Source organism: Noviherbaspirillum cavernae (assembly GCF_003590875.1).
Taxonomy (GTDB): Bacteria; Pseudomonadota; Gammaproteobacteria; order Burkholderiales; family Burkholderiaceae_D; genus Noviherbaspirillum; species Noviherbaspirillum cavernae.
Genome location: NZ_QYUN01000002.1, coordinates 3,209,975 through 3,440,660 on the forward strand (window position 1 = coordinate 3,209,975; position 230,686 = coordinate 3,440,660).

At 60.2% G+C, this 230,686-nt stretch carries 214 protein-coding genes, 4 tRNA genes, 3 rRNA genes and 4 pseudogenes (2 of these 225 cut by a window edge); 77 read left to right on the plus strand and 148 right to left on the minus strand.

What is annotated here, in order from left to right; all coding sequences use genetic code 11:
- From D3870_RS14970 to D3870_RS15010, 8 genes and pseudogenes are all read right to left on the minus strand, one after another.
- On the minus strand, positions 1–549 hold the 5' portion of the coding sequence (locus tag D3870_RS14970) for a YbaY family lipoprotein (protein ID WP_119740305.1). Its footprint begins 162 nt before the window's first position; the window shows 549 of its 711 coding nt (coding positions 1–549); the start codon lies at positions 547–549; the stop codon falls past the left edge of the window.
- Positions 550–710: 161 nt separating this feature from the next.
- Complete coding sequence (locus tag D3870_RS14975) at positions 711–1,412, minus strand: MliC family protein (RefSeq protein ID WP_158590478.1); 702 nt, start codon at positions 1,410–1,412, stop codon at positions 711–713.
- 69 nt (positions 1,413–1,481) lie between these two features.
- Positions 1,482–1,811: a DHCW motif cupin fold protein gene (locus tag D3870_RS14980; protein ID WP_119740309.1), complete on the minus strand. Its 330-nt coding sequence runs from the start codon at positions 1,809–1,811 to the stop codon at positions 1,482–1,484.
- A 267-nt stretch (positions 1,812–2,078) separates the two neighbouring features.
- Positions 2,079–2,345, minus strand: a pseudogene (locus D3870_RS14985) (ester cyclase); the annotation flags it as partial.
- Between the two features lie 1,136 nt (positions 2,346–3,481).
- Positions 3,482–3,775 (minus strand): DUF3175 domain-containing protein, encoded by a 294-nt coding sequence (locus D3870_RS14995; RefSeq protein ID WP_119740313.1) that lies wholly within the window; start codon positions 3,773–3,775, stop codon positions 3,482–3,484.
- Between the two features lie 52 nt (positions 3,776–3,827).
- Positions 3,828–5,063 carry a glycolate oxidase subunit GlcF gene (gene glcF, locus D3870_RS15000; protein ID WP_119740315.1) on the minus strand — a complete coding sequence of 412 codons (1,236 nt, stop codon included), beginning with the start codon at positions 5,061–5,063 and terminating at the stop codon, positions 3,828–3,830.
- 2 nt (positions 5,064–5,065) lie between these two features.
- A complete protein-coding gene (gene glcE, locus D3870_RS15005) occupies positions 5,066–6,142 on the minus strand; it encodes a glycolate oxidase subunit GlcE (protein WP_119740317.1) in 1,077 nt (358 codons plus the stop codon).
- A 123-nt stretch (positions 6,143–6,265) separates the two neighbouring features.
- Positions 6,266–7,753 (minus strand): FAD-linked oxidase C-terminal domain-containing protein, encoded by a 1,488-nt coding sequence (locus D3870_RS15010; protein ID WP_119742183.1) that lies wholly within the window; start codon positions 7,751–7,753, stop codon positions 6,266–6,268.
- A gap of 305 nt (positions 7,754–8,058) precedes the next feature.
- Here D3870_RS15010 and D3870_RS15015 point away from each other — a divergent pair, with 305 nt between their 5' ends.
- A complete protein-coding gene (locus tag D3870_RS15015) occupies positions 8,059–8,850 on the plus strand; it encodes a substrate-binding periplasmic protein (protein WP_158590479.1) in 792 nt (263 codons plus the stop codon).
- A gap of 48 nt (positions 8,851–8,898) precedes the next feature.
- Here D3870_RS15015 and D3870_RS15020 read toward each other — a convergent pair whose 3' ends face one another.
- Both D3870_RS15020 and D3870_RS15025 read right to left on the minus strand, forming a co-directional pair.
- Positions 8,899–9,786 carry a LysR substrate-binding domain-containing protein gene (locus D3870_RS15020; protein WP_119740321.1) on the minus strand — a complete coding sequence of 296 codons (888 nt, stop codon included), beginning with the start codon at positions 9,784–9,786 and terminating at the stop codon, positions 8,899–8,901.
- A gap of 226 nt (positions 9,787–10,012) precedes the next feature.
- Entirely contained in the window at positions 10,013–11,422 is a 1,410-nt protein-coding gene (locus tag D3870_RS15025) for an FAD-binding oxidoreductase (protein ID WP_119740323.1), read from the minus strand.
- Positions 11,423–11,547: 125 nt separating this feature from the next.
- On the opposite strand from D3870_RS15025, the gene D3870_RS15030 reads away from it, so the two are divergent.
- Complete coding sequence (locus D3870_RS15030; RefSeq protein WP_119742185.1) at positions 11,548–12,099, plus strand: cob(I)yrinic acid a,c-diamide adenosyltransferase; 552 nt, start codon at positions 11,548–11,550, stop codon at positions 12,097–12,099.
- Between the two features lie 167 nt (positions 12,100–12,266).
- Here D3870_RS15030 and dxs read toward each other — a convergent pair whose 3' ends face one another.
- Genes dxs through D3870_RS15045 form a run of 3 tightly spaced genes read right to left on the minus strand, consistent with a single transcriptional unit; the run spans position 12,267 to position 15,293 of the window.
- Positions 12,267–14,132 carry a 1-deoxy-D-xylulose-5-phosphate synthase gene (gene dxs / locus D3870_RS15035; RefSeq protein WP_119742186.1) on the minus strand — a complete coding sequence of 622 codons (1,866 nt, stop codon included), beginning with the start codon at positions 14,130–14,132 and terminating at the stop codon, positions 12,267–12,269.
- A gap of 7 nt (positions 14,133–14,139) precedes the next feature.
- Positions 14,140–15,042: a polyprenyl synthetase family protein gene (locus D3870_RS15040; protein WP_119740324.1), complete on the minus strand. Its 903-nt coding sequence runs from the start codon at positions 15,040–15,042 to the stop codon at positions 14,140–14,142.
- Positions 15,039–15,293, minus strand: a complete 255-nt coding sequence (locus tag D3870_RS15045; protein ID WP_119740326.1) for an exodeoxyribonuclease VII small subunit — start codon at positions 15,291–15,293, stop codon at positions 15,039–15,041. Before D3870_RS15045 ends, D3870_RS15040 begins: the two co-directional genes overlap by 4 nt.
- Positions 15,294–15,681: 388 nt before the next feature.
- On the opposite strand from D3870_RS15045, the gene D3870_RS15050 reads away from it, so the two are divergent.
- From D3870_RS15050 to D3870_RS15060, 3 genes are all read left to right on the plus strand, one after another.
- Entirely contained in the window at positions 15,682–16,794 is a 1,113-nt protein-coding gene (locus D3870_RS15050) for an aromatic ring-hydroxylating oxygenase subunit alpha (RefSeq protein ID WP_119740328.1), read from the plus strand.
- Between the two features lie 170 nt (positions 16,795–16,964).
- Positions 16,965–17,906, plus strand: a complete 942-nt coding sequence (locus tag D3870_RS15055; protein ID WP_119740330.1) for a DMT family transporter — start codon at positions 16,965–16,967, stop codon at positions 17,904–17,906.
- Between the two features lie 21 nt (positions 17,907–17,927).
- Positions 17,928–18,785 (plus strand): sulfurtransferase, encoded by an 858-nt coding sequence (locus D3870_RS15060; RefSeq protein WP_119740332.1) that lies wholly within the window; start codon positions 17,928–17,930, stop codon positions 18,783–18,785.
- Positions 18,786–18,787: 2 nt separating this feature from the next.
- Here D3870_RS15060 and D3870_RS15065 read toward each other — a convergent pair whose 3' ends face one another.
- Complete coding sequence (locus tag D3870_RS15065; RefSeq protein WP_242490086.1) at positions 18,788–19,498, minus strand: ZIP family metal transporter; 711 nt, start codon at positions 19,496–19,498, stop codon at positions 18,788–18,790.
- Between D3870_RS15065 and D3870_RS22575 the strand changes: the two genes are divergently transcribed.
- Positions 19,485–19,775 carry a hypothetical protein gene (locus tag D3870_RS22575; protein WP_199710809.1) on the plus strand — a complete coding sequence of 97 codons (291 nt, stop codon included), beginning with the start codon at positions 19,485–19,487 and terminating at the stop codon, positions 19,773–19,775. The two genes, D3870_RS15065 and D3870_RS22575, sit on opposite strands and share 14 nt — an antisense overlap.
- Positions 19,776–19,804: 29 nt before the next feature.
- On the opposite strand, the gene D3870_RS15070 is transcribed toward D3870_RS22575, so the two are convergent.
- Entirely contained in the window at positions 19,805–20,689 is an 885-nt protein-coding gene (locus D3870_RS15070; protein ID WP_119740335.1) for a dienelactone hydrolase family protein, read from the minus strand.
- Positions 20,690–20,916: 227 nt separating this feature from the next.
- Positions 20,917–23,661, minus strand: coding sequence for a DNA polymerase I (gene polA / locus D3870_RS15075; protein WP_119740337.1), 2,745 nt, complete (start codon positions 23,659–23,661; stop codon positions 20,917–20,919).
- Between polA and D3870_RS15080 the strand changes: the two genes are divergently transcribed.
- The 4 genes from D3870_RS15080 to D3870_RS15095 all read left to right on the plus strand — a co-directional run bounded on the left by D3870_RS15080 (position 23,662) and on the right by D3870_RS15095 (position 26,842).
- Positions 23,662–24,399: an LOG family protein gene (locus tag D3870_RS15080; protein ID WP_119740339.1), complete on the plus strand. Its 738-nt coding sequence runs from the start codon at positions 23,662–23,664 to the stop codon at positions 24,397–24,399. It abuts the gene before it with no gap.
- A 204-nt stretch (positions 24,400–24,603) separates the two neighbouring features.
- On the plus strand, positions 24,604–25,050 hold the full coding sequence (locus D3870_RS15085; protein ID WP_199710668.1) for a DUF2782 domain-containing protein: 447 nt from the start codon (positions 24,604–24,606) through the stop codon (positions 25,048–25,050).
- Positions 25,051–25,103: 53 nt separating this feature from the next.
- On the plus strand, positions 25,104–26,060 hold the full coding sequence (locus tag D3870_RS15090) for a homoserine kinase (RefSeq protein WP_119740342.1): 957 nt from the start codon (positions 25,104–25,106) through the stop codon (positions 26,058–26,060).
- Between the two features lie 2 nt (positions 26,061–26,062).
- The gene (locus D3870_RS15095) at positions 26,063–26,842 is read left to right on the plus strand and encodes a BPSS1780 family membrane protein (protein ID WP_119740344.1); all 780 of its coding nucleotides are present in this window, start codon (positions 26,063–26,065) and stop codon (positions 26,840–26,842) included.
- A 45-nt stretch (positions 26,843–26,887) separates the two neighbouring features.
- Here D3870_RS15095 and D3870_RS15100 read toward each other — a convergent pair whose 3' ends face one another.
- The 5 genes from D3870_RS15100 to thiC form a co-directional block, all read right to left on the minus strand.
- Positions 26,888–29,179, minus strand: a complete 2,292-nt coding sequence (locus tag D3870_RS15100) for a UvrD-helicase domain-containing protein (RefSeq protein ID WP_119740346.1) — start codon at positions 29,177–29,179, stop codon at positions 26,888–26,890.
- A 294-nt stretch (positions 29,180–29,473) separates the two neighbouring features.
- The gene (gene thiE / locus D3870_RS15105) at positions 29,474–30,082 is read right to left on the minus strand and encodes a thiamine phosphate synthase (protein ID WP_119742188.1); all 609 of its coding nucleotides are present in this window, start codon (positions 30,080–30,082) and stop codon (positions 29,474–29,476) included.
- A gap of 11 nt (positions 30,083–30,093) precedes the next feature.
- Positions 30,094–30,897, minus strand: coding sequence for a thiazole synthase (locus D3870_RS15110; RefSeq protein ID WP_119740348.1), 804 nt, complete (start codon positions 30,895–30,897; stop codon positions 30,094–30,096).
- Positions 30,898–30,957: 60 nt separating this feature from the next.
- Positions 30,958–31,158 (minus strand): sulfur carrier protein ThiS, encoded by a 201-nt coding sequence (gene thiS, locus D3870_RS15115; RefSeq protein ID WP_119740350.1) that lies wholly within the window; start codon positions 31,156–31,158, stop codon positions 30,958–30,960.
- 8 nt (positions 31,159–31,166) lie between these two features.
- A complete protein-coding gene (thiC, locus tag D3870_RS15120; RefSeq protein ID WP_119740352.1) occupies positions 31,167–33,080 on the minus strand; it encodes a phosphomethylpyrimidine synthase ThiC in 1,914 nt (637 codons plus the stop codon).
- Between the two features lie 305 nt (positions 33,081–33,385).
- Between thiC and D3870_RS15125 the strand changes: the two genes are divergently transcribed.
- The 3 genes from D3870_RS15125 to D3870_RS15135 all read left to right on the plus strand — a co-directional run bounded on the left by D3870_RS15125 (position 33,386) and on the right by D3870_RS15135 (position 37,931).
- On the plus strand, positions 33,386–34,486 hold the full coding sequence (locus tag D3870_RS15125) for an acyltransferase family protein (protein WP_119740354.1): 1,101 nt from the start codon (positions 33,386–33,388) through the stop codon (positions 34,484–34,486).
- Positions 34,487–34,582: 96 nt separating this feature from the next.
- Positions 34,583–37,405 carry a valine--tRNA ligase gene (locus tag D3870_RS15130; protein ID WP_119740356.1) on the plus strand — a complete coding sequence of 941 codons (2,823 nt, stop codon included), beginning with the start codon at positions 34,583–34,585 and terminating at the stop codon, positions 37,403–37,405.
- Between the two features lie 76 nt (positions 37,406–37,481).
- A complete protein-coding gene (locus D3870_RS15135) occupies positions 37,482–37,931 on the plus strand; it encodes a DUF2147 domain-containing protein (RefSeq protein ID WP_119740358.1) in 450 nt (149 codons plus the stop codon).
- Positions 37,932–37,995: 64 nt separating this feature from the next.
- On the opposite strand, the gene D3870_RS15140 is transcribed toward D3870_RS15135, so the two are convergent.
- The 4 genes from D3870_RS15140 to ruvA all read right to left on the minus strand — a co-directional run bounded on the left by D3870_RS15140 (position 37,996) and on the right by ruvA (position 41,299).
- Positions 37,996–38,826: a 2-keto-4-pentenoate hydratase gene (locus D3870_RS15140; protein ID WP_119742190.1), complete on the minus strand. Its 831-nt coding sequence runs from the start codon at positions 38,824–38,826 to the stop codon at positions 37,996–37,998.
- Between the two features lie 252 nt (positions 38,827–39,078).
- A complete protein-coding gene (locus tag D3870_RS15145; RefSeq protein ID WP_119742192.1) occupies positions 39,079–39,531 on the minus strand; it encodes a YaiI/YqxD family protein in 453 nt (150 codons plus the stop codon).
- 88 nt (positions 39,532–39,619) lie between these two features.
- Entirely contained in the window at positions 39,620–40,684 is a 1,065-nt protein-coding gene (gene ruvB / locus D3870_RS15150; protein WP_119740359.1) for a Holliday junction branch migration DNA helicase RuvB, read from the minus strand.
- Positions 40,685–40,720: 36 nt separating this feature from the next.
- A complete protein-coding gene (gene ruvA, locus D3870_RS15155; protein ID WP_119740361.1) occupies positions 40,721–41,299 on the minus strand; it encodes a Holliday junction branch migration protein RuvA in 579 nt (192 codons plus the stop codon).
- Positions 41,300–41,478: 179 nt separating this feature from the next.
- On the opposite strand from ruvA, the gene D3870_RS15160 reads away from it, so the two are divergent.
- Positions 41,479–41,880, plus strand: a complete 402-nt coding sequence (locus tag D3870_RS15160; RefSeq protein WP_119740363.1) for a hypothetical protein — start codon at positions 41,479–41,481, stop codon at positions 41,878–41,880.
- A 29-nt stretch (positions 41,881–41,909) separates the two neighbouring features.
- Here the strand turns inward: D3870_RS15160 and ruvC are convergent, their stop codons facing one another.
- From ruvC to tyrS, 8 genes are all read right to left on the minus strand, one after another.
- Positions 41,910–42,452 carry a crossover junction endodeoxyribonuclease RuvC gene (ruvC, locus tag D3870_RS15165; RefSeq protein ID WP_119740365.1) on the minus strand — a complete coding sequence of 181 codons (543 nt, stop codon included), beginning with the start codon at positions 42,450–42,452 and terminating at the stop codon, positions 41,910–41,912.
- Positions 42,453–42,505: 53 nt separating this feature from the next.
- Positions 42,506–44,083, minus strand: coding sequence for a bifunctional phosphoribosylaminoimidazolecarboxamide formyltransferase/IMP cyclohydrolase (gene purH / locus D3870_RS15170; protein WP_119740367.1), 1,578 nt, complete (start codon positions 44,081–44,083; stop codon positions 42,506–42,508).
- Between the two features lie 76 nt (positions 44,084–44,159).
- Positions 44,160–44,393 carry a Fis family transcriptional regulator gene (locus D3870_RS15175; RefSeq protein ID WP_119740369.1) on the minus strand — a complete coding sequence of 78 codons (234 nt, stop codon included), beginning with the start codon at positions 44,391–44,393 and terminating at the stop codon, positions 44,160–44,162.
- Between the two features lie 40 nt (positions 44,394–44,433).
- Positions 44,434–45,450, minus strand: a complete 1,017-nt coding sequence (gene dusB / locus D3870_RS15180) for a tRNA dihydrouridine synthase DusB (RefSeq protein WP_119740371.1) — start codon at positions 45,448–45,450, stop codon at positions 44,434–44,436.
- Between the two features lie 99 nt (positions 45,451–45,549).
- The gene (locus D3870_RS15185) at positions 45,550–46,203 is read right to left on the minus strand and encodes a histidine phosphatase family protein (RefSeq protein ID WP_119740373.1); all 654 of its coding nucleotides are present in this window, start codon (positions 46,201–46,203) and stop codon (positions 45,550–45,552) included.
- The gene (locus D3870_RS15190; RefSeq protein ID WP_119740375.1) at positions 46,200–46,850 is read right to left on the minus strand and encodes a YbhB/YbcL family Raf kinase inhibitor-like protein; all 651 of its coding nucleotides are present in this window, start codon (positions 46,848–46,850) and stop codon (positions 46,200–46,202) included. The genes D3870_RS15185 and D3870_RS15190 overlap by 4 nt, the downstream gene beginning before the upstream one ends.
- 26 nt (positions 46,851–46,876) lie before the next feature.
- Positions 46,877–47,326 (minus strand): D-aminoacyl-tRNA deacylase, encoded by a 450-nt coding sequence (gene dtd / locus D3870_RS15195; protein ID WP_119740377.1) that lies wholly within the window; start codon positions 47,324–47,326, stop codon positions 46,877–46,879.
- Between the two features lie 16 nt (positions 47,327–47,342).
- Positions 47,343–48,608, minus strand: a complete 1,266-nt coding sequence (tyrS, locus tag D3870_RS15200) for a tyrosine--tRNA ligase (RefSeq protein WP_422879651.1) — start codon at positions 48,606–48,608, stop codon at positions 47,343–47,345.
- A gap of 337 nt (positions 48,609–48,945) precedes the next feature.
- Between tyrS and D3870_RS15205 the strand changes: the two genes are divergently transcribed.
- Both D3870_RS15205 and D3870_RS15210 read left to right on the plus strand, forming a co-directional pair.
- Entirely contained in the window at positions 48,946–50,310 is a 1,365-nt protein-coding gene (locus tag D3870_RS15205) for a M23 family metallopeptidase (protein ID WP_119740379.1), read from the plus strand.
- A gap of 95 nt (positions 50,311–50,405) precedes the next feature.
- Positions 50,406–51,545, plus strand: a complete 1,140-nt coding sequence (locus tag D3870_RS15210; protein WP_119740381.1) for an anhydro-N-acetylmuramic acid kinase — start codon at positions 50,406–50,408, stop codon at positions 51,543–51,545.
- A 73-nt stretch (positions 51,546–51,618) separates the two neighbouring features.
- Here D3870_RS15210 and erpA read toward each other — a convergent pair whose 3' ends face one another.
- From erpA to argC, 4 genes are read right to left on the minus strand one after another with little or no spacing between them, the layout of a single operon-like run.
- Complete coding sequence (gene erpA / locus D3870_RS15215; RefSeq protein ID WP_119740383.1) at positions 51,619–51,975, minus strand: iron-sulfur cluster insertion protein ErpA; 357 nt, start codon at positions 51,973–51,975, stop codon at positions 51,619–51,621.
- A gap of 54 nt (positions 51,976–52,029) precedes the next feature.
- Positions 52,030–52,419, minus strand: a complete 390-nt coding sequence (locus D3870_RS15220) for a bactofilin family protein (RefSeq protein ID WP_119740384.1) — start codon at positions 52,417–52,419, stop codon at positions 52,030–52,032.
- 12 nt (positions 52,420–52,431) lie between these two features.
- The gene (locus tag D3870_RS15225) at positions 52,432–53,175 is read right to left on the minus strand and encodes a DUF6776 family protein (protein ID WP_119740386.1); all 744 of its coding nucleotides are present in this window, start codon (positions 53,173–53,175) and stop codon (positions 52,432–52,434) included.
- A gap of 40 nt (positions 53,176–53,215) precedes the next feature.
- A complete protein-coding gene (gene argC, locus D3870_RS15230) occupies positions 53,216–54,259 on the minus strand; it encodes an N-acetyl-gamma-glutamyl-phosphate reductase (protein WP_119740388.1) in 1,044 nt (347 codons plus the stop codon).
- A gap of 54 nt (positions 54,260–54,313) precedes the next feature.
- On the opposite strand from argC, the gene D3870_RS23075 reads away from it, so the two are divergent.
- Complete coding sequence (locus D3870_RS23075) at positions 54,314–54,436, plus strand: hypothetical protein (RefSeq protein ID WP_277986363.1); 123 nt, start codon at positions 54,314–54,316, stop codon at positions 54,434–54,436.
- A 9-nt stretch (positions 54,437–54,445) separates the two neighbouring features.
- Here D3870_RS23075 and rpsI read toward each other — a convergent pair whose 3' ends face one another.
- Together rpsI and rplM are read right to left on the minus strand one after the other, a co-directional pair.
- Positions 54,446–54,838, minus strand: a complete 393-nt coding sequence (rpsI, locus tag D3870_RS15235; protein WP_119740390.1) for a 30S ribosomal protein S9 — start codon at positions 54,836–54,838, stop codon at positions 54,446–54,448.
- Between the two features lie 9 nt (positions 54,839–54,847).
- Complete coding sequence (gene rplM / locus D3870_RS15240; RefSeq protein WP_119740392.1) at positions 54,848–55,276, minus strand: 50S ribosomal protein L13; 429 nt, start codon at positions 55,274–55,276, stop codon at positions 54,848–54,850.
- A 565-nt stretch (positions 55,277–55,841) separates the two neighbouring features.
- Between rplM and D3870_RS15245 the strand changes: the two genes are divergently transcribed.
- The gene (locus tag D3870_RS15245; protein WP_119740394.1) at positions 55,842–56,285 is read left to right on the plus strand and encodes an OsmC family protein; all 444 of its coding nucleotides are present in this window, start codon (positions 55,842–55,844) and stop codon (positions 56,283–56,285) included.
- A gap of 66 nt (positions 56,286–56,351) precedes the next feature.
- Here the strand turns inward: D3870_RS15245 and coq7 are convergent, their stop codons facing one another.
- A complete protein-coding gene (gene coq7, locus D3870_RS15250; RefSeq protein ID WP_119742196.1) occupies positions 56,352–56,975 on the minus strand; it encodes a 2-polyprenyl-3-methyl-6-methoxy-1,4-benzoquinone monooxygenase in 624 nt (207 codons plus the stop codon).
- Positions 56,976–57,317: 342 nt separating this feature from the next.
- Here coq7 and D3870_RS15255 point away from each other — a divergent pair, with 342 nt between their 5' ends.
- The gene (locus tag D3870_RS15255; RefSeq protein ID WP_119740396.1) at positions 57,318–58,382 is read left to right on the plus strand and encodes a porin; all 1,065 of its coding nucleotides are present in this window, start codon (positions 57,318–57,320) and stop codon (positions 58,380–58,382) included.
- Between the two features lie 415 nt (positions 58,383–58,797).
- Positions 58,798–59,868, plus strand: coding sequence for a porin (locus tag D3870_RS15260; protein WP_119740397.1), 1,071 nt, complete (start codon positions 58,798–58,800; stop codon positions 59,866–59,868).
- 262 nt (positions 59,869–60,130) lie between these two features.
- Here D3870_RS15260 and D3870_RS15265 read toward each other — a convergent pair whose 3' ends face one another.
- The 9 genes from D3870_RS15265 to D3870_RS15305 all read right to left on the minus strand — a co-directional run bounded on the left by D3870_RS15265 (position 60,131) and on the right by D3870_RS15305 (position 70,403).
- Complete coding sequence (locus D3870_RS15265) at positions 60,131–60,961, minus strand: DUF3025 domain-containing protein (RefSeq protein WP_119740399.1); 831 nt, start codon at positions 60,959–60,961, stop codon at positions 60,131–60,133.
- Between the two features lie 74 nt (positions 60,962–61,035).
- The gene (gene pyrC, locus D3870_RS15270; protein WP_119740401.1) at positions 61,036–62,094 is read right to left on the minus strand and encodes a dihydroorotase; all 1,059 of its coding nucleotides are present in this window, start codon (positions 62,092–62,094) and stop codon (positions 61,036–61,038) included.
- A 121-nt stretch (positions 62,095–62,215) separates the two neighbouring features.
- The gene (locus tag D3870_RS15275; RefSeq protein ID WP_119740403.1) at positions 62,216–62,941 is read right to left on the minus strand and encodes an amino acid ABC transporter ATP-binding protein; all 726 of its coding nucleotides are present in this window, start codon (positions 62,939–62,941) and stop codon (positions 62,216–62,218) included.
- 50 nt (positions 62,942–62,991) lie between these two features.
- Positions 62,992–63,684 (minus strand): amino acid ABC transporter permease, encoded by a 693-nt coding sequence (locus tag D3870_RS15280; RefSeq protein ID WP_119740405.1) that lies wholly within the window; start codon positions 63,682–63,684, stop codon positions 62,992–62,994.
- A gap of 2 nt (positions 63,685–63,686) precedes the next feature.
- Positions 63,687–64,439: an amino acid ABC transporter permease gene (locus tag D3870_RS15285; protein ID WP_119740407.1), complete on the minus strand. Its 753-nt coding sequence runs from the start codon at positions 64,437–64,439 to the stop codon at positions 63,687–63,689.
- A 176-nt stretch (positions 64,440–64,615) separates the two neighbouring features.
- Complete coding sequence (locus D3870_RS15290; protein ID WP_119742198.1) at positions 64,616–65,527, minus strand: amino acid ABC transporter substrate-binding protein; 912 nt, start codon at positions 65,525–65,527, stop codon at positions 64,616–64,618.
- A 520-nt stretch (positions 65,528–66,047) separates the two neighbouring features.
- Positions 66,048–67,334, minus strand: coding sequence for a Glu/Leu/Phe/Val family dehydrogenase (locus D3870_RS15295; RefSeq protein ID WP_119740409.1), 1,287 nt, complete (start codon positions 67,332–67,334; stop codon positions 66,048–66,050).
- A 181-nt stretch (positions 67,335–67,515) separates the two neighbouring features.
- Positions 67,516–68,490 (minus strand): LysR family transcriptional regulator, encoded by a 975-nt coding sequence (locus D3870_RS15300; RefSeq protein ID WP_119740411.1) that lies wholly within the window; start codon positions 68,488–68,490, stop codon positions 67,516–67,518.
- Positions 68,491–68,549: 59 nt separating this feature from the next.
- Positions 68,550–70,403, minus strand: a complete 1,854-nt coding sequence (locus D3870_RS15305) for an ABCB family ABC transporter ATP-binding protein/permease (protein ID WP_119740413.1) — start codon at positions 70,401–70,403, stop codon at positions 68,550–68,552.
- Between the two features lie 203 nt (positions 70,404–70,606).
- Between D3870_RS15305 and D3870_RS15310 the strand changes: the two genes are divergently transcribed.
- Positions 70,607–71,041 (plus strand): acyl-CoA thioesterase, encoded by a 435-nt coding sequence (locus D3870_RS15310; protein WP_119740415.1) that lies wholly within the window; start codon positions 70,607–70,609, stop codon positions 71,039–71,041.
- Between the two features lie 66 nt (positions 71,042–71,107).
- A complete protein-coding gene (locus tag D3870_RS15315; protein ID WP_119740417.1) occupies positions 71,108–72,700 on the plus strand; it encodes an alkaline phosphatase D family protein in 1,593 nt (530 codons plus the stop codon).
- Positions 72,701–72,767: 67 nt separating this feature from the next.
- On the opposite strand, the gene D3870_RS15320 is transcribed toward D3870_RS15315, so the two are convergent.
- The 3 genes from D3870_RS15320 to D3870_RS15330 form a co-directional block, all read right to left on the minus strand.
- Entirely contained in the window at positions 72,768–74,447 is a 1,680-nt protein-coding gene (locus tag D3870_RS15320) for a long-chain fatty acid--CoA ligase (protein ID WP_119740419.1), read from the minus strand.
- 240 nt (positions 74,448–74,687) lie between these two features.
- Entirely contained in the window at positions 74,688–75,776 is a 1,089-nt protein-coding gene (locus tag D3870_RS15325) for an aminopeptidase (protein ID WP_242489997.1), read from the minus strand.
- 40 nt (positions 75,777–75,816) lie between these two features.
- On the minus strand, positions 75,817–77,916 hold the full coding sequence (locus D3870_RS15330; RefSeq protein WP_119740421.1) for a molybdopterin-containing oxidoreductase family protein: 2,100 nt from the start codon (positions 77,914–77,916) through the stop codon (positions 75,817–75,819).
- Between the two features lie 206 nt (positions 77,917–78,122).
- On the opposite strand from D3870_RS15330, the gene D3870_RS15340 reads away from it, so the two are divergent.
- A complete protein-coding gene (locus D3870_RS15340) occupies positions 78,123–79,316 on the plus strand; it encodes a M20 aminoacylase family protein (RefSeq protein ID WP_119740425.1) in 1,194 nt (397 codons plus the stop codon).
- Positions 79,317–79,385: 69 nt separating this feature from the next.
- Here D3870_RS15340 and D3870_RS15345 read toward each other — a convergent pair whose 3' ends face one another.
- From D3870_RS15345 to D3870_RS15355, 3 genes are all read right to left on the minus strand, one after another.
- Positions 79,386–80,156, minus strand: coding sequence for a DUF3047 domain-containing protein (locus D3870_RS15345; RefSeq protein WP_119740427.1), 771 nt, complete (start codon positions 80,154–80,156; stop codon positions 79,386–79,388).
- A gap of 55 nt (positions 80,157–80,211) precedes the next feature.
- On the minus strand, positions 80,212–82,014 hold the full coding sequence (locus D3870_RS15350) for an ABC transporter ATP-binding protein/permease (RefSeq protein ID WP_119740429.1): 1,803 nt from the start codon (positions 82,012–82,014) through the stop codon (positions 80,212–80,214).
- Between the two features lie 146 nt (positions 82,015–82,160).
- Positions 82,161–83,153: a Bug family tripartite tricarboxylate transporter substrate binding protein gene (locus D3870_RS15355; protein WP_119740431.1), complete on the minus strand. Its 993-nt coding sequence runs from the start codon at positions 83,151–83,153 to the stop codon at positions 82,161–82,163.
- Positions 83,154–83,465: 312 nt separating this feature from the next.
- On the opposite strand from D3870_RS15355, the gene D3870_RS15360 reads away from it, so the two are divergent.
- The 4 genes and pseudogenes from D3870_RS15360 to D3870_RS15375 all read left to right on the plus strand — a co-directional run.
- Complete coding sequence (locus tag D3870_RS15360; RefSeq protein ID WP_422879652.1) at positions 83,466–84,317, plus strand: SMP-30/gluconolactonase/LRE family protein; 852 nt, start codon at positions 83,466–83,468, stop codon at positions 84,315–84,317.
- Between the two features lie 48 nt (positions 84,318–84,365).
- Entirely contained in the window at positions 84,366–84,911 is a 546-nt protein-coding gene (locus D3870_RS15365) for an acyloxyacyl hydrolase (RefSeq protein ID WP_119740433.1), read from the plus strand.
- A 125-nt stretch (positions 84,912–85,036) separates the two neighbouring features.
- A pseudogene (locus D3870_RS15370) lies at positions 85,037–86,083 on the plus strand (IS3 family transposase).
- A 16-nt stretch (positions 86,084–86,099) separates the two neighbouring features.
- Positions 86,100–86,240 (plus strand): annotated as a pseudogene (locus D3870_RS15375) (Lrp/AsnC ligand binding domain-containing protein); the annotation flags it as partial.
- 80 nt (positions 86,241–86,320) lie between these two features.
- Here the strand turns inward: D3870_RS15375 and rrf are convergent.
- The 6 genes from rrf to D3870_RS15405 form a co-directional block, all read right to left on the minus strand.
- Positions 86,321–86,433 (minus strand): 5S ribosomal RNA (gene rrf / locus D3870_RS15380).
- Positions 86,434–86,589: 156 nt separating this feature from the next.
- Positions 86,590–89,463 (minus strand): 23S ribosomal RNA (locus tag D3870_RS15385).
- A gap of 293 nt (positions 89,464–89,756) precedes the next feature.
- A tRNA-Ala gene (locus D3870_RS15390) sits at positions 89,757–89,832 on the minus strand.
- Positions 89,833–89,842: 10 nt separating this feature from the next.
- A tRNA-Ile gene (locus tag D3870_RS15395) sits at positions 89,843–89,919 on the minus strand.
- Between the two features lie 118 nt (positions 89,920–90,037).
- A 16S ribosomal RNA gene (locus tag D3870_RS15400) occupies positions 90,038–91,568 on the minus strand.
- Together the 16S, 23S and 5S rRNA genes with 2 tRNA genes alongside form the textbook arrangement of a ribosomal RNA operon.
- 500 nt (positions 91,569–92,068) lie before the next feature.
- Positions 92,069–92,845: an enoyl-CoA hydratase gene (locus tag D3870_RS15405; RefSeq protein ID WP_119740435.1), complete on the minus strand. Its 777-nt coding sequence runs from the start codon at positions 92,843–92,845 to the stop codon at positions 92,069–92,071.
- 207 nt (positions 92,846–93,052) lie between these two features.
- Between D3870_RS15405 and D3870_RS15410 the strand changes: the two genes are divergently transcribed.
- Positions 93,053–93,490 (plus strand): universal stress protein, encoded by a 438-nt coding sequence (locus D3870_RS15410; RefSeq protein ID WP_119740437.1) that lies wholly within the window; start codon positions 93,053–93,055, stop codon positions 93,488–93,490.
- Between the two features lie 78 nt (positions 93,491–93,568).
- Here the strand turns inward: D3870_RS15410 and mltA are convergent, their stop codons facing one another.
- The gene (mltA, locus tag D3870_RS15415; RefSeq protein ID WP_119740438.1) at positions 93,569–94,783 is read right to left on the minus strand and encodes a murein transglycosylase A; all 1,215 of its coding nucleotides are present in this window, start codon (positions 94,781–94,783) and stop codon (positions 93,569–93,571) included.
- On the opposite strand from mltA, the gene D3870_RS15420 reads away from it, so the two are divergent.
- Positions 94,713–94,946 (plus strand): hypothetical protein, encoded by a 234-nt coding sequence (locus D3870_RS15420; RefSeq protein ID WP_199710811.1) that lies wholly within the window; start codon positions 94,713–94,715, stop codon positions 94,944–94,946. The genes mltA and D3870_RS15420 overlap by 71 nt on opposite strands.
- 1 nt (position 94,947) lies before the next feature.
- Here D3870_RS15420 and apaG read toward each other — a convergent pair whose 3' ends face one another.
- Complete coding sequence (apaG, locus tag D3870_RS15425) at positions 94,948–95,322, minus strand: Co2+/Mg2+ efflux protein ApaG (protein WP_119742204.1); 375 nt, start codon at positions 95,320–95,322, stop codon at positions 94,948–94,950.
- Between the two features lie 128 nt (positions 95,323–95,450).
- Between apaG and rpe the strand changes: the two genes are divergently transcribed.
- The 6 genes from rpe (at position 95,451) to trpC (ending at position 100,943) form a co-directional block, all read left to right on the plus strand.
- Positions 95,451–96,116 carry a ribulose-phosphate 3-epimerase gene (rpe, locus tag D3870_RS15430; RefSeq protein ID WP_119740442.1) on the plus strand — a complete coding sequence of 222 codons (666 nt, stop codon included), beginning with the start codon at positions 95,451–95,453 and terminating at the stop codon, positions 96,114–96,116.
- Positions 96,113–96,805 (plus strand): phosphoglycolate phosphatase, encoded by a 693-nt coding sequence (locus tag D3870_RS15435; protein ID WP_119740444.1) that lies wholly within the window; start codon positions 96,113–96,115, stop codon positions 96,803–96,805. Before rpe ends, D3870_RS15435 begins: the two co-directional genes overlap by 4 nt.
- Positions 96,806–97,011: 206 nt before the next feature.
- Positions 97,012–98,508: an anthranilate synthase component I gene (gene trpE, locus D3870_RS15440; RefSeq protein ID WP_119740446.1), complete on the plus strand. Its 1,497-nt coding sequence runs from the start codon at positions 97,012–97,014 to the stop codon at positions 98,506–98,508.
- A 1-nt stretch (position 98,509) separates the two neighbouring features.
- Positions 98,510–99,073: an aminodeoxychorismate/anthranilate synthase component II gene (locus D3870_RS15445; protein WP_119740448.1), complete on the plus strand. Its 564-nt coding sequence runs from the start codon at positions 98,510–98,512 to the stop codon at positions 99,071–99,073.
- Positions 99,074–99,098: 25 nt separating this feature from the next.
- Positions 99,099–100,136 carry an anthranilate phosphoribosyltransferase gene (gene trpD / locus D3870_RS15450; RefSeq protein WP_119740449.1) on the plus strand — a complete coding sequence of 346 codons (1,038 nt, stop codon included), beginning with the start codon at positions 99,099–99,101 and terminating at the stop codon, positions 100,134–100,136.
- A gap of 6 nt (positions 100,137–100,142) precedes the next feature.
- On the plus strand, positions 100,143–100,943 hold the full coding sequence (trpC, locus tag D3870_RS15455) for an indole-3-glycerol phosphate synthase TrpC (protein ID WP_119740451.1): 801 nt from the start codon (positions 100,143–100,145) through the stop codon (positions 100,941–100,943).
- 147 nt (positions 100,944–101,090) lie between these two features.
- Here the strand turns inward: trpC and D3870_RS15460 are convergent, their stop codons facing one another.
- From D3870_RS15460 to D3870_RS15480, 5 genes are all read right to left on the minus strand, one after another.
- Positions 101,091–102,881 carry a M61 family metallopeptidase gene (locus D3870_RS15460; protein WP_119740453.1) on the minus strand — a complete coding sequence of 597 codons (1,791 nt, stop codon included), beginning with the start codon at positions 102,879–102,881 and terminating at the stop codon, positions 101,091–101,093.
- A 1-nt stretch (position 102,882) separates the two neighbouring features.
- The gene (locus D3870_RS15465) at positions 102,883–103,341 is read right to left on the minus strand and encodes a DUF3429 domain-containing protein (RefSeq protein ID WP_119740455.1); all 459 of its coding nucleotides are present in this window, start codon (positions 103,339–103,341) and stop codon (positions 102,883–102,885) included.
- Between the two features lie 132 nt (positions 103,342–103,473).
- Positions 103,474–104,466, minus strand: coding sequence for an acrylyl-CoA reductase (NADPH) (gene acuI / locus D3870_RS15470; RefSeq protein WP_119740457.1), 993 nt, complete (start codon positions 104,464–104,466; stop codon positions 103,474–103,476).
- Between the two features lie 120 nt (positions 104,467–104,586).
- Positions 104,587–105,306, minus strand: coding sequence for a DsbC family protein (locus D3870_RS15475; protein WP_119740459.1), 720 nt, complete (start codon positions 105,304–105,306; stop codon positions 104,587–104,589).
- A 21-nt stretch (positions 105,307–105,327) separates the two neighbouring features.
- Positions 105,328–106,527 (minus strand): UbiH/UbiF family hydroxylase, encoded by a 1,200-nt coding sequence (locus D3870_RS15480; protein ID WP_119740461.1) that lies wholly within the window; start codon positions 106,525–106,527, stop codon positions 105,328–105,330.
- Positions 106,528–106,642: 115 nt separating this feature from the next.
- Between D3870_RS15480 and D3870_RS15485 the strand changes: the two genes are divergently transcribed.
- A tRNA-Phe gene (locus tag D3870_RS15485) sits at positions 106,643–106,718 on the plus strand.
- A gap of 153 nt (positions 106,719–106,871) precedes the next feature.
- Here the strand turns inward: D3870_RS15485 and lipA are convergent.
- From lipA to gcvH, 5 genes are all read right to left on the minus strand, one after another.
- Positions 106,872–107,873 (minus strand): lipoyl synthase, encoded by a 1,002-nt coding sequence (gene lipA, locus D3870_RS15490; RefSeq protein ID WP_119740463.1) that lies wholly within the window; start codon positions 107,871–107,873, stop codon positions 106,872–106,874.
- Between the two features lie 5 nt (positions 107,874–107,878).
- A complete protein-coding gene (gene gcvT, locus D3870_RS15495; RefSeq protein ID WP_119740465.1) occupies positions 107,879–109,003 on the minus strand; it encodes a glycine cleavage system aminomethyltransferase GcvT in 1,125 nt (374 codons plus the stop codon).
- Positions 109,004–109,035: 32 nt separating this feature from the next.
- Positions 109,036–110,412: an L-serine ammonia-lyase gene (locus D3870_RS15500; RefSeq protein WP_119740467.1), complete on the minus strand. Its 1,377-nt coding sequence runs from the start codon at positions 110,410–110,412 to the stop codon at positions 109,036–109,038.
- A gap of 220 nt (positions 110,413–110,632) precedes the next feature.
- Positions 110,633–113,509, minus strand: coding sequence for an aminomethyl-transferring glycine dehydrogenase (gene gcvP, locus D3870_RS15505; RefSeq protein WP_119740469.1), 2,877 nt, complete (start codon positions 113,507–113,509; stop codon positions 110,633–110,635).
- 84 nt (positions 113,510–113,593) lie between these two features.
- Positions 113,594–113,974: a glycine cleavage system protein GcvH gene (gcvH, locus tag D3870_RS15510; RefSeq protein ID WP_119740470.1), complete on the minus strand. Its 381-nt coding sequence runs from the start codon at positions 113,972–113,974 to the stop codon at positions 113,594–113,596.
- 821 nt (positions 113,975–114,795) lie between these two features.
- Here gcvH and D3870_RS15515 point away from each other — a divergent pair.
- Positions 114,796–116,073 carry a hypothetical protein gene (locus D3870_RS15515; RefSeq protein ID WP_119740472.1) on the plus strand — a complete coding sequence of 426 codons (1,278 nt, stop codon included), beginning with the start codon at positions 114,796–114,798 and terminating at the stop codon, positions 116,071–116,073.
- Entirely contained in the window at positions 116,057–116,380 is a 324-nt protein-coding gene (locus tag D3870_RS15520; protein WP_119740474.1) for a hypothetical protein, read from the plus strand. The genes D3870_RS15515 and D3870_RS15520 overlap by 17 nt, the downstream gene beginning before the upstream one ends.
- Positions 116,381–116,409: 29 nt before the next feature.
- Here the strand turns inward: D3870_RS15520 and D3870_RS15525 are convergent, their stop codons facing one another.
- The 5 genes from D3870_RS15525 to D3870_RS15545 all read right to left on the minus strand — a co-directional run bounded on the left by D3870_RS15525 (position 116,410) and on the right by D3870_RS15545 (position 121,822).
- Positions 116,410–116,769 (minus strand): SMI1/KNR4 family protein, encoded by a 360-nt coding sequence (locus D3870_RS15525; RefSeq protein ID WP_277986364.1) that lies wholly within the window; start codon positions 116,767–116,769, stop codon positions 116,410–116,412.
- 104 nt (positions 116,770–116,873) lie between these two features.
- The gene (locus tag D3870_RS15530) at positions 116,874–118,007 is read right to left on the minus strand and encodes an ABC transporter substrate-binding protein (RefSeq protein ID WP_242490087.1); all 1,134 of its coding nucleotides are present in this window, start codon (positions 118,005–118,007) and stop codon (positions 116,874–116,876) included.
- 120 nt (positions 118,008–118,127) lie between these two features.
- Positions 118,128–119,204: a maleylacetate reductase gene (locus D3870_RS15535; protein WP_119740480.1), complete on the minus strand. Its 1,077-nt coding sequence runs from the start codon at positions 119,202–119,204 to the stop codon at positions 118,128–118,130.
- A 2-nt stretch (positions 119,205–119,206) separates the two neighbouring features.
- Positions 119,207–120,079: an intradiol ring-cleavage dioxygenase gene (locus tag D3870_RS15540; protein WP_119742206.1), complete on the minus strand. Its 873-nt coding sequence runs from the start codon at positions 120,077–120,079 to the stop codon at positions 119,207–119,209.
- 9 nt (positions 120,080–120,088) lie between these two features.
- Positions 120,089–121,822, minus strand: a complete 1,734-nt coding sequence (locus D3870_RS15545) for an FAD-dependent oxidoreductase (protein ID WP_119740482.1) — start codon at positions 121,820–121,822, stop codon at positions 120,089–120,091.
- 224 nt (positions 121,823–122,046) lie between these two features.
- On the opposite strand from D3870_RS15545, the gene D3870_RS15550 reads away from it, so the two are divergent.
- Positions 122,047–122,592 carry a MarR family winged helix-turn-helix transcriptional regulator gene (locus D3870_RS15550; RefSeq protein WP_242489998.1) on the plus strand — a complete coding sequence of 182 codons (546 nt, stop codon included), beginning with the start codon at positions 122,047–122,049 and terminating at the stop codon, positions 122,590–122,592.
- A 62-nt stretch (positions 122,593–122,654) separates the two neighbouring features.
- Here D3870_RS15550 and D3870_RS15555 read toward each other — a convergent pair whose 3' ends face one another.
- Positions 122,655–124,283, minus strand: a complete 1,629-nt coding sequence (locus tag D3870_RS15555) for a DUF342 domain-containing protein (RefSeq protein WP_158590480.1) — start codon at positions 124,281–124,283, stop codon at positions 122,655–122,657.
- A gap of 265 nt (positions 124,284–124,548) precedes the next feature.
- A complete protein-coding gene (locus D3870_RS15560) occupies positions 124,549–125,178 on the minus strand; it encodes an ankyrin repeat domain-containing protein (protein WP_158590481.1) in 630 nt (209 codons plus the stop codon).
- A gap of 229 nt (positions 125,179–125,407) precedes the next feature.
- Between D3870_RS15560 and D3870_RS15565 the strand changes: the two genes are divergently transcribed.
- The 11 genes from D3870_RS15565 (at position 125,408) to prmC (ending at position 137,973) form a co-directional block, all read left to right on the plus strand.
- Complete coding sequence (locus tag D3870_RS15565; protein ID WP_119740489.1) at positions 125,408–127,126, plus strand: pyrroloquinoline quinone-dependent dehydrogenase; 1,719 nt, start codon at positions 125,408–125,410, stop codon at positions 127,124–127,126.
- Between the two features lie 283 nt (positions 127,127–127,409).
- Complete coding sequence (locus D3870_RS15570; protein WP_242490088.1) at positions 127,410–127,958, plus strand: c-type cytochrome; 549 nt, start codon at positions 127,410–127,412, stop codon at positions 127,956–127,958.
- Positions 127,959–127,992: 34 nt separating this feature from the next.
- A complete protein-coding gene (locus D3870_RS15575; protein WP_119740491.1) occupies positions 127,993–128,949 on the plus strand; it encodes a YVTN family beta-propeller repeat protein in 957 nt (318 codons plus the stop codon).
- Between the two features lie 14 nt (positions 128,950–128,963).
- Positions 128,964–129,563: a cytochrome b gene (locus D3870_RS15580; protein ID WP_242489999.1), complete on the plus strand. Its 600-nt coding sequence runs from the start codon at positions 128,964–128,966 to the stop codon at positions 129,561–129,563.
- 160 nt (positions 129,564–129,723) lie between these two features.
- Positions 129,724–130,767 (plus strand): glycosyltransferase family 4 protein, encoded by a 1,044-nt coding sequence (locus tag D3870_RS15585; protein ID WP_119740493.1) that lies wholly within the window; start codon positions 129,724–129,726, stop codon positions 130,765–130,767.
- A 46-nt stretch (positions 130,768–130,813) separates the two neighbouring features.
- Positions 130,814–132,994 (plus strand): amylo-alpha-1,6-glucosidase, encoded by a 2,181-nt coding sequence (locus D3870_RS15590; RefSeq protein ID WP_119740495.1) that lies wholly within the window; start codon positions 130,814–130,816, stop codon positions 132,992–132,994.
- Positions 132,995–133,161: 167 nt separating this feature from the next.
- Entirely contained in the window at positions 133,162–133,854 is a 693-nt protein-coding gene (locus tag D3870_RS15595) for a response regulator transcription factor (RefSeq protein ID WP_119740497.1), read from the plus strand.
- A 173-nt stretch (positions 133,855–134,027) separates the two neighbouring features.
- Positions 134,028–135,329 carry a glutamyl-tRNA reductase gene (gene hemA, locus D3870_RS15600; protein WP_119740499.1) on the plus strand — a complete coding sequence of 434 codons (1,302 nt, stop codon included), beginning with the start codon at positions 134,028–134,030 and terminating at the stop codon, positions 135,327–135,329.
- Positions 135,330–135,416: 87 nt separating this feature from the next.
- A complete protein-coding gene (gene prfA / locus D3870_RS15605) occupies positions 135,417–136,499 on the plus strand; it encodes a peptide chain release factor 1 (protein ID WP_119740501.1) in 1,083 nt (360 codons plus the stop codon).
- A gap of 141 nt (positions 136,500–136,640) precedes the next feature.
- Positions 136,641–137,120, plus strand: coding sequence for a disulfide bond formation protein B (locus D3870_RS15610; protein WP_119740503.1), 480 nt, complete (start codon positions 136,641–136,643; stop codon positions 137,118–137,120).
- A gap of 10 nt (positions 137,121–137,130) precedes the next feature.
- Positions 137,131–137,973, plus strand: coding sequence for a peptide chain release factor N(5)-glutamine methyltransferase (gene prmC, locus D3870_RS15615; RefSeq protein ID WP_119742211.1), 843 nt, complete (start codon positions 137,131–137,133; stop codon positions 137,971–137,973).
- Between the two features lie 13 nt (positions 137,974–137,986).
- Here prmC and aspT read toward each other — a convergent pair whose 3' ends face one another.
- Positions 137,987–139,678: an aspartate-alanine antiporter gene (gene aspT / locus D3870_RS15620; RefSeq protein WP_119740504.1), complete on the minus strand. Its 1,692-nt coding sequence runs from the start codon at positions 139,676–139,678 to the stop codon at positions 137,987–137,989.
- Between the two features lie 145 nt (positions 139,679–139,823).
- Positions 139,824–141,215 (minus strand): glutamate decarboxylase, encoded by a 1,392-nt coding sequence (gene gad, locus D3870_RS15625; protein ID WP_119740506.1) that lies wholly within the window; start codon positions 141,213–141,215, stop codon positions 139,824–139,826.
- Between the two features lie 280 nt (positions 141,216–141,495).
- Between gad and D3870_RS15630 the strand changes: the two genes are divergently transcribed.
- The 4 genes from D3870_RS15630 (at position 141,496) to D3870_RS22125 (ending at position 145,182) form a co-directional block, all read left to right on the plus strand.
- On the plus strand, positions 141,496–143,838 hold the full coding sequence (locus D3870_RS15630; RefSeq protein WP_119742213.1) for a Tex family protein: 2,343 nt from the start codon (positions 141,496–141,498) through the stop codon (positions 143,836–143,838).
- A 191-nt stretch (positions 143,839–144,029) separates the two neighbouring features.
- Complete coding sequence (gene grxD, locus D3870_RS15635; protein ID WP_119740508.1) at positions 144,030–144,341, plus strand: Grx4 family monothiol glutaredoxin; 312 nt, start codon at positions 144,030–144,032, stop codon at positions 144,339–144,341.
- A gap of 26 nt (positions 144,342–144,367) precedes the next feature.
- Positions 144,368–144,952 carry a UbiX family flavin prenyltransferase gene (locus D3870_RS15640; RefSeq protein ID WP_119740510.1) on the plus strand — a complete coding sequence of 195 codons (585 nt, stop codon included), beginning with the start codon at positions 144,368–144,370 and terminating at the stop codon, positions 144,950–144,952.
- Between the two features lie 35 nt (positions 144,953–144,987).
- Positions 144,988–145,182, plus strand: a complete 195-nt coding sequence (locus D3870_RS22125) for a hypothetical protein (protein WP_147375805.1) — start codon at positions 144,988–144,990, stop codon at positions 145,180–145,182.
- A 14-nt stretch (positions 145,183–145,196) separates the two neighbouring features.
- Here the strand turns inward: D3870_RS22125 and D3870_RS15645 are convergent.
- From D3870_RS15645 to petA, 6 genes are all read right to left on the minus strand, one after another.
- Positions 145,197–145,272 (minus strand) — tRNA-Thr (locus D3870_RS15645).
- Between the two features lie 26 nt (positions 145,273–145,298).
- Entirely contained in the window at positions 145,299–145,790 is a 492-nt protein-coding gene (locus tag D3870_RS15650; RefSeq protein ID WP_119740512.1) for a ClpXP protease specificity-enhancing factor, read from the minus strand.
- A gap of 127 nt (positions 145,791–145,917) precedes the next feature.
- Positions 145,918–146,529, minus strand: a complete 612-nt coding sequence (locus D3870_RS15655) for a glutathione S-transferase N-terminal domain-containing protein (RefSeq protein ID WP_119740514.1) — start codon at positions 146,527–146,529, stop codon at positions 145,918–145,920.
- Between the two features lie 85 nt (positions 146,530–146,614).
- Positions 146,615–147,379 carry a cytochrome c1 gene (locus D3870_RS15660; RefSeq protein WP_119740516.1) on the minus strand — a complete coding sequence of 255 codons (765 nt, stop codon included), beginning with the start codon at positions 147,377–147,379 and terminating at the stop codon, positions 146,615–146,617.
- 23 nt (positions 147,380–147,402) lie between these two features.
- Positions 147,403–148,809 (minus strand): cytochrome b, encoded by a 1,407-nt coding sequence (locus D3870_RS15665; protein WP_119740518.1) that lies wholly within the window; start codon positions 148,807–148,809, stop codon positions 147,403–147,405.
- A 2-nt stretch (positions 148,810–148,811) separates the two neighbouring features.
- Positions 148,812–149,420, minus strand: coding sequence for a ubiquinol-cytochrome c reductase iron-sulfur subunit (gene petA, locus D3870_RS15670; protein WP_119740520.1), 609 nt, complete (start codon positions 149,418–149,420; stop codon positions 148,812–148,814).
- Positions 149,421–149,675: 255 nt separating this feature from the next.
- On the opposite strand from petA, the gene mscL reads away from it, so the two are divergent.
- Entirely contained in the window at positions 149,676–150,095 is a 420-nt protein-coding gene (gene mscL / locus D3870_RS15675; protein WP_119740522.1) for a large conductance mechanosensitive channel protein MscL, read from the plus strand.
- A gap of 61 nt (positions 150,096–150,156) precedes the next feature.
- Here the strand turns inward: mscL and D3870_RS15680 are convergent, their stop codons facing one another.
- The gene (locus D3870_RS15680) at positions 150,157–150,861 is read right to left on the minus strand and encodes a response regulator (RefSeq protein WP_199710672.1); all 705 of its coding nucleotides are present in this window, start codon (positions 150,859–150,861) and stop codon (positions 150,157–150,159) included.
- A gap of 150 nt (positions 150,862–151,011) precedes the next feature.
- Positions 151,012–151,764 (minus strand): Nif3-like dinuclear metal center hexameric protein, encoded by a 753-nt coding sequence (locus D3870_RS15685; RefSeq protein ID WP_422879668.1) that lies wholly within the window; start codon positions 151,762–151,764, stop codon positions 151,012–151,014.
- Between the two features lie 28 nt (positions 151,765–151,792).
- Between D3870_RS15685 and D3870_RS15690 the strand changes: the two genes are divergently transcribed.
- Together D3870_RS15690 and D3870_RS15695 are read left to right on the plus strand one after the other, a co-directional pair.
- Positions 151,793–152,941 carry a Do family serine endopeptidase gene (locus D3870_RS15690; RefSeq protein ID WP_119740525.1) on the plus strand — a complete coding sequence of 383 codons (1,149 nt, stop codon included), beginning with the start codon at positions 151,793–151,795 and terminating at the stop codon, positions 152,939–152,941.
- Positions 152,942–152,987: 46 nt separating this feature from the next.
- On the plus strand, positions 152,988–153,662 hold the full coding sequence (locus D3870_RS15695) for a DUF2461 domain-containing protein (RefSeq protein WP_119740527.1): 675 nt from the start codon (positions 152,988–152,990) through the stop codon (positions 153,660–153,662).
- A 12-nt stretch (positions 153,663–153,674) separates the two neighbouring features.
- Here D3870_RS15695 and tatC read toward each other — a convergent pair whose 3' ends face one another.
- From tatC to D3870_RS15830, 27 genes are all read right to left on the minus strand, one after another.
- Positions 153,675–154,433: a twin-arginine translocase subunit TatC gene (tatC, locus tag D3870_RS15700; protein ID WP_119740529.1), complete on the minus strand. Its 759-nt coding sequence runs from the start codon at positions 154,431–154,433 to the stop codon at positions 153,675–153,677.
- Between the two features lie 5 nt (positions 154,434–154,438).
- Positions 154,439–154,924 carry a Sec-independent protein translocase protein TatB gene (tatB, locus tag D3870_RS15705; protein ID WP_119740531.1) on the minus strand — a complete coding sequence of 162 codons (486 nt, stop codon included), beginning with the start codon at positions 154,922–154,924 and terminating at the stop codon, positions 154,439–154,441.
- Between the two features lie 61 nt (positions 154,925–154,985).
- A complete protein-coding gene (gene tatA, locus D3870_RS15710; RefSeq protein ID WP_119740533.1) occupies positions 154,986–155,198 on the minus strand; it encodes a Sec-independent protein translocase subunit TatA in 213 nt (70 codons plus the stop codon).
- 62 nt (positions 155,199–155,260) lie between these two features.
- Complete coding sequence (locus tag D3870_RS15715; protein ID WP_119740535.1) at positions 155,261–155,632, minus strand: histidine triad nucleotide-binding protein; 372 nt, start codon at positions 155,630–155,632, stop codon at positions 155,261–155,263.
- Positions 155,633–155,697: 65 nt separating this feature from the next.
- Positions 155,698–156,060: a phosphoribosyl-ATP diphosphatase gene (locus tag D3870_RS15720; RefSeq protein ID WP_119740537.1), complete on the minus strand. Its 363-nt coding sequence runs from the start codon at positions 156,058–156,060 to the stop codon at positions 155,698–155,700.
- A gap of 66 nt (positions 156,061–156,126) precedes the next feature.
- The gene (gene hisI / locus D3870_RS15725; protein ID WP_119740539.1) at positions 156,127–156,531 is read right to left on the minus strand and encodes a phosphoribosyl-AMP cyclohydrolase; all 405 of its coding nucleotides are present in this window, start codon (positions 156,529–156,531) and stop codon (positions 156,127–156,129) included.
- Positions 156,528–157,292, minus strand: a complete 765-nt coding sequence (gene hisF, locus D3870_RS15730; RefSeq protein WP_119740541.1) for an imidazole glycerol phosphate synthase subunit HisF — start codon at positions 157,290–157,292, stop codon at positions 156,528–156,530. Before hisF ends, hisI begins: the two co-directional genes overlap by 4 nt.
- Entirely contained in the window at positions 157,289–158,083 is a 795-nt protein-coding gene (gene hisA, locus D3870_RS15735; protein ID WP_119740543.1) for a 1-(5-phosphoribosyl)-5-[(5-phosphoribosylamino)methylideneamino]imidazole-4-carboxamide isomerase, read from the minus strand. The genes hisF and hisA overlap by 4 nt, the downstream gene beginning before the upstream one ends.
- A gap of 59 nt (positions 158,084–158,142) precedes the next feature.
- Positions 158,143–158,781: an imidazole glycerol phosphate synthase subunit HisH gene (gene hisH, locus D3870_RS15740; protein WP_119740545.1), complete on the minus strand. Its 639-nt coding sequence runs from the start codon at positions 158,779–158,781 to the stop codon at positions 158,143–158,145.
- 35 nt (positions 158,782–158,816) lie between these two features.
- Positions 158,817–159,413: an imidazoleglycerol-phosphate dehydratase HisB gene (hisB, locus tag D3870_RS15745; RefSeq protein ID WP_119742217.1), complete on the minus strand. Its 597-nt coding sequence runs from the start codon at positions 159,411–159,413 to the stop codon at positions 158,817–158,819.
- 19 nt (positions 159,414–159,432) lie between these two features.
- A complete protein-coding gene (hisC, locus tag D3870_RS15750) occupies positions 159,433–160,521 on the minus strand; it encodes a histidinol-phosphate transaminase (protein WP_119742219.1) in 1,089 nt (362 codons plus the stop codon).
- 38 nt (positions 160,522–160,559) lie between these two features.
- Complete coding sequence (locus D3870_RS15755) at positions 160,560–161,333, minus strand: DNA-methyltransferase (RefSeq protein ID WP_119740547.1); 774 nt, start codon at positions 161,331–161,333, stop codon at positions 160,560–160,562.
- A gap of 13 nt (positions 161,334–161,346) precedes the next feature.
- On the minus strand, positions 161,347–162,660 hold the full coding sequence (hisD, locus tag D3870_RS15760; RefSeq protein WP_119740549.1) for a histidinol dehydrogenase: 1,314 nt from the start codon (positions 162,658–162,660) through the stop codon (positions 161,347–161,349).
- 8 nt (positions 162,661–162,668) lie between these two features.
- Positions 162,669–163,319 carry an ATP phosphoribosyltransferase gene (gene hisG, locus D3870_RS15765; protein ID WP_119740551.1) on the minus strand — a complete coding sequence of 217 codons (651 nt, stop codon included), beginning with the start codon at positions 163,317–163,319 and terminating at the stop codon, positions 162,669–162,671.
- A complete protein-coding gene (gene murA / locus D3870_RS15770; RefSeq protein WP_119740553.1) occupies positions 163,319–164,569 on the minus strand; it encodes a UDP-N-acetylglucosamine 1-carboxyvinyltransferase in 1,251 nt (416 codons plus the stop codon). The genes hisG and murA overlap by 1 nt, the downstream gene beginning before the upstream one ends.
- Positions 164,569–164,805 carry a BolA family protein gene (locus D3870_RS15775; protein WP_119740555.1) on the minus strand — a complete coding sequence of 79 codons (237 nt, stop codon included), beginning with the start codon at positions 164,803–164,805 and terminating at the stop codon, positions 164,569–164,571. The genes murA and D3870_RS15775 overlap by 1 nt, the downstream gene beginning before the upstream one ends.
- Before the next feature lie 29 nt (positions 164,806–164,834).
- Positions 164,835–165,590: an ABC transporter permease gene (locus tag D3870_RS15780; protein WP_119740557.1), complete on the minus strand. Its 756-nt coding sequence runs from the start codon at positions 165,588–165,590 to the stop codon at positions 164,835–164,837.
- Positions 165,587–166,498, minus strand: a complete 912-nt coding sequence (locus D3870_RS15785) for an ABC transporter ATP-binding protein (RefSeq protein WP_119740559.1) — start codon at positions 166,496–166,498, stop codon at positions 165,587–165,589. The genes D3870_RS15780 and D3870_RS15785 overlap by 4 nt, the downstream gene beginning before the upstream one ends.
- Before the next feature lie 142 nt (positions 166,499–166,640).
- Positions 166,641–166,937 (minus strand): STAS domain-containing protein, encoded by a 297-nt coding sequence (locus D3870_RS15790; RefSeq protein ID WP_119742221.1) that lies wholly within the window; start codon positions 166,935–166,937, stop codon positions 166,641–166,643.
- Between the two features lie 17 nt (positions 166,938–166,954).
- Positions 166,955–167,608 (minus strand): MlaC/ttg2D family ABC transporter substrate-binding protein, encoded by a 654-nt coding sequence (locus D3870_RS15795; RefSeq protein WP_119742223.1) that lies wholly within the window; start codon positions 167,606–167,608, stop codon positions 166,955–166,957.
- Between the two features lie 121 nt (positions 167,609–167,729).
- Positions 167,730–168,611 (minus strand): MlaA family lipoprotein, encoded by an 882-nt coding sequence (locus D3870_RS15800; RefSeq protein ID WP_119740561.1) that lies wholly within the window; start codon positions 168,609–168,611, stop codon positions 167,730–167,732.
- Complete coding sequence (mlaD, locus tag D3870_RS15805; protein WP_119740563.1) at positions 168,611–169,084, minus strand: outer membrane lipid asymmetry maintenance protein MlaD; 474 nt, start codon at positions 169,082–169,084, stop codon at positions 168,611–168,613. The genes D3870_RS15800 and mlaD overlap by 1 nt, the downstream gene beginning before the upstream one ends.
- A gap of 44 nt (positions 169,085–169,128) precedes the next feature.
- Positions 169,129–169,908, minus strand: coding sequence for a lipid asymmetry maintenance ABC transporter permease subunit MlaE (mlaE, locus tag D3870_RS15810; RefSeq protein ID WP_119740565.1), 780 nt, complete (start codon positions 169,906–169,908; stop codon positions 169,129–169,131).
- Positions 169,905–170,708: an ABC transporter ATP-binding protein gene (locus tag D3870_RS15815; RefSeq protein WP_119740566.1), complete on the minus strand. Its 804-nt coding sequence runs from the start codon at positions 170,706–170,708 to the stop codon at positions 169,905–169,907. Before D3870_RS15815 ends, mlaE begins: the two co-directional genes overlap by 4 nt.
- Before the next feature lie 152 nt (positions 170,709–170,860).
- A complete protein-coding gene (locus tag D3870_RS15820) occupies positions 170,861–172,324 on the minus strand; it encodes a glutamate synthase subunit beta (protein ID WP_119740568.1) in 1,464 nt (487 codons plus the stop codon).
- Between the two features lie 95 nt (positions 172,325–172,419).
- Positions 172,420–177,096, minus strand: coding sequence for a glutamate synthase-related protein (locus D3870_RS15825; protein ID WP_119740570.1), 4,677 nt, complete (start codon positions 177,094–177,096; stop codon positions 172,420–172,422).
- A gap of 195 nt (positions 177,097–177,291) precedes the next feature.
- Positions 177,292–178,005 (minus strand): REP-associated tyrosine transposase, encoded by a 714-nt coding sequence (locus tag D3870_RS15830; protein ID WP_119740572.1) that lies wholly within the window; start codon positions 178,003–178,005, stop codon positions 177,292–177,294.
- 159 nt (positions 178,006–178,164) lie between these two features.
- Between D3870_RS15830 and D3870_RS15835 the strand changes: the two genes are divergently transcribed.
- Complete coding sequence (locus tag D3870_RS15835) at positions 178,165–178,503, plus strand: antitoxin Xre/MbcA/ParS toxin-binding domain-containing protein (protein WP_242490000.1); 339 nt, start codon at positions 178,165–178,167, stop codon at positions 178,501–178,503.
- On the plus strand, positions 178,490–179,191 hold the full coding sequence (locus tag D3870_RS15840; RefSeq protein WP_242490001.1) for an RES family NAD+ phosphorylase: 702 nt from the start codon (positions 178,490–178,492) through the stop codon (positions 179,189–179,191). The genes D3870_RS15835 and D3870_RS15840 overlap by 14 nt, the downstream gene beginning before the upstream one ends.
- Here the strand turns inward: D3870_RS15840 and D3870_RS15845 are convergent.
- The 5 genes from D3870_RS15845 to D3870_RS15865 all read right to left on the minus strand — a co-directional run bounded on the left by D3870_RS15845 (position 179,086) and on the right by D3870_RS15865 (position 185,071).
- Complete coding sequence (locus tag D3870_RS15845; RefSeq protein WP_119740576.1) at positions 179,086–179,643, minus strand: DUF2726 domain-containing protein; 558 nt, start codon at positions 179,641–179,643, stop codon at positions 179,086–179,088. The two genes, D3870_RS15840 and D3870_RS15845, sit on opposite strands and share 106 nt — an antisense overlap.
- A 240-nt stretch (positions 179,644–179,883) precedes the next feature.
- Positions 179,884–181,395: an HDOD domain-containing protein gene (locus D3870_RS15850; protein WP_119740578.1), complete on the minus strand. Its 1,512-nt coding sequence runs from the start codon at positions 181,393–181,395 to the stop codon at positions 179,884–179,886.
- A 13-nt stretch (positions 181,396–181,408) separates the two neighbouring features.
- On the minus strand, positions 181,409–183,130 hold the full coding sequence (locus D3870_RS15855; protein ID WP_119740580.1) for a putative bifunctional diguanylate cyclase/phosphodiesterase: 1,722 nt from the start codon (positions 183,128–183,130) through the stop codon (positions 181,409–181,411).
- 215 nt (positions 183,131–183,345) lie between these two features.
- Positions 183,346–183,837 carry a single-stranded DNA-binding protein gene (gene ssb, locus D3870_RS15860; protein WP_119740582.1) on the minus strand — a complete coding sequence of 164 codons (492 nt, stop codon included), beginning with the start codon at positions 183,835–183,837 and terminating at the stop codon, positions 183,346–183,348.
- Positions 183,838–183,877: 40 nt separating this feature from the next.
- Entirely contained in the window at positions 183,878–185,071 is a 1,194-nt protein-coding gene (locus D3870_RS15865) for an MFS transporter (RefSeq protein ID WP_119742227.1), read from the minus strand.
- Positions 185,072–185,206: 135 nt separating this feature from the next.
- Here D3870_RS15865 and uvrA point away from each other — a divergent pair, with 135 nt between their 5' ends.
- Positions 185,207–188,059, plus strand: a complete 2,853-nt coding sequence (gene uvrA, locus D3870_RS15870) for an excinuclease ABC subunit UvrA (RefSeq protein WP_119740584.1) — start codon at positions 185,207–185,209, stop codon at positions 188,057–188,059.
- A 48-nt stretch (positions 188,060–188,107) separates the two neighbouring features.
- A complete protein-coding gene (locus D3870_RS15875) occupies positions 188,108–188,386 on the plus strand; it encodes an acylphosphatase (RefSeq protein WP_119740586.1) in 279 nt (92 codons plus the stop codon).
- Positions 188,387–188,398: 12 nt separating this feature from the next.
- Here D3870_RS15875 and D3870_RS15880 read toward each other — a convergent pair whose 3' ends face one another.
- On the minus strand, positions 188,399–189,301 hold the full coding sequence (locus tag D3870_RS15880; protein ID WP_119740588.1) for an AEC family transporter: 903 nt from the start codon (positions 189,299–189,301) through the stop codon (positions 188,399–188,401).
- A gap of 107 nt (positions 189,302–189,408) precedes the next feature.
- Positions 189,409–191,394, minus strand: coding sequence for a monovalent cation:proton antiporter family protein (locus D3870_RS15885; RefSeq protein WP_119740590.1), 1,986 nt, complete (start codon positions 191,392–191,394; stop codon positions 189,409–189,411).
- A gap of 124 nt (positions 191,395–191,518) precedes the next feature.
- On the opposite strand from D3870_RS15885, the gene D3870_RS15890 reads away from it, so the two are divergent.
- The 8 genes from D3870_RS15890 (at position 191,519) to D3870_RS15925 (ending at position 198,272) form a co-directional block, all read left to right on the plus strand.
- On the plus strand, positions 191,519–192,547 hold the full coding sequence (locus tag D3870_RS15890) for a KpsF/GutQ family sugar-phosphate isomerase (RefSeq protein ID WP_119740592.1): 1,029 nt from the start codon (positions 191,519–191,521) through the stop codon (positions 192,545–192,547).
- On the plus strand, positions 192,547–193,074 hold the full coding sequence (locus D3870_RS15895; RefSeq protein WP_119740594.1) for a KdsC family phosphatase: 528 nt from the start codon (positions 192,547–192,549) through the stop codon (positions 193,072–193,074). Before D3870_RS15890 ends, D3870_RS15895 begins: the two co-directional genes overlap by 1 nt.
- Positions 193,071–193,664 (plus strand): LPS export ABC transporter periplasmic protein LptC, encoded by a 594-nt coding sequence (gene lptC, locus D3870_RS15900; protein ID WP_119740595.1) that lies wholly within the window; start codon positions 193,071–193,073, stop codon positions 193,662–193,664. The genes D3870_RS15895 and lptC overlap by 4 nt, the downstream gene beginning before the upstream one ends.
- Positions 193,665–193,701: 37 nt before the next feature.
- On the plus strand, positions 193,702–194,268 hold the full coding sequence (lptA, locus tag D3870_RS15905) for a lipopolysaccharide transport periplasmic protein LptA (protein WP_119740597.1): 567 nt from the start codon (positions 193,702–193,704) through the stop codon (positions 194,266–194,268).
- A 1-nt stretch (position 194,269) separates the two neighbouring features.
- Positions 194,270–195,010, plus strand: coding sequence for an LPS export ABC transporter ATP-binding protein (gene lptB / locus D3870_RS15910; protein ID WP_119740599.1), 741 nt, complete (start codon positions 194,270–194,272; stop codon positions 195,008–195,010).
- A gap of 10 nt (positions 195,011–195,020) precedes the next feature.
- On the plus strand, positions 195,021–196,496 hold the full coding sequence (locus D3870_RS15915) for an RNA polymerase factor sigma-54 (RefSeq protein ID WP_119740601.1): 1,476 nt from the start codon (positions 195,021–195,023) through the stop codon (positions 196,494–196,496).
- Between the two features lie 129 nt (positions 196,497–196,625).
- The gene (gene hpf, locus D3870_RS15920) at positions 196,626–196,982 is read left to right on the plus strand and encodes a ribosome hibernation-promoting factor, HPF/YfiA family (RefSeq protein ID WP_119740603.1); all 357 of its coding nucleotides are present in this window, start codon (positions 196,626–196,628) and stop codon (positions 196,980–196,982) included.
- A gap of 198 nt (positions 196,983–197,180) precedes the next feature.
- On the plus strand, positions 197,181–198,272 hold the full coding sequence (locus D3870_RS15925) for an enoyl-CoA hydratase/isomerase family protein (protein WP_119740605.1): 1,092 nt from the start codon (positions 197,181–197,183) through the stop codon (positions 198,270–198,272).
- A gap of 148 nt (positions 198,273–198,420) precedes the next feature.
- Here D3870_RS15925 and D3870_RS15930 read toward each other — a convergent pair whose 3' ends face one another.
- The 7 genes and pseudogenes from D3870_RS15930 to D3870_RS15960 all read right to left on the minus strand — a co-directional run bounded on the left by D3870_RS15930 (position 198,421) and on the right by D3870_RS15960 (position 206,383).
- Positions 198,421–199,569, minus strand: a complete 1,149-nt coding sequence (locus D3870_RS15930; protein ID WP_119740607.1) for a deoxyguanosinetriphosphate triphosphohydrolase — start codon at positions 199,567–199,569, stop codon at positions 198,421–198,423.
- 21 nt (positions 199,570–199,590) lie between these two features.
- Positions 199,591–201,223 (minus strand): annotated as a pseudogene (gene aroKB / locus D3870_RS15935) (bifunctional shikimate kinase/3-dehydroquinate synthase AroKB).
- Between the two features lie 87 nt (positions 201,224–201,310).
- A complete protein-coding gene (locus tag D3870_RS15940; RefSeq protein ID WP_119740609.1) occupies positions 201,311–203,464 on the minus strand; it encodes a type IV pilus secretin PilQ in 2,154 nt (717 codons plus the stop codon).
- Positions 203,461–204,003, minus strand: a complete 543-nt coding sequence (locus tag D3870_RS15945) for a pilus assembly protein PilP (protein ID WP_422879669.1) — start codon at positions 204,001–204,003, stop codon at positions 203,461–203,463. Before D3870_RS15945 ends, D3870_RS15940 begins: the two co-directional genes overlap by 4 nt.
- Positions 204,003–204,662, minus strand: coding sequence for a type IV pilus inner membrane component PilO (locus tag D3870_RS15950; protein ID WP_119740612.1), 660 nt, complete (start codon positions 204,660–204,662; stop codon positions 204,003–204,005). Before D3870_RS15950 ends, D3870_RS15945 begins: the two co-directional genes overlap by 1 nt.
- A 15-nt stretch (positions 204,663–204,677) precedes the next feature.
- Positions 204,678–205,304 carry a PilN domain-containing protein gene (locus D3870_RS15955; protein ID WP_119740614.1) on the minus strand — a complete coding sequence of 209 codons (627 nt, stop codon included), beginning with the start codon at positions 205,302–205,304 and terminating at the stop codon, positions 204,678–204,680.
- Complete coding sequence (locus D3870_RS15960) at positions 205,304–206,383, minus strand: pilus assembly protein PilM (RefSeq protein ID WP_119740616.1); 1,080 nt, start codon at positions 206,381–206,383, stop codon at positions 205,304–205,306. Before D3870_RS15960 ends, D3870_RS15955 begins: the two co-directional genes overlap by 1 nt.
- Positions 206,384–206,699: 316 nt before the next feature.
- Here D3870_RS15960 and D3870_RS15965 point away from each other — a divergent pair, with 316 nt between their 5' ends.
- On the plus strand, positions 206,700–209,051 hold the full coding sequence (locus D3870_RS15965) for a penicillin-binding protein 1A (protein WP_119740618.1): 2,352 nt from the start codon (positions 206,700–206,702) through the stop codon (positions 209,049–209,051).
- Positions 209,052–209,126: 75 nt separating this feature from the next.
- On the opposite strand, the gene cyaY is transcribed toward D3870_RS15965, so the two are convergent.
- On the minus strand, positions 209,127–209,465 hold the full coding sequence (gene cyaY / locus D3870_RS15970) for an iron donor protein CyaY (RefSeq protein WP_119740620.1): 339 nt from the start codon (positions 209,463–209,465) through the stop codon (positions 209,127–209,129).
- Between the two features lie 40 nt (positions 209,466–209,505).
- Here cyaY and lptM point away from each other — a divergent pair, with 40 nt between their 5' ends.
- From lptM to D3870_RS15985, 3 genes are read left to right on the plus strand one after another with little or no spacing between them, the layout of a single operon-like run.
- A complete protein-coding gene (lptM, locus tag D3870_RS15975; protein WP_199710674.1) occupies positions 209,506–209,730 on the plus strand; it encodes an LPS translocon maturation chaperone LptM in 225 nt (74 codons plus the stop codon).
- Between the two features lie 10 nt (positions 209,731–209,740).
- The gene (gene lysA, locus D3870_RS15980; RefSeq protein WP_119740624.1) at positions 209,741–211,024 is read left to right on the plus strand and encodes a diaminopimelate decarboxylase; all 1,284 of its coding nucleotides are present in this window, start codon (positions 209,741–209,743) and stop codon (positions 211,022–211,024) included.
- 5 nt (positions 211,025–211,029) lie between these two features.
- On the plus strand, positions 211,030–211,776 hold the full coding sequence (locus D3870_RS15985) for a transporter (RefSeq protein WP_119742231.1): 747 nt from the start codon (positions 211,030–211,032) through the stop codon (positions 211,774–211,776).
- On the opposite strand, the gene D3870_RS15990 is transcribed toward D3870_RS15985, so the two are convergent.
- The 8 genes from D3870_RS15990 to D3870_RS16025 all read right to left on the minus strand — a co-directional run bounded on the left by D3870_RS15990 (position 211,743) and on the right by D3870_RS16025 (position 219,365).
- Entirely contained in the window at positions 211,743–212,384 is a 642-nt protein-coding gene (locus tag D3870_RS15990) for a protein-methionine-sulfoxide reductase heme-binding subunit MsrQ (protein WP_119742229.1), read from the minus strand. The two genes, D3870_RS15985 and D3870_RS15990, sit on opposite strands and share 34 nt — an antisense overlap.
- A 23-nt stretch (positions 212,385–212,407) precedes the next feature.
- Positions 212,408–213,385 carry a protein-methionine-sulfoxide reductase catalytic subunit MsrP gene (gene msrP, locus D3870_RS15995; protein ID WP_119740625.1) on the minus strand — a complete coding sequence of 326 codons (978 nt, stop codon included), beginning with the start codon at positions 213,383–213,385 and terminating at the stop codon, positions 212,408–212,410.
- 179 nt (positions 213,386–213,564) lie between these two features.
- Positions 213,565–214,326, minus strand: coding sequence for an anti-sigma factor family protein (locus tag D3870_RS16000; protein WP_119740627.1), 762 nt, complete (start codon positions 214,324–214,326; stop codon positions 213,565–213,567).
- Position 214,327: 1 nt separating this feature from the next.
- Complete coding sequence (locus D3870_RS16005; protein ID WP_119740629.1) at positions 214,328–214,846, minus strand: RNA polymerase sigma factor; 519 nt, start codon at positions 214,844–214,846, stop codon at positions 214,328–214,330.
- A gap of 30 nt (positions 214,847–214,876) precedes the next feature.
- Positions 214,877–215,260, minus strand: a complete 384-nt coding sequence (locus D3870_RS16010) for a COG4315 family predicted lipoprotein (RefSeq protein ID WP_119740631.1) — start codon at positions 215,258–215,260, stop codon at positions 214,877–214,879.
- Between the two features lie 98 nt (positions 215,261–215,358).
- Positions 215,359–216,510, minus strand: coding sequence for a c-type cytochrome biogenesis protein CcsB (gene ccsB, locus D3870_RS16015; protein ID WP_119742233.1), 1,152 nt, complete (start codon positions 216,508–216,510; stop codon positions 215,359–215,361).
- 13 nt (positions 216,511–216,523) lie between these two features.
- A complete protein-coding gene (locus tag D3870_RS16020) occupies positions 216,524–218,635 on the minus strand; it encodes a cytochrome c biogenesis protein ResB (protein ID WP_119740633.1) in 2,112 nt (703 codons plus the stop codon).
- A 70-nt stretch (positions 218,636–218,705) separates the two neighbouring features.
- Entirely contained in the window at positions 218,706–219,365 is a 660-nt protein-coding gene (locus D3870_RS16025) for a c-type cytochrome (protein ID WP_119740635.1), read from the minus strand.
- 150 nt (positions 219,366–219,515) lie between these two features.
- Between D3870_RS16025 and yihA the strand changes: the two genes are divergently transcribed.
- The 4 genes from yihA (at position 219,516) to D3870_RS16045 (ending at position 223,529) form a co-directional block, all read left to right on the plus strand.
- Entirely contained in the window at positions 219,516–220,208 is a 693-nt protein-coding gene (gene yihA / locus D3870_RS16030; protein ID WP_119740637.1) for a ribosome biogenesis GTP-binding protein YihA/YsxC, read from the plus strand.
- Between the two features lie 210 nt (positions 220,209–220,418).
- A complete protein-coding gene (gene hemB, locus D3870_RS16035; protein WP_119740639.1) occupies positions 220,419–221,438 on the plus strand; it encodes a porphobilinogen synthase in 1,020 nt (339 codons plus the stop codon).
- A gap of 2 nt (positions 221,439–221,440) precedes the next feature.
- Positions 221,441–222,121 (plus strand): lysoplasmalogenase, encoded by a 681-nt coding sequence (locus D3870_RS16040; RefSeq protein ID WP_119740641.1) that lies wholly within the window; start codon positions 221,441–221,443, stop codon positions 222,119–222,121.
- A 316-nt stretch (positions 222,122–222,437) separates the two neighbouring features.
- The gene (locus D3870_RS16045) at positions 222,438–223,529 is read left to right on the plus strand and encodes a magnesium transporter CorA family protein (RefSeq protein ID WP_119740643.1); all 1,092 of its coding nucleotides are present in this window, start codon (positions 222,438–222,440) and stop codon (positions 223,527–223,529) included.
- A 162-nt stretch (positions 223,530–223,691) separates the two neighbouring features.
- On the opposite strand, the gene D3870_RS16050 is transcribed toward D3870_RS16045, so the two are convergent.
- From D3870_RS16050 to rpsD, 8 genes are all read right to left on the minus strand, one after another.
- On the minus strand, positions 223,692–224,330 hold the full coding sequence (locus D3870_RS16050; protein WP_119740645.1) for a peroxiredoxin: 639 nt from the start codon (positions 224,328–224,330) through the stop codon (positions 223,692–223,694).
- Positions 224,331–224,473: 143 nt separating this feature from the next.
- The gene (dsbD, locus tag D3870_RS16055; protein WP_119742235.1) at positions 224,474–226,270 is read right to left on the minus strand and encodes a protein-disulfide reductase DsbD; all 1,797 of its coding nucleotides are present in this window, start codon (positions 226,268–226,270) and stop codon (positions 224,474–224,476) included.
- 94 nt (positions 226,271–226,364) lie between these two features.
- The gene (cutA, locus tag D3870_RS16060) at positions 226,365–226,697 is read right to left on the minus strand and encodes a divalent-cation tolerance protein CutA (RefSeq protein WP_119740647.1); all 333 of its coding nucleotides are present in this window, start codon (positions 226,695–226,697) and stop codon (positions 226,365–226,367) included.
- A 39-nt stretch (positions 226,698–226,736) separates the two neighbouring features.
- A complete protein-coding gene (locus tag D3870_RS16065; protein WP_119740649.1) occupies positions 226,737–227,522 on the minus strand; it encodes an ABC transporter permease in 786 nt (261 codons plus the stop codon).
- A gap of 1 nt (position 227,523) precedes the next feature.
- Positions 227,524–228,456: an ATP-binding cassette domain-containing protein gene (locus D3870_RS16070; RefSeq protein ID WP_119740650.1), complete on the minus strand. Its 933-nt coding sequence runs from the start codon at positions 228,454–228,456 to the stop codon at positions 227,524–227,526.
- A 118-nt stretch (positions 228,457–228,574) separates the two neighbouring features.
- Complete coding sequence (rplQ, locus tag D3870_RS16075; RefSeq protein WP_119740652.1) at positions 228,575–228,970, minus strand: 50S ribosomal protein L17; 396 nt, start codon at positions 228,968–228,970, stop codon at positions 228,575–228,577.
- Between the two features lie 136 nt (positions 228,971–229,106).
- Positions 229,107–230,084, minus strand: coding sequence for a DNA-directed RNA polymerase subunit alpha (locus D3870_RS16080; RefSeq protein ID WP_119740654.1), 978 nt, complete (start codon positions 230,082–230,084; stop codon positions 229,107–229,109).
- A 100-nt stretch (positions 230,085–230,184) separates the two neighbouring features.
- Positions 230,185–230,686: the 3' portion of a 30S ribosomal protein S4 gene (rpsD, locus tag D3870_RS16085; protein ID WP_119740656.1), read on the minus strand. 122 nt of this gene lie beyond the right edge of the window; only the last 502 of its 624 coding nucleotides appear in the window; its start codon lies off the right edge, out of view; the stop codon is at positions 230,185–230,187.

Genomic DNA, 230,686 nt, shown 5'->3' on the forward strand with positions numbered 1-230,686 from the left:
CGTCACGCCCCCCTGCGTGAAGCGCGCCGTGACATCGAAGCCCTCGCATGCGAACGTGAACACGCGCCCTGCCGCGCTCGGCGGCGCACCCGTGGCGCTATCCGGCCCACGCACCTGCTGCAGCATGATGTCCGCATGGTTGGGATTGCCCTGCGTAATCACGCCGTAGTGTTGCGTCGTCGTCCACATCAGACGTCCCTCGGCATTCGAGATCGTCGCCCGCACGGCATAGCGATTGGCCGCATTGATGAGCGCGGGATCGTAGGGCAGCGAGAACGGAATCGGCACCTGACGCTCGGGCCGGATCGTCTGCTCGGCAATCAGTCTGGACGCCGCATCGGCGCGGCTCACATCCTCCAGCGTCACGCGTACCACCGCCCCCAGCGGCAGCGCGATGCGCTCGCGGTAGGACGCGTTACCGGTCACCACTTCCGGCATGCGCGCTGCCGGCGCGGCGCTGCTCTTGTCCGGCGCTGGCGGGGTCGCGCATCCGCCGACGGCAATCGCCGCCGCAACCAGCGCAATGACATGCTGCATCGGGTTCCACATTGTCGATCTCCTGAACGAGCGGCAAAGGCCGCGAAACAACCGTTACGATACAGAAGATCAAGCGCGGCGGCTTTGATCGGCGCGAAGCCGCCGATCCGGTGTCGCGGCAAGGCAATCAATGACGATGCCTGTTCCCGCAGGCAATCATGGCGCGGCGCAACTCACTCGAACCAGCGGCCGCAACCGCGATACTCCCGACCATCCATCCGCACCGTCACCGTCGCCTCAAACTGCGCGCCGCTCATGGTGTCGAAGCACACCTCCCGCTCGACAATCGCCTCCAGCACATGCGCTGTCGTCCTGGTGCGGTACACCGTGCGCCCATCCTCGACCGCCGGCACCGGCAGCGGAGCCGACACCGTCGTGTTTCCGTAATCGCCGGTGAACCTGATCCACTGTCTCGCCCCGATTTCCAGCAACCATCCCGGCTCGTTGCCGACGCCGCGAAAACGCGCGCCGCGCAAGCGCGCATCCTCCGTCACCGAACGCGCATGATCAACCTTGCACCCGTCGTACCGGCGTGCGCCGACCTCCAGACTTGCGTCCTCACCCTTGTTCCAGAAAACAATATCGTGATCCTGAAATTTCGTGCCGGATGCCGCCCGCACCTGCGACAGGACGACGTAACGGTCCGGCAGATACAAGGCCAGCTCTCCCGGCCCCGTGCGGATGGTGAAAGCCAAGCCGTCGCAATCGAATGCGAACGTGCGCCCCGGCTGCACGGGCTGCATGCTTTCCGCATCGTCCGATGCGCGTGGCGCGCTGTTTTCCGGCGATGGCGCGGTGGCGCAGCCGCCGATGACGAGAAGCGGAAGGAAAGGCGCAAGCAAACGACGCGCCATCCGGCACAGCGAATTCCCCATGACCATCTCCTCGGGATGACATCGGAAATCAATGGCCGCCATGCACGCCAGTCAGCGCATGACGGAAAATCAATCCACAATGAACAGCTTCGCGCCCACTGAGGTGGAGGACCGATGCGGCTCGGCATTGTCCGCAACCTGATAGCTCATGCCGGGCTTGAGCACGAAGGTGCGGCCATCCTCCAGCTCGGTATGCAGCTCGCCTTCCACGCAGAGCAGGATGTGTCCCTTCGAACACCAGTGGTCCGCCAGATAACCCGGCGAATATTCCACCATCCGCACGCGGATATCGCCGAAGCGCTGCGTGCGCCAATACGCCACACCGGTGTCTCCCTTGTGCTCGGTAATTTCAATGGCGGACCAGTCTGTGGTCCCGAAGGGGGTGTCGGTGATTTTCATGGAAACGCTTCGCTGATGCAGGGTTGGAATGCACGCCCGACAACATCGGGCGTGGATGACATCCGTTAGCGTAACGCATGGAGAAATTCCTTGCCGGGGGCGATGGCAAGGATGGATTGCCGATAGCAGAAAGTGCCGTGTCGGATTGGCGGAACCGCCGGACAGATCAGTGAATTCGCGACCGGTTCATGTGCCAATGCCCAGCTGCCGCACCTGCGAGGCTGAATCGCGTGCACCCCAGCGGTGCTTGATCTTGTCACGTTCGATTTAGAACCACTCCATCGCGACGAGTTGGTATGACTTGCCGGTAGGCTGATGGCCGAACGCGGGCCGCGTGAACGTGCCCGATTCGATGTACCGCGTCGCGACGATGTTGCCTTCCGCGATCAGATCCTGAATGGCGAGCTGGATGCCATAGCCCTCGATCAGCTGACGCCATGCGAGTTCGATCTTCTCGAAGATACCTTGCCCCATGACGCACTGAATCTCGGCATCGTCGGCGAGCAGGGACTTCAGCGCGTGCCGGTCGCCGCGGTTGAAGGCTTCTCCCTCATGCCATCCCTATCGGTCAGTTTCTCGTACTTTGGAGGGAGTCCATATACAACCAGTTAGGCGGCGGAGAGACGAGTTAAATGACGAATTCACGATGTTGCCTTACTGCGAAGAAGTTGAACCAGAAAGATGAGCGCGAGAACCTGCAAGAAGATCGTTATTCCCGCACCGACAAGGTAGGCCCCTTCGGTTCCGGTAATGGCGACTACGATCATGCCGCCTGGCCAAGCCAAAAGTAGGAAAGGGAAAGTGAGCACGATGCCCAGCATCGTAAGTCCACCCCCGATGAAATTGGTTAAAGGGAAGATGAGCGCATAGATGGCAGCGCAAACTACATGAACCCTTGTTAATCGATTATGCATAGCTGTTGAACCTAACTCCGCAATAATGGGCGCGTAGCATCCCGATTTACTAGCAAGTTAAGAGCTAGCACCTAGCACGTTCTTTCCTTGTAAAGTAATGGTAGGCATAGACTGCGCACAAACCAAGAATCCACACGGGAATATAAAACACCCACACCAGCCCCGACTCTCGGCCTGAAACAAAGAACCAGACCCAGCATTGGAACAGACCCAGTATTACGTTCAAAACAACCAAGGTGACCTGCAGTACCGAACGCGGCATTGAGCCAAAGACGCTTGCCCATAGCATGAGTAAATGTGGCGCGGCCATATAAAAGTAATTTCCAACAAACCACCGGGACAAATACTCTGCTGTGAAATCGCCATGCCTATAAACGCTTACGCAGTAAACGAGCGCAGGAACCAGCAACAGCAGTATCACTGATAGGACCGTTCGTAGCGCCATGGCTTTTGTACTCTTAGTCTGATTTAGATGTCACATCCTGCCGTACAACTTGACTCCATGACATCTAACCTGGGAAGCCGAACGGGCGAAAACCACTGTCACATGGTCGTTTTACACACGCACTGAACAAAAGCACAGTACTAAATAACCATGAAAAACGTCACCCAGTGTATCCCGATGATTACGGCGCGGACAAGAGCGCCGCCGCTCCGGTCTTCTCATTGAAACGATGGTGGCATGTCGGCTAATCACGCCCATCCGTAGTCACGGCATGACTGCACGTGGCGCATTCCGAATGCCAGGTGTCCGCATCACTTCCGACGCGCTCTGCCAAACAACTCACACAATTCATCCTTGGCCTGCTCAAGCCGTTCACGCTGCGCGGCGTCGAGGTCCTTGCCTGCCCGATTAACATAGAAAGTCAGCATCGACATCGCGGAGCGGAACGGGTCGGTCTTGCGGCGATGGCTGCATTCCGCGGAGCGCTTCAGCGATTCGGCAATGCGGCGCGGATCGTCGAGCGTGAATACGCCGGGTTCGAGGTCGAGCGCGTTGCTTTCTCTGGTGACGCGCTGCGACCATTTCTCTTGATTGCTTGAGGCCATTTTCCCTGGACCTCCAGATCACTGCGTGGGCATTGCATGCCCATCCTATCGCTCAACCGGTCGCCGACATCAGCGCACTGTCCACCAGTTCGATCCAGTGCTTGACCGGCGTCTGCGTGCCCGATTGCAGGTGCGTGAGGCAGCCGATGTTGGCCGAGACGATCATGTCGGGATTGGTCGCCTGCAGGCTGGCGAGCTTGTTGTCGCGCAGTTGATAGGACAGTTCCGGTTGCAGCACCGAGTACGTCCCGGCCGAGCCGCAGCAGAGGTGGCTGTCGGCGCAGAGCTGCACATCGACGCCGGCGGCGCGCAGCACGCCTTCGACCTTGCCGCGTATCTGCTGGCCGTGCTGCAGGGTGCAGGGCGGGTGCCAGGCGACGCGCCTGGCGATTTTGCCGTGCAGTTTCTTCAGCAGGTCTTCTTCGAAGTCGGGCAGGATTTCGCTCACGTCCTTCGTCAGTTCGGCAATGCGTTTTGCCTTTTCCGCATACGCTGCATCGTGCGCGAGCAGGTGGCCGTAGTCCTTGACCATCACGCCGCAGCCGGAGGCGTTCATCACGATCGCTTCCGCGCCTGCTTCGACATGGGGCCACCAGGCGTCGATGTTGCGGCGTGCGTCATCCATGCCGCCGTCGTGGTCGTTCAGGTGATAGCGGATCGCGCCGCAGCAGCCGGCCTTGGGCGCGATGATCAGTTGCACGCCCAGCGCGTCAAATACGCGGGCGGTGGCGGTGTTGATGTTGGGGGCCATCGATGGCTGCACGCAGCCGTCGAGGAGCAGCATCTTGCGCGCATGTTCGGTCGTCGGCCACGCGCCGGCGTCCTGTCGTGCGGGCACCTTGTTCTTCAATGCTTGCGGCAGCAACGGCCGCACCATCTGCCCCAGTTTCATCGCGGGCGCGAACAGCGATTTGCGCGGCAGCGTCTCCTTCAGTGTGTCGCGCACGATGCGTTGCGATAGCGGGCGCGGCACCTGGTCGTCAACGATCTTGCGGCCAATGTCGACCAGACGGCCGTATTGCACGCCCGAGGGGCAGGTCGTCTCGCAATTGCGGCAGGTGAGGCAGCGGTCGAGGTGCAGTTGCGTCTTGGCGGTTGCCTCCTTGCCTTCCAGCACCTGCTTCATCAGGTAGATGCGGCCGCGCGGGCCGTCGAGTTCGTCGCCGAGCAGTTGGTAGGTCGGACAGGTCGCGGTGCAGAAGCCGCAGTGCACACACTTGCGCAGGATCGCGTCGGCTTCCCTGCCCTCGGGCGTGTCCTTGATGAAATCAGCGAGGTTGGTTTGCATGTTCAGAAGTCGTTGTACATCCGCCCCGGATTGAAGATGCCGGACGGATCGAATGTGCTTTTCAGGTTGCGATGAATTTTCGCGACGGCGGGGGCGAGCGGGTGGAACACGCCGATGTTCTTGTCGCTGCCCTTGAACAGAGTGGCGTGGCCGCCGGCCTCCTGCGCGATGGCGCGAATCGCAGCCGCAGCGGCGGCATCCATCCCGGTCTTGAGCCAGCGTTGTGCGCCGCCCCATTCGATCAGCGATTCGCCGTCGAGCGCGAGCGGTGGCACGTGCGACGGCACCGACAGGCGCCACAATGCGGCGGCGGGCGTCATCGACGTAAACCAGGCGTTGCTTTGTTCGCGCAGTGCGGTCCAGAAGGCACCGGCCTCATTCATTTCCTCGCCGCCCATGCCCTGTTTCGCCGCCTTGACTGCCGCCTGTGCGCCGGACAGGCGCACGAGCAGCACGCCGCCGTGCCACGCGCTGGCCGAGATCGGCAGCGGCTGGCCGCCCCATTCGTTGAGTTTTTGAATCGCGTCAGCTTCGTGCATCTCGAAGCGCAGCGTCATTTCGCACACCGGTTTCGGCAAGACCTTGAGCGACACCTGCGTGATCAATCCGAGCGTGCCGAGCGAGCCGGCCAGCAGACGCGACACGTCGTAGCCCGCGACGTTCTTCATCACCTGTCCACCGAAATGCAGCACGTCGCCCTTGCCGTCCATCAGTACCGCGCCCAGCACGAAATCGCGCACCGCGCCAACCGCCTGGCGGCGCGGGCCGGACAGGCCGCTGGCGACGATGCCGCCGATGGTTGCGCCTTCGCCGAAGTACGGCGGCTCGAAGGCGAGCATCTGGTTCTCCGCCGCCAGCACCCGCTCGATCTCGGCCAGCGGCGTGCCGCAGCGCGCGGTGATGACGAGTTCGGTCGACTCGTAATCGACGATGCCTCGGTATCCGCGCGTATCCAGCACTTCGCCCTGCAGCGACTGGCCGTACCAATCCTTGCTGCCGCCGCCGCGTATGCGCAGCGGGGTCTTGTCCATCGTCGCCGCGATGATGCGTTGCTTGAATTCCTGCAATTGCTGTTCCATCGTTTGCCTCAAGAGCGTCTAACAAAATGAGCGAAGCGGTCTCTGGCCAGGCGCGCCGATGCAGACAGTACGAGTGGTACGGCAAGTCGGTGCAACAACGCCAGAGACATTTTGCTGGACGCTCTAAAAACGCGGCAGATCCGCGAACTTCATTTCGCCGCGCTTCACATGCATCTTGCCGTACTCGGCGCAGCGATGCAGCGTCGGGATTGCCTTGTCGGGATTGAGCAGGAAGGCGGTGTCGAAAGCGCGCTTGACGGCGAAGAACGCGTCGCGTTCCTGCGGCGCGAACTGCACGCACATCGAATTGATCTTCTCGATGCCGACGCCGTGCTCGCCGGTGATGGTGCCGCCGACCTCGACGCAGAGTTCGAGGATGTCGGCACCGAACTGTTCGGCGCGGTGGAATTCCCCCTCCTGGTTGGCGTCGAACAGGATCAGCGGATGCAGGTTGCCGTCGCCGGCGTGGAACACGTTGGCGCAGCGCAGGCCGTACTTGCTTTCCATCTGCGTGATGCGCGTCAGCACCTCGGCGAGATACTTGCGCGGAATGGTGCCGTCCATGCAGTAGTAGTCGGGCGAGATGCGGCCCGCCGCCGGGAAGGCGTTCTTGCGGCCGGACCAGAATTTCTGGCGTTCGGCTTCGTTGCATGACACGGCGATGGCGGTCGCGCCGGAGTCCTTCAGCACTTCGCTCATGCGGGCGATTTCTTCCTCGACTTCATCCGGCGTGCCGTCCGATTCGCACAGCAGGATCGCTTCGGCATCGGTGTCGTAGCCGGCCTTCACGAAGGGCTCCACCATGCGCGAGGACGTCTTGTCCATCATCTCCAGGCCGGCCGGAATGATGCCCGCCGCGATCACGTTGGCAACTGCATTGCCGCCCTTCACCACATCGTCGAAGGACGCCATGATCACGCGCGCGACCTGCGGCTTGGGCACCAGCTTCACGGTCACTTCGGTGACCACGCCGAGCATGCCTTCGGAACCGATGAAAACCGCCAACAGATCGAGGCCGGGCGCATCGAGCGCGCCGCTGCCGAGTTCGACGACCTCGCCTTCGATCGTCACCATGCGCACGCGCAGCACGTTGTGCACCGTGAGGCCGTACTTCAGGCAATGCACGCCGCCGGAGTTTTCCGCGACGTTGCCGCCGATGGTGCAGGCGATCTGCGAGGACGGATCGGGCGCGTAGTACAGGCCGTGCGGATGCGCCGCCTCGGAGATCGCGAGGTTGCGCACGCCCGGCTGCACGACGGCGGTGCGAGAGTATGGGTCGAGCTTCAGTATCTTGTTGAGCCTGGCGGTGGACAGCACCACGCCGTCGGCGATCGGCATCGCGCCGCCGGACAGGCCGGTGCCCGCACCGCGCGGCACGATGGGCACGGCGAGCCGGCGGCAGGTCTGCAGGACGGCCGCGACCTGCACCTCGTTTTCCGGCAAGGCAACGACCATCGGCAGCTGGCGATAGGCCGCCAGGCCGTCGCATTCGTAGGGGCGGGTGTCTTCTTCGCTGTACAGCACGCAGCCTTCCGGCAGCAGCTTGCGCAGCGCCGCGACGACTTCGCGCTGGCGCTCCGGCGTGAATTGAAAGGTTGTGGGGGCATTCATCGGAAAATTCTGTTGCGCGTTCGGGCGACGCAAAGACATGGCATGTCCCGAGTGTAGCGAAAACGCGGCGCACTGAGGCGGGATTGAGCGCCTGCGCCGGCTGAAATAACTGAAGTCAGCCGGTGAATTCTTTTCACCCCAGGCACCGGCCTGGCATTACCTGCCGCGACATTAAATGAATACCAACATTTTCATTGGAGATCGGCAAGTTATATCCCATAATCATGGGAGTCAAATCGATGACAAACCGCCATCAAATGAAGCGGCGCGGTCATTGCGGCATCCATGGCAATCGGGGCACACACGTGTTGGACAAACTTCGAAAACATCGCGCGGCATCGCTTGCGGCACTGGCGCTGGCGGGAGCGGCGCAACCCGCCAGCGCCGTGACGCAATTGCGCACCGCCGCCCAGGAAGGCACCGATCCCAAGTACATCGCCGCCGCACCGGGCGGCAGCGCGATCACCGGCCTGTGCATCGACATACTGCGCGCCATCGAGCGGGTCGAGCCCGACGTGAAATTCGTCGGCGACCAGAACTGGATGCCGCTGGCGCGCATCGAGGCGGAGCTGGCTGCCGGCGCGCAGGATGCGGCTCCCTGCCTCGTGAAGAATCCGGAGCGGGACGCCCGGCTGGTGTTCATCGAGCCGCCGCTGTACCAGATCAGCTTCGTGCTGGCGGCACGCGCAAATGACCCGATTCAGGTGAGCGGCTGGCCGGACGTGCGCAATCTCGGACCGGACGGCGTCGTGCTTGTCATGAAAAGCAGCGGCGCAATCAATCGCGTCAACAAGGATGGCACCGGCATCCTCTTCGACGCCGAGGCCAAGACGCCCGAACTCAACCTGCGCAAGCTTGCCGCCGGCAGAGGCCGCTTCTTTTACCACCGCACGCCGGGCCTGAAGCGGGAAATCAGCCGCGCCGGACTGGACGGCAAAATCCGCATTCTTGCTCCGGCAATGGAAGTGACGCCCGCATATCTGGTGCTCGGCAGGCATGTGTCCAAAGAGGTGACGGACAAGGTGCGGCGCGCCGTCTCGCAGCTGCACGCATCAGGCGAACTGGCGCGCATCTTTCAGAAATGGGATGGCGAATAGGCGCGCCCCGGCGATCGGGTGCGGTCACACGCGCAGTCACACGCGCAGTCACACGTTTTGGAACGCCGCCATCAACCAGTCAAGGAACAGCCGGACCTCAGGCCGCTCGCGCGGCGGCTCTTCATAGACGACGTAATATGCGTGCGGCGGTGTCGCCAGACAAACGTCGAACAATTGCACCACTTCACCGGATGCGATCATTTCCTGCGCAAAATGCTTGCGCGTCAGGCCGACGCCATGACCATGGCGGATGGCTTCGAGCAGCAGGCCGAGGTCATCGAGCCGCAAACCGCTTGACGGTTCGGGCCAATCGAGGCCGGCCACCTCGAACCAGGGTTGCCACGGCTCCAGCGCAGAGCGCAGCAGCGTCGCCTTCTGCAGATCGGAAGGCGTCTTCAGCCCGCCGATCTGCTCCAGATAGCGCGGGCTTGCCACCGCAAAGGCCGGTTCGTTGAATAATTTCTTCGTCTGGATATCCGGGTAGTTGCCGGCGCCGAAGCGCACTTCCAGATCGCTCTCGGACAGGCTCAAGTCATACAGCGGCACGGACAGAAAAATCTCCACCGAAATATCGGGATGCAGGGCGGTGAACCCGGACAGGCGCGGCACCAGCAAGTAACGTGCGAAGGTCGGCGGCACCGTGACCTTGACCCGCGGCTGCACCGGCGCATTGCGATGCGGCAGCGGAAAGTCCGTCAGGGTGCGCAAGGCGGCGCGCACGACGTCGAGATAACGCCGGCCGAATTCCGACACCGTGACGGTCCGCCCGTCGCGAATGAACAGGCGTTCGCCGACGAATTCCTCCAGCAGCCGGATCCGGTGCGACAGCGCGGAAGGCGTGATGCACAACTCCTCCGCCGCAATGGCAAACGAGCCGTGACGGGCGGCCGCCTCAAAGGCGGATAGTGCGTGAACCGGGGGGAGTCGTGTTGCCATGAAAAATAGAGTCAAAAATCATCTGATGCGCCTCGGAGTTGGTGTTCAAACCGTAGCGAGCGCCTCAAGGTCGGGCCGGGAAGCGGAACCGGCGTAGCTGGGAATTCGGATAGCCTGCTATCTGCCAGCGAAGCGGTTTGCGCTTGCAAGCGCAAACTCCCTCACTGGACAACGAGCATCACAGGCCCGAGATTGAGGCGCGCAGCAGGTTTGAACGCCAACTCCCCTACCACTGGATAATCTTGCCGGGATTCAAAATATTCTTCGGGTCCAGTGCATGCTTGATGCGGCGCATCGTTTCAATCGCTTCCACGCCATGCTCCTGCACCAGAAATTCCATCTTGTGCATGCCGACGCCATGCTCGCCAGTGCAGGTGCCATCCATCTCGATGGCGCGCGCCACCATGCGTGCATTCACGCCTTCGGCTCTCGCGACATCGGCGGGATCATGCGGATCGACCATCATCAGCACGTGGAAGTTGCCGTCGCCGACATGGCCGATGATGGAATGAATGATGCCGTTCTTTTCGCAATCGGCCTTGGTATCGAGGATGCATTCGGCGAGGCGCGAAATCGGCACGCAGCAATCGGTGGAAATGGCGCGCGCGCCCGGGCGCATCTGCAGCATCGCGAAGTAGGCGTTGTGACGCGCAGTCCACAGGCGCGAACGATCTTCCGGGCGCGTTGCCCATTCGAAACCGATGGCGTTGTATTCCGCCGCGATCTGCTGCACCGTCTCGGCCTGCTCCTTGACACCGTGTTCGCTGCCGTGGAATTCGAACAGCAGCAGGGGTTGTTCCGGCAGAGTGAGCTTGTCGTGCGCGTTGATGCAGCGCACGCTGTTCTCATCGAGGAATTCGACGCGCGCGACCGGCACGCCCATCTGGATGGTCTGGATCACGGCGTTGACGGCGTCGGCTGCCGTCGGAAACGAGCAGACTGCAGCGGAGATCGCTTCCGGCTGCGGATAGAGCCTGACAGTGACTTCGGTGATGATGCCGAGCGTGCCTTCGCTGCCGACGAAGACGCGCGTCAGATCGTAGCCGGCGGAGGATTTTCTGGCGCGCGTGCCGGTCTTGATGATGCGCCCATCGGCCGTCACGACCGTCAGCGCCAGCGTGTTTTCGCGCATGGTGCCGTAGCGCACGGCATTGGTGCCGGAAGCGCGCGTTGCCGCCATACCGCCCAGTGAGGCATCCGCACCCGGATCGATGGGGAAGAACAGGCCGGTGTCGCGGATCTCCTGGTTCAGCTGCTTGCGCGTGACGCCGGCCTGCACCGTCGCGGTCAGGTCTTCGGCATGGATTGCGACCACCTGATTCATGTGCGACAGGTCGATCGTGACCCCGCCCTGCAGCGCCAGCACATGGCCTTCAAGCGAGGTGCCGGTGCCGTAGGGAATGACCGGCACTGCGTGCTTGCTGCACAGTTTCACCGCAGCGGCGACTTCCTCGGTGGATTGGGCGAATACGACCGCGTCGGGCAGCATCGGATCATAGGACGATTCGTCGCGGCCATGATGTTCGCGCACGGCATGCGCGGTGGACAGACGATCGTCAAACAGCAATTTGAGCTCGGCCAGCAAGGCGTCGGATAGCGGCTTCCTGAGTGCCGCCGGTTGGACAGGTTGGTTCATGTTTACCTCCGGGTTGAGCGATTTTACCCCCGCAAAAGATGTGGTGCTGAGTTCGGTTTGCCGATGCGCCAGGCGCGCCTTTTTGCCGTATCCTCACCCTGTTTTCCACCTTACTTCCAATGATCATGGGCAACCGACTTTCGAAAATTGCAACCCGCACCGGCGACAACGGCACCACCGGACTGGGCGATGGCAGCCGCACCGGCAAGGACAGCGTGCGCGTGCACGCGATAGGCGAGGTGGATGAGCTGAATTCGCACATCGGCCTGCTGCTGTGCGAAGACCTGCCCGCCGCGTTGCGCGAGGAATTGATCTCGATCCAGCACGACCTGTTCGACCTCGGCGGCGAACTGTGCATCCCCGGTTACACGCTGATCACCGAACCCCACGTGGTACGGCTCGATGCCTTGCTGGAGAAATACAATGCCGACCTGCCGCCCCTGAAGGATTTCATCCTCCCGGCAGGATCGCGCGCGGCGGCGCAGTCGCATGTCTGCCGCACCGTGTGCCGGCGCGCGGAACGCAGCATCGTCGGCCTCGGCAACAGCGAGACGATCAACGACAAGCCGCGGCAGTATGTGAACCGATTGTCGGATTTATTGTTTGTCTTGTCGCGGGTGCTGAATCGCCATGCGGGTGGCAGCGATGTGCTGTGGGAGAAGGATCGGGAGCGCTAGGCGCGACCGAAGGATTCGATACTGGTCCACCGTGCCCGGCTCAGCCTCCATGAAACTGACCCGCGTGTACCGGACCATGGGTCTGCATGCACACAGGCTGAATCCACTCAGCAGAATGAAAAAAGCGACGTCATCGCGTCGCTTTTTTCATTCCTTGATGTGAACGATCAATTGTTGACCACCAGCCGCGGCTCGCCCTTGCCGAAGCGCTGACTGATCGCCGCGGCGATGCCTTTCGCGTCCAGTCCGCATGCGGCCAGCAACTGGTTCGCATCGCCGTGGTCGATGAACCTGTCCGGCAGGCCCAGATGCAGAATCGGCTTGACGATGCCCGCTTCGGCCAGTGCCTCGGCCACTGCGGCTCCGGCTCCGCCCATGATGGAGCCCTCCTCCACCGTGACCAGCGCCTCGTGCGTCTGCGCCAGCTGCTTGAGCAGTTCGACGTCGAGTGGCTTGACGAAGCGCATGTTCGCGACCGTGGCATTCAATTCATTCGCTGCCTCGAGCGCAGGCGCGACCATGGTGCCGAAGGCGAGAATCGCGACATGCTGTCCTTCGCGCCTGATCTCGCCCTTGCCCAGCGGGATGGTGTCGAGGTCCTTCTCGACCTGCGCGCCGATGCCCGCGCCGCGCGGATAGCGCACCGATGCCGGACCCTTGTACTGATAGGCGGTGGACAGCATGCGGCGGCACTCGTTTTCATCAGACGCCGCCATCACCACCATGTTGGGGATGCAGCGCAGGTAGGCGATGTCGTAGTTGCCGGCATGGGTCGCGCCATCGGCACCGACCAGGCCGGAGCGGTCGAGCGCGAAAGTCACGTCGAGGTTTTGCAGAGCAACATCGTGGATCAGCTGGTCGTAAGCGCGCTGCAGGAAGGTCGAGTAGATCGCGACCACCGGTTTCAGATCTTCGCATGCCATGCCGGCGGCAAACGTCACCGCGTGCTGCTCCGCGATGCCGACGTCGTAATAGCGATCGGGGAAGCGCTGCTCGAACTGCACCATGCCGGAACCTTCGCGCATCGCGGGCGTGATGCCGATCAGCTTTCTGTCATGCGCCGCCATGTCGCACAGCCAGTCGCCGAAGACCTGCGTGTACGTCACCTTGCCAGACGTCGCCGGCTTGATGCCTTCGGCCGGATTGAACTTGCCGGGACCGTGATACAGCACGGGATCGGCCTCGGCCAGCTTGTAGCCCTGCCCTTTTTTCGTGACCACGTGCAGGAATTGCGGGCCCTTCAGGTTCTTCAGATTCTGCAGAGTCGGAACCAGCGATTCCAGATCATGGCCGTCGATCGGTCCGATGTAGTTGAAGCCGAATTCCTCGAACATGGTGGCGGGAACAACCATGCCCTTCGCGTGTTCTTCCAGGCGTTTCGCCAGTTCCAGCATCGGCGCCGGCAGCACTGACTTGCCGACGTTCTTGGCCGTCGCATAGAACTTGCCAGACATCAGCCGCGCCAGATAGCGGTTCAATGCGCCGACCGGCGGCGAGATCGACATGTCGTTGTCGTTCAGGATCACGAGCAGGTTGATGTCGTCATGCACGCCGGCATTGTTCAATGCCTCGAACGCCATGCCGGCAGTCATCGCACCGTCGCCGATCACGGCAATCGCGTGGCGGTTCTCGCCCTTGGTCTTCGCCGCCAGCGCCATGCCGAGCGCGGCGGAAATCGAAGTCGAGGAATGCGCGGTGCCGAAGGTGTCGTATTCGCTCTCGCTGCGGCGCGGGAAGCCGGAGATGCCATTCAATTGTCGCAAGGTCGGCATCTGGTCGCGGCGTCCGGTCAGGATCTTGTGCGGATAGGTCTGATGACCGACATCCCACACGATCCGGTCTTCCGGCGTGTTGAACACGTAATGCAGCGCGATCGTCAGCTCCACCGTGCCGAGGTTGGACGACAGATGTCCGCCGGTCTTCGATACCGAATCGAGCACGAAGGCGCGCAACTCATCCGCCAGCGGCTTCAACTGCGTGCGTGGCAGCTTGCGCAGATCCTCGGGGCGGTCAATTTTCTTCAGTAAATCCATACTCATACTAAGCTTTCCGCTGCACGATCAAGTCAGCCAGTTCGCGCAAGCGCTGCGCCTTGTCTCCGAACGAAGCAAGCGCCCGATGGGCGTCGTTCCGCAATTTTTCCGCCAGCTGCCGCGACTCATCCAGTCCGAGAATCGAGACATACGTGGGCTTGTTGTCGGCGGCATCCTTGCCCGCCGTCTTGCCCAGCGTGGTCGAATCCGCCGTCGCATCCAGCACGTCGTCCACTACCTGAAACGCGAGGCCGATCGCCTTCGCATACGCATCGAGCGCCGACTCTTCCGCCGCGGAGAGCGCCTTGCCGCTCAATGCGCCCAGCAGCACCGATGCGCGCAGCAAGGCACCCGTCTTCAGCTGATGCATGCGCTCCAGTTCGCCCAGCGACAGCGTGACGCCGACACTCGCCAGATCGATGGCCTGCCCGCCGCACATGCCGACCGACCCGGCGGCGTGCGCGAGCAGGCGGATCATCGCGAGCTTGCGCGCGGCATCCACGTCAGTGTCCGTGTCATCGGACAGCACGAGGAAGGCCTGCGCCTGCAGCGAATCGCCGACCAGCAAGGCCGTGGCATCGTCGTATTTCACATGCACGGTGGGCTTGCCGCGCCGCAGCGCGTCGTCGTCCATGCATGGCATGTCGTCATGCACCAGCGAATAGGCGTGAATCATTTCCACCGCAGCAGCAGCGCGCTCCAGCGCACCCTGCTGCGCATCGAACAGTTCGCCGGCCGCGAATACCAGCAGCGGCCGCACCCGCTTGCCGCCATCGAGCGCTGCGTAGCGCATCGCCTCGTGCAGCCGTGCCGGCAATTCCCGTTCGCCGGGAAGAAAAGACGCCAGCGCATCTTCCATCGTCGACTGGACGCGCTTCATCCAGTCCGCAAAGACCTGCGGGGCCGTCATTCGTCCGCCTCGGCCACGCCATCGGCGGCAAACGGCTTGAGCATTTCGCCCTCCAGCACCTTGACCTGGTTCTCGACCTTGTCGAGTTGGCCTGCACAAAATTTAACCAGTTCCGAACCGCGCTTGTAGGCAGCCACGGATGTTTCCAGCGGCAACTCGCCCGCCTCCATCTGGGCAACCAGTTGTTCCAGCTCCGCCATCGCTTCTTCGAACGATGCGGGCTGATCGGTGGATGGGGATTTTTTTGGCATAGACGCTGGATATGAAGTTCAGCCCGATATTTTAGAGCAAACCGACTGATCAAGGGCTGAATCACAGGATGGAGCGGGCTTGCCCGCCCGCAGCAAAAATTGCAATTCACGCAACGGAAGGAGTCGATGCCGGTGCAACCCTCAACGCATTGCGGTGTCTGAGAAGGGGCGCAGACACGCCACATCTGCGCATTGCAATTTTGCAATCGTTCGTGAAAGGAAGGTGCACGAAGACATGCGGCCGCGCCCTTGGCCGGGCAAGCCTGATCGCAAGTTGCCAGGGTATAATCGCTGGTTCTGTCCAAAATTTCCGTTTCATCTTTTTTGAATACTGGTTTTTGCGGATTCTTTCTCTCTTAGGTTGGTGCAAATTAATTTGGGGGTGGGGATGTCCGATCTGGCTAATATCGCCAAGCTCGCGCGATCCAACGCGCAACTTCCTGTCAACGTCTATTTCGACGAAACGCTGTTGCAACAGGAAATCACACAACTTTTCCAGCAAGGTCCTCGTTACGCCGGCCATGAATTGATGGTTCCGAACGCGGGCGACTACGCCACGCTGGCGTGGGAAAACGAAGGCCGCATGCTGGTGCGCAACACGCAAGGCATTCAACTGCTGTCCAACGTGTGCCGCCACCGGCAGGCAAAAATGCTCGACGGCCGCGGCAATACGAACAACATCGTGTGCCCGCTGCATCGCTGGACCTACGATCTCAAGGGTGAATTGATCGGCGCGCCGCACTTCGGCGAAACGCCGTGCATGAACCTGTCGCGCACGCCGCTGCAGAACTGGAACGGCCTGCTGTTCGAACAGAACGGCACGGACGTCGCCGGCATGATGGCGAAGCTCGGTGTCGCCAGGGATCTCGACTTCAGCGGCTACATGCTCGATCACGTCGAGGTGCATGAATGCGATTACAACTGGAAGACCTTCATCGAAGTCTATCTGGAGGATTATCACGTCGAGCCCTTCCATCCGGGACTGGGCAGCTTCGTCAGCTGCGACGACCTGAAATGGGAATTCGGCGACAGTTACAGCGTGCAGACCGTGGGTGTGAACCATGCGCTGGCGCGCTCCGGCACGCCGAAGTACAAGAAGTGGCAGGAGCAGGTGCTCAAGTTCCGCAACGGTGTGCCACCGCCCTACGGCGCGATCTGGCTGACGCTGTACCCGAACATCATGGTCGAGTGGTATCCGCACGTGCTGGTGGTGTCGACGCTGTGGCCGAAGGGTCCGCAAAAGACCACCAACGTGGTCGAGTTCTACTACCCGGAAGAGATCGTGCTGTTCGAGCGCGGGTTCGTGGAAGCCGAGCGCGAAGCCTACATGGAAACCTGCATCGAGGATGACGAGATCGGCTTGCGCATGGATGCCGGCCGCCGCATCCTGATGGAGCGCGGCGTCAACGAAGTCGGGCCGTACCAGTCGCCGATGGAAGACGGCATGCAGCATTTCCACGAATGGTATCGCGCGCAGATCGAGGTGCCGGACAAGCGATAGGCGCGACAGTTCCACGCCTCTGCCGGCAATCGGAAATCGGAAATCGGCGTATCATCAAAGACCGCTCCCCTGACTGGAGCGGTCTTTTTTTGTCGATTCAACAATGACTCCGCCTAACCCGCCAGCCATGCGCACTGCAGTCGCGCACGCGGCATTCGCTTTCTGATCCCATGCCGTCTCTCTGGATGCTCTTTGCCAGCTTCGTGTTCGCCATCATGGGCGTCTGCGTCAAGCTGGCGTCCGATCTGTACTCCACCTCCGAAATCGTCATGTACCGCGGCGCGGTCGGCATGATCTTCCTGTTTCTGCTGACCCGGATTCGCGGCGGCTCGCTCAAGACTTCGCTGCCGTGGCATCACGTGTGGCGCGGCGTGGTGGGTGTCACCGCGCTGTGGCTGTGGTTCCATTCCATCGGAAAATTGCCGCTCGCGACTGCCACCACACTCAACTACATGTCGCCGATCTGGATCGCCGCCATCCTGTTCGTGGCGGGCTGGTGGCGCGGGCAGAACCGCTTCGAATGGGGGCTGACGGCCGCCATTGCAATGAGCTTCGTCGGCGTCACGCTGCTGCTGCGGCCGTCGTTCCATGCGGACCAGTGGTTCAGCGGCCTGATCGGACTGACATCCGGCGCGCTGTCGGCGCTGGCCTATCTGCAGGTGCGCAAGCTGGGACAGATGGGCGAGCCTGAATACCGCGTCGTCTTTTATTTTTCCGTCACCGGCGTGCTGGCGGGGCTCCTCGGCACACTGGCGGGTTCGGCCTTTCCCGGCAACAGCGCGACGACCTGGCACGCGCATGACGCGAAAGGACTCGCATTGCTGCTGGCGATCGGCGTGACCGCCACCATTGCGCAGATGGCAATGACGCGCGCCTACCGGATCGGCAAGACGCTGGTCACGGCGAACCTGCAGTACACGGGGATCGTGTTCTCCGCCGTGTGGGGCATCGTGATATGGGGCGACCTGCTGGACTGGCTCGGCTGGCTGGGCATGGGCATCATCCTCGCCAGCGGCGTCGCAGCGACGTATTACAATGCGCGCAATACCGCCGCCCTGACTGCGAAAGCATCCGCCGCCCGGACCGGCGATCCGATTTCAAACGAAGTCTGACCATTCCGCAAAGGAATTGCGATGTCCCATACCACACTGATTTCCGCCGCCGATCTGACGCGCCATGCAGGGGACAGGCACTGGATCATCGTGGATTGTCGCCACGATCTGACCAATCCCGATGCGGGCTGCGCCGCCTACCTGTCGGGGCATATTCCCGGCGCGCAATTCGCGCACCTGGATACCGATCTTTCCGACAAGACGCCGGGACCGAACGGCGAGTTTCGCGGACGTCATCCGCTGCCTCGCCCCGATGCCTTCATCGACACCCTGCGCCGCTGGGGCATCAACGACGACTCGCAGGTGATCGCCTATGATGCGCAAGGCGGCATGTTCGCTGCCCGTCTGTGGTGGATGCTGCGCTGGGTCGGACATGAAGCCGTCGCGGTGCTGGACGGCGGTTTGCCGGCATGGCAGGCACAGGGACAGCAATTGACTGCCGAACCCGCATCGGGATCACGCGGCACGATCACACTCCGCACGCCGCTCGTGTCCACCGTCGATGTGAATGACGTCGTGGCCAATCTGTCGAACAGGCAACGCTTCGTCATCGATGCACGCGCGCCGGATCGCTTTCGCGGGGAAAACGAAACACTCGATCCGGTCGGTGGCCATATTCCGGGCGCGCGGAACCGTTTCTTCAAGGACAATCTGCAGGCCGACGGTCGTTTCAAGTCACCGGAGCAACTGCGCGCAGACTTCGCCGCAGTCGTCACCACGCCGCAGGCGAGCATCATGCAATGCGGTTCGGGCGCGACCGCCTGCCACAACCTGCTGGCGATGGAAGTCGCGGGCTTGCCGGGTGCTGCGCTGTATCCGGGCTCGTGGAGCGAGTGGTGTGCCGATCCGTCACGCCCCGTTGCGACCGGAGCGGCCTGACGTCAATGATTGTGCGCCCGCCCGGTCAGGAATAGCACGATCGCCACGCCCACCATGATCAGCAGGATTTGCGGAATCGTTTCGCGCAGCGTCGCGCGGCGCTGCATCTGCGGCATCAGGTCGCTGACCGCGATGTAGATGAAGCCGGACGACGCGAATACCAGCACATACGGAATCCAGTCGGTCGCGCGCTCCAGCGTGTAATAACCGAGCAGGCCACCGATCACCGCCATCAGGCTGCACAGCAGGTTGTAGACGTAGGCGCGGGTACGCGTGAAGCCGGCGTTGAGCAGCACGATGAAGTCGCCGATTTCCTGCGGAATCTCGTGCGCGATGATGGCAAGCCCCGTGATCAGGCCCAGATTCGGATCGGCCAGGAACGCGGCGGCGATCAGGATGCCGTCGGTGAAATTGTGCAGGCCGTCGCCGACCAGAATCATCCAGCCGGCCTTGCCCGCCTCGTGCTTGTCATGGCCGTGCTCATGATGATGTCCGTCGCCCTCGTAATGATGCGAATGCCGCAGGATCGCGAACTTTTCCAGCAGGAAGAAGGCGAACAGGCCGCCGAGCAAGGTGGCGAACAGAGTGCGCGCATCGGCCTGCGACTCGAACGCCTCGGGCAATGCGTGCAGCAGCGAAGTCGAAAGCAGGATCCCCACCGACAGACTCACCATCCGCTCCACCATCCGGGACAGAAGCGTGAAGGAGAAGATCGCCGCAGCGGAAATGCTGAACACGCCCGCGATGGTCGTGGCGAGCAGAATGGATAACAGCGTGGAATTGATTTTATGCCTCGGAGAATATGCAACAGGGTTGCAAATTAAAGCACAGACGCGGCTTTTCGGCAAATGGCGCGGCCATGACCCCGGCGTGAACGAACGGATTGAATCGGCAAAACCGGGATGCGCGCCCGTTCCAGCGAGTCCCGCGCCGAAAAGGAAACGGCCCGGGCAATGCCGGGCCGCTGCACTCTTTTGCCGGAGCGGTTGAGAAGGCGATCAATCCCGCCCTGCCATCCCCTATGCCACGCCGTGCGACTTGAACCACTCCACGCAACGCTTCCAGCCCTCTTTCGCATCCGCCTCAACGTAGCTGGGGCGGTAATCGGCATGGAAGGCGTGACCGGAATTCTCGAAGATCACGAACTGCGACTTGCTGCCGCCCTGCGCCAGCGCCGCCTTCATCTTGTCGACGGAATCGAGCGGGATGCCTGCGTCCTTCGCGCCGTACAGACCCAATACCGGTGCCTTCAGCTTCGGCGCGATATCGACCGGCTGTGCCGGCGTCAGCTCCGTCCTGTCGCCGACCAGGCGGCCGTACCATGCAACGCCCGCCTTCACCTTCGGGTTGTGCGCGGCATACAGCCAGGTGATGCGGCCGCCCCAGCAGAAGCCGGTGATGCCAAGCTTGTCGATGTTGCCGCCATTGTCCTTCGCCCATGCGACGCAGGCATCGAGATCGCGCATCACCTGCGCGTCCGGCACCTTGGAAATGACTTCCTTCACCAGCTCGGCAACCGTGCCGTGGGAACCGGGATCGCCCTGACGCACGAACAGTTCAGGTGCCAGCGCCAGATACCCCAGCCGGGCAAAACGCCGCGCCACGTCGGCGATATGTTCGTGCACGCCGAAGATTTCGGAAATCACCAGCACCACCGGCAAATCCTTCCTGCCTTCCGGTTGTGCGCGATAGACCGGCACGTTCTGCCCGTTGATGTTGATCGTGACTTCGCCCGCGGTCAGTCCCGCCGCATCGGTCTTGACCACGCTTTGCGCCGCGACCGGCAGCACAGCGGCGGCAAAGCCGGTGCCCAGTGCGGCTTTCAGGAAATCGCGCCGCTCCACGCCTGCGGACAAGGACGTGGGGGCAACGAGGCTGTCAACATCTTCTTTCAACTGCTGCATAGGGTTCCTCCTGAAATGGTCAACGATTTCCTGCCCCGAACACTGCCAGGACAGGCTGCACAACTGCTACTTCACCTACAGTATTGATGAACTGTCATCCCGAGCGAAGCGAGGAATCCCGGCTGCACGCGACCGAGTTGACGCTTGCGGCTCCTCGCTCTGCCCGGAGGGACAAGACGCCGAGATATTGTTCGCAGAATACACTGCGGGAGTGCCGCAACGTTTCGTCAATGCGCCTCGTCCCAGTTCCTGCCCATCCCGACTTCCGCAATCAACGGCACCTTCAGCTTGCCCACGCCGCTCATCAGCTCGGGCAGTTTCTGCCGGATGAGTGGCAACTCCTCCTCAGGCACTTCGAGCACCAGTTCGTCATGCACCTGCATCACCATCTTCGACTTCAGGCGCTCGGCTTCCAGCCAGTTCTGCACAGCGATCATCGACAGCTTGATGAGGTCGGCGGCCGTGCCCTGCATCGGCGCATTGATCGCGGCGCGCTCGGCAGCCTGGCGGCGCGGGCCGTTGGGCGAATTGATCTCGGGCAGCCACAGCCGCCGGCCGTATACGGTTTCGACGTAGCCGCGCGCCTTGGCCTGCGCGCGCGTGTCTTCCATGTACTGCGCTACCTTCGGATAGCGGGCGAAATAGCAGTCGATGTACATCTTCGCCGCCGCGCGCTCGATGCCGAGATTGGCGGCGAGGCCGAAGGCGCTCATGCCGTAGATCAGGCCGAAGTTGATCACCTTCGCATAGCGGCGCTGTTCGCTGCTGACTTCCAGCGGCGTGACGCCGAAGATTTCCGCCGCAGTGGCGCGGTGAATGTCCTCGCCGGCGGCGAAGGCGTGCAGCAGGCTGTCGTCGCCGGAGATGTGCGCCATGATGCGCAGCTCGATCTGCGAATAATCCGCCGACACGATCACGCTGCCCGGCGGCGCGATGAAGGCTTCGCGGATGCGCCTGCCCTCGACGGTGCGCACCGGGATGTTCTGCAGGTTCGGTTCGTTCGAGGCAAGCCGTCCTGTCACCGCCACCGCCTGCGCATAGTTGGTGTGCACGCGGCCGGTGGCAGGATCGACCATCTTCGGCAGCTTGTCGGTATAGGTCGATTTCAGTTTCGACAGGCCGCGGTATTCGAGCAGCACCTTCGGCAGCGGATAATTCTCGGCCAGCTTTTGCAGCACTTCCTCGTCGGTCGATGGCGTGCCCGACGGCGTCTTCTTCACGACCGGCAATTGCAGCTTGTCGAAGAAGATTTCGCCGATCTGCTTCGGCGAATTCAGGTTGAAGGGCTGTCCTGCCAGTTCATGCGCCTGCTTCTCCATGTCCAGCATGCGCCTGCCGAGTTCGTTCGACTGCGCCACCAGCAACTGCGCGTCGATCAGCACGCCGTTGCGCTCGATCTTTTGCAGCACGACCGAAGTCGGCAACTCGATCTTTTCGTAGATGAACGTCAAGCCCGCATTCTCGGCCACGTGCGGCCACATCGCCTGATGCAGCTGCAGGGTGATGTCCGCATCTTCTGCCGCATAGGTGGTGGCGCGCTCGATGTCGACCTGGTCGAAACCGATTTGCGACGCGCCCTTGCCGCACACCTCCTCGAAAGTGATGGTCTTGCGGTTGAGATGGCGCAGCGCGAGGCTGTCCATGTCGTGGCTCCTGTGCGATTCGAACACGTAGGATTCGAGCAGCGTGTCATGCGCGATACCGCGCAACATCACGCCATGATTCTGGAAGACGTGGCTGTCGTATTTCAGGTGCTGGCCGAGCTTCGGCTTGGAGGCGTCCTCCAGCCACGGCTTGAGCTTCGCCAGCACGAACTCGCGCGACAGCTGCGCTGGCGCATCCTGATAGCGGTGCGCGACCGGAATGTAGGCCGCCACGCCCGGTTTGCACGAGAGCGAAATGCCGACCAGTTGCGCCTGCATCGGATTGAGCGAAGTCGTCTCCGTATCGACCGAAGTCAGCGCAGCATCGTTGATGATCGCCAGCCATTTGTCGAGCTGCTCTTCGGTCAGCACGGTTTCGTAATCGGTCGTCGTCACCGGCTCTTCGGCCGCGAACAATCCGCTCTGCGCCTCTGCCGGCTGGCTCGATGCTGCCGCATCGGCCGCCGGCGCACTGGTCAATTCCCGCAGCCAGGTCTTGAAACCGTAGCGCCGGAAAAAATCGATCAGCGCCTCGTTGTCGGCCGGTTTCGCCACCAGCGATTCCGGGATCGAGACCATGTGTTCCACGAGGTCGCAATCGGTCTTGACCGTGACCAGCGTGCGCGCCTGGGGAAGCCAGTCGAGCGCGCGCCGCAGGTTGTCGCCGACCGCGCCGCCGATGCCGGACGCATTGCCGATCACGCCGTCCAGCGAGTCGTATTGCGTCAGCCACTTGACCGCGGTTTTCGGGCCGACCTTGTCGACGCCCGGCACATTGTCGACGGTATCGCCTACCAGCGTCAGGTAATCGACGATGCGTTCCGGCGGCACGCCGAATTTCGCGACCACACCGGCGCGGTCGAGCTTTTCATTGCTCATCGTGTTGATCAGCGTGACGTGCTCGTTGACCAGTTGCGCGAGGTCCTTGTCGCCGGTCGAGATCACGGCCTGCATGCCATGCTCGACCGCCTGCACCGCCAGCGTGCCGATCACGTCGTCGGCCTCGATGCCCTCCACCATCAGGATCGGCCAGCCCAGCGCGCGCACCGCTTCGTGTATCGGCTCGATCTGTTTCGCAAGGTCTTCCGGCATGGAGGCGCGGTTTGCCTTGTACTCCGCATACAGATCGTCGCGGAAGGTCTTGCCTTTTGCGTCGAATACGCAGGCGATGTATGCTGCCGGATAGTCGTTGCGCAGCTTGCGCAGCATGTTGATCATGCCGTAGATCGCGCCGGTCGGCGCGCCCTCCGCGTTACGCAAATCCGGCATGGCGTGGAACGCACGGTACAAATAGCTTGAGCCGTCAACCAACAACAGTGTTTTGTTCATATGGAATCAAAAGGAAAAGACGTGCCGCGCTTGCGGCAGGTGGCCAACCTGGAACGCGCCACGTCGAAAAAGGCGCGCGAGTCGTGGCATATGCTCACGATTATGGCAGAGTTTATCGAGTCAACCGAACGGCTGTCCGAGCTGCGTCCTGCCGTGTCGATCTTCGGTTCGGCCCGCATCAAGCCGAGTGATCCGTACTACGCGATGGCCGTCGATATCGCGCGCCGCCTGTCCGATGCGGGCCTCGCAGTGATATCGGGCGGCGGGCCGGGCATCATGGAGGCGGCCAACAAGGGCGGGTTCGAAGGCAAGTCGTCGTCGGTCGGGCTCAACATCGAATTGCCACATGAACAGACGAGAAATACCTGGCAGAACATCTCGATCAACTTCCGCCATTTCTTTGCGCGCAAGGTTGCGTTCGTCAAGTATGCCGATGCCTACGTCGTTCTGCCCGGCGGCTTCGGCACGCTCGATGAATTGACCGAGGTGCTGACGCTGATACAGACGGGAACCACGCGTCGCATTCCGATCGTTCTGGTCGGCACGAACTTCTGGCGCGGCCTGCTCGACTGGTTCCGCACGCAGCTGGTGCGCGACGGCATGATCACCACCCGGGACATGGACCTGATCCAGGTGATCGATGAACCTGCGAATATCGTGGATGCAATTTTCGCCTTCTACGAAGCACAGGAATTGCCGCCGCTCGACACGCCGAAACAGACCGGTGCGTATCTTTGATGCATTTCCATCCGCTTGAGGTGCGAGCCGTTCCTTGTTCCTTGTCAAACGCGGGCACTTGCGGTTCGGACTCCTTGCACACGGAGCGGGAAAGATCAATGGAACGAATGATTTCCCGGAGGAGCGGGCCCTGTTTGCTAAAATGTTTCGCAGGACTCAAGTAAAACTTCGCCGCGCGTCGGTCAATATCATTCCCACATCATCATGCGCCTCTTCAAGGTCGTCTCCATTGTCACGGCGTGCATTGCCGCTTGTGCAACATCATTCCCGGTCAACGCGCAGCAACCCGCCGGAAATGCACCTCCGCCGCCGCGCCTCGAGCCGCTGGAAGAAGGCGAGGCACCAGCGGTCACCATCACCAGGCCGGATGTGCAGCAGGAAACGACCACGCAAACACGCGCACGCGGCGGCAAGGTCACCGAGGTCAAGGTCAATCGCGGCAACAATACCTATTATCTGAAGCCCAATGATCAGGCCGGCAGTGCCGCGCCGGGCGATGCCGGGGGCAGCACCATACGCGGCGCCCAGTGGGAAGTGCTGAACTTCGACTTCGGCCCGGCCAAGGAGGCAAAGGAAGCACAGGCGGAAGCCACGGCCACCACACCGTTGCCGCCTGCCGCACCGGCCTCGCCCGCGCCGCAAGGGAAGTAGTCTTGTCGCACGATCTGCATCTGCTTTCGAATTAAACTCTCTATATTTTTCTCATGGCAGTATTCACCCCGGTCAGCCTGGATGACCTCACACATTGGCTCACAAAGTTCTCTCTCGGAAAACCGCTTGCAATCAAAGGCATCTCGTCCGGCATTGAAAACAGCAACTTCTTTCTCACGACGGAAACCGGCGAATTCGTACTGACCATATTCGAGAAGCTCACGTTCGAGCAACTGCCGTTCTACCTCGGCCTGATGCGCCATCTTGCCGAGCGCGACGTGCTGGTGCCGGAGCCGATCGCCGACAAGCGCGGTGAAATCCTGCATGAACTGCACGGCAAGCCGGCCTCCATTGTGACCAGGCTGGAAGGCGCGTCGCAGCTGTCTCCCAAACCCGTGCACTGCGCCGCCGTGGGCGCGATGCTGGCAAAGATGCATCTGGCCGCGCAGGATTTCCCGATCCGGCAACCGAACCTGCGCGGATTCGACTGGTGGCGAACCACCACGCCGACCGTGCTGCCCTACATGCCGCCAGACGCACAGCATCTGCTGCGCGCCGAAATCCATGCGCAGGAAGCATTCGCAGAATCTGACACCTATCGCGCATTGGCACGCGGGCCGGTCCATGCCGACCTGTTCCGCAACAATGTGATGTTCGATGGCGAGCGGCTCACCGGATTCTTCGATTTCTACTTCGCCGGCTGCGACACCTGGCTGTTCGATGTCGCGGTGACCGTCAACGACTGGTGCATCGACCTCGACAGCGGCGCGCTCGATCTGCCGCGTACCCGCGCGCTGCTCGACGCATACCACGCGGTGCGGCCCTTCACTGCCGACGAAAGGAATGCGTGGCAATTGATGCTGCAGGCCGGCGCGCTGCGCTTCTGGCTGTCGCGCCTGTATGATTTCTATCTGCCGCGCGAAGCGGAAATGCTGACGCCGCATGATCCGACCCACTTCGAGCGGATCTTGCGCCAGCGCATCGACAACCCGGTCCCCGAACTATTCTGACAATGGAAAAATTGCCCGCGAATGTCGGCTGGCTGTGGCTGAAAGAAGGATTTGCGTTGTTTCGCAAGCAGCCCGCCGAAATGTCCACGCTGTTTCTCGCCTACCTGTTCCTGATGTTTGCCATCGGCATCGTGCCGCTGCTGGGACAGGTATTGCCGATCATTTTGATACCGGTATTTTCGATGGCTTTCATGCAGGCATGCGTCAATGTCGAACGCGGCAAGAAGGTGTATCCGAATCTGCTGCTGACAGGCTTTCGCCGTCCCGCATTCGTGAAGCTGCTGCAACTGGGCGTGCTGTATCTGCTGGCGGCGGTGATGGCGATTGCCGCATCCGCGCTGATCGATGGCGGCACCTTCTGGCAAGTCATGAGCGGCGGCCAGGCACTGGACCCTGACACGGTGCGCGATCCCCGCTTTTCGCTGGCGATGCTGGTTGCTGCCCTCGCCTACACGCCGGCGGCCATGGCGTTCTGGTACGCCGCGCCGCTCATCATGTGGCAGGACATGGGTGTCGGCAAGGCGGCGTTCTACAGTTTCTTCGCCGTCAAGCGCAACGGCCGCGCCTTCCTCGTGTTCGGACTCGCATGGATACTGATCGGCGTGCTGCTGCCGGTGATCGTGAGCAACTTGATCGGCCTGTTGTTCGGCAAGGCGACGGTCGTGATGCTGGTGTTGCTGCCGCTATCCATCGTGATGACGGTGGTCATGTACTGCTCGTTTTATCCGACCTACACTCACATATTCGGCAAACCGCAGCAGCCGGCCATCGGCCAGCAATAAGCCGGAGCAAGCTGACGGCGCATGCCGCCAGCCCTGCGTGCCTGTTCAGCCGTTCAGCCGCGTCGCCACCTTCTCCAGCTTGGCGATATTCAGGTCCAGCAGCTTCATCCCGTGCCTGCCGAAATTGATGTGCGCCCTGCTGTTCGTGCCGCTGCCTTCGATATTGACGATCACGCCCTCGCCGAATTTCGCGTGTGACACGGTCTCGCCGACGCGCCAGCCGGCATTGTCCCGGTTGAAGCTCTGCGCAATGTTGTTCGCCCCCGACTCGGGCGGTTCGTCCCATGCCGACTTGCGCTGCCCGAACCAGCGATGCTGCACCTTCGGCGACAGCCACTTGAGCGCCTCGTCCGGTAATTCATCGAAGAAGCGTGACTTCATGTTGTAGCGAGTCTGGCCATGCAGCATGCGCGTTTGCGAAAAGCTCATGTACAACCGCTTCTTCGCGCGCGTGATCGCAACATACATCAGGCGGCGCTCTTCTTCGAGGCCGGCCTCTTCCTGCGCGCTGTTCTCGTGCGGGAACAAGCCCTCTTCCAGCCCGGTGATGAAAACCGCATCGAACTCCAGCCCCTTGGCCGAATGCACCGTCATCAATTGCAGCGCATCCTGCCCGGCCTGCGCCTGATTGTCACCCGCCTCCAGCGAGGCATGCGACAGAAAGGCCGACAACGGCGACATCACCGCCGGCAGCGGCGCATCGGCATCGAGCACTTCCACACCGTCGGCAATGGTCAGTGCGGGACCGGCAACCTCCGCGCTCTTCGGCCCGAGGAAGGCCGGCGCATCGATGCCGAAGCCCTCTTCCGACACGAACAGCATCGCCGCGCTGACGAGCTGCTCCAGATTCTCGATGCGGTCCGCGCCTTCCTTCTCATTCTGGTAATGCGTGATCAGGCCGCTCATGTCGAGCATGACCTGCACCAGTTCCTGCAGGGGCAGATTCTGCGTCTCGAAACGCATGCCTTCGATCAGCTTGACGAAGCCGCCAAGCGTGGTGCCGGCCTTGCCCGTGACATACGGCACCGCCGCGTACATCGAGATGCCGTACTGCCGCGCCGCATCCTGCAATTGCTCGAGCGAGCGCGCGCCGATGCCGCGCGTCGGAAAGTTCACCACCCGCAGGAAAGCCGAATCGTTGTGCGGATTGTCCATCAACTGCAGGTAGGCGATCGCGTGCTTGATCTCGGCCCGCTCGAAATAGCGCTGTCCGCCATACACGCGGTACGGAATGCCGGCCGTGAACAAGGCATGCTCGATCACGCGCGACTGCGCGTTGGAGCGGTAGAGAATCGCGATTTCGCTGCGCGTCGCGCCTTCGTTGATCAGGCTCTTCGCCTCTTCGATGATCCAGTTCGCTTCGCGGATATCGCTCTCGGCTTCGTAAATCCGCACCGGCTCGCCATGGCCCGCATCGGTGCGCAGATTCTTGCCAAGCCGCCTGCTGTTGTTGGCGATCAGCGTATTGGCCGCATCGAGAATGTGACCGTGCGAGCGATAGTTCTGCTCCAGCTTGATCAGGTTCTCGACGTGGAATTCGCGCTCGAAGGCAATCATGTTGCCGACATTCGCGCCACGGAATGCGTAAATGCTCTGGTCGTCGTCGCCGACCGCGAACACGGCATTGTGTTGCCCCGCCATCAGCTTCAGCCAGTTGTATTGCAGATTATTGGTGTCCTGGAACTCGTCGACCAGAATGTGCCTGAAGCGCGCCTGATAATGTTCACGCAATGGCTGATTGCGCGTCAGGAGTTCGTAGGTGCGCAACAGCAATTCGGCGAAATCGACCACGCCTTCACGCTGGCATTGCGTGTCATACAGATCGTACAGCTCGACGAACTTGCGGTTGTAATCGTCATTCGCCTCGACGTCTTTCGCGCGCAAGCCCTGATCCTTCGCACCATTGATGAAATACATCAGATTGCGCGGCGGGTATTTTTCATCATCGACATTCAGCGACTTCAACAAGCGCTTGATGGCCGACAGCTGATCCTGCGAATCGAGAATCTGGAAGGTCTGCGGCAAGCCCGCGTCGCGGTGATGCGCGCGCAGCAGACGGTTGCACAAGCCGTGGAAGGTGCCGATCCACATGCCGCGCGTATTGATCGGCAGCATGGACGACAGGCGTGCAATCATCTCCTTGGCCGCCTTGTTGGTGAACGTCACCGCCAGGATGCCGGCGGGAGATACCTGCCCCGTTTGAATCAGCCACGCGATGCGGGTCGTCAGCACGCGGGTCTTGCCCGAACCCGCGCCGGCAAGAATCAGCGCCGGCTGTGCGGGGAGAGTGACTGCGGCGAGTTGTTCGGGATTGAGGTTGTGGAGGAGATTTTGCATCCCGAGATTATAACGGGCAGGGTATCCGCGAACGGGGTTGTTCGAACGACATTACGCCATGTAACTGCAGCCGTCAGTGCTCGCGTGCCACAACAAGTCTTTCAGACAATAGATAGCGATTTCACTTTTGCAAACGGCATGAGTGCCCCTCCATCGCACACTTGTCTTGCGCATCGATGCGCGATCGGGGATACGGGCGCACGAACAACACGACTGGCGAAAGCAGTGCCACGCCAGGCATGCTTGCAATGGAGTGCGCGAGCACGCCATGCCCGCGCATCCTTTCTTTCGTGCTCAGGCAAACAGCGCGACGAATTGCCGTGCTGCCGCTTGCGGGTCATCCGCCATGTACACGCTGCTGATCGCCGCCACCATGTCGGCGCCCTGCGCGACCAGCGGCGCGGCATTCTCGCGGGTCATGCCGCCGATCACCACGCTCGGCAATGGAATTTCGCTTTTTGCCTGCGCCACGATCTCGGGCGGCGTGGTGACCGGATACTTTTTCACGCGCGACGGATAGAAGCCGCCGAACGCGATATAGCTTGCGCCGGCCTCGCACGCATCCCGCGCCAGTTCAATGCTGCCGTAGCATGACGCGCCGACAATCCGATTCGGACCGACTGCGGCGCGCACGCGTGCCACCGCTTCGTCGGTGCCGCCCACATGAATGCCGTCGGCATCGAGTTCGAGACACAGCTCGACATGATCGTTGACGATGAAGGGGCGATCGTATTTTCTGCACAATGCCAGCAGACGGCCGGCCTGCTCCTTGCGCAACTCGGCACCGGCGGTCTTGTGACGGTATTGCACCAGCGCCGCACCGCCGCGCAGACCGGACTCGGTGACTTCCAGCAGTTTTTGCGTATCGTCCCAATCCGGCGTGACGAGGTACAGGCCCTTCATGGCAAGCCGGCTCATCGCACGCGTCCTTCCATCGGAGATGAAGGTGAAGCGGAAAACTTCCGCGGAATGCGGCCGGCAAGATACGCCTCGCGTCCGGCCTCGATCGCCAGCTTCATCGCCCGCGCCATGCGGATCGGATCGCGTGCGCCGGCAATCGCGGTGTTCATCAATACGCCGTCGCAGCCCAGCTCCATCGCAATTGCCGCATCCGATGCGGTGCCGACGCCGGCATCGACCAGTACCGGCACCTTGGCCTGCTCGATGATCAGCGACAGATTCCACGGATTCAGGATGCCCATGCCGGAACCGATCAACGACGCCAGCGGCATGACCGCGACACAGCCGATTTCCTCCAGCATCCGTGCCTGGATCGGATCGTCGCTGCAATACACCATCACGTCGAAGCCATCCTTCACCAGCACTTCGGCAGCCTTCAGTGTCTCCGGCATGTTGGGGAACAAGGTCTTCTCGTCGCCCAGCACTTCCAGCTTCACCAGCTTGTGCCCGTTCAGCAGCTCACGCGCGAGCTGCAAGGTGTAGATGGCATCCTTCGCGTTGTAGCAGCCTGCCGTGTTCGGCAGGATCGTGTACCGCGAAGGCGGCACCACGTCGAGCAGGCTCGGTGCGTTCGGGTCCTGCCCGATGTTGACGCGGCGGATCGCGACCGTGATGATCTCCGCGCCGCTGGCTTCGGTCGCCACACGGGTTTCTTCGAGGTCGCGGTACTTGCCGCTGCCGACCAGAAGACGCGAGCGGTAGGTCTTGCCGGCGATGGTCAGGCCCTCGGGTTGACGCTGGTTCTGTGACTCATTCATGAATTTTCCTCTGCGCAGCTCCCTCCGCCTGCAAGGTGAAGGAGCGCATGGTTAGCCGGATCAACCGCCACCGATCGCGCGCACGATGTCGACACGATCGGACGGTTGCAACACGCGTTGTGCCCACATCTGACGCGGCACCACTTCGCGGTTGATCGCCACTGCCAGCGACTTGTTCGCCAGGTCGAGCGAGGCGATCAAGTCCTGCACGTTCTGGTTTTCCGCGATCGGATGCGGCGCACCGTTCAATTCGATTTCCATTGACGCGCTCACTGCTTGCGATAGATTTCCGCGCCGCTCTTGACGAACTCGACCGCCTTGACCTCCATGCCTTTCTTCAGCGCCTCGTTGTCCGAGATGCCCTGGCTGGCGGCGTAATCGCGCACATCCTGCGTGATCTTCATCGAGCAGAAATGCGGCCCGCACATCGAGCAGAAATGCGCGACTTTCGCGGAATCCTTCGGCAGCGTTTCGTCGTGGAAGTCGCGCGCCTTGTCCGGATCGAGGCCGAGGTTGAACTGGTCCTCCCAGCGGAACTCGAAGCGCGCCTTCGACAGTGCGTTGTCACGGATCTGCGCGCCCGGATGCCCCTTCGCCAGGTCGGCGGCGTGCGCGGCGAGCTTGTAGGTGATGATGCCTTCCTTCACGTCCGCCTTGTTCGGCAAACCGAGGTGCTCCTTCGGCGTGACGTAGCACAGCATCGCGGTACCGTACCAGCCGATCATGGCCGCACCGATACCGGAAGTGATGTGGTCGTAGCCAGGCGCGATGTCGGTGGTCAGCGGGCCAAGCGTGTAGAACGGGGCTTCGTGGCACTGCTCCAGTTGCAGGTCCATGTTTTCCTTGATCAGATGCATCGGCACGTGGCCGGGGCCTTCGATCATCACTTGCACGTCATGCTTCCACGCGATCTGCGTCAGCTCGCCGAGTGTCTTCAACTCACCCAGTTGCGCTTCGTCGTTCGCGTCGTAGATCGAGCCGGGGCGCAGACCGTCGCCAAGCGAGAACGACACGTCGTAGGCCTTCATGATTTGGCAAATGTCTTCGAAGTGCTCGTACAGGAAGGATTCCTTGTGATGCGCGAGACACCATTTCGCCATGATGGAACCGCCACGCGAGACGATTCCCGTCATGCGCTTGGCGGTCAGCGGCACGTATTGCAGACGCACACCGGCATGGATGGTGAAGTAATCGACCCCCTGCTCGGCCTGCTCGATCAGCGTGTCGCGGAAGATTTCCCAGGTCAGGTCTTCGGCCTTGCCGTTGACCTTTTCCAGCGCCTGATAAATCGGCACGGTGCCGATCGGCACCGGCGAATTGCGGATGATCCATTCGCGCGTTTCATGGATGTGCTTGCCGGTGGAAAGATCCATCACGGTATCGCCGCCCCAGCGAATCGCCCAGGTCATCTTTTCGACTTCCTCGCCGATGGAGGATGTTACCGCCGAGTTGCCGATGTTGGCGTTGATCTTCACGAGAAAATTGCGGCCGATGATCATCGGTTCGATTTCCGGGTGGTTGATGTTCATCGGAATGATGGCGCGGCCGCAGGCGACTTCGGCACGCACGAATTCCGGCGTGATCTCGGCAGGAATCGCGGCACCAAAACTCTGCCCCGGATGCTGGCGTCCCATCAGGTCGGCCAGCTTCGTTCCCATCGGGCCGGACGCCTTCAGCTCTTCCAGATATTCCTTGCGACGCATGTTTTCGCGGATCGCGATGTATTCCATTTCCGGCGTGATGACACCCTGACGTGCATAGTGCATTTGCGACACGTTCTTGCCAGGCAAGGCGCGGCGCGGCTTGCGATGCAGGTTGAAGCGCAGCTCGGCCAGCTTCGGATCGTTCAGGCGCTCGACGCCGTATTGCGAGGTCGGCCCAGCCAATTCCTCGGTATCGCCGCGTTCGGCGATCCATGCTGCGCGCAACGCCGGCAAGCCCGAACGGATGTCGATCTTCGCTGCCGGGTCGCTGTAGGGACCGGAGGTGTCGTACACATAGATCGGCGGATTCTTTTCCGCGCCAAAGGAGGCCGGCGTATCCGCCTGGCTGATCTCGCGCATCGGCACGCGGATGTCCGGGCGTGAACCCTCGACATGAATCTTGCGGGAATTCGGCAGCGGATGGACCGCCGCTTCATCCACCTTGGCGGTGGCGGCGAGGAATTGTGGATTGGCGTTCATGATGCTCCTTTGCTCGAATGAAATAGCGAAGGAACAACGGAATGAAGGGGGACTTCCGGTTGCTTCCCTTCGCTGGCATTACCCAGATCAGGTTTGAGGGTATTTCTCACCCGGTCGACTTGTGTCTGCAAGCCTGCCAGGACCCCTAGCTGTGTGCGGTCTGAAAATATGACGTGGGTGGATTATACGCTTCGACCCCGCCAACGTCGTGCGCTTTCGACGACGTTGGCGCACGTTGCCGGCATGACAAGAAATATTGCGTTTCGGCAAGCGTTTGCGGACTGGCTTATACTACGCGCCGTCCTATGTCCCAGCCTGCCCGCCTGCCGCTGGTCGACGGCCTCAAGGCTGCGGCCTGCCTGTTGATCATCTGCCACCACCTCGCCTTCTACGGCCCCATGTCGGACCGGGCTTACTCCTTGGCGCCCGAACTGATCGACTGGCTCTACCACTACGGACGCATGGCGGTTCAGGTGTTCCTGGTCGTCGGCGGCTTCCTCGCCGCGGGGGCACTGGAGAGTCTCGATGCAGGCAAACTCGCGCGCCCGGACATATTGCTGTGGCGCCGCTACCGGCGCCTGGCTGTGCCCTGCATGGCAGCACTCGCCTGCGCGATCCTGAGCGCCATGCTGGTGCGGCCTTGGCTGGACCATCCTTCTGTACCGGCACCGCCGGAATTGACACAGGTGTTGGCCCACGTGTTCCTGTTGCAAGATTTGCTCGAAGTGGAAGCGCTATCGGCGGGAGTCTGGTACGTGGCAATCGACTTCCAGCTCTACGCCCTCGCCCTGGGCCTGTGCTGGCTGAGCCGCAACCATGCCGGCGCGGCGCGGCCAACCATTCTGGTACTTGCGTTCACGATGGCCTCGCTGCTTTTCTTCAACCTCGACGCCAGCTGGGATGCGACCAGCCTGTACTTCTTCGGCGCCTACGGCCTGGGCATGCTGGCCTTCCGCGCCTCGCGCCAGCGCACGCCGCAGTGGGCAGCGGCAGGGCTTGCGGCGCTGGGCGGACTGGCACTATTGCTTGCCTTCCGCGAGCGCATCGCCGTCGCCCTGGCGACAGCCCTCCTGCTGGGCCTCGCGCCGTCGCGCGGCTGGATGCACCGCGGAGCGCATGTGCGCGGCATCGCCTGGCTGGCCAGACGCTCATACTCCGTGTTCCTGATTCACTTCCCGATCTGTCTGCTGGTCAACTCCCTGTGGGCACAATGCTTCCCCGAGGGTGCGTGGATCAACCTGGCTGGCATGGCGTTGGCGTTAGTCGCGAGCGTGGCCGCGGGAGCGCTGTTCTTCCGCCTGATCGAAGAACATCACGCGGACTTCACCCGGAACCGCTATTACCGGCGCCTGGTCCCAGCCGGTTTGTTGTTGTGCGCGGCAATCAGCATGGCAACAAGCCAATAGATATCGAATTGGCACGACACCGCGTTGGATCCCGCGCCGCTTGACGAGGGGCCCTCCCTTATAATGTGTGGTTTCGCAATAATCACTCCGCACATCATGGAATTAGCCAAGTCCTTCGAACCCGCCGATATTGAAAAACGCTGGCGCACAGCATGGGAACAGCGCGGTTACTACACCGCCACCGTCGATCCCGCCAAACCCGCTTTCAGCATTCAGTTGCCGCCGCCCAATGTCACCGGCACGCTGCACATGGGCCATGCGTTCAACCAGACCATCATGGATGGACTGACGCGCTACTACCGCATGCGCGGCTACAACACGGCATGGATTCCCGGCACCGATCACGCGGGCATCGCCACGCAGATCGTGGTCGAACGACAGCTCGACGCGAAGAAGATTTCGCGCCACGACCTGGGCCGCGAAAAATTCCTCGAAAAAGTGTGGGAGTGGAAAGAACATTCCGGCTCCACCATCACCGGCCAGATGCGCCGCATGGGCGCGTCCACCGACTGGAGCCGCGAGTACTTCACGATGGACGCCAAAATGTCGAAGGCAGTGACCGAAGTCTTCGTGCGGCTGTACGAGCAAGGTTTGATCTATCGCGGCAAGCGCCTCGTCAACTGGGACCCGAAGCTGCTGACCGCCGTCTCCGACCTCGAAGTGGTGTCCGAGGAAGAAGACGGCCACATGTGGCACATCCGCTATCCGCTCGCCGACGGCAGCGGCCATATCACGGTTGCCACGACACGCCCGGAAACCATGCTCGGCGACGTCGCCGTCGCCGTCGATCCGACCGATGAGCGTTACCTCCATCTCGTCGGCAAGATGCTGAAGCTGCCGCTGACCGATCGCGAAATTCCGATCATCGCCGACGACTACGTCGACAAGGAATTCGGCACGGGCTGCGTGAAGATCACGCCGGCGCACGACTTCAACGACTATGCCGTCGGCCAGCGTCATCAGATGGCGCAGATCAGCATCTTCACGCTGGACGCGCGCATCAATGAAAACGCGCCGGAAAAATATCAAGGCATGGATCGCTACGATGCGCGCAAGCAGATCGTCGCCGACCTCGAGGCGCTCGGCCTGCTCGAATCGACCAAGCCGCACAAGCTGATGGTGCCGCGCGGCGACCGCACCGGCGTCGTGATCGAGCCGATGCTGACCGACCAGTGGTTCGTCGCCATGAGCAAGCCCGCCCCGGAGGGCACGCATTTCCCCGGCAAGTCGATTGCCGACGTGGCGCTGGAAAAAGTTGCGGGCGGCGAGATCAAGTTCGTGCCCGAGAACTGGACCACGACCTACAACCAGTGGCTCAACAACATCCAGGACTGGTGCATCTCGCGCCAACTGTGGTGGGGCCATCAAATCCCGGCGTGGTACGACGAGGAAGGCAACATCTACGTCGCCCGCAACGATGAGGAAGCAAAGGCCAAGGCCGGCGGCAAGCAACTGACGCGCGAAAGCGATGTGCTCGACACCTGGTTCTCCTCCGCGCTGGTACCCTTTTCCTCGCTCGGCTGGCCGGAAGAAACGCCGGACTACAAGATGTTCCTGCCCTCGTCGGTGCTGGTGACCGGCTTCGACATCATCTTCTTCTGGGTGGCGCGCATGGTGATGATGACCACGCACTTCACCGGCAAGGTGCCGTTCGAAACCGTCTATGTGCACGGCCTCGTGCGCGACGCCAACGGCCAGAAGATGTCGAAGTCGAAAGGCAACACGCTCGACCCGATCGACCTGATCGACGGCATCGATGTCGAGGCGCTGGTCGCCAAGCGCACCACCGGCCTGATGAATCCGAAGCAGGCCGAGAGCATTGCCAAGGCGACGCGCAAGGAATTCACGAACGGCATCGCAGCATTCGGCACCGATGCCTTGCGCTTCACGATGGCCAGCTATGCTTCGCTGGGCCGCAACATCAACTTCGATCTGAACCGCTGCGAAGGCTATCGCAATTTCTGCAACAAGCTGTGGAATGCGACGCGCTTCGTGCTGATGAATACCGAAGGCAAGGATTGCGGCTACGAGGGTCACGTGCCGGGCGCATGCGACAAGGGCCATCTCGAATTCTCGCAAGCAGACCGCTGGATCGTGTCACTGCTGCAGCGCACCGAGGCGGAAGTCGAGAAGGGCTTTGCCGACTATCGCTTCGACAACATCGGCACGGCGATCTACCAGTTCATCTGGGATGAATATTGCGACTGGTATCTGGAAGTCGCGAAGGTGCAGATTCAGCAAGGCAACGAAGCACAACAGCGCGCCACGCGCCGCACGCTCCTCCGTGTGCTGGAAGTCGTGCTGCGTCTGGCGCATCCGGTAATCCCGTTCATCACCGAGGAACTGTGGCAAACCATCGCGCCGATGACCGACCGCAAGCTCGACCCGGCCGGCGACTCGATCATGCGACAGGAATATCCGCGTCCGAACCTCGACAAGATCGACGAACAGGCGGAAAGCTGGATGGCGCAACTCAAGGCAATGACGGACGCCACCCGCAACCTGCGCGGCGAAATGCAGCTGTCTCCCGCGCAACGCGTGCCGCTCATCATGGAAGCGCCTGCCGGCGGCAAGGAGCAACTGCAATCCTTCGCGCCCTACCTGCAAGCGCTGGCAAAACTGGCGGACGTGCAAGTCGTCGATGCATTGCCAGAATCCCCCGCGCCGGTGTCCATCGTCGGCACGGCGAAGCTGATGCTGAAGGTGGAGATCGACATTGCCGCCGAACGTGAGCGCTTGTCGAAAGAGATCGCCCGCATCGACGGCGAGATCGTCAAGGCCAATGCCAAGCTCGGCAATGAAAGCTTCGTTGCACGCGCACCGGCACAGGTCGTGGCGCAGGAAAAGGAACGTCTCGCCAGCTTCACCGCGACCGTGGCGAAGCTGCGCGAGCAATTCGCGAAATTGCCGAAGGCGTGATTCCTTCAATCACAAGCGATGGCCTGCGCGGACCGGCCATCGCCCCATTCATGAATAACAACAACATGGAGACAGCATGATAAAAAAATTCCTCACCTCCGCAATTGCCGCCAGCGCCCTTCTTGCTCTCGGCGCATGGGCGCAGCAAGCCTCGCCGGTGGGACTGTGGAAAAACATCGATGACGAAACCGGCAAGCCGAAAGCGCTGATCCGCATCACCGAAAGCAATGGCGAATTCAAGGGCAGGATTGAAAAACTGTTTCGCGATGCGAACGAAGACCAGAACCCGAAATGCGACAAGTGCGAGGGCACGCGCAAGGATCAGCCGATCATCGGCATGACGATTTTGACCGGCCTGAAGCAGGAAGGCAGCGAGTACACAGGCGGCCAGCTTCTCGATCCGGGTAACGGCAAGGTTTACAAGAGCAAGGCTGCGCTCGTCGATGGCGGCAGGAAGCTGGATGTGCGTGGCTATATCGGCGCGCCGCTTTTCGGACGCAGCCAGACCTGGGTTCGCGCCGAGTGACAGGCAATGCTGAGGCAATGAAAAAGGCGCTCACGGCGCCTTTTTCATTTCATGGATAGCCTGTTTACACGAAGGAAATCGTCAGGCCCGGCAAGCTCACGCCGGAGAATGCCGAGGTCCATGTCTCGCCGGGCGCAATCGCGCACACATTCGTCCACGTGCCGGTGGTGATCACTTCACCGGCAGCGAGCGGCGGGAATTGCGGCTGTTCTTTCAGCATCTGATGCAACTGCCACAGAGCGTGCACCGGACTGCCGAACACATCGCTGCCGAAACCGGCCGAACGCAACTCGTCGCCGCAGGACAATGACAAACTGGCGTTGGCAAGCACTTCACCCAGATTGCGGCGCGAGGCGGTAGACAGCATTTTCGGCTCGCCCACGATCAGCGAACCATGCAAACCGAATGCCGCGATCGAATCCACCATCTCGAATTTCCAGTCGGGGAATGGGCAGGTCACGATTTCAAATGCATGCGCCATCCATTCGATGCATTCCGCCAATTCTTCGACAGTCGCATCGGGTGCGGGCGCTGCGGCCAGCTTGAAGATGAGTTCCGGACCGATGCGCGGCTGCAACGCCCCTTGCAGACTTTGCACACCACGGTTGTCCTCGGTATAGCGCACGGTACTGCCGAACATCGGCGTCCAGATCGGCATGGAGATCGGTTCCTTCATGCCGTATTTCGACCAGATCTTGCGGTTGGTAAAACCGATCTTGCGGCCGACCATCGCCTCACCCTGCGCCGTGCGGATATCGAACATGCTTTTGACAATGTTGTAACCATCCGCGACCGTCAGTGCGTCACTGTCGGAAAGTGGCGCAATCAATTGCCCCTTGGCACGTGCCTCAAGCAAGAGATGGGCATAGCGGCTGGCTTGAGTAGACATGAGCATGACGGGACTCGATCCCCAGTGGATGTTGTTGACGACCGCAGCGCATTGATGGCGAGTCATTCACAATTTACGCAGAGGGCATTCCGTGTAATTGCGTTGGCTCACGCCGAAAAGTCCGGCCGTGCTTGAAAATGCAATTATAGGAGGAAAAGCTGATGCAACTTCACAAATCCTCGCCCATGTTTGCCGATCTGCAGCCCATGCGAAGGATGAATGAAACGCCAGTCTCGACGCATTAACGGCGCGAAGGGCTCATTTCCCGATGCATTTTTGAAGCTGCCGTTCCAGCGCACTCGCAAACGCATGCCGGTCGGCATGGTTGAAAGGTGCCGGACCGCCCGTATCCACCCCGCTGCCGCGCAGCTGATCCATGAAATCGCGCATCGTCAAATGCTGCGCAATATTGTCCTTGGTGTATGTCTCTCCACGCGGATTCAACACATGGCCGCCCTTGGCGATGATATCGGCAGCCAGGGGAATATCGGCGGTGATGACGAGGTCGCCAGACTGCGCCAGCCGCGTGATTTCCCGATCGGCCACGTCGAATCCGGCCGGCACTTGCAATGCCTTGATGTAGCGTGACGGCGGTGTGCGCAGGAATTTATTGGCGACAAGGGTCACCATGATCTGCCGCCGTTCGGCGACCCGGAACAGAATGTCCTTGATGACATTCGGACAGGCATCGGCATCGACCCAGATTTGCATGGGGTTGCGCGCAACGTCCATCAGGGCCGCAATGCGAATGGAGCGAATGGAGCGAATGGCGCGAATGAAGCGAGATTGCGCAAGGTACTCACTCTTGCGCCGGACTCCACAGATCGCCGGTCGGGCTGCTGCGCGGCGCGGTAACCCCGAAGTGCGCATACGCAGTCGGCGTCGCGATCCGGCCGCGTGGCGTACGTTGCAGAAATCCCTGCTGGATGAGATAAGGCTCCAGCACGTCTTCGATGGTGTCGCGCTCTTCACCGATCGCCGCCGCGAGGTTGTCGAGGCCGACCGGACCGCCGCCGAATTTGAACAGCACCGCTTCCAGCAGTTTCCGGTCCATCACGTCGAAGCCGACCGGATCGACGTCCAGCATCTTCAACGCGGCATCGGCCATCGCCTTGGTGATTCTGCCGTTGCCCTTCACCTCGGCGTAATCGCGCACGCGGCGCAGCAGACGATTGGCGATACGCGGCGTGCCGCGGCTGCGTTTGGCGATTTCCAGCGCGCCCTCATCTTCGATGGCGGCATGCAACAAGCTGGCGCTGCGCGTGACGATTCTTGCCAGTTCTTCCGGCGTGTAAAACTCCAGCCGCGCGACGATGCCGAAGCGGTCGCGCAAGGGATTGGTCAGCATGCCGGCGCGCGTGGTCGCACCCACCAGTGTGAACGGCTGCAAATCCAGCCGCACCGAACGCGCCGCCGGCCCTTCGCCGATCATGATGTCGATCTGATAATCCTCCAGCGCCGGATACAGGATTTCCTCCACCACCGGCGACAGGCGATGGATTTCATCGATGAACAGCACGTCGTTCGCTTCGAGATTGGTCAGCAAGGCGGCCAGATCGCCGGCGCGTTCCAGCACGGGACCGGAAGTCTGCCGCAGATTGACGCCCATCTCTCGCGCGATGATGTGCGCCAGCGTGGTCTTGCCGAGGCCCGGCGGACCGAACAGCAACGTATGGTCGAGCGCCTCGCGCCGCTTGCGCGCAGCGGCAATGAAAATTTCCAGTTGGCTATGGATCTTGGCCTGGCCGACGTAGTCATCCAGTTGCTTGGGGCGCAGTGCGCGCTCGATCGCTTCCTCGTTCGGCGACGCCGGTGTCGCGGCGATGATGCGCTGCTCGGTCAGATTGTCGGTTTGGATACTCATGGTGTTTCCTTCATCGCAAGCGCTGCGCCAAGATTATCAGGCTTTCGACAAGGCTTTCAATGCCAGCTTGATGCCTTCCGACACGCCGGTTCCGGCCGGCACCTGCTTCAATGCAAGCGCCGCTTCCTTGTCGGAATACCCAAGTGCAACCAGTGCATTGAGGATGTCGGCCGTCGCGTCGTCGTGCGCAACGCCGCCTGTCGCGCCAAGATCGGCACCCAGCTTGCCCTTCAACTCCAGCAGCAAGCGTTCCGCCGTCTTCTTGCCGATGCCCGGCACCTTAGTCAGGCGGCCCGCTTCCTGCAGCGTGATCGCCTGCGCCAGATCGGCCACCGACATGCCGGACAAAATCGACAGCGCAGTACGCGCGCCGACACCCGATATCTTGATGAGCTGCTTGAACACATTGCGCTCTTCGGCGGTGCCGAAACCGTAGAGCAGATGCGCGTCTTCTCGTACCGCCAGATGCGTCAGCAGCACGATCTTCTCGCCCATTCCCGGCAGGTTGTAGAACGTGCTCATCGGTACATCGACTTCATAGCCGACGCCGTTGCAATCGACCAGCAATTGCGGCGGGTTTTTCTCGAGCAGGATTCCGGAAAGGCGACCTATCATGGCAATATGGCGTCAAAAATGTAGATGCATCATACAGGACAACGACGCGCTGCCCCAATGGCAGGCAAGGCGGCGAATCCCTTGATTTCCTTGTTGCCGCATCGTTTCCTTCAACCGACATGCACATTCAGCATCCCCCATCTTCCAACCCCAAACGCCTGTCCCGGACATGGTCATGGATGGTCAATCTGTCGGGTATCGCGTGGGCATTGCCGATGACTGCACTGGGGCTGTGTTTCGCGTTACCGGTGTATGCCTTGCATGGCAAGGTGCAACTGGTCCGGGGCCGCACGCTTGCGATCGTGGTGCGCGGGCCCTTCGCGGATCGCATGTTGCACCATCATCCGTTCGGGGCGATGACCGCCATGGCCCTCGGCCACATCGTGATTGCGGAACATCGGGGATTGTCGCCGCGGGTACTGGTGCACGAGCTGGAGCATGTGCGGCAGGCAGCGCGCTGGGGGCCGGCATTTCCGTTCGCCTATCTCGCATCGAGCCTGTGGGCGGCGTTGCACGGGCGGGATGCCTATTGGCATAACGCGTTTGAAATCGCCGCGCGTGAAGCCGAGAAGCATGCTTGATGTGATTCCGGCTTGAGTCCCTTGCGGCATCAGCCGATCAGGCGGCCGCGCCGCACGCGCAATCCCTTTTTCGCCAAGGCCGGCGCAAGCCCGCCAAGAGTCGCCAAAGTCTCGCCGCTATGCGCATGGCAGATCGCCACCCCCAGCGCATCAGCGGCATCCGGGCTCGGCGTGCCGGACAGCAGCAGCAGACGCTGCACCATATCCTGCACTTGCTGCTTCTGTGCCTTGCCGTGACCGACCACGGCCTGCTTGATCTGCAGCGCCGTATATTCCGCCACCGCGAGATCGGCATTGACCAGGGCGCAGATTGCCGCACCACGCGCCTGCCCCAGCAGCAGCGTCGATTGCGGATTGACGTTGACGAAGACTTTTTCGATTGCCGCGCAATCCGGGCTGTAAGTGCGGATGATTTCGCCGACGCCGGCGAGAATGGTTTTAAGACGCTGCGGCAGATCGGCATCCGGCGTCTTGATGGTGCCGGATGCGACGTAGCCGAGCTTGCTGCCCTGCTTGCTGATGATGCCGAAGCCCGTGGTGCGCAGGCCGGGGTCGATGCCGAGGATTTTCACATTAGAGGGTCATCCGGCTTTCGCCGGAATGACCGTGGATATTGCAACGATGATCAATGCCGGAAATGCCGCGTACCCGTCAACAGCATCACCACGCCGCGCTCGTCGGCTGCATCGATCACTTCCTGATCGCGCATCGAACCGCCCGGCTGGATCACGCAGGTCGCACCGGCATCCACCACTACGTCCAGACCGTCGCGGAACGGGAAGAAGGCATCCGACGCCACCGCCGAACCCGCCAGCGTCAGACCGGCGTTCTGCGCCTTGATCGAGGCGATGCGCGCGGAATCGACGCGGCTCATCTGGCCGGCACCGACACCGAGTGTCATGCCATTGCCGCAGAACACGATCGCATTCGATTTGACGAACTTCGCCACGCGCCACGCGAACATCAGATCCTGCATTTGCTGCGGCGTCGGCTGCTTCTTGCTCACGACTTTCAGTTCGGCCAGCGCGACATTTTTTGCATCGGGCGATTGCAGCAGCAGGCCGCCACCGACACGCTTGAAGTCGTAGGCATTGCCGCTCTTGCCCAGCGGAATCTGCAGCAGGCGCACGTTCTGCTTGCCGGCGAAAATCTGTTTCGCTTCATTCGTGAAAGACGGCGCGATCAGCACCTCGACGAACTGCTTGGCAACCGCTTCGGCGGCCTTGCCGTCCAGCTCGCAATTGAAGGCGATGATGCCGCCGAATGCCGAAGTCGGATCGGTCTGGAATGCCTTGCTGTATGCCTCCAGCGGCGAAGTGCCGGTCGCCACGCCGCAGGGGTTGGCATGCTTGATGATCACGCAGGCGGCAGTGTTGTCAGCAGCGTCAAAGGTCTTGACACACTCCCATGCCGCGTCGGCATCGGCGATATTGTTGTACGACAGTTCCTTGCCCTGCAATTGCGTGTAATTCGCCAACGCACCGTCGATCGGCGCGATATCGCGATAGAAAGCGGCGGATTGGTGCGGGTTTTCGCCGTAGCGCATGTCCTGCACTTTTTCGAAATGCAGGTTCAGCGTTTGCGGATAGTTGCTGCGCGTGGCGTGCTGCTTGTCTTCGCCGAGCGAGGTCAGGTAATTCGTGATCGCGCCATCGTATTGCGCGGTGTGGGCGAACACTTTTTTCGCCAGCGCAAACTTGGTGTCATAGCCGACCGCACCTCCATTGGCCTTCATCTCGTCCAGCACGCGACCGTAGTCGGCGGGATCGCATACAACGACCACATCCTTGTGGTTCTTGGCCGAGGAACGCAGCATGGTCGGGCCGCCGATATCGATGTTCTCGATTGCATCTTCCAGCGAGCATTGCTCCTTGGCGACCGTTTGCTGAAACGGATAGAGATTCACCACCACCATGTCGATGGTCGGGATGCCGTGCTTTTCCAGCGCCGCGACATGCTCCGGAAAATCGCGACGGGCCAGAATGCCGCCGTGGACTTTCGGATGCAGCGTCTTGACGCGGCCATCGAGCATTTCGGGGAAGCCGGTGTAGTCGGCGACTTCAGTCACCTTCAGACCATTGTCGGCCAGCAGCTTGGCGGTACCGCCGGTGGACAGGATGTTGACGCCCATGGCGGACAGCGCGCGGGCAAAATCGAGAACGCCGGTCTTGTCGGAGACCGAAATCAGGGCTTGTTTGATCATGGTAGAGATGGGGGAAGTGATGGATAGCGTAAGAGCAACGGCAAGGCGGGCCGCCTCGCTGCTCTTACGTTATAAATCACAGCAGTCCATGTTGCTGCAGTTTCTTGCGGAGCGTGTTGCGGTTGATACCGAGCATCTCGGCGGCCAGCGACTGGTTGCCGTCGGCGCGCTCCATGACGGCTTCGAGAATCGGCTTTTCCACCGTAAAGACCACCATTTCGTAGACGTTCGACGGCTGCTGCTCGCCGAGATCCTTGAAATACTTCTCAAGGCTTTTCTTGACGACGTCCTGGATATTATCTTTGCTCATTGCAGTGGAAAGGTTTGGTGTTATTGCGTAGCGCTCTTGATCAAGCGGCAAGTTTTTGCTCGGGAACCCCGTATTGTAACCGCTTGCCATATAGCAACTGCGATTCAAAAAATGCGTCCACTGCTGCAAGCTGCTCCTCGCAGCTTTCCAGCCGATTCATGCGCTGGCGAAATTCCTCGCCGCCAGGCAGCCCGCGCACATACCAGCCGATATGCTTGCGCGCAGTGCGCAGCCCCATGAAGTCGCCATAGAAGGCGTAATGCGCGAGCAGATGCTCATTCATCAGCGCGCGCACTTCCGCAACCGACGGTGCCGGCAGATAGTCGCCGGTGCGCAGAAAATGGTCGATTTCGCGGAATATCCACGGCCGCCCCTGCGCCGCGCGGCCGATCATCACGGCATCCGCGCCGGTCGCCTCCAGCACGAACTTCGCCTTCTCCGGCGTCGTGATGTCGCCATTGGCCACGACCGGGATCGACACTGCGGCCTTGACCGCCGCGATCGTCTCATATTCCGCTTCGCCACTGTAGCCGTCGGCGCGCGTGCGCCCGTGCAGAGTCAGCATCGCAATGCCGCTCGCCTCGGCCATTTTTGCAATCGTCAGCGCATTCTTGTTGAGCCGATCCCAGCCGGTGCGGAACTTGAGCGTCACCGGCACATCCACCGCTGCCACGACCGCATCGAGAATCCGGCCGACCAGTTTCTCGTTCTGCAGCAATGCCGAGCCGCACCAGCTATTGCACACCTTCTTGACCGGGCAACCCATGTTGATGTCGATGATTTGGGCACCGCGATCGACGTTGAATTTTGCGCATTGCGCCAGCATGTCGGGGTCGGCACCGGCGATCTGCACCGCTTTCGGCTCCATTTCTCCGTCGTGATTGATGCGGCGCGAGGTCTTTTCGCTCGCCCACAGACGCGGATCGGAGGCCGCCATTTCGGACACCGCATAACCCGCACCGAGTTGCTTGCACAACTGGCGGAAAGGACGGTCCGTCACCCCGGCCATCGGAGCGGCGAAGACATTGTTGCGGAGAGAATGGGGACCGATATTCACTGGAGAAGGCACTGCTGGCGCGGAATCCGCTATTTTAGCCGGATCGGGGCGGGATTCGAAATTGCGGCCTGCGGATGCAAGCCAGGCCCGAGGCGTGGCTTATTTGTCCACTTCATCCAGAATCGCGGCGTCGTCCGCAGCCAGATGCGCGACGTCGCCCCACTGCGCCAGCTGGATCGCTTCGCCATTCCAGATGAAGCGGTTGATGCTGGCATTGAGGATGTCGAAATCACGCGCATGGGCGAAGCCGATGCCTTGCGCAGCGCGATACGCGCATTCCAGCACGCCGCCATGGGTTACCAGCGCCACGCGCCGGTATTTACCCTGACGCACGATGCGCGTGATGGCACCGACCGCGCGCGTGGAAAATTCACGCAGGGTTTCCGCCACATGGGTGCCTTGCGGAAAGCGCGCATCGATGTCGCGTGACTTCCATGCCGCATAGGCTTCCGGATAGCGCTCGCCGATGTCCGCATACAGCATGCCCTCAAACGCGCCGTAGCAGCGCTCGCGCAAGCCGGGATCGACCTGCACGTCCATGCCGCGCGGCACGGCGACTGCGTGCGCGGTCTGACGCGCACGCAGCAAATCGCTGGCAATGACCGCATCCAGCTTTTCGTTGCGCAACGCCTGGCCCAAGGCTGCGGCCTGCCGCCGTCCCTCATCATTGAGCGGCACATCGAGATGGCCTTGCAGACGCTTTTCGGCGTTCCATGCAGTTTCGCCATGGCGAATCAACAGAATCTCCGTCACGCCGCCCCCGCGGTCTGCTGCAGCGTCGGCGTCAAGGTGTAGATGCCCGTGATGCTCGCCTCGCCGAGCACATGCCCCTTGATCGCATCGCGCACCTGCTGTCCGGTGAATTTGCCATCGACCGGCACACGCTCGATATCGAGCGCATACAGGGTGAACACGTAACGATGCACGATTGAGTCGTTCCACGGCGGACAAGGGCCGTCATAGCCGAAATACTCGCCGCTCATGTCAGCGTCGCCGGCGAACCAACCGGTGTAATCGTTCAGGCCGTGGCGCGTTCCGCGGCCATTCGGCACTTCAGGCCCGGACTTGCCGCGCGGCGTGATGCTGTTGCTGTATTGTCCGGCGGCGATGACCGGCGTATCGACCGGCAAGTCAATCAGCGTCCAGTGGAAGAAATCAACGCGCGGCAAATCGACGGGCACGCTCTTGCCTTCCTGATTCACGTCGTCGCCACGCGAGGGCACATCCACATCATGACAAATCAGTGCAAGCGACTTCGTGCCGGACGGCAAATCGCTCCATGCGAGATGCGGATTCTTGTTGGCAGACATGGCCACATGATTGACCGGATCGATCACGCAAAATGCAAACTCACCCGGAATCGCGCCGCCATCCTTGAAGGAATCACTCCACAGTTTCATGCTTGCCTCCTTGCTTGTTAAGCATTTCATCCTTGCGGCTTTATCTGCAGCCAGAACGTCACCGGGCCATCGTTGGTCAGCGACACCTGCATGTTCGCGCCGAACTGCCCCGTTGCGACCGTCGCATGGCGCGTGCGCGCCTGCGCCACGAAATAATCGAACAGCCTGCGGCCGTCTTCCGGCGCGGCCGCAGGCGTGAATGACGGACGCGTCCCGGACTGGGTGTCCGCCGCCAGCGTGAATTGCGGTACCAGTAACAAGCCGCCCGCCACGTCGGCGACGCTGCGGTTCATCTTGCCGGCATCGTCGGAAAACACGCGATAGGACAGCAATTTCGCCAGCAGCGCATTCGCCTCTTTTTCACTGTCATTGCGCTCCGCGCACAACAGCACCATCAAGCCGGCGTCGATTGCGCCCACGACACCGCCATCAACCACGACGCTTGCCTGCGTTACCCGCTGCAACAGACCGATCATCAGCAGAGTTCCAGCATCACGCCAGCGTCACGCGCGCAAATTTTCGCTTGCCGACCTGCAACACAAACGTTCCCGCCTCGACTTTCAAGCCCTTGTCGCTGATCGTCCCGCCATCGATCCGCACACCGCCCTGCTCGACCATGCGCAGCGCTTCGGAAGTCGACGCGCACAGGTTCGCTTGCTTGAGCAGCTGGCCGATGCCGAGCGGCGCGCCCGTCAGGCTCAGTTCCTGGATATCGTCGGGAATGCCACCCTTGGCGCGGTTGTTGAAATCGGCCAGCGCCTCTTCCGCCGCCTGCTGCGAATGGAAGCGCGTCACGATTTCCTGTCCGAGCAATACCTTGATGTCGCGCGGATTGCGGCCTTCCTCGACCTCCTTGCGGAACTGGGCGATCTCCGCCAGCGAGCGGAACGACAGCAGTTCGTAGTAACGCCACATCATCGCGTCGGAAATACTCATCAGCTTGCCGAACATGGTGTTGGCCGGCTCCGTGATGCCGACGTAGTTGCCCTTGGATTTGGACATTTTTTCAACGCCGTCCAGACCTTCCAGCAAGGGCATGGTCAGAATGCATTGCGGCTCCTGGCCGTAATCCTTTTGCAATTCGCGCCCTACCAGCAGATTGAACTTCTGATCCGTGCCGCCAAGCTCGAGATCGGATTGCAAGGCCACCGAGTCATAACCCTGCATCAGCGGGTACAGCAGCTCATGCACGGAGATCGGCGTGCCCGCCTTGAAACGCTTGGTGAAATCTTCGCGTTCCAGGATGCGCGCCACGGTGTACTTGGCCGACAGCTGGATCATGCCGCGCGCGCCGAGCGGGTCGCACCATTCGGAGTTGTAACGGATTTCGGTTTTTGCCGGATCAAGCACCAGGCTGGCCTGTGCGAAGTAAGTCTTGGCGTTTTCCTCGATCTGCTCACGCGTCAGTGGCGGGCGGGTGACGTTGCGGCCGGACGGGTCGCCGATCATCGAGGTAAAGTCGCCAATCAGGAAAATCACGTTGTGGCCGAGATCCTGCAGCTGCCGCATCTTGTTCAACACCACGGTGTGGCCGAGGTGCAGGTCAGGCGCGGTCGGATCCAGTCCCAGCTTGATGCGCAGCGGCTTGCCTGTTTTCTCGGAACGAGCCAGCTTTTGCGCAAATTCGGATTCGATCAGCAACTCATCCACGCCGCGCTTGGCAATGGCCAGCGCTTCCTGCACGGCATCTGAGAATGGAGGAGTCGACGCGTCGGATTGCGCCGGATTATTGTTTTGCAACTGCTGCAGATCGTTCATTTGATGACAAAAATTAAGATGTAACGTGAAAAGGCCAATACCATGACTTTGGTATAATCGCTGCTCGTTTTCAACCTTGCCCTGCATTAATAAAAAAGGAACAAGGGGGAAAATCAGGGCTTGAGAAACAACGTCGCGACCAGCCTCGGATCGGGACGGGCAATGCAGCCGCATCGCTTGCGGCAATGAGCATAGCCCTCAGGGGAATCGCACAAGTGATTCATCTCAAGCTCTCGAACGCTTTCAACGGATTCATTTTGCGTCCCGCCCGAACACGGGCCGGCGGCAATCGCGTTGTCGGCATCCCAGACCAAAACAGCAAATTTTAACGTATTGCATGCGCCCTATAGATAAAATCCTGAGCAAAATCTCGGATGGCAAGCTGCTCTTTGGTTCATCTCGCAAGACGCGCATCGTGTCGGCCTCGGCATTGTTTCTGGCCGTGTGCGCATTCGGCGCCGCCGGCGTTGCCCCGATCGCGCCCGACGCCGCGGACCTGCCCGTCAGAGCCATCACCGAAGAACTGTCCGTACCGAATCTCTCCGAACAAATTGCCAAGCTGGAAACCGAGCAACATTCCTATCTCCACGAAGAAAAAATCCGTCCCGGCGACACGCTGGCAACGCTGCTGAACCGCCTCGGCGTGGATGATGCCGCCGCCGCCAGCTTCATCAAATCGGACCGCATCGCCTACCAGGTGCTGCAGTTGAAAGCCGGCCGGCGCGTCCAGGCGCAAACCACCGAGGACGGCGAATTGCAGCAATTGACCAGCACGCTGTTCGACAATGCCGGCAACCCGCTGAAGGCCGTCTCGGTCAGCCGCGACGGTGACCGCTTCATTGCATCGGAAGTGCCGGCCAACCTGGAAAAGCGCGTCGAAATGCATTCGGGCGAGATCAGGTCCTCGCTGTTTGCCGCCACCGACGCCGCGCAAATTCCCGACAGCATTGCCACCCAGATCGTTGACATGTTCGCCACGAACATCGACTTCGCCTCCGACCTGCGCCGCGGGGACCGTTTCAATGTGGTCTATGAAACCTTCTGGCAGAACGGCGAACTCGTGCGCGCCGGCCGCGTCCTGGCCGGCGAGTTCATCAATGCCGGCACCACCTATCAGTCGGTATGGTTCGATGAACCGGGCAGCAGGCAGGGCGGCGGTTACTACACCTTCGACGGCAAATCGCTGAAGAAGGCTTTCCTGAAATCGCCACTCGAATTCACGCGGATTTCCTCCGGCTTCTCCGGCCGTGTACATCCGATCTCCGGCAAATGGAGGCAACACCAGGGGGTGGATTTCGCCGCACCGACCGGCACCCCCATTCGCGCATCCGGCGATGGCGTGATCGATTTTGCAGGCGTACAAGGCGGCTACGGCAATGTCGTCGTCGTCAAGCACTGGAACAACTATACGACCGCCTATGCGCACATGAGCCGTTTCGCCAGCGGCCTGAGAAAGGGTGCCAAAGTCAATCAGGGCGAAGTCATCGGCTATGTCGGCTCAACCGGCTGGTCCACCGGCCCGCATCTGCACTATGAGTTCCGCGTCAATAATCAACCGCGCGATCCGATGGCAATCGATGTGCCCAACGCACAACCGCTGGCAGGCGCGGAATTGCAGCGCTTCCGCAATGTCGCCAGCGAAATGCGGCATCGCTTCGCGTTGCTGAATCCGCAAGGCAACGCCAAGCTGGCTGCCAGATAGCGGATGCGTCGCCTGCCTGCGCGTACGCCGGCAATGACGACAGAAAAAAACTGTTCGAGGACCTGTAGAATCAGGGCTCCTCGAACAGTTTTTTCATGCCAATGACACAATCCATATCCCGCCTTTATATCGGGCTGATGTCCGGCACCAGTCTCGATGGCGTGGACGGCGTTCTGGCCGCAATGCCGGCGGACGGCGCGCAAAGCCCGATCCAGACGATGGCAAGCGCATACATCCCCTTTCCTGCAGCGCTTCGCCGCGACTTGATGAGCCTGCAGGCAGTCAGCGACAACGAACTTCACCACGAAGCCCTGGCGGCCAACACGCTGGCGCGGCACTACGCCGAATGCGTCACGCAGCTGCTGCAGCAATCCGGCATGCAGCGCGAGACGATCACCGCGATTGGCGCACACGGCCAGACCATTCGCCATCGCCCTGAAGCGGGTTACACACGCCAGACCAACAACCCCGCCCTGCTGGCGGAGTTGACAGGCATCGATGTGATCGCCGATTTCCGCAGCCGCGACATAGCCGCCGGCGGCCAAGGCGCACCGCTCGTCCCCGCATTCCACCGGGCAGTCTTCGGCAAGGCAGGAGAAACCCGGATCGTCGCCAACATCGGCGGCATCGGCAACATCAGCGTGCTGACGAACAATGAGGAAACGATCGGCTTCGACACAGGTCCCGGCAACGTCCTGATGGATGCATGGATCGCCCAGCACCATGGCAAAACCTACGACGCCGACGGCGCATGGGCAGCAAGCGGCATGATCGTTCCCGACTTGCTGACGGCTCTGTTGAACGAGCCCTATTTCATGCTGTCGCCGCCCAAGAGCACGGGCCGCGACCTGTTTCACCCGGCCTGGCTGGCGAAGAAACTGGCAGGCTTTTCCCATGCCGCGCCTGCCGATGTGCAAGCGACGCTCGCGGCATTCACCGCAACGACGCTGGCCAACGCCATCACCGCGCACGCGTCCGAAGCAAAATCCGTATATGTGTGCGGCGGCGGCGCGTACAACGCGTATCTGATGCGCCAGTTGCGGGACGCGCTGACCGATCGCAATCACATGGCAAGCGTGCAGTCGACCGAGGCATTGGGCATATCGCCGAATCATGTCGAAGCGCTCGCCTTCGCGTGGCTCGCGCAGCGTCACGTCGAGCGCAAGCCGGGCAATCTGCCTTCCGTCACCGGAGCAAAAGGCTTGCGCATACTTGGCGCGCTTTATCCGGCCTGACTTTCATTTGACGACAGACAGACGTAAAAAAAGCGCAGGCAGTGCCTGCGCTTTTCATTGCCGCAAACCAGCATCAAACCGAAAATGACGAGCCGCAACCGCAAGTGGTGGTCGCATTCGGATTCTTGATCACGAATTGCGCGCCTTCCAGGTCATCCTTGTAATCGATTTCCGCGCCAACCAGATACTGGTAGCTCATCGCATCGATCAGCAATTGGACGCCATTCTTGTCCATCGTGGTGTCATCGTCGTTGACGATTTCGTCAAAGGTGAAACCGTACTGGAAACCGGAGCAGCCTCCGCCTTGCACGAACACGCGCAGCTTCAGGTCGGGATTGCCTTCCTCTTCGATCAATTGAGCAACTTTCGCGGCGGCACTGTCAGTGAAGACAATCGGCGAGGGCATTTCGAGGTCGGTAACTGCATTCATTTCAAACTCCTGGAAGCCAAGTGCAATGGCTGAATTATAGACTTTCGGCGCTTGTCACGTATTCGACAGTGCCAGCTTCAAGACCGGCTCGCCGGCCTGATCGTGCGTCAGCTTGCCAGAAACGAGCGCGCCGCCATGCATTTCCAGCGCCTTGTAATGTACATCTCCGGTTATGCGGGCTTTCGGCTCCAGTTCAAGGAGCTCCGTCGAATAAACCGGGCCGATGATTTCCCCATTGACAACCAGATGCGCCACGCGCACTTCGCCTTCGACCTTCGCACTCTCTGAAATCACCAGCATGCTCGCCGATTCGGGTTCGGCAATCACATTACCCTTGACCTGACCATCGATGCGCAGCCCTCCCTTGAAATGGAGATTGCCTTCAATCATGGTTGACATGCCGATGAGGCTGTCAATCGTGCTCTTTGTTTTGCGGCCCAACATGATTCCTCTCCTTTACAGATTCGCGGATTGCTGTGCTCGAATCTGGCCTTTTTCGAGCACACGCGCCTGAACCAGCCTGACCGTTGCACCATCCGGAAGGGTCAATATGCCCTCTACACGTTGATAGTGCCTGAAGCCGAGCTTGAATTTGTCCAACTCATTGGAATTGCCTTCGGGAAAGTTCATCATAGCATTTTTGCCCCCCTGCAGAGTTGTGACGACAAGTTGCAAATTGCCGCTGAAATCCTGGTCACCCTTGCCGCCCTGCATAATTAATAAACGATATCGGAGCTGGTTGGGCGCGATTAGATCAATCTTTAGGCGACGAATCGCCACACCTTGCGGCCCGGTGCCGTTGGGCAACAGACTTTCAAAAAACGCCAGATCCTCTTTCAGCCTGGTATTTTCAAGCTCCAGTGCCTTGACCTGCGCCGCCAGCTGCTTCTGTGCCGAACGTTCGATATTGAGTTGGCTTTCGGCGGAATTGACCGTCGTGGAAAACCGGTCACGTTCCTCGGTAAGCATCTCGACCTGTTCTTGATATTCGGCCAACTGCCTTCTCGCGTCGCCCGCCTTGGGAGCCGTCCAGCCGCGACCCAAATCGTATGTCCACATCGCGATCGCCCCCCCTGCCCCAACGACTACAGCAAGGAAAACCGCCCGCAAAGGCCACGGCCGCTGTGTCGTGATGGCCATCCTCGCCGAGGAAACCGAGAGGCGCCGCCGCCACAGCTTGTACTTCAATGAATTGAACATCGGGAAACTGAAATACTGGAATGTGATAAGCAGTCTGCGCTCAAGGCAACACTGGAACCTGCGTCAAGCCAGCCGTTTCATCGAGGCCGAACATGATGTTCATGCACTGCACGCCTTGGCCTGCGGCACCTTTCACCAGATTGTCTTCCACCACCAGAATCACCAGCAAGTCTCCGCCGCCAGGGCGATGCACCGCGATGCGTAATTTGTTCGAAGCGCGTACCGAACGCGTTTCAGGATGACTGCCGGATGGCATCACATCGACGAATTTTTCACCTTCGAAGTGTTTTTCATACAGCGCCTGGAAGTCGGTGTCACGCGCCTCCGGCAAAATCGTTGCATACAGCGTGGAATGGATGCCACGAATCATGGGTACCAGATGCGGCACAAAAGTCAGGCCGACCTTGCGCTTCGCAATCGCCTGCAATCCCTGCACGGTTTCCGGCAAATGGCGGTGCCCCTTGACACCGTATGCCTTGAAGTTATCGGCCGCTTCCGCCAGCAGCGTATGCACTTCCGCCTTGCGTCCCGCCCCCGACACGCCAGACTTGCAATCGGCGATCAACATGGACTCGTTCACGAGCGGCTTGGCTTGCGCCAGCAGCGGCGCGTAACCCAATTGCATCGAGGTCGGATAGCAACCCGGCAAACCGATGATGCGCGCCTTCCGGATCGCCTCACGATTGACCTCCGGCAAACCGTACACCGCCTCTTCCAGAATATCCGGGCAGGAATGCGGCATGGCGTACCATTTCTCGAATTCCGCGGTGTCCTTGAGACGGAAATCGGCGGCGAGATCGATGACCTTCACGCCAGCGGCAAGCAGTTCCCGCGCCTGCGCCATCGCCACCCCATGCGGCGTCGCGAAGAACACAACGTCGCATTCAGTCAGTTTCGCCTTTTCTGGCGCGGAAAATGCTAGAGACACATGGCCGCGCAATGACGGAAACATGTCTGCTACGGGCATTCCATCTTCCTTGCGCGAGGTGATGGCGGTCAATTGAACTTGAGGATGTGCAGACAGCAAGCGCAGCAACTCCACGCCCGTATAACCCGTGCCGCCGACGATACCGACTTTGATCATGTCTTTTCCTTGCTGGAGACTTCGTTTCATCTTGAATTTTAACAGGCGATGCAAATGCGCTGGGACGACCGCTTTGTAACAAATATGGCGACCGCGACCGCAATTGAACCATCGACAACAACCCGCAAAAAGCAAAAAGCCGCCAGGCGCGAACCCGGCGGCTTTTCGATGCTCTGAAAACGCAGATTAGCGCTTGGAGAACTGTTTTGCGCGGCGTGCTTTACGCAGACCGACTTTCTTACGCTCGACTTCACGTGCATCACGTGTGACGAAGCCGGCTTTTGCCAGCTCAGGCTTCAAGCCCGCATCGTAGTCGATCAATGCACGGGTGATGCCGTGACGAACCGCGCCGGCTTGGCCGGACTCGCCGCCGCCATGCACATTGACCATGATGTCGAAACGCTCGACATTGCCAGTCAATTCCAGCGGCTGACGGATAACCATCAGACCGGTTTCACGCGAAAAATATTCCGCAGCCGGCTTGCCGTTGACGACGATCTGGCCGCTGCCAGATTTGATGAAGACGCGAGCCACTGCACTCTTGCGACGGCCGGTTCCGTAGTTGTAGTTACCGATCATGTCCGTTCCTTAGAATTCTAGTGGCTGGGGTTGCTGTGCGGCGTGCGGGTGGGAACCACCTGCATACACCTTCAGCTTCTTGATCATGGCGTAGCCGAGCGGGCCCTTGGGCAACATGCCCTTGACTGCCTTCTCCAGCGCGCGCCCCGGAAAACGCTGTTGCATTTTCAGGAAATTGGTTTCGTAGATGCCGCCCGGATAAGTCGAATGGCGGTAATACGTCTTGTCCACCGCCTTGTTGCCGGTCACGCGCAACTTGTCCGCGTTGATGATGACAATGAAATCGCCCGTGTCGACGTGCGGAGTGAATTCCGGTTTGTGCTTGCCGCGCAGTCGGCGTGCCACTTCGCTGGCAACACGTCCGAGGACTTTGTCCGTCGCGTCAATCACGAACCAGCCGCGCTGTACCTCATGGGATTTAGCGGAGAAGGTTTTCATGATGACTTCCTAATAAGATTAACTCGCTCAAATTGGTGGTTCCGTCTGTCATCGCCTTGCAGCGATCGTGCGGACTCTGCCTTGTTGTCTTTTCCTGAGCGAACGGAAAGCCTGAAAGTATAGCCTTTTCAAGGACTTGGCGTCAAATTGAATCCGCTAGTAAAAAACAATGGTCGATGCGGCAGGGCCCAATCGATAGCAACTTGCCAACGATCAGGCAAAAAAAACCCGAAGCAATCAGGCTTCGGGTTTAAATCCACACCAAAAGAGGAGGGTGGAGGAGACAAGTGGTTGGTCGCTTCTGGATAACTCAACATTAACGACCAGCAATTAAAGTATAGTCAAATTTATTGTGCAACGCAAGATAAAAGGCTTTATCGAGCATCAAAAACCACTTCAAATTTTGAATTTCACTTTAAATTCAAATACTTGAATCATCCCACAATGTGGTTCTTCTTCCACATTGCGGAATCCTCATGAATCTCCCCGCTGCGCGCACGACCGATGCGGACACAATCTGAGCAGTTACAATAAGACTCGATCTAATAATCAAGGCGAGAAAATAATGGAATGTACTGTCCGTTGGACCGGCTTGTCCGGCATGACATTTTTGGCGGAAACGGGATCCGGACATGTGGTCGCAATGGACGGCGCACCTGACGGTGGCGGCCGCAACTTGGCACCGCGTCCGATGGAAATGGTGCTCGCGGGCACCGGTGGCTGCACCGCCTATGACGTGGTCTTGATCCTTCGCAAGAGCGGTCAAGACATCCGAGGCTGCGACGTTACTCTCTCATCCGAGCGCGCGGAAAAAGATCCCAAGGTATTCACCAAGATTCACTTTCACTTCTTGGTGCGCGGCAGGAATCTGAAATCCAATCTGGTTGAGCGCGCCATCAAACTATCCCACGAAAAATACTGTTCTGCGTCGATCATGCTGGAAAAGACTGCTGAAATGACGCATTCCTTCGATATCCTGGACGACTTGACCGAACCGTCGACCGCTTGAGACACCCGGAAAGAATCCACAGGCGGTTGCGCACACGTTGTTTGCAATGATGCGCAACCGCAGCAGTTACAAATAATACGCGGTGGTTGTCATGACTTTTGCCATTGCCTGCATTGCCTTCCTTACCGGAAATGGCGTCGAAGCCGCCCCCATGGATTGCGCGGCCTCGCCATGCGCGACCTCATCCTGACGCATCTGCTCCACGATCGCTCTCGATTTTTCATCCTTGATCGGCAAAGTCTCCAGGTGACTGGCAAGATGCGCCTCCACCTGACGCTCGGTCTCGACAACAAAACCCAGACTGTGCCCATCGCCGACACGCGCAGCCACGGCACCCAAGGCATAGGCCCCCGCATACCACAGCGGATTCAGCAAACTTGGCCGCGAACCGAGTTCGCGCAGCCGCTGCGCCGTCCATGCCAGATGATCCTCTTCTTCACGCCCGGCCTGCGCAAATTGTCGCTTCAGATTGACATTTCTGGCAAATTGCCCTTGCGCATCATATAGCGCCTGCGCACAGACCTCACCCACGTGATTGATGCGCATCAAGCCGGCGCTGTGCCTCCGCTCCGCCTCGTTCAGCAGATTGTCCTCGGCACCAAGCGCCGGATTTTCACGCGACGAAGAAGCCACTCCGGCCACCACACGCAATGCCTTGTCCACCCCAACGATGATTTCATCCATACGCATCATTCTTCGCCCCAGTACTGAACGCCAGCCAATTCATTCAACGCCAAACTTTCAACTTTATCCATATAAATAATTCACCACCCAAATTTCAACGCTTGTCGCGCCACATCTGCATAAAACCCATCACTATTACCCTCACACCATCTGTTGCTGATTAACCACATTTTGGATTATCAATGTCGGCAAACAACAAATAGTCTTTGCCCAAAATGCATTGATTTGTTGAAATCATTGCTAGCTTCTAAACCATGCTGTTCAGAAGTGTCGGCAGGGACGTTATCACTAGTGACCTTGCTGAAGTAATAAAAAAAATCTTAGCACGCCAACCTTGGAGAATTATTAATGAAGAAATCGCTTCTCGCACTCGCCGTCCTGGGTGCATTCGCAGCTTCCGCACACGCGCAATCCAGCGTGACCGTTTACGGTTCGTTTGACGGCGGTGTCCGCTATGTCAACAACGTCAATGCAGCCGGCGACGACCGCACTTCGGTCAGCTCGAACGGCACGTTCAACTCGAACCGCCTCGGATTCCGCGGCGTTGAAGACCTCGGCGGCGGACTCAATGCACGCTTCACACTGGAGTCCGGCTTCAACACCGGCACCGGCGCATTCGACAATGCAGCCAACAACATCTTCAACCGTACCGCTGCTGTCGGTATCGGCGGCGCTTGGGGCGGCATCGACCTCGGCCGTCAGTACTCCGTTTCGTTCAAGACGATCGGCGCCTACGATCCGTTCAACTACAAGTACACCGGCATCATCCCGCTGGCAGCTGCAGCAGCTGGAAGCGGCGCCACATCCATCGGCGGCACACGCTTCAATAACGATATCCAGTACACCGGCACCTTCGGTCCGGCGACCATCCGTGCAGAATACGCACTGGGCGAAACCACTGGCAGCAACAGCAATGGCTCCGCAGTTGCAGTCGGCGGCACCTTTGCTACCGGCCCATTCAGCGTTGGTGGCGCATATACCCAGAAGAAGCCGAACGTGGGAACTGCAGCAGCACCGAATTTCCAAGATAACAACCAGTGGACTATCGGCGGCGCGTACAAAATCGCAGCCCTTCGTGTAGCTGGCGGATATATCCGCGAAAAACAAGAATTTGCAGCCGCCGCTGATACCACCGTCAAGAATGGCTGGATTGGCGCAAGCTACAATTTCACTCCTGCATTCGAACTGTCAGGCGCTTGGTACCAAACCAAAACCAACGTCGCTGTTTTGGGCGATGGCAAGAGAGACTTGTTCATTTTCGGCGCAATTTATTCGCTGTCCAAGCGCACCAACATCTATGCTGACATCGACTACGCTCGCCTCAGCGGCACGTCACGCTTGATCAATCCGGCAACCGGCGCTAGCCAGGATCGTCAAACCGGCTTCTCGGTTGGTCTCAACCACCTGTTCTAAGCAATTGCATAGCGGCCGCAATTCAGCCGCTACGTGATGCACGGAAGCTGCTCAAAACGGGCTCATGTAGCATGAGCCCGTTTTTTTCTCTCAGTAAGGTCCTGCTCTCTTCCATTCGCCCCCAAAAAATGGCGCATCTTCGCATCGAAATAGTTCCAGACATGGACTGATGCCTTGCCGCAATACATTGTCATTTAGCTATTTGAGCACCCCATTCCGTTGCAACAACGCCACAAATCCCTTCATGGCGGCATCAAACCGCAAATTCCCTTTGTCCTCGGATCGGTTATTTGATGAAATAACTATCGGCTTCTTATTTGGATGATTAGAAGCGTATCTTTGGCAAGACGTCATCAATGTCACCTGCCAAACGCACTACAAAAATCTTGGCTCGATAACCTTTGGGGATTAATCAATGAAAAAATCGCTTCTCGCGCTCGCAGTACTGGGTGCCTTCGCAGGCGCAGCTTCGGCACAAACCAACGTGACCGTTTACGGCTTGGTGGACATTGACGTTGCACGTACCAGCGTCAGCGGCGGTGGCGCTAACGCCGGTACGAGATACCTCTTGGATGAAGGCAACAACGGCCTCGGCAGAAACGGCTCCCGTCTCGGCTTCAAGGGCACTGAAGATCTGGGCGGTGGTTTGTCCGCAATCTTCCAACTGGAAAGCGGTTTCGACGCCACTACTGGCGCCTCCACTCAAGGCGGCCTCTTGTTTGGTCGTCAAGCCTTCGTTGGCTTGAGCAGCAAGACCTTGGGCACCGTCGCGCTTGGTCGTCAGTACACGACGATGCACATCGCGCTGGACTCGATCGATCCGTTCGGCACTGGCATGTCTGGTAACATCGAAGGCGGCGTTTCCGGGCTGACGGGTGGCGGGCAATTGTTCAGCTCAGCCGGCACCCGCATGAACAATTCCATCAGCTACAACACTCCGAACTTCTCCGGCTTCTCTGCCACCGCAATGTACGGTTTCGGTGAAACAACCGCAGGCTTCTCGAACAACCAGCAGTATGGCGTGTCTGCCAGCTACGACAACGGCCCGATCAGGGTAGTGGGTTCTTATAACCAGCTCAAACCCTTCGTCACTAACGCGGCTGGCGCTGTTACCACCAACACAGAAACCAAAACTTATATGGTGGGCGGCACTTACAACTTCAATGTCGTCAAGCTTCATGCAGCTTACGGCAACACTGAGACAGACGACAATCTGGCGGGCGTGCAAACTGCCGACAACCGTAACTACATGCTGGGCCTTTCTGCTCCGCTTGGCGCATTTACCTTGATTGGTTCGTATGTTCGTCAAGACGACCGTACAGGATTCAATGCTGACCGTGATCAGTACGCTCTCGGCGCGATTTATAACCTGTCCAAGCGCACCAATGTGTACACTTCGGCTGGCTACCTCAGAGCACGTGGCACCGAGTCGGCAACTAACGTGAACGCTAACGTGTTCCAAGTTGGTCTGCAACACCGGTTCTAATCTAGTGCAGATCTAAATCTGCTACAGATAAGAATGAAAAAAGGCACCTTCGGGTGCCTTTTCTTTTTTTCGCGCATTCAAAAAGTTGGGCGTGGATGTAATCGAGCGGAAACCAATCTTTTGCATGACGATGCCGAGAAGCGAGGCTACGAAAAAACACGTCCAAATTGACGTGTCCTGTATGCGGACCAACTCGTTCCGACACACTCTCAGCAAATAATCAAGCGTTCAATTGCTGGTCACAGCCGGCACTTCGAAGCAATCAAGCCGACGGCCCCACCGCGCCGCGAACCTTCTTCGGCCTGAATACTGTGGTATCGCCATAAAACGCATCGTCTTGCTCATGCCACCAGCCCGGTATGCCGAGTATGGGGAGAGGTGTAAATTCGGCAGTGGATACACCGGCTGCGAGATGCCGGCTTGCGACTGCATCCAGCCAGCGGCGCTTTTCCTCGAATGGCATGGCAAAGAATCCATCACCTGCCATGACCGGCAATGCATGGGCAGTAATGGATTTGTAAGGCGTAACCAGCTTTTCCATCAATGCGTGGCCGAAAGGCCACACTTCCCAATCAGACCCGAATGCTGCGCGCCTCGTTTGAAACACGTCATGCCAGCGATGATTGCACAAGGCATCGACGATCTGCGCATCGCGTGCGACAAGAAGTGCGGCGTTCTCATCGAAGATGGTTGCTGCGTCGCGGAGTTTGCCGCGGCTCGCGCCATGAGGGTGCGGGATGCCTGGTGATGCAGTGTGTTTGAAAATTTCCGCTGCCTGCAGGGCGTTGAGCTGCGTTTTAATCTTTGGAAAAGTCAGCCAGACCAGGGCATTGAAGAAGTCGTGCAGGTTGTCGCGCGTGGGGACGCCGCCGGTGGCGCTGATGAAGGCTTCATATGGGGTACCGAGCGGCAAATCGGCTTGCGCGACGAACCGAACCGGCAAACCACAGTGGTTTTCCAATCCGATCCGCGTCGCGATCTCATTGATGTCTTGATGCCAGTTCGCCCCTGCCAGAATCGGCTCGACGGTTGGCAGCAAGGGCGCCAGCCACGGGCGCGACCAGTCGATTAACTTCAGAATTTGCGGACTCATTGCCTGCACCGCCAGCTACAAACCGTAGGCCTGACAATATGAGGAACTGCGGGCCGACTCGCTGACAACACACGTCAAGCCAATTTCCACCCGATGGTTTCCCCCGCATTCAAAGGCACGACCGTCGCGTCACCCAATGGCAACTCGTCCGGCACGCTCCATTCGGCGCGTTGCAGCGTGACCGTGCCGCTGTTGCGCGGCAAACCGTAGAAGGCCGGACCGTTGACGCTTGCGAATGCCTCCAGCTTGTCCAGCGCCCCTGCCCGGTCGAATGCTTCGGCATACAGCTCCATGGCATGCAGCGCCGTGTAGCAACCCGCGCAGCCGCAGGCGTGTTCCTTCAAGCCCTTCGGATGCGGTGCGGAGTCGGTGCCGAGGAAGAATCGGTCGCTGCCGGAAGTGGCCACCTTCACCAGTGCCTGACGATGCTCTTCGCGCTTCAACACGGGGAGGCAATAGTAATGGGGACGGATGCCGCCCTTGAAGATTTCATTCCGGTTGTACAGCAGATGGTGCGCGGTGATGGTTGCGGCGATGGGGCCCTCCGCCTCGCTGACATAATGCGCGGCATCCTTGGTGGTGATGTGCTCGAACACCACCTTGAGTGCCGGCATGTCGCGCCGCAAAGGCTGCATCACGCGTTCGATGAACACGGCTTCACGGTCGAACACGTCTACCGCGGGATCGGTGACCTCGCCGTGGACCAGGAATGGCATGCCGACTTCCTGCATCACTTCCAGCGTCTTGTAGCACTTTGTCAATGACGTCACGCCCGCATCGGAATTGGTGGTTGCGCCAGCCGGATACAACTTCACCGCATGCACGAAACCGCTATCTCTGGCGCGGCGAATTTCGTCCGGCGGCGTATTGTCGGTCAGGTACAACACCATCAGTGGTTCGAATTCCATCCCCATGGGCAGCGCCGCAAGAATGCGGTCGCGATATGCCGCGGCCTGCTCAGTTGTCGTGACCGGCGGCTTGAGGTTGGGCATGACGATCGCGCGGCGGAACTGGCGTGCGGTGTGCGGCAGCACGCTCGCCATCGCCGCGCCGTCGCGCAAATGCAGGTGCCAGTCGTCCGGGCGGGTAATCGTGATGTTTTGAGGGGAATTGGATGCGGAATGATTGGACATGACAGTACTTTCTCTGGACTGCCGATATTTTACCTTTTCGCTTCACGCTCCATCTGGTGTGCAAAAACAAAAGCCGCTCCGGTTTTACCCGAAGCGGCCTGAAACCGGAGGAAATGTTGATTCAGTGAATGATCTTGGCGAGGAAGTCGCGTGCGCGTTCGGAGCGGGGGGCGCCGAAGAAGTCGTCCTTGGCGCAGTCCTCGACGATGGCGCCGCGGTCCATGAAGATCACGCGGTCGGCCACCTTGCGGGCGAAGCCCATCTCGTGCGTCACCACCATCATCGTCATGCCATCCTGCGCCAGCCCCACCATCACGTCCAGCACCTCGTTGATCATTTCCGGGTCCAGCGCCGAGGTCGGCTCGTCGAACAGCATCGCGATCGGGTCCATCGACAGCGCGCGCGCGATCGCCACCCGCTGCTGCTGGCCGCCCGACAGCTGGCCCGGGAACTTGTCCTTCTGCGACAGCAGGCCGACCCGGTCGAGGTACTTCAGGCCCTTCTCGGTGGCCTCCTCCTCGCTGCGTCCGAGCACCTTGACCTGGCCCAGCGTCAGGTTCTGCCGGATCGACAGGTGCGGGAACAGCTCGAAGTTCTGGAACACCATGCCGATCTTCGCGCGCAGCTTCGACAGGTTGGTCTTCGGGTCGCCCACCGACACGGTATCGACCAGGATCTGCCCCTTCTGGAACGGCTCCAGCCCGTTGACGGTCTTGATCAGGGTCGACTTGCCCGAGCCCGACGGCCCGCACACCACCACCACGTCGCCCTTGGCCACGCTGGTGGTGCAGTCGGTCAGCACCTGGAAGCTGCCGTACCACTTGCTCACGTCTTTCATTTCAATCATCTTGCTCTCCTGCATTCTGTGTTCGTTTCACGGATCGGGTAGGCCGCGGCTTATCGGATGATGGCGACGCGCTGCTGCAGCCGCCGCACCAGCCACGACAGCGCGTAGCAGATGATGAAGTACACCACCGCCACGAACAGGTACATCTCGACCAGCCGGCCGTCGCGCTGCGCCACCTTGGAGGCGGCGCCGACGAAGTCGGTGATCGACAGCACATACACCAGCGAGACGTCCTGGAACAGCACGATGGTCTGCGTCAAGAGCACCGGGATCATGTTGCGGAACGCCTGCGGCAGCACGATGGTGCCCATGGTCTGCCAGTAGTTCATGCCGAGCGCGTAGCCGGCCCACACCTGGCCGCGCGGGATCGACTGGATGCCGGCGCGCATGATCTCGCAGTAGTAGGCCGCCTCGAACAGGATGAAGGTGATCAGCGAGGAGGTGAAGGCGCCGACCCGCACCGGTTCGCTTGAGCCGATCAGCCACGCGCCGATGTAGGGCACGAGGAAGTAGAACCAGAAGATCACCAGCACCAGCGGGACCGAGCGGATCAGGTTGACGTAGGTGGTGGCCGCCGTCGAGATCAGCCGGTTGCTGGACAGGCGCATCATCGCCAAGAGGGTGCCGAGGATGATGCCGCCGATCATGGCCAGCGCGGTCAGTTCCAGCGTGAAGGCCATGCCGGTCTGGAACAGGTAGACCCAGGAGCGCTCGATGACGTCGAAGTCGAAATTGCCGAACATGGTCAGTGCCCTCCCGCGCCGGCGGTGCCGGTGGTGATGAAGCCGGGCACGGCGACCCGCTTCTCGATGAAGCGCATCAGGTTGACCACGATCACGTTGACCACGATGTAGATGAGGGTGGCGGCGGTGAAGGCCTCGAACACCTGGAACGAGAATTCCTGCATCGAGCGCGCGCGCGCGGTCAGTTCCATCAGGCCGATGGTGAGCGCCACCGCGCTGTTCTTGATGATGTTGAGAAACTCGCTGGTGAGCGGCGGGATGACGATGCGAAACGCCATCGGCAGCAGCACGTGGCGGTAGGTCTGCGGCAGCGTCAGGCCGAGCGCGGTGCCGGCCATCTTCTGGCCGCGCGGCAGCGCGTTGATGCCGGCCGAGACCTGCACCGCCACCCGCGACGAGGTGAAGAAGCCGAGGCAGATGACGGCGGTGACGAAGGCCGCGTCCGGACGCGACTTGAGCCAGTTGCCCAGCGCCTCGGGCACCAGTTCCGGCATCACGAAGTACCACAGGAACATCTGCACCAAGAGCGGGATGTTGCGGAACAGTTCGATGTAGCCGTCGGCCACGCGCGCCGCGGCCCGGTTCGGCATGGTGCGGATGGTGCCGACGATCGCGCCCAGCACCAGCGCCATGATCCACGCCGACAGCGCCGTCGCCAGCGTCCACACCAGCCCCGACCACAGCGTGTCCATGTACGTCCCCATCCCGTCGGGCGACGCCTCCCAGAAGATCCGCCAGTTCCAGTTGTAATTCATGTTCCCCTCGTCTCTATAAAAAGAGTCGTCAATTTGAAGCCTCGTTCCATCCGCAGTGGACAAAACGTCCATAAAACACTTTTCTGCTGAATTATTGCCTATGCACAGCCGCAAGTCACATGCCGAAAAACAAAACGGGGGGCGTGCGCCCCCCGTTTGGATCAAGACACCTTGAATTATTTTGCTGCGTACGCTGTCGGGTCACCCGAATCGGTCGGCTTGGCGATAGCGGCCTTGAGCGGCGCGCTCATCGGCACGTTCAGGTTGACGCCCTTCGGCGGGATCGCCGACATGAACCACTTGTTGTAGATGCGGGTGATATCGCCCGATTTGAAGACATTGGTGATCGCGGCATCGACCACTTTCTTGAACTCCGGGTCGTCACGGCGCAGCATGATGCCGTACGGCTCGACCGACAATGCTTCCGTCGTGATCGTGTAGTCGTTCGGCGCCTTCGAGCTGGCGGCAAGCGATGCCAGCAGGATGTCGTCCATCGCGAATGCCACTGCACGGCCGGTTTCGACCATCAGGAAGCCTTCCGCATGGTCCTTGGCCGCCATGATGTTCATGCCGAGGTTCTGCTCGCCGTTCAGCGTGGTGATCTGCTTCAGGTTGGAGGTGCCGGAAGTCGAGACGATGGTCTTGCCCTTCATGTCGGCCAGCGACTTGATGTTGGACGACTTCTTGGCCAGCAGACGGTTGGCGGTCACGAAGGTGGTGGGCGCGAACGCGACCTGCTTCTGGCGCTCCAGGTTGTTGGTAGTCGAGCCGCACTCGAGGTCGACGGTGCCGTTGGCCATCAGCGGGATGCGGGTGGCCGACGTCACGGGATTCATCCGCACGTTCAGCGACGTCAGGCCGAGCTCTTTCTGCACCGCGCTGACGATCTTCATGCACAGGTCGATCGAATAACCCTGGTAGGACTGCTTGTCATCGAGGTAGGAAAACGGGATGGAGGAGTCGCGCACGCCCAGCGTGATCGTGCCGGTGTCCTTGACCTTCTTGAGCGTGCCGGTTTGCTGCGCCTGCGCTGCGCCAGCGATCACACCTGCGCCAACCAGAACCGCAATCAACTTTGCTACTTTCATGACGTCTCCTTTCAGACTGTGCACTCTTGGGTTCCCCATATGCCTCTTTTGAAAGCATATTGCTCTTTTCATACAAGTGTTACGCGGACGAATCCATATTGCCTGCTTATACGTCTGGATATTGTGCCTTGTTCAAGCAATCTGTTTGCTAAGTATTAATACGTATTTACTGCACTGATGGGCAGGTCTTTCCGTCGCGTTGGGCATTTGACAATCGCCTGGTCGCGACGAAATCCATCGCCGCTTTCCATGCTCATCTTAGGACTTGTCAATTTTGCACTCTTTGATCGGACGCACATTTGCACATCGATGCCGACCAAGAAATCGCAGGGCGTCGGGAGGGAGCGTTGGAGGAATCAGGGAAATTGCCGGCAAGCACTTTGCCGGCATGAGGATGCGAAGAAACAGATGGGTACGAGAAGCGGCAGCGCCATGCTCAAGCTGCAGGCATGGCGCCGCTGCATCGGCATCCGGGCGGCACTGGCTGCCGCCGAATACCGATGCACGGTAGTGCAGAAGATCAGGGATACAGACCGCGCATTTCGCGCGCGCGCAATACGCGAGTACACGCGACGATGAAGGCCGCCGTGCGCAGCGACACATTCTTCTCTTCCGCCAACTGCCAGACCGCGGTGAACGCCTCGCGCATGATGCGTGTGAGCCGCTGGTTGATCTCGTCCTCGGTCCAGAAGAAGCTGGAGAAATCCTGCACCCACTCGAAGTAGCTGACGGTCACGCCGCCCGCATTGGCGATCACGTCCGGCACGATCAATACGCCCTTGTCATGCAGGATGTCGTCTGCTTCCGGCGTGGTCGGGCCGTTCGCGCCTTCCAGAATGATCTTGGCGCGGATCTTGTTCGCGTTGGCAGCGTTGATCTGCTGCTCGAGCGCGGCGGGTATCAGGATGTCGCAATCGACGCTCCAGAATTCGCTGCGGTCATTGATGCGCTCCGCTCCGCCGAAACCGGCGACGCTGCCAGTCTCCGCGACGTACTTGAGCAGGGCAGGAACGTCGATGCCGCTCTCGCGCACGACGGTGGTGACATGATCCTGCACGGCGACGACTTTCGCACCGGCTTCCGCGAACAGACGCGCTGCAATTCCGCCGACATTGCCGAAGCCCTGCACCGCGACGCGCGCGCCCTTGATGTCGAGGCCGCGCTTGGCAGCCGCTTCGCAGCCGACCACGAACACGCCGCGTCCGGTCGCTTCGTGGCGTCCGAGACTGCCGCCAAGCGAGATCGGCTTGCCGGTCACCACGCCGGATGCGGTACTGCCCTGATTCATGGAGTACGTATCCATCATCCACGCCATGATCTTTTCGTTGGTGTTGACGTCAGGCGCCGGGATGTCCTTGTTCGGGCCGATGATGATGTTGATTTCACTGGTGTAGCGGCGCGTCATGCGCTGCAGCTCGCCATTCGACAATGTTTTCGGATCGACGCGGATGCCGCCTTTTGCACCGCCATAGGGCACGTTCACCGCGGCATTCTTGACGGTCATCCAGGCCGACAGCGCCATCACCTCGGATAGCGTCACGTCCTGGTGGAAGCGCACGCCGCCCTTGCCCGGGCCGCGCGACGTATTGTGCTGGACACGATAGCCTTCGAAATGGGCGATCGTGCCGTCATCGCGCTCGATCGGCACGTCGACAATCAGCACACGCTTCGGACGCTTGAGTGTTTCGACCCAGCGCGACAGGTTGCCGAGGTGCGGCGTGACGCGGTCGATCTGTTCGAGGTACACGCCCCATGGGCCGATTTCATGCGGGGTCAGGTATGAGGGAATTTCGTGATTGGCGGCCATGCTGATGATGCTCCTTGTCGTTTCAAATGCGCCAGCGGCGCTGTGAAGTGATGCAATGATGATGACAAGAATGCTAGAGCAACGCAGCACGGCATAGCCAATGCTTTGTGTGCATCAAACTATGCAAAAAAAACATGAAGCGGTTTTTATCGGTTTCCGGCCCGCCCTGTCGAGGTGTGAATCAGCCGCCTTTGGCGGCGGGTTTTCGCTTGCGCGCCTGCGCCTTGGCCTCTGCCTCGCTGCGCTTGACGAGGTAATCCCAGAGCCGCCCCACGACCGGCTTGCCCGGCCTCTGCTGCGTCGGACGCTCGCGGTACAAGCGGATCTCCATGTCGACCTCCCACTCGGCACGGCCGCCATCGGCGCGCGCAAGAAGCTTCTGCTTCACTTCGCGGGTCACGGCGGACTCCGGCAGGAACACTACGCCATGTCCTTCCAGCGCCATCATTTTCAGACCTTCGGCCATGTCGGTCTCATAGTGCTTTTCGAGATGGAGCGGACGCTTGGCGTCGGACAGGATGAGTTCGACCATCCGCGCGAGATAGGCGTTGGTGGTGTAGGAAAGAAACGGCAGCGGCGATCTCGCCGTACCCGGCAGCACGAGGTCGGGCTTGCCGGTCCTGTCGCAGCGCGCATAGGCGCGCAGTGCCTCGCTGCCCAGCGTGATCATGTCGTAGCGGCTGGCATCGAGCTGTACCGGCTGGCGAGGATGGTGATAGCACAGCAGCAGATCGCAGCCGCCTTCGACCAGCGCCAGCACCGCATCATGCACATTGAGGGCGAGCAGGCGGCTGTTGAGCCTGCCGAAGCCGGACTCCAGCTCGGTCATCCATTTCGGCATGAAGGTCAGCGACAACGTATGCGGCACGGCAAAATCGACCGTGGTCTGCGCGGTCGGACGCTTGCCGCGCAGCAGCGCACGCGCATTGCTGATCTGGCCGAGCATTTCCAGCGCCTGTTCGTAAAACACTTCGCCTGCCGGCGTCAGTCGCGTGGGATAGGAGGTGCGATCGATCAGGTCGGCGCCCAGCCACGCTTCAAGCGATTGAATGCGCCGCGAAAATGCGGGCTGCGTCACATGACGCAATTCGGCAGAGCGGCTGAAGCTGTGCGTCTCTGCCAGAGAAATGAAGTCTTCCAGCCATTTGGTTTCCATGGCGCTATGTTAGCGGGGGTCGGAGCCGGAAGCAAAACGCATCGCGGGAAAAATCCGCGTCATGCGACGGCCTGCTCGGATTCCGCCTGATCCGAGGCCGGAGAGCCCTCGTCACGCCGCGCCTGCTGCCGCGCCCACATCTGCGCGTACGCGCCCTCCGCCGCGAGCAGTTGCGTGTGCGTGCCGCGCTCGATGATGCGGCCATGGTCGAGCACGAGGATCTGCTCTGCATCGGCAATCGTGGACAGGCGATGCGCGATGACCAGCGTGGTCTTGTTCTTCGCGATCTCCTGCAGTTGCAGCTGGATCGCCTGCTCGGATTTCGAATCGAGCGCGGATGTGGCTTCGTCGAAGATCAGGATGGAAGGATTCTTCAGCAAGGTTCTGGCGATGGCGACGCGCTGTTTTTCGCCGCCGGACAGCTTCAATCCGCGCTCGCCGACCATCGTTGCATAGCCGTCGGGGAGGCTTTCGATGAAGTCGTGAACGTATGCGGCCCGTGCGGCGGCCACGATCTCATCCTTGCTCGCGCCGGGCTTGCCGTAGGCGATGTTGTATTCGATCGTGTCGTTGAACAGCACGGTGTCCTGCGGCACGATGCCGATGGCCTTGCGCAGCGATGTCTGTGTGATGTCGCGCAGATCCTGGCCGTCGATCGTGATGCCGCCGGAATTGATGTCGTAGAAGCGGAACAGCAGGCGCGACAGCGTCGACTTGCCCGAACCGCTGTGCCCCACCACGGCGGTCGTGGTGCCGGCGGCGATCGTGAAGTCGACATCGAACAGGATCTGCCGCTTCGCTTCGTAGCTGAAATCGACATGCGAGAATTTCACTTCGGCACCGCGGATCGCCAGCGGCTTCGCATCCGGCGCGTCGGCCACTTCGCGATGCTGGTCGAGCAGCGAGAACAGGCGCTCCATGTCGGCCAGGCTCTGCTTGATTTCGCGATAGATCACGCCGAGGAAATTGAGCGGGACGTAGAGCTGGATCATGAAGGCATTGACCAGCACCAGATCGCCCAGCGTCATGGTGCCGTCGATCACGCCCTGCGTCGCGCGCCACAGGATCAGCGTCACCGCCGTCGCAATGATCAGCGACTGGCCGGTATTCAGGAGCGACAGCGAGGTCTGCGATTTGACCGCCGCCGTTTCCCAGGTCTCCAGGCTGCGGTCGTAGCGCTTTGCCTCGTAATCCTCGTTGCCGAAATACTTGACGGTTTCGTAGTTGATCAGCGAATCGATGGCCTTGGTGTTGGCCCTTGAATCGAGTTCATTCATCGTGCGCCGGAAGTGGGTGCGCCATTCGGTGACCGCAACGGTGAAGACGATGTACACCACCAGCGCGACGAGCGCGATGCCCGCGAACCAGATATCGTAGTGCAGCACGAGATAACCGACCACCAGCGCGATCTCGACCAGCGTCGGCAGGATGCTGTAGAGCGTGTACGACACCAGCGACGAGATGCCGCGCGTGCCGCGTTCGATATCGCGCGTCATGCCGCCGGTCTGGCGGTTCAAGTGAAAGCGCAGCGACAGCGCATGCAGATGGCGGAACACCTTGAGCGCGATGGTACGCACCGCGCGCTGTGTCACCTTGGCGAACACGAACTCGCGCAACTCCGTGAACAGGGAGGTGGACACGCGCAGCAAGCCGTAGGCAATCAGTATCCCGACCGGCAGCACCAGCAATGCCTGCGGATTGTCCGGGCTGATGGTCATGCGATCGACCAGTTGCTTCAACACAAGTGGCACGCCGACATTGGCGACCTTCGCGCCAACCAGAAACACCAAGGCAAGCAGCACACGCCATTTATACGCCCACAGGTAGGGGAACAAGGTCTTGAGCGCGACCCAATCGTTGCGCTCGCCCTGATTGGCGGCGGGTTCGGACGATGAAACGGAATGACGGCGCATACGAGGAGGAAATCGGATCAGAATGGTTTATGCTTGGACACGGGAAACGGCAATGGACGATGTCGGCGTGACATCGGAATGGCGTTGCAATGCTCGCCATTTTTCCGTCATCAAGATTAACGATTGTAGCTCAGGGCCTGTAATTCAATAGCCAGCCTGTGAAATGGCCGTGAGCTGCCAATATGAATGCAAGGGAACAGCACATGACAACTCAACATCACACTCATCTGCCCGAGGGCAAGATGCCGGAACTGCGCGTGATGCCGATGCCGGCCGATGCCAACGTGCACGGCGATGTGTTCGGCGGCTGGATCATGTCGCAGGTCGATATCGCCGGCTCGCTGCCGGCCGTGCGTCGCAGCAATGGCCGGGTTGCCACCATCGCGGTGAATTCGTTTCTCTTCAAACAGCCGGTGTTCGTCGGCGATCTGCTGTCCTTCTACGCCGAGATCGTGCGTGTCGGCAATACATCGATCACCGTCAACGTCGAGGTCTACGCCGAGCGCAATCGCCTGCAGGCCGAGACGGTCAAGGTCACCGAAGCCACGCTCACCTACGTCGCCACCGATGCCAATCGCAAGCCGCGCACGGTGCCGCCGCTGTCGGCATTGACCGGCCACGCGCAGAACGGCAAATAGGCATTCCTTGCGAACCGGCGCGCATGCATCGCGCGCCGGGATCGCAACATCACTCCCCTGCCCCGCATGCATCCAGATCGCAGAATCTTTCTCGCCAGTACAGCTCGCTTATTCTCGCTTGCGGCACTGGCCGCCACGTTCCCCGGCGCGGCAATGGCGCGGACAAGCGCCTACCCTTTCAGCCTCGGTGTCGCATCCGGTTCGCCACGCGCCGACAGCGTGGTGCTGTGGACGCGGATTCTGCCGGATCCGCTCGATGCGCAATCGATCGCAGCGGCACCGCTGACGGTGCAGTGGGAAATTGCGGAGGATGAAGGCTTCCGGCGCATTGCCGCCAAGGGCCGCGCAACGGCATTGCCGGAATTGGCGCACAGCGTGCATGTCGATGCCGCCGGCCTGCGGCCCGACCGCTGGTACTGGTATCGCTTCATGCTGGGCGATGCGGTCAGCCCGATCGGAAGAACACGCACCGCACCGTCCGCCGACGCCATGCCATCGTCGCTGCGCTTTGCCTTCGCCTCGTGCCAGCACTGGGAATTCGGCCAGTATGCGGCGCACCGCCACATCGCCGCCGCAGCGCCGGATCTGGTCGCCTTTCTCGGGGACTACATCTACGAATGGGGTCCGCATCACCTCCATCATCCGCACTCGCCTCGCCGCACCAATGAAAGCGTGACGCTGGCCGACTATCGCGCCCGCTATGCGCAGTACAAGTCCGATCCGCACTTGCAGGCGGCGCACCATGCCGCGCCGTGGATCGTGACCTGGGACGACCATGAGGTTGCCAACGACTACGCCGACGATCGGGATGGACGGCGCGATCCGAATTTTCTTGCGCGGCGCGCGGCAGCGTACCAGGCGTTTTACGAACACATGCCGATACGCCTGCCGGCGCTGGCGGGCGGCGCAAACCGCTTCACCCATCTGCGCATCCACGACCGCTACGACTGGGGACGGCTGGCGCAATTCCACGTGCTCGACACGCGCCAATACCGCACCTATCAGGCCTGCCAGTCTGCCGGCCGGGGCGGCTCGAACTCGGTCACGACAGAGTGCGCGGAACGGCTCGATCCGGCGCGCTCGCTGCTCGGCGCGGAACAGGAGGCATGGCTGGCAAACGGCCTTGCCGCATCGCGCGCGAAGTGGAACTTCCTGGCGCAGCAGACGCTGATGGCGCAATCGACCCAGACCTCGATCGCGAAAGCCGACGACGGTCGCTTCTGGACCGATGGCTGGGACGGTTATCCGGCGACGCGCAAGCGGCTGTTCGACAGCATCGTCCAGCACCGCCCGGCCAATCCTGTGGTGATCTCGGGCGACGTGCACACGTTTTATGCGGCCGATCTGAAGCGCGATTTCAATCAGCCGGCCTCGACGGACAACCCGGTGATCGCCAGCGAATTCTGCGGCACCTCGGTCACCTCGAATTCGCGGCCGCAGTCGCGCACCGATCAGTATGTCGCGCAGAATCCGCACATGAAGTTCGGCCGCAGCGACCGGCGCGGCTTCGTGATGATGGAGGTGACATCGGCGCGCACGGTGGCGCGCTTCCAGGCGCTGGATGATGTACGGCGCGCGGATTCCGGCTTGTCGACGCTGGCGAGTTTTGTCGTCGAAGATGGCCGTGCCGGCGTGACGCGCACCGATCGCAGCGGCTGATCACCTCCTCGCAACCCGAAAAAAAACCGCCTGACTTGCAGGCGGTTTTTCTGGATCGAAGCAGGCCTTACGCCGCCTTCTTCTCGTCCCGCAGTTCGCGACGCAGAATCTTGCCGACATTGGTCTTCGGCAGCTCATCGCGGAACTCGATGTACTTCGGCTTCTTGTAGCCGGTGAACTGTTCCTTGCAATAGTTCATCAGCTGATCGACGGTGAGCGATGGATCCTTGCGCACCACGAACAATTTCACTGCTTCGCCGGAGTTGCCATCGGGCACACCGATGCAGGCGCATTCCAGCACGCCTGGATGCGCTGCGACCACTGCTTCGATTTCGTTCGGATAGACGTTGAAGCCGGACACGAGAATCATGTCCTTCTTGCGATCGACGATCTTGACGAAGCCGCGCTCATCCATCACGCCCACGTCACCCGACTTGAAGAAGCCGTCCGGCGTCATCACCTTCGCCGTCTCGTCCGGCCGGTTCCAGTAGCCGGCCATCACCTGCGGACCGCGAATCGCGATCTCGCCCGGCTGGCCCAGCGGCACCGGATTGCCGTCATCATCGAGAATGGCGATATCGGTCGAGGGGATCGGCAGGCCGATCGTGCCGCTGAACTCATCCGACATCGGATTGGTGGTCGCCACCGGCGAGGTTTCGGACAAGCCGTAGCCTTCCAGAATCGGGTGACCGGTGACCTTGCGCCATTTGTCGCTGACAGCTTTTTGCACCGCCATGCCGCCGCCGTTGCAGACCTTGAGTTCGGTGAAATCCAGCTTGCCGAAGTCGGGATGATTCACCAAGCCGTTGTACAGCGTATTGACGGCGGGGAACATATGGAACTTGTACTTCGACAGTTCCTTGATGAAGCCCGGGATGTCGCGCGGATTCGGGATCAGCAGGTTCATCGCGCCCAGGCGCATACCCAAGAGGCCGCAGGCGGTCAGGGCGAAGATGTGATACAGCGGCAGCGCGCAGACGATGGTCAGCGCCTCGACCTGCGGCTCCTTCTGCAGCATCGGCTGCGCCCATGCCTCGTTCTGCAGCACGTTGGCGATCACGTTGCGATGGATCAGCGTTGCGCCCTTGGAGACACCGGTGGTGCCGCCCGTGTATTGGAGGAAGGCGACGTCGTCCTGCGTGAGCTCGACCGGCTTCAGCGTCATTCCCGCACCCTGGGACAGCGTCTGCTTGAAGCGCACGGCATTCGGCAGCGAGAAGGCCGGCACCATCTTCTTCACGTTGCGCACGACGAAGTTGACGATCATGCCTTTGGCACCGCCGAGCATTTCGCCCATGCTGGCGACCACGACGTGCTTGACCTGCGTCTTGCCGATCACCTTTTCCAGCGTGGTCGCAAAATTCTCGAGGATGATGATCGCTTCCGCGCCGGAGTCGTTGAGCTGATGCTCCAGTTCGCGCGGCGTGTAGAGCGGATTGACGTTGACCACCGTGTAGCCGGCGCGCAGGATGCCGGCGATGGCGACCGGGTATTGCAGCACGTTCGGCATCATCACGGCGACGCGCGCGCCTTGCTTGAGCCCCCTGCCTTGCAGCCAGGCGCCCAGCTTTCTGGACAGGTCATCCAGTTCGCCGTAGGTCATGAACTTGTCCATGCACACATAGGCATTGCGCGATGCGTATTTGCGGAACGACTCCTCCAGCAGATGCACGAGCGAGCGGTATTGCGTGTAGTCGATTTCCGCAGGCACGCCGGAAGGATAGGACTTCAGCCAGATTTTTTCCATTGTCTGCCCCTTGAATTGAATCTCGTTGTTATGGATGTGGAATCTCTGGGAGAACGGCAATAAACGAACGCCAGTTCTTTTTTACAGACAGATCGTATCGGGCAGTGCGTTTGTGCGCAAGCATTTTGAACAATTTGCCAAGTGCTGCATGCGCCGCGATATTGCAACGCAGCAAGGCTCATCGTCTGGCGCAACAAGGAGCAGGCGCAATGGCCTGCTTCCGCGCGACCGGATAATTGATCATCGCGTGTCGATACTCTGCGCATTCCCCGCGGTCATCGTGCCCGTGCCGAGGCTCGCCAGCTGGCGATGGCGCTCGGACTTGTCGAGCCCGGCCAGTTGCCTTGCCGCCGCATAGAAGTTTTCGAATGTTTTCTCGCGCAAGAGCAAGGCGCGGAATCCCGGTACGAAATCGTGATAGGTGGCGATCGCCGCCAGATGCGCATTCGACAGCGGTTCGGCGAACCAGCGGTCGTAGCCGCTGTAGCCGCCCCATGACACTTTCAGGGTCTGGTATTCATCCTTGAGCTGCGCGAAGATTTCGGCCTTGCGCTTTTTCTTCTCGGCATCGCTGACGTCGCGCGCGTAGTTGTCTTCCAGCTCCTTGCGGCACTTCAGCAGGAGCGCCAGAAAGTCCTGCTTGCGCCCTTCGTATTCGGCATAGGCCTTGCGCATCTTCTCGTTGCCGAACTTCGCCATCCAGCGTTCGACGCCCGCCTCTTCCACCGCCACGGCGAATGATTCATTGAAGCGCGAATCGCCGGCCGTGTAGACCACCTGATGCGCCAGCTCATGGAACACCAGCCGCGCCAGTTCGCCGTCCGGATAGTGAATGAAGGTGGACAGCACGGGATCGCTGAAGAAACCCAGCGTCGAGTAGGCGGGAACGCCGCCGACCTGCACGTCGAAATGCTCGCGGCGCAATTCCTTCGCGTAGGCCTGCGCCTCGTCCTTGCTGTAGTAGCCGCGATAGTTGACGCAGCCGGCGACGGGGAAGCACCACTGCCGCGGCTCCAGCGACAGCTCAGGCGTCGCGACCACGTTCCACAAGACGTATTGCCGCTTCAGATCCGCGTAGGTCGTGTAGCTGTCGTTGTCGGGCAGCGCCAGTTCCTGCGCGGCGAACTTGCGGATTTCCTTGACCTTGGCGAGCTTGTCCTTGAGCTTGTCGCCCACGGCGGGATTGGCGAGCCATTCGTCGATCGGCCTTGCCTCCGACAGCAGCGAAAACTGTCCGTGCGCCGCCTGCACGAAATATCCCAATTGCGCACAGCCGACGGTCAATGCCGCCATGCCGCCCAACGCCAGAAGCTGCCATTTTCTTTTCATGCAGAACCCATCTCGATATGCCTTGCGTTCGAGTGGGTTGTCAGCGAGCGATGCTCCGGTGGTCCACTCTTTCCACCTCTACCAGAACGTCGTAGAACGTCGGCGCTGCGCCCATGTCGGTCAGACGCTGGCTGGTGACTTCATTGGCATTCCTGCCATCGGCGGCCAGCTTCTTCCACCAGATGGACAGGCCGACAACCAGTCCCTGCCGCGTCTTGTCCGTCACGCGCGCCTTCGCGACAAACGCGCCGCGTTCGTTGTAGATGCGGACGCGAGCCCCATTCTCAATGGTGCGTCGGGCAGCGTCAATAGGGTGAATGTCAAGATGCGGCTCGCCTTCGGTATTCCTCAAACTCTGCACGTTGACGAAAGTGGAATTGAGGAAGTTGCGCGCAGGCGGCGAGATCATCGCGAGCGGATAGCGTTTCGCCAACTCGGGATTGCTGGCAACGGATTCGTAGGGCGGGATGTAAGTCGGCAGCGGATCGAGTCCATCGGCCTGCATGCGCGCGCAATAGAATTCGCATTTCCCTGATGGCGTGGGAAAGCCGCCTTCGGCAAATGGCGCATCGGGAACATTCAATTTTTGCCAGCCCTTCTGCTTCAACGCGTGCCAGTCGAAATGGATGGCGCGCACGTCGTTCTTGTTGAAGGCCTGGGCTGCGATCTCATCGTCGCTTTCCTTGAAGCAAGCATCGTCGAAGCCCATGCGCGCAGCCAGCAGCCGGAAGATTTCCGTGTTGGGTTTTGCCTCACCCAGCGGCGCGATCGCTGCATTGTTGGCCATCATGTACAGATGACCATAGGTCGAATGGATATCGACATGCTCGAGCTGCGTGGTGGCCGGCAGCACGATGTCCGCATAGTCCGCCGTGTCGGTTTGAAAATGCTCCAGCACGACCGTGAACAAGTCCTCGCGCGCAAAGCCTTGCGCCACCTTCGAGGACTCGGGTGCGACGGCGACCGGATTGGAGTTGTATACGATCACGGCTTCGATCTTGGAACCGAATTCCGGCGATGCCTCGCGCAGCAAATCGTCGCCTATCGTGCTCATGTTGATGGTGCGCGGCGCCGCTCCCACAGGCAGCAGGTCGGGACGCTGCAAGGCCTGATTGTTTTTCGGAAAGGTATCGGAAACCGAGAGCTGGACACCGCCCGCCGCGTGACGCCATGCGCCGACCAGTGCCGGCAGGCAGGCGATGTTGCGCACCGCCATGCCGCCGCCGCGCACACGCTGCACGCCGTAATTGACGCGGATGGCGACCGCGTCGCCGCCCTTGGCGGTCGTGCCGTATTCGCGCGCCAGCTGTTGCACTTCTTGCGCCGTGATGCCGCAGGTTTGCGCGGTGCGCTCGGGCGTCCATTCCCGCACGCGCTCTTTCAGCTGCTCGAAGCCGAGCGTATGCCGGGCGATGTAGTCCTCGTCCAGCAGGTGCTCCGCAATCAGCACATGCATCATGCCCAGCGCGAGCGCCGCATCGGTGCCCGGCAGCAGCGCAATGTGCTGATGACATTTCTCCGCCGTGAGGGAGCGATAGGGATCGATCGCGATCAGCTTCGCGCCGCGACGCTTCGCTTCCTGCGCGCGCATCCAGAAATGCACGCTGGAGGCGATCGGATTGCCGCCCCAGATCAGGATCAGTTTGGCATTCTGGAATTGTTCGAGATCGGTGCCGATGCGCGCGCCGATCGTGTAGCGATAGCCGACGCCGCCCGCCGTCGCGCAAATGGTGCGGTCGAGGAATGACGCGCCGAGCTTGTGGAAGAAGCGCGCCGCCATCGATTCGCCCTGCACCAGTCCCATCGTGCCGGCATAGCTGTACGGCAGGATGGCTTGCGGGTCACGCGCTGCAATCGATTGCAGCCGTGAAGAAATGGTCGTCAACGCTTCATCCCAGCTGATGCGCTCGAACCGTCCTTCGCCCTTCCTGCCGATGCGCTTCAGCGGATGGAGCAGGCGATCCTTGTGATACGTGCGCTCGACATAGCGCGACACCTTGGTGCACAGCGCGCCGGCGGTGGGCGGATGTTCCGGGTCGCCGCGCACCTCGGTGGCGACGCCATCCTGCACAGTCACCAGCATGGCGCAGGTATCGGGACAATCATGCGGACAAGCCGCGCGGACGATGGAAGTGGTCATGGCGCATTGCAGAATGTTGCGGATAACACCGTACTGTAAACGATTCGCGGCACGGGAGACTTGCCGAGGGCGCATGGCGTTTCACGATGATCAAGACCGGCTTCGCGCCGCAGGCATAATATAGCGTTGCATGTCATGTAAATCATGACGTGATGCAACAGCGCCGCCATCATGTTGATGCCTTGCGGCATGTATTGGAGAAAGCAATGCAATTGATCGATCCGATTATCCAGTTCCATTCCGAGTTGCAGAAAATCCGGCGCGACATCCACGCGCATCCCGAACTGTGCTTCGAGGAACAGCGCACTGCCGACGTCGTCGCGAACAAGCTGACCGAATGGGGCATCCCGGTGTTGCGCGGCATGGGCATCACCGGCGTGGTCGGTGTCATCAGCAAAGGCAAGGGTACGCGCGCAGTCGGTCTGCGTGCCGACATGGATGCGCTGCCGATGCAGGAGATCAACAGCTTCCCTCATGCATCGAAACACGAAGGAAAGATGCACGCCTGCGGCCATGACGGCCACACGGCAATGCTGCTCGGCGCCGCACATTACCTGTCTCAACACGGCGACTTCGACGGCACCGTGTACGTGATCTTTCAGCCGGCCGAGGAAGGCGGCGGCGGCGCGCGGCGCATGATGGATGACGGCCTGTTCACGCAATGCCCGATGGAAGCCGTGTTCGGCATGCACAACTGGCCTGGCGTGGCGGTCGGCACGTTCGGCGTGACGACGGGACCGATGATGGCATCGTCCAACGAGTTCGAAGTCGTGGTCAGGGGCAAGGGCGCGCATGCCGCGCAGCCGCACAAGGGCATCGACCCGATCATGGTCGCGATCCAGATCGCGCAGAGCTGGCAAACCATCATTTCGCGCAACAGGAATCCGCTCGATGCCGGCGTGCTGTCGATCACGCAGATCCATTCCGGCAGCGCGACCAACGTGATCCCCGACGAGGCGACGCTGATCGGCACCGTGCGCACCTTCACGACCGGCGCACTGGACCTGATCGAGCAACGCATGCGCGCGATTGCCGAACACACTGCGGCGGCGTTCGACGCACAGGTGGACTTCGGCTTCAATCGCAACTACCCGCCGCTGATCAACCACGAAAAGGAAACCGCATTCGCAATCGAGGTGCTGCAGTCCGTGGTCGGCGCGCAGAACGTCGACACGAAAGTGGAGCCGACCATGGGAGCGGAAGACTTCGCCTTCATGCTGCAGGAAAAGCCGGGCTGCTATGTCTTCATCGGCAACGGCGAAGGCGCGCATCGCGACAGCGGCCACGGTCTCGGGCCGTGCAACCTGCACAATCCGAGCTACGATTTCAACGATGACTTGCTGCCGATCGGCGCGACGTATTGGGTGAGGCTTGCGGAGGCGTATCTGCGCAAGGCGTAAGGCGGGACGAGCGCTGCCGAGATGAGCCGACTGTGAGGCTGAAGTAAAGCCGGCAGCGGCCGGTCCGACCTACATGCGCTCGCGCAAGACCCGAATGTCGCCGTACCAGGCTTCCACCGTTTCGCCGGTGTTGTCGGTATCGGTCAGCACGCCGACGCCGATCAGGCGTCCCGGTTTTTCGCCGAATGCCCTTTCGTAGTCTTCCACGATATTGCGGGTGAAATTCTTCCATTGACCGATGCCGTCCGGCCCGCTGGCCGCCACGACCTTCTGGATGCGCTTGCTGCGGCTGTTCGCGATAACGGTGCCGACCGGTGCCTTGTTTTCCCAGATGTACATCATCGTCGCATAGGGAAAGTCATGACCGGTGATCAGCTTGGCGGTGTCGAACAGCACCTGGTCCGCGAACGGCAGCGTGTCCTTGTCGCCGTCGAAACCGAGCACGATGCGCACCGGCGAATCCTCCGTCGCGCCGTGAAAATTGTCCGCGGTCTTGACGAGTCCCGCGATCTTCCATTGCCACGTGAGCCAGGGTTGCTGCAGCGGATCGATGCTGACATGCTGCATCAAACCGGATGAGGCGCCGACCGCCTTCGCGTGCAGCACGGTGCGTTCTTGCTCGGCCACGAGTTGATAGTGGGTCGGCTTCTTCGTGCGCAGGATGACAACCGGCTCCCATCCGGACGGCAGACCGCCGGGCGCACCGGCGGAGAACGGTGCAAGCCGGTCCTTCGCATTGCCCGACGCGACGGCCGGGGCGGCATCGTCGTCCGGGACCTGGCGCAGCGCGCATCCGGCAATCATGACCAGCAACAGGAGCGAAACAAAAATTCGATTCATGACATCACACTAAAAGCCGGGCAACGGGAACGACGCATGCTGCGCAACACGCTCATCACGGCGTTCCCTCGACGAGCTCCTTCGCCGGCAGCCGGGCGAATTTGGTTCGCTGGATTGTATAGCGCAATGTTTCCGGTGCGGCGGATATTTCAGACACGCGCGCCGGTTCGTGAACAAACTGCCAATGAAGTTGATGGAATTTCGCCACAGCGTCGCGATGCGCAATGCTGATCACCGCGGCAGCCGGCAGTTCTCGCAGCACGAGTTCGTACAGTGCCTCTTCCGTCGCCGCATCGAGCGCGCTGGTCGCCTCGTCCAGGAACAGCACCTGCGGCCGCCACAGCAGCACGCGCACAAACGCCAGCCGCTGCTGCTCGCCCGGCGACAGGCGCTGGCTCCAGTTGTCGGACGCGTCCAGCAAGCCCTTCAGATGCGGCAGCCTGACCGCATCGAGATAGTGGCGGATGGCCAGGTCCTTGTAGGCATCTTCCGCAGCGGGATAGGCAATCGCTTCGCGCAGCGTGCCGATCGGCAGGTAGCCCTTCTGCGGCAGGAACAGCAGCCGGGCATCGGCGGGAATCTCGATGCTGCCGGAACCGTACGGCCAGATATCGGCGATCGCGCGAAACAGCGTCGATTTGCCGCAGCCCGATGGCCCGGTCACGAGAATGTGTTGGCCGACGTGGATGTCCGCCGTCAGCGGCTGTGTCAGCGGCGCGCCGTCCGGCAACCGCAAGACCACGTCCTCCAGCAGAATCGCGCCGACGTTGTTGCGCGTGACGACGATGCCGGAAGTCTGCTTGCGGGCACGATCGATCGCGGCATGGAATCCGGCGAGGCGATTGACACTCGCCTTCCAGCTCGCCAGCGAACTGAAGGCATTGATGAACCAGGACAGCGCCTCCTGCACCTGTCCGAAGGCGGAGCTGATCTGCATCAATCCGCCGAGCGTGATGGTTCCGGCAAAAAAGCGCGGTGCGCCGACCAGGAAGGGAAAGATGATGGCGAACTGCGCATAGAAGGTGGAGGCAACGTTCAGGCGCTTGGTGGTGCGCATGATCTGCCACCAGTTCTCGCGGATGCGCGCAAAGCGCGTCGCCAGCTGCGATCGCTCCTGCGGCTCGCCGCGATACAGCGCGACCGGCTCGGCATTTTCGCGGATGCGGATCAGTCCGAACCGGAAGTCCGCTTCATAACGCTGCTGCAGGAAATTCTGTCGCACCAGCGGCAAGCCGATTCGCCACACCAGCATGGAGCCGATGCCCGCGTAGGCAATCGCGAACCACACCATATAGCCCGGGATCGTCCATTCGCGCGCGCCGAGCATGAAGGACAGCGGGCCGCTGACCGACCACAGGATGCCGATGAAGGACACCAGCGTCACGACGCTCGATAGCAGTCCGAGCGAGAGCGTGAGGAAGCCGCTGGTGAGCAGGTTCAGGTCTTCGGCGATGCGCTGGTCGGGGTTGTCGGCGCTGCGGCTTTGCTCGATGCGGTAGTACGCCTGATTCTCGAGCCACCGTTCCATGTACTGGCGCGTCATCCACGCGCGCCAGTTGATCTCCAGCGCCTGCGTCAGATAGATGCGATAGATTGCAACCGCGATGTAGATGAATGCCAGCCAAGAAAATCGCCACAGCTGTTCCTTGAACACCTGGAAATCCTTCGTTTCCAGCGCGTTGTAGAAATCGCGGTTCCAGGTATTGAACTGCACATCCAGATAGACCATGCCGAGCGCAAGCGCGATGACCGCGGCCAGCAAGCCACGCGCTTTCCATTTCTCATCCGAACTCCAGTACGGTTGAATCAAGCGCCACATGGCGCGCCAGTTGGTAGGTTCGGATGGGCCTGGAGTCATGGAGCGATGGTGTCGGGATCGGGATGCGTGTTCGAAGCAGCATGCACATGTCGCGACCCGCAATTTGCGCGGCCGCGACACTGGCAAAAGAACGCTATTTCACCATGGATACATGCTGCCGGGAATGGTGGCAATCAATCCACCTTTCAATCCACCTTCGCACCGGAATCCTTCACCACCTTGGCCCATTTTTTCGACTCGGCCTGGATATGCGCGGCGAATTGTTCCGGCGTATTGCCGATCGGGTCGGCGCCTTGGGCGATCAGCTTTTCCTTCACGGCAGGACTGGATAGCGCCTTCGCGATTTCCTGCTGCAGCTTGTCGACGATGTCCTTCGGCGTGCCCGCCGGCGCGAGGATGCCGAACCACGAACTGGCCTCATAATTGGCCAGTTCGCCGCCGCTCTGCGCAATGGTCGGCACATCGGGCAGGGCCGGCGACGGCTTGCTGCTGGTGACGGCCAGCGCACGCAGCTTGCCCGCCTTGATGAAGGGCATCGACGACGGCAGATTGTCGAACATCACGTCGGCCTGACCGCCGATCAAATCGGTCACGGCCGGCGACGAACCGCGATAGGGAATGTGTACCATGTAGGTACGCGTTAACGTCTTGAACAGTTCGCCGGCCAGATGGATCGAGGTGCCGTTGCCGCTCGACGCCATGTTGAGCTTGCCGGGATGCGCTCTCGCGTAGGCGATGAAGCTCTTGACGTCGGTGATCTTGTTCTTTTCCGCCAGCGCGGTGTTGATGACAAGCACGTTCGGCACGGCGGCCACCAGCGTGACCGGGGCAAAATCCTTGACCGGATCGTAGGGCAGCTTCGGGTACAAGGCCTGATTGATCGCATGCGTGCCGACCGTTCCCATCAGCAGGGTGTAGCCGTCGGCAGCGGACTTGGCAACGATCTCCGAACCGATGTTGCCGCCCGCTCCGGGCCGATTGTCGATGATCACCTGCTGCCCCCACGCCTTGCCCAGTTCCGCGCCGACTGCGCGCGCCAGGATATCGGTGGTACCGCCGGCGGCGAAGGGCACGACCAGCTTGATCGGCTTCGAAGGATAGATCTGGGCGTGCGCCGCCACATTGAAGAGCAGTGCGGCGGCGGCACCGAGGATCGATAGCAAGCGATTGAGTTTCATGTTGTCTCCTTGTGAGTCTTCATTTTTGAGTTTTCATTTTTCCGGTCGCTGCCGGATTACCACGCCTGGTGGCATGTCGTTCGCCAGCTTACCGCGAGCGGATAGCGTCGATATGCCGCTTTCCGCAAACCCATTGTCGATGCTTGCTTGCAGCCATTATCGCGGGGCACATCGCAAACGCATCTTGATCAAGATGAAGGAAGGCGCAAGCACACCCACATTGCTAAATATTTCATTGGATAATTGGCCAACGACACCAGACAACCGATCACCATGCCGATGGACAATGTACAGGTTTTACAAGATACCCCGATGCAACTCGGAGAATGTCCGCTATGGGTGCCGGATGAGTCGGCACTCTACTGGATCGACATCGCCGGCCAGGCGGTCCATCGCCACGATACGGATAGCGGCACACATCAATCGTGGCCGCTGGCGTCGGAGCCGGGATGCATCGCCCGCTGCGCCGGCGGCGGTCTGGTGGTTGCCATGCGCAGCGGCCTTGCCTTGCTCGATACGGCAAGCGGCGCGTTGACCCCGATTGCCAGCGCCCCGTATGACGTATCGACAACGCGCTTCAACGACGGACGCTGCGATGACGCCGGCCGCCTCTGGACCGGAACAATCTATGAGCCGCGCGACCACCCCCTGGGATCGCTGTTTTGCATCGAACGCGGAGTACTGCGCGATGCAGCCAAGCCGGTAACGGTCTCGAACGGCGTCGCATTCAGCCGCGACTACCGCACCCTGTATCACGCCGATACGGCCGCGCACAGGGTCATGGCATACGACTTCGACCTTGCCAGCGGGAAAATCGGCGACGGCCGCTTGTTCAAGCAGTTTTCCATGGATAAATCGCAAGACTACGGCGGCCGCCCCGATGGCGCTGCAGTGGACAGCGAAGACGCCTATTGGTGCGCAATGTACGAAGGCGGACGCGTCCTGCGGCTGTCACGCTTCGGCGACGTGCTGCAGGAAATCGCCCTGCCGGTGCGATGCCCGACGATGCTCGCCTTCGGCGGCACGGATCTGCGCACGCTCTACATCACCACCGCCCGCCATAACCGCCCCGCTGAAGAACTTGCAAGACATCCTCTGTCCGGCTGCGTGCTGACGCTGCGGGTCGATGTCCCGGGTCGCATCGAGCCCGCATACCTTCGATAGACATCGGGCATTGAGGCATGTGAAAGCGCGAATCACCGGAGATCGCCCATGATTGCAAGCAGAACACCATGGATAGCCGTCGCTGGTTGCACATTGTTGACGCTGCCCACCCCCGGCCTCGCCATCGATTCGACATCGCTTGAATTCGGCGCCGGCGATCATACAAAAATGGTTCGCGCCGGCCTGCAATGGAAGTGGCAGCGTCAATGGTGGAAGTCCAACGGCACGCACCTCGGCGGCTATTGGGACGCGAGTCTCGCGCAATGGCGCGGCAACCGCTTTCAGGATGTCAAAGGAAACACGCAGAACATTACCTCGCTCGGCATCACCCCGGTATTTCGCTTCCAGCGCGACAGCATGAAAGGCTTCTATGCGGAAGCCGGAATCGGCATCCACTACCTCTCCGAACGCTACGACAACGGTAACCGCCAGCTATCCACCCGATTCCAGTTCGGCGACCTCCTCGGCATCGGATATGTTTTCCAGAACAACCTCGATGTCGGCATCAGGCTCCAGCATTTTTCCAACGGCGGCTACAGACAGCCAAACGATGGCGTCAATTTCGCGTTCGTACGAGTCAGTTATGGCTTCTGAAGAGGAGCAGTACCACCCTCAGCAGAATCAATCTTACGCTCACCTGCCGTATATGACAGCCTAGTTGACCTGCTCCCCGAGATTGGTACGGCGTTGATGTAGCGTCTGCCCCCAGGGAGACAGGCATGAAGAATCGATTCACGGAAGAGCAGATAATCGGGGTATTGAAGGAAGCGGAAGCCGGCATGAAGGTGGCCGAGGTGTGCCGCAAGTACGGCATCAGCGATGCTGACGTATTACAACTGGAAGGCCAAGTTCGGCGGCATGACAGTCTCGGACACGCAGCGGCTGAAAGCCCTGGAAGCCGAGAACGGCAAGCTCAAGCGGTTGCTGGCCGAGGCGATGCTGGACAACGCGGCATTGAAGGACGTCGTCGGCCGAGAGTGGCTGGGCGTCACGCGCGCTTGTGGGCTGATTAGCATATCCAGGTCGTTGTATCGCCATGCATCGACACGACCGGATGATACGGCGCTGACGGAACGATTGACGCTACTGGCAGGACAAAAGCGTCGGTATGGCTACCGCCGCCTGCATGTCCTGCTGTGCCGGGAAGGCTGGCGCATCAATCGCAAACGCACGTACCGGGTGTATCACGCTGCCGATTTGATGGTGCGCCGGCGCAAGCGCATCGCCGAGATCGAGCGTCAGATAAAAGTGGTCGCCCTCGCACCCAATCAAAGCTGCTCGATGGACTTCGTGTCGGATGACTTTGTGGATGGGCGGCGATTGCACTGCCTGAATATCGTGGATGATTTCACGAAAGAATGTTTGGCAATCGAAGTGGATGCGTCGCTGCCGGGGCGGCGTGTCGTCAGTGTGCTGGCGCGATTGGCAGAAAGCCGGGATTGCCGCAATCGGTGACCGTGGACAACGGGCCGGAATTCATCAGCAAGGCGCTCGATGAATGGGCATATCGCCAGCAGCTGCAACTGCGATTCATTGCGCCAGGCAAGCCGCAGCAGAATGCGTACATCGAGAGCTTCAACGGCAAGTTCCGGGACGAATGCCTGAATGAGCATTGGTTCTTGTCCATGCGCCATGCACGAGAAGTCATTGCCGCATGGCGTCAGGAATACAACGACGAACGGCCGCACAGTGCGCTTGGATACCTGACACCGAACAGATTTGCAGAAAGTTTTTCAACCGCAGACTCCATGTCGGTTTCGGACTGAGTTGGGGAGCAGGTCACTGCGGGTCCATGTGGGAGACATGGGGCATTTTTCGCGCTTCATGATGGAGACGCTGCTGCGGCATCCGGCGGTGCTGGACGTGAAGTCGAGTTTTGCGTTGCAGAGGGTGAAGGACACGACGGCGCTGCCGCTGGTATGAGCGGGCGGCGGTGATTGTCGCGGCGTTTCTGCAAAGCGAAACGCCCCCGGCATTGCTGGCGGGGGCGTTTCTGGAGACAAGCCTGACGATTACCTACTTTCACACTGGTTGCAGCACTATCATCGGCGCGACGTCGTTTCACGGTCCTGTTCGGGATGGGAAGGGGTGGGACCGACGCGCTATGGTCATCAGGCATAACTTGTAGTGTCGTTTGGTGCCGGTGAGCTGGCGGGTCAAACAACGCAATCCGGGAAGAAGCAGTAATTTGCGCAGGGGTCTGCGCGTATTTTGGCGGGCGTGATGCACAATCGGCATACGCAAACACTTGCCTGTAACCTGCCAAGGTTATAGGGACAAGCCGCACGGGCAATTAGTATCAGTTAGCTTAACGCATTACTGCGCTTCCACACCTGACCTATCAACGTCCTGGTCTCGAACGACCCTTCAGGGGAATCAAGTTCCCGGGAAGTCTCATCTTGAGGCAAGTTTCCCGCTTAGATGCTTTCAGCGGTTATCTCTTCCGAACTTAGCTACCCGGCAATGCCACTGGCGTGACAACCGGTACACCAGAGGTTCGTCCACTCCGGTCCTCTCGTACTAGGAGCAGCCCCCCTCAAACTTCCAACGCCCACGGCAGATAGGGACCAAACTGTCTCACGACGTTTTAAACCCAGCTCACGTACCACTTTAAATGGCGAACAGCCATACCCTTGGGACCGGCTACAGCCCCAGGATGTGATGAGCCGACATCGAGGTGCCAAACTCCCCCGTCGATATGAACTCTTGGGAGGAATCAGCCTGTTATCCCCAGAGTACCTTTTATCCGTTGAGCGATGGCCCTTCCATACAGAACCACCGGATCACTATGTCCTACTTTCGTACCTGCTCGACTTGTCAGTCTCGCAGTTAAGCACGCTTATGCCATTGCACTATTAGCACGATGTCCGACCGTACCTAGCGTACCTTCGAACTCCTCCGTTACACTTTGGGAGGAGACCGCCCCAGTCAAACTGCCTACCATGCACTGTCCCCGACCCGGATGACGGGCCAAGGTTAGAACCTCAAACAAACCAGGGTGGTATTTCAAGGTTGGCTCCACGGCAACTGGCGTCACCGCTTCAAAGCCTCCCACCTATCCTACACAGATTGGTTCAAAGTCCAATGCAAAGCTACAGTAAAGGTTCATGGGGTCTTTCCGTCTAGCCGCGGGTAGATTGCATCATCACAAACATTTCAACTTCGCTGAGTCTCGGGAGGAGACAGTGTGGCCATCGTTACGCCATTCGTGCAGGTCGGAACTTACCCGACAAGGAATTTCGCTACCTTAGGACCGTTATAGTTACGGCCGCCGTTTACTGGGACTTCAATCAAGAGCTTGCACCCCATCATTTAATCTTCCAGCACCGGGCAGGCGTCACACCCTATACGTCCACTTTCGTGTTTGCAGAGTGCTGTGTTTTTATTAAACAGTCGCAGCCACCAGTTTATTGCAACCCCTTCGTCCTTCTGGCGCAGGCCAGTCAAACTACCAGGGCGTACCTTATCCCGAAGTTACGGTACCAATTTGCCGAGTTCCTTCTCCCGAGTTCTCTCAAGCGCCTTAGAATACTCATCTCGCCCACCTGTGTCGGTTTGCGGTACGGTCTCGTATGACTGAAGCTTAGAGGCTTTTCTTGGAACCACTTCCGATTGCTTCGCGAACAAGTTCGCTCGTCCCATACCCTTGAATTACGCTGCCGGATTTGCCTAACAGCCTTCTTTGATACAGGAACCGGGACATCCAACACCCGGACAACCTTCCGCGATCCGTCCCCCCATCGCATCATACGACGGTGCAGGAATATTAACCTGCTTCCCATCAGCTACGCATCTCTGCCTCGCCTTAGGGGCCGACTCACCCTGCTCCGATGAACGTTGAACAGGAAACCTTGGGCTTACGGCGTGCGGGCCTTTCACCCGCATTATCGCTACTCATGTCAGCATTCGCACTTCTGATACCTCCAGCATCCTTTACAAGACACCTTCGCAGGCTTACAGAACGCTCTCCTACCATCTGCATTGCTGCAGATCCGCAGCTTCGGTGACTGGCTTAGCCCCGTTACATCTTCCGCGCAGGACGACTCGATCAGTGAGCTATTACGCTTTCTTTAAAGGATGGCTGCTTCTAAGCCAACCTCCTGACTGTTTTAGCCTTCCCACTTCGTTTTCCACTTAGCCAATCTTTGGGACCTTAGCTGGCGGTCTGGGTTGTTTCCCTCTTGACGCCGGACGTTAGCACCCGACGTCTGTCTCCCAAGCTCGCACTCACCGGTATTCGGAGTTTGCAATGGTTTGGTAAGTCGCGATGACCCCCTAGCCATAACAGTGCTCTACCCCCGGTGGTGATACTTGAGGCACTACCTAAATAGTTTTCGGAGAGAACCAGCTATTTCCAAGTTTGTTTAGCCTTTCACCCCTACCCACAGCTCATCCCCTAACTTTTCAACGTTAGTGGGTTCGGACCTCCAGTGCGTGTTACCGCACCTTCATCCTGGCCATGAGTAGATCACTTGGTTTCGGGTCTACACCCAGCGACTGAACGCCCTGTTCGGACTCGCTTTCGCTACGCCTTCCCTACACGGTTAAGCTTGCCACTGAATGTAAGTCGCTGACCCATTATACAAAAGGTACGCAGTCACCCCTTGCGAGGCTCCTACTGTTTGTATGCACACGGTTTCAGGATCTATTTCACTCCCCTTCCGGGGTTCTTTTCGCCTTTCCCTCACGGTACTGGTTCACTATCGGTCGATATCGAGTATTTAGCCTTGGAGGATGGTCCCCCCATCTTCAGACAGGATTTCTCGTGTCCCGCCCTACTTGTCGCAAGCCTAGTTCCACACTACGGATTTCGCGTACGGGGCTATCACCCGCTATGGCCGGACTTTCCATTCCGTTCCACTATCCCTAATGCTAAATCTTGCAGGCTGGTCCCATTTCGCTCGCCACTACTTTGGGAATCTCGGTTGATTTCTTTTCCTGCAGCTACTTAGATGTTTCAGTTCGCCACGTTCGCTTCGTTACCCTATGTATTCAGATAACGATGACCTTACGGCCGGGTTTCCCCATTCGGAAATCCGCGGATCAAAGCCTGTTTGCTGGCTCCCCGCGGCTTATCGCAAGCTACTACGTCCTTCATCGCCTGATATCGCCAAGGCATCCACCATGTGCACTTATTCGCTTGTCCCTATAACGTTAGCTTCTGTTGCCAGAAACGGTTACAGAGTTTGAGTTTGAATATGCCGTAATCCAGACTACTCATCTTGCGACGAGAACTCTTTCATACATATGATTGATACAATCACAACCCACCAGCACATCCCGACGCATTCATCACAAACACATCAGTCTGCACTGATAAATCTTTACTACCTCTTCCAGATTGTTAAAGAACAAAAACAGCCATTGATCCTGAAAGATCAAACCCAAATCCCACGACGCACTGCGCCGCCGACTTGGGTTTGACATTTCCGCGAATGATGGTGGAGGTTGACGGGATCGAACCGACGACCCCCTGCTTGCAAAGCAGGTGCTCTCCCAGCTGAGCTAAACCCCCGAATCTTTCCTGGTGGGTCTGGTTGGGCTCGAACCAACGACCCCCGCGTTATCAACACGGTGCTCTAACCAGCTGAGCTACAGACCCGCTTGATCAGATCTCAGTCACCTTCAACCGGCCAGCCGCACCGATTGCCCACTGTTTTCTGTCTCTTCTTATTAACACACCGATAAGTGTGAGCACTTGACGCTCGTGCAAACTCTAGAAAGGAGGTGATCCAGCCGCACCTTCCGATACGGCTACCTTGTTACGACTTCACCCCAGTCACGAATCCTACCGTGGTGAGCGCCCTCCTTGCGGTTAGGCTACCCACTTCTGGTAAAACCCGCTCCCATGGTGTGACGGGCGGTGTGTACAAGACCCGGGAACGTATTCACCGCGACATGCTGATCCGCGATTACTAGCGATTCCAACTTCATGGAGTCGAGTTGCAGACTCCAATCCGGACTACGATACACTTTCTGGGATTAGCTCCCCCTCGCGGGTTGGCGGCCCTCTGTATGTACCATTGTATGACGTGTGAAGCCCTACCCATAAGGGCCATGAGGACTTGACGTCATCCCCACCTTCCTCCGGTTTGTCACCGGCAGTCTCATTAGAGTGCCCTTTCGTAGCAACTAATGACAAGGGTTGCGCTCGTTGCGGGACTTAACCCAACATCTCACGACACGAGCTGACGACAGCCATGCAGCACCTGTGCGCCGGTTCTCTTTCGAGCACTCCCGCCTCTCAGCAGGATTCCGACCATGTCAAGGGTAGGTAAGGTTTTTCGCGTTGCATCGAATTAATCCACATCATCCACCGCTTGTGCGGGTCCCCGTCAATTCCTTTGAGTTTTAATCTTGCGACCGTACTCCCCAGGCGGTCAACTTCACGCGTTAGCTGCGTTACCAAGTCAATTAAGACCCGACAACTAGTTGACATCGTTTAGGGCGTGGACTACCAGGGTATCTAATCCTGTTTGCTCCCCACGCTTTCGTGCATGAGCGTCAGTGTTATCCCAGGGGGCTGCCTTCGCCATCGGTATTCCTCCACATATCTACGCATTTCACTGCTACACGTGGAATTCTACCCCCCTCTGACACACTCTAGCCGTGCAGTCACCAATGCAGTTCCCAGGTTAAGCCCGGGGATTTCACATCGGTCTTGCACAACCGCCTGCGCACGCTTTACGCCCAGTAATTCCGATTAACGCTTGCACCCTACGTATTACCGCGGCTGCTGGCACGTAGTTAGCCGGTGCTTATTCTTCCGGTACCGTCATCCCCCCGAGGTATTATCCCAGGGGATTTCTTTCCGGACAAAAGTGCTTTACAACCCGAAGGCCTTCTTCACACACGCGGCATTGCTGGATCAGGGTTGCCCCCATTGTCCAAAATTCCCCACTGCTGCCTCCCGTAGGAGTCTGGGCCGTGTCTCAGTCCCAGTGTGGCTGGTCGTCCTCTCAGACCAGCTACTGATCGTCGCCTTGGTGGGCTCTTACCCCGCCAACTAGCTAATCAGATATCGGCCGCTCCACGAGCATGAGGTCTTGCGATCCCCCACTTTCATCCGTAGATCGTATGCGGTATTAGCCAGTCTTTCGACTGGTTATCCCCCACTCCAGGGCACGTTCCGATATGTTACTCACCCGTTCGCCACTCGCCGCCAGGATTGCTCCCGCGCTGCCGTTCGACTTGCATGTGTAAGGCATGCCGCCAGCGTTCAATCTGAGCCAGGATCAAACTCTTCAGTTCAATCTCTGTTTCTGCCCTCTCGGGCACAGTCGTTTCCGACTGGTCGCTCACTCAAAATACTGACAGGTAACTTCTTGCGAACTTACCTATATTTCTTTGCGAGCACTTGATATTTGTAAAGTTACACAGCAAGGCAAAACCCCGCTGCCGCACTCCCATCAAGCACCCACACTTATCGGCTGTTAATTGTTAAAGAACCACCCCGCCCGCACCGCATTCCTGCGACACCCCACCGAATCGTCTTGTTCGGCAGCAGCAGAGAAACGAGATTATGCAGGGGTTTTCAGAAACCGTCAAGTTTGGTTTAACTCACTTAACTTATCCTGTTGCCTGCTTTCGCCTCGAAAGCACTGCCGAATCGTTTTGTCCGGCAGCAGCAAAGAGGCGATATTCTAGGGATGCTGATGCGGAAAGTCAAGCGAATCTGCTGGCGAGATCATCAACATTTGGCATCCTGCGATGGCGGCGCCTTTTTACCTCCTTGCCGGCACACAATTTCTTCAGCTGTTTTTGAACATCGGCGGACGCTTTTCAAGAAATGCTTCCATGCCTTCTTTTTGATCCTCGGTTCCGAAAGTGCCATGGAACATGCGGCGCTCAAAGAGAATTCCTTCTGTCAGCGTGGTTTCGTATGCGCGATTGATCGACTCTTTTACCATCATGGCGATCGGCAACGACATGCTTGCAATGATTGCGGCAGCAGAGAATGCCTCATCCAGCAATTTGTCAGCCGGCACGATACGCGACACAAGTCCCGCCCGTTCTGCTTCTGCCGCATCCATGATTCGGGCGGTCAGACATAAATCCATCGCCTTCGCTTTTGATATGGCACGCGGGAGGCGTTGTGTACCACCAGCCCCGGGAGTTGTGCCTATCTTGATTTCCGGCTGTCCGAATTTCGCGGTTTCGGCGGCGATAATGAAATCGCACATCATTGCCAATTCGCAACCACCGCCGAGCGCATATCCTGCGACGGCGGCAATCACCGGTTTGCGCACGCGCCGAATGTGTTCCCAATTGCGCGAGATGTACTCGCCCTTATACACATCCATGTATGTGTATTTGGCCATCGCACTAATGTCGGCACCGGCAGCGAAAGCCTTGTCGCTGCCGGTAATGACGATGCAACCGATTTTTTCATCCGCGTCGAATTTCAATAATGCATCACCCAATTCGTCCATCAATTGATCATTGAGGGCATTCATGGCCTTGGGGCGATTCAATTGAATCACTCCGACCTTGTCGCGAGTCTCTACCAGTATGTTTTTGTAATTCATGTTGCATCTCCCGAAAAGAACTCTCTGGATTGTAGCGCCTTGAAAGAACACGGATGGCCGAGCATTAATCTTGACAAGCCCCGATTGGCATAGCCGGCATGAATCGCATCGTTTTTGTTCCAGATTAAAAACACATGATGAGAAGGCCTGGCATCATCAAGACTCGCATCACGTTGATGTCGACGACCAAGCTGAAAGGAAGCCGCCATGTTCAAGACCATTCTTGTGCCGACCGATGGGTCCGCACTGTCGGAGAAAGCGATTGCCCCCGCAATCGAGTTTGCGCAGAAATGCGGAAGCAAGATCATCGGGCTGTCCGTTGCGGAGCCCTATCCATTTGCAACAATCCTCGAGAGCTCAAGTGCCATCGAGTCGGGAGTGTATGAAGAGCGAATGCGCGAGTTGGCGGAAACCTATGTGCAGAAAATCGCCGTCGCCGCGCACAATGCGGGCGTGGCCTGCGAAACCAGTGTCGCGCAGTCATTCGCGCCGCATGAGGAAATCATCAATACCGCCGATAAATTCCATTGCGATGCGATATTCATGGCTTCGCACGGGCGAAGGGGGTTCAGCAAATTGTTCATCGGGAGCGAGACGCAAAAGGTATTGGCGCATTCGACCATTCCCGTTCTTGTTCTTCGATAATTCGTTCGCGCCGCAACTGCTTGCTCGCAACACCCCAGGATTTGGCCGCTTGTACGCATCACGCATGCGCCGTGCAGTTCATTTGCTGCCGTTCGCGCTTTCGGAAAATTTCGGCAAAAGGACCCACAGCATGCCGCGCTGTTTCATCTTCCCCGCCTTTTCGCCTGCTTCCGCACCGAAGCCCCAAAAATAATCGGCGCGCACCGCAGTCTTGATCGCGCCCCCGGTGTCTTGGGCCATCACCAGCCGCTGCAACGGAACATCCTTGCCCGGCAAAGTCGTCGCCAGAAATACGGGCGCACCCAAAGGCACGAATTGCGGATCGACTGCGATCGAACGCTGCGGCGTCAGCGGCACGCCGAGCGCTCCTTTCGGCCCCCGGCTCGAATCGGCGAGCTTTTCTTCCTTGAAGAATACATAACTCGGATTGGCATTGAGTAATTCCTGCTGACGGGCTGGATTTGCGGCGACCCATGCCTTGATGCTTTGCGCGGATGCCTGCTCAAGCGTCATCGCGCCCTTGTCCACCAGATAACGACCGATGGACTTGTAAGGATGTCCATTCTGATCGGCGTAGGCAACACGCACCACCTCCTTCGTATCGGCCAATTGCACCCGCCCCGATCCCTGCACCTGCAGGAAAAACGCCTCGACAGGATCATCGACCCATAGCAACTCTTTGCCCGAGAGCGCATTGGACTGGGTCATGTCGGCGCGCGAGGGATACGGCATCACCTTGTTGCCGACCACCCGCCCCTTCAAACGCATGCCTTTCAGCTCCGGATAGACGCTTGTCAGATCGATCGTCAGCAAGTCGTCCGGCGCACGATGCAATGGCGTCTGATACGGACCGCCGCGCTTGCGCGCGCCGCGCAGGAGCGGTTCGTAATAGCCGGTCACGAGCCCGCTGTCCGAGCCGTCGGCATTGACCACCTGATGCGGCACGAAGAACGACTCGAAAAACAGACGTACCGCCTTTTCGCTGCCCGCATCGACCTCGCGCGCAATTGTGCACGGCTCCTTCCACTCCTCTTTCTTGATCAGCACGTCGCAGGACGACATGAACGCGGGCCATGCCTGACGCAGATCATCCCTGGCCCAGCCCGGCAGCACAGAAAATGTCGTTGGCTGCAGCGGGGCCTTCCTGACTTCGGCGGGTGCAGGTGCGACCGGCGGCGCTGCGACCACCGCCGGACTTGATGGCTGCGGCGATGGAGTTGTGGTGCAGGCACCGATACTGATGCCGACGACGACTGTTGCGGATACAAGTAAACTGATGCGCGTGAATGACATTGAGGTAGTTAAAACCATGTGGGTATTATTTCTTGAAGCGGGCGTTGCGCTGTTCTTGCTTGTATTTATTGTTTGGTGGACCATGTTTTCGGGGAAAAAACCGACTCATCCACCCCAGCAAAAATCTCCTCCACCTGAAGAGAAGACGCCGCGCGACGACTAATCTAATGCAAGGTGCGCGGCAAGCTCAACACGAATTCCGGAATGCTTGCCTCGAACTGCGCGCCATCCTCGGCAACGCAGAAATACTTCCCCTTCATCGAGCCTTGCGGCGTGGCCATCGCCGTGCCGCTGGTGTATTCGAATTGCTCACCCGGCTTGAGCAACGGCTGATGTCCGACGACACCGAGGCCGCGCACTTCCTCGACGTCGTTGTTCGCGTCGACGATGATCCAGTGGCGTGAAATCAATTGCGCGGCGACTTGCCCCGTATTCCTGATCGTGATCGTGTAGGCAAATACATAATGGGAACGCTCCGGTTCCGATTGCTCTTCCAGGTACCGGGTCTTGACGGTGACGGTAAATTCGTAGGCGGCCATGCGGGTTCCTTGATGTTCTTGCATGCAGCAAGTTCAATCGACGCATTCCACACGAAATCCCGCAATCATGCAAGGACTCGCTTTTCGTCGAAGCGGTAAAATAGCGCAACTTCATTCCCGTATTTGCCATGCCAAATTATCGTATCGCGCCTAGCATTCTCTCCGCCGATTTCGCCCGCCTGGGCGAGGAAGTGCGCAATGTCGTTGCCGCCGGTGCCGACATCATCCACTTCGATGTGATGGACAACCATTACGTCCCCAATCTGACCATCGGACCGCTGGTATGCGAAGCGATTCGCCCGCATGTGCAGGTGCCGATCGACGTGCATCTGATGGTCAAGCCGGTGGATCACATCGTGCCGGATTTTGCCAAGGCGGGTGCGAACATCATCACATTCCATCCGGAGGCGTCCGAACATATCGACCGTACGCTGCAACTGATCCGCGACAATGGCTGCAAGGCCGGTCTGGTGTTCAATCCCGCCACGCCGCTGCATTATCTCGACCATGTGATGGACAAGCTCGACATCATTCTGATCATGTCGGTCAATCCCGGCTTCGGCGGTCAGTCCTTCATTCCCGAGGCACTGAAAAAGATCGCCGCGGTACGCCAGCGCATCGACGAATCGGGGCGCGACGTCATGCTGGAAGTCGATGGCGGCATCAAGATCGAGAACATCGCCGATGCGGCGCGCGCCGGCGCGGACACCTTCGTGGCGGGCTCGGCGATTTTCGGCAAGCCGGATTACAAGACCGTCATCGACGCCATGCGCGAAAAGCTGGCGCAGGCATGAACGCGCCGGAACGCATTGCCTTGCGCGGCATTCGCGCCGCCATCATCGATCTGGACGGCACCATGCTGCACACGGCACCGGACTTTCATGTCGCCGTCAATCGCATGCGTGCAGAACTGGACCTTGCTCCGCTTGCGATCGAGACGATCACGAACTTTGTCGGCAAGGGAACGGAGAATCTGATGCGCCGCGTGCTGGCCGTCGATTTCGATGCCGACGGTGTCGAGCGGCATTTCCCGCAGGCGCTGGAATCCTATCAGCGGCATTACCTCGCGATCAACGGCGACTATTCCAGCGTCTATCCTGGCGTTCGTGAAGGCTTGGGTGAGCTGCAAGCGAAAGGCGTGCGGCTGGCCTGCGTGACGAACAAGCCGATCGCATTCGCGCTGCCTTTGCTGGAGAAAACCGGTCTGCGTCCCTATTTCGAGCTGGTGTATGGCGGCGATTCGCTGCCGAAAAAGAAGCCCGATCCCTATCCGTTTCTGAAGGTGTGCGAGGATTTCGGCGTGCAGCCGCAAGAGGCAGTCGCGATCGGCGACTCGTCCAACGACGCGCAGGCGGCGCGTGCGGCCGGCTGCCGAGTCTTGAACGTGCCCTATGGTTACAACCATGGCAAACCTATACACGACGTCGATTCGGATGGTATAGTTTCCTCGCTGCTCGATGCAGCGCATCTTATTTCTGCATAACTTTCTACCGCATGTTTCTCGTCAAAAAACGTAACGTGACATCGCTGGGCGTGTTTGAGGCCTGGCTGTGGCGACGCTGGCAATCCAGGGCTGAATAAATCCCAATGCCGCTGGCCGCCTGTTCGGTCAGCAACGTTTTTGAACCAATCCCGTTGCTGTGATTCGCGCCGTTGTCATTCGTTCTACAATGGCGCCCGGAGAGAAACATGACTGAACTCGAATTCAAATCGCTGGCCACGCACGGCTACAACCGCATTCCGCTGATCGCCGAGGCATTCGCCGATCTGGAAACCCCGCTTTCGCTCTACCTCAAGCTGGCGCAGACGCAGAACGCGGGCAAGAACACCTTCCTGCTTGAATCCGTGGTCGGCGGCGAACGCTTCGGCCGCTATTCCTTCATCGGCCTGCCGGCTTCGACGCTGATGCGCAGCTTCGGCAACCGGATCGAAGTCGTGAAGAACGGCACGGTGATTGAAACGACCGAAGGCAATCCGCTCGATTTCATCGCGGAATTCCAGGCGCGTTACAAGGTTGCCATCCGCCCCGGCATGCCGCGCTTCTGCGGCGGCCTGGCGGGTTACTTCGGCTACGACGCGGTGCGCTACATCGAGAAGCGCCTGCAGCATTCGACGCCGCACGACGACCTCGGCCTGCCGGATATTCAATTGCTGGTGACGGAAGAACTGGCCGTCATCGACAACCTGTCCGGCAAGCTGTACCTGATCGTGTACGCCGACCCGACGCAGCCGGAAGCCTTTTCCAAAGCGCGGCAGCGGCTGAAGGATTTGCGCGCCATGCTGCGCCGTGCGGTCGATGTGCCGGTCACGTCGGCATCGGTGCGCACCGATGCGATTCGCGAGTTCGCCAAGGAAGACTATCTGAAGGCGGTCGAGAAGGCCAAGGAATACATCATGGCCGGCGATCTGATGCAGGTGCAGGTCGGCCAGCGCATCAAGAAGCCATATGTCGATTCGCCGCTCTCGCTGTACCGCGCGCTGCGTTCGCTGAATCCGTCGCCCTACATGTACTTCTACAACTTCGGCGACATGCAGATCGTCGGCTCTTCACCGGAAATCCTGGTGCGCAACGAGACGGTCAGCGACGGCAGCAAGGCAGTCACGATCCGTCCGCTCGCCGGCACCCGCCCGCGCGGCGCGACGCCGGAACGCGATGTGGAGCTGGCGAAGGAATTGCTGGCCGACCCGAAGGAAATCGCGGAGCATGTGATGCTGATCGACCTGGCGCGCAACGATATCGGCCGCATCGCGGACATCGGCAGCGTCAAGGTCACCGACAAGATGGTGATCGAAAAATATTCCCATGTGCAGCACATCGTTTCCAATGTCGAAGGCACGCTCAAGTCCGGCCTGTCGAACATCGACGTGCTGAAAGCCACCTTCCCCGCCGGTACCCTGTCCGGTGCGCCGAAGGTGCGCGCGATGGAACTCATCGATGAGCTGGAGCCGACCAAGCGCGGCATCTACGGCGGCGCGTGCGGCTATCTGTCGTTCGGCGGCGAGATGGATCTGGCGATTGCGATCCGCACCGGCGTCATCAAGGACGGCACGCTGCACGTACAGGCCGCCGCCGGCGTCGTCGCCGATTCGGTCCCCGAAATGGAATGGCTGGAAACCGAGAACAAGGCGCGTGCCGTGCTGCGCGCAGCTGAGCAAGTGCAAGACGGTCTGGATGGGGAGATCTGACATGTTGCTGATGATTGATAACTACGACTCCTTCACCTACAACCTGGTGCAGTATTTCGGCGAGCTGGGCGAGGATGTGCGCACCTATCGCAATGACGAAATCACGCTGGCAGAAATCGAGGCGCTGAAGCCGGATCGCATCTGCGTTTCTCCGGGGCCATGCACACCGCATGAGGCCGGGATTTCGGTGCCTGTGCTGCAACACTTCGCGGGCAAGCTGCCGATCCTCGGCGTGTGCCTCGGACATCAAAGCATCGGTGCGGCATTCGGCGGCAAGGTGGTGCGTGCCAGGCAGGTCATGCATGGCAAGACCTCCGTGATCGAGCATACCGGCGTCGGCGTGTTCAAGGATCTGCCGAGCCCCTACACCATCATCCGCTACCACTCGCTGGCGATCGAGCGCGAGTCGCTGCCGGATTGCCTGGAGGTGACGGCGTGGACCAGCGACGGCGAAATCATGGGTGTGCGGCACAGGGAATTCGATATCCAAGGCGTGCAATTCCACCCCGAGTCGATCCTGTCCGAGCACGGACACGCGCTGCTGAAGAACTTCCTGCGCGCCTGAGCCACCATTCAACGGAGTACCAGAAATGCCGATCACCCCACAAGAGGCGCTGTTGCGCTGTATCGAACACCGCGAGATTTTCCACGACGAGATGCTGGCCTTGTTCCGCCAGATCATGAGCGGCGAAATGTCGCCGGTGATGATTGCCGCCCTGACCATGGGCTTGCGCGTGAAGAAGGAAACCGTCGGCGAGATCGCCGCCGCCGCGCAAGTCATGCGCGAGTTCGCGACCAAGGTGCCGCTGGCCGACACCACGAATCTGCTCGACATCGTCGGCACCGGCGGCGACGGCGCGAACACCTTCAATATTTCCACCGCGTCGATGTTCGTCGCGGCTGCAGCCGGCGCACGCATCGCCAAGCATGGCGGGCGCAGCGTGTCTTCGTCGTCCGGCAGCGCCGATGTGCTGGATGCGCTGGGCGCCAACATCAATCTGCAACCCGACCAGGTCGCACAATCCATCGAGAAAACCGGCATCGGCTTCATGTTCGCGCCGAATCACCACGCCGCGATGAAACACGCCGCGCCGGTACGCAAGGAACTCGGCGTGCGCACGATTTTCAACATCCTCGGCCCGCTTACCAACCCGGCCGGCGCACCCAATATCCTGATGGGCGTGTTTCATGCCGACCTGGTCGGCATTCAGATCCGCGTATTGCAGCGCCTCGGCGCGCAGCATGCGCTCGTGGTCTGGGGCCGCGACGGCATGGATGAAGTGTCGCTCGGCGCGGCAACCATGGTTGGCGAACTGGTCAACGGCGAGATCCGCGAATACGAAATCCATCCGGAAGACTTCGGCCTGCAAATGGTCAGCAACCGCAACCTGAAAGTCGCGAGCGCGGCGGAATCGAAGGAAAAGATTTACGAGGCGTTCGACAATGTGCCGGGGCCGGTGCGCGACATCGTGGTGTTGAATTCTGGCACGGCGTTGTACGCGGCGGGCGTGGTTTCCTCGATCGCCGATGGCCTGACCAAAGCGCGCGAGGCGCTGGCCTCCGGCGCGGCACGCGCGAAGCTCGAACAATTCGTGCAAGTGACTCAACAACTCGGCGCTTCTGCCTGATCCATCATGTCCGACATACTGAACAAAATCCTTGCGGTGAAAGCGGATGAAGTCGCCGCCGCGAAAAAATACCGTGACCTCGCCAGCTTGCGGCGTGAAGTGGAAAGCGACAAGGAAGCCCGGCAAAACCTGCGTGATTTCGAGGCCAGCCTGCGCGGCAAGATCGCTGCGGGCCATGCGGGCGTGATCGCCGAAGTCAAGAAGGCATCGCCGTCCAAGGGCATCCTGCGCCCCGATTTCCGCCCTGCCGATATCGCGAAGAGTTATGCCGAGCATGGCGCGGCTTGTCTGTCGGTGCTGACCGATGTGCAGTTTTTCCAGGGTTCGCCGGATTATCTGAAACAGGCGCGCGCAGCGTGTTCCATCCCGGCGCTGCGCAAGGACTTCATGGTCGATCCGTACCAGGTGTACGAAGCGCGCTCATGGGGCGCTGATTGCATCCTGCTGATCGTTGCCGCGCTGGATCACGGCTTGATGGCGGAACTGGAAGCCTGTGCGCATGAACTCGGCATGAGCGTGCTGGTGGAAGTGCATGACGCGGAGGAGTTGAATGCGGCGCTGCGCCTGAAGACTGCACTGCTGGGCATCAACAATCGCAATCTGCGCACTTTCGAAACCTCATTGCAAACCACGCTCGGCCTGCTGCCGCGCATCCCTTCCGACAAACTGGTCGTGACCGAGTCCGCCATCCTGACGCCGGATGACGTGAAGCGCATGCGCGATGCCGATGTGCATGCCTTCCTCGTCGGCGAGGCGTTCATGCGTGCCCCGGAGCCGGGTGTCGAGCTGAGCCGGCTGTTCGGCTGACGCTGTCATTCCGGATGCAATGAGGAATCTCTGACGCAGGCGACCGCAATGACGTTTTGAGATTCCTCGTTCACTCGGAATGACTGGAAACGGCGTTTCGCTTCTGACCCCGCCATTTCCGTTGCCGTCACTTCAACATAGCAAGCGTCAGCGCAACCACTTTGCTCGCATGCGCGCCGCAGCCAGCGGTTTTTCTTGCGGCATCAGCTTCACCTGCGGCGCATCGCCTTGCGTCAACACGACAGTAAACGTCATCAGCTCATCGCGCCGGAACACATGCAACGCCACGGCGTCGCCCGCACGATAACGCGACAGCAGATCCTCCAGATTCGTCGCCGTCACGCGCACGCCATCCAGCGCCACCAACGCATCGCCAGCCGACACGCCCGCCCGATGCGCCGCACCGCCTTCATAGGCATTGGCCACCTTGCAATCGCTGCCATTGCGTGCGGTGCGAATGCCCAGCCCCGGCTTTGCCTCCTTGCAATCATCGGTGAGCGTGACGCCGAACGGCGCGAGCAATTTGTCCAGCGGAATGTCGTCGGTGCCGCGCACGCAGCGGTCGAAGAAACGCTTCAGCTTCAGTCCCGTGACTTCGTCGAAAATCGCCTCTGCATCCACTTCGAAGACACCTTCCGCGTCTGCGCCGCTGGCGTAGAAGTCGCGTCCGTAACGCTTCCACAGCACGCGCATGACATCGTCCAGCGATTTCTTGCCCCCGGTCTGTTCGCGTATCGTCAGATCGAGTCCCAGCGCGATCAGCGAGCCTTTCTGGTAATAGCTGACAATCGCGTTCGGCGCATTCTCGTCCTGCCGGTAGTATTTGATCCACGCGTCGAAACTCGACTCGGCGACGCTTTGCTTCATGCGCCCGCTGCCGCGCAGCACGGCATTGGCGGTCTTTGCCACCAGCTTGAAATACTCCTGCTCATCGATCAGGCCGCTGCGCACCAGCATCAAATCGTCGTAGTAGCTGGTGAAGCCTTCGAACAGCCACAGCAGCGAGGTATAGCCTTCATTCTGCAAGTCGTAGGGCACGAAGGTCGCGGGCTTGATGCGCTTGACATTCCAGGTGTGGAAATACTCATGGCTGCACAGGCCGAGGTAGGTGCGATAGCCATCGCTCATCTCCCTCCTGCCCTTGACCGGCAGATCGCCGCGCGCGCAGATCAGCGCCGTCGATGCGCGATGCTCCAGCCCGCCGTAGCCATCACCCACCACCATCGTCATGAATACATAACGATCCATCGGCGCACGTTTGGTGCGCGGCTCGAACAACGCGATCTGCGCTTCGCAGACCTTCTTCAAGTCCGCCGAAAGGCGCGCCATGTCGAGGTTGGGCACGCGGCCCGTGATGACGATGTCGTGCGGCACGCCATGCGCCTTGAAGCTCGCCAGTTCGAACTCGCCCATCTCGACCGGATGATCGATCAGCTCGTCGTAGTTGGCGGCGACGTAGGTGCCGAAGCCGTAGCGTTTTGCCTTCAGTTCCGGCAGCGCGGTGGCGACGCGCCAGGCGCGATACGCGGGGTCGTCGTGACGCTGGATATCGACGACGTGCGGCAGGTTTTCAAAACCGTGCGCGCACAGGAATACGCTGGTGCCGTTGAAGAAGCCATGCGTCTGATCCAGATGTGCGGCCCGCACCGACAAGTCCCACGCATACACCTCGTAGCGCAACGTCAACGGCCCGTCGCAATGCGCCGCCAGCCATGTGTGCTTGTCGAGCTTCCTGAGGGAGATTTTTCTGCCACCGGATTCCGCACGAATCTGCACGATGTTGCGCGCGAATTCGCGAATCATGTAGCTGCCGGGAATCCACGCCGGCAGCGAGAAGCTTTGTCCCTCCGGATCGGGTGTCGGAACCGTCAGCGTGACCGCGAACAAATGCGCCGCCGGATCCTTCGGGACTATCGTGTATTGGATCGTGTTTTTCATTCTAGCCTCTCACGTTTGCGGCGATGACCGTCAGCGCAAGCATCGGGACGACCATGCATGTCAATCTGAATCGCAATTGCAGGAACCAGTCCGGCAGGCGATACCAACCGAACAGGCGCTTGTCGGCCTGGTAGGCACCGATGAATCCCGCCATCAGGATGGCAAAGCCGAAACCGCCGAACATGGTCGCGCTCCATGCAATCAACGGCGGCATCACGCCCCATGTCAATGCCTTTCTGCCCTGCTCCGCGGACAATTCGGCCGACATCAAGGCTGCGCTCCAATGCATGCCGCCGAGAAAAGACAGCACCGCGATGCCGTAAGCCAATTGCCCGCGAATGAAATCGCCGAGCCAATCGGGATGCGCCAGCCAGCAGCCGAGCGTCAGAAGAATGAAGGGAACAAGACCGGCGTAGCCGAGTCGATGAGCGAGGCGCTGGTTGATCTGATGACTATTCATCGAGGGAAAGGACGCGGAACTCTGCGCGCGAACACGAGGGTTGCAAAGCGCATAGTGTAACGGCAAGCGCCCTTCGCTGGATGGAGAAGAGCACGCCGCGCATGCCTGCGTGCGAGCAGCGATCAGTGCCTGTCAGGCATTGACGTTGACCACCAGCCTGCCACGCACCTTTGCCGCGAGCACATCGGATGCTTTGGTCAGTGCCTCCTTCAAGGTGATTTCCTGCGTGATGCGGGCCAGCTTGCCGACATCCAGATCGGTCGCGAGCTTTTGCCATGCGGTGAGCCGCTTCGCTCTGGGTGCCTGCACGCTGTCGATGCCGATCAGGCGGACGCCGCGCAGGATGAATGGCGCGACCGAGCCCGGAAGATCCATGCCCTGCGCCAGACCGCATGCGGCAACGACGCCGCCGTAGCGCGTTTGCGCAAGCGCGTTGACCAGCGTGTGCGAACCGACGGAATCGATGACGCCGGCCCAGCGTTCCCTTTGCAGCGGCTTGCCGCCGGGAGCCGACAGCTCGGCGCGATCGATGATCTCGCTGGCCCCGAGCGATTTGAGGTAATCCGCCTCCGCCAGCTTGCCGGTCGATGCCGTGACGCGATAGCCCCAGGCGGAGAGGATGGACACGGCAATGCTGCCGACGCCGCCGGTCGCTCCGGTGACGAGCACCTCGCCGCTGTCCTTCGTCAGGCCCTGCTCTTCCAGCGCCATCGCGCACAGCATCGCGGTGTAGCCCGCCGTACCGATTGCCATCGCGTTGCGGGAAGTCATGTGCTTGGGCTGCGGAATCAGCCAGTCGCCGTTCAGTCTGGCCCGTTGCGCGAGACAACCGAAGTGCGCCTCGCCGACGCCCCAGCCGTTGAGGATGAAGGTGTCGCCGGCCTTCCAGTCCGGGTGCGACGACGCGATCACGCTGCCCGCGCCGTCGATGCCGGGCACCATCGGCCATTTGCGCACCACCGGCGACTTGCCGGTGATCGCCAGCGCATCCTTGTAGTTGATCGTCGAATAGTCGACCGCGACCATCACATCGCCGTCGGCGGGCAATTGCGCATCATCGAGTTGCGTGAGCGCGGCGTTCGTCGTGCCGTCTGCGTTCTTGTTGAGCAGGATCGCATTGAACATGAAGTGTCTCCTCGAATGGAGCTTCGATTATAGTCCGCTGCAAAATGGCCGCCGGAATGCAAAACGACCCGCGCGGAACAAACCGTTGCGGGTCGCTTTCGACGAGGGGAGAAAACCGCCTTACTTGATCGTCGCCAGCTTGGCTTCCAGCGCCTTCTGGTCGATCGCGCCGGGGACGCGCGTGCCGTCGGTGAAGAAGATGGTCGGCGTGCCGGTGATCTTCAATTTCCGTCCGAGCTCGAATATCTTGTCATTCGGCGTGGCGCAGTTGGCGGGCGCAGTCGGCGCAGCCTTGCCGTTCAGCATCCAGTCGTCCCACGCCTTGGACTTGTCCGCCGAGCACCAAACATTCTTCGACTTGACTGCCGAATCCTCGGACAGGATGTTGTACATGAAGGTGTACACCGTCACGTTATCCATTTCGCTCAGGGTCTGGCGGAAGCGTTTGCAGTAACCGCAGTTCGGATCCTCGAAGACGGCGATCACGCGCTTGCCGTTGCCCTTCACCGTTTTCAATGCGGACTCGAAAGGCAGATCGGAGAACTTGATCTTCGAGATTTCATCGATGCGTGCCTTGGTGTAATCCTGATGCGTCTTGGCATCGAGCACGCGGCCGACGAATAGATAATCCGCCTTGGCATCCGTGTACAGAATGTCGGTACCGATGCGCACCTCGTACAGGCCGGAGTACGGCGTCTTGGTGATGGAATCGACCTTCGCGCCTTCGCCGAGACGCGACTCGACCAGCTTCCTGATATTCGCTTCCTGCGCGGTTTGCGCCGAGGCGCCCAGCGTTGCAAGTCCGATCAATGCGGCAGCCGCGATTTGTTTCATTTTCATCTTGTTCCTGATTGCGAGTTCTTAAAATGTCTTGCCAAGGGCATGAGCAATGAGCCGTCTCTTTATGACAGGCAACTTGTCCACGAGGTTCAATCCGAAGTTGCGCGCCACACGCAGCGGCTCAAAGTCCGAGGCGAACAGGCGCTCCAGTCCGTCCGTCGCTACCTGCATCAGCAGGATATCTTCCTTGCGCGAGCGGGCATAGCGGCCCAGCACGCGCGCGTCACCGCAATCGCGATGTTCCTCGCGTTCGGCGACGGCTTTCATCAAGGCTGCCACATCGCCGAATCCGAGATTCATGCCCTGCCCCGCCAGCGGGTGCACAACGTGCGCGGCATCGCCGACCAGAGCCACGCGCGGCGCAACGATCTCGCGCGGCCGCATCAGCGTCAGGGGAAACGCCTTCACGGCTTCCGGCTGCAAGGGCCGCAGCTGGCCCAGCGGGTGGCCGGACCGTATGGAAACCTGTTCCGCCAGCCTGGACAGCGGCTCGGCGAGGAGCCTGCCTGCCAATGCATCGGGGGCCGACCACACCAGCGATACGCGCTGCCCCGGCAGGGGCAGGAGCGCGATGATGCCGTCGGTCGAGGTGAACCATTGGTACGCCGCACCGTGATGCGGCTTTTCACATTCGAAATTGGTGACGATGGCACGCTGGCCGTAAGGCCGGTAATCGAGGTCGATATCGCACTGGCCGCGCACCCAGGATTGCCCGCCGTCCGCGCCGATCACCAGCGAGGCTGCGAGCGTGTCGCCATTGTCGAGCTGCACTTCGGCATTGTCAGAGGTCGTGCGCAGTTGCACCGCCCGCCCGGTGATCACCTGCAGATTCGGCGCGAAGCGCAGCGCCGTATCGAGCGCCTGATTCAGGTTGCGATCCTCGACAATCCAGGCCAGCGCATCGGTACGCGCGCCGTAGGCGTCAAAGACGAGATTGCCCGCCTGCTGCTCACCGTCGCCCTTGATGACCATGCTGTCGACCGGCGCGATACGGGAGGCGTCCATCGCATCCCAGACCTTGAGTGATGTCAACAGATTGCGAGCGACGTGATTGAGCGCATAGACCCGCACGTCCCACCCATCGGAGCTTGCCGATTCAAGCGGCGCGCCGGCAACCAGGTTCAGCAGGTTGACGCTCAGACCGGCTTGCGCAAACCCAAGTGCCGCCGCCTTGCCGACCGCGCCGTTGCCAATGATGCAAATATCGCTTTGCAAGTGCATATATCGAAGAGCCGAATCCAGAACGATTGTGGAGACCATTATAACGGCTGGGACTGATTCAACCGGGAAAAGGTTCTTGCATAATCCAACTGTTTTGCTATACTTGCGCGCTCTTGGCCTGGTAGCTCAGTCGGTAGAGCAGAGGATTGAAAATCCTTGTGTCGGTGGTTCGATTCCGCCCCGGGCCACCAAGAAAATCAAGGGGTTACAAGTTTCGGCTTGTAGCCCTTTTGCTTTGCGCCGGCCGGAAACCGGGGGCTGTCGTACAGGCAAGGTCTCGCAAGGGGCGGCTCCTTCCATCCAGCGCCGCCCGGACCGATCATCAGCCGCGTTGCCGCCCGCACTCACACTGGCGGTGTCAGCAACTCTTTCGCCTGCAAATCCGCGTGGTAGGACGAACGCACCATCGGACCGGAAGCGACGTGCGTGAAACCCATCTTCTCGCCGGCTTCACGCAAGGCATCGAACTCCTGCGGTGTCACGTAACGCTGCACTGGCAAATGGTGCGCGCTCGGTTGCAGGTATTGTCCAAGTGTCAGCATGTCGATGTCGTGCTCGCGCATGTCGCGCATCACCGCTTCGACTTCCTCGATGGTTTCGCCGAGGCCGAGCATCAGGCCGGATTTCGTCGGCACTTGCGGATGGCGTTGCTTGAAGCGCCGCAGCAGGTCCAGCGAGGTCTCGTAATCCGCACCCGGTCGCGCCTGCTTGTAGAGGCGCGGGATGGTTTCGAGATTGTGGTTGAACACGTCCGGCGGGGCCTGTTCCAGAATCTCCAGCGCGGAATCGACGCGACCGCGGAAATCGGGCGTCAGGACTTCGATCGTGATGCCGGGATTGAGTCGGCGCGTCTCGCTGATGCAGGCGACGAAATGCGCGGCGCCGCCATCGCGCAGGTCGTCGCGATCGACCGAGGTGATCACCACGTACTTCAATCCCATCGCCTGGATCGTCGTCGCCATGTTCTTCGGCTCGTCGGGATCGAGCGGATTGGGCCGGCCATGGCCGACGTCGCAGAACGGGCAGCGGCGCGTGCAGATGTCGCCCATGATCATGAAGGTCGCGGTGCCGCTCTTGAAGCATTCGCCGAGATTCGGGCAGTTCGCCTCTTCGCACACGGTATGCAGCTTGTTTTCGCGCAGAATCGATTTCAGCCGCTGCACTTCGCGCGTGCCGGTGAATTCGGCGCGGATCCATTTCGGCTTGCGCAACATTTGCGCAGGCTCAGTTGGGACTATCTTGATCGGAATCCGCGCCATCTTTTCGGCGCCGCGCAGCTTCACGCCGGCCTGCACCGGCGCTGCGGTTTTGTGCGCGTCCTGCCTCGGTTTGCTCGTTTCGCTCATTTCATTCAGCCTCGGTAGTAGCGTTGCGGCGTGAACGGCGTCTTCGCGACTTCGACCGGTACCGGCTTGCCGCGCACGATCGCGTGCAGCGTGGTCCCGAGTTGCGCGTGTGCACTATCCACATATCCCATCGCCACCGGCGCGCCCACGGTCGGACCGAAGCCGCCGCTGGTGACCTTGCCGACCGGCTTCCCTTGCATATCCACCAGTTCCGCGCCTTCGCGCACCGGCATGCGATCCTTCACCAGCAGGCCGACGCGCTTGTTCGCCGCGCCTTGCGCAAGCTGGCGCAGAATGACTTCCGCGCCAGGATAGCCGCCGGCGCGCGCGCCGTCAGCACGACGCGCCTTTGACAGCGCCCATCCAAGGCCTGCCTGCACCGGCGTCGTACCCGCATCCATGTCGTGGCCGTAAAGGCACAAACCGGCTTCCAGGCGCAGCGAGTCGCGCGCACCCAGACCGATCGGCGCGACTTCGGGTTGCGCGAGCAGCAGGCGCGCCAGCTCCTCCGCCTTGTCCGCCGGCACCGAGATTTCGAAGCCGTCTTCGCCGGTATAGCCGGAACGGCTGATGAAGCACTCCGCGCCCGCCAGCATTACCTTGCCTGTGTTCATGAAAATCATGCTCGCAGTCTCCGGCGCGAGGCGGGCCATGACCGCAGCGGCGGTCGGGCCTTGCAACGCCAGCAATGCGCGATCGGCCAGTTCCTCGATCTCGCAACGGTCGGCAAGATGCTTGCGCAGATGCGCGACGTCCTGCTGTTTGCACGCGGCGTTGACGACCACGAACAGGTGGTCGCCGCCATTGGACACCATCAGGTCGTCCAGGATGCCGCCCTGCTCGTTGGTGAACATCGCATAACGCTGGAAGTTCAGCGGCAGGTCGACGATGTCCACCGGCACCAGTGATTCCAGCGCGGCCGCCGCCCCCGTGCCGGACAGGCGCACCTGCCCCATGTGCGACACGTCGAACAGGCCTGCCTGCGTGCGAGTGTGCGTATGCTCCTTCAGCACGCCGGTCGGATACTGCACCGGCATCTCGTAACCGGCGAACGGCACCATGCGCGCGCCGAGTTCGAGGTGCAGCTTGTACAGCGGGGTGCGCGACAGTGTTTGCGTGTTGTTGTCCATGGAAAATCCGTTCCTTGTCATTGAATATCAGTTCAGCACTCGATCACATTGACTGCGAGCCCTCCGCGCGCAGTTTCCTTGTACTTGACTTTCATGTCGGCGCCGGTCTCGCGCATGGTCTTGATGACCTTGTCGAGCGAGACGAAATGGTGACCGTCGCCACGTAGCGCCATGCGCGCCGCATTGATCGCCTTGACCGATCCCATCGCGTTGCGCTCGATGCACGGCACCTGCACCAGTCCGCCGATCGGATCGCAGGTCAGTCCCAGGTTGTGTTCCATGCCGATCTCGGCGGCGTTCTCGACCTGCTCCGGCGTACCACCCATCACTTCGGCAAGTGCGCCCGCAGCCATCGAGCACGCGACCCCGACTTCCCCCTGGCAACCGACCTCCGCACCGGAAATCGACGCGTTCTCCTTGTAGAGAATGCCGATCGCGGCGGCGGTGAGCAGGAAGCGGATCACGCCGTCGTCGCTGGCGCCGGGAACAAAGCGCGAGTAGTAATGCAAGACCGCCGGGACGATGCCGGCGGCGCCGTTGGTCGGCGCGGTCACGACCCGCCCGCCGGCGGCGTTTTCCTCGTTCACCGCCAGCGCATACACATCGACCCAATCCAGCGTCGTCAGAGGATCGCGCAGGCTGGCTTCCGGCTGGCTCGACAGCTTGCGGTACAACTCGGCGGCGCGGCGGCGCACCTTCAATCCGCCCGGCAAAATCCCTTCTTTTTCGCAGCCGCGCTTCACGCATTCCTGCATCACCTGCCAGATCTTCAACAGATCCTTGCGCGTTTCCACTTCCGGTCGCCACGCGCTTTCGTTTTCCAGCATGAGCTGGCTGATCGACAGTCCGTTTTCCCGGCACAGCGCAAGCAGTTGTTCCGCGCTTTTGAACGGATGCGCGAGCACGGTCGTATCCGCGACGATGCGGTCGGCGCCGGCCGCCTCCTCATTCACCACGAAGCCGCCGCCTACCGAGTAGTACACCTTGCTCAGAATTTCCGCACCCGCCGCGTCATAGGCGATGAAACGCATGCCGTTCGGGTGATAAGGCAGCGACTTCCTGTACAGCAGCAGGTGCTCGCTCTCGACGAAGGGAATCTCTTTTTCGCCGAGCAGATTGATGCGGCCCGAGCTTCGGATTTGCGCGAGCTTTTGTTCGATGGCATCGGTATCGACGAGGTCGGGTGCCTCGCCCTGCAGGCCGAGCAGCACCGCCTTGTCGCTGCCGTGCCCCTTGCCGGTTGCCCCCAGTGATCCGTACAGCTCGGACTTGATTGCTTCGGTGGAAGCGAGCTTGCCCGATTCCTTCAACCCGTTGACGAAGCGCAATGCTGCACGCATCGGTCCGACCGTGTGAGAGCTCGAGGGCCCGATTCCGATCTTGAACAACTCCAAAACACTGATGGCCATGTGATCCACCTCCGCCCCTTGCGGGAGCGTAAACTCCTTCCCCTTCAAGGGGAAGGTTGGGATGGGGATGGGTTTCCTATGCCGCAGGCTTTGACCCATCCCCACTTGCAGTGCGCGCATTGACGTGCAAGTCAATGCTGCTCCGCAGGCGAGCAGCATGCCGCTCGAATTCCCTGCTTCGCCCCTAGCCCTCCCCTTGAAGGGGAGGGAACGAGCCCCCTTACTCGTAGTCCGACATCGGCGGGCAGGAACAGACCACATTGCGGTCGCCGTACACGTTGTCCACGCGACCGACCGGCGGCCAGTACTTGCTACCCTGGCGCAGGGACGCAACCGGGAACACCGCCTGCTCGCGCGAATACACACGCCCCCACTCGCCGGCGATGTCCATCGCGGTATGCGGCGCATGCCGCAGCGCGCTGTCTTCCGCTGTCACGCTGCCGCTTTCGATCGCACGAATCTCGTCGCGGATCGCGATCATCGCTTCGCAGAAACGGTCGAGTTCATCCTTCGATTCGCTTTCGGTCGGCTCGATCATCAGCGTGCCGGGTACCGGGAAGGACATGGTCGGCGCGTGGAAGCCGAAGTCCATCAGGCGCTTCGCCACGTCATCGACCGTGACGCCGGTGTCCTTCAGCGGACGCAGATCGACGATGCACTCGTGCGCGACGATGCCGTTCTCGCCCGCGTACAGGATCGGATAGTGCGGGGCCAGACGGTTGGCGATGTAGTTGGCGTTGAGGATCGCCATCTGGCTCGCCTCTTTCAGCCCCTGGCGCCCCATCAGCTTGATGTAGGTCCAGCTGATCGGCAGGATGCTGGCGCTGCCCCACGGTGCCGCGCACACCGGCGCAACGTGGTTGTCCAGCATGCGATGGCCGGGCATGAAGGGCGCGAGGTGCGCCTTCACGCCGATCGGGCCGACGCCGGGGCCGCCACCGCCGTGCGGGATACAGAAGGTCTTGTGCAGGTTCAGGTGCGACACGTCGCCGCCGAACTTGCCCGGCTGGCACAGGCCGACCATCGCATTCATGTTGGCACCGTCGATATAGACCTGGCCGCCGTGCGAATGGACGATGTCGCAGATTTCGCGAACCGCCTCTTCGAACACGCCGTGCGTCGACGGATAGGTAATCATCATCGCGGCGAGGTCGGACGCATGCTCATCGGCCTTGGCCTTCAAATCGGCGACATCGACGTTGCCGCGTTCGTCACACTGGACCACAACCACCTTCATGCCCACCATCTGCGCGGTCGCCGGATTGGTGCCGTGCGCAGAGCTCGGAATCAGGCAGACATTGCGAGCGCCTTCGCCGCGGCTCTGGTGATACGCGCGGATCGCCAGCAAGCCGGCGTATTCGCCTTGCGAACCGGCATTCGGTTGCAGCGACACCGCGTCATAGCCGGTGCACGCGACCAGCATCTGTTCGAGTTCGGTGATCAGTTGCTGATAGCCCTGCGCCTGCTCCAGCGGTGCAAAGGGGTGGATGTTGCCGAACTCCTTCCAGGTCACTGGAATCATTTCCGTGGTCGCGTTCAGCTTCATCGTGCAGGAGCCGAGCGGGATCATGGTGCGGTCCAGCGCCAGGTCCTTGTCGGCCAGCATGCGCAGGTAGCGCAGCATCTGGGTTTCCGAATGATGGGTGTTGAACACCGGATGCGTGAGGAATGCGCTTGTGCGCGCAATTGCGGCCGGAATGCGATCGGCGCGATCGGAGGTTTCCTGCTCGACTGCCGCGAAGGACGGTACCGTCTTGCCGGTTCCGGCGAAGACCGACCACAAGACGGCGAGGTCTTCGGGCGTCGTCGTCTCGTCGAACGAGAGGCCGACGGTGTCGCTATCGATCGGACGCAGGTTGATCGCGCGGCTCCTTGCCGCTTCGTGGATTTCCTGGGTGCGGTTGCCGGTGCGTACCGTGATGGTGTCGAAGAAGGACGTTGTGCGCACGGCGAAATCCATCTTGCGCAAGCCCTCGGCAAAAGCCGCGGTCAAACGATGCACGCGCTGCGCGATGGTCTTCAAACCTTCCTGACCGTGATAGACCGCGTACATGCTCGCCATGTTCGCGAGCAGCACCTGCGCGGTGCACACGTTGCTGGTCGCCTTTTCGCGGCGGATGTGCTGTTCGCGTGTCTGCAGCGCCAGACGGTAAGCCTTGTTGCCGTGACTATCGATCGACACGCCGACCACGCGGCCGGGCATCAGGCGCTTGTTCGCATCCTTCGTCGCGAAATAGGCGGCGTGCGGACCGCCGTAGCCGAGCGGCACGCCAAATCGCTGCGCCGAGCCGATCGCGACGTCGGCGCCGAATTCGCCCGGCGGCGTCAGCAGTGTCAGCGCCAGCAAATCGGCGGCGACCACGACCAGCGCGCCCTTGCCGTGCGCCCTGGCGACCGTATCCGCATAGTCGTGAATTTCGCCGTCCAGCGCCGGATATTGCAGCAGCACGCCGAAGCAGTCGAGGCCATCAAGCGCGGTGCGATGATCGCCGACCACCACCTCAACCCCGATCGGCTCGGCGCGCGTGCGCACGACGTCGATCGTTTGCGGGAAGCAGTCCTGCGACACGAAGAAAACCTTGCTCTTGCTCTTCGATACGCGCTGGCAGAAGGTCATCGCCTCCGCCGCCGCAGTCGCCTCGTCCAGCAGGGACGCATTGGCGATTTCCATGCCGGTGAGGTCGCACACCATCGTCTGGAAATTCAGCAAGGACTCCAGGCGACCCTGCGAAATTTCCGGTTGATACGGCGTGTAGGCGGTATACCAGGCGGGGTTTTCCAGCAGGTTGCGCAGGATGACGGTCGGCGTGTGCGTGTTGTAGTAGCCCATGCCGATGTAGGACTTGAACACCTGGTTCTTCGATGCGATCTTGTGCAACTCGTCCAGCACTTCCGGCTCGCTGCGCGCGGCATCCAGTTTCAAGGCCTCGTTCGTCAGGATCGCGCCCGGCACCACTTTCTTGATGAAGGCATCCATGGAATCAAATCCGAGCGCTGCCAGCATCGCCTTCCTGTCGGCTTCACCAGGCCCGATGTGCCGGTCGATGAAATCCGTGTGCTGTTGCAAGTCCTCGAAAGCAGCTCGTTTCTGAATCATGGTTACCTCTCAAAACAAATGACATGTAGTTCGGGGGCGCGGCCGCAAGTCCCCGGCCCGGCGCAAATCGGAAAATGCCTGGTTTCAGCCGAGCGTGTCGATATAAGTCTTGTAACCGGCTTCGTCGAGCAGACCGTCCAGGGCGGTGACGTCATTCGGCTTGAACTTGAAGAACCAGCCCGCGCCCATCGGATCTGCATTCACCTTGCCCGGCTCGTCGGCCAGCAATGCGTTCGCTTCGACGACGGCACCGGCAGCCGGCATCAGGATCTCGCCGGCGGTCTTGACCGATTCGATGACCGCGGCTTCCTCGCCCTTGCCGATTTCCTTGCCGGCCTCGGGCAACTGGACATACACCAGATCGCCAAGATGGTCCTGCGCGTAATCGGTAATGCCAACCGTGACCAGACCATCGGCTTCAATGCGCAGCCATTCATGTTCCTGGGTGTATACGGTCTTGCTCATCTTGTTAGCTCCTGAAAATGATTGAGTGAACTGCGGTTGGGAATACGGACCTGGCCGGAACGACGGGTAATGACGCCACGACGACTTGCCTGACATGCAATGTAATGCGGCGACTGTCTTGCGAATGTTTTTCGGGTGATTTTTCGCTATTCACGCGCGAGAAATCCGATATTCATAGGGCGAGATTTTAGAAGGGAAGATGTTTTTTTTGTACTCAATCGACCCATCAAAACATCGAATTATGAAAATTAATGGCCTAAGTATGTTTATTTATATAAAAATTGACCGATTTTATTTGATTATCGAAATCATGCGATCCATATAAATTGCATTGATGCCACGCTTATCCCTCGTGCCATGGTTTGACAGCACTGGCGCCGGGGCCTGGCGAGATCTTTTGATGTCGCTGGCGAGTCGTGCCGGGATTTTCTTGCTGGCACAGCATGTGGCTTGAAGCGTCGTCTGATTCTCCAATGACACAATAAAAAACGCCGCCCGGCGAGGCTAGCCGGTCACTTAAGGTGTTGATAATCGGCTAGTAGGCTGCCTATAATGCCCTCCGTGTCTCATGATACGGAGGGCATATTCTTAAGAAAAAATCTCCTTCAGCAGGGCCTGCCTGGCGATACCCTCCTTCCGTCAAAGGCATACAGGTCAATCACTGCAAGAATCCTGCTTGCGCCAATTTTGGCGTCCCTCCAAAAGAAAAAACCAGCCGCAGAAAGGCCGGTAGCCTGCCCGAACCTAGTGATTACACTGTAGTCGCCGCCGGTGCCGGTAAGCCTCTTCTTCGTTGCGAGCTATGCAGAGAGCACATACCAATGCAGAGCAACCTAGCCATCGTTGAAGAAATGATGCGCCTTGCTGCCTATTTGGATGCTCCGACCGATTTTTCCTGCTCGAATAGGGAGTGCTCGCACTTCGGGCTGCCTCAGACGGAAGAAAAACGGCGCTACGTCAAATTTGGCAAAACGAAGTCTGGCATTCCTCGATTCAAGTGCCTTGCTTGCGGAAAAGTGGCCTCTGTTGGACAAGCGAAGGCAACGCAGCGGCAGCGGATTACGCATAAAAATCGCGATATTTTTATGCTTTTGGTAAATAAGTCGCCCCTGCGGCGTATCAGCGCCGTGACCGGGCTGACGATGCAGACTGTATTCCGCAAAATCGACTTCATTTATCAGCAATGTCAGCGCTTTGCGGGAGACCGAGAGAGGCAATTGACAGAACACGACCTGAATACTCGGTACATCTGCGTCGACCGGCAAAACCACATCGTCAACTGGGCGTCTCGCAAAGACCGACGCAATGTCGCCCTGCAGGCTATTGGCAGCGCCGACCTCGAATCCGGCTATGTGTTCGGGATGCACCTCAACTTCGATGGTGAATTAGACCCAGAATTGGTTGCGGAGGACATGATGCGCTTTGGCGACCATCACCTTGCTCAGCCGTTTCGACGTTACGCTCGCGTCTGGCTGGAAAGAGATTACGCAGAGGCGGCATCCCGCAACAAATCGGATTCGGCTCGAAAACGCGCACTTCGGCAGACCAAGAAGGACGGTAAGGACGCTTTGTCGGCAGAGATTGTGGCTACCTATGAAGTGGCCCTTGAACGAGAAGATATTGAGGCAAGTCATGCACCTTCGGCCGAAGAGACTGTGCCTCGGGCGGGAATGCAAGTTCATGAGCAGGTCAGCATGAACGCACACATCCAGCTTGTTTCTCGCCTCCTTTACCGAGCAAAGAAGTTACGCTTCTTCATGGACCAGGAATCCGGTCTGCGCGCGGCTGTGATGGCGGCGGTCGGTGACCGTATCAAGGCCAGAACTGCGGACGCCTTCTATGTGAAAGTGATGAAGGAGTCCACCGTCGACGCTAAGCGGCAGGCGACCAAAGTGGCAAAGGAAAGGTTCGAGAGCGCAAAAACTGCCTATCCGGGTTTATCCGACCATGAGATGAAAATGCTTTTGGTCAAAGAAGAAATGCAGCGAATGGCTTCAATCGGCAAGTGGAATGACCGGTGGTTGTCGCAACCCACTACCCACTATGACGGAACCGGACAAGCGAGTCTGCTGGCTCACCGACATGGGCGATTACGATGAAGACCATGCAGCCCGGCTGTACCTGAAGGCAACTTTACATCCCATAGACCGTTATTTCATGCAGGTGCGGCGGCGTCTTTCTCTGGCAGAGCGCCCAATCGGAACCTCATCTAAGGCTGGCCGGACCTGGTACGGATACTGCGTCTATCAACCTGCCAATCTGGCCAAAGCGCTCGAAATTTTTAGGATTTATTACAACTATTGTGAAACGGGAAAAGATGGAAGCACGCCGGCGATGCGGTTAGGGTTGGCAAAAGGGCCAGTGGCTCCGGAGGATATTCTGTATTTCATGCTGAATCAGCGCTGAATTCGGCACATTCAAGTAAGGGGGAGCGATTAAAGGGCATTCCTCAGCATCCCTTCGAAGGAATGCCAACTTGCTGCAATTTCCCGTGCTGCTTCTGGCTCCATTCCGATGAACGGTAGATAAACTACCGTCCCGGACGGAGAAATTGCATACATTTCGCCACCACCATTTGTCGCAAAGCCAAAGTAGCCCGCAGCGTATTCGGACACTTCATATTCCTGGTTATAACGCTCCAGTTCGTCTAATGGCCAAAATTCGCACAGAAAAGGACTGACATCGAGTTCGCATACCAGCGATTTCCCTGACTGGTGGTAGGCAATCAGTTCAGGTGGCACGTTCGTCATAAATTCCCCTTTGAATTGCAGTGTCGGAAAAACAAAGCCCCTCAACGATTCGTGAGGGGCTTTTAATCATACCGGGGCGAGATTTCTCGTCAACATCTTAAGTGACCGGCTAGCCCGGTGAGGCGGCGTTTTATTGGGCCAGTCCCGGATCACTTGCCCGGGTCTTTCACGTTTTCAATCTTGTCGAACTCGACGTTGTAGAGCTGGTTGTCGACTTTTTCGACCTTGCGGATGTACACGGTCTGGATCACGTCGCGCGTTTGCGGGTCGATGGCGATCGGTCCGCGCGGGCTGTTGATCTTCATGCCCTTCACCAAGGCCATGGCCTTGTCGCCGTCGATCTTTCCATTGAGCTTCTTCGACACTTCATAGATGAGGTGCATGCCGTCGTAACCCGCAACCGCCATGGCATTCGGGCGGCCACCGTTCGGGTTGGCGGCGGCGAAGCTCTTCAGGAACGCCTTGTTTTCCGGGGAGTTGTGCGCGGTGGAGTAATGGTAAGAGGTGATGGCGCCCAGTGTCGCATCGCCCATCGCCGGCAACACGTAGTCATCGGTCAGGTCGCCGGTCGCGATGACCTTGATGCCGGCTTGCGCCAGGCCGCGCTCGCGGTAGCTCTTCATGAAGGCAATCCCCTGCTCTCCAGCGGGCACGAAGACGAATACGGCTTCCGGCCTGGCATCCTTGATGCGCTGGATGAAGGGTGAAAACTCGGGACTCTTCAGCGGCACACGAATCGTTTCCATCACTTGTCCTCCGCCGCCGATGAAAGTGGTCTTGAACATGGTTTCAGCATCGATGCCGGGGCCGAAATCGGACACCAGCGTCACCACGCGCTTGATGCCATTCTTCAGCGCCCAGCTTGCCATCGGCGCGGACACTTGCGCCAGCGTCATCGACACGCGGGTGATGTAGTTCGATTTGGCGGTGATGACGGAGGTGGCCGCGTTCATGACGATCATCGGCTTCCTGGCTTGTTCGGCGATCGGTGCGACCGCCAGCGCTTCCGGCGTCAGGCCGAAGCCGGCGAGGAAATCCACCTTGTCGCGCACCACCAGTTCCTGTGCCGCGCGCTTGGCGATCTCGGGCGCAGCGCCGGTGGTGTCCTTGAGGATGAGCTCGACCTTCTTGCCGGCAACCTTGTCGCCGTGCTCCTTCATGTAGGCCTTGATGCCGCCTTCCATCTGCTTGCCGTAGTCGGCGAACGGTCCCGAGAAGGCGGCGACCACGCCGACCTTGATGGTTTCCTGCGCATGCGCGGCGAGCGCCGCGCTGCCCAGCATGCCGGCGATGGCGACAGAATGCAGGATGCTCTTGAGTTTCATGTGATCTCCTCCTTGAAGTACAGCGGTTGGGATTGCGCCTCTTGTGTGAGCGCTTGAATAGACACCGGGAAAAAAAAATCAATCTGATGCTGCACGCGCGGCCGGGCGCTTGCCCTGATAGGCATCCTCCAGCAGCGCACGAATCGCGCCCCTTTCCACCGGGCGCGGATTGGCGTAGGCATTCTGCGTGGCGATCCCGGCGCAGCGGTCGAGCTGGTCGGCCGGCATGCCGATGTCCTTCAAGGCGACCGTGACGCCGAGCGACTGCGCCAGGTCGAAGACGCCTTGTGCTGCGTCCGTCGCATGCAAGGCGCGCGCGATGCGATGCATGGCGTCGGGTGCGGCAGCGGCGTTGTAGGCCAGCGCATGCGGCAGCACGATGGTGTGGGTCTCGGCATGCGGCAGGTTGTAGCTGCCGCCCAGCGTATGGCAAAGCTTGTGATGCAGCGCCATGCCGACGCTGCCGAGCACCGCGCCGCACAGCCACGCGCCGTACAGGCAGTCGCTGCGCGCCGCGATGTCGTCCGGACTGGCGACCACGCGCGGCAGCCCCTGCGCCAGCGCGCGGATGCCCTCTTCCGCGAACAGCGACATGACGGGATTGGCGTCTTGCGCGTACAGGCCTTCGGCCGCGTGCGCGATCGCATTGATACCGCTGGTGACCGACAGCTGCGCCGGCAATCCGGTCGTCAACTCCGGATCGTAGATCACGGTCTTCGGCAGCACGCGGGCATCGCGCCCGGTCTTCTTCAGACCGGCTTCCGTGATGCCGTAGATCGGCGTCATCTCGCTTCCCGCATACGTGGTGGGAATGGCGAGAATGGGCAGCGACGACTCCAGCGCGATCGCCTTGCCGAGTCCGGTGGTCGAGCCGCCGCCGATGGCGACCGCGCAATCGGCATTCAGCCGCGCCGCAACTTCACGCGCCTCACGCGCCGTTTCGATCGGCACGTGCATCACGGCGCGGTCGAAGATGCCGGCGCAGCGCTCGCCGATGAGCGCGGCGACATGCTCGGCGCTGCTCCGTTGTTCCGGCGTGGACAGCACGAGCGCGCGACGCGCGCCGAGCAGGTCGATCTCGCGGACCAGATGACGCAAACTGCCTGCGCCGAACACGACGCGTGATGCCTGACTGTTGTAGACGAATGGCTGCATGATCAGCGCTCCGATGAAACAGGATTGAGAACGAAGTCGTAGTCGAGCGTGTAGAACGGCACCTTCATCTGCGTGCCGTCGGGCGCGATGCCAGGCTCGTGCCGCACCCAATCGGCGACCAGCGTCGAGCGCACGCCGAACACGGCGTCGGAATCGAGATACGGATCGCCATCGCGGAAGACGTGCGTGATCAAGGTCTCGTAACCTTCTGCCTTGATCAGGAAGTGCAAGTGTGCCGGTCGCCATGGATGCCGTCCCAGCGCGGCCAGCATCCGTCCGACCGGTCCGTCGTGCGGGATCGGATACGGATTGGCCACGATGCTGCGGAAATGGAAAGTGCCGTCGGCATCGGCATGCAGCGTCGCGCGCCCTTGAAGCGCGTCCAGCTCCGGATACTGCACGTCGTAAAAGCCATCTTCATCCGCCTGCCAGACTTCCATCATGGCGTGCGGTACCGGCTTGCCGAGGATGTCGCGCACCATGCCGCGCACGAAGCAGGGTTCGCCTCTGGCGCCGTTGGCAATGTCGTCGCCCAAGGCATGTTCCGGTGAATTTTCTACATGGAACGGTCCGAACACGGTCGCCTCGGTGCAGCCGTCCGGCTTGCGATTGTTCTGTGCCGTCACCAGCGTCGACAGTCCCAGTGTGTCGGACAGCAGGATGAATTCCTGCCGCTTGTCGGAACAGGTATGGCCGGTCTCGGTCAGAAACTTGATGCCCTGCTCCCATTCCTGCTCGGTCAAGCGGACCTCGCGCGCGAAATCGTGCAGATGCCGGACCAGGCTGGTCATGATTTCCTGCAGGCGCTCGTCCGACATGTCGGCGTGGCGTGCAAGCACGGCTTGCGTGATGGTGTCTTCATTCAAGTTGCGCATGGTGTTCACCTACGTGGATCGGGTTGAGAGAGGTTGGCAAGGTGTCTGCAGGGTGCGCGTGGCGCACCTATGCATGTCCACCTCCCAAGCTGCCGGGTTGCCTAATATCCGGCCGAGAATCTCGCCGGCCTCAATACAGGAATTGCCGCGCCAGGCCACGATCTGATCCGGCCGGATCAATGCGAAATCCGCTTCGTAGAGACGGCGCGCTTCCGGCACGGGCAGATGCACCATTTTCAGATCGATACCGCGACGCTTCGCCTCCTGCTCCATCGGCGCGCCGCCCTCTTGTCCTGCGAAACACAGCAAGGTCCATTCGAATCCGAATGTGTCGAACAGCGACGAACCGTCGGCCAACCACAGATGCGGCGGGCGCCCGCCGGGGCAGGCGCTGGGAATGTATTCGTTCGCCGCATCGGGCGGCGGCAGGCTGCCGTCGGAGACGATGGCGGGCGAGCCGTCGTAACGTCCACCGAAGGTGACGCCGGGAATATTGAACTCGGCGCGGCCGTGCGCTTCCAGATAGGCGCCGGCCTCGCGCCTCGCCTTGGCGCCTGCCTCGGTGTCGTCTTCGATCTCCGGCACGGGTGCGTACAGACCCAGCGAGTCGGCAAAGGTCTTGGCGAAGCTCGTGTTGCGTACCGCAAGGGGACGGCGCTCGGCTTCATAGCTGACAAGCAGATCGGCGCTGGCGATTCCCTTGAGGACGGCCGCCAGCTTCCAACCGAGATTCACGGCATCTTCGACCGCCGTGTTGTAGCCCAGACCGCCGGTCGGGGTGAACAAATGCACGGCATCGCCGCCCAGGAACACGCGGCCCGCCTGGAAATGATCGGCAACCAGGGCGTGGCCCGCCGTCCACGATCCGCGCGACAGGATTTCCACCGGAACCGGCGCGCCGACCGCAGCCTGGAACATCCGGCACGCGTCCTCGTCGGTGATTTCCTTTTCGTCTTCGTGCGCCTTGAGCTGTGTGTGAAACGCGAACTCGCCCTTGCCATCGACGGATGCCATGAACGCCCGGCGCTCCGGGTTGAAGCAGACATTCATCCATGCCGGCGCATGCGGCACGGCGCGATAGAATTCCGGCGCGCGCGCATAGATGGCATACATGCGTCCGCCCATGAAATCGCGCACCACGCCGGTTTCGCCGGTGTAGCGGAAGCCCAGCTTCTCGCGAACCTTGCTGCGCGGCCCATCGGCGCCGACCAGATAGTCGGCCGTGAGCGTCTGCCGAGTGCCGTCCGTCACATGAACCACATCGACCTCCACGGAATTTCCGAGATCGCGGTAATCGGTCATGCGCCAACCGTAGTTGACCGATATTCCCGGCAACGCTTCTGCATGCTTGCGCAAGACTGCCTCAACGAATTTCTGCGATACACGGTGCGGCAACTCGGCTGCACTCCAGGAGCCGGACAAAGTGTTGACCTTTGCCTTGGCTTCCTGCGCCGACGGCAAACGGAAACGCCCGAGTTCGTGCTCGGCATAGCGCGTGTAGTAGGCGATATCGGTCGGAAAGTCGGGCGGCAGACCGAGGCTGCGTATTTCGTCGGCAAAACCGTGCCGGCGGAAATGCTCCATCGAGCGCGCCTGAGTGGCGTTCGCCTGCGGATTGAATGCGGTACTCGGCTTCTCATCCACCAGCACCGCCGTGATCCCACGTCGGCCAAGCTCGTTCGCCAACATCAAGCCACAAGGCCCGCCTCCCACTATGACCACCGAACTCTTACCGGGCAACATCGCGTACTCCCCAAACAGGATGAAAACAAGATGCGATTTATAGTAAGGTTGCCTGACTATATTGTCAAGCGCGCTGATTGAACGGCGAGCACACCGGACGCTATCTGGAAATTGGGGCATCACGATATGATGGGAAAGTCGCCCGACGGCACGACGGGGATTTGTTCGCAAGGCGTTCAGATTGTTCATCACCACGCCGCATTCAGAGGAAAACAGCAAAAGAAATGAGCAGGTCAAAAACCGGAAGCCGCAGCCCGGCAAGAAAAACCATCTCCGCAGAGAAACCCGAGTCGACAAAGTCGATCATGCATTGGGCGGATGATCAGAGCTGGAGAAAACACAACATCGGTCGCCTCTTGAACAATGCGATTGACCGCTTTGAAAACCGGATCCTGCAGCAAATGGACGAAGCCGGCCAGGGAGGACTCTCGCTGAGTCATATCACCATCACGCGCAATCTGGATATTGAAGGCACGCGAGCGACCGACCTCGCCAAGCGCGCCTCGATCACAAAGCAGTCGATGGGCGAACTGATTGTTCAGCTTGAAGGCCGCGGTTTGATTGAGCGCAAACCCGATCCCGGCGACAAGCGTGCCAGAATCGTGTTTTTTACCGATGCAGGCCTTCAATGGCTCAAGGCTTTTCACATCGCTTTGCAGCAGGCAGAGAAGGAGATCGAAGACGAGCTGGGGTCGTCTACACTGAAGTTGCTCAAGGAAGCTCTGGCCGCCTATGGCAGTCGCTCGGAGCAAGCTGATGATCGGCAGTGATTCGGGCAGTGATTCGTGCTGTTTTCACCGCCGGCGCGGTGAAGGGGCAGCGATAAGCCGGCTTATCTGCTGACCGCCATCTTGCCGCCCTTGAGCTGAATCACCGTGCGGCCGCCATCTTCGCGCGCCTGCCAGACTTGCTGCGCAATGCGCACCTCGACGCCGTAACAGACTGCGACTGCAGCTTCCACTTGTGCCTGTTCGGCCAGTTCCAGCCTGGCGCGCAGGGATTTCAATTCGGCGGTCAGGGTGTCGATCATCGCCAGCAATTGCCGGCGCGTCGCTTCCGCTTTTTCGGCGATGCCGCCCTCACCCTTTTTCGGATTCTGCTTCAGAAAGGTCATCAGCTTGATGACGCGGTCGAGTTCGTCGCAGCGGCGCTTGAACTCAGCATCCTTTTCCGCGATCTGCTTTTCCAGGTAGGGGTCGAGTCCGACCTGCAGCTGGGTCTTGATGCCGGTGGTGGTGCCGAGGGTGCCGGTGGCGATGCGATTCGTGGCTTGCGCGCTGCCGCCGACGATATGCCCGTTCCTGCCCTCCTTGCCAACCACGATTTCCTCGCGCGCGAGCAGTTCGCACTGGCGCGCGCTGCGTTCGATCACGATCGATTTGCCGGCTTCGATGTGCGCGTTTTCCATGAACAGCGCCTGCACCACGCCTTCGCAGAAGATGCGCGTCGTGGTGTCCGGCAGCGCCTGCGCGCCCGAACGGGAATCGAGATGGCCGACGATGCCGTTGCGTACCGCGACGTTGCCGCCGGCGACAATCTCCGCCGCCTCGACCGTGCCGTTCACGACCACGTCGCCCGTGACCTTGATGCGCAGGCCGGCCTTGACGTCGCCGCCGACGCGCAGCGTGCCGTCGAACTCGATGCTGCCGGTACCGAGGTCCACATCCAGCACTTCGATCACGGGATTGACCGTCACGCCGTTGCCGGCGAGCGCGGGCTGGCCGCCGGAGGTCGCGATCAGCAGGTTCGGGTCCTTCTGGTCGAGCGCCGCGCCCTTCAGATCATTGAGAAAGGCGATGTTGGGCGTCGGCTGCGGCAGCAGCGGATGTCCCTTGATGTTGGTACCGTTCTTGCCGGGTACCGGCGGGATGCGCCGCATCAGGGCATCGCCGGTCTGCACCAGCAGGATGTGGCAGAAGTCGGTGTATTTGATGCGGTCGAGATCTTCCGCGGGGGGCGGATCCTCGGCCCGGTCGTACAGGGTTTCGAAGCGGGTCGGCTCGCCCTCCACGACCGGCTCGCCGCAGGCGATGGCGAGGCGTTCGCACTGACCGGCGGCAAATGCAGCCTTGATCTCGTCATGACGGATGCCGTACACGATGCCTTCGGCGCGCAAGGCATCGCTCAGTTCGCTCTGGGTCACCGCTTCGCCGCCGCACGCCGGCACCAGTGTCAGCCATGCGGTCAGCATGTCCTCGCTCACTTTCAGCGCGAATTCGCCGTCGCGGCGGGCGCCGATCGTCATCTCCAGCGGTTCGGCGGCCGTGCGGCAGGCGCCGATGAATTCGATAACCGCCTTGTCGTCGAAATAGAAACTGCCCCAACCCTTGCTGCTCAACTCCTGCCGGATCCCGGTGCGATCGGGCGGCGGCATGCCGGCGGCAGGATTGAAGCGGACGCGCAATTCGCCGCTTGCCTGGTCGAGCGAAAGCGACAGCGGCTGCAGATTCGTTGCCTCCATGGGCACAACTCCTGTGTACAGATGTGAATGCGGGGTGTTCGAGCGTTCGCGAACCGTTTTGGCAGGACATGCGTTGCGGGCGCAACCATTGTCAATCATGCATGACAAGCAACCGGATTCCGGCGAGACGTCGTTGGCATGAAATTTCCCGATAGAAATATACAACAGTTCAGCGAAGCAAGTCGCGAAGCGGGAGCGGAGCGGCGGTCAGGCTATCGCGGCAAAAAAGGAGTTGGTGACGGGCGCGCCCGTCCGGCACGGCAGCTCATTTGCCGCGCGGGGTTTGCTGCTGCAACAGCGCCGCGATGTCGGGTTGGCGGCTTTCGGTGGCGATCTGCAGGGCGCTCTTGCCGCGATTGTCGAGCAGTCGCGCATCCGCGCCATGATCGAGCAGGAAGCGCACGGTATCGAGATGGCCATTGCCCGCCGCCCACATCAGTGCGGTCAGCTCATTGTCGTAGCGCTCGTTCGGCATGACGCCTTTCGACAGCAGCAGATCGACCACGCCCGTCTTGCCGTTGCCGGCGGCATAGACCATCGCCGTCTTGTGCAGATGATCCTGTGCCGTGATGTTCGCATTGCGGTCGAGCAGCATGTTGGCCATGTCCTTGTTGCCGACGAAGGCGGCCGCCATCAGCGGCGTGACTTTCGATACGTTCGCGAGATTGACATCGGCACCGTGGTCGATGAGGTAGCGGAACATGTCCATCTGCCCGCTCTTGATCGACATCAGCAGCAGGGTGTCGCCGAAGCGGTTGCGCGAGTTGACCGCCGCGCCCTGCTCGACCAGCCGTTGGAGCGATGCGAAATTGCCTGCGCGCGCCGCGATCAGCGCCTGCCGGTTGAGCTCGAATCCCGATTCTTCGGCGACGGCCGCAAGGCAAAACAATGCCATGGCGAAAGCGATTGAAAGCTTGATTTTTCTCACAACCGAGCCCTCCTGCAAAACCGTCATTTCGGCCAATTAGTACTAGGCTTAGACACAAGTAATACTTGGTTACGACTCTCACGCAGTCAAGTATCAATCACCCATTCATTGATCTTGATTCGGCGCGCTTCCCCGGGTCCTGAACAGGGAGCCGGGGCGCGTTTCATGTCACAAGCGGGTAACAACAGGAGCGACCATGGGAACGAGCAAATTGACACTGACAGGTGTGGCAATCGGCGCGTGGCTGGCGTGCAGCGGCATCAGCCTCGCACAGGAAATCCAGGGCGGCGCGGGCATCAAGCCGGTTCCGATGCCGGGCAAGCTCGGTTCGGTCAGCCAGCAGATGCTGGACGGCGCAAACAAGGACGCGAAGAACTGGCTGCATTCCAACGGCGATTACAGCCAGACCCGCTTCTATCCCGCCAAGGAGATCAACAACAAGAACGTCGGCAAGCTCAAGCCGGCCTTCGTGTTCCAGACCGAAGTGGTGGAGTCGATGGAGACCGCGCCGATCGTGGTCAACGGCATCATGTTCCTGACCACCTCGTACAACCACGTCTACGCGATCGATGCGGTCACCGGCCAGCAGTTCTGGCACTACAAGCACAAGATGGGACCGGTCACGACCTTCTGCTGCGGGCCGAACAACCGCGGCGTCGCGATCGCCGGCGACAAGCTCTTCATGGGCACGCTGGATGCGAAGCTGGTAGCGCTCGATGCAAAGACCGGCAAGCTGCTGTGGGAAACGCAGATCGCCGATCCGGAAAAAGGCTATAGCGAAACGATGGCGCCCGTGGTGGTCGACGACAAGGTGCTGATCGGCACCAATGGCGGCGAGTACGGCATACGCGGCTTCGTGAAGGCATTCGACGCGAACACCGGCAAGGAAGTCTGGACCTTCTACACGATCCCGGAAAAGGGACACGAAGGTGTGTGGGCCGAGAAGGACGCGACCGGGCGCGACATGAAGCGCGACATCGCGGCGGAAAAGGCGGCCTTCGCCAAGAACAGCAAGTTCTACGAAACCCTGGGCGGCGGCGTGTGGATGCCGCCCTCGTTCGACCGCGCCACCAAGACGCTGATCTTCGTGGTCGGCAATCCCTCGCCCGACCTGTACGGCGCGGAACGTCCGGGCGACAACCTCTACACCGACTCGCTGGTGGCGATCGATTTCGACACCGGCAAGTACAAGTGGCATTCGCAGTACGTCGCGCATGACGTGTGGGATCTGGACGCTGCCAGCCCGCCCATCCTGGTCGATGTGAAGGACAAGAACGGGAAGATGATTCCCGGCGTGATCCACGGCGGCAAGACCGGGCATGTGTATGTGCATGACCGCCGCGACGGCAAGTTGATCCGCTTCTCCGACGCCATGGTGCCGCAGGAAGCCATGTGGACGCTGCCGACCACGCAAGGCGCGCGCATGCTGCCGGGCGCCAACGGCGGGGTCGAATGGTCGCCGATGGCCTTCCATCCGCAGGCGCGGCTCGCTTATGCGGTCAACCTGCATCAGCCGATGACGTATCAGGTGGAGCCATCGCCCTACCCCGGCGGCAAGATCTGGCTGGGCGGCGCGTTCAAGAACATCCCCGGTGAAGAGCAATGGGGCAACGTCACCGCTGTCAACATCGACACCGGCAAGATCGCGTGGCAGGCCAAGACCGAGCAGCCGATGATCGGCGGCGCGCTCGCCACCGCCGGCGACCTCGTGTTCGCGGGTGAAGGCAATGGCTGGTTCAAGGCCTACGATGCGAAGACCGGCAAGGTGCTGTGGAAATTCCAGTGCGGCGCGGGCGTGAACGCGCCGGCGGTGTCGTACACGGTGAACGGCAAGCAGTACATCGCGGTCGCGGCCGGCGGCAATACGCAACTGGACTTCAAGCGCGGCAACAGCGTGTTCGTGTTCGCGCTGTAGTGGGACAAGCGTGGGGCAAGCGCCCCGTTCCCTCCGCGCGCATGGCGAGGAACGCAGATTCCTCGCCGCGCGCGGAATGACAGGTGGGCATGGCAGCAAGCATCAAAAGATGCGTCGCCAAAAGGACACATCGCAGGGACGCATCGCAGCACGTTTTTGCATCGGATTCATCCACGAGGAAGAGAATGCCCGACGGCACCTCTTCCTTTTCCATGCCAGCCGCATCGCCACCGGAATCGCCATCGAACCCATGCGTGCATTCATCCTGTTCTCCTCCCTGGCGATGAACGCGCTCATCGCCGCCGACAGTGGCGCCGCCGATGCGGAGGCCGGCAAGCGCAAGGCGGAAACCTGCGTGGCGTGTCACGGGCCGAACGGCAATTCCGTCAGCGGAAATTTTCCCATCCTCGCCGGGCAGACTGCGCGCTACCTGTATCTGCAGCTGCGCGACTACAAGGAAGGGCGGCGCAAGGATCCGAACATGACGCCGCTTGCGGAAGCCCTGTCGCGCGAGGACATGTTCGATCTGGCGGAATACTTTTCAAGGCAGAAGCCCGCGCCGCTCAACTTCAAGCCGGACCCGAAGCGCGTCACGGCGGGCGCGAGGATCGCCGCCGACGTGCTGTGCACCATGTGCCATCTGGGGCAGATGAAGGGACAGAATGAAATCCCGCGGCTGGCGGGGCAGCAGCCCGACTATGTCCTCAAGCAGTTGAAGGACTTCAAGGCCAGGACCAGAACCAACGACGGCGGCAACATGACGAGCGTCACGCAGACGCTCAGTGACGAGGACATGCTGAATCTGACCCATTACATCGGCAGCCTGTTTTGAAACCCTTTATTGAACCCTTCATGGACATTGCCACATGACATCACCTCGCACGCGCTTCGTTCCGGCCATCGTGTCGCTTGCACTGGCCCTGCCCTCGTGGTCGCTCGCCGCGCCTTTCGCCTATGTCCCCAACGAGAAATCCGGGACGCTGTCGATCATCGATTGCGCCAGCGACACGGTGGTCGGCGAGATCGCCTCGGGCGGCAAACCGCGCGGTGTGGCAATCAGCCGTGACGGCAAGCTGCTGTACGTGAGCGACCAGTCGTCCAACTCGCTGCTGCTGGTTGATGCGGACAGCAAGGCCGTCACCGGCAAGATCGCGCTGGGCGAATCGCCGGAAGGCGTCGGCATTTCACCGGCGGGCGACTGGGTGGTGGCGGCCATCGAGTTGTCGAATGCGGTCACCTTCATCTCGACGAAAACGAATGAAAAGGCATTCACCATCAAGACCAGGGGCGAGAACCCCGAGCATGCGAAGTTCAGTCCGAACGGCAAGTGGCTGTACGTCAGCGCGGAGGAGGCGGACACGCTCGACATCATCGACGTCGCGCAGAAGAAGCAGGTGGCCTCGGTCACGCTCGGCAAGCGGCCGCGCGGCATCGCGTTCACACCGGACGGCAGCCGCGCCTATATCGCGGCGGAGATTGCCAGCACGGTGTATGTGGTCGATGTCGCCAGCCGCAAGGTGCTCAAGGAAATCAAGGCGGGCAATTTCTCGAACGGCGTGACGATGGCGCCGGACGGCAAGCGGGTGTATATCTCGAACGGCAGGGACGGCACGGTGTCGGTGATCGACACCGCCGCCAACAACATCATCGCGACGATCCCGGTCGGCAAGCGCCCCTGGAACATGGCGATCACGCCGGATGGAAAAAAACTCTATGTCGCGAACGGCCGCTCCAATTCGGTGTCCGTCATTGATACCGCGACCAATGCGGTGCTGAAAGACATTGCCGTCGGAGAATCACCTTGGGGCGTCGTCATTCATTGAGCGCGGACAACACCATGCGCAGCACAGCGGGGACTGCCAGCACAGCCAGCACCGCCGACGCACCGGAGGCTGGCGCGCGCGACATGCATGCGCGCCACAGCCTGCCGACGGTCGTGCTGCACTGGACGATCGCGGCGCTGATCATCGGCTTGCTGGTGCTCGGCTACTACATGGTCGGCATACCGCGCAACACGCCGGAGCGCGCCTTTTATTTCAATCTGCACAAATCGCTCGGCGTGCTGGTCGCCGTGCTGATCCTGGCGCGCATCGTCTGGCGCTTTTACGACACCGAGCCGCCATTGCCTGGCAGCATGCCGAAATGGGAAGTGCACGCCGCGCAATGGGGCCATCACGCCTTGTACCTGTGCATGGTGCTGGTGCCGCTCACCGGCTACATCTCATCGTCGTTCAACAAGTATGGCGTGAAATTCTTCGGCATCGCGCTGCCTTCGTGGGGCTGGGAAGACAAGCCGCTGCGTGATTTGTTTGCCGGCATGCATTACATACTGGCATGGGCCTTCGCCGCGCTGATCCTGATTCATGTGCTTGCCGCGCTCAAGCATGTCTTGCTCAATCGCGACCGGATTTTTCAGCGCATGCTGCCACGCCTGTAAGAATTACATGACGGGAGGAAGAACATTTGCCCCCTATCCCCTCTCCTTCGAGACAGGATAGGCGGCTGGATGTCTCTGCAATGCATGGCACGTGTCTTGCGATCTCGGAGAATCCCGTGACCAGCCGTTTGCTCCGCAATCGAGGAGGCAAACATGAAACATGAAAATTGCGCAATTTTCTCCATTGTTCGAGCGCGTGCCGCCGAAGGCATATGGCGGTACTGAGCGCATCATTTCCTATCTCACCGAAGAGCTGGTCCGGCGCGGCCATGAGGTGACGCTGTTTGCCACCGGCGACTCGAGCACGGATGCGCGCCTCGTGTCGGCTGTCGATCAACCGTTGCGGCAAGAGGTGGGGCGGCAATCGTGGCTGGCGTATTACGCGATGCAACTGGATCAGCTGGCGCAGATGGCGCACTCCTTCGACGTGATCCATTTCCACACCGAGTACATGCATTTTCCATTGGCGAGGATGCTCGGTGTGCCGCACGTGACCACAGTTCACGGGCGGCTCGATTTGCCGGAGTTGATGCCTCTCTACAAGCGTTTCAACGACTGCCCGCTGGTGTCCATTTCCAACAGTCAGCGCAATCCGCTGCCAGCGGCAAACTGGTGCGACACGATCTATCACGGCTTGCCGTCGGACATGTATGCGTTCATGCCGACCGGCGGCGATTACTTCGCGTTCGTCGGCCGGGTGTCGCCTGAAAAACGCCTTGACCGCGCCATCGAGATTGCGCGCGCATGCGGCATGCGGCTCTACATCGCAGCCAAGATCGACCAGATGGATGAGCCGTACTTCAACAGTGAAATCAAGCCCTTGCTGCGCGACCCGCTGGTGGAGTACATCGGCGAAGTGGGCGACCGCGAAAAACGCGAATTGCTCGAACATGCAAGCGCGCTGCTGTTCCCGGTGGACTGGCCCGAACCATTCGGCCTCGTGATGATCGAAGCCTTTGCCTGTGGTACGCCGGTGATCGCCTATCGCAACGGTTCCATTCCGGAAATCATGGAAGACGGTGTCACGGGCTTTGTGGTGACAGACCAGGAGGCGGCGATACGCGCCGCGCAGAACATCGCCGCCATCGACCGGCGGCACTGCCGGGATACATTCGAGCGCCGCTTCACGGTCGCCACGATGGCAGAAAATTACTTGCGCATTTACCAGCAAATACTCGACAGCGACGCTCCATCGTTCCCGTAAAGCACGTGTTTGCGGTACGGCGCATCGCGCACGACCGGAGAAAGCCATGGTTGAAAAAGTTCAATTGGGAGAACAGTGGTACATCCTCGCCACCGCTTCGCCCGCCGACGAACGTCGCCGCGTGCTGAAGCACGACGACACCTTCGCCCTGTTCGACCGCTTCGGCGACATCCAGTCGATCGGCATGGGCGAGGAAGGCATCTACAACGGCGACACCTGCTTTCTGTCGCAGCTGGAACTGCAGATCGAAGGCGTGCGGCCGATGTTCCTCAATTCGACCGTGAAGGACGACAACGGCCTGTTCATCATCGAGCTGATGAACCCGGACATCCATCCGCACGGACGCAACTCGATCCCGAAGGGCGAGTTGCACGTGTTCCGCGCCAAGCTGCTGTGGAAGAACGCGTGCTATGAGCATGTGCGCATCGCCAACTACGGGCTGGAGCCGATCGAGGCGACGGTGTCGATCGAGGTCGGCGCGGATTTCAAGGACCTGTTCGAAGTGCGCGGCTTCAAGCGCGAGCGGCGCGGCGAATACCTGCCGCCGCAGGTCGGCGAGCGCGAACTGGTGCTGTCCTACCGCGGGCTGGATAATGTGGTGCGCAGGACGCGCATGCACTTCGATCCGGTGCCGGACAAGCTGACGGCGGAGCAGGCCGATTTCAGGATTCGGCTGCAGCCGAAGGAAGAGACGCATCTGTATCTGACCATCCGTTGCGAGGTGGAGGACACGCCCGGACAAGTCGCGCAGAAAGACGGGACCGAGTATTTCTCCGCGTTCACGCAAGTCACCAAGATCCTCGGCACGCAGCTGCAGAACCGCTGCAAGGTCAGAACCTCCAATCCCCTGTTCAACAGCTGGCTCGACCGCTCGACGGCGGACCTCGTGATGCTGACGACGACCATGGAAGACGGCTGCTATCCGTATGCCGGCGTGCCATGGTATTCGACCACCTTCGGGCGCGACGGCATCCTGACCGCACACGAATATCTGTGGATCGATCCCGGCATGGCAAAGGGCGTGCTGACCTTTCTCGCCGCCACCCAGGCGACCACGCACGACCCCGAGCGCGACGCCGAGCCGGGCAAGATACTGCACGAGGCACGCAGGGGCGAGCTGGCCGCCCTGAACGAGATTCCGTTCCGCCGCTACTACGGCACGGTGGATGCCACGCCGCTGTTCATCGGCCTCGCCGGCGCCTATTACGAGCGCACCGGCGATCTCGATTTCATCCGTTCGATCTGGAGCAACATCACGCGCGCGCTGCACTGGATCGACCACTTCGGCGACCGCGATCAGGACGGCTTTGTCGAGTACGCGCGCTATACCGAGTCCGGTCTGGCGCAGCAGGGCTGGAAGGATTCGCACGATTCCGTGTTCCACAAGGATGGACAGCTGGCCGAGGCACCGATCGCGCTGTGCGAAGTGCAGGGCTACGTGTACGAGGCAAAACTGCAGGCCGCGAAGCTGGCCGCCCTGCTGGGCGAGCATGAACTGGCGCGCGATCTCGAGAGCGCCGCGCGCGCGCTCAGGAAGCGCTTCAACGAGGCGTTCTGGTGCGAGGAAATCGGCACCTACGCGCTTGCCCTCGACGGCAAGAAGAAGCAATGCGCCGTGCCCTCCTCCAACGCCGGACATGCGCTGTGGAGCGGCATCGCGACGCCGGAGCGCGCTGCGCGGGTGGCCGATCAGTTGTTGAGCGATGAGTTCTTCTGCGGCTGGGGCATCCGCACCATTCCCAGCAAGGAGGTGCGTTACAACCCGATGGCCTACCACAACGGCTCGGTCTGGCCGCACGACAATGCGCTGATCGCCTACGGCATGGCGCGCTACGGCTTCACCGGCAAGGCGATGCTCGTGTTCAGCGCGCTGCGCGAGGCGTGCATGCACATGGACCAGCACCGCATGCCGGAACTGTTCTGCGGTTTCGAAAAGCGCCCGGAGGAAGGGCCGACGCTCTACCCGGTGGCCTGCTCGCCGCAGGCATGGGCCGCCGCCAGCGTGTTCTATCTGCTGCAGGCCTGTCTCGGGCTGTCCTTCAATCCGCACCAGAACGAAATCCGTTTCCGGCATCCGCAACTGCCGTCCTTCCTGGACACGGTCGAGATCAGGGACCTGACGATCAATGGCGCGACCGTCGATCTGATGCTGCAGCGCTACCCGAACAATGTCGGCATCAATGTCATGCGCAAGAGCGGCAACGCGGAAGTGGTGACGGTGGCGTAGCAGATTGCACGGGTGGCGCTGCCGCTCCCTTTCGGGGCTTGACTGCGGTCAAGCCCTTTTCATTTGCGCTTGCAAAAATAATGCGCGCTTATTTCCCTCAGGCGATTTGCATTTTGTTAAATTAGCAGGCAATCAGACCTCCACGCGCCTCCTGCGTGTCACTTTTCATGCGAATCGCCCTCCTCGACAATGATGCGCGGCAAACCCGGCTGATCGGCGAGGTGCTGACGAACGCCGGGCACACCTGCCATCCCGGTACGGCCGATACCCTGGAACAGCTGCAAAGCGAGGGCATAGACATGCTCATCGTCGACCAGAAAATGCCGAGCGCTGCGGTATTGCAATGGGCACGCAGTCACATGCCGGAAAACTTCCCCGTGCTGTATGTCGCCAGCCGCACCGACGAAGACCATATCGTCGAAGCCATGAGCAGAGGAGCGAGCGATTACATCATCAAGCCGCTGCGGCGCGGCGAACTCCTGACGCGCGTGCATACCTTGCTGCGGCGCGCCTACCCGGACCGACAGGGCCCGGAACAGCTGCAGTTCGGGCACTACATTTTCGAGCCGCGCACCAACCGCATCCACATCGCCGGCCACCAGGTCAGTGTGACGCACAAGGAATTCGAGCTGGCCCTGTTGTTCTTCCGTCATCTTGGCCGACCGCTGTCGCGCGCCTATATCCTGGACGCCATCTGGTCCGCCGACGGCAATGTGCCGTCGCGCACCATGGACACGCATGTCTCGCGCGTGCGCACCAAGCTGCAACTGCGGCCGGAGAACGGCTATCGCTTGCTGCCGGTGTACAGCTTCGGATACCGGCTGGAATTGCTGCCTGATTCAGCGCAACAGCGCGGATAGGATCCGCATGCCTGAGTGTCCAATTGACATGAAGGCAAGTTGTCGGCGGACGTTGCTGGTTTGACCATTCTTGACAGCAGATCAGGCAGGCAACAAACGCCCGGCAGCACTTCGAGCGCGAAGCAACAGGCTATAATCCGGGGTTGTTCACCCATGAAATTTCACGACCGGACATGCAGCTTTTAGCCGTCGGCCTCAACCACACCACCGCGCCGCTATCCCTGCGCGAAAAGGTAGCCTTCCCGGCCGACCAGATCGGCCAGGCGGTGGGGTCGGCGCGCGCCTGGTTCGGGCGCGGCACGGCGGCGGATGCTTCCGCGCAGTGCTCCGATGAAGCGGCCATCCTCTCGACCTGCAACCGCACCGAGTTGTACGCCGTCAGCAACATTCCCGGCGGCGTCACCGCCGCGATCGACGCGACTGCGTACTTCCTCGCCGAATACCACAAGCTGCCCTACGGCGAGCTGCGTCCCTATCTGTACACGCTGCCGCAAGACAATGCGGTGCGTCACGCCTTCCGCGTCGCCTCGGGACTGGACTCGATGGTGCTGGGCGAACCGCAGATTCTCGGCCAGATGAAGGACGCCGTGCGCCAGGCGGATGAAGCAGGCGGACTCGGCACCTATCTGCACCAGATGTTCCAGCGCACCTTCTCGGTCGCGAAGGAAGTGCGTACCACCACCGAGATCGGCGCGCACAGCGTGTCGATGGCCGCCGCCGCGGTGCGCCTGTCGCAGCGCATCTTCGACAAGATCGCGGACCAGCACGTGCTGTTCATCGGCGCGGGCGAAATGATCGAACTGTGCGCCACGCATTTCGCCGCGCAGAATCCGAAATCGCTGACGATTGCCAACCGCACGCTGGAGCGCGGCGAGACGCTGGCGCACCGATTCAACGGCCGCGCCATCCGCCTCGCCGACCTGCCGCAGCAACTGGCGAATTTCGACATCGTCGTGTCCTGCACCGCATCCTCGCTGCCCATCATCGGTCTCGGCCTGGTCGAGCGCGCCGTCAAGGCGCGCCGCCACAAGCCGATGTTCATGGTCGACCTTGCGGTGCCGCGTGACATCGAATCCGAAGTCGGCCGGCTCGACGACGTCTTCCTGTACACCGTCGACGACCTCGGCGCCGCGGTACAGACCGGCATCGAGAACCGCCAGGCCGCCGTGCAGCAGGCCGAAGCCATCATCGAAACGCGTGTGCAATCCTTCATGCACTGGATCGACCGCCGCGCGGTGGTGCCGCTGATCCAGGACCTGCACGAATCGAGCGAAACCATGCGCATGCTGGAACTGGAACGCGCGCGCCGCCTGATCGCAAAAGGCGAGGACATCGACGCGGTGCTGGAAGCCCTGTCGAAAGGCCTCACTGCCAAGTTCTTGCACGGCCCGCAGCAGGCCCTGCACAACGCCCAGGGCGACGAGCGCGCCCGCCTCGCGGCGCTGCTGCCGCAACTGTTCCGCACCAAGCGGTAGGGCGGATAAGCGCAGCGCCATCCGCCGATGGCACACCTTCTGACGAACGCGCCATTCGCCTCGTCCATCCAATTCCCAAGAAAGCCCATGAAACCATCCATGCTCGCCAAACTCGACCAGCTGACGGAACGGCTGGAAGAAGTGAACAATCTCCTGATGCAGGAAGGCATCACGTCCGACATGGACAACTACCGCAAGCTGACGCGCGAACACGCCGAGCTCGGCCCGCTGGTCACGCTGTACAAGGATTACCGCCAGGCCGAAGACGACGTGGCAAGCGCGCAGGAAATGCTGGTCGATCCGGAGATGAAGGAAATGGCGCAGGAGGAAATCGCCGACGCCAAATCGCGCATCGAACAGCTCGAAGTCGATCTGCAAAAGATGCTGCTGCCGAAGGATCCTAACGACGAGCGCAACATCTATCTCGAAATCCGCGCCGGCACCGGCGGCGACGAAGCCGCGCTGTTCGCCGGCGACCTGCTGCGCATGTACACGCGCTACGCCGAACGCAACCGCTGGCAGGTCGAGATGGTGTCCGAATCGCATTCCGAAATCGGCGGCTACAAGGAGGTCATCGTGCGGCTGGTCGGCTTCGGCGCGTACTCGAAGCTCAAGTTCGAATCCGGCGGCCATCGCGTGCAGCGCGTGCCCGCCACCGAGACGCAGGGCCGCATCCACACCTCGGCCTGCACGGTGGCCGTGATGCCGGAAGCCGATGAAGTCGAGGACATCGACATCAATCCGGCCGACATCCGCATCGACACCTTCCGCGCTTCCGGTGCGGGCGGCCAGCACATCAACAAGACCGACTCGGCGATCCGCATCACGCACTTTCCGACCGGCATCGTGGTCGAATGCCAGGACGACCGCAGCCAGCACAAGAACAAGGCGTCCGCGCTGAAGGTGCTGGCCGCCCGCATCAAGGACGTGCAGTTGCGCGAGCAGCAGGCCAAGGAAGCGGCCACGCGCAAGTCGCTGATCGGCTCCGGCGACCGCAGCGAGCGCATCCGCACCTACAATTATCCGCAGGGCCGCATGACCGACCATCGCATCAACCTGACGCTGTACAAGCTCGACTTCATCATGGATGGCGATCTGGAGGAACTGACCGGCGCGCTGGTGGCCGAGCATCAGGCGGAACTGCTGGCGGCGCTGGGCGAAGAAGCCTGAACACTGCAGGGCGGGTCCCACCCGCCAACGATGCACATGGCGGGTGGGACCCGCCCTACACAATGGCGCGCCCTGTTGCCGAACGGGAACCATTTAAAATCGTGGCACTCTTATGCCTTTACCCACTGACAACATCCGAAAATGAAAACATCCAGACCCGTTCTGCTTGCTGTCGCCGTGATTTCGTTCGCCCTGCTGGGCTTTGCGCTGTACCTGCAACATGTGGAAAACATGCTGCCCTGTCCGCTGTGCATCATCCAGCGCTACGCCTTCGCCGCCGTCGGCCTGATCTGCCTCGTGTTCGCGATCCTGCCGCGCGGCGCGACCAAGACCGGCGCCTATCTCGGCACGCTGGCCGCACTCGGCGGCGCCGGCGTCGCCGGCTGGCATCTGTGGGTCAAGGCGCATCCGACCGTCTCCTGCGGCATCGATCCGCTGGAAACCTCGCTCAACAAGATCCCTACCGCCGAACTGCTGCCCTTCGTGTTCAAGGCCGACGGCCTGTGCACGACGGAATACGCGCCCATCCTCGGCCTGTCGATCCCGCAATGGTCGCTGGTCTGGTTCGGCATTTTCGCCATCGTGCTGATCTGGGCAGCCTTGCGCCAGCAAAGCCGCTGAGGTGATTGCGATGCAGGATGCGCCGCGCACGATCCGGATCGCCGCCGGCAGCACGATAGCCGCGCTGCTCAAGAAACCGCCGCTGGATCCGCTGGAAACCCGCATCCTGCTGACGCATGCGCTCAAGCTGTCGCGCGTGCAGCTCATCACGCAAGGCGAGCGTGTTCTGACGCACGATGAAGCGCAATATTTGTCGGCGCTGCTGCAGCGCCGCGCCGATGGTGAACCGATCGCGTACATCGTCGGCGAGCGAGAATTCTACGGACTCGCCTTCGAGGTCACGCCTGCGGTCCTGATTCCGCGCCCCGAAACCGAACTGCTGGTCGAGCTCGCGCTGGAGCGTCTGCCGCAAAACGGCCGCGTGCTGGACATGGGCACCGGCTCGGGCGCGATCGCAATCGCGATTGCCCACAGCCGACCCGACGCCACCGTCACCGCGCTGGACGTCAGCCAGGACGCGCTCGCGGTCGCCCGGCGCAATGCACAACGGCACGCCGCCGACATCCGCTTTGTACAAAGTGACTGGTTCGAGGCTCTGGACGAGCAGCGTTTCGAGCTGATCGTCTCCAATCCGCCGTACATCGTTGCCGGCGACGACCATCTTTCGCAGGGCGACCTGCGCTTCGAGCCGCTGTCGGCCTTGACCGATCACGGCGACGGACTCGATTGCCTGCGCACGATCGTCTCGGGTGCGCGAGATCGCCTCGCACCCGGCGGATTCCTGCTAATGGAACACGGCTACGATCAGGCCGCCCATGTGCGCGCACTGCTGACGGAGCGGCAGTTCCATGCCGTCCAGAGCTGGTGCGATCTGGCCGGCATCGAACGTGTCACGGGCGGACAGCACCCCTGACGCAACGCACCTCTCAACTCAACAGCATCACGATCACCATGCCCCAGACCGTCAGCAGCGTGTTGCCGACGGCGTAGGTGACGGTATATCCCAGTCCCGGCACATTGCTTTTCGCGATGTCGCAAATCATCCCGAGCGCCGCCGTCGTGGTGCGCGCGCCCGCACAGCAGCCCAGCAGGATCGCGGGGTCGAAGCGGAAGATGTATTTCGCGGTGAACATCGCGAGGATCAGCGGCACCGAGGTCGCGAACACGCCCCACAGGAACAGACTCAGGCCCAGCTTCTGCAAGCCGAGCACGAAGCCGGGACCGGCCGAGATGCCGACCACGGCGATGAAGACATTGAGCCCGACCGAGTTCATGAACCAGACGGTGGGCGCGGGAATCCGGCCGAAGGTCGGATGAATCGAGCGCAACCAGCCGAACACGATGCCGGCGATGAGCGTACCGCCTGCGGTCGACAGCGTGAGGGGAATGCCGCCGGCCTTGATGACGATGGCGCCGATCAGCGCACCGATCGTGATCGCGGCCGCCATCATCGCGACATCGGTGACGTCGGTCGGCCGGTCGGCATAGCCCACCAACTTCGCGACCCGTGCAACATCCTGCTTGCGGCCGACGACCGTCAGGATGTCGCCGCGATGCAGTTCCGTCCTGGCGAGGACCGGGATCTCGGTGCTGGTGGCACCGCGCACGATCCGTTGCAGGTACACGCCGCGCGCCTCGGGCCGGGGCGACAGTTCGTGCAGCGTCTTGCCGTCGACCTCGCGGTTGGTGACATAGATGTTGACGCCTTCGATCGGCACCGCCAGCAGTTCCGGATCGTCCACCTCTTCGGCAAGCGGGCCGATCAGCTCGACCAGCACTTCGCGATGGCCGGCCACCACGACCACGTCGCCGCTCATCAGCACCGTGTCGCCTGTAGCCTCGATGATCTTGCCGTCGCGCCGCAGACGCTCGACGAACACGCGCGTGCCGGTGGCCAGCGCCTCGGCATCGGTCGCCTTCAGGCCGACCACGCGGCTGCCCGGATGGATGCGGAATGCGCGCAGCTCGAAATCGTGCCAGCCGGTGCCATCGCCGCCGACGCGCTTGCCGCCACCCATGGATTCCTCGTACCGCTTGCATTCCGCAACGAGGTCGATGTTGAGCAGTCTGGGGCCGACCAGCGCCAGCAGCAGCGCCGAGCCGACCGTGCCGAAGATGTAGGTGACCGCATAGGCGACCGGCATCGCGTCCAGCATCTGCTTGGTCTGCTCGGCCGGCAGGTTCAGGCGGTTGATGGCATCGGTGGCGAGGCCCATCGATGCCGAGATGGTTTGCGAGCCGGCAAACAGGCCGGCGGCGTAGCCGATGTCGTAGCCGGCGACCTTCGCCGCCACCACCGCCGCGCCCAGACAATAGACGCAGGTCACGACCGCAAACAACGCCTGCGGCAGGCCGTCCCTGGCGATCCCCCGCACAAACTGCGGCCCCACGCCGTAGCCCACCGCAAACAGGAACAGCAGGAAGAACACCGACTTGACGTTGCTCGATATGCTGATGTTCAGCTGGCCGATCAGCACGGCCGCGATCAGCGTGGCCGTCACCGCGCCGAGGCTCAGGCCCTTGTAGCTTTTTCCGCCGACCCAGTAGCCGATCGCCAGCGAGAGGAAGATCGCGATTTCCGGATAGCTGCGCAGCGTGTTGACGAACCAGTCGGCCATGGTTCCCTCCCTTCATGTCATGTTGCCGCGCCTTGCACGCGGAACTCGCATTGCATGGCGCTGCAGGCCGCAACAGACCCGCAGCGTCATGCGCTGATCACGCATCGGAGGCGATGGGCGGTGTGCGGCCATCGCCTCGGTCGAACTAGCATTTCGCCGGTGTGGTGTTGTAGTGCGCGTGTTCGTGCAGCGCCGGCGGCCGTGCGGTGCCGCCATGTTCTTCGAGGTAGGCGCAGGCCTTGAGGATGTCGTCGGCCAGCATCCCCACCACATCGTGATTGAGGTGCGGACGCACCACCACGCGCAGGGAGTTCACGCTCTCGGCATTGGCCGGCATGGTGTAGGCGGACAGCACCCAGCCGCGCTCGCGCACCTTGGCCGATATGTCGAATTCGTTGTAACGCTTCACTTTCTTGTCGAGCGTCAGCGCCACCACCGGAATGCGCTGGGTCTCGTTCATGATGGTGAACAAGCCGGAATCCGCCAGCCGCTGACGCAACAGCTGGGCATTGTCGACGGTGTGCTGCATGATCATGCGGTAGCCGTTGAAGCCGCAGCGCAGGAACATGTAGTACTGCGCCGGGATCTGCATCGCATTGCGGCTGAAGTTGAGCGTGGCGGTGGGCGACTCGCCGCCGAGATAGTTCACGTAGAAGATCAGATCCTTGTTGAAGACCTTCTTCTCGCGAAACACCACCCAGCCCAGCCCCGGCGGCGCGAGGCCGTACTTGTGACCGGAGCCGTTGATGGATTGCACGCGCGGCAGCCGGAAATCCCACTTGTAGTCGGGATAGAGGAAGGGATTGACGAAGCCGCCCGAGGCGGCATCGATGTGCATGGGAATATTGATGCCGGTGCGCTTTTCATAGGCATCCAGCCAATCATGAATGGCCTGGATGTCGTCGTCCTCGCCGGTGAAGGTCGAGCCAGCAATGGCCACCACGCAGATGGTGTTTTCATCGACCAGTTTTTCCAGATGCTCGGTCGTGAGCCGGTAGTTGCCGGGCTTCAGCGGCGCGATGCGCGGCTCGACGTCGAAGTAGCGCAGGAATTTCTTCCACACGATCTGGACATTGCCGCCGGTCACCATGTTCGGACGGCTGCCATCCTTGCCGGCACGCTCGCGCGCCTGCCGCCAGTTCCATTTGTGCGCCAGGCCGCCGAGCATGCACGCTTCCGACGAACCGACGGTGGCCGCGCCGTAGACCTCCACACCCTTCGGACCGTTCCACAGCTGGTGCAGCCAGCGCACCATGCGCTGCTCCATCGCGTAAACCTGCGGATACATGTCATGGTCGATGTAGTTCTTGGTCATGTTGGCGGCGATGATGTGCCGCGCCTCGGGCTCCATGTAGGTCGTCACGAACGACGACAGATTGAGCATCGGATTGGCGTCGGTCCACGACTCGCTTTCGGTGATGGCCTGCGCCGCGCGCGCTTCCATGCCGTGTTGCGGAAATTCATTCTCGGGTATGACGCAATTGAACTGATCGAAAGGCGTTGCAGGTGTATACGATCCGCTGGTTCCACTAGCCATTCTTTTCTCCTGAGCTGAAGTGAGGAAATCTGTTGCCATACCAACAAGGCGACAAGTCGGCGCATGCACTCATGGACTGCAAAATGCAATCGGGGAAAATTCGATGGCAATTTTGCAAAAAGGTGCCGCGCTCCTTATCGGAAATGCATCTCGTTCAAATTGCGTCAACATGCGTTACGTCAGGCACGTACGGCAGGCGTTGCGCTGCTGCCTGTCAAGACTGGTGCATTCCCTTGATTTGTGTATCATCCATCGCTTGTTTTTTCACTTTCTGATGCTCATGCTGCCTTCCATCGAACAACGTCTCGCCCTCGAACTCGTCGCCAAGCCGGTGCAAGTCGCTGCCGCCATCGCCCTGCTTGACGAAGGTGCAACAGTGCCCTTCATCGCTCGTTACCGCAAGGAAGCGACCGGCGGTCTGGACGACACGCAACTGCGCCTGCTGGAAGAGCGACTGCGCTATCTGCGCGAACTCGAAAGCCGGCGCGCGGCGATCATTGCGTCGATTGAAGAACAAGGCAAGATGACGCCGGAATTGCTCGACGCCATCACGCATGCCGAAGACAAGACGCGGCTGGAAGACCTGTACCTGCCGTACAAGCCGAAGCGCCGCACCAAGGCGCAGATCGCGGCCGAAGCGGGATTGACCGAACTCGCGGATGCGCTGCTTGCCAATCCGGCCCTGAACCCGGAAGAGGAAGCCGCCAAGTATCTGAAGCCGGCATTCACCACCGACAATGGCGACAACCCCGGCGTGACCGATGCCAAGGCAGCGCTCGACGGCGCGCGCCAGATCCTGATGGAGCGCTTCGCCGAGGATGCGACGCTTCTGCAAACCCTGCGCGAATACCTGACCGAACACGGCATCGTCGAATCGAAAGTGGTCGAAGGCAAGGAAGACGCCGGCGCGAAATTCGCCGACTATTTCGACTATTCCGAGACGCTCAACACGATTCCCTCGCACCGCGCGCTGGCGCTCTTTCGCGGTCGCCGCGAAGAGATGCTCAACGTGACGCTGCGTCTCGACAGCGAGGAAGAAAAGCCGAAGTGGGACGCGCCGCACAATCCGTGCGAAGGCCGCATCGCCTCGCGTTTCGGCATCAGCAATCAGAACCGTCCTGCGGACAAATGGCTGGCCGACACTGTGCGCTGGACCTGGCGCGTGAAGGTCTTCATGCACCTCGAAACCGAACTGATGACCGGCCTGCGCGAGCGCGCGGAAGTCGAAGCGATCAATGTCTTCGCCCGCAATCTGAAAGACCTGCTGCTGGCCGCACCTGCCGGCCCGCGCGCCACCATGGGCCTCGACCCCGGCCTGCGCACCGGCGTCAAGGTCGCGATCGTGGACGCCACCGGCAAGGTCGTCGACACCAACACGATCTACCCACACCAGCCGCGCAACGACTGGCACGGTTCGCTGCACACATTGGCGCTGCTCGCGCAGAAGCACAACGTCGCGCTGATCTCGATCGGCAACGGCACCGCCTCACGCGAGACCGACAAGCTGGCGCAAGACCTGATCAAGCAGCATCCGGAATTGAAACTGACCAAGATCGTCGTGTCCGAAGCCGGCGCCTCGGTCTATTCCGCCTCGGAATTCGCCTCACGCGAATTGCCGGAACTGGACGTCTCGCTGCGCGGCGCGGTATCGATCGCACGCCGCCTGCAAGACCCGCTGGCGGAACTGGTGAAGATCGATCCGAAATCGATCGGCGTCGGCCAATACCAGCACGACGTTGGCCAGACGCAACTGGCACGTTCGCTCGATGCAGTGGTTGAGGATTGCGTGAACGCGGTCGGCGTGGACGTCAACACCGCCTCCGCGCCGCTGCTGGCCCGCGTGTCCGGCCTGAACGCCAGCGTGGCGCAAAGCATCGTGTCGTACCGCGACATGAAGGGCATGTTCACTTCGCGCGCAGCGCTGAAGTCGGTGCCGCGCCTCGGCGACAAGACTTTCGAACAAGCCGCCGGCTTCCTGCGCATCATGGATGGCGACAACCTGCTCGACGCGTCGGCAGTGCACCCGGAATCGTATCCGCTGGTCGAGAAGATTCTCGCCGACATCAGCAAGGACGTGAAAGGCGTCATCGGCGACGCCAGGCTGCTGAAGTCGCTGAATCCCGGCAAGTATGCGGATGAGAAATTCGGCGTACCGACCATCACCGACATCCTGAAGGAACTGGAAAAGCCGGGGCGCGATCCGCGTCCGGAATTCACCACCGCGACCTTCAAGGAAGGCGTCGAGGAAATCAAGGACCTGCGTCCCGACATGATTCTCGAAGGCGTCGTCACCAACGTCGCGGCATTCGGCGCATTCGTCGACATCGGCGTGCATCAGGATGGCCTGGTGCATATTTCGGCCTTGTCGAATACCTTCGTGCGCGACCCGCACACCGTCGTCAAGGCCGGTCAGGTAGTGAAGGTCAAGGTGCTTGAAGTCGATGAGAAGCGCAAACGCATTGCGCTGACCATGCGCCTTTCCGACACGCCGCAACCGGCCGGCGCGAAACCCGAGCAGCGCGGCGACCGCAACGATTCGAAGCGCCTGGCGCAGCACCAGCAACGCGCCGCGCCGCCGGCCAACAACGCCATGGCGGCGGCATTCGCAAAGCTGAAAGGCTGAACGCGGCGCGCTCCACCATCACGGCCCCTTGCCCGCAAGGGGCGGCGCGACGAGATCCACCATTCCGGCAACACATCTCTTGATCGCGCATTGGCGGCAAACTCTCCAGCCGCCCGTTGCGCGGCACATCAACGGTTGCCCACGCTTTTTCATATAATGGCGTTATTCCGATTCTTATTGAAGGCAGCACCATGAGCGACGTACAAACCTGGATCAAAGATACCGTCACGCAAAACCCGGTCGTGCTTTTCATGAAAGGCACTGCGCAGTTTCCGCAATGCGGCTTTTCCGGCCGCGCCGTGCAGATCCTGAAAGCATGCGGCGTCGACAATATCGTCACCATCAATGTGCTGGAAGATCAGGAAGTGCGCCAGGGCATCAAGGAATTCTCCAACTGGCCCACCATTCCCCAGCTCTACGTCAAGGGCGAATTCGTCGGCGGCTCGGACATCATGAACGAGATGTTCGAATCCGGCGAGCTGCAATCGCTGCTGAAAGCCTGAGGCGGCTGCGTTACCCGCGTCGCGCCATGCCGGCCGCACAACGACTGATCATCGCCATCACCGGCGCCACCGGTGCGGTTTACGGCGTGCGCCTGCTGCAAGTGTTGCGCGACACGCCCGGCATCGAAACCCATTTGCTGGTATCCGATGCAGGTGTATTGAATCTGCATCAGGAACTCGACATGAACCGCAAGGATGTCGAGGCGCTCGCGCACGTGACACACAGCATTCGCAACATCGGTGCATCCATCGCCAGCGGCTCGTATCAGTCGGCAGGCATGGTGGTCGCGCCATGCTCGATGAGAACCCTGGCCGCCGTGGCCCATGGCCTGTCGGACAATCTGATCGCGCGCGCCGCCGACGTGACACTGAAAGAACGCCGCCGACTCGTCCTGATGGTGCGTGAAACCCCCTTCAATCTGGCGCATCTACGCAACATGACCGCCGTCACCGAAATGGGCGGCATCATCTACCCGCCGCTCCCCGGCTTCTATCATCGCCCCCAATCGATCGCCGACATGGTCGATCACACGGTCGGCCGCGTGCTTGATCTCTTTTCCATACCGCATGCGTTGACACCCCGCTGGAACGGCATCAAGTCAACAGATTGACGCTACGTTCCAGCAGTAATGTCTGTGGCAATAACTTGGCGACACCGCTGCGCATAAAAATCGTTTCACAGGAATGCGGCGACACGCAGGCAACGGAATCGACACGGCAATCTCGCGCGCAGCCACAATCAACATCAATCCATGTCATTGCGGCGCCTTCGCTGGGGCTCGCTGAAGTGGTGTTGATTTTTCGGCATATGCCAAAAGAAAAAACCCGCGATCATCTCTGATCACGGGTTTTTATTGGTGCCGGCTGCCGGATTCGAACTGGCCACCTGATGATTACAAGTCAACTGCTCTACCAAATGAGCTAAGCCGGCGAAAACTGTAAGACCGTTATTGTACTTTATTTGATGCGGGTTAGTGTAGGCCTGCCACCCTTTTTTGGAGGATCCGGATTGTCATCCGGACCGGTAGATGTGGCAGCATCCGATTCGTCCTTGGGAGTCGGTACTGCACTGAGAGCAGGCGCGATCAGCTCACCTCCATCAACTCCCCCCTCATGACTTTCTTCCGGCGCGGCAGGTTTGGATACTTCAAATGCCATCCCCTGCCCGTTTTCACGGGCATAGATTGCGACCACATTGTCCATTGGAATGGAAACGTCACGCGAAACCCCGCCGAAGCGCGCGCTGAAATTGACGAAATCGTTATCCAGCTTCAGCCCGCTGGTTGCGGTAAAGCTGATGTTGAGCACGATTTCGCCATTCTTGACGAATTCACGCGGCACACGCGTCTGTCCGTCCACCATGGCCGCAAGATATGGCGTGTATCCGTTGTCGGTACACCATTCGTAGATGGCTCGCAGCAAGTACGGTTTGGTAGAAATTTCAGACATGAGCTTGTGCCTTGAACAAGGCATATTCCATTACATTGCCATGCATCATGTTGTCATGATCAGCTTGTCGCGACTTGGATGCAGCTGAATCAACATGACACATGGGAAAGTTCCAATGATGCATACCTTAACGGCGCATCACTTTTTCCGAAGGCGTCAATGCTTCAATATAGGCCGGGCGAGAGAAGATGCGTTCGGCATATTTCATCAATGGCGCTGCGGTCTTGGACAATTCGATGCCGTAATGATCCAGACGCCACAGCAAAGGTGCCACGGCAACATCCAGCATCGAAAACTCATCACCCAGCATGTACTTGTTCTTGAGGAACAAGGGTGCCAGCGTGGTCAGACGATCACGGATTTCAGCACGTGCTTTTTCATGCACTTTTTCTGAACCCTTCGATTTATCGTTCTCCAAGGTATGCACATGGATGAACAACTCCTTCTCGAAGTTGAACAGCATCAGCCGTGCCCGGGCGCGCATCAACGGATCGGCAGGCATCAACTGCGGATGCGGGAAGCGCTCGTCAATGTATTCGTTGATGATATTGGATTCGTACAGAATCAGGTCGCGCTCGACCAGAATCGGCACTTGTCCATACGGATTCATGACCGAAATGTCTTCCGGTTTGTTGAACAAATCAACGTCACGAATTTCGAAATCCATGCCCTTCTCGAACAGCACGAGACGGCAACGTTGGGAAAACGGGCAGGTTGTGCCTGAATAGAGAACCATCATTTTTATAGTTCCTTAGAAACAAAGAGGGTGAGACGCGTTACGGCTCACCCCAAAGCAAACGCCCGCTCGCGCGGACAAAGAGCGTTTATTTGACTTCTTTCCAGTAGGAGGCGTTCAAACGCCACGCAAGGATCAGGAAAATGCCCAGGAACAGCAACACCCAGACCCCCAGGCGCTTGCGCGTATGTTGCGCAGGCTCCGCCATCCATGCCAGATATGCAACGAGGTCGGCAGTCGCATTGTCAAATTCGATCGCGGACATCTTGCCCGGCTTGACCTGCTCGAACCCGGCAAACTTGTGCACCACCTTGCTCGGATCGTGCGCATCCTTCTCCTCAGCGAACTTGGCAGTACGCACGCCTTGGGACTCCCACATGACGTGCGGCATGCCGACATTCGGGAATACCATGTTGTTCCAGCCTGTCGGACGGGTATCGTCCTTGTAGAACGTCCGCAGATAGGTATAGAGCCAGTCCGCACCCGAACCATCACCCGACGCCTTGGCGCGTGCGATCACCGACAGGTCCGGGGGTACTGCGCCGAACCAATCCTTCGCGTCCCTGGGCGCCATCGCAACCTTCATCAAGTCACCCACCTTGTCGGATGTGAAAAGCAGGTTGTTCCTGATCTGGTCGTCGGTCAGGCCGATATCCTTGAGCCGGTTGTAACGCATCGCGGATGCGGCATGGCAATTCAGACAGTTGTTGACAAACAACTTGGCACCGTTTTGCAATGCGCTCAGGTCCTTGGTCCGGTCCTGCACGTGATCAAGGGGAAAGGTCGCTTCCGAAGCCAGCGAGAGCGCCGGCACCAATGCCACAACCGCAATCAGTTTTTTCAGCAATTTCATGATTCTTGTATCCCTTTTGCGGCTTAGTGCGGCTGATAGGTAACACGATCCGGCACCGGTTTGAAGTTGCCCATCGTGCTCCACCATGGCATCAACAGGAAGAAGCCGAAGTAGATGAACGTGCAAATCTGCGCAACCAGCGTACGAGCTTCAGTCGGCGGCAGAACGCCCAGATAACCGAGGATCAGGAACGCGACACCGAACACCAGATAGACGTATTTGTGCCAGTCAGGACGATAGCGGATCGACTTGACGGGAGAATGGTCCAGCCACGGCAAACCGGCGAGGATCATTACAGAAACGCCCATCAACACGACACCCCAGAACTTCGCGTCGAAAACGAACATGCCGATGAGGGCCAGCACCGCCGCTCCGGCAATGATCATCTTGATGAAGCCGCTCAGGCGGGACTTCGTCAAGATCAGCGCCACATAGGCAATCACACCGAACTCGAGCGCATACATGAACTGCGAGGTCGTCGCACGCAGGATCGAGTAGAACGGCGTGAAGTACCAGACCGGCGCGATATGTGGTGGCGTCTTCAGCGGGTCAGCCGGAATGAAATTATTGAACTCCAGGAAGTAGCCACCCATTTCCGGCGCGAAGAAAATGATTGCCGAAAACACGATCAGGAATATTGCAGCGGCAAAAATGTCATGCACCGTGTAATACGGATGGAACGGGATGCCATCGAGCGGGAGGCCGTTGGCATCCTTCTTCGCCTTGATCTCGACACCGTCCGGGTTGTTGGAGCCGACTTCGTGCAATGCAACGATATGCGCCACAACCAACCCCAGCAACACCAGCGGAATCGCAATGACGTGGAACGAGAAGAAGCGGTTCAGGGTTGCATCGGACACCACATAGTCGCCACGAATCCACAGCGACAGGTCCGGGCCGATGAACGGAATCGCGCCGAACAGGTTGACGATCACCTGCGCACCCCAGTAGGACATCTGGCCCCACGGCAGCAGGTAGCCGAAGAAGGCCTCGGCCATCAGGCACAGGAAAATACCGACGCCGAACAGCCAGACCAGTTCGCGCGGTTTGCGGTACGAGCCGTACAACAGACCGCGCAACATGTGCAGGTAAACGACGATGAAGAACGCCGAAGCGCCGGTCGAGTGCATGTAACGCACCAGCCACCCCCAAGGCACATCACGCATGATGTACTCGACCGAAGCAAACGCGAGGTTGGCGTCCGGCTTGTAATGCATCACGAGGAAAATGCCGGTCACGATCTGGATCACGAGCACCAACAGTGCGAGCGAACCGAATGCGTACCAGAAATTGAAGTTTTTCGGCGCATAGTACTCGGACACATGCGCCTTCCATGTGGCAGACAGCGGGAAGCGCTGGTCAACCCAGTGCAATGCCTTGGCCGATAGCGGCGCGGATGGGGAGATTGGTTTGTCTTGGTATCCAGCCATGATTACGCCTCACCCTTCTCGTCTTTGCCGATGACCAGCCGGGTATCGCCCAAATACATGTGCGGTGGCACCTCGAGGTTATCCGGAGCCGGCTTGTTCTTGAATACGCGACCGGCAAGGTCGAATGTGGAACCATGACACGGACACAGAAAGCCGCCGGTCCAATCGTCCGGCAGCGAAGGCTGCGCGCCGGGCTGCAGCTTGGTGGTCGGGGAGCAACCCAGATGCGAGCAGATGCCTACCGCCACGAGAATTTCCGGTTTGCGCGACCGATATTCGTTGCGCGCATATTCAGGGGTAAGCTCAGCCGGATTACGCTCGGAATTCGGGTCAGCGACCTGGGAGTCGGTTTTCTTCAGGGATTCGACCATTTCCGGCGAACGCTTCAGGATCCAGACTGGCTTGCCGCGCCATTCGACGGTCTTCATTTCCCCTAGAGCCAAGCCCGAAATATCCACCTCAACAGGCGCACCGGCGGCTTTCGCCCGCTCGGATGGCTGGAAGGTGGACACAAACGCCCCCGCAGTGGCCAATCCGGCCACCCCGCCCGCCGCACACGTAGCGACGAGCAAGCCACGTCGACCGGAATCGACCTGCTTTTCGTTACTCATACCAACCCCAATCAGTCAAAATGCGAAATTTATACAAAACTTCTAGCAACCTTAGATTATAACGGACCACGAACTTGAATTAAAGGGAATACATGTTGCCTCGTGTAATTTCAGGGAACTTTTTGAACGAGTTGCAATGATTTACATGCTTGAGTCATCATGCTTTCCATCATCGCCAAAAATTTCGTCAATTCATGTTTTAAATTTAATAACTTCACTCAACTATCAATGCAGCAATAATTCAGGAGCGCAAGAATGGGAATGATGCAGGAATTTAAAGCCTTTGCCATCAAAGGCAACGTCGTGGACTTGGCAGTGGCCGTGATTATCGGTGCCGCGTTCGGCAAAATCGTTGACTCGCTTGTTCAGGACATCGTCATGCCGATTATCGGCAAAGTGCTTGGCGGACTGGATTTCGCCAACTATTACCTGCCGCTTAATAATCAGGGCATGCAAATGACCTTGGTCGAAGCGAAAAAGGCAGGTGCCGTGCTTGCTTACGGGAATTTCATCACAATCCTGCTGAATTTCCTTATTCTGGCTTTCATCATTTTCCAGATGGTGCGCGTCATTAACAAAGCGCGCAGAACCACCGTCGCGCCGGAACCCGCAACACCCGCAACTCCGGAAGACATTGTATTGTTGCGCGAAATTCGCGACTCGCTGAAAAAGTGAAAACCACTGCGCAATAAAAAAACCGGTCCGCCGACCGGTTTTTTTATTGGCATTGCATGAATCACTTCTTTCCTCTCGGGCGGTCCAGTTGCAGCAGGCCGCGCCGATGCGCTTCGAACACGGCCTCGCCACGCGAATGGACCGCCAGCTTTCCGTAGATGTTCTTGATATGGGTCTGCACCGTTCCGACGGATACCGACAGGATTTTGGCGACTTCGCCATAGCTGTCGCCTCGCGCGATCAGATCGAGAATGGCCGACTCCCTTTTGGTAAGACTGGCCGGGGAAGCATTCTCAGGTGCCGCAGGCGGTACCGGTCTTTTCACATCGCGCACCTTCGCCAGCACCATGCGCGCGATTGTCGGGCTCATCGGCGCGCCGCCTGCGCGCAAATCCAGCACCGCACGCGCCACATCCATCGCGCCGGAGTCCTTCAGCACATAGCCCGAAGCGCCAGCCTCGATGCAAGCAAGCACGCTTGTTTCGTCGCTGGATATCGTGATGACCATGATGTCGCAATCCGGATGCTGTGTTGCGCACGCCTTGATGATGTCGATTCCGGAGCCGTCAGGCAAACCAAGATCGGTCAGCAATACATCAACAGTCCGATTTTCCAGCCAATTCAATGCCGGCTTGACGCTATCGAATTCCGCCAGCAGCTTCAATGCAGGTGCTTTCTCAATCGCCAGGCACAACATTCTTCGCGTCACCGCATCATCTTCAACAACCAAAACACCAATCGGCTCACGCGATGTTTCTTCCAACATATTCATTCCTCGCCGGCAATTTGAATTACCTGATGCAATATAGGGAATATTGCCAGCTTTGCGCAACTTTTGGTTATTGCATATTCAAAAATTTCAATGTGCGATCTCGCGGCAGGAACGGTGTCCTGCCGCTGCTCGTTCGCGGAAGGATCACACCGGATTTGCGATATCGACGAATCGATGCGCAATGCCGAAATGGTCGGCGAGATGGGTGCCCAGCGCCTGAACGCCAAAGCGCTCCGTCGCGTGGTGACCGCAAGCAAGGTAGGCGACACCGCTTTCCCGTGCAAGATGCACAGTCGGCTCCGACACTTCACCGCTGATATAGGCAGTTGCACCGGCGGCGATCGCATCGCCAAGCAGGTTTTGCGCAGCACCGGTGCACCATCCAATGCGGCCTACCGGCTGCAATGGATCACCGATGACCAGCGGTGCACGGCCAAGATTCTTTTCGACGACCCGCGCCAGGTCGGCAATGTTTTTGACGGACGCGTCTTGCAGAACGCCAAGCCAGCCCAGCCCGTCTTCGCCGAAACGACCGTCCGGCAGCAGCCCGAGACGGCGCGCCAGTTGTACGTTGTTTCCGAACTCGGGATGCATGTCGAGCGGCAGATGATAGGCAAACAGATTGATATCGTGTGTCAGCAGCAATTTCAGCCGCTTATGCTTGATCGCCACTACGCGCGGATCTTCGCCGCGCCAGAAATAGCCGTGATGCACGAGAATTGCATCGGCCTTCGCGTCCACCGCCGCCTCGATCAACGCGGCATTTGCGGTCACGCCGGTGAGGATTGATGCGATCTGCGCGCGTCCCTCTACCTGGAGGCCATTTGGGCAATAATCACGAAACCGAGTAATATCAAGCGCCTGCGCGAGATACTTCGCTAAATTATCTCTATCCACACATTCCCGACTCATCTTCACACCTTATATGCGACGCCTTTGGTTATTGTTTGCGCAAACCGTCACCGTCGGTTTGGCAATTTGGTTCATTGTAGCGAGCCTGAAGCCTGAATGGGCCGGCAGCGCACAGCGCAGCACGTTATCGCCAGTGCCGATGCTGGAAGCGCCGTCCAATGCCGCACCGGCGCAAGGCTCGTATCGCGAAGCGGCCAAGCGCGCAATGCCGGCTGTCGTCAACATTTTCACGACCAAGGGTGCGCAGCAGCCGAAAAATCCGTTCATGGAAGATCCGCTCTTTCGCAAGTTTTTTGGCGAACAGCAGGAAGAAAAGCAGTTCAGCCTCGGCTCCGGCGTGGTCGTGAGTCCGCAAGGTTACGTGCTGACCAACAATCATGTGATTGAAACCGCCGACGAAATCGAAGTGGCGTTTGCGGACGGCCGCAAGGCTCCCGCCAAGGTGGTCGGCACCGATCCGGAAACGGACTTGGCCGTCATCAAGATCAATATGGAGAACCTGCCCGCCATCACGCTTGGCCATGTCGAGCAAGCCAGAGTCGGGGATGTAGTGCTGGCCATCGGCAATCCGTTCGGCGTTGGGCAAACCGTCACGATGGGCATCATTTCAGCGCTAGGCCGCAACCATCTCGGCATTAATACATTTGAAAACTTCATCCAGACCGATGCCGCAATCAATCCAGGCAACTCCGGCGGCGCGTTGATCGACACCAACGGCAACCTGCTGGGCATCAATACTGCAATCTATTCGCGCAGCGGCGGCTCGCTCGGCATCGGCTTTGCGATTCCCGTGACGACGGTGAAGAGGGTCATGGAGTCCATCATCAGCACCGGCCAAGTCGTATACGGCTGGATCGGCGTCGAACCGCAGGACATTACGCCGGAATTGGCGGAAAGCTTCGGACTCAACAGAAAATCGGGGGCGATCATTGCCGGTGTGCTGAGGAACGGCCCTGCCGACAAAGCCGGAATCAGGCCTGGCGATATCCTTGTCGCAGTCGAGGGCAAGCCGGTAAGCGACACGACAGACATGCTGAATCTGATCGCACAACTGACGCCCGGCAACAAGGCGAAGATGACCGTGTTGCGCAAGAGCATGGAAACGACGCTTGATGTCGTGGTGGGCAAACGCCCGAAACCGCGCCGCGAAGACCGCGAGTAAGTTCACACAGTAAAGAATGATGCCTGCCACCGCCGGATAGCGAACGATGCATACACGGGACCTGATCCAGTTTCTTGCCGAGCTGGCAGAAAACAACAATCGCGCATGGTTTGTCATGAACAAGCCGCGCTACGACATTCTGCGTGCGGAGTTCCTCGAACTGGTAACGCAACTCATCGCGGATATCAGCAAATTCGATCCCGCCGTTGCCGCATGCAATCCGAAAAAAGCCATGTTCCGGATCAACCGCGACATGCGCTTCTCACACGACAAGAGTCCGTACAAGACCACGTTTTCCGCGGCCATTACCGCCAGCGGGCTGAAGAAACCGAGTCAAGGCGGCGGCCCGGCATATTATTTTCACGTCGACGCCGATGGCACGCTGCTTGTCGCCGGTGGAGAATACATGCCGCCCGCTGATCGCCTGAAAGCGATTCGTCAATCCGTCATTGCGGATGCTGCAGGATTCGGCAAGATGCTGAAGAACAAGAAGCTGAAGGAAGGTTTTGGCGATCTGCAGGATGAGGGCAAGCTGTCGCGTCCACCGAAAGGTTTTGACGCCGACAGCCCGCATATCGAATACATCAAGCTCAAGAGCTTTATCGTTTGGAAAGAGACGGGTCTGAAGAAAAAGATTCCCGAGAATATCGGGAAGGAAGTGCTCGCGGGATTCAAGAATGCTTATCCGTTGATATCGTGGCTGAGGCAGGTGAAGCAGTAATTCCGCCTCGATTCAGGCCGTTTCTTCGGGTGCCTGCGTCACTCGCACGAACAAGGGTGCGATCCACAATCCAACTTCATACAGCAGGCACAAAGGCACGGCCAGCAGCATCTGACTCATGATGTCCGGCGGCGTGACGACGGCGGCGATGATGAAAGCGCCAACGATGACGTAGGGACGGATTTCCTTCAGTTTTTCCACACTCACCAAACCCATCCGCACCAGCACGATGACCACGATCGGCACTTCGAACGTCAGCCCGAAGGCCAGGAACATCGTCATCACAAAACCGAAATAGCTGTCGATGTCCGGCGCCACCGATACCGATGCCGGCGCGAAATCGTTGACGAACTTGAACACCACGCCGAACACGAGGAAATAGCAGAACGCGACGCCGGCAACAAACAGAAGCGATGACGAGATCACCAACGGCGCAATCAGCTTCTTCTCGTGCGCATACAGTCCGGGAGCGACGAATGCCCATGCCTGATACAGCACCCATGGCAAGGCGATGATGAAAGCAACCAGCAGCGTCACCTTGACCGGAATCAGGAACGGCGTGATGACGCCGGTGGCGATCATCTTGCTGCCCGCAGGCAGCGCCGCCATCATCGGCTGCGCCAGCGCATCGTAGATGCTGGCCGCCCATGGCATCAGACACAGGAACACGACGATGATTGCCGCCGACGCCTTCATGATGCGATTGCGCAATTCCACCAAGTGCGAAATAAAGGTGTCGCTTGCACCCGGCATTTGTTGATCGTCAGCCATTTGACTCAATGAAATGATTTTCGGGCGGCACCGCTGGGCCGGTATTTGGCGACACGCGCCGCACCTGAAATCACGCGCGTGCGTTGTCCGCTCTGCCTCTTATACCAGGATGGAATTGCCGATGTACGTGCCAGCTTTTTTTTGCGGAAGTCTTTCGCCTTGACCGAAATTTGCTCCGGCGCGAGAGGTTCCATCAAGGGATTCGAATCGCTGCTCCACGATGGATTCAAATCACTTTCCATCTGTGAAACATTTTGCGCAATGGATTGCTCGACGCTACTTGCAGCTTCCTGCATGTCCTTCTGCATCTTGCGCAACTCGTCGAGCTCGATTTCGCGGCTGACCTCGGATTTCACTTCGTTGATGTAGCGCTGTGCGCGACCGAAAAGCGAACCGGCCATGCGAGCGACCTTCGGCAGCCGCTCGGGACCGATCACCACGAGTGCAACCACGCCGATCAGCGCAAGTTTGGAGAGGCCAAGATCTATCATATCGATACGCAATCAGAGGCGCGCACGCTCGAACCGTGGCGCGACTCGGCAAGCGCAATGGTCAGCTCTTCGCCTTCTCTTTTGCTTCGACGTCAATCGTTGTCTTGTCAGCAACCGACGGCGCGGGCTTGTCTTCTTCACCCTTGACGCCATCCTTGAAGCCCTTGACGGCCTTGCCGAGATCGGAACCGACGTTGCCGAGTTTCTTGGTGCCGAAAACCAACATGACAACGACCAGTACGATCAACCAGTGCCAAATGCTAAATGAACCCATGCTCTTTCTCCTAGAGGACACTCTCGTCCTGAATCAGTGTATACGATGGCGCGACCAGAGAGTTACCGCTGTCCGCGCCACGGACGCGGCCCACCAATGACGTGCAGATGCAGATGGTACACCTCCTGCCCGCCGTTCGGTCCGGTATTGAAAAGAGTTTTAAATCCGCCCGCGCCAGCGCCATCCTCATGGGGGGTATAGCCGCAACCCTGCTCTTGCGCCAGCCTCGGTGCCAACAGCATCATTTTACTTAACAATGCCGCGTGGCTATCGTCGCAATCTGCAAGCGTGGCGATATGCAATTTCGGGACGATCAGAAAATGCACAGGCGCGGCCGGATTGATATCGTGAAAAGCAATCAAGTCGTCATCTTCATAGATCGCATTCGACGGGATTTGCTTCGCGGCGATTTTGCAAAAAATGCAGTTGGTCATGTTGGTGATGTTGGCCGAAGCTCTTTAAACAAGGAAATCAGTACGCCCGGAAATTTTTGACGCGCTCAGTCTCCGTTGCGCTCGCGTTCGATCAATTTGCGATTCGCCTTTTCCTCGATGCCGGAAATGCCCTCGCGACGCGACAACTCATCCAGCACATCCTGCGGCGTCAAATCGAATTGCGCCAGCATGATCATCGAATGGAACCAAAGATCGGCGCACTCGTACAGGACTTTCGATTTATCGCCGCCGGCACGCACATCCTTTGCGGCCATCACGGTTTCGGTTGCTTCCTCGCCGATCTTCTTGAGAATTGCATCGTCGCCTTTTGAAAACAGGCGCGCGACATAGGACTTGTCGGGATCGCCGCCGTTCGCAGGCTTGCGCGACTCGATTATTACGGCCAGACGTTTCAGGGTATCGCTCATGTGTTTGGGTAGCGCGATTCGATCTTCATGCCGCACACGGCATTCGAGGCGATTCGCCGCGCGGAATTATTTGTAAATGCTTTCGGGATCCTTGAGTACCGGATCGACTGCCTGCCATTCGCCGCTCGTGGCGTCGCCTTCGAACTTCTGGAAAAAGCACGAATGCCGTCCGGTGTGGCACGCGATGCCATCGGCCTGCTCGACCTTCAGCAGCACGACATCTTCATCGCAATCGAGGCGGATTTCATGGACTTTCTGAATGTGGCCGGATTCCTCACCCTTGTGCCACAGCTTCTTGCGGGAACGGCTCCAGTAGACAGCCTCGCCCAGCTCGACGGTTTTTGCCAAGGCGTCGCGGTTCATCCACGCAAACATCAGCACATCATTCGAACCGACTTCCTGGGCGATGACTGGCACCAGACCGTGCTCGTCCCACTTCACCTTGTTCAACCATTTGGCGGCAACGCTCATGCCAGCCTCATTGGAATGCCTTGCCCTGCCATGAAGCTCTTCGCTTCCTGCACGGTGTGCTGGCCGTAATGAAAAATACTGGCCGCCAGCACCGCGTCCGCCTTGCCGACCTTGATACCGTCGGCGAGATCCTGCAAGCCGCCGACACCGCCGGAGGCGATCACGGGAATCGATATCGCATTCGACACCGCGCTCGTCAAGGCGAGATCGAAACCGCTCTTGGTGCCATCGCGATCCATGCTGGTAAGCAGGATTTCGCCGACGCCAAGATGTTCCATTTTTTTCGCCCACTCGACCACATCAAGCCCGGTAGGCTTGCGGCCGCCGTGCGTGAATACTTCCCACTTGCCCTCACCCGTTTTCTTGGCATCGATCGCGACCACGATGCATTGCGAACCGTATTTTTGCGCGGCATCGTGCACCAGCTGCGGATTGGCGACCGCCGCACTGTTGACGCTGATCTTGTCCGCGCCGGCGTTCAGCAGACGGCGCACATCCTCAACCGTGCGCACGCCGCCGCCGACCGTGAGCGGAATGAATACCTGCGAAGCCACGGCTTCGATGATGTGCAAAATCAGGTCGCGTCCGTCCGAGGTTGCGGTGATATCGAGGAATGTCAATTCGTCCGCGCCCTGCTCGTCATAGCGGCGCGCGATCTCGACCGGATCGCCGGCATCGCGCAGCTCGACGAAGTTGACGCCCTTGACCACGCGACCCGCCGTCACGTCCAGGCAAGGGATGATGCGCTTTGCCAGTGTCATGCTTCGTCTTCTTCCGCGGACTCTTCCAGTCCGCTCAATACATCCGCGCGCTCCTGCGCCTGGCGCAGGTCCAGCGTGCCTTCGTAGATCGAACGGCCGCAAATCACGCCTTCAATGCCTTCATCCTGCACGGCGCACAATGCTTCCACGTCCTTGATGTTGTGCACGCCGCCGGATGCAATCACGGGGATCGTCATGCTTTGCGCCAGCTTGACCGTCGCGTCGATGTTGACGCCTGCCATCATGCCGTCGCGGCCGATATCGGTGTAGACAATCGCTTCGCAGCCGTAGTCTTCGAACTTCTTTGCCAGATCGATCACTTCATGGCCGGACAGCTTGCTCCAGCCGTCGGTGGCAACCTTGCCATCCTTGGCATCCAGGCCGACGATGATCTGGCCGGGGAAGGCGCTGCAGGCGTCATGCAGGAAGCCCGGGTTCTTGACCGCGGCGGTGCCGATGATGATGTAGGACAGGCCATCGTCGAGATAGCGTTCGATCGTGTCCAGATCGCGGATGCCGCCGCCGAGCTGGATCGGAATCTCGTCCGTGCCGTTCTCGACTGCAAAATCGCGCACTGCCTGAATGATCGCCTTTACCGCCGATTCATTCTTCGGTTTGCCGGCAAACGCGCCGTTCAAATCGACAAGATGCAGTCGTCGCGCGCCTTGAGCCAGCCAATGTCGCGCCATGCTGGCAGGGTCCTGGGAAAATACGGTGGCTTGGTCCATGTCACCTTGTTTGAGGCGCACGCAATGACCGTCCTTGAGGTCGATGGCAGGAATGAGCAGCATGGCTACGTGAAAGAATATTGAAGGTTGTAGTGAATGGCGAACGTTGGCATTGTCCGCGGCTATGGGTTCCAGTGAACAAAATTCCTGTAAAGCTGCAAACCGGTGGATGCGCTTTTTTCCGGATGAAACTGGGTCGCGAATATATTATCCTGCCCGGTCGCACAGCAGAACGGCGCACCGTAATCCGATTCGCCCAGTGTGTGTCGCGAATCGGCCGGCACGGCGTAGTAACTGTGCACGAAATAAAAATAACTCTCGTCGGCAATACCATTCCACAGCGGATGGGACACCGTTTGCCTTACCCGGTTCCAGCCCATCTGCGGCACCTTGAAGCGCGAGCCATCGTCCTGCAGCCGACCGTCCAGCTGAAAGCGTACCACTTTCCCCGGCAGCAAACCGAGGCCGGGCGTATCCCCCTCTTCGCTCCAGTCGAACAGCATCTGCTCGCCGACGCACACGCCGAACAAGGGCTTGGAACGCGAGGCCTCGACCACGGCTTCCTGCAAGCCTGACTCGCGCAGACAACGCATGCAATCCGGCATCGCACCCTGACCTGGCAGGACCACACGGTCGGCGGATTTGACGTCCGCAACTTCACCCGAAATGCGCACATCCGCTTCCGGCGCAACCTGGCGCAAGGCCTGCGCTACCGAGCGCAGGTTGCCCATACCGTAATCCACTACAACAATTTTGTTCATGACAGAAAATGACTTTTCAACGCATCGTGCGGCGATTACAGGCTGCCCTTGGTCGAGGGAATCGTGCCGGCGGCACGCGAATCCAGCTCGGCGGCCATGCGCAATGCACGTCCGAATGCCTTGAATACCGTTTCGCACTGATGATGCGCGTTGTCGCCGCGCAGATTATCGATGTGCAAAGTGACCTGGGCGTGATTGACGAAGCCCTGGAAAAATTCATGCGTGAGATCAACGTCGAATGCGCCGATCATCGAGCGCTTGAATGGCACGTGAAACTCTAGGCCGGGGCGTCCTGAAAAATCGACGACCACGCGCGACAGCGCCTCGTCCAGCGGCACGTAGGCGTGGCCGTAACGGCGAATGCCTTTCTTGTCGCCGATGGCCTTGACAAATGCCTGACCAAGCGTGATGCCGACGTCTTCCACCGTGTGATGCGCATCGATATGCAGATCGCCATTGGCTTCGATATCGAGATCGATCAGGCCATGGCGGGCAATCTGATCGAGCATGTGGTCGAGGAAAGGCACGCCGGTATTCAGCTTCTGCTGGCCGGTGCCGTCGAGATTGATCACGACGCGGATTTGCGTCTCGTTGGTGTTGCGTGTGATTTCTGCAACGCGTGGCGTAGGCATGTTCAAGTGATTATCAAAATTACGATGCGAGCGATGCCGTGAATGCATCGAGGAAAATGGCGTTTTCTTCCGGGGTGCTGACGGTCACCCGCAAGCAATTTTCCAGTAGTGGGTGCATTTTACCGACATTTTTAATCAGAACCTTGTGCTCCAACAATGCGGAAAATACACGATTGGCGTCGTGCGCTGCACCTGACACTCTTAACAACAGGAAATTCGCCGCCGACGGAAACACATTGACTCCCGGCATGCTTGCCAATGCCGCCGCCAGTTTGGCACGCTCGGCACGCAAGCTTGCCGCTTGCGCGTCCAGCACGTCGACATGATCGAGCACGAATTCCGCTGCAGTCTGCGTCAGCACATTGATATTGTAAGGCGGACGCACCTTGTCGAACTCTGCCAGCAGCGCCGTACTGGCGGACAGGTAGCCGAGCCGGATGCCGGCCAGGCCGAGCTTGGATACGGTGCGCATGACAACCAGATTGTCAAACTCCGTCAGCCTCGGCATGAAGCTGTGTTGCGCGAACGGCTGGTAAGCCTCGTCGACCACGACAATGCCGGAGTCGCCGACCGCGCGGATGATCTCGACCATATCGTCGGCGTCGAACAGGTTGCCGGTCGGGTTGTTGGGATAGGCAAGATAGGTGATCGCCGGTTTGTGCTGCGCGATTGCGGCCAGCATGGCCGGCTTGTCCAGCGTGAAATCCGCCTTCAGCGGAACGCCGACGAACTCCATTCCCGCAAAGCGGCCCGACACGGCGTACATGACAAATCCGGGCGTCGGCGCCAATACCTTCGCGCCGGGCTGGGCGCAGGCAACGGAGAGCATGGAAATCAGTTCGTCCGAGCCGTTTCCGAGCACGATGTCAAAGCCGGCCGGCACGCCGAGTTTGCTGCAGATTTTCGCCTTCAAGGCCGTGTAGGACGGTACCGGATAACGGTTCATCGCGACGTCGGCCAGCCGCTGCCCGAGTTCGCTGCGCAACTCCTGCGGCAACGTGTAGGGATTCTCCATCGCGTCGAGCTTGACGAAGCCGTCCGAGTCCGGCACATGATAGGCCGCAATCGCGCGGACGTCGGATCGGATGATGTTTTCGATGAGAGACATGATGTTGTTCACAATATCGGTGCTTGCGAGGCGCTGGGTCAGGCGGCTTCTTCCGGCTTGTCCAGCGCCATCAAGCGGGTTTCAATCAATTCGCAATATTCCGGGTTCAATTCGAACCCGACGAAATTCCTGCCGCAACGTCTGGCCGCGACCGCGGTCGTGCCGCTGCCCATGAAGGGGTCGAGCACGACACCGTCCGGCGGGCAGGAGGCCTTGACCATGCGCTCGATGATTTCGAGCGGCTTCTGGGTCGGATGGTCGGCGCGTTCGCGGTGTTCGCGGTGCAGGCGCGACACGCTCCACACGTCCTTCGGGTTGTAGCCCAGTTCCAGCCACTTGGCGCCGACGAAGATCGAACGGGAGCGCGCCTTCTTGGTTTCCGCATCGTAGGGAATGCGCACCGCGTCCAGATCGAAATGATAGTCCCTCGCTTTCGCGAAAAAGCCGATCGTGTCGTGCACGGAGGAAAACCTGCGCGTGCTGCCACCCATCGATGGCACCCGGCGATCCCAGACGATTTCGTTGATCATCGTCATGCGCTGCTTGAGCATCACGAAGATTTCCGGCGAATAGCGCCACGTCAGAAAAATGTACAGACTGCCGTTGGGCTTGAGCTTGGGCAGTGCGGCATCGATCCATTGCTCGGTCCAGCGCAGATAGGCGGCGGCTTCGAGCTTGTCGGAGTCGTTGCCGTAGTCCTTGCCCAGGCCGTAGGGCGGATCGGCAATGATCAAGTCGATCGTGCCGTCGGGAATGCGCGCGAAGCCATGCAGCGCATCCTCGCAATGAACGCGATTGAGCCAGGCGCTCATTTGGCGGCCAGGCTCATTTCAGCCGATACTCCGCCGAACGCGCATGCGCCTGCAAACCTTCGCCGTATGCCAGTTCCGCCGCTACCTCGCCGAGCGTCTGCGCGCCCGCCTCGCTCACCTGGATGATGCTCGAACGCTTCTGGAAATCATAGACGCCGAGCGGCGAGGAAAAGCGCGCGGTGCGTGACGTCGGCAGCACGTGGTTCGGGCCGGCGCAGTAATCGCCCAGCGACTCCGACGAGAAGCGGCCGAGGAACATCGCGCCTGCATGGCGTATCTTGTCCGCCCATTGCTGCGGATTCTCGGCGGAGATTTCCAGGTGCTCGGCCGCGATCAGGTTGGCGATCTCGCAGGCCTCGTCCATGTCGCGGACCTTGAGCAGCGCGCCACGATTGGTCAGCGAAGTGCGGATCACGTCCTTGCGCGGCATCGCGTCGAGCTGCCGGTTGATGCTGGCTTCGACTTTTTCGATGTAGGCGGCGTCGGGACAAAGCAGAATGGATTGCGCCAGTTCATCGTGTTCTGCTTGCGAAAACAGGTCCATCGCCACCCAGTCCGGATCGGTACTACCGTCGCAAATCACGAGAATTTCCGACGGGCCGGCGATCATGTCGATGCCGACGATGCCGAACACGCGGCGCTTGGCAGCGGCGACATAGGCATTGCCGGGACCGACGATCTTGTCCACTGGCGGAATGGTGTCGGTGCCGTAAGCCAGCGCACCGACCGCCTGCGCGCCGCCGATGGTAAAAACGCGATCGACGCCGGCAATGGCGGCTGCCGCCAGCACCAACTCATTCTTCACGCCGGACGGCGTGGGCACAACCATGATGACTTCCTGCACGCCGGCGACCTTGGCCGGAATCGCGTTCATCAACACCGATGACGGGTAGGCGGCCTTGCCGCCCGGAACGTAAATGCCGACGCGATCGAGCGGCGTGACCTTTTGCCCCAGCACGGTGCCGTCGGCTTCCGTATAGGTGAAGCCGTCGGAGCCGCATTCCTTCTTTTGCCGCTCGTGATAGGCGCGCACACGGTCGGCTGCGGTTTGCAGCGCGGCACGCCGTCCGGCCGGCAGACCGGCCAGCGCCTGCTGCATTTCGGATTGGCTGATTTCCAGCGCGGCCACGCTGGCGGCGTCGAGACGGTCGAAGCGATTGGTGCATTCCAGCACCGCCGCATCGCCACGCGCTTTCACATCGGCCAGAATCTGCGCAGCGGCCTGGTCGATTGCCGCATCCTCGCCCGCTTCGAAGGCGAGCACCGCGGACAGCCTGGATTTGAAGTCGGAATCGCTGGAATCGAGTTTACGGATTTGAACGGGCATAGCTGCTTTCACCGGCCTTTCGATGCGTTTTCGAATGCTTCCAGAATCGGGCGCAGGCGCTCGCGCTTGATCTTCAGCGCCGCCTGATTGACGACGAGGCGCGACGAGATTTCCATGATGTGCTCGACTTCGAGCAGATGGTTGGCACGCAGCGTGCTGCCGGTGCTGACCAGATCGACGATGGCATCGGACAAACCGACCAGCGGGGCCAGTTCCATCGACCCGTACAGCTTGATCAGGTCGACGTGCACGCCCTTGGAGGCAAAATGCTGGCGCGCGGTTTCCACATACTTGGTGGCGACGCGCAGGCGCGCCCCCTGTCGCACCGCGCTGGCGTAATCAAAACCGGTCGGCACCGCGACCGACATGCGGCATTTCGCGATGTTCAGGTCGATCGGCTGGTACAGGCCTTCGCCGCCATGTTCCAGCAACACATCCTTGCCGGCCACGCCGAAGTCCGCCGCGCCGTACTGCACGTAGGTCGGCACGTCGGAGGCGCGCACGATGATGACGCGCACGTCCGGATCATTGGTCGGCAGGATCAGCTTGCGCGAGGTTTCCGGATCTTCGGTGACGGTGATGCCGGCCGCCTGCAGCAACGGCATCGTCTCTTCGAAAATGCGGCCTTTCGACAGCGCGAGTGTCAGTTGTTGGCTCATCAGTTCACCCGCTGAATGTCGGCGCCGACGGCAGACAGTTTGACTTCCATGCGATCGTAGCCACGGTCCAGATGGTAGATGCGGTCGATCAGGGTCTGCCCTTGCGCTGCCAGCGCGGCGATCACCAGCGAGGCACTGGCACGCAGGTCGGTTGCCATCACGGGTGCGCCGACCAGTTTGTCGACGCCCTGCACGGTCGCGGTATGGCCGTCGATCGCAATCGACGCGCCGAGGCGGTTCAATTCCTGCACATGCATGAAGCGGTTCTCGAAGATCGTTTCGGTGACGCGGCTGCTGCCGTCGGCGATGCAGTTCAGGGCCATGAATTGCGCCTGCATGTCGGTCGGGAAGCCCGGATACTCGGTGGTGCGGAAGCTGACCGCCCTGGGCCGCGCCGCCATCTGCACGCGAATCCAGTCGGGACCGGAGGTCAGGATCACGCCGGCTTCGCGCAGCTTGTCGAGCGCGACATCGAGAATGTCGCTGCGGGTGTTCTTCAGCGTGACGTCGCCGCCCGCCGCCGCGACCGCGCACAGGAAGGTGCCGGTTTCGATGCGATCGGCAATGACGGCATGAGATGCGCCATGCAGCTTGTCCACGCCCTGCACCACCAGCCGGTCGGTGCCGATGCCGTCGATCTTCGCGCCCATCGCCGCCAGCAGGTTGGCAAGATCGGTCACTTCCGGTTCGCGCGCGGCGTTTTCGAGGATGGTTTCGCCCTCCGCCAGAACGGCCGCCATCAGCAGGTTTTCCGTGCCGGTGACCGTGATCATGTCGGTAACGATGCGCGTGCCTTTGAGCTTCTTCGCCTTGGCGTGAATGTAGCCGGCTTCGATGCTGATTTCCGCGCCCATCGCCTGCAAGCCCTTGATGTGCTGATCGACCGGACGCGAGCCGATGGCGCAACCGCCGGGCAGCGAGACTTTCGCCTCGCCGAAGCGCGCCACCAAGGGCCCCAGCACCAGGATCGATGCGCGCATGGTTTTCACCATTTCATACGGCGCTTCCAGCTTGTCGATGGCGTTGCCGTTCATCACCACCTTGTCGCCGAGGTGTTCCGCGCGCAAGCCCATCTGGCGCAGCAGTTTCAGCATGGTGTCGACATCGTGCAGATTCGGCACGTTCGACAGTTCGACGGTATCCGCGGTCAGCAAGCCGGCGCACAGGATCGGCAGCGCGGCATTCTTCGCGCCGGAAATCGTGATCTCGCCGGACAGGCGCTTGCCGCCGGCAATAAGCAGTTTGTCCATTATTTCTGGAATTCTTCCGGTGTGAGGGTTTTCATCGACAGCGCGTGGATCTCTTCGCGCATGCGGTCGCCGAGCGCGGCATAGACGAGTTGATGGCGCTGGATCAGGCGTTTGCCGGCAAAGGCGGCGGACACGATGACGGCGTTGAAATGCTGGCCGTCGCCTTCGACTTCCAGGTGGGCGCAGTCAAGACCGGCTGCGATATAGCTTTTGACAAGCTCTGGTGTGGGCAACATGGTTTGCCTCTTCTCTCAATGATCTGTATTCAGTGGCGCAACTTGTAGCCACTCTTCAAAAGCCGGATGGCCAGGCTGGCCAGCAGCAGGAAGAATATGGTGACGATGGTAAAGCTGACCAGCGGGTCCACATCGGACTGGCCGAAAAAGCCGTACCGGAAGCCGTCAATCATATAAAAAAACGGGTTGAAACGCGAAACGCCCTGCCAGAATGGCGGTAGCGAATGAATCGAGTAAAACACGCCGGACAGGAAGGTTGCCGGCATGATCAGGAAATTCTGGAATGCGGCCAGTTGGTCGAATTTTTCTGCCCAGATGCCGGCGATCAAGCCCATCGTGCCGAGCATGGCCGCCCCGAGCAGCGCGAACACCACAATCCACCACGGCGCGACGAACGACAGCTTGGCAAACCATGCGGTGATGATGAACACGCCGGCACCGACCGCCAGCCCGCGTACCACCGACGCCAGCACATAAGCGCCGTACAGCTCCCAGTGCGACAGCGGCGGCAGCAGCACGAACACCAGGTTGCCGGTGATCTTGGATTGGATCAGCGAGGAAGAGCTGTTGGCGAAGGCATTCTGCAGCACGCTCATCATCACCAGCCCGGGCACCAGGAAGGCCGTGTAGCGCACGTCGGGATAGACCTGGACGTGCTCTTCCAGCACGTGGCCGAAGATCAGCAGATACAGCATCGCCGTCACGATCGGCGCGGTAATGGTCTGCGTCGCGACTTTCCAGAAACGCAGCACTTCCTTGTAGAACAAGGTCTGGAAGCCAATCATTTTTCACCTTCCATGATCTGGATGAAGACGTCTTCCAGATCGGCCTGCTGCAACTGCATGTCGTCGATCACCGCGCCGGATTCGCGCAGGGCGGCGAGGATAGGCTCGACGTCGTTGTACGCATTGATGCGCAGCGTGTACTTGTTGCCGGACACCAGTTCGTCCGGGTGCGACACCAGCGGCTTGAGCGCGTCCGGCAGCGCGCCGCGCGCCAGCCGCACGATCAGCTGCGAATTGGAAATGCGCTTGACCAGGTTGGAGGTCGAGTCAAGTGCCACGACCTTGCCCGCTTTCAACATCGCGATGCGGTTGCACAAGGCTTCCGCTTCTTCCAGGTAGTGCGTGGTCAGCACAATGGTGTGACCCTCGCGATTGAGGCGCGAGATGAACTTCCACAACGTCTGGCGCAATTCGACATCGACGCCGGCGGTCGGCTCGTCCAACACGATGACCGGCGGCTTGTGCACCAGGGCCTGCGCCACCAGCACGCGGCGCTTCATGCCGCCGGACAATGCGCGCATGTTGACGTCCGCCTTGTTGGTGAGGTCCAGGTTGGCCATCACCTCGTCGATCCATTGGTCGTTGTTCTTCAGGCCGAAATAGCCGGACTGCATGCACAGTGTTTCGCGCACGGTGAAGAAAGGGTCGAAGACGAGTTCCTGCGGCACCACTCCCAGACGCCCGCGCGCTGCACGGTAGTCGCGCACGACATCGTAGCCATGGATTGAGACGCTGCCCGCATTGGCCTGTGTCAAGCCGGCAATGATCGAAATGAGCGTGGTCTTGCCGGCACCGTTCGGGCCGAGCAGTCCGAAAAACTCGCCTTCCTCAATAGACAGCGACACGCCGCCAAGCGCTTGCAGCGACTTGTAGCGTTTTTCAACATTGACGATTTGCAAAGCAGCCATGGTGGCTTGGTAAAACCTTATGGGATGGGGCCGCGGACAATGACGGGAAAGATGCGAACCAGGCGGCGAAACCCTTGATTATATTGGATTTCCCGCATGAAAGCGGGAACGCCGGGCGGCGCATCGGGAGGTGACCGGACGGTCAATGGTGCAACAGATCGGCGCGCGGTTCGGCGGGAGAAGCGGCGTGCAGCAACTCGGCCACGCCATACAGTTCAAGCAGGCCTTGCAGATTGACGGGAAGGTTGCGAAATTCAAGCGGCGTCCCCTTGCGCCGCGCCGCGCGCTGCCAGGCGAGCAGCGTCGCGACGGCGGCCGAATCGACCACCGTCACCTCCGCCAGATCGAACGCCACCTGCCCCGCTCCGATGGCGCGCAAACCGTCTTCCAGCACGGTTTTCGCGTTGCTGACAGTGAGCGTCAATGCGGGACGGAACATGGCGTTGTCAGGAAGCATCACGACGCTTTTGCGGTTTTGGCGGCGCTGGCGGCGAGCTTCTTGTTCTTTTCGGTCAACGTCTTGATCAGGCCGTCGATGCCGCCCTTGCTGATTTCAGTGGCGAAATTGCCTTTGTATGTTTCGACCAGCCATGCGCCGAGCACGTTGACGTCATAGATCTTCCAGCCGGTGGGCGTTTTTGCGAGGCGGTAGTTGAGCTGAATCGGATCCCCGCCGCGCGACTGCACCACCTGCGAACGGACTTCCACGTCCAGATCCGCCGGATCGCTACGCATCGGCTTGTATTCCAGTTTCTGGTCCCGGATCTGCGAGATGGCACCGGAATAGGTGTAGACCAGCAGTGCCCGGAATTCATTCGTGAGCTGCTTTTGCTGCTCGGGCGTTGCTTCACGCCAGAAGCGGCCGGATGCCAAGGCGGTCATGCGCTGGAAATCAACGTGCGGCAGGATTTTCGTCTCGACTAGTTCCAGCACGCGCTTCTGGTTGCCGGCCTGAATGTCCCTGTCGCTCCTGGCCGCGTCCAGCACCTCCTGACTGATGCGCTTGACCAGCACATCCGGCGCTTCCTGGGCAGCGGCCTGCCCCGCCGCACACATCAACGTGGCGAGCGATAAACCGATGATTGCAAACAATTTATTGAAGAGTTTCATGATGTCCTGAATTTGCTGAACAGAACCTGTCACGTTCTGCATGGAGTGGTACGGCGAACATTGGTTCGCATGATATCGGGCGCGTTTGCGCCATGTTTGGAAAGCGACAGTTTGAGCAAACTTATTTAGCACTCTCCGTTGCAACGACGGCAGCATGGCTGACCAGCGCCGCGCCCTGTTCCTTTTCGACAACAGATTTACCGGCGGGTTCCCCGCGCTGCGAAATGGCCGGATTGCTCTGCTTCACGTCCGCTTGCGCCTCGCCATGATTCTGATTGGCAGCACTGGCCTCTGTCTTTGCCGGATCGTCCAGTTCGTAAGACGTGCGAGGCGATTCGCCATCCCTGACTAGGCTTTCGCGTCGCTGCATGTAGGCATCGCGCACAAACTCGTAACGATCCAGCGCGGCGTCTTCGAGCAGGCTCGAGGCATCCAGAAGCGCGGCGCGGCGGTCGATCAGACGGACCAGATACCCCGTATTGCGTACGCTGACCGACGTGACGGCTTCCCACGGATCGCCGTAGATGTCGATGGGGTAGGCGATCGTATCGCGCAAGGTGGACGCGCCGAGGAGCGGCAGCACGACATACGGGCCGGACTGCACGCCCCAGCGGCCGAGCGTCTGGCCGAAGTCTTCCCGGTGTTTGATCAGGCCGGCTTCGGTTCCCCAGTCCAGCAGGCCACCGAAGCCGAAGAAGGTATTGACCGTGACGCGCATGACGTCCGACACGCCGTCGGTCACCTTGCCTTGCATCAGATTATTGGCCGCTGTCCAGACATCGCCGAGATTGCCGAAAAAGTTGCCGACGCCGATTTGCACGAAGGTGGGCAAGGTGCTGTACAGCTGCGCCGTCGGCTTCAGGGCGACTTCATCGAGCTTGTCGTTGAAGGTGAAGACCGCACGGTTGTATGGCTCCAGCGGATCCTTGGGATTGGTCGTGGCGCAGCCGCTGATGGCGATCGTCAACGCCAGTGCGACACTGCCTCGAATAACACGACTCATTATTTACTGCCTTCCTTTCCTTCTGCCGCTTTGCTGTAGAGGAACTGGCTGATCAGGTTCTCCAGCACCACGGCCGATTGCGTCATTTTGATCCTGTCGCCAGCCACCAGATTTTCGGTATCGCCGCCGGCTTCCAGACCAATGTATTGTTCGCCCAGCAAGCCGGACGTGAGAATCTTGGCGGACGTATCCTTGGGGAACTTGTAACCGCTTTCCATGTTTAACGTCACGATTGCCTGATAACTTTTGTCGTCGAAGCGAATTTCTGCAACGCGCCCCACCACCACGCCGGCGCTCTTGACCGGGGCGCGCGGCTTGAGGCCGCCGATATTGTCGAATTTGGTGATGACCGGATAGGTTTTCTCGAACGACAGCGAACTCATGTTGCCGGCTTTCATCGCGAGGAACAGCAAGGCCGCCGCACCCAGCAGCACGAACAGGCCAACCCACAAGTCTAGTGATTTTCGTTGCATAACCCGATACCTTGAATATGGGGAAGAGAACCGTTTCAGGTTCTTTAATTAAACATAAGAGCGGTCAGCAAAAAGTCCAGCCATAGCACACTCAACGAAGCGATGACCACGGTGCGCGTCGTCGCCCGCGCCACACCCTCGGGCGTCGGGCTGGCTTCATAACCCTGGTACAAGGCGATGAACGTGACCGCGAATCCGAACACGATGCTTTTCAGCACACCATTCGCCACATCCTTCCAGACATCGACGCCCGCCTGCATCTGCGACCAGAACGCACCTTCATCGACGCCGATCAATTGCACACCGACGACATAGCCGCCGAAGATGCCGACCGCGCTGAATATCGTGGCCAGGATCGGCATCGCCACCACGCCGGCCCAGAAGCGCGGCGCGACCACGCGCTGCAATGGGTTGATCGCCATCATTTCCATGGCTGACAGTTGTTCGCCTGCTTTCATCAAGCCGATTTCTGCCGTCAGCGAGGTGCCGGCGCGCCCGGCGAACAGCAGCGCAGTCACCACCGGACCCAGCTCGCGCGTCAGCGACAGTGCGACCAGCAAGCCCAGAGCCTGTTCGGAGCCGTACTTGTTGAGCGTGTAATAGCCTTGCAAGCCGAGCACGAAGCCGACGAACAAACCGGAAACCGCAATGATCACCAGCGAATAATTGCCGATGAAATGAATCTGGTCAGTGATCAGGCGCGGACGGCGCAACAATCCGACGGATGCAGCGAGCATGGCAAAGAATGTGCGGGTGGCAAAACCGACATTGACAATGAATTCACGCACCCATCGGCCGAGCGTTGACACAGCATCAGCAATCATCCGCGCGCTCCCAGTCCCAAATCGTCGGCCAGCGACTTGCCCGCATAATGGAACGGTACCGGGCCATCCGGCTCGGCATGCACGAACTGCTTCACGTAGGGATCGCTGGAGGCAAGCATTTCGGCAGGGGTGCCTTGCGCCACGATTTTTCCCTGTGACAGAAAATACACGTAGTCGGCGATTGAAAACGATTCATGCACGTCGTGCGACACGAGAATCGAGGTCGAGCCCAGCACGTCGTTCAAGCGGCGGATCAGGTTTGCGGTCACGCCCATCGAAATCGGATCGAGCCCGGCAAACGGCTCGTCATACATGATGAGCTGCGGATCGAGCGCGATGGCGCGCGCCAGCGCAACGCGGCGCGCCATGCCGCCGGAAATCTCGGCCGGTTTCAATTGCGCGGCGTTGCGCAAGCCGACCGCATGCAATTTCATCAACACCAGATCGCGGATCAATTCTTCCGGCAGATCGGTATGTTCGCGCAACGGGAACGCGACGTTTTCGAATACGGTGAGGTCGGTGAACAAGGCGCCGTGCTGGAACAGCATGCCCATCTTGCGGCGCAGCGCGTACAGCGCCGGTGTGCCGAGCGTCTGCACCATTTGTCCATCGACATTGATGGTGCCCGATTGCGGATGCAGCTGTCCGCCGATCAGGCGGAGAATGGTTGTCTTGCCTGAGCCGGAGCCGCCCATGACAGCGATTACCTTGCCTCGCGGGAAATCCATGCGGAGCTCCGACAGGATCGGACGCGCTCCATAGGAAAAATGCAAATCGCGGATTTCGACAAGATTGGGCACAACAAAATCTTCGGCTCGTTAAAGATGGAATTGTAGTTCAGAAACAATCTTTCCACCGACGGCCGCCCGGGCGAAATCAAAATTACAACAAACAAAAAGCCTGCCGGATTCTGCAATCCGGCAGGCCTTGTTGCGAAACTCTTGCGGAATGATTAACGCGGCAGCACGCTCGATCCCATCAGGAATTCGTCGACCGCGCGGGCGCACTGACGGCCCTCCCGAATCGCCCACACCACCAGCGACTGGCCGCGGCGCATATCGCCCGCGGCAAACACCTTGTCGGCCGAGGTCTTGTAACAGCCCTCGCCATCAGTTGTCGCCTTCGCATTGCCGCGCATGTCCTTCTCGACGCCGAATGCGTCCAGCACTTGCTGCACCGGCGAGACGAAACCCATCGCCAGCAGCACCAGGTCGGCTTTCATCTCGAATTCGGAATCCGGCACCTCGACCATCTTGCCGTCCTTCCATTCGACGCGCGCCGCGATCAGCTTCTCGACCTTGCCATTCTTGCCTTCGAGGCGCTTGGTGGCGACCGCCCAATCGCGCTCGCAACCTTCCTCATGCGACGAGGAGGTGCGCAGCTTGGTCGGCCAGTACGGCCACACCAGCGGCTTGTTTTCCTGCTCCGGCGGTTGCGGCAGCAATTCGAATTGAGCGACCGATGCTGCGCCGTGGCGATTGGACGTGCCGACGCAGTCGGAACCGGTGTCGCCGCCACCGATCACGACCACGTGCTTGCCAGTCGCGAGAAGCTGATCTTTCAGCTTGTCGCCGGCATTGACCTTGTTTTGCAACGGCAGGAAATCCATCGCAAAATGCACGCCCTTCAGGTCGCGCCCCGGCACCGGCAGGTCGCGCGGCTGTTCCGCGCCGCCGGCGATGACGATGGCGTCGAATTCCTTATTGAGCTGTTCCGGCGAGATGGTTTCCTTGGCCCAGTTGGTGACGTTGGCGGGAAAATCCTTGCCGACCAGGACGCCGGTGCGGAAGCTCACACCTTCGGCCTTCATCTGTTCGACGCGGCGGTCGATGTGCGACTTTTCCATCTTGAAGTCAGGGATGCCGTAACGCAGCAGGCCGCCGACGCGGTCGTTCTTTTCGAACACGGTCACGTCATGGCCGACGCGCGCCAACTGCTGCGCGGCGGCCAGACCTGCGGGGCCGGAGCCGACCACGGCGACCTTCTTGCCGGTCTTCGATGCCGGCACTTGCGGCATGACCCAGCCGCTGGCCCAGCCCTTGTCGATGATGAAATGCTCGATCGACTTGATGCCGACCGGGTCGCTGTTGATGCCGAGCGTGCAGGCGGATTCACAGGGTGCCGGGCAGATGCGGCCGGTGAATTCCGGGAAGTTGTTGGTCGAGTGCAGGCTGTCCAGCGCTTCGCGGTAGTTGCCGTGATAAACCAGATCATTCCAGTCGGGGATGATGTTATTGACCGGGCAGCCGTTGTTGCAGAACGGAATGCCGCAATCCATGCAGCGCGCGCCCTGGATTTTCGCATCCGCGTCGGAGAGGTGAACGGTGAATTCCTTGTAGTGCTTCTTGCGCGATTGCGGTGCTTCGCTCGCTTCTTGCAGGCGCTGGAATTCCAGAAAGCCGGTTACTTTTCCCATGATGTTCCTTCAGTGTTTTTATCGGTAGGGTGGGCATGCATGCCCACGCCGGTTACTTCAGCGTCCGCGCGGGCACGAGTGCCCACCCTACTTTTTTACGCCGCAATTTTTTCCTTGCCCTGTGCCGCGTTGATCTCGCCCAAGGCCCGCTTGTACTCGGTCGGGAACACCTTGACGAACTTGCTGCGTGCATTGGCCCAGTCGTCCAGCAGGTTGCGCGCACGCGTGCTGCCGGTGTACTTGAAGTGGCGCTCGATCAGGCTCTTCAGGATCGCCTCGTCGGTCTGGTCTTCACCGTTGCGCACGGTGCTGTGCCAGATGGCGCGATCGATCTTCGCTTCCTGCTCCGCGCTGGGGAGAACGTGATCCAGCGCGACCATCGCCATGTTGCACTTCTTCGCGAATTCGCCGTCTGCGTCGTACACGTAAGCGAGTCCGCCGGACATGCCTGCGGCGAAGTTGCGGCCGGTTGCGCCGAGCACGACGACGGTGCCGCCGGTCATGTATTCGCAGCCGTGGTCGCCGGTGCCTTCAACGACGGCAATCGCGCCGGAGTTGCGCACGGCGAAACGCTCGCCAGCCACGCCGTTGATGAATGCCTCACCGGAAATCGCGCCGTACAGCACAGTGTTGCCGACGATGATGTTGTCGATCGCCCGGCCGCGGAACTCGGTGTTCGGACGCACGATGATGCGACCGCCCGACAAGCCCTTGCCGACGTAATCGTTGCCTTCGCCAACCAGGTCCAGCGTGATGCCGTGGGCGAGGAATGCGCCGGCCGACTGGCCTGCCGTGCCTTGCAACTGGATGTGAATGGTGTCGTCGGGCAGACCTTCGTGACCGTATTTCTTCGCCACTTCGCCGGACAGCATGGTGCCGACCGTGCGGTTGAGATTGCGAATCGGCGAAATGAAGGACACCTTCTCGCCCTTGTCGAGCGCCGGCTTTGCCTGTGCGATCAGCTTGTGGTCGAGCGCCTTTTCCAGACCGTGATCCTGCTCCTCGACCTGGTAGCGCGGTTCGTCCGCCCCCACTTCCGGTTGATAGAAGATGCGGCTGAAGTCGAGTCCCTTCGCCTTCCAGTGCGAGATCGCCTTCGACTTGTCGAGCAGGTCGGAACGGCCGATCAGTTCATTGAAGGTGCGAATGCCCAGCTGCGCCATGATCTGGCGCGCTTCCTCGGCGACGAAGAAGAAGAAGTTGACGACGTGTTCCGGCTTGCCGGAGAACTTGGCGCGCAGTACCGGGTCTTGTGTCGCCACGCCCACCGGGCAGGTGTTCAGATGGCATTTGCGCATCATGATGCAGCCTTCGACAACCAGCGGCGCAGTGGCGAAGCCGAGTTCCTCTGCGCCCAGCAGCGCGGCGATCACGACGTCACGGCCGGTCTTGATCTGGCCGTCGGTCTGCACGCGGATGCGGCTGCGCAGGCCGTTCAGCACCAGCGTCTGCTGCGTTTCAGCAAGGCCCAGCTCCCACGGCGTGCCGGCGTGCTTGACGGAGGACAGCGGCGATGCGCCGGTGCCGCCATCATGACCGGCGATCACGACGTGGTCGGCTTTCGCTTTCGCGACGCCGGCGGCGACCGTGCCGACGCCGACTTCCGACACCAGCTTGACCGAGATCGAGGCTTTCGGATTCGCATTCTTCAGGTCGTGGATCAGCTGCGCCAGATCTTCGATCGAGTAGATGTCGTGATGCGGCGGCGGTGAAATCAGGCCGACACCCGGCACCGAGAAGCGCAGCTTGGCGATGTATTCAGACACTTTGTGGCCCGGCAACTGGCCGCCTTCGCCCGGCTTCGCGCCTTGCGCCATCTTGATCTGGATCTGATCGGCGGACGTCAGGTACTCGGCGGTGACACCGAAGCGGCCCGACGCCACCTGCTTGATCTTGGAGCGCAGCGAATCGCCTTCCAGCAGCGGCATGTCGACTTCGATGCGGTCCTTGCCGATCACGGACGCGAGCGTTTCGCCCTTCTTGATCGGGATGCCCTTCAACTCCATGCGATAGCGGTTCTCGTCCTCGCCGCCTTCGCCGGTGTTCGACTTGCCGCCGATGCGGTTCATCGCGATCGCGAGCGTGGCGTGCGCCTCGGTCGAGATCGAGCCGAGCGACATGGCGCCGGTGGCGAAACGCTTGACGATTTCCTTGGCCGGTTCCACTTCATCGAGCGAAATGGCCTTCGACGGATCGATCTTGAACTCGAACAAACCGCGCAAGGTCATGTGGCGCCTGGATTGATCGTTGATGATCTGCGCGTATTCCTTGTAGGTGTTGAAGTTGTTGGCGCGAGCCGAATGCTGCAGCTTCGCGATCGCGTCCGGCGTCCACATGTGGTCTTCGCCGCGCACGCGGAAGGCGTATTCGCCGCCGGCGTCGAGCGCGTTCGCCAGCACCGGGTCAGCGCTGAACGCGAGCGTGTGCAGACGCAAGGCTTCCTCGGCGATCTCGAATACGCCGATGCCTTCGACGTTGGACGCGGTACCGCGGAAGTACTTGCTGACCAGCGCTTTGGACAAACCGATCGCTTCGAATATCTGCGCGCCGCAATAGGACATGTAGGTCGAGATGCCCATCTTGGACATCACCTTCATCAAGCCCTTGCCGACTGCTTTCTGGAAGTTGTAGATCGCCTTTTCCGGCGACAGCGTGCCCGGCAAGCCGTTCGCCATCTCGCTCAACGTGTCCATCGCGAGGTACGGATGGATCGCTTCCGCGCCATAGCCGGCGAGCAGCGCGAAGTGATGCGTTTCGCGGGCCGAACCGGTTTCCACCACGAGGCCGGTCGAGGTGCGCAGACCCTTGCTGACCAGGTGCAGGTGGATCGCGGAGGTCGCCAGCAAGGCCGGAATCGCGACATGCTCCGCATCGACCTTGCGGTCGGAAATGATCAGGATGTTGTGGCCCGATTTGACGGCATCGACCGCCTTCGCGCACAGCGAGGCGAGACGGGCTTCGATGCCTTCCTTGCCCCATGCGACCGGATAGCAGATGTTCAGTTCATGTGACTTGAACTTGCCGCCGGTATGCGCGCTGATGTTGCGCAGCTTCGCGATGTCGGCGTAGTCGAGGATCGGCTGCGACACTTCGAGCCGCATCGGCGGATTGATGTTGTTGGTGTCGAGCAGGTTCGGGCGCGGGCCGATGAAGGACACCAGCGACATCACCATCGCTTCGCGGATCGGGTCGATCGGCGGGTTGGTGACTTGCGCGAACAGCTGCTTGAAGTAGTGATAGAGCGTCTTGTTCTTGTTGGACATGACTGCCAGCGGCGAGTCGTTGCCCATCGAGCCGACGGCTTCTTCACCGGCGGCTGCCATCGGCGCCATCAGGAATTTCAGCTCTTCCTGGGTGTAGCCGAACAACTGCTGGCGGTCGAGCAGCGGGATGGTCGATTTCTGCTCCGCCGGTTCGAGCTCGAGCTCGTCGAGCTTGATGCGTACCGAGTCGATCCACTGCTTGTACGGCTTGGCGTTGGCGTAGGTATCCTTCAGTTCCTTGTCGTCGATGATGCGGCCGGCGTCGAGGTCGATCAGGAACATCTTGCCTGGCTGCAGACGCCATTTCTTGATGATCTTCGACTCCGGGATCGGCAGCACGCCGGATTCCGACGCCATCACGACGAAATCGTCATCGGTCACGATGTAGCGCGCCGGACGCAGGCCGTTGCGGTCGAGTGTGCCGCCGATGTGACGGCCGTCGGTGAAGGCCATCGCGGCGGGGCCGTCCCACGGCTCCATCATCGCGGCGTGGTATTCGTAGAACGCGCGACGGTTGTCGTCCATCAACGTGTGGTTTTCCCAGGCTTCCGGGATCATCATCATCATTGCTTGCGCCAGCGGATAGCCGGCCATCAGCAGCAGCTCGAGCGCGTTGTCGAAGCAGGCGGTGTCGGACTGGCCTTCATAGATCAGCGGGAACAATTTCTTGAGGTCGTCGCCCAGCACGGCGGATTTCATCACGCCTTCACGGGCGCGCATCCAGTTGAAGTTGCCCTTGACGGTATTGATTTCGCCGTTGTGCGCGATCAGGCGGTACGGGTGCGCCAGCGGCCACTCGGGGAAGGTGTTGGTGGAGAAACGCTGGTGCACCAGCGCCAACGCGGAAACGCAGCGCGGGTCCTGCAAATCCTTGTAGTACACGCCGACCTGATCGGCCAGCAGCAGGCCCTTGTACACGACGGTGCGCGCCGACATGGACGGCACGAAGAATTCCTTGCCGTGGATCAGGTTCAGCGCCTGGATCGCGTGGCCGGAGGATTTGCGGATCACATACAGCTTGCGCTCCAGCGCATCGGTCACCATGATGTCCGCGCCGCGGCCGATGAAAATCTGGCGGATCACCGGCTCTTTCGTGCGCACGGTCGGCGACATCGGCATGTCGAAGTCGACCGGCACATCGCGCCAGCCGAGCACGACTTGCCCTTCCGCAAGGACGGCGCGCTCGATTTCCTGCTCACAGGCAATGCGGGAAGCATTTTCTTTTGGCAAAAACACCATGCCGACGCCGTATTCGCCACGCGGCGGCAGGTTCACGCCCTGCTTCGCCATTTCCTCACGATAGAACTGGTCCGGAATCTGGATCAAGATGCCCGCGCCATCGCCCATCAGCTTGTCGGCACCGACCGCGCCCCGGTGGTCGAGATTCTTCAGGATGAGCAAGCCCTGCTCGATGATGGAATGGCTTTTGGTACCTTTGATATGGGCGATGAAACCGACACCACAGGCGTCATGTTCGTTGGCTGGATCGTAAAGACCTTGCGCGTGCATAAGCGTTCTCCGCAACTTTTGAATATTGATGTTGAAGAATAGTGCAGTGCAAAAGATTGTTCAATCAAAATAAAAAGGGTCAGAGTAAAATTAATACCAACAGCTTTTTTGAGATTTTATAATTAGGGACAGAGTAAATCTCGCCGCAAAGATACAGGAATTTCATTGCAGAGGAGACACAAGATTGATGCGGATTTATTCGGAGTCGGATGGCGGCTCAGCAACTTTTCCAGCCGGCCGGCCGCGCTTTGCCGGGCTGACGCGCCGGTTGACGGTCTTTTCCAGACGCCCCTTGAACTTCTCCGAACCGAATGCCCAGCCTTTCAGCGTCGCTTCGCTCAATGCCTCGACCTCCTGCAGCGTGAGTGCTTGCTCTGCCAGATTGCGGTAATTGGCCTCGCGGTCGAACGGAGTGTTGCCCAAGGCCCAGTACATCGCATGATCGGTGATCAGCGGATCGGGCTTGCCGCCAGCGTGATGGACATAGCTGGACCACGGATATTCGGCGGCGGAGCCAACGATGCCGGCGCGCACCGGATTGAGCTCGATATAACGGCTGCATGTCATGAAATACTTTTCGGCATCGATCACCGTGGCCTTGTAGCGGCCCTGCCACAAGGTGCCGGCGCGGCCGTACTTGTTGTTGAAGTACGGCACGTATTGCCTTCCCACCCATTGCATCATCCGGCCGAGCCCGACCTGGTCGGCAGGTGTCGCCAGCACATGCAGATGGTCCGGCAGAAGCACATAGGCGTGAATGGCCACCTTGAACTGGCGCGATGCTTCGCGCAGCCATGCGAGAAAGGCGGTGTAATCCGCTGCATCGCGGAAGATCGGCTGGCGATCGATGCCGCGTTGAATGATGTGGTGCGGCTGCTGTGGAACGACGAGTCGGGGAAGGCGGGCCATGGCGAAAACCGGACAAAAAGTCAGGCCATTATAGGAGAGGTTAACAGCTCTGTCCCCAATTTAATTTATTGCTATTGAATGTTTTAATGCATATTCTTTCCATGGAAATGAAGGAGCCGCATGCACAACCTCAATTCATCAGCGCAACCGGAAGCGGGAATGACTGTTTCCAAGGCAATTGTTCGCGCCGCCGAGCTATTGCAGCTCAGACAATCATCGCTGGCGCGTATCCTGGGCATCAGCCCGGCGACCGCATCGCGCCTGTGCGCGGGCACCTATGTGCTCAATCCCGCACGGACAAAGGAATGGGAACTGGCACTCTTGCTCATTCGCCTGTTCCGCTCGCTCGATGCGGTGCTGGGACACGGCGAAAGTGCACGGCAATGGCTGGCCGGCGAGAACCTCGGCCTGAACGGGCGACCGGCCGATCTGATTGAAAGCGCGGAAGGATTGGTGCGCGTGCTGCATTATCTCGACGCGCATCGTGGCCGGATTTGAGGCGACGCACGTCGCGCTGGACCTGTGGCGCGCGGTCGAGGCGCAGCACCGGGTCGCGACGATGGTGCTGGTCGACACGCTGGATGAGCAGATGCTGCTCGAACGTCTGCTGGACGAGGCCAAACCGGCAGTGCCGCCTGCGCAGCGCAGCCTGCACTGGCTGCTGTTCACGCCGTTCCGCTATCCGCCCCTGCCCTCCGGTTCGCGCTTTCGCGGGCCGAACGATCCGGGCGTGTTCTACGGCGCGGAGGAGCAGCGCACCGCCTGCGCCGAACTCGGCTATTGGCGCTGGCGCCTGCTGATGGACAGCCCCGCGCTGAAATCGATCAAACCGATGCAGCAGACGCTGTTCAGGACGCCGGTGCGCGGCACCGCCATCGACTTGCGGCAGCCGCCGCTGTCCGGGCGGCGTGCGCAATGGACGCATACCGCCGATTACCGGCCCTGCCAGGATCTGGCCTCGCAGGCGCGGCAGGAGCATATTCAGATCATCCGCTACGAATCGGTGCGCGACCCGCAGGCCGGTGCTTGCGCCGCACTGTTGAGCCACACCGCCTTCGCCGCCAGCGAGCCGTCGGAAAGTCAGATGTTCATGCTGGCGGTGTTCCGCCACGGCGTCTTCTGGCGCCTCGACTCCATCTTCGAGGAGCGCGCATTCGTATTCGACACGTCGCGGTGGAGCAGCTGACGCACCGAGCGGGCGAAAATCACCTGTTCGATTATTGCCTCCGATGGCAGCTGCCTGGCGTGGAAGCGCAGGGTCTTGATGCCGGCGCTGGCCAGGTATTCATCCCGCGCCAGCTCCTTGCGCGACACACCCGAACGATGGCTCAGTTCCACCACCGCGCGCAGCTGCATGTCTTCGTCGAATACCGCATAGCCGACACGCCTGGCCGCGATACGCTCATGCGCCAGCTGCCGCGCTCTGCCGAGCCCGGTCGGCTCCAGCAGCGCCGTCATTGCGACCTTCGGAAAGACATGGCAGCCGGGCAAGGCGTTGCGCAAGGTATGGAAGAATTCGAGATCGCCGCCCGTCAACACCGGCTTGCTCTTGTAGCGCGGCTTGCCGCCGCCGTGAAAGGCAAGCCACAGCAATGCAGCACCCAGTCCGACGCCCCCTGCAATCATCCAGTCGTTCATGGCGGTATTGTTATTGTCGAAAAGGTAATGAATCTACCAGCAAAACGACATGTCGCCTATATCAACGAACACAGAGAAGAATTGAGGATCATCAACAGCGATGCGCGCGCAAGTTTCCAGAGCGCGGCAAAATGAAGCATGGTGTTGCGCGGCGGAACAGAGATCGGAAATCGCGAAGCACGGCAGCAAGCAGCACATGACGTCCGGCAACGCAACCCGGAATCACGTTGCCAGGCGCACTTACAGCATCCGTCGCGCCCAGACAGACTCTTCCTGGCGGCGCTGTTCCACCGCCTGCACCACCAATACGCGCAATTCGTTCAGCTGCATGAACTCATGCGACTCGATTTTGGCGGCGGGACTGGCAATATCCCAGTCACCGTAGATGAAGCCCACCGGACGGCGGTCCACGGTCAGCGGCAGCACCATGAAGCTGCGCACCGTCGGCAGCGAGGCCTTCCACCAGCGCGGCACCTTGTTCGTGAAGGACGGCTCCTGCGCATTCTCGACGAACACGATCTTGTCGTTCGCCAGCGCCGCATGGAACACATCGGGCTGATACGCATCGTCGAATACCAGCCGCGACAGCAGCTCCTGCACGCCGTCGCCGAAGCACATGCGGGCGTTGTACTGCCCGCGCTCCTGGTCGCGCAGGAAAACCACCGCACGGCTGAAACCGAGTCCCTGGTACACGGTTTCCAGCGCCATCGTCAGCAGCTGGCCCGTGCTGGCGGTCCGCACCGCGCCGCGCATGTCGGACACGCCGCGCGTCAGAATGTCGATCGCCTCCACCGGCTTGCCGCCGCTGTGCGGCGGCACCGTCCTGCGTTCGGCCCGGACGCCTTTGCCGGCGTGTACCTCCACCACGGCCTCTTCGGCAAGCGTTTGCTGTGCGAGTTCCACCGCGTCCAGCAGTTGCGGCACATCAAGCCCCAGCATGTCGGCGAAGTCCCCGGCGAGCGCCAGTATCGCGTCGGAAGCCTCCTCGCCCCCGCCCGAACACACCGCGTCGGCGCATCGCGACGACAGCGTAGCGACCGCTGCCAGCCAGTCGGCATGGTCCAGCGGCTCCTCGACCGGTTGCGGCTCGACATCCTTGAGCGTATCGATCAGCGGGGCCGGCAGGCTCCATCGCCTGGCGGCAAGCCGGCCGATATCGTCGAGACCGAGGCCGAGCACCTCAACCGCAACCTGTTCTTCGCGCATTCCGCTCTCGGCGCAACGCGCCTGGATCCGCTGCCACTGGTCGGGCAGATAGAAGGCCACCATCATGCGGCCGAGCGTATGCAGCATCGAGCAAACCACGGCCTCCTCGGCATCGCGCCGGCTCGCGGACGACGCGACCTGGCGCGCGATATGGCCGGCCAGCACCGCCTTTTCCATTTCACTGCGCGCGCGCTCGGACTCGGTCGAGGCGGCGGACAGCCCGTCGATCAGCTTCAGACCCAGCGCCAGATGGCCGATCGCCTCGGTGCCGAGCACGATCACGGCCTTGGAAACGGTATTGACATCCTGCCCGAACACCGAGTACATCGCGCTGTTGGCAAGCCGCAGCACCTTCTGCGTGAGAGCCGGATCGGACAGCACGGTGCGGGTCATGTTGAACTCGCGATCGTCGTCGCCGCGCATGGCGCCGATGATGATGCGCACGACCTTGGAAAAACCGGGCAGGTCGCCGCGCTGACGCACGCGCGCCCACAACTGGGACATCGTTTTGTCCGCACTGACGGTTTCGGTCCTGGGGATGCTCATGATGAGGTTGTTCTTATTGTGCGGCGAGGGATGGCGCCTCGCGACGGGACTCGTCGCTCAACAGCGCAATCACGTTTTCGGGCAGCAAGGGCGCGCCGGTGAGAAAGCCCTGCACCAGCGCGCATCCATTGTCGGCAAGGAACTCCAGCTGTTCTTCGCTCTCGACCCCTTCGGCCACTGTCGACAGGTTCAGATGGCTGGCCAGGCTCAGGACCACATTGCAGATCGCCGCGTCCTTGAGCGAGCCCGGCAGGTCCTTGATGAATTCGCGGTCGATCTTCAGCGCGGCAATCGGGAAGCGCTTGAGGTAAGCCAGCGAGGAATAACCCGTGCCGAAGTCATCGATCGCGATGCGCACGTTGCGCTCGACCATGGCGGTCAGCAGGGTTTCGGCATGCTCCGGGTCCGACATCAGGATGCCTTCGGTGATTTCGAGCAGCAACTGCTCGCCCCGCAGGCCGGACAGCTGGATCGCCTCGTCCATGATGTCGATGAACTGATCGTTGCGGAATTGCCGCGGACTGACGTTGACCGACACGTAGAGCGGCCTGCCGGCCACTTCCTCGAAACGCTTGAGCTGCACGCACGCGGCCTTCAATACCCATGCGCCGAGCAGGTTGATCAGGCCGTTGCTTTCCGCCATCGGGATGAACTGGGCGGGCGGCACCAGCCCCTTGTCCGGACTGACCCAGCGCATCAAGGCTTCGAAGCCCATGATGCGGCGCGTGCGCGCATCGACGATCGGCTGATAGTGCAGCAGGAATTCGCCATCCCGGACGGCCTGGAACATCGCCGCCTCCATCGACACGTCATGTTCCGGCTGCGTGAACTTGTGCTGGTCATAGATGACGCAGCGCGCCTTGCCGGTCTCCTTCGCACGGTACATCGCGGTATCGGCATGCGCCAGCAGCTTGACTTCGCTGTCGCCGTGGTCCGGGAAGATCGCCGCGCCGATCGACGTGCCGACATACAGCGCATGGCCCTGGATGTCGAATGGCAGCTGCATGGCCGCAATCATGCGCCGCGCAATGGCCTGGATCTCCGCCTCGGTCGCCGCGCCCGGCAGCACGGCGACGAATTCATCCCCGCCCACGCGTGCCAGCGTATCGACCGCGCGGATCGCCTCGGACAAGCGCGCGGCGGCGACGCGCAGCAGCACATCGCCGACGGCGTGGCCGAGCGCATCGTTGACCTTCTTGAAACCATCGAGATCGAGCGCCACCACCGCGAATCCCGTATCGGTGCGACGCGCCTGCGCAATCGCCATGCGCAGCCGGTCCGACAGCAGGGAGCGATTGGCGAGGCCGGTCAGCGCATCATGCGTAGCCATATGGCGCAGGCGCTCCTCGGTGGCGTGCTGCCCCGAGATGTCGCGCCCGACCGCCAGCAGTTCGACCTCGCCCTGCACGGTCGAATACGCGGTGATCTGCAATTCGACCCACAGTGCGGATGCCGGCGTCTTCATGCGCATGTTGACGCGGCTCGGCACGCGCATGGCGAGCGCCTGCGAAATCGCGCCCCGCAGCGCGGCCTGATCCGGATCGGGCGCGATCGCCGTCAGCGGTTGACCGGCCAGATTCGCCTCGGGGCCGATCAACTCGATCGCACGATTGCTCGCGAAGAGGATTTCGCCCTTCTCGTTCAGGCGGAACACGGCATCACCCGCAGCTTCCATCAGGCTGTCTAGCTGTGCTTTGGACGCGATATCGCGGCGCTCGGGGCTATTGGAAAACATTCTTGTTTGATGCTTAATCTTCTGTGTCTGCTGCGAATCGTTTCTTATCAAGCAGATGGCATATCTTTCTTCTCTGCAATATTAACAAATTGAATCATGAACATTTGATGCATGGCAAGTATTCATTCGCAAAACCCGCAATGAAACCGCACAAAAAAAGAAAGCTCCGTCATGCGGAGCTTTTCTTGTCGGACAACCTCTGTCAGAGGATGGCGTCAGAACGGGATATCGTCGTCCATGTCGCTGAAGTTGGGAGCCGGTCTGGCCGGTGCGCGCGATGCCCCACCACCGGCGGCATTGCCGCCCGCATTCTGGCGCGGCGCAGGCGCGCTGCCGTAGTCGTCGCCCATCGGTGCGCCGCCGCCCGCACCCTGACGGCTGCCGAGCATCTGCATGGTGTCCGCCACAATTTCGGTAGCGAATTTCTCAACGCCGTCCTTGTCGGTGTACTTGCGTGTGCGCAGCCGGCCTTCGATGTAGACCTGCGACCCCTTCTTCAGATACTGGCCGGCGATTTCGGCCAGCCGGCCGAAGAAGGAAATGCGATGCCATTCGGTCGCTTCCTTTTGCTCGCCGCTTGCCTTGTCCTTCCACTTGTCAGTCGTTGCGACCGTGATGTTGGTGATGGCGTCACCGCTGGGCATGTAGCGCGTTTCCGGATCGCGCCCGAGATTGCCGACGATGATGACCTTGTTGACCGATGCCATGATTTTCTCCTGAATTTCTTTCGCTGAATTTCGCTCTATATCAAGCAGCCGCTGCTACCGCGGCACGGCGCGGCAGATTTTTCATGCTGGATGCGATTATAAGCCACGCCGCAGTCAGGCCCGCCCCCAGAATGAAGACTGTCGACGGGCCGGCATGCTGCTGCAGCCAGCCGCCGGCCGCGCCGCCGCAGAACAGGCCGAGCGCCTGCAAGGTGTTGTATACGCCGAGCGCGGCCCCCTTGGCCGATGGCGGCGCGATGCGCGACACCAGCGAAGGCTGGCTCGCTTCCAGAATATTGAATGAAACAAAGAAAGCCAGCAGCAAGGCCACCAGCAGCATCCATGGCAATGTCGGATTCGCCATGAAAATCCAGAAGCCGACTTGCACGATCAGCATCAATGCAATTGCGGCAATGAAGACCTGCTTGCTCTTGCCGCGCTTCTCGCCGACGAAGACCGGCGGCAGCATGAACACGATCGATGCGAGGACCACCGGCAGATAGATTTTCCAGTGGCTTGCGATGGGCAGGTCGGCATATTGCACCAGCGCCGACGGCACAACGACAAACATTGCCATTTGCACCATGTGCAGGGCGAAGACGCCGTAGTTCAGCCGCATCAATTCGCGGTTGGCCAGCACCTCGGAAAACGGCACGCGCTTCGCAGCGACCTGTGCGGGTGCCGGCGGCACGACGAAGGCAACCACGAAAATCGCGATGATCGACAGGATGCCGGTCAGGGCGAACAGGCCGCCCATGCCGATGGCTTCATACAGCATCGGCGAGGCGATCATCGACACCGCGAACGTCAGTCCGATGGAGCCGCCCACCATCGCCATCGCCTTGGTGCGATGCTCTTCGCGCGTCGCATCGGCGATGAACGCCGTCACTGCCGCCGAAATCGCGCCTGCGCCCTGAATGGCGCGACCCGCGATCACCCACATGATGTCGTTCGCCGCTGCGGCAATGAAGGAGCCGAGCGCGAACAGGATCAGGCCGATGATGATGACGCGCTTGCGGCCGTACTTGTCCGACGCTGCGCCGAACGGAATCTGGCCGAACGACTGCGTCAATCCGTAGATTCCCATGGCCAGTCCGACCAGTGTTGTGCTCTCCCCGCCCGGCAGCGTCTTTGCATGCACGGCAAACACCGGCAGGATCAGGAACATGCCGAGCATGCGCAACGCGAAGATGGAGGCGAGCGAAGTACTTGCGCGAATCTCGGCAGAAGTCATGCCGGCGCTTCGTTCGTTGGAGAGGGAGGAAGACATGGAAGACCTGATAACTGAGCGAATCCGCTGGATACTGCGGGATTCAAAACCCGTTATAGTATCAGGTTGACCCCTCCAAGGAAGCAGCCGAAAGCAGTCATGGAAGAAATTCGCATTCGCGGTGCGCGCACGCACAACCTGAAGAATATCAATCTTGAATTGCCACGCAATCAACTCGTCGTGATCACCGGATTGTCCGGCTCCGGCAAGTCGTCGCTCGCGTTCGACACGCTGTATGCGGAAGGGCAGCGGCGCTATGTGGAATCGCTGTCGGCGTATGCGCGGCAATTCCTGCAATTGATGGAAAAGCCGGATGTCGATCTGATCGAAGGATTGTCGCCGGCCATTTCCATCGAGCAGAAAGCAACCTCGCACAATCCGCGCTCCACCGTCGGCACCGTGACCGAGATCCACGATTACCTGCGCCTCTTGTATGCGCGGGTCGGTACGCCCTACTGCCCCGATCACCCTGAGAATCCGCTGGCGGCGCAATCGGTATCGCAGATGGTCGATGCGGTGCTGGCGATGCCGGAAGACACCAAGCTGATGATCCTCGCGCCTGTCGTCGCCAATCGCAAGGGCGAGCATGTCGATCTGTTCGAGCAGATGCAGGCGCAGGGCTTTGTGCGCTTCCGCATCCAGAGCGGCACCGGCAAGGCGCGGATCTATGAGATCGACGACCTGCCGAAACTGAAGAAGACGGAAAAGCACACCATCGATGTCGTCATCGACCGCCTCAAGGTCAAGGCCGATGTGAAGCAACGCCTGGCGGAAAGTTTCGAGACGGCATTGCGTCTGGCCGAAGGCCGTGCGATCGCGCTGGAAATGGACAGCGAAAAGGAACACCTGTTCTCCAACAAGTTCGCCTGCCCGACCTGCGGCTATTCGCTGCAGGAACTAGAGCCGCGCCTGTTCTCGTTCAACAATCCGATGGGGGCATGTCCGGAATGCGACGGCCTCGGCCACATCGAGTTCTTCGATCCGAAGCGCATTGTCGCCTTCCCCAATCTGTCGCTGGCCAGTGGCGCGATCAAGGGCTGGGATCGGCGCAACCAGTTCTACTTCCAGATGCTGCAGAGTCTTGCCGCATTCTACGAATTCGATCTAGACACGCCTTTCGAGCAACTGCCGGCGAAGGCGCAGGATGTCATCCTGCATGGCTCCGGCAAGCAGGCGATTCCATTCACCTACATCAACGAACGCGGCCGCGCCGTGGTGCGCGAGCACAGCTTCGAAGGCGTGGTCAACAATCTGCAGCGGCGCTACCGCGAAACCGATTCGATCGCGGTGAAGGAAGAGCTCGCCAAGTTCATCAATCAGAAGGAATGCCCCTCATGCCACGGTGCGCGTCTGCGCATCGAAGCGCGCTTCGTCAAGGTCGGCAGCGGCAAGCAGGAACGCGCGATTTACGAAGTGGCGGCAACGCCGCTGCGCGAGACGCTCGCCTTCTTCGAGAGCCTGAAGCTGACCGGCGCGAAACGCGAAATCGCGGACCGCATCATCAAGGAAATCGTGTCGCGCCTGAAGTTCCTGAACAACGTCGGGCTCGACTATCTGTCGCTGGAACGCAGCGCGGATACGCTGTCCGGCGGCGAGGCACAGCGCATCCGTCTCGCCTCGCAGATCGGCTCCGGCCTGACCGGTGTGATGTACGTGCTCGACGAACCGTCGATCGGCCTGCATCAGCGCGACAACGACCGCTTGATCGATACGCTGAAACATCTGCGCGACATCGGCAACACCGTGCTGGTGGTCGAGCATGACGAAGACGCGATCCGCTGCGCCGACTTCATCGTCGACATGGGCATCGGCGCCGGCGTGCACGGCGGCGAAGTCATCGCCAAGGGTTCACTCACCGACATCCTGAAGAACAAGAAATCGCTGACCGCGAAATACCTGAACGGCTCGCTGGAAATCTCCGTGCCGAAGAAACGCACGCCGCTCGATCCGCAGCGCCAGCTGGTGATCGACGGCGCGTCGGGCAACAACCTGCAGGGGGTGACGCTGGATTTGCCGGTCGGCCTCCTGACCTGCGTGACCGGCGTGTCCGGTTCGGGCAAATCGACGCTGGTCAACGACACGCTGTACCACGCGGCGGCGCGGCATCTGTACGGCTCGCATGCCGAACCTTCGCCGTACGAATCGATCAGCGGGCTGGAGCATTTCGACAAGGTGATCTCGGTGGACCAGGCGCCGATCGGACGCACGCCGCGCTCCAATCCGGCGACCTACACCGGCCTCTTCACGCCGATCCGCGACCTGTTCGCGACGGTGCCGACATCCAAGGAACGCGGCTACTCCGCGGGCCGCTTCTCGTTCAACGTCAAGGGCGGCCGCTGCGAAGCCTGTCAGGGCGACGGCGTGATCAAGGTCGAGATGCATTTCCTGCCGGACGTGTACGTGCCGTGCGACGTATGCCACGGCAAGCGTTACAACCGCGAAACGCTGGAGATTCAATACAAGGGCAAGGACATCAACGAAGTGCTCGGCATGACGGTCGAGGAAGCACATGAATTCTTCAAGCCGGTGCCGGTCATCGCGCGCAAGCTGCAGACGCTGCTCGACGTCGGCCTCGGCTACATCCGCCTCGGCCAGAGCGCGACCACGCTGTCGGGTGGCGAGGCGCAACGCGTCAAGCTGTCGCTGGAACTGTCCAAGCGCGACACCGGTCGTACGCTGTACATTCTGGACGAGCCGACCACCGGCCTGCACTTCCACGATATCGACCTGCTGCTGAAGGTGATCCATCGCCTGCGCGACCAGGGCAACACGGTGGTCATCATCGAGCACAATCTCGACGTCATCAAGACCGCCGACTGGATCGTCGATCTCGGGCCGGAAGGCGGTGCGGGCGGTGGCCAGATCATTGCAGCCGGGACACCGGAAACGGTGGCGAAGAATCCGGCCAGCTTCACCGGAAAATATCTGGCACCGATGTTGAAGAAGAAGTGACGGTTTCTGTCATTTGACGAGTGACGGCGCGTATTTGAGCGAGGCGACATGGCAAAGCATCTGCATATCACCGGCATCGTGCAAGGCGTCGGCTATCGTGCCTCGCTCGACCTGCAGGCACGCACGCTCGGCCTGTATGGCTGGGTCCGCAACCGGCGCGACGGCTCGGTCGAAGCCATGATTCGGGGCGAGGTCGACGCAGTGCAGAAGTTTATCGAATGGGCACGGCGCGGCCCGCCTGCAGCGCGGGTCAGCGGCGTGACTGTCCACGAGGTTGAGGATGCGCTCGTCGCGGACGGGCAGTTCGAAGTGTTGCCCACAAAATAGCTTCAACGGTCCCTACGCGCGCAATCCCATCCACAAACCGGCCGGCACGAATGCCAGTGCCGCCAGATTCCCCAGCAACACGATGGACGCCACCTTGTCCGGCTCCTGCTTGTACTGTTCCGCAATCATGAAGCAGAACACCGCCGGCGGCAGCGCGGCGAACAGATACATCTGACCGCGCTGCATGGGCGTCATTGTCAGCACGCCGTCCAGCAGCCAGGCCACGGCCAGCCCGCCCAGCGGACAGACGATGGCGCCGATCAGGCCGATGTGCCAGCTTTTGAAACTGACATCGAGCATGCGCACGCCCAGCGAGAACAGCATGACGGGAATGCATGCCTCGCCCAGCAGTTTCATCGCCTGCATCAACGGCCCCGGCAGCGTGATGTGCAAGATGGCAAATACCATGCCGAGCATCATCGACACCATCATCGGGCTGGTAAACAGCTTGAGCAAAGAGGTGCGCTGGCTGCGGCCGCTTTCGATGATCTTGATGCCGACCGAAAAATAAATCAGATTGCATGCCATGAACAGCGCGACTGCAGCCGACAGACCAGCCGTGCCGAATGCGAGCGCCGCGAGCGGCAAACCCATGTTGCCGCAGTTGTTGTACATCATCGGCGGCACGAAGCTGCGCACGTCGTAGCCCAGCACGCGTGCGACCGGCCACGCGATCAGTCCGGAACCGAGAGAGATCAGCACGCCCGCCAGGATCAGCGTGCCGTTATGCGCGATGTCGAAGTCCTTCGCCGCCAATGCGGTGAAGACCAGCAATGGGCACAGCACATCCATGCTGACGCGATTGACCGAGATCATGTCGGTTCTGACGGCATCGCCGCGCGCACGCGCGTAGGCATAGCCGATGCCGATGATGATGAAGACAGGCAGGATGATGCCGAGGATGCGTTCAAACACGGGAAACTCTTTCGACGAAAGACGTGGGACCAGCCGGCAATTCTAGCCAGTAATTCCCGATCGTGTTTGCCGTGCGGAATCGCAGGTTCCGGCGCCTGTTTCGCCGGCTATTTGAGCAGCCGCTCCTCGGCGCGCGCCACGCCTTCGGTCGTGCCGCGCAGCACGACGATGTCGCCGGCTTGCAGTACGGTTGCCGGTGTGACTTCGATGCGGACCTTGCCGCGCCGGATGATGGTCACCTCTGCCCCGGCTTCCGGCAGCTTGAGTGCGGCCAGTACCTTGCCGATGGCCTTCGCACCTTCGGGCAGGGTGACGGAATGCAGCCGCACATTCAAGTGCTCGGCATCATCGGGTGCATCGCTGGCGCCGTGGAAGTATCCGCGCAAGGAAGCGTAGCGTTCATCGCGCGCCGCCTGCACGCGATGCACCACGCGACGCAGCGGGACCCCGAGCATCACGAGGGCATGCGACGCCAGCATCATGCTGCCCTCGATCGCCTCGGGCACCACTTCGGTCGCGCCCGCCGCGCGCAGCTTGTCGAGATCGGTGTCGTCATGGCTGCGCACGATGACCGGCAATGCGGGCGCAAGCTCATGCGCGAAATGCAGCACCTTGAGCGCCGACGGCGTGCTGGCATAGGTCACGACCAATGCCGCAGCGCGGTGAATGCCGGCGGCCACCAGGCTTTCGCGCCGGGTCGCATCGCCGTACGACACGTGTGCGCCCGCTCCTTGCGCTTCCCGCACGCGATCGGGGTCGAGATCGAGCGCGTGATAGGGAATGTTTTCTTCCTCCAGCAATTTCGCCAAACTCTGCCCGGTGCGGCCGAAGCCGGCGATCAGCACATGCTTCTGCGTGGTCATGGTGCGCGTGGCGATCTGCGTCAGCTGCAGCGACTGCAGCATCCACTCATTGGCCGACAGCTTCATCACGATCGCGTCGGACTTGGCAATGATGAAAGGCGCGGCCAGCATCGACAGCACCATCGATGCGAGGATCAGTTGAATGACGAGCGGGTCCATCAACTGCAGACCGCCCGCCTGGTTCAGCAGCACGAAACCGAACTCGCCGGCCTGCGCCAGCCCCAGCCCGGTGCGCAGCGCGACGCCGGGCGTTGCGCCGAACAGCCGCGCCAGCAGCGCGATCAGGCCGAACTTCAGCAGCACGGGCACGGTCAGCAACAGCAGCACCAGCCACCAGTTCTCCAGCACCAGCCGCACATTGAGCAGCATGCCGACCGTGACGAAGAACAGGCCCAGCAGCACGTCGCGGAAGGGCTTGATGTCCTCTTCCACCTGGTGCTTGTACTCGGTTTCCGAAATCAGCATGCCGGCCACGAATGCGCCGAGCGCGAGCGACAGGCCGGCGCGCTCGGTGATCCATGCCGCGCCCAGCGTGATCAGCAGCAGATTGAGCATGAACAGCTCCTGCGAACGCCGCTTGACCACGATGTGGAACCAGTTGCGCATCAGTTTCTGGCCGATGACCAGCAGCAGAAGCAGCACGATGGCCGCCTTGAATCCCGCCCATGCGAGGGTGGCAGGCAGGTTGCTGGAATCCTTCGCCAATGCAGGCACGAGAATCAGCAGCGGCACCACCGCGAGGTCCTGGAACAGCAGGATGCCGATGATCTGCCGGCCGTGCGGCGTTTCGAGCTCCAGTCTTTCAGTCAGCATCTTCGACACGATCGCGGTGGACGACATCGCGAGCGCACCGCCGAGCGCGAACGCGGCGCGCCAGCTGATGTCAACCATCTGCGGCAGCAAGGCGGCGGTCAGCCAGCCGAACACCATGGCCGCACCAATCGTGCACAGCACCTGCGCCATGCCGAGCCCGAACACGGTGCGCCGCATCGCCACCAGCTTCGGCAGCGAAAACTCCAGCCCGATCGAGAACATCAGGAACACCACGCCGAATTCGGCCAGCGCATGCGTGGTCTGGTTGTCGCTGGCCATGCCGAAACCATGCGGTCCGATCAGGATGCCGACCGCCAGATAGCCGAGCATCGGCGGCAGATGCAGCATGCGGAAGATGACCACGCCGAGCACCGCGGCGCCGAGCAAAAGCAGGGTAAGTTCGAGGGCGGAATGCATTCGTTATTAAAATTTCAAGATCGGCGTATTCGGCATATTGATTGCGGTTTGAGCCACATCAAGGCGCAATTTTTTGTTCTGACTGGCAGATTTTTTGCTTGGCCAATTCGTTTATACTTCGGGCATGAGTGTACCCCATGCAAAAATCTTGCCGAAGGCATATGACGCACATGGTGCGAAGCGCGCACTTGAGCTTGCGCGCGAGACGCTGCAAATCGAAACCGACGCGCTGACCGCGCTGAAGAACCGCATCTCCGACGATCCCGACGACGCTTTCGCGCAGGCAGTCGGCCTGCTGCTCAACTGCGGCGGCCGCGTGGTCGTTTCCGGCATCGGCAAATCCGGACACATCGCGCGCAAGATCGCCGCGACGCTGGCCTCCACCGGCACGCCGGCGCTGTTCGTGCATCCGGCGGAAGCCGCGCACGGCGACCTCGGCATGGTGACCGAGGACGATGCATTTGTCGCAATCTCCTATTCCGGCGAATCGACCGAACTGCTGGCCATCGTGCCCATCATCAAGCGCATGGGCGCAAAGCTGATCGCGATGACCGGCAATGATGAATCCAGCCTCGCCAAGCTTGCCAACGTGCATCTGAGCATCCATGTGGACAAGGAAGCATGCCCGCTGAATCTTGCGCCGACCGCCAGCACCACCGCGACGCTGGCGCTGGGCGATGCGCTGGCCGTGGCGCTGCTTGATGCGCGCGGCTTCCAGGAAGAGGACTTTGCCCGTTCGCACCCGGGCGGCGCGCTCGGCCGCCGTCTGCTGACGCATGTGCGTGATGTGATGCGCAGCGGCGACGCGATACCTGCAGTGACGGCCGACGTGCCGCTGTCGGAGGCGCTGTTCGAGATCACCCGCAAGGGCATGGCGATGACCGCCGTCGTCGACGACGCATATCGCGCGATCGGCATTTTCACCGACGGCGATTTGCGCCGCTTGATCGAGAACGCGCAGGACTTCACCAAACTGAAAATCGCCGACATCATGCACGCCAATCCGCGCACGGTGGGACCGGATCAACTGGCGGTCGAGGCGGTGGAGTTGATGGAGCACTACCGCATCAACCAGCTGCTGGTCGCCGATGCCGGCGGCAAGCTGGTCGGCGCCCTGCATATTCATGACCTGACGCGAGCCAAGGTAATCTGATGGAAGCGACCGCTGTCACCCGCGCCGCCTGCGTCCGCTTGATGATTTTCGATGTCGACGGCATCCTGACCGACGGCAGCCTGCACTACGGTGCGGACGGCGAACTGATCAAGACCTTCAATGTGCTGGACGGTCACGGCATCAAGCTGCTGCAGCAATCGGGCGTGGCAACCGCCATCATCAGCGCGCGCCAGTCCGCGATCGTCGCGCGGCGCGCGGCGGATCTCGGCATCCGCCATCTGTATCAAGGCGTGCACGACAAGCGCAGCGCGTTCGAACAATTGCTGAAGGAAACGGGCAACAGCGCCGATGCGTGCGGTTTCGTCGGCGACGACGTGATCGACTTGCCGATCCTGTTGCGCGTCGGCTTTGCCGCCAGCGTGCCGAATGCGCATCCCGAAGTAAGGGCGCGCGTCCACCACGTCACCAGCGCCGGCGGCGGACACGGCGCGGCACGCGAGTTGTGCGATTTCATTTTGCGCGCGCAAGGAAATTACGAGGCGGCAATCGCGCCGTACCTGGCATGACGAGCGAACAATCCACTCGGCGCTTCCGTCTGTTCATGCTCGTGGCGCTGATGAGCGCATTGGCGCTGGGCAGCTTCTGGGCGCTGGAAGTGATGCGCCGTAATGCAAGCGATTTCATTCCCGACGTTACCCGGACTGCACCGGATCTATACGTCGACCACTTCAGCTACGTGAAGATGTCGGAAACGGGCGAGCCGCGCTATCACGTATCGGGCGACAAGCTCACGCACAATCCGAAGGACGATTCCTACGATGTCGTGAATCCGGTATTGAAGAGCCTGACCGCCGAGCGGCCGCCGACGACGCTGCGTTCCGATCGGGCGGAGGTCAACAGCGACGGCAGCGAGATGCACATGTACGACAACGTGCATATGGACCGCCCCGCCACGCCGCGGTCCGAACGGCTGCAGGTCAAGTCGGAGTACATGCTGATCCTGCCGGACGACGACGTGGCGAAAACCGAGAAGCCGGTCCAGATCACTCTGGGCGAGTCGACCCTGAACGGAATCGGCATGTACGTCAACAATGCGACGCGCGAATTGCGCCTGTCGAGCCGGGTGCAAGGCAGCTACCATGCGCCGGTTCGCTGAACCTGTACGACACGATGCACCACGAAAGAAATCCTTCATGAAACGTTTTTTGTCCTTGCCGCGACTGCTGCCGCTGTTGATATTCTCGATGGCGATTGCAGGCGTTGCGCACGCCGAGAAGGCAGACTCGCTGAAGCCGACCAACGTCGAGGCGGACCACATGGCCTATGACGACGTGAAGCAGATCAACACCTTCACCGGCAACGTCATCCTGACACGCGGCACCCTGATCATGAAAGGCGCGAAGCTGGTCGTCACACAAGACCCGGCAGGCTATCAATACGCCACGCTGTGGGCTGCGCCTGGCAAGCTGGCTACGTTCCGCCAGAAACGCGATGGCGGCCCCGACCTGTGGATGGAAGGGCATGCCGCTGACCGCATCGAATACGATAACAAGACCGAAGTGGCGAAGCTGTATTCGAAGGCGATGGTGCGACGGCTGGAGGGAACCAGGGCGACCGACGAAGTGCAAGGCGAGTTCATTTCGTATGACAGCCGCGCCGAATTTTTCACGGTCAACAACACTGCTACCGGCGAGAGCAAGCCGGGCGGCGGCCGCATCAAGGCCGTGATCCAGCCGCGCACCGAAAACAAGGGCAACTGACATGGCAAGCACACTGGTTGTCCGCGGCTTGCAGAAGAGTTACGGCGCGCGCCAGGTCGTGCGCGACGTCTCGCTGCAGGTGGCAAGCGGCGAGGTGGTCGGCCTGCTCGGCCCCAATGGCGCGGGCAAGACCACCTCGTTCTACATGATCGTCGGCCTGGTACCGTCGGACGCCGGCGAGATCGACCTCGACGGCAACAACATTTCACGCCTGCCGATCCATCGCCGCGCAGTGCTGGGCCTGTCGTATCTGCCGCAGGAAGCCTCGGTGTTCCGCAAGCTCACGGTGGAAGACAATATCCGCGCGGTGCTCGAGCTGCAAACCGAGAATGGCAAGCCGCTGTCGAAGGCTGCCATCGACAAGCGATTGAACACTCTGCTGGCGGAACTGCAGATCGAAAAGCTGCGCGAGAGCCAGGCGCTGTCGCTGTCCGGCGGCGAACGGCGACGCGTCGAAATCGCGCGCGCGCTGGCCACCAACCCGCGCTTCGTGCTGCTGGACGAACCGTTCGCCGGCGTGGACCCGATCGCGGTGATCGAGATCCAGCGCATCGTCCGCTTCCTCAAGGAACGCGGCATCGGCGTGCTGATCACCGATCACAACGTGCGCGAAACGCTCGGCATTTGCGACCGCGCCTACATCATCAACCAGGGCGCGGTGCTGGCATCCGGCCGCCCCGACGACATCATCGCCGACGAATCGGTGCGCCGCGTGTATCTGGGCGAACACTTCCGGATGTGATGGCCGACAGATGAAACAGACTCTCCAACTCCGCATCTCGCAGCACCTGGCGCTGACACCGCAGTTGCAGCAGTCGATCCGCCTGCTGCAACTGTCCACGCTCGAACTGCATCAGGAGCTGGAACAGATCCTGTCGGAAAACCCCATGCTGGAACGCGTCGACGACCCGCTCGACCACTCCCTGCGTTTGCTGGCCGACGGCGCGATCAGCCCGGGCAGCACCACGCCGGAAGCGCCGTCAGCCCCCGATGCGAAATCGTCGTCCGACGAATCGGAAGGCGCGTTCGAAGGCGGAGAATCGTCCGAAACATCGAGCGCCAGCGACTCGGAGTGGAGCTTCGACGACGTTGCGCGCACTTCCAAGGCGCCGGAAGACGACGATGCGCGCCCGCAGCTCGAAGCGCACGAGACGACCTTGCGCGAGCATCTGCTGGAACAGGTCCGCGTCACGGTGCGCGAAATGCGCGACCGCGCCCTGCTGGAACTGATCATCGACGCGCTGGACGACAACGGCTATCTTGAAGAACCGCTGGAAGAAATTCACGCCCGCCTGCCCGAGGAACTCGGCATCGAACTGGATGAGCTATCGGTCGCGCTCAAATTGCTGCAGAGCTTCGAGCCGGCCGGGGTCGGCGCGCGCAATGCCTCGGAATGCCTGGCGATCCAGATCAGGCGCTTCCCCAGGGTGCCGCTGGTGACACGGCGCATGGCCCTGACGATCGTCGAGAAGCATCTCGCGCTGTTCGCGCAGCGCGATTTCAACAAGCTCAAGAAGGCGCTCGACTGCGATGATGAAGACTTGCGCGAGGCGCAAGCGGTCATCAAGAGTTGCAACCCGCATCCCGGCGCAGCCTTCGCGTCCGACGCATCGGATTTCGTGGTGCCGGACGTGATCGTCAAGAGAACAAAAAACGGCTGGCAGGTCATGCTCAACCACGACGTCATGCCGCGCCTGCGCGTCAATGCGCTGTACGCCAACATCCTGAAGCAGAACAAGGGCGAGGCCTCGCTCAATTCGCAGCTGCAGGAAGCCAAATGGCTGATCAAGAACATGCGGCAGCGCTTCGACACGATCCTGCGCGTTGCGCAGGCGATCGTCGACCGCCAGCGCAACTTTTTTTCGCACGGCGCGGTGGCAATGCGTCCCCTTGTCTTGCGTGAAATAGCTGATACACTGGGTTTACACGAGAGTACTATTTCTCGCGTGACAACTCAGAAATACATGCTTACTCCGCATGGAATGTTTGAGTTGAAATACTTCTTCGGGAGCCACGTCGCGACTGAAGCCGGGGGGGAAGCCTCCTCGACCGCGATACGAGCCCTCATCAAACAGTTGATAGGAGCAGAAGACCCCAAGAGTCCATTCTCAGATAGCAAAATAGCGGAGATGTTGGGGGAACAAGGCATGGTCGTGGCGCGTCGAACCGTGGCAAAGTACCGCGAGGCCCTGAAAATTCCTCCCGTTAATCTGCGCAAATCGCTGTAATTCCTGCAATCGTGTTGAGCTTTACTGTCGTTGCGTTTCAACGTGGCCGCTTATGAAGTGCAATCATTGAACTCCACGTGATCAAGCCATGTTGCGAACCTCCAGCGGCAATATCCATAGGAGCGCTGTATGAATCTCACAATCAGTGGACATCACCTCGAATTGACACCTGCTATCCGTGAATACGTGCAAAACAAGCTGGAGCGGATCAAGCGCCACTTCGATCATGTCATTGATATTGCCATCATCCTGGGCGTGGAAAAGCCCTCGGACAAGGACAGGCGACAACGAGCCGAAGTCAATGTTCGCCTGAGAGGAATCGTGATACACGTGGAGAGTTTTGCGGAAGACCTGTACGCTGCGATCGACTCGCTGATCGACAAGCTGGACCGCCAGGTCCTGAAGTACAAGACCAAGGTGCAGGACCATCAGCATGAAACGATCAAGCGCATGCCGGAAGCACCTGCCGCCGACGCGACATCGTAAGAAATCATCCTCGCCGGGAACCACCCGGCCAACGGCAAATCAAGGGCGCATACAAGGCGCCCTTTTTGATTTCCGGCCTCCCTTGATGGATGAGTGGATTGGCATGGAAATATCGAATCGGCAAGGGCAAACATGTTGCCTGTAGACATTGTTCAATGTCGATAGAATAGGTCCTTCCCATCGCTCACTCATCACCCCATGACCGACCATATTCGCTGCGAAATCCGGAACCGGATTGGATACCTGCATCTCGAGCGCCCGAAGGCGCTGAACTCTCTTTCACTCGACATGGTGCGGGCATTGACCCAGGCCCTGCTGGCGTGGCGCGACGATCCGCGCATCAGCGCCGTCCTTATCCAAAGCACCAGCGAGAAAGCATTTTGCGCAGGCGGTGACATCCGTTTCTTCCACGAAGTCGGCAACGCAACGTCAACCGGACACAGTGCCCTGCTGGAGGATTTTTTCAGCGAGGAATATGCGCTCAACCACCTGATCCATCATTACCCGAAGCCGTATATCGCCATCATGGACGGCATCGTCATGGGTGGTGGCATGGGGATCGCACAGGGCGGCGACGCCAACCGGATGCGCATCGTCACGGAACGCACGAAGATGGCCATGCCCGAAGTCAATATCGGACTCTTCCCCGACGTCGGCGGCAGTTATTTCCTGACGCGCGTTCCGGGCGAACTGGGCACTTACCTCGGCATCACCGGCGAAACCGTCGGCGCGGCCGACGCGCTCCATGCGAGTCTGGCCGATGTATTCATCCCTGCATCGGAATTGCCGGCACTGAGGGAAGTGCTGGCATCCACGAATGAGGCCGATATGCGTGCAGTCATTCGCTCGTTCGCCGCACCGTTTCAGACCCGCGTCGAGCCGGCCGGCAGTGCGCTGGCGATCAACCGTGCCGCCATCGACAAGCACTTTGCGCACGACGACGTGCGCGCCATCGCGGCGTCGCTGGCGCAGGACGACATGCCCTTCGCCCGGAAGACCTTGCAGGTGATGGAACAGCGTTCGCCCCTGATGATGTGCGTCACGCTGGAACAGTTGCGCCGCGGCGCGCGCCTGACGGTGGCGGACTGCCTGCGCATGGAGCGCACGCTGGTACGGCGCAGCTTCGAACATGGCGAGGTGCTGGAGGGTGTGCGTGCGCTGGTGATCGACAAGGACAATGCGCCGCAATGGAATCCGCCGACGCTGGAACAGGTCACGCCGGAAATGGTGACGCAGTTCTTTGAGTCCGCATGGCCGGCGCATGCGCATCCTTTGCGCGATCTGACCTGATACGCGTCATGCATCACAACCCGCCGCCTGCCGTGTCGAACCGAGGGTGAAGACGCTCGCGCACATGCGGCGACGCCGACGCTGAGATTCCTGTCTTGCTGCGCGCATTTGCGCTTGCCTTCACGCGCAGTGGTTTTTCAGCACCCTGTCAAAGTTCATCCACCGCGAACAAGCGCCGATGCTCGCGCATCGCATAGCGGTCGGTCATGCCCGCGATGTAGTCGGCCACCTTGCGCGCCTGCACCTGCACACGGGCGCTGCCCTCACCCGCCATCACCTGATAGGTCGGCGGCAGCAGGCGCGGCTCGCTCATGAAGGCATGGAACAATTCCTCGATGATGCGCCGCGCCTTGCTCGTCATGCGATTGACCTGATAGTGCAGATACAGGTTTTCGCGCAGGAAGCGCTTCAACTGCGCGGCTTCCTTCTTCATTTCATCGGAAAAAGCCAGCAAGACGGGTGCGTTGCGCACGTCGTCCACCGATCGCAGTTTTGCATCGCGTATGCGGGCCTGCGAGGCGGCGATCAGGTCGACGATCAGCGCATTGATCATGCGGCGGATCGTTTCGTGAATCGCGCGGCGACCGGTGATGCCGGGATAGGCATCCTCGACCTCGACGCGGTGCCGTGCGTAGAACTCGACCTCATCCAGCTGCGCTGTCGTCAACAGCCCCGAACGCAACCCGTCATCGATATCGTGATTGTTGTAGGCGATTTCATCGGCGAGATTCGCGAGCTGCGCCTCCAGCGTGGGCTGCCTTTTCTCGATGAAACGCTGGCCGATGTCGCCGAGCTTTCTGGCGTTGGCAAGCGAACAGTGCTTCAGAATCCCTTCGCGCGTTTCGAACATCAGGTTCAGGCCATCGAATGCGCCGTAGTGCTCCTCCAGCTCGTCGACCACGCGCAGGCTTTGCAGATTGTGCTCGAAGCCGCCGTGATCCTTCATGCAGGCATTCAGCGCTTCCTGCCCCGCGTGACCGAAGGGCGTGTGCCCCAGATCGTGCGCCAGCGAAATCGCCTCGACCAGGTCCTCATTCAGTTGCAGATTGCGCGCGATGGAACGCGCGATCTGCGCGACTTCGATGCTGTGCGTCAGGCGGGTACGAAACAGATCGCCCTCGTGATTGACGAATACCTGCGTCTTGTATTCGAGGCGGCGAAAAGCGGTGGAATGGATGATGCGGTCGCGGTCGCGCTGGAACTCGGTGCGCGACGCCGGTGCCGGCTCAGTGAAGCGCCGTCCTCGCGACGCCTCGGATCGGGCGGCATAGGGGGCGAGGTGCGCTTCGATGTTCATGTCAATGCGCGAGAGTGGAACTCATTGCACCGCCGCCTTCAGTGTCGCCAGCAAGGCGTCCTGCGGCACCGGCATGATGACGGGCGTCCCCAGCGGCTTGATCAGGATGAACTTGATCTGGCCGCCTTCGTTTTTCTTGTCCACCTGCATCAGTTCCAGCCAGCGCGCCGCGCCAAGATCCGGCGCCACCGTCGGCAAGCCCGCCGCCTTGACCAGCGCGGTAATGCGCGTCGTGGTTTGCTCGTCGATGAAACCGAGGCGATGCGACAGATCAGCCGCCATCACCATGCCGCAGCCGACCGCCTCGCCATGCAGCCATTCGCCGTAGCCGAGCCCGGATTCGATCGCGTGACCGAAGGTATGGCCGAAATTCAGGATCGCGCGCAACCCGCCTTCGCGCTCATCCTGCCGCACCACGTCCGCCTTGATTTCGCAGGAACGCTGGATTGCATACGCCAGTGCCGCGGCATCGCGCGCGACCAGTTTCGCGATGTTCGCCTCGATCCAGTCGAAGAACTGCGCGTCGATGATCGCGCCATGCTTGATGATTTCCGCCAGCCCGGCGGACAGTTCGCGCGCCGGCAGGGTATTCAGAGTCGTCGTGTCCGCGATCACGGCCTGTGGCTGGTAGAACGCGCCGATCATGTTCTTGCCAAGCGGGTGGTTGATGCCGGTCTTGCCACCGACGGACGAATCGACTTGCGCCAGCAGGGTGGTGGGCACCTGGATGAAAGGCACGCCGCGCATATAGGTCGCTGCGGCAAAGCCGGTCAGGTCGCCGATGACGCCGCCACCCAGCGCGATCAGTGTGGTCTTGCGGTCGCATCGTTCCGCCAGCAGCACATCGAACACCTTCATCAGACTGGCCCAGTTCTTTTCCTCCTCGCCGTCCGGCAGGACGATGGCGGTCACCTGCTTGCCAGCGGCCGACAGGGTATTGGACAGCTTTTCCAGATATAGCGGGCCGACCGTGGTATTGGTCACGATGGCAACCCTTGCCCCGACGACATGCCGTGCGATGAGATCGGTGTTATCGAGAATGGATTGTCCGATCGTGATCGGATAGCTCCGATCACCCAGATCGACTTGCAGGGCGATTGGGGAAGTCTGCGGCATGCTCATGAGTGCGTCAGGAAAGTGGGTTCGGCGTGTCGTCCTGCTCCGGCGGCATTGACACTGTTTCCAGCCGTGCAAGGATGGTCTGTACCAGCGATTGTACGTTAGGGCGTCCGGTTTCGACGACGATATGCGCGACTTCCAGGTAGTAAGGCTCGCGTTCGCGCGCCAGCCGCTCGATACGCTGGCGCGGATCGGCCGTCTGCAGCAGCGGACGGTTCTTGTCGTGGCTGGTGCGTTGCAGGATGCTGTTGACGCTGGCACGCAGATAAATCACGGTGCCGCGCGTTTTCAGGTAGTCGCGGTTTTCCGGCTTGAGTATCGCGCCGCCGCCGGTGGCGAGCACGATATCGGATTGCCCGGTCAGGTCGCGGATGACTTCCGCCTCGCGCTGCCGGAAGCTTGCCTCGCCTTCGATTTCGAAAATCAGCGGGATCGAGGCACCGGTGCGCGCCTCGATCTCGTGATCGGAGTCAATGAACCGCTTGTCAAGCTTTCTGGCCAGGGCGCGGCCGACTGTGGTTTTGCCGGAGCCCATGAGGCCGACCAAAAAAATGTTGCCAGTCACGTTTTGCAAATTCGTCCACAATCCTTGCCGCAGTCAGGACCAATTGACTGCCCGGTATTATCTGATCGCTATCTTGTCATTCACAATCCTGGGCGTCAGGAAAATGAGCAACTCCGTCTTGTCATTGGTGACACCGGTCGTCTTGAACAGGTTTCCAACCACCGGAATATCACCGAACAACGGAACCTTGGTCACCGAATTGCGTTCCGTTTGCTGGAAGATACCACCGATCACGACCGTACCGCCATTGTCGATCAGGACTTGCGTCTTGACATGCTTGGTGTCAATGGCGAAACCGGCACGCGTCTCCGCGCCGACACTGTCCTTGTTCACATCAACATCAAGAATCACGTTGCCATCCGGCGTGATCTGCGGCGTCACTTCCAGCTTCAGATTTGCCTTGCGGAAGGCGACGCTGGTGGCACCGCTGCTCGTTGCCTGCTGATAGGGCAACTCGGTACCCTGCTCGATCAATGCCTTCAACTGATCGGCCGTCACGACGCGCGGACTGGAAATGATCTTCCCCTTGCCATCGGCTTCCAGCGCAGACAGTTCCAGACCGATGAACTTGGTGGCTGCCGCGTTGAACAAGGTCAGCGCCAGCGAGCCCGGCGTATTGCCGTTGATGCCATTGGCCGGCAGATTGACGGCGTTGCCGTTGACCGTTGCAAGCGCCGGCGAATTCAGGCCGATGGCATTGGCCGCGCCACCGCCCGCTGCCGCCACCGTGCCGGTCTGCTGGCCGCCCGCTTCCAGAATGGCATTGTTGGGCGTACCGCGAAAACCGAAGGCGAGCTTTGCGCCCAGATTCTTGCTGAACTTGTCATCGGCTTCGACGATGCGCGCTTCGATCAGGACCTGGCGGCTGGCGATGTCGGTTTTCTGCACCAGTTTCCGCACTTCTTCCAGCTTGGACGCAATGTCGGTCACGAACAGCTGATTGGTTCGCGGATCGACGACGGCGCTGCCGCGCTTGGAGAGAATGCTGCGCCCGCCGCCGCTGCCTTCGATGCCGAATACCTGCTTGAACGCCTCGGCCTTCTGGTAATTCAGCTGGAAGGTTTCAGTGCGCAGCGGCTCGAGTTCGGCGATTTGTGCCCGCTGTTCCAGTTCCAGTTTTTCCTTCGTGAGCAATTCGTCCTTCGGTGCGATCCACAGCACCGAACCATTCTTGCGCATGTCCAGACCTTTGGCCTGCATCACGATATCCAGCGCCTGGTCCCAGGGAACGTCTTTCAGGCGCAAGGTCAGGTTGCCGCTGACGGTATCGCTGGTGATGATGTTCAAGCCGGTGAAATCCGCAATCACCTGCAACACGGCCCTGACTTCAACGTTCTGGAAGTTGAGCGACAGCCGTTCGCCGCGATAGCCCTGCGTGCCTTGCGTCAACTTGTTCGGATCTTCCTTGATCGGCTTGACGTCGATGATCAGCTGCGAATCGCTCTGGTAGGCGCTGTGCTCCCACAAGCCCTTGGGCTCGATCACCATCCGCACGTTCTCGCCTTGCGGCGCGGTCGTGATCGACTGCACCGGCGTCCCGAAATCGGTCACATCAAGACGGCGACGCAGCACGTCCGGCAAGCCGGTCTTCGCGAATTCCGCCACGATGGTCTGGCCTTGCTGGCGCACATCCACCGCGACCTGATTGCCTGGCAAGTCGACGACGATGCGCCCTTCGCCGCCCGCGCCGCGACGGAAATCGACATCGCGCAAGAGCTGCTTGCCAGTTGCAGCAGACCTGGCCGCAACCGGCACGCCGGCGGCATTGACTGCCGTGGCGACACCGCCAGAGCCGTCGATGGTGACGATCACCGTATTGCCTTCCACCGCCGTCGCATAATTCAGCGGCCGTCCAAGATTGAATACCAGACGGGAGCGTTCACCGGCTTGCACGACGTTGACATTGCGCACCTCGCCCAGACCGATATCCTGCGAGGACTTGCCGATCGCATTGCCGGTTCCCGCGAAATCGAGCGCGATACGTGCCGGATTCGTGATGGAAAAACCGATCGGCGCCTTGGCGACCGTATTCTTGAGAGCGATTTTCACGATCACGTTTGCGCCTTGCTGATTGGCGCTGATCGATTCGATCGCGTTTTCCTCCGCGAAAGCGAAACTGCAAGCTGCAGAGAGGCCAACGACGATGCACTGGCGCAATGCCTTGCGTGCAATCGCGTGAAGGCTGTCATATTGTTTTTTCACCGCCATCATTTTTTGCTCTCCTGCAACTCTAGTTTGGCTTTCCGTTCCACCCATTCACCCGCAGCATCCCGCACGATTTCCTTGAGCTCGACTTCGGTTTCACTCACTTTCGTGACCATGCCGAAATTTTGCCCAATGTAATTGCCTGCCTTGATCCGGAATACCGTCCTGTCGGCCAGCAGCAGCGCATAGCTCATGCCCGGCTTCTCCAGCGTACCCACCATCACAATGGTGTCGAGCGGATATGCTTCGAGAGCCTCCTTGCGGCGCTCGAGGTCCGGCTTGATGCCGCTGTTCGACTTCGCCTGCAGCTTCGCGAGCGCGGCGGAGAGCTTGAGAGGACTGTATGGATCGATTTCGTCCTTTGCTGCGTAGACGAAAGGCGTGAATGTTTTCGGCTCCGACAATTTGGGAACGATCACGCGAGCCTGGCTGCGCACCTCGTCCATCCATTGTTTGACTTCCTGAACACCGCCGTCGCCGCATCCGGCCAGACCGGACACGGACAACGCGAGCAGCATCACTGTTGCAATGCGACGTGACAGCATCATTTCGCCCCCTTCCCTTTGTTGCCGGAGCTTGCCTTGCGCTGCGCCGCCACTTCCTCGGCATCGAGATAGCGGAAGGTCTTGGCGACGGCATCCAGGCTCAACACGCCATCCTTGCCAGCGACGAGAGTCAGGTTATTCAGCGTCACGATCCGGGGCAGATTTGCAATGTCACTGGTGAACGAACCGACGTCGTGATAACCGCCCGTGACCTTGATGTTGATCGGCAGCTCGGCGTAGTAGTCCTTCACGACCACCTGGCCGGGCTTGAACAGCTCGAATTGCAGGCCGCGCCCGAGGCCGGCCTGATTGATATCGGACAGCAACGCATCCATTTCGGCCTTGCTGGGCAACTGCTTTTCCAGCGTGGCGACATAGCCGCTCACCTGCTCCTTCTGCTTGCGCAGACTGTCGAGGTTGACGGCTTGCTGTACCTTCACCTTGTATTCGGACCGCAGCTTCTCTTCCTGATTGCGCCCCTGGGTCAGCTCTTCCTGCTGGCTTTCGAGATACAGGAACCATCCCACCACCAGCACGCCGACCACCGTGCCCAGCCCGCAGAGCAGGCGCGGGATCAACGGCCATTGCCCAGGATGTCGCCCGTTCAAGCCACTGAACTGAGCGGCAATCGAATTTCCGATATTTTTCAGATCTGCCATGCTGTGTCTCTCATCTCAGCGTTTCCCGGGCGCGGCAGCGCCGGATGCATCCGCCATGGCAGCAAGCGCCGCCTGCTCCTTGTCGCGCGGACGCTTGATCCCCACGTTGACCGTGAAGTCGAACACTCTCTTCGAATCCTTGCCCTGCCCGACGGCAGTGGAACGGATTTCAATCAAGTCGGGGCGCTCCAGCCATGGCGAGTTATTGCTCAGATTACGCAGCAGCTCGGACACGCGTTCGTTGGACTGCGCGTAGCCGTTGAGAACGACACGCTGGTTTTCCTGCTTGAATGACTTGAGGTAGATGCCTTCGGGCGTTTGCCTGACCAGCTCGTCCATCAGATAGACCGGCTGATTGCGGTCGCTCTGCAGGTCTTCCACCGCTTGCTGGCGTGCCTTGAGCGCCTCGATTTCCTGTTTGAGTGTCGCGATTTCCTTGATCTGGCCATCGAGCCGGGCGTTTTCCGTCTTGATGAATTGATTGCGCTGATCCTGATCCGCGATCTGGGCCGCGATGAAGCCGCCGATCGCGAGCACGATCGCGACTCCCATGATGCCGGACAGCGCCAGCAGCCGGAGAAACGCCGCCTTGCGCTGCTTGCGCCTCTCTTCGCGGTGCGGCAGCAGATTTATCCTGATCATCAGTCGAACCTCCGCATTGCCAGGCCGCAGGCGACCAGATAGGCTGGCGCTTCCGCGCGCAACTGCTTTTCACGCACGTTGGCCGCGAGCTGCATGCCCTTGAACGGACTCACGACCGAAGTCGAGATCTTCGCGCGCTCGGCGACCAGTTCCACCAGGCCCGGAATGATCGCGCATCCGCCCGCCATGAAGATCTGGTCGATATGGGTATACGGCGTGGAAGTGAAGAAGAATTGCATGGCGCGCGTGACTTCGAGCGCGGCGTTTTCCATGAACGGCCGGAGCATTTCCTGTTCATAGCCGTCGGGCAGGTCGCCTGCCTTTTTCTTCGCCTCCGCCTCCTCGAACGACAATCCGTACGAGCGCACGATATCCTGCGTCAATTGGTTGCCGCCGAACGGCTGTTCGCGCTCGTAAATCGTCTGGCCATCGAGCAGGACGGAAAAATGCGTGACCTGGGCGCCGATCTGGAACAAGGCGACGATTTGCCCTTCGCCGCCTTTGGGCAACTGGGCGGTGATGCGATCGATCGCGGCGCGCGCGGCGTAGGATTCGATATCCATCACCATGGGTTTCAGTCCGGCCGCTTCGGCCACTGCCACGCGGTCCTCCACTTTTTCCTTGCGGGTTGCGGCGAGCAGGACTTCGACGTCTTCGGGTGCGTTCTGCGCAGGACCAACGACATCGAAATCGAGGCTGACTTCATCGAGTGCGAAGGGAATGTACTGGTTCGCCTCGCTTTCTACCTGCACCTCCAGTTCGTCCTCGGACAAGCCACCGGGCAGAATGATCTTCTTGGTGATCACGGATGCGGGCGGCATCCCGATCGCGACCAGTCTGGCGCGTGTGCCGCTTTTCTTCCAGACACGCCGAACCGCTTCCGACACCTGATCGATGTTTTCGATATTGCCATCGACCACAGCGCCGCGCGGCAAGGGCTCCGTCGCAAAGCGTTCAAGCCGGAATTCGTTTTTGCCCGTCTCAGTCAATTCAACCAGCTTGACGCCTGAAGTGCTGATGTCGAGGCCGACCAGAGGCGGGGTTTTCTTCCCGACCAAAAATCCCAGATCTAGAGCCAAGAGTTGCTCCCTGAAAATTGTGGCTTATTGCGTGAACGCACCACTTATTTATTTGTCGAATGTTCCGATAGAGTCCGTCTTGCAAAAAACTCTTTTAAAACCTGTATTTAGGTGAAAAATATCCAACGTTACATTAAATCCTAGCAACAAGATTTAGATAGTGTAAAGAAATTTCCATACGGAAATTTGTAACCGCGTTGCCAAAATCCGACGTTACCGTTTGCAAATTTTTGTCATTTTACCAACGCGCGGGCGACGTAATTATGCACCGTTATAATGGAACGACCTAACGTTCTCCAATCACCGTTTTTTTCGCATGCCCTCCTCTTCCAAGCCCTCCAACGCCAGCCCCAAGAAGACGCCCAGGCGCCGACTCTCCCTTCCCGTACGCATTGCGCTTGGCCTCGTCGGAGGAGTCGTCAGTCTCGCCGTGATCGGCGTGCTCATTATCGGTTTCACGCTGTCGATGGCGTACCCGAATCTGCCGCCACTCGATGCCTTGACCGATTACCGTCCCAAGATACCGCTGCGGATTTATTCGGCCGACAATGTGCTGCTCGGCGAATTCGGAGAGGAACGGCGCAATCTGGTGCACATCAAGGACGTGCCGGACATCATGAAGAAGGCCGTACTGGCAATCGAAGACGACCGCTTCTACGATCACGGCGGCGTGGATTATTTCGGCATTGCGCGCGCGGCGCTGCACAACCTGACCAACAGTTCGCGGCAAGGCGCGTCCACCATCACGCAGCAGGTTGCACGCAACTTCTTCCTGTCGAGCGAACAGACGCTCAAGCGCAAGGTGTATGAAATGCTGCTGGCGTGGAAGATCGAACAGAACCTTTCGAAGGACCAGATTCTCGAGATCTACATGAACCAGATCTATCTGGGCCAGCGCGCATACGGCTTCTCGTCCGCGGCGCAGATCTATTTCGGCAAGAAACTGCAGGAAATCACCGTGGCGGAAGCCGCCATGCTGGCCGGCTTGCCCAAGGCGCCATCGGCCTACAATCCGGTCGCCAATCCCAAGCGCGCGCGTGTGCGGCAGCAATACATCCTGCAGCGGATGTTCAATCTCGGCTACATCACCGAGGCCGAATACGAGAAAGCCAGGGACCAGCAGCTCCGGATCAAGACCGACAGCAGCGAATTTGGCGTGCATGCCGAGTACGTTGCGGAAATGACCCGCCAGCTCGTGTACGAGCAGTTCAAGGAAGAGACCTACACGCGCGGGCTGAACGTCTACACCACCATCACCAAGGCCGATCAGGACGCCGCGTATATCGCGCTGCGGCGCGGCGTGATGGATTACGAAAAGCGTCACGGCTATCGCGGGCCGGAAGGCTACATGGAGATTCCCGCCGCCAAGGACGAAATCGACAACGCGATCGAAGTGGAGCTCGCCGAGCATCCCGACAGCGACGACATCATTGCCGCCGTCGTGCTGGAAGCCACTCCCAAAAGCGTGCGCGCGATATTGTCCTCCGGCGAGGAGATCACCATTACCGGCAACGGCCTGACTTTCGCCACCAACCTGTTGAGCGACAAGGCGCCGCCCAATCGCAAGGTCAAGCGCGGCGCAATCATCCGCGTGATGCAGGAAAATCAAACCTGGTCCATCACGCAAATGCCGGAAGTCGAATCGGCATTCGTCGCCGCCAATACCGAAGATGGCGCGATCCGCGCCCTGGTCGGCGGCTTCGATTTCAACCGCAACAAGTTCAATCACGTGACGCAGGCATGGCGTCAGCCGGGATCGTCGTTCAAGCCCTTCATCTATTCCGCCTCGCTGGAAAAAGGCCTGTCGCCTTCGACCATCATCAACGATTCGCCGATCAGCTTCGATGCCGGCCAGACCGGCGGACAGGCATGGGAACCGAAGAACTACGACGGCAAGTACGAAGGTCCGATGACGATGCGCAAGGGCCTGACCAAGTCGAAGAACATGATTTCGATCCGCATCCTGCACAAGGTCGGCGCGAAATATGGCCAGGAATACGCGACCCGCTTCGGCTTCGACGCCGACAAGAATCCGCCGTACCTGACGCTGGCGCTGGGTGCCGGGGCCGTGACGCCGCTGCAGGTCGCCGGTGCCTATGCCGTGTTCGCCAACGGCGGCTACAAGATCAGCCCGTACATCATTTCCAGGGTCACCGACGCGGAAGGCAAGGTCCTGTCGCAGGTCAATCCCGACCGCGCGGGCGACGAAGCCAACCGCGCCATCGATGCCCGCAATGCCTACCTGATGGACAGCATGCTGAAGGATGTCGTCAAGTACGGTACCGCGACCCGGGCGCTGGTGCTGAAGCGTCCCGACATCGCGGGCAAGACCGGCACCACCAACGATTCATTCGATGCATGGTTCGCCGGCTACAACCCGAAGATCGTCGGCGTCGCCTGGATCGGATTCGATCAACCGAAGAACCTCGGCAACCGGGAAACCGGCGGCGGACTGGCCCTGCCGATCTGGATCGGCTACATGCAGAAGGCATTGAAGGACACGCCCATCGAGGAACGTCCGATACCAGAGGGCATGCTGCAGATAGGCGGCGATTATTACTACGCGGAAAATCCCCCCGGCAACGGCGTGCGCAACCTTGAGGTCGGCGAACATCAGCCGGCGGAAGAGGAAAAGAACAAGGACGAAGTGAAGAACGCATTATTCTGATGTCCTGATCTTGCCGTTGACGCAATCAGCAAAGCCGAATCCTGTCATGACATGGTTCGGCTTTTTTATCAGCTGTCATGCAGCGGGCGAGAGAACCAGCTTCACTCCGCCCTGCTCGCTCACCATTCGCGATAGCGAGGCGTATAACTCGGACTGATCGCGGGTGTTGATCCATTGGTCATTTTCCCGTTTGTAATGGAATCCGCCCGACCTTGCCGCGACCCAGATTTCCTGCATGGGTGCCTGGCTGTTGATGATGATTTTCGTGCCATTGTCGATGAATTCGACTTCCAGCACATTGCCCGACCTGCTGCATTCGACGTCCAGATCGCTATCGTTCGATGCACGTTCCAGGGCAGCCTCGATGCCGGTCAGCGTGTGCTCGGCCAGCGCCAGGAATTCCGATTCAGTCATGCTACACTCCAGTGAATTTCCCCAAACCGTGATTCTAAGCGTGAAGTCCATTCCTTACCTGACTCGTGCAGGCGCTGTGCTGTTCGCCTGCGCATTCGCGGCCCTGCTCGCCGCTTGCGGTCAGAAGGGTCCGCTGTACTTTCCCAAGCCCGCACCCATTGCCACACCGGCAACGAAACCCGTGCCTGCGCCTGTCGAAGAATCCGCACTGCCGAATCTGACCGACCCCGTCTCGACCGACGACCAGAATCCCGTCTCCAAATAAAGTCATTACCATGTCGCATTTCTCTTGCAAGAACGGCGCGCTGTACGCCGAGAACACCCCATTGACCGACATCGCACGCCGGTTCGGCACGCCGACCTACGTGTATTCGAAGGCTGCGTTCGTCGAGAACTATTCCGCCTACGCCGATGCATGCAAGTCCAATGGACGCGACGAAAATTCTGCGCTGGTCTGCTATTCGGTCAAATCCAATTCCAACCTCGCGGTGCTGAATGTGTTGAGCCGGCTCGGTTCCGGCTTCGACATCGTTTCCGGCGGCGAACTGCTGCGCGTGATCGCGGCAGGCGGCGATCCGCGCAAGGTGATTTTCTCCGGCGTCGGCAAGTCGCACGAGGAAATGCGGTTGGCGCTGTCGCACGATATCCTGTGCTTCAACGTCGAATCGATTTCCGAACTGCACCGCCTCAACGAGGTTGCAGGCGAGGCCGGCAAGCAGGCGCCCATCTCTCTGCGCGTGAATCCGAACGTCGATGCGAAAACCCATCCCTACATTTCCACCGGGCTCAAGGAAAACAAGTTCGGCATCGCATACGACGACGCGCTGACAACCTACCGCCTGGCGGCCGACCTGCCGAACATTAGGGTGGTCGGCATCGACTGCCATATCGGTTCGCAGCTGCTTGACGATGCGCCGCTGCTGGAGGCGCTCGACAAGGTGATCGAATTGATCGACCGGCTCGCCGAAGACGGCATTCATCTGCACCATCTGGACATCGGCGGCGGCATCGGCATCACCTACGACAAAGAAAAGCCGGTACCGATCGGCGACTATCTGACGCGCCTGTTTGCCCGGATCGACCAATGGCGCAAGCAGAAACACGATGGCGCACCGATCCAGGTGATGTTCGAACCGGGCCGCTCGATCGCCGGCAATGCCGGCATTCTGCTGACCGAAGTGCAGTACCTCAAGCACGCGGAGGCGAAGAATTTCGCGATTGTCGATGCGGCGATGAACGACCTCATGCGTCCGGCGATGTACGAGGCATGGCATGGCGTGCAGCCGGTGGTACAGCGCGCGGAAGAGGCGAAGACCTACGACATCGTCGGCCCGGTATGCGAGTCTGGCGACTGGCTGGCGCGGCAGCGTTCGCTGGCGCTGCAGCAGGGCGATCTGCTGGCGATCATGTCGGCGGGCGCCTACGGCATGACAATGGCGTCGAACTACAATACGCGCGGCCGCGCGGCGGAAGTGATGGTCGACGGCGACCGCGTGCACGTGGTGCGCCAGCGTGAAAATCCGGCCGACCTGTTCGCGCTGGAATCGATCATCGATTGACCGGCATGCGCGCAAGACTGACGGCCGCGCTTCTGTTGTGCGGCCTGACGCAGGCTGCCTACGCGGCACATCCGCTCGTCACCGACGACACCGGCACGCAGGATACGGGCAACAGCCAGCTCGAAGTGAACGCCGATCGCGCACGGTACGGCGATGCGACGAGACGCACCACAAGTGCGGTCACATACACCTACGGCGCATTGCGCAATCTCGATGTGTTTTTCAATGTGCCAATGGCCTTGTCCTCGCCATCCGGAGCGGGCGATGTCTCGATCGGCATGAAGTGGCGCTTTGCCGAAGGCGACAATTCGAGCGTCGCGTTCAAGCCGGAACTGCTGCTGCCGAGCGGCGATGAAAACAAGGCCCTCGGCACCGGCAAGGCGGGCTTCGGCCTGACGCTGATCGGCAACTGGGAAGCCGCGCCCTGGACCCTGCAGGGCAATGTCGCGTTGACATTCAACAACTACAAGCTGCAGGCCGATCGCGACGCGAACCGCACCGCGCTGTGGCGCGTCTCCGCCGCCGCACGATACGCGCTCAACGAGCAATGGCAGCTGCTCGGCGATCTCGGCGTCTCGCGCAATAACGAGGTGTCGAGCAACAGCCATCCGGCGTACTTCCTGACCGGCGTGATTTATTCACCGATGAAGACGCTCGACCTCGATGCAGGGATCAGATTCGGGCTCGGCTGCAGTGAATGCACCGCGCAGATCGACCGTCAGTTCGGCCTGGGACTGACCTGGCGCTTCTGAGTCCGCGCCTGCGCAATGCTCCAGTAGACGCGCAGCAATAACAGCACCGCGACGACCGTGCCGAACAGGATCGGCTGCTCGAAGTCATTCTTCCCCGCCTTCATCCACCAGAAATGCAGGATGCCGAGCGGCGCGATCAGGTAGATCGTGCGATGCAGGGTTTGCCAGCGCCTGCCGCCCAGTCTTCTCACCATCGCATTGGTGCTCGTTGCCGCCAGCGGAATCAGCAGCAGGAATGCGGCAAAGCCGACCGTGATGAAGGGGCGCTTGACGACATCCTTGAGCATCGCGTCAATGTCGAAGAAGTGGTCGAACCAGAGGAAAGTCGTGAAGTGCAGCACGACATAGAAGAACGCGAACAAGCCCAGCATGCGGCGCAGCTTGAGCAGCCAGTTCCATCCGGACAGGCGCCGCAGGGGCGTCACGGCCAGCGTGATGCAGAGGAAATACAGCGTCCAGTCGCCGGTGTTGCTCGTGATGAATTCGATCGGGTTTGCACCCAGCTGTCCGATGACTGCGAACAACACCAGCCGCGCGAATGGCAGCAACGCGACAATGAACACTGCGGTCTTGATCGCTGCAAGCTGTCTGGCAGATGGATTGAACATGGCGTGCGCCCGATGCATTCGATTCAGTAAAACTTCTTCAAGTCCATGCCGGCATAGAGCGACGCGACTTCGCTGTAGCCGTTGAACATCATGGTCTTGCGCTTCTTCGTGAAGAAACCGTCTTCGCCGATGCGCCGCTCGGTGGCTTGCGACCAGCGTGGGTGATCAACGTCCGGATTGACGTTCGAATAGAAGCCGTACTCCTGCGGCGCGGAGATGTTCCACGCGGTTTTCGGCTGATCCTTCGTGAAGCGGATTTTCACGATCGACTTTGCCGACTTGAAGCCGTACTTCCACGGCACCACCATGCGCACCGGCGCGCCGTTCTGGTTCGGCAGCACCTCGCCGTACATGCCGAACGCAAGCAGCGCGAGCGGATGATTGGCCTCATCGAGCCGCAAGCCCTCCACATACGGCCACTCCAGCACCGGACTGCGCAGACCGGGCATCTGCTTCTTGTCGGCCAGCGTGACGAATTCGACGTACTTCGCATTGCCGGTCGGCTCGACCTTCCTGATCAGTTCGGCGAAGGAGTAGCCGATCCACGGAATCACCATCGACCAGCCCTCGACGCAGCGCAGACGATAGATGCGCTCTTCCAGCGGCGCGAGCTTCTGCAGACTGTCGAGATCGAGCGTCATCGGCTTCTTGACTTCGCCTTCGATCGCGATTGTCCACGGCCGCGGCTTGAGGCTGCCGGCGTAGTGGGATGGGTCCGTCTTGTCGGTGCCGAATTCGTAGAAATTGTTGTAGGTGGTCGCGTCCTTGTATGCCGTCGGCTTGTCCATCACGACATAGGCGGAGTTGGTTTTCGCAGAAAGCTTTTGCGCGGCGGATTGCGCGAACGCTTCGCGTGTCGCCATTTCCAGTAGCGCGCCGCCGGCGATCGAACCGAGCGCGAGTTGCCTGATGAAAGTGCGGCGCGACTCGAATACTGCGCGCGGCGTGATTTCCGAAGCAAACGGGATGTCGATACCGTTCGGATTGCGTTTGATTAACATTGCTGCTCCGTGGATTTTTGGTGACGTTGCTGTTTGTCTGGATTGGACTGGATTACCTTACATTTTCTGAAATGCATTTGGTGAACGGCAGGCTTTTTCCCTGCGGAAGCACCCCAAACATTGCGTCATCCCGGCGAACCCCGGGATGACGACAAGTCAGCGTGGCATTTCCGAACCTTTTAATTTCTCTCCCCACGCAACTGCCCATCCACCGCACGCGCCACCGCCAGTAAACGGCTCTTGTCGATGCCGCCCGACAGCGCATAGCCGTAGTCGCGGTCAATCCAGTAGAACACGCTGGTGCCTGGCATCTCCATCACCTTGAAACCTGTCTCGCGGTCGGACTGTGTCGCGCGCTTGACCGTCAAGGTCAGCCGCTCGCCGCTTGCGGACTGATACATCAGCTGCGCCAACGGTGCATCGTCGCCCGGTAACAGCCGCCCGCCGAGAAGCGAGAACCCCTGCGCGTTCAGATCGGGGGCGCGAATCGGCGCATCAAGGCGTTTCGACAACCATGCAACCAAGTGTGCTTCCTGCTCGGCGGGCACCTCGACCGGGTGCCGCTTTTCGGATACGTACAGCACGTGTGCCGCCATCGCCTCCTTTGCAAAAGCGACCGGCGTGACCGTTGCAGGCGACAGCAACGGATGCGCAAACCAGCCAGCCACGAGCCCGCAGGCAAGCCATGCCATCCCGGCAGCCAAGCCGCGCGGCCACGAGCGGGCTTGCAGCACATTCGTCAATCGCAAGGGAATCGGCTCATTCAGTACGCCATCATAGGCCGCATGCAAGGCCTGCGTCTGGCCGCGCAGTTCCTGCACCTGCGCGGCGGTCTCGGGGTGCGCCGCAAGATATGCCTCCACCTCGGCCCGACGCGCCGCGTCGAGCTGACCATCGACGTAGGCATGCAAATCCGCTTCGCCAATCGAAGGGGTAGTCATTTCACTTGATCCGGGTTAGTTGCGCGTGGGTCTCCGTCGCAACAGATTGCAATGGTTTATCCGACAGCAGCGCGCGCAGGCGTTCGCGGGCACGCGTCAGACGCGACATGACGGTGCCCAGCGGGACGCCCAGCACATCGGCGGTTTCCTTGTAACTCAGCTGCTCCAGGCCGATCAGCACGATCACCGCGCGATGCTCCGGACTCAAGCTGGCGAGCGCGCGTTGCATGTCGAGTTGCAGCGCAACGTCGCCGCTTGTCGCCGGCTCCGGTACATCGGCGTCAGCGGCAACCGGGCTCATGCGGTGGCGCGCCGCATCGTTGAGATACAGGCGATACAACATGGTGAACAGCCACGCGGTCAGATTGCTGTTGAGGCGAAACAACCAGCGGCGGCGCAACGCGCGCTCCAGCGTGTCCTGCACCAAGTCGTCCGCCCATGCGACATTGTGCGTCAGGGCACGCGCGTAACGCCGCAACCGCGGAATCTGCAATGCCAGCGATTCGGCAAAGTCGGTCATGAGCGGAACGGACGGCGAGCGGGTCGGCGCTTACGGTTTGGCGATATGCCAGACGTTGTTGACGCCGTCACCCGACTTGTCGCCGGGCTTCTGGTCTTTCACCCACGTATAGAGCGGCTTGCCCTTGTAGGCCCATTGCTTCTTGCCATCGTCGCGCGTGATCACGCTGTAATCGCCGCTCGCCTTGGCGCCGTCTTCGGCCGGCAGCGGCGGCCAATTGGTCGCGCAGGGGCCGTTGCAGACGCTCTTGCCGCTGCCGGCCGCATCGCGATCGAATACATACAGGGCCATGCCGCTGGGGCTGGTGAGCATGCCGTCGGACGTTCTGGTCGGCTGCTGCGCGGTCGCCATGCTGGCACAACCGGCCAGCATGACGGCGGGAATCAGGGCAAGGAAGGCGGATGGATTCTTCATGTGGTCCTCTCGAAGCTGGTTAATCGGGCGTGCCTGCAATGCAGACATGCGGTAAACAGCCGGGCCGGACGCTTTATTCCATCCGCGTGAAGATTTTTTTAAAGCTCGCCGTAGGAATGCAGTCCCGACAGGAAAATATTGACGCCAAGGAAGGCAAAGGTCGTGACCAGCAGGCCGACCAGCGCCCACCAGGCCGCAACCTGACCCCGCAAGCCTTTCATCAGCCGCATGTGCAGCCACGCGGCATAGTTGAGCCAGACGATCAGCGCCCAGGTTTCCTTCGGGTCCCACGACCAGTAGCCGCCCCAGGCTTCCGCCGCCCACAACGCGCCGAGAATGGTGGCGATCGTGAAGAACGCGAAGCCGACCGCGATCGACTTGTACATCACGTCGTCCAGCACTTCCAAGGCCGGCAGGCGGTCCACCAGCAGGCCTTTCGATTTCAGCAGATAGGCGACGGCAACCATCGCCGCCAGCGCGAAGGTGCCGTAGCCGATGAAATTGGCCGGCACGTGAATCTTCATCCACCAGCTTTGCAGCGCGGGCACCAGCGGCTGGATGTCCGATGCGTCGCGGCCGATGGTGTACCACAGCAGGAAGCCGACCGCAGCCGAAATGATCAGCAGCACGAACGGGCCAAGCTGGCGCGTCTGGTATTGCTGCTCGTAATACAGATAGAACAGCGCGGTGATCATGCAGAACAGCACGAAGACTTCGTACAAGTTGGAAATCGGAATGTGCCCGATATCCGCGCCGAGCAGGTAGGACTCGTACCAGCGCATCAGCATGCCGGTAAAGCCAAGCACCACCGCAGCCCAGCACAGCTTGCTGCCGATCGCGCCGCCGAAGTCCGCTCTTGCAATCAAGCCGCCCCAGTAGAACAGCGTGGACAGGAAGAACAAGGTGCTCATCCACAGGATCGCGGACTGGCTCGACAGCATGTATTTGAGGAAGAACTTGCTATTAGCCGCGTCGAGCGAGCCGCCGTACAACGCAATGCCGCCCAGCGCCAGCACGGCCAGCACCGCCATCAGCCAGCGCACCGACTTCCAGTGCCAGCCAAGCCACGCAAACGTCGGTGCCGACAGCAGCAGGATCGCTTCCTCGTAGACATCCATGTGCTGGCCGTAGCGATTGAACGCGAACAGCACGCCCGCCGTCAGCGCCACCGCATACAGCCAGTCGATCCATGTCAGGCGCTTGAAAAAGCCGGGCGGGGGCGAGTAGGTTTGGGTCTGCGTCAATTCCATCATGTTCTCCGTCTCATTGCTGCGCGAGGCGCACTTTCAGCTCGTCAAATTCCTTGTCGAAATCCAATGTCTTGCGCTGTGTGCTCATTGCCATCAGCGCGTGCGACTGGCCATTGTCATCCGTTTTCAGCCAGACCCACAGACGGCGTTCGCGGATGTAGAACATCGCGAACACGCCGAGCGTCAGCAGCAGGCAGCCAAGATACACGACATTCTTGCCGGGCGAGCGCGTCACCTGGAACACGCTCGCTTTGACTTCGTTGAATTCCTTGAGTTGCAGATAGACCGGCGCGCCGTAGAAGAAGGAGTCGGACAAGGCGTTGGTGGCAAGCTGCAGAAAACGTGCATGCTTTTCGTCAACGGCAATCGGCTTCAAACCATCCGCCTCGCGGGCAGCCTGCCACAATTCCCACATCGTGCCGTTCAGGATTTTCATGAAGATGTCCGCGGCTTTTTCCTGTTCGGCAGACGGCACTTTTTCAAGGAACTTCGATACCGCCAGATAACCGGCCTCTTGTCCGTTCCCGGCAAAAATCGACAAGCCCTTCAGCGCCGATTGCTGCAATTGCCCGCGCAGCGCATCGGCATCGTCACGCCCGGCCGCCATGGAGCGTTGCGCATAACGCTGCGCCGCCTTCTCCCGCAACGCCGGATTCGCCAGCGCGGCCCGCAGGCGCATCCAGTCCGCCACCGTATCGTCGTCGTCAGCCGGAATGCGCAGGTAGCGGAACGGCTCGCTCGGCGCATCACGCATCCCGGTCAGGAACACATAGGCGCCGTCGACGTCCACCGGCTGCATGTAGTTGTGATACTCGCGCGCCTGGCCAGTCTTGTCGCGCAGCTTGTACTGCACGCTGGGGCCGACGTTTTTCAGGTCCTTGTTTTTGGCATTCTTCGCGCCCGAACCGAGTTGCTTGTCCAGTCCTGCGGTGAACTTCTCATTGAAGGTCTTGTTGGCGTCGACCGCGCGCACGTCCTGGCCGCTTTGCGCCATGTTTTCGACATTGAATGCGCGAAAGCCCGACCACTCGACGGTGTATTCGTCCCCGGCACCATTGCCGAGCGGTGTCGCGCCGCCGACTTCGCCCTCCATCGAGAACGGCTTTCCTTGCGCGCCGGCCATTGGGTAACCGGCCAGCTTCAGCTTGCTGCCGCCATCGTCGAAGCTCGACTGGTACACCGCGAGGCCCTTGTAGAGCAGCGGCTCGTTCACCTTGATCGTCGCCGGGAAGCTCTTGCCGGTTTCGTTGTCGCGCACCTCGACCTCGCTGGCGAACAGCTTCGGCATGCCGGTCGAATAATGCTCGACGATGAATTTGTTGAGACGAATCGTGATCGGCAGCTCCTGGATCAGCACGCCGCTCTGCTGCTGAATGATCGCCGTGTTGCTGCTGGCCCCTTCCGGAATCAGGGTATTGCCGCGAAAGGTGGGATTACCCGTCCCAAGGCGATGCTGTGCAGGGATTTCGGCGATGATGCCGTTGCTGCTGAACGATGTCTTGCCGTACACCCATTTTTGGAAACGGATCGGCAAATCGGAATCGAGCAGACCGCCGACGCAGATGATCACGATCGCGCTGTGAGCGAAGATATAGCCCCACTTGTTACCCGCACCGCGCTTGGCGGCGATCAGGTTCGCGCTGTCCTTTTCGACCAGCTTGACCTTGTAGCCATCGGCAGCCAGCCGGTTCGCCAATTCCTGCGTCAGGGCTGCGCGCGATGCGGCCGACGTCCATTCGGACTTGTGATGAAAATTGCGCAAGGACTGTTCGCGCACATTCTCGCGCCAGCTGCGCATGTCCTTCACCATCTTCGGCGCATTGCGCACGATGCACAGCGACGTGGACAACACCAGGAAGGCCATGATCAGCAGGAACCACCACGCCGAATACACCGAATAAAGACCGAGCCTGGAAAAAACCTCGAACCAGAACGGGCCAAACTGATTCACGTAGTTCGGCATCGGCTCGTTCTGCTTGAGCACGGTACCGATCACCGAGGCGATGGCGATCAGCGTCAACAGGCTGATGGCGAACCGCATCGACGATACAACCTCGACCGCATCGGCGAGCCAGCGGCGGTTGGTCTTGATCTGCAATCCTGAAGTACTGGCGCTCGTGGTCATTCTGTCATCGAAAGAAAAAAGGGGTGGCCCTAGCCACCCCCTCCGTTATTCTGCCCTGCCGTCGTTCTGATTATTTCAGGCCCGCGATGTAGTCGGAGACAGCCCTGATTTCATCCTCCGACATGCGCTTGGCGATGGTCACCATTTGCGGGCTGTTCTTGCGGGTGCCGTTGCCGAACGCGGTCAGCTGCGCGGCCGTGTATTCCTGATGCTGGCCGCCCAGACGCGCGAACTGCGCCGGGATGCCCGCGCCGGTTGCACCGTGGCAGGCTGCACAAGCGGGAATGTCCTTTTCGGCGATACCGGCACGGTAGATCTTCTTGCCGAATTCGACGGTGTCCTTGTTCTTCGCCGCGCCCGGTTTTTGCGTCTGCTTGTCGAGGTAGGCGGCGATGTTCTTCATTTCCTCATCGGTCAGCGACTTGGAGATCGAACTCATCACCGCGTTATTGCGCTGCGGGGTCTTGAAGTCGGCGAGCTGCTTGTGGGTGTAGGCTTCGTGCTGGGCTGCCAGCTTCGGATTCTGCACGATCGTCGAATTGCCGGCTGCGCCGTGGCAGGATGCGCAGGCCGGAATATTGCGGGCACTGTCGCCATTCGTGTAAATCGCTTCGCCCTTGGCGGGATCGGCTTTGGGAGCCTTCTTTTCCTCTGCTGCATACGCGACGGACGAAACCGCCAGCATCGTGACGAACAAGGATTTCACAAACGGTAAAAACGCACGATTCATTCAAACACCCTGAGACTTGATATTAAAATTCTGGCCCTTCGAGAGGCTGTCGTGTGCAGCTACGCTTTTGCGGCGCAACAATACATAACCTCTTATTGTACAATAGCTTCTCGGCATTTACGCCCCCTCCACAGCATTTTCTGCCCCTCTATGTCCCTTCTTTGGCAAGCCCGCTTCTTCACCACGGTGAATCACCTTCGCGATTTGCCAAAGACGCAAATCCCCGAAATCGCTTTTGCCGGCCGTTCGAATGCCGGCAAATCGAGTGCGATCAATATCCTGTGCAATCAGAAAAAGCTGGCCTTTGCCTCCAAGACACCGGGCCGCACGCAGCATATCAATTACTTCTCGATCGGCGGCGCGCACGTCGGACAGCACCGCAAGGATCCAACCATCGTCGAGGAAATCCGCGGTCTGCTGGTGGATTTACCTGGATACGGCTACGCGGAAGTGCCGGGCGAGGCGAAGACACACTGGAATGCATTGCTCGGTGCCTATATCCAGACGCGTGAGCAGCTGACCGCACTCGTTCTGATCATGGACGCGCGCCGCCCCTTTACCGAGCTGGATGTGCAGATGCTCGAATGGTTTGCGCCGACCGGCAAGCCGGTTCATTGCCTTTTAACCAAGGCGGACAAGCTCAATCGGACCGAATCGACCAATGCCTTGCGCCTTGCGCGCACCGTGTTGAACAGCTATGTTGATGAACAAGGCAAGCCCTTCCCCTTCAGCGTGCAGTTGTTTTCAGCTTTGAAGCGCAGCGGCCTGGAAGAAGCCGATGACAAGATTCTGTCCCTGCTTGGAATGAAAGAGGATTTGCCCGCGCAGGATGCCGACGAATAATTGCCTTTGCCGCAGGCAAAAAAAACCCTGGAGAAAGGGGAAGATCTCCAGGGCAGTAACGCCTTATCGCTAATGCCACGATATGGCCCCGCTCAGGGAGGAGAAGCGGGAGGTGAATGATCACCTATTGCTAAGAGGGCGCATGCCTTGAAAAGTTTCACGGCTTCCGATGAAGTTTGCCTATCAACGACCCTGTTTTCCTGAGGCGCCATGACAAATTCCTTTCCTAAAGCACAATTTCCCGCAATCCGGATGCGTCGCATGCGCAAGGATGCTTTTTCGCGGGCATTGATACGCGAGCATGTTCTGACCACTGCCGACCTGATTTTCCCGGTATTCGTGCTGGATGGAAAAAATCAGCGCGAAACGATTTCCTCGATGCCGGACATTGAGCGGCTTTCGGTCGATCTGCTGCTGGAAGTGGCTGAGGATTGCGTCGAACTCGGCATCCCGGTCATGGCACTCTTTCCCGTGATCAATCCGGCTCTCAAGACGCCCGACGGCATCGAGGCAACCAATCCGGACGGACTGGTGCCGCGCGCCGTGCGCGAACTGAAAAGGCGTTTTCCGGAGCTCGGCATCCTGACCGACGTGGCGCTCGACCCCTACACCAGCCATGGCCAGGACGGCGTGTTGAACGGCGACGGCTATGTGCTCAACGACGAAACCTGCAATCTGCTGGTGAAACAGGCGCTGGTGCAAGCCGAGGCCGGCGTCGATATCGTCGCGCCGTCCGACATGATGGATGGCCGCATCGGCGCGATTCGCGCGGCGCTGGAATCGCATCGCCACATCTATACGCGCATCATGGCGTATTCCGCGAAGTACGCATCGGCCTTCTACGGCCCGTTCCGCGACGCGGTCGGCTCCTCCGCCAATCTCGGCAAGGGCAACAAGGCCACCTACCAGATGGATCCGGCCAACAGCAACGAGGCGCTGCGCGAAGTTGCGCTCGATCTCGCCGAAGGCGCGGACATGGTGATGGTCAAGCCGGGCATGCCTTATCTGGACATCGTGCGCCGCGTCAAGGACGAGTTCCGCGTGCCGACCTTCGCCTATCAGGTCAGCGGCGAATACGCGATGATCAAGGCCGCCGCCAAGAACGGCTGGCTCGATCACGACAAGGCCATGATGGAAGCGATGCTGGCATTCAAGCGCGCAGGAGCCGATGGTGTGCTGACCTATTTCGCCCGCGACATTGCGCGCCGCCTGAAGCAGCACGGCTTCTGAGCATGCGGTCGCGCTCGGTTGTCTTCTGGACTCTGGGTATTGCATTGTGCGGCCTGCTGGCGATCCTCGGCTCCGGCGCACAGGAACCGCGCATCGTTCACTACGTGTTCAAGCCACTCGCCACGGCGCTGATTTTCCTCCAGGTGTGGCGCATCGCCGATCCGGTCAACCCGCGCTACCGGCGTGCGGTGCTGACCGGCATTGCATTGTCTCTGTGCGGCGACGTGTTTCTGATGCTGCCGAAGAATGTTCTCGCCTCCGGCTTCCTGCTCGGCCTGGGCAGCTTCCTGGTCGCCCACCTGTTTTTCCTGCGCGCCCTCACTTCCGATGCGCGGCTCTTCGGCCAGCCGCTGGTGTTCCCCGGCCTGCTGCTGGTGGGCGGCGTCAATCTGGCCGTGCTGTGGCCTGGACTGGCAGCCAGCCTGAAAGCGCCGGTGGTCATCTACATGCTGTGCCTGGTTGCGATGGTGGCGCAGGCAATCTGCCGTCATCTGACATTGCGCATGCACGGCAGCCTGCTGGCGGCGGTCGGCGGCATCCTGTTTCTGCTGTCCGATACCTTGCTGGCCTATAACAAGTTTTACGCGCCGATTCCGCTGTCGGCACTCTGGGTTCTCGCCACGTATTACACAGCATTGCTCCTGATTGCGCGCTCGGTCGCCGCGAGCGCGTCACAGCCATGAACCGGAGACTCCAATGCAATGCAAAGTCATCACGCTGGCGACACCGGTATTTTTTCTGCCGATCTTCATTGAACTGATCGCCCGCCCGGCAAAACGAAAAAACACGTGTCGCCTCATCGAAGCGATCAACAGCATCAGCCTTGGCGTATCGAACCAGGTCGCAGGGGTTTTCTCTCGACCGCTGCGAGCGTGTTGTGGACCGGCGCGTGGTTTGGGCCGCGCACGCTCCCGGCGTCCTTGCAAGCCGCCATCGCTGCATTCATGATTGGCTCACTGATCGCGCTTCACTTCGCTATTTTGACCAGAGCTACTGCGCATGGATATTTTTCACATCAATAACACGCAAGTCACGTTCACCACGGACGTCCCACAGGAAATGCCGGCACAAGGCTTTGCATGGCTGGATGCGACACATGATGAAGTGGGAGCGGATCCCGCCGCGTGGAGCACGGCCGTCGAGCGCGCAACCGGCATCCATCTCTACGATCTGCACTTGAAGGATGCCACCAACATGGCGCATCCCTCCTACTTCGACTCGACGCAGGAATATGCGATGGTGGTATTCCGCAAACTGGTGCTCACTGCAGATGCGGACAATCCCGGCGCCAACGACGACACGCGCATCAAGCGCAAGATTCCACCCGCCCTCAGCAAACTGACAACCGAACCGGTGACCTTCCTGCTGACCGAACGCGCCGTGGTGACGGTACACGCATCCCGCAGTCGCACGATTGAGGCCATGCGCAATCGCTTGCTGGAACTTCGGCAAAAGCCGAATGGGCGCCCGCCCGCATCACCGGCAGAGTTGATGCTGCGCCTGCTGAATGCGATGGTGGATCAATACCTCGAATTGCGCCGTCCGCTGACAACGCAGATCGATCGCTGGCAGCGTGCCTTGCTGAATCCGCGCCGGCCCTTCAAGGACTGGACCGCACTGCTCGAAGCGCGCATCGAGTTGAACAAGCTCGATCACTTGTGCGAAGGGCAGCATGATGCGCTGCAGGAGCTGCGCGACTATCTGGTGGACAGCGACGATGGCGAAGACAGTGGCCGCACAAAGGATATGCTGCTGGTGCGCGTCAACGACGTGATGGAACATATCTCGCGCGTGCTCAATCATGCGCGACGACTGGAAACCTCGCTCGAGTCCGCCGTGCAGATTCATTTTTCCGCCACGGCACACCGCACGAATGACATCATGCGCACACTTACCGTCATCACCGCCCTGTTCATGCCGCTTACCCTGCTCACCGGAATCTTCGGCATGAACTTCGACTACATGCCGCTGCTGAAAGACGATACGGGTTTCTGGGTAACGATAGGAGCCATGCTGTTGATCGTGATCGGCATGCTGCTATTCTTCCGCAGCAAGCGCTATCTCGAAGATCATCGGCACAATGACGATTGACATGCGAGCGACATGTCGCCGCATGCGAGTCAATGCTCGGTTTCGCAAACCTTCCTGACCTGGCTGCTTGTGCCGGCGAACAGTCTCGCCATAAAAAAACGCCCTGCGAGTCCTCGGGACTACAGGGCGTTTGACTTGCTTGCCGAGGTATAGCGCGGCGGCCTATTTGTTCGGCTGCGGCGTGATGCGCAGATAGGGGCGCGGCGCAGTGTAGCCCTTCGGATATTTTTGCTTGATGACGGCCTCGTCCTGGATCGTCAGCGGGATGATCACGTCATCGCCATCGCGCCAGTTGCCGGGCGTCGCAACGGTGTAGCCATCGGTCAGCTGCAAGGCATCGATGACGCGCAGCACTTCATCGAAATTGCGGCCGGTGCTCATCGGGTAGGTGATGGTCAGGCGCACCTTCTTTTTCGGATCAATGACGAACAATGAACGCACAGTCATTGTTTCGGATTGATTCGGATGAATCATGTCGTACAGCTGCGAAACTGTTCTGTCCGCATCCGCAATGATCGGAAAACCGACGACGGTATTCTGCGTTTCCTCGATATCCTTGATCCATTGCGTATGCTTGTCGGCGGGATCGACCGACAAGGCGATTGCCTTCACATTGCGCTTGTCGAATTCGGATTTCAGCTTGGCAGTCAGTCCCAGCTCCGTGGTGCACACCGGAGTGAAATCCGCCGGATGCGAAAACAGCACCACCCATGAGTCGCCGGCCCAGTCGTGAAACTTGATCTTGCCGACCGTGGTGTCTTGTTCAAAGTCAGGGGCGATATCGCCAAGGCGCAAAGACATTTCATTCTCCCAAAAGTTATCGAGCAAATAATATAGGTGCTGGCGGGCCGAGATTCAAGGACAGAGAAGTTGAGTCGTTTATATATTTTTCATATATATCCATGCCGCAAGGCAGATGCGACATGACGATATGCTTGCTGCCATCAGAAACTGCTTGCGAGTGACAACGATTGCAGGAATCGCTCAGTGTTTTGATAGCCGATGACGCGCCCGCCCTGGATTTCCCTGCCCTGCTTGTCGAAGAAGATGATCCCCGGCGGCCCGAACAATCCGAACCGCTTCAGCAGGGTCTTGTCATCGGCGCTGTTGGCGGTCACGTCGACCTGCAGCAGCACCATGTTCGCGAATTGCGCCTGCACGCGCGCATCGGTGAAGGTCAGTTTTTCCATTTCCTTGCAGGACACGCACCAATCTGCATAAAAATCCAGCATGACCGTTTTGCCTCGCGCCTGCGCGATGGCGGCGTCGAGTTCCGCAATGGATTTCACGCGCTTGAAGTCTGCATGCTGCGCGGCACCCGTGAGATGCGCAAGCGGTGCAAGCGCATCGCGACCGCCAGTCGTCACGCCGATCAATTGCACCAGGCCGAAGGCGGCAAACATCAGACTCAGTGCTTTTGGCATCCAGCTCGTCTGCTTGCTCCACAGCAGATAAGCGCCGTAGCCGATGCCCAATGCAGCCCAACCCAGCATCTGCACGCTGGCGGGAATGACGGGTGCGACGATCCACAGCGCCAGCGCCAGAATCAGCACACCGAAGAACCGTTTCACGGCATCCATCCAGACACCGGCGCGTGGCAGCAATGACCCGGCGGAAATTCCGACCAGCAGCAGCGGAATGCTCATGCCTGCCGCCATTGCAAACAATGCGCTGCCGCCGATCACGACGTCCCGCGTTTGGCTGATGTAAACCAGTGCGCCGGCCAGCGGTGCCGCGACACAGGGACCGACGATCAATGCAGAGATCGCGCCCATCGCAAACACGCCGAACAACTTGCCTGACGATTGCTTTTCCGACAGCGCGGCAAGTTTGGTCTGCAGCGATGAAGGCAGTTGCAGCTGATACATGCCGAACATCGAGAACGAGAACGCCACCATCAGCAACGCAAACACGCCCAGGACCCAGGGGTTTTGCAAGCTTGCCGACAGCCCTTCACCGGCCAAGCCGGCGGCTATCCCAAGCGCCGTGTACACGAGCGCCATGCCGAGCGCGTAGGTCGCCGACAACGAGAAGCCGCGTGCGCGACTGACCCGCGCGCCTTCGCCGACGATGAGCATGGACAGGATCGGCACCATCGGCAAGACGCAGGGCGTGAACGACAAGCCCAGGCCGAGCAGCAGGAACAAGGGCACGATCGCAAGCAGCTTGCCGCTTTTGAGCGAGGCTTCGATTCGGCCCATTTCCGAATCCGCAGGCGCGATTGCGCGGGTCGCGGATCCATTGGGCGCAGGCGGAGCACTGTCCATCGCATTCGGCGCCGAGGGGTTTACCGCGTCGCGTGCAGACGTGATTGCCGCCAGCAATCCGCCTCCATTGGGAGACAGCTTGATCTGCGCATCCATGGGCGCATAGCACAAGCCCTTGTCGGCGCACCCCTGACTCGTCGCCGTCAGCGTGAATGGGCCGCTGGCTTCCACCGGCAGTGTGATCGTGATTGCCTTGCGATACGTTTCGACGTCTTTCTGAAAAGTCTCGTCAAATTTGACCTTCCCCGGCGGGATGACCGGCTCGCCAAGGCGGGCCCCTTCGGCCTTGAAAGCAAACCGCTCGCGGTACATGTAGTAGCCGTCCGCAATCGCATACGTGATTTCTATGTTCCTGGCATCGGCCATCTTCGCCGAAAATTTGAACGCCGCCTCCGGGTCGAGGTAGTCGTCGTCGCCAGCATGCGCCGGCCATGCAAGCGTGCACAACAACACCGCAAGCAGCAAGGCAGCCATTGCGCGAAAGGCATCCCGGCAACGGAGCAGTGTTTCATTGAGACAGAAAACACGCTGCGCGTTGCGCGCGCAAAACGCGTAGTAATGCAATTGCTTAAACATCCACATCCTTTTTCGTTTCTTGCACAATCCAATCGAGATACCGCGGCAATCCGCCGACAATCGGCACTGCAATGATTTCCGGCACGTCATATGCATGCGCTGCCTTGATCGCGGCTTCCAGTGCCGCGTAACGACTTTGCACGGTCTTCACCAGCAAGGTCACTTCGGTTGCCTCTTCCACCTCGCCCTGCCAGTGATAGATCGATTGCACTGCAGGAAGAATATTGACGCAGGCGGCAAGCCTGAGTTCAACGAGCTCTCGGGCGATTGTTCTCGCCGCTGCCGCGTCGGGCACGTTGGTCAAAACCAGTATCGCTTGTTGCATGTCTCTGTCCCCCGGCGAGAACCAACGCCTAACTCGACATTACTTCAACAGCCTGCGGCGCGTCAGCACCGTGGCAATGTAAAAACCCGCAACACAGTACGTCGCCAGGATCGTGACATCCGCCAATGCATTGGCGGGCCATCGCCCGAGAAGCAAGGGCCGAATCAACTCCACCGCGGCGGTCAGCGGCAGCATCTGGGCGATTGCCTGCAGCCACAGCGGCAGTTGCGCCGTCGGATAGTAGACACCCGACAGAAATATCATCGGCGTCAACACCAGCGTGAAATAGTAGGTGAAGAAATCATACCCGTTTGCGATCGCATTCATCACCAGCCCCAGCGACGCGAACGTCATGCCGACGAGAAACAGCACCGGAAGCACCAGCAACGTCTGCGCATGCAATCCAATGCCGAGCGTGAAAATCACGGCCAGTATGGCAATGCCGGAAAAGAGCGATTTGGTGGCCGCCCACAGCATCTCCGCGAGCACCACATCGTCAAGCGCAAGCGGCGCATTCAGCAAGGCCTCCCAGGTCTTCTGCACATGCATGCGGGAAAACGCCGAATACAAGGCCTCGAAGGAGGCCGCCATCATGACCGACATGCAGATCGAGCCCGTGGCGAGAAATTGAATGTATGGAATGCCCTCGATGTTTTGCAGCAGGCTGCCCAATCCGTAGCCGAAGGCCAGCAGCGTGATCAGTGGCTCCGCGATATTGCCCAGCACGCTGGCAATCGCCAGTTTTTTCCAGACAAGGAAATTGCGCCGCCAGATCGGCATGAAGCGCCAGGAAAATTCGGGGAAACCGTATATCGCTGTCGTCATCCTAGTCCCGCATCTCGCGGCCGGTCAGTTTCAAGAACAAGTCTTCCAGATTGGCGGGGCGGTGCAGATAACGCACGCCCGTGGTGGCCTGCAAGCCGTCCAGCAGCGGCCGCGCATTGTTGGTATAGCAAAAAATGGTTTCGCCGCTGATTTCGAGTCGAGCCGACTTCTGCCGTCCTTCCGTTTCGCCCCACAGCAAGGCATTGTCGCCATACACTTCGACCACTTCCGCCTCGATATGTTGCCCGATCAAATCACGCGGGGCACCTTCCGCGATCAGATGACCGTGATCAATGACCGCCAACCGGTCGCAAAGGCGCTCGGCCTCATCCATGAAATGCGTGGTCAGCAGAATCGTCTTGCCCTCACTCATCAAGGATTTCAACCGATCCCAGATCAGATGACGCGCCTGAGGATCAAGTCCCGTCGTCGGCTCATCCATGAAGATCAGATCCGGATCATTGACCAGCGCGCGAGCCAACGTCAGACGCCGTCGCATACCGCCGGAAAGTTCGCCGATCCGAGCATCCTTCTTGTTCGTGAGGCTGGCAAATTCGAGCAGCTTCGGGATGCGCTCCTTGATGGCCGCATCATCTATCCCGAAATATCGGCCGAACACCAACAGATTCTCGGCAACGGTAAAGTCCGGATCGAGGTTATCACCTTGCGGCACCACCCCGACGCGCAGGCGCGCCGGTCGAGCGTGCGCCGGAATGCTTTTGCCGACCAGCGTGATTTCGCCGCTGTCAGGCACGGCCAGACCGAGACACAGACGCAGAGTCGTCGTTTTTCCAGCGCCATTCGGCCCGAGCAAGCCATAACATTCGCCCCGCCGCAATGCGAACGACAAACCGTCGATCACGACGTGCCTTGCTTTACCATTGCCATACGTTTTACGCAGGTTGGACACCGAAAGGATGCTGGGTTCAGACATGCCGGCCTGTCAACTCCGTAAAAATCAGCCCACATCTTGCCATAAACAATTTGAAGCCATATCAAAGCAAAAAGCCAGGCACTCGGCCTGGCTTTGTCGTGTCTCTTGACTGCGCTGTTTACTCGGCAGCCGGGACTTCCGCGTCTTCGCTGATCTCCGGACGATCGACCAGTTCAACGAATGCCATCGGCGCATTGTCGCCTTGACGGAAACCCATCTTCAGGATGCGCAGGTAGCCGCCATTGCGGTTCGCATAACGCGGACCGAGTTCGGCGAACAACTTCACAACCATTTCACGATCGCGCAGGCGGCTGAAGGCCAAACGCTTGTTCGACAGATTGTCGGTCTTGCCCAGTGTGAGGATCGGCTCGACAACGCGGCGCAGTTCCTTGGCTTTCGGCAGCGTGGTCTTGATCGCTTCGTGACGCAGCAGGGATACGGTCATGTTGCGAAGCATCGCCAGACGATGTGACGAAGTGCGGTTCAATTTACGGAGGCCGTGACGGTGACGCATGGTATTTCCTTTCAGTTTTCAGTTTTTACCCAGCTCTTCTATCGACTCGTCTTGCGACTCATCGCGGACCGGTAATCATTGTCGTTACAGAGATGCCAAAACAGGCGGGAGCGGCATTATAACCGCCCCAGCCGAGTTACTTCTCCAGACCAGCCGGCGGCCAGTTCTCGAGCTTCATGCCCAAGGTCAAGCCACGGGATGCCAACACTTCCTTGATTTCGTTCAAGGACTTGCGACCCAGGTTCGGGGTCTTGAGCAATTCGTTTTCGCTGCGCTGAATCAAATCGCCGATGTAATAGATGTTTTCGGCTTTCAGGCAGTTTGCGGAACGAACCGTCAATTCCAGATCGTCCACCGGACGCAGCAGGATCGGATCAACCGATGGAGCGCGCGACGGCGCTTCCGCAGCAGCTTCCGTGCCTTCCAGCGCGGCGAACACATTCAACTGGTCAACGAGGACGCGCGCCGATTGACGAATCGCCTCTTCCGGCGAAATCACGCCGTTCGTTTCGATGTTCATCACCAGCTTGTCGAGGTCGGTGCGCTGTTCCACGCGAGCGGATTCCACCGCATACGACACGCGACGCACCGGCGAGAACGAGGCATCGAGAATGATACGTCCGATGGTCTTGTTCGCATCTTCCGACAGCCTGCGAACATTGCCCGGCACGTAGCCACGGCCCTTCTCGACCTTGATCTGCATGTCCAGCTTGCCGCCCGCCGTCAGGTGCGCAATCACATGATCAGGATTCACCAGCTCCACGTCGTGCGGGAGATCGATGTCGGAAGCGAGCACGGCACCTTCGCCTTCCTTCTTCAGCGTAAGCGTCACTTCATCGCGATTGTGCAGCTTGAACACGACACCTTTCAGATTCAGCAACATGTCGACCACATCTTCCTGCACGCCATCCAGCGAGGAATATTCGTGCACGACGCCGGCGATCGTCACCTCCGTCGGCGCATAACCGATCATGGACGACAGCAGTACGCGACGCAATGCATTGCCAAGCGTGTGACCATAGCCGCGTTCAAACGGCTCCATCACCACCTTGGCGTGGCCGGCACCCAGTGCCTCGACTTCAATGATACGCGGCTTCAACAGACTGTTTTGCATGAAATGTCCTTTTCAATACCCTCGGCTCGTTACACCGATAAGGCTGATGGCATTGCAGAGAAACCCACCTCATGGATGACACGAGGCGGGCGATTTGAAATTAGCGGGAATACAGTTCGACGATCAACGACTCGTTCACATCGTTGGCAATCTCGGTACGATCAGGCATCGATTTGAATGTGCCTTCCATTTTCTTGGCATCGACTGCCACCCAGGATGGCATGCCGGTTTGTTCCGCCAGCGACAGGGCTTCGATGATACGTGCCTGCTTCTTGGACTTTTCGCGTACAGCAACCACGTCACCGGCCTTCACTTGATAGGACGCGATATTCACGACTTCGCCATTAACGCTGAATGCCTTGTGGCTGACCAACTGGCGCGCTTCGGCGCGCGTAGAACCAAAACCCATGCGATAAGCAACATTATCAAGACGTGACTCGAGCAACTTCAGCAAATTTTCACCTGTATTGCCCTTGCGACGATCTGCTTCAGCAAAATAACGACGGAACTGGCGCTCCAGAATCCCGTACATCCGCTTGACCTTTTGCTTCTCGCGCAACTGGTTACCATAGTCCGATGTACGAGCTCCCGAAGTGCGTCCA

Coding starts and splice junctions, on each gene's coding strand:
- D3870_RS14975 (WP_158590478.1), bottom strand. CDS start 1,412: ATGGGGAATTCGCTGTGCCGGATGGCGCGTCGTTTGCTTGCGCCTTTC.
- D3870_RS14980 (WP_119740309.1), bottom strand. CDS start 1,811: ATGAAAATCACCGACACCCCCTTCGGGACCACAGACTGGTCCGCCATT.
- D3870_RS14995 (WP_119740313.1), bottom strand. CDS start 3,775: ATGGCCTCAAGCAATCAAGAGAAATGGTCGCAGCGCGTCACCAGAGAA.
- glcF (WP_119740315.1), bottom strand. CDS start 5,063: ATGCAAACCAACCTCGCTGATTTCATCAAGGACACGCCCGAGGGCAGG.
- glcE (WP_119740317.1), bottom strand. CDS start 6,142: ATGGAACAGCAATTGCAGGAATTCAAGCAACGCATCATCGCGGCGACG.
- D3870_RS15010 (WP_119742183.1), bottom strand. CDS start 7,753: ATGAATGCCCCCACAACCTTTCAATTCACGCCGGAGCGCCAGCGCGAA.
- D3870_RS15020 (WP_119740321.1), bottom strand. CDS start 9,786: ATGGCAACACGACTCCCCCCGGTTCACGCACTATCCGCCTTTGAGGCG.
- D3870_RS15025 (WP_119740323.1), bottom strand. CDS start 11,422: ATGAACCAACCTGTCCAACCGGCGGCACTCAGGAAGCCGCTATCCGAC.
- D3870_RS15030 (WP_119742185.1), top strand. CDS start 11,548: ATGGGCAACCGACTTTCGAAAATTGCAACCCGCACCGGCGACAACGGC.
- dxs (WP_119742186.1), bottom strand. CDS start 14,132: ATGGATTTACTGAAGAAAATTGACCGCCCCGAGGATCTGCGCAAGCTG.
- D3870_RS15040 (WP_119740324.1), bottom strand. CDS start 15,042: ATGACGGCCCCGCAGGTCTTTGCGGACTGGATGAAGCGCGTCCAGTCG.
- D3870_RS15045 (WP_119740326.1), bottom strand. CDS start 15,293: ATGCCAAAAAAATCCCCATCCACCGATCAGCCCGCATCGTTCGAAGAA.
- D3870_RS15050 (WP_119740328.1), top strand. CDS start 15,682: ATGTCCGATCTGGCTAATATCGCCAAGCTCGCGCGATCCAACGCGCAA.
- D3870_RS15055 (WP_119740330.1), top strand. CDS start 16,965: ATGCCGTCTCTCTGGATGCTCTTTGCCAGCTTCGTGTTCGCCATCATG.
- D3870_RS15060 (WP_119740332.1), top strand. CDS start 17,928: ATGTCCCATACCACACTGATTTCCGCCGCCGATCTGACGCGCCATGCA.
- D3870_RS15070 (WP_119740335.1), bottom strand. CDS start 20,689: ATGCAGCAGTTGAAAGAAGATGTTGACAGCCTCGTTGCCCCCACGTCC.
- polA (WP_119740337.1), bottom strand. CDS start 23,661: ATGAACAAAACACTGTTGTTGGTTGACGGCTCAAGCTATTTGTACCGT.
- D3870_RS15080 (WP_119740339.1), top strand. CDS start 23,662: ATGGAATCAAAAGGAAAAGACGTGCCGCGCTTGCGGCAGGTGGCCAAC.
- D3870_RS15085 (WP_199710668.1), top strand. CDS start 24,604: ATGCGCCTCTTCAAGGTCGTCTCCATTGTCACGGCGTGCATTGCCGCT.
- D3870_RS15090 (WP_119740342.1), top strand. CDS start 25,104: ATGGCAGTATTCACCCCGGTCAGCCTGGATGACCTCACACATTGGCTC.
- D3870_RS15095 (WP_119740344.1), top strand. CDS start 26,063: ATGGAAAAATTGCCCGCGAATGTCGGCTGGCTGTGGCTGAAAGAAGGA.
- D3870_RS15100 (WP_119740346.1), bottom strand. CDS start 29,179: ATGCAAAATCTCCTCCACAACCTCAATCCCGAACAACTCGCCGCAGTC.
- thiE (WP_119742188.1), bottom strand. CDS start 30,082: ATGAAGGGCCTGTACCTCGTCACGCCGGATTGGGACGATACGCAAAAA.
- D3870_RS15110 (WP_119740348.1), bottom strand. CDS start 30,897: ATGAATGAGTCACAGAACCAGCGTCAACCCGAGGGCCTGACCATCGCC.
- thiS (WP_119740350.1), bottom strand. CDS start 31,158: ATGGAAATCGAATTGAACGGTGCGCCGCATCCGATCGCGGAAAACCAG.
- thiC (WP_119740352.1), bottom strand. CDS start 33,080: ATGAACGCCAATCCACAATTCCTCGCCGCCACCGCCAAGGTGGATGAA.
- D3870_RS15125 (WP_119740354.1), top strand. CDS start 33,386: ATGTCCCAGCCTGCCCGCCTGCCGCTGGTCGACGGCCTCAAGGCTGCG.
- D3870_RS15130 (WP_119740356.1), top strand. CDS start 34,583: ATGGAATTAGCCAAGTCCTTCGAACCCGCCGATATTGAAAAACGCTGG.
- D3870_RS15135 (WP_119740358.1), top strand. CDS start 37,482: ATGATAAAAAAATTCCTCACCTCCGCAATTGCCGCCAGCGCCCTTCTT.
- D3870_RS15140 (WP_119742190.1), bottom strand. CDS start 38,826: ATGCTCATGTCTACTCAAGCCAGCCGCTATGCCCATCTCTTGCTTGAG.
- D3870_RS15145 (WP_119742192.1), bottom strand. CDS start 39,531: ATGCAAATCTGGGTCGATGCCGATGCCTGTCCGAATGTCATCAAGGAC.
- ruvB (WP_119740359.1), bottom strand. CDS start 40,684: ATGAGTATCCAAACCGACAATCTGACCGAGCAGCGCATCATCGCCGCG.
- ruvA (WP_119740361.1), bottom strand. CDS start 41,299: ATGATAGGTCGCCTTTCCGGAATCCTGCTCGAGAAAAACCCGCCGCAA.
- D3870_RS15160 (WP_119740363.1), top strand. CDS start 41,479: ATGGTCAATCTGTCGGGTATCGCGTGGGCATTGCCGATGACTGCACTG.
- purH (WP_119740367.1), bottom strand. CDS start 44,083: ATGATCAAACAAGCCCTGATTTCGGTCTCCGACAAGACCGGCGTTCTC.
- D3870_RS15175 (WP_119740369.1), bottom strand. CDS start 44,393: ATGAGCAAAGATAATATCCAGGACGTCGTCAAGAAAAGCCTTGAGAAG.
- D3870_RS15190 (WP_119740375.1), bottom strand. CDS start 46,850: ATGAAACTGTGGAGTGATTCCTTCAAGGATGGCGGCGCGATTCCGGGT.
- dtd (WP_119740377.1), bottom strand. CDS start 47,326: ATGATCGGTCTGTTGCAGCGGGTAACGCAGGCAAGCGTCGTGGTTGAT.
- tyrS (WP_422879651.1), bottom strand. CDS start 48,608: ATGAACGATCTGCAGCAGTTGCAAAACAATAATCCGGCGCAATCCGAC.
- D3870_RS15205 (WP_119740379.1), top strand. CDS start 48,946: ATGCGCCCTATAGATAAAATCCTGAGCAAAATCTCGGATGGCAAGCTG.
- D3870_RS15210 (WP_119740381.1), top strand. CDS start 50,406: ATGCCAATGACACAATCCATATCCCGCCTTTATATCGGGCTGATGTCC.
- erpA (WP_119740383.1), bottom strand. CDS start 51,975: ATGAATGCAGTTACCGACCTCGAAATGCCCTCGCCGATTGTCTTCACT.
- D3870_RS15220 (WP_119740384.1), bottom strand. CDS start 52,419: ATGTTGGGCCGCAAAACAAAGAGCACGATTGACAGCCTCATCGGCATG.
- D3870_RS15225 (WP_119740386.1), bottom strand. CDS start 53,175: ATGTTCAATTCATTGAAGTACAAGCTGTGGCGGCGGCGCCTCTCGGTT.
- argC (WP_119740388.1), bottom strand. CDS start 54,259: ATGATCAAAGTCGGTATCGTCGGCGGCACGGGTTATACGGGCGTGGAG.
- D3870_RS23075 (WP_277986363.1), top strand. CDS start 54,314: ATGCGCTGGGACGACCGCTTTGTAACAAATATGGCGACCGCGACCGCA.
- rpsI (WP_119740390.1), bottom strand. CDS start 54,838: ATGATCGGTAACTACAACTACGGAACCGGCCGTCGCAAGAGTGCAGTG.
- rplM (WP_119740392.1), bottom strand. CDS start 55,276: ATGAAAACCTTCTCCGCTAAATCCCATGAGGTACAGCGCGGCTGGTTC.
- D3870_RS15245 (WP_119740394.1), top strand. CDS start 55,842: ATGGAATGTACTGTCCGTTGGACCGGCTTGTCCGGCATGACATTTTTG.
- coq7 (WP_119742196.1), bottom strand. CDS start 56,975: ATGCGTATGGATGAAATCATCGTTGGGGTGGACAAGGCATTGCGTGTG.
- D3870_RS15255 (WP_119740396.1), top strand. CDS start 57,318: ATGAAGAAATCGCTTCTCGCACTCGCCGTCCTGGGTGCATTCGCAGCT.
- D3870_RS15260 (WP_119740397.1), top strand. CDS start 58,798: ATGAAAAAATCGCTTCTCGCGCTCGCAGTACTGGGTGCCTTCGCAGGC.
- D3870_RS15265 (WP_119740399.1), bottom strand. CDS start 60,961: ATGAGTCCGCAAATTCTGAAGTTAATCGACTGGTCGCGCCCGTGGCTG.
- pyrC (WP_119740401.1), bottom strand. CDS start 62,094: ATGTCCAATCATTCCGCATCCAATTCCCCTCAAAACATCACGATTACC.
- D3870_RS15275 (WP_119740403.1), bottom strand. CDS start 62,941: ATGATTGAAATGAAAGACGTGAGCAAGTGGTACGGCAGCTTCCAGGTG.
- D3870_RS15280 (WP_119740405.1), bottom strand. CDS start 63,684: ATGTTCGGCAATTTCGACTTCGACGTCATCGAGCGCTCCTGGGTCTAC.
- D3870_RS15285 (WP_119740407.1), bottom strand. CDS start 64,439: ATGAATTACAACTGGAACTGGCGGATCTTCTGGGAGGCGTCGCCCGAC.
- D3870_RS15290 (WP_119742198.1), bottom strand. CDS start 65,527: ATGAAAGTAGCAAAGTTGATTGCGGTTCTGGTTGGCGCAGGTGTGATC.
- D3870_RS15295 (WP_119740409.1), bottom strand. CDS start 67,334: ATGGCCGCCAATCACGAAATTCCCTCATACCTGACCCCGCATGAAATC.
- D3870_RS15300 (WP_119740411.1), bottom strand. CDS start 68,490: ATGGAAACCAAATGGCTGGAAGACTTCATTTCTCTGGCAGAGACGCAC.
- D3870_RS15305 (WP_119740413.1), bottom strand. CDS start 70,403: ATGCGCCGTCATTCCGTTTCATCGTCCGAACCCGCCGCCAATCAGGGC.
- D3870_RS15310 (WP_119740415.1), top strand. CDS start 70,607: ATGACAACTCAACATCACACTCATCTGCCCGAGGGCAAGATGCCGGAA.
- D3870_RS15315 (WP_119740417.1), top strand. CDS start 71,108: ATGCATCCAGATCGCAGAATCTTTCTCGCCAGTACAGCTCGCTTATTC.
- D3870_RS15320 (WP_119740419.1), bottom strand. CDS start 74,447: ATGGAAAAAATCTGGCTGAAGTCCTATCCTTCCGGCGTGCCTGCGGAA.
- D3870_RS15325 (WP_242489997.1), bottom strand. CDS start 75,776: ATGAAAAGAAAATGGCAGCTTCTGGCGTTGGGCGGCATGGCGGCATTG.
- D3870_RS15330 (WP_119740421.1), bottom strand. CDS start 77,916: ATGACCACTTCCATCGTCCGCGCGGCTTGTCCGCATGATTGTCCCGAT.
- D3870_RS15340 (WP_119740425.1), top strand. CDS start 78,123: ATGCAATTGATCGATCCGATTATCCAGTTCCATTCCGAGTTGCAGAAA.
- D3870_RS15345 (WP_119740427.1), bottom strand. CDS start 80,156: ATGAATCGAATTTTTGTTTCGCTCCTGTTGCTGGTCATGATTGCCGGA.
- D3870_RS15350 (WP_119740429.1), bottom strand. CDS start 82,014: ATGACTCCAGGCCCATCCGAACCTACCAACTGGCGCGCCATGTGGCGC.
- D3870_RS15355 (WP_119740431.1), bottom strand. CDS start 83,153: ATGAAACTCAATCGCTTGCTATCGATCCTCGGTGCCGCCGCCGCACTG.
- D3870_RS15360 (WP_422879652.1), top strand. CDS start 83,466: ATGCAACTCGGAGAATGTCCGCTATGGGTGCCGGATGAGTCGGCACTC.
- D3870_RS15365 (WP_119740433.1), top strand. CDS start 84,366: ATGATTGCAAGCAGAACACCATGGATAGCCGTCGCTGGTTGCACATTG.
- D3870_RS15405 (WP_119740435.1), bottom strand. CDS start 92,845: ATGAATTACAAAAACATACTGGTAGAGACTCGCGACAAGGTCGGAGTG.
- D3870_RS15410 (WP_119740437.1), top strand. CDS start 93,053: ATGTTCAAGACCATTCTTGTGCCGACCGATGGGTCCGCACTGTCGGAG.
- mltA (WP_119740438.1), bottom strand. CDS start 94,783: ATGTCATTCACGCGCATCAGTTTACTTGTATCCGCAACAGTCGTCGTC.
- apaG (WP_119742204.1), bottom strand. CDS start 95,322: ATGGCCGCCTACGAATTTACCGTCACCGTCAAGACCCGGTACCTGGAA.
- rpe (WP_119740442.1), top strand. CDS start 95,451: ATGCCAAATTATCGTATCGCGCCTAGCATTCTCTCCGCCGATTTCGCC.
- D3870_RS15435 (WP_119740444.1), top strand. CDS start 96,113: ATGAACGCGCCGGAACGCATTGCCTTGCGCGGCATTCGCGCCGCCATC.
- trpE (WP_119740446.1), top strand. CDS start 97,012: ATGACTGAACTCGAATTCAAATCGCTGGCCACGCACGGCTACAACCGC.
- D3870_RS15445 (WP_119740448.1), top strand. CDS start 98,510: ATGTTGCTGATGATTGATAACTACGACTCCTTCACCTACAACCTGGTG.
- trpD (WP_119740449.1), top strand. CDS start 99,099: ATGCCGATCACCCCACAAGAGGCGCTGTTGCGCTGTATCGAACACCGC.
- trpC (WP_119740451.1), top strand. CDS start 100,143: ATGTCCGACATACTGAACAAAATCCTTGCGGTGAAAGCGGATGAAGTC.
- D3870_RS15460 (WP_119740453.1), bottom strand. CDS start 102,881: ATGAAAAACACGATCCAATACACGATAGTCCCGAAGGATCCGGCGGCG.
- D3870_RS15465 (WP_119740455.1), bottom strand. CDS start 103,341: ATGAATAGTCATCAGATCAACCAGCGCCTCGCTCATCGACTCGGCTAC.
- acuI (WP_119740457.1), bottom strand. CDS start 104,466: ATGTTCAATGCGATCCTGCTCAACAAGAACGCAGACGGCACGACGAAC.
- D3870_RS15475 (WP_119740459.1), bottom strand. CDS start 105,306: ATGAAAATGAAACAAATCGCGGCTGCCGCATTGATCGGACTTGCAACG.
- D3870_RS15480 (WP_119740461.1), bottom strand. CDS start 106,527: ATGCACTTGCAAAGCGATATTTGCATCATTGGCAACGGCGCGGTCGGC.
- lipA (WP_119740463.1), bottom strand. CDS start 107,873: ATGAGCGAAACGAGCAAACCGAGGCAGGACGCGCACAAAACCGCAGCG.
- gcvT (WP_119740465.1), bottom strand. CDS start 109,003: ATGGACAACAACACGCAAACACTGTCGCGCACCCCGCTGTACAAGCTG.
- D3870_RS15500 (WP_119740467.1), bottom strand. CDS start 110,412: ATGGCCATCAGTGTTTTGGAGTTGTTCAAGATCGGAATCGGGCCCTCG.
- gcvP (WP_119740469.1), bottom strand. CDS start 113,509: ATGATTCAGAAACGAGCTGCTTTCGAGGACTTGCAACAGCACACGGAT.
- gcvH (WP_119740470.1), bottom strand. CDS start 113,974: ATGAGCAAGACCGTATACACCCAGGAACATGAATGGCTGCGCATTGAA.
- D3870_RS15515 (WP_119740472.1), top strand. CDS start 114,796: ATGCAGAGCAACCTAGCCATCGTTGAAGAAATGATGCGCCTTGCTGCC.
- D3870_RS15520 (WP_119740474.1), top strand. CDS start 116,057: ATGGGCGATTACGATGAAGACCATGCAGCCCGGCTGTACCTGAAGGCA.
- D3870_RS15530 (WP_242490087.1), bottom strand. CDS start 118,007: ATGCTGGGCAGCGCGGCGCTCGCCGCGCATGCGCAGGAAACCATCAAG.
- D3870_RS15535 (WP_119740480.1), bottom strand. CDS start 119,204: ATGCAGCCATTCGTCTACAACAGTCAGGCATCACGCGTCGTGTTCGGC.
- D3870_RS15540 (WP_119742206.1), bottom strand. CDS start 120,079: ATGCGCAACTTGAATGAAGACACCATCACGCAAGCCGTGCTTGCACGC.
- D3870_RS15545 (WP_119740482.1), bottom strand. CDS start 121,822: ATGTTGCCCGGTAAGAGTTCGGTGGTCATAGTGGGAGGCGGGCCTTGT.
- D3870_RS15550 (WP_242489998.1), top strand. CDS start 122,047: ATGAGCAGGTCAAAAACCGGAAGCCGCAGCCCGGCAAGAAAAACCATC.
- D3870_RS15555 (WP_158590480.1), bottom strand. CDS start 124,283: ATGGAGGCAACGAATCTGCAGCCGCTGTCGCTTTCGCTCGACCAGGCA.
- D3870_RS15560 (WP_158590481.1), bottom strand. CDS start 125,178: ATGGCATTGTTTTGCCTTGCGGCCGTCGCCGAAGAATCGGGATTCGAG.
- D3870_RS15565 (WP_119740489.1), top strand. CDS start 125,408: ATGGGAACGAGCAAATTGACACTGACAGGTGTGGCAATCGGCGCGTGG.
- D3870_RS15570 (WP_242490088.1), top strand. CDS start 127,410: ATGAACGCGCTCATCGCCGCCGACAGTGGCGCCGCCGATGCGGAGGCC.
- D3870_RS15575 (WP_119740491.1), top strand. CDS start 127,993: ATGACATCACCTCGCACGCGCTTCGTTCCGGCCATCGTGTCGCTTGCA.
- D3870_RS15580 (WP_242489999.1), top strand. CDS start 128,964: ATGCGCAGCACAGCGGGGACTGCCAGCACAGCCAGCACCGCCGACGCA.
- D3870_RS15585 (WP_119740493.1), top strand. CDS start 129,724: ATGAAAATTGCGCAATTTTCTCCATTGTTCGAGCGCGTGCCGCCGAAG.
- D3870_RS15590 (WP_119740495.1), top strand. CDS start 130,814: ATGGTTGAAAAAGTTCAATTGGGAGAACAGTGGTACATCCTCGCCACC.
- D3870_RS15595 (WP_119740497.1), top strand. CDS start 133,162: ATGCGAATCGCCCTCCTCGACAATGATGCGCGGCAAACCCGGCTGATC.
- hemA (WP_119740499.1), top strand. CDS start 134,028: ATGCAGCTTTTAGCCGTCGGCCTCAACCACACCACCGCGCCGCTATCC.
- prfA (WP_119740501.1), top strand. CDS start 135,417: ATGAAACCATCCATGCTCGCCAAACTCGACCAGCTGACGGAACGGCTG.
- D3870_RS15610 (WP_119740503.1), top strand. CDS start 136,641: ATGAAAACATCCAGACCCGTTCTGCTTGCTGTCGCCGTGATTTCGTTC.
- prmC (WP_119742211.1), top strand. CDS start 137,131: ATGCAGGATGCGCCGCGCACGATCCGGATCGCCGCCGGCAGCACGATA.
- aspT (WP_119740504.1), bottom strand. CDS start 139,678: ATGGCCGACTGGTTCGTCAACACGCTGCGCAGCTATCCGGAAATCGCG.
- gad (WP_119740506.1), bottom strand. CDS start 141,215: ATGGCTAGTGGAACCAGCGGATCGTATACACCTGCAACGCCTTTCGAT.
- D3870_RS15630 (WP_119742213.1), top strand. CDS start 141,496: ATGCTGCCTTCCATCGAACAACGTCTCGCCCTCGAACTCGTCGCCAAG.
- grxD (WP_119740508.1), top strand. CDS start 144,030: ATGAGCGACGTACAAACCTGGATCAAAGATACCGTCACGCAAAACCCG.
- D3870_RS15640 (WP_119740510.1), top strand. CDS start 144,368: ATGCCGGCCGCACAACGACTGATCATCGCCATCACCGGCGCCACCGGT.
- D3870_RS15650 (WP_119740512.1), bottom strand. CDS start 145,790: ATGTCTGAAATTTCTACCAAACCGTACTTGCTGCGAGCCATCTACGAA.
- D3870_RS15655 (WP_119740514.1), bottom strand. CDS start 146,529: ATGATGGTTCTCTATTCAGGCACAACCTGCCCGTTTTCCCAACGTTGC.
- D3870_RS15660 (WP_119740516.1), bottom strand. CDS start 147,379: ATGAAATTGCTGAAAAAACTGATTGCGGTTGTGGCATTGGTGCCGGCG.
- D3870_RS15665 (WP_119740518.1), bottom strand. CDS start 148,809: ATGGCTGGATACCAAGACAAACCAATCTCCCCATCCGCGCCGCTATCG.
- petA (WP_119740520.1), bottom strand. CDS start 149,420: ATGAGTAACGAAAAGCAGGTCGATTCCGGTCGACGTGGCTTGCTCGTC.
- mscL (WP_119740522.1), top strand. CDS start 149,676: ATGGGAATGATGCAGGAATTTAAAGCCTTTGCCATCAAAGGCAACGTC.
- D3870_RS15680 (WP_199710672.1), bottom strand. CDS start 150,861: ATGTTGGAAGAAACATCGCGTGAGCCGATTGGTGTTTTGGTTGTTGAA.
- D3870_RS15690 (WP_119740525.1), top strand. CDS start 151,793: ATGCGACGCCTTTGGTTATTGTTTGCGCAAACCGTCACCGTCGGTTTG.
- D3870_RS15695 (WP_119740527.1), top strand. CDS start 152,988: ATGCATACACGGGACCTGATCCAGTTTCTTGCCGAGCTGGCAGAAAAC.
- tatC (WP_119740529.1), bottom strand. CDS start 154,433: ATGGCTGACGATCAACAAATGCCGGGTGCAAGCGACACCTTTATTTCG.
- tatB (WP_119740531.1), bottom strand. CDS start 154,924: ATGATAGATCTTGGCCTCTCCAAACTTGCGCTGATCGGCGTGGTTGCA.
- tatA (WP_119740533.1), bottom strand. CDS start 155,198: ATGGGTTCATTTAGCATTTGGCACTGGTTGATCGTACTGGTCGTTGTC.
- D3870_RS15715 (WP_119740535.1), bottom strand. CDS start 155,632: ATGACCAACTGCATTTTTTGCAAAATCGCCGCGAAGCAAATCCCGTCG.
- D3870_RS15720 (WP_119740537.1), bottom strand. CDS start 156,060: ATGAGCGATACCCTGAAACGTCTGGCCGTAATAATCGAGTCGCGCAAG.
- hisI (WP_119740539.1), bottom strand. CDS start 156,531: ATGAGCGTTGCCGCCAAATGGTTGAACAAGGTGAAGTGGGACGAGCAC.
- hisF (WP_119740541.1), bottom strand. CDS start 157,292: ATGACACTGGCAAAGCGCATCATCCCTTGCCTGGACGTGACGGCGGGT.
- hisA (WP_119740543.1), bottom strand. CDS start 158,083: ATGCTGCTCATTCCTGCCATCGACCTCAAGGACGGTCATTGCGTGCGC.
- hisH (WP_119740545.1), bottom strand. CDS start 158,781: ATGAACAAAATTGTTGTAGTGGATTACGGTATGGGCAACCTGCGCTCG.
- hisB (WP_119742217.1), bottom strand. CDS start 159,413: ATGCCTACGCCACGCGTTGCAGAAATCACACGCAACACCAACGAGACG.
- hisC (WP_119742219.1), bottom strand. CDS start 160,521: ATGTCTCTCATCGAAAACATCATCCGATCCGACGTCCGCGCGATTGCG.
- D3870_RS15755 (WP_119740547.1), bottom strand. CDS start 161,333: ATGAGCGCCTGGCTCAATCGCGTTCATTGCGAGGATGCGCTGCATGGC.
- hisD (WP_119740549.1), bottom strand. CDS start 162,660: ATGCCCGTTCAAATCCGTAAACTCGATTCCAGCGATTCCGACTTCAAA.
- hisG (WP_119740551.1), bottom strand. CDS start 163,319: ATGAGCCAACAACTGACACTCGCGCTGTCGAAAGGCCGCATTTTCGAA.
- murA (WP_119740553.1), bottom strand. CDS start 164,569: ATGGACAAACTGCTTATTGCCGGCGGCAAGCGCCTGTCCGGCGAGATC.
- D3870_RS15775 (WP_119740555.1), bottom strand. CDS start 164,805: ATGTTGCCCACACCAGAGCTTGTCAAAAGCTATATCGCAGCCGGTCTT.
- D3870_RS15780 (WP_119740557.1), bottom strand. CDS start 165,590: ATGATTGGCTTCCAGACCTTGTTCTACAAGGAAGTGCTGCGTTTCTGG.
- D3870_RS15785 (WP_119740559.1), bottom strand. CDS start 166,498: ATGGCTGCTTTGCAAATCGTCAATGTTGAAAAACGCTACAAGTCGCTG.
- D3870_RS15790 (WP_119742221.1), bottom strand. CDS start 166,937: ATGTTCCGTCCCGCATTGACGCTCACTGTCAGCAACGCGAAAACCGTG.
- D3870_RS15795 (WP_119742223.1), bottom strand. CDS start 167,608: ATGAAACTCTTCAATAAATTGTTTGCAATCATCGGTTTATCGCTCGCC.
- D3870_RS15800 (WP_119740561.1), bottom strand. CDS start 168,611: ATGAGTCGTGTTATTCGAGGCAGTGTCGCACTGGCGTTGACGATCGCC.
- mlaD (WP_119740563.1), bottom strand. CDS start 169,084: ATGCAACGAAAATCACTAGACTTGTGGGTTGGCCTGTTCGTGCTGCTG.
- mlaE (WP_119740565.1), bottom strand. CDS start 169,908: ATGATTGCTGATGCTGTGTCAACGCTCGGCCGATGGGTGCGTGAATTC.
- D3870_RS15820 (WP_119740568.1), bottom strand. CDS start 172,324: ATGGGAAAAGTAACCGGCTTTCTGGAATTCCAGCGCCTGCAAGAAGCG.
- D3870_RS15825 (WP_119740570.1), bottom strand. CDS start 177,096: ATGCACGCGCAAGGTCTTTACGATCCAGCCAACGAACATGACGCCTGT.
- D3870_RS15830 (WP_119740572.1), bottom strand. CDS start 178,005: ATGGCCCGCCTTCCCCGACTCGTCGTTCCACAGCAGCCGCACCACATC.
- D3870_RS15835 (WP_242490000.1), top strand. CDS start 178,165: ATGACTGTTTCCAAGGCAATTGTTCGCGCCGCCGAGCTATTGCAGCTC.
- D3870_RS15845 (WP_119740576.1), bottom strand. CDS start 179,643: ATGAACGACTGGATGATTGCAGGGGGCGTCGGACTGGGTGCTGCATTG.
- D3870_RS15850 (WP_119740578.1), bottom strand. CDS start 181,395: ATGAGCATCCCCAGGACCGAAACCGTCAGTGCGGACAAAACGATGTCC.
- D3870_RS15855 (WP_119740580.1), bottom strand. CDS start 183,130: ATGTTTTCCAATAGCCCCGAGCGCCGCGATATCGCGTCCAAAGCACAG.
- ssb (WP_119740582.1), bottom strand. CDS start 183,837: ATGGCATCGGTCAACAAGGTCATCATCGTCGGCAATCTCGGGCGCGAT.
- D3870_RS15865 (WP_119742227.1), bottom strand. CDS start 185,071: ATGACTTCTGCCGAGATTCGCGCAAGTACTTCGCTCGCCTCCATCTTC.
- uvrA (WP_119740584.1), top strand. CDS start 185,207: ATGGAAGAAATTCGCATTCGCGGTGCGCGCACGCACAACCTGAAGAAT.
- D3870_RS15875 (WP_119740586.1), top strand. CDS start 188,108: ATGGCAAAGCATCTGCATATCACCGGCATCGTGCAAGGCGTCGGCTAT.
- D3870_RS15885 (WP_119740590.1), bottom strand. CDS start 191,394: ATGCATTCCGCCCTCGAACTTACCCTGCTTTTGCTCGGCGCCGCGGTG.
- D3870_RS15890 (WP_119740592.1), top strand. CDS start 191,519: ATGAGTGTACCCCATGCAAAAATCTTGCCGAAGGCATATGACGCACAT.
- D3870_RS15895 (WP_119740594.1), top strand. CDS start 192,547: ATGGAAGCGACCGCTGTCACCCGCGCCGCCTGCGTCCGCTTGATGATT.
- lptC (WP_119740595.1), top strand. CDS start 193,071: ATGACGAGCGAACAATCCACTCGGCGCTTCCGTCTGTTCATGCTCGTG.
- lptA (WP_119740597.1), top strand. CDS start 193,702: ATGAAACGTTTTTTGTCCTTGCCGCGACTGCTGCCGCTGTTGATATTC.
- lptB (WP_119740599.1), top strand. CDS start 194,270: ATGGCAAGCACACTGGTTGTCCGCGGCTTGCAGAAGAGTTACGGCGCG.
- D3870_RS15915 (WP_119740601.1), top strand. CDS start 195,021: ATGAAACAGACTCTCCAACTCCGCATCTCGCAGCACCTGGCGCTGACA.
- hpf (WP_119740603.1), top strand. CDS start 196,626: ATGAATCTCACAATCAGTGGACATCACCTCGAATTGACACCTGCTATC.
- D3870_RS15925 (WP_119740605.1), top strand. CDS start 197,181: ATGACCGACCATATTCGCTGCGAAATCCGGAACCGGATTGGATACCTG.
- D3870_RS15930 (WP_119740607.1), bottom strand. CDS start 199,569: ATGAACATCGAAGCGCACCTCGCCCCCTATGCCGCCCGATCCGAGGCG.
- D3870_RS15940 (WP_119740609.1), bottom strand. CDS start 203,464: ATGATGGCGGTGAAAAAACAATATGACAGCCTTCACGCGATTGCACGC.
- D3870_RS15945 (WP_422879669.1), bottom strand. CDS start 204,003: ATGCTGTCACGTCGCATTGCAACAGTGATGCTGCTCGCGTTGTCCGTG.
- D3870_RS15950 (WP_119740612.1), bottom strand. CDS start 204,662: ATGGCAGATCTGAAAAATATCGGAAATTCGATTGCCGCTCAGTTCAGT.
- D3870_RS15955 (WP_119740614.1), bottom strand. CDS start 205,304: ATGATCAGGATAAATCTGCTGCCGCACCGCGAAGAGAGGCGCAAGCAG.
- D3870_RS15965 (WP_119740618.1), top strand. CDS start 206,700: ATGCCCTCCTCTTCCAAGCCCTCCAACGCCAGCCCCAAGAAGACGCCC.
- cyaY (WP_119740620.1), bottom strand. CDS start 209,465: ATGACTGAATCGGAATTCCTGGCGCTGGCCGAGCACACGCTGACCGGC.
- lysA (WP_119740624.1), top strand. CDS start 209,741: ATGTCGCATTTCTCTTGCAAGAACGGCGCGCTGTACGCCGAGAACACC.
- D3870_RS15985 (WP_119742231.1), top strand. CDS start 211,030: ATGCGCGCAAGACTGACGGCCGCGCTTCTGTTGTGCGGCCTGACGCAG.
- D3870_RS15990 (WP_119742229.1), bottom strand. CDS start 212,384: ATGTTCAATCCATCTGCCAGACAGCTTGCAGCGATCAAGACCGCAGTG.
- msrP (WP_119740625.1), bottom strand. CDS start 213,385: ATGTTAATCAAACGCAATCCGAACGGTATCGACATCCCGTTTGCTTCG.
- D3870_RS16000 (WP_119740627.1), bottom strand. CDS start 214,326: ATGACTACCCCTTCGATTGGCGAAGCGGATTTGCATGCCTACGTCGAT.
- D3870_RS16005 (WP_119740629.1), bottom strand. CDS start 214,846: ATGACCGACTTTGCCGAATCGCTGGCATTGCAGATTCCGCGGTTGCGG.
- D3870_RS16010 (WP_119740631.1), bottom strand. CDS start 215,260: ATGAAGAATCCATCCGCCTTCCTTGCCCTGATTCCCGCCGTCATGCTG.
- ccsB (WP_119742233.1), bottom strand. CDS start 216,510: ATGGAATTGACGCAGACCCAAACCTACTCGCCCCCGCCCGGCTTTTTC.
- D3870_RS16020 (WP_119740633.1), bottom strand. CDS start 218,635: ATGACCACGAGCGCCAGTACTTCAGGATTGCAGATCAAGACCAACCGC.
- D3870_RS16025 (WP_119740635.1), bottom strand. CDS start 219,365: ATGAATCGTGCGTTTTTACCGTTTGTGAAATCCTTGTTCGTCACGATG.
- yihA (WP_119740637.1), top strand. CDS start 219,516: ATGTCCCTTCTTTGGCAAGCCCGCTTCTTCACCACGGTGAATCACCTT.
- hemB (WP_119740639.1), top strand. CDS start 220,419: ATGACAAATTCCTTTCCTAAAGCACAATTTCCCGCAATCCGGATGCGT.
- D3870_RS16040 (WP_119740641.1), top strand. CDS start 221,441: ATGCGGTCGCGCTCGGTTGTCTTCTGGACTCTGGGTATTGCATTGTGC.
- D3870_RS16045 (WP_119740643.1), top strand. CDS start 222,438: ATGGATATTTTTCACATCAATAACACGCAAGTCACGTTCACCACGGAC.
- D3870_RS16050 (WP_119740645.1), bottom strand. CDS start 224,330: ATGTCTTTGCGCCTTGGCGATATCGCCCCTGACTTTGAACAAGACACC.
- dsbD (WP_119742235.1), bottom strand. CDS start 226,270: ATGGCTGCCTTGCTGCTTGCGGTGTTGTTGTGCACGCTTGCATGGCCG.
- cutA (WP_119740647.1), bottom strand. CDS start 226,697: ATGCAACAAGCGATACTGGTTTTGACCAACGTGCCCGACGCGGCAGCG.
- D3870_RS16065 (WP_119740649.1), bottom strand. CDS start 227,522: ATGACGACAGCGATATACGGTTTCCCCGAATTTTCCTGGCGCTTCATG.
- D3870_RS16070 (WP_119740650.1), bottom strand. CDS start 228,456: ATGTCTGAACCCAGCATCCTTTCGGTGTCCAACCTGCGTAAAACGTAT.
- rplQ (WP_119740652.1), bottom strand. CDS start 228,970: ATGCGTCACCGTCACGGCCTCCGTAAATTGAACCGCACTTCGTCACAT.
- D3870_RS16080 (WP_119740654.1), bottom strand. CDS start 230,084: ATGCAAAACAGTCTGTTGAAGCCGCGTATCATTGAAGTCGAGGCACTG.